Source organism: Pseudomonas fluorescens (assembly GCF_902497855.1).
GTDB lineage: Bacteria > Pseudomonadota > Gammaproteobacteria > Pseudomonadales > Pseudomonadaceae > Aquipseudomonas > Aquipseudomonas fluorescens_BI.
The window spans coordinates 57512-284476 of the sequence record NZ_CABVHU010000007.1 but is presented as its reverse complement, the minus strand read 5'-3'; the positions used below and the strand labels follow the sequence as shown (position 1 = coordinate 284476).

The following is a 226965-nucleotide window of genomic DNA, read 5'->3' as shown; positions in this document are numbered from 1 at the left end:
CGCCCGAGTATTCCTTCTGCATGATGTCGGTCATCAAGGCTTTGACGTCGGTCTCGTCAAAGATCGAAAAGCCCGGCTTGTATCCCAGGCGAACATGTTCCTTGCGGATGATGTTCAGGCCCAGGTTGTGAAAGGTGCACACCGTCAGGCCGCGGCCTTCGCCGCCCTTGAGCAGGGTGCCGACCCGTTCTTTCATCTCGCGCGCGGCCTTGTTGGTAAAGGTCATGGCGACGATGTACTGGGCGCGGATGCCGCAGTTCTGGATCAAGTGCGCGATCTTGCGCGTGATCACGCTGGTCTTGCCGGAGCCTGCGCCGGCGAGCACCAAAAGAGGGCCGCCGACGTAGCTCACGGCTTCTTGCTGCCGGGGATTGAGTCGGGACATACGAAATAAAGGAGTCGTTTGCGAAATGGGCCGGCATTTTAACAGGCTCAGCGAATTGTGCTGCTCTCTCCGACTTGTGACGTAGCACGCTTTCGCCAATTGCCGGTTTTGTTACTTTCACGCAGGATGCGCGTTGAATTTGCGACTAATGTTCAAAATTCGAATTCAACGCCGCGTTTGACAACCATGTCATTTGGTCATTGGTGACCGGCGCTGCATAATGCCCGCCGCCTACATCATTGCAGAGTCTGGGGAGCCAGCTTGTCTACGCCTGTCGAACCCTTGCGTTTGCTGCTGCTGGCCGAAGAGCCGGGGTGGGCGGCGTTGTTGCGCGAGTGTCTGGCTCCGATGGGGAGCTCGGCCGTGCTGATCAGCGCGCCGAGCTGGGAGTCGGTCAGCCGTCTGTTCGATGACAATCGCAGCGCGGTGTTATTGACGATCCCGGCACTCCAGCCCCAGCCGGGTCGTTGCAGTCTGCCGACGGTATTGCTGCTCGAACATGAGCCGCTGTCGCCGCCCGATGGTGTGAGCGACTGGCTGGTGCGCGATCTGCTGGATGCGGGCATGCTGCGCCGGTGCCTGCGCCATGTGCGTGAGCGCGGCGTGCTGGAAAACACGCTGCAGCGCCTGGCCGAGCAAGACCCGCTGACTGGTATCGCCAATCGCCAGGGGTTCCAGACCTTGCTGACAGCGCGGCTGGCGGAAAACGAAGGCCGCGGCCTGGCGCTCGGCCACCTCGACCTCGACAACTTCCGTCATGCCAACGATTCCCTCGGCCATCAGGCCGGTGACCGATTGATCCTGCAAGTGGTCGCTCGGCTCAAAAGCCAACTCGAAGCCGGCGATCAGCTGGCGCGGTTGGGCAGTGATGAATTTGCCTTGCTGATCGACACCCGTCGCGCGCCCGAACGCGCCGAGTGGATGGCCGAACGGATCACCGAAGCGCTGGCAGAGCCCTATTGGATCGACGGCGAAAGCCTGCTGATCGGCTCCAGTCTCGGTATTGCCCACGCCCGGGCCCAGGCTGGTGCCGACCCGCTGATGTGGCACGCGCACATTGCCATGCAGCAGGCCAAGAGCACACAGGGCTGCACCTTTCACATCTTCAACGAACGCATCAATCGCAATGCCCGCAGCATGGCTGACCTGGAAAGTGAGCTGCGCCGGGCCTTGCGTCGCGATGAGCTGGAGCTGCACTACCAACCACGGCTGAACCTCGAGGACGGGCACATCGTCGGTCTCGAAGCCCTGGTGCGCTGGCGGCATGCTGAACGCGGCTTGCTGCCACCGAGCGAATTCGTGCCGCTGGCCGAGCAAAGCGGTTTGATCGTGCCCCTGGGTTACTGGGTAATTTCCCGCGCCTTGCGGGACATGCAGGCACTGCGCGAACGGGGCTTGCCGGCGTTGCACATGGCGATCAACCTGTCGTTCCGGCAGTTTCAGGACAGCCAATTGCTGTCGACCCTGAGCCGGCTGATTGCCGAGCGCGGCGTCGAGGCGCAGTGGCTGGAGTTCGAACTGACCGAAACCGCGGTCATGCGTCGCAGCGATCTGGTGAAACAGACCATGGATGCCCTGGGGCGCCTGGGGGTACGTTTCTCCCTGGACGACTTCGGCACCGGATTCTCTTCGTTCGTGCACCTCAACAGCCTGCCGATTGCTTTGCTGAAAATCGACAAGAGCTTTGTCGGCGGCATGGAACAGCGCGAAGAGAATCGCAAACTGGTGCATGCGATGATCAACCTGGCACACAACCTCAATCTCGACGTGGTCGCCGAAGGTGTGGAAACGCCGGAGCAGCTGAGTCTGTTGCGCGGGTTTGGGTGTAATCAGGTGCAGGGGTATCTGATCAGCAAGCCGTTGCCGTTGGCGGAGTTGATTGAGTATCTGACGTTTGGTGGCGGTCAGCAGTCGATGATGGATGTGGTGGTCTGATTGCAACCGCAGCCCCTGTATCTGACGGTCACCGCAACCCAGAGGGTCATGGCGGTCTGACGGCCGCCACAACCCCTGTAGGAGCTGGCTTGCCAGCGAAGGAGTGTCAGTCGACATCGATGTGGCTGACCCACCTTCGCTGGCAAGCCAGCTCCTACAGGGGATCTCAGTCGGCCTGGGCGATTTGGAAGTTGGCCCCTGACGAAGGCTCACGCCGAATCATCCGCTTCATCTTCCATTCAAACGCCAGCGTCAGGCTCACCGCCGCACACGCCAGCCCCAGCGCCAACCCCCACCAGACGCCCGTCGGTCCCCCATCCAAATGGAAAGCCATCCACCAGGCGGCTGGCGCACCAATCAGCCAATAGCAGCCCAATCCCACCAGGAACGTGGTCTTGGCATCCTTGAGCCCGCGAATGCAGCCCATGGCGATGGTTTGCGTGCCGTCGAACAGCTCAAACCATGCCGCTACCGCCAACAGACTCACCGCCAGGTCGATGACCTCGCGAAATGCCGGGTCGTTGTGGTCCAGGAACAAGCCGATCAACTGATTCGGCAGCAGCCAGAAAACCATCGCAAAGCCCAGCATTGCCGCGGCCCCGAAAGCAATACCAACCCGTCCGGCCAGCCGCGCGCCCAACAGTTGCCCCGCACCGTAGTGCTGGCCGATGCGCATGGTGATCGCATAGGAAAGCCCCGCCGGGATCATGAACGCCACCGAGACGATCTGCAGGGCGATCTGATGCGCCGCCAATTGCGTACTGCCCATGGTGCCCATGCACAGCGCCGCGAAGGCAAACAGCCCGACTTCCACCGCGTAGGTGCCGCCAATGGGCAGGCCGAGGCGCCACAGTTCCTTCAGGTACTGGCGGTTGGGCCGCGACAGGCCCTGGCGCAGTGGATAAGCGTCGTAGGCCGGATGCCGACGGATGTGCAGAGCGAGCGCCAGCGCCATGAGGTTGGCAACGATCGCCGTCACCAGGCCGATGCCCACCAGACCCATTTTCGGCAGGCCGAACATGCCGGTGATCAACGCATAGTTGAGCAGGAAGTTGGCCACCGTGCCGCCGAGGCTGATGACCATCACCGGCGTCGCGCGGCCGATGGCGCTGGTGAAACCGCGCAGGGCCATGAAGCTCAAATAGCCGGGCAGGGCAAACGGCAGGACCAGCAGGAATTGCCCGGCCGCCTCGACGTTGGTTTCGGTCTGGCCGAACAGCAGCAGCACCGGTTTGAGGTTCCACAGCAGCACACCCGCCACCAGCGCCATCAACCACGCCAGCCACAGGCCGGCCTGGGTCAGGCGCGCCGCACCGACAATGTCGCCAGCGCCCTGACGGATCGCTACCAGGGTGCCGACCGCCGCAATGACGCCTATGCAAAAGATCGACACGAATGAATAACTGGCTGCACCAAGGCCGCCGCCAGCGAGTGCCTCGGGACTCAGGCGCGCCATCATCAAGGTGTCGGTGAGGACCATCAGCATGTGCGCCAACTGCGAGGCAATCAACGGCCCCGCCAGCCGCAGGATGGCCCAGAGTTCAATGCGTGCTGGATGCTGCATGGTCATCACGCTCGATCGATAAAGTTAGCAGGAAAGCGTCGATTCTCGGCGCTTTGCGGGGAATTCACAAAGGGATAAAAAGGATGGGTGGCATGATTAAAACTCATGCTAGGACGTTTCTGTTAACTTCATCTCATTACGCTGTAGGAGTCTTCCTGATGTCCCGTCGTCTTCCTCCCTTGTATGCCCTTCGCGCATTCGAAGCAGCGGCGCGGCATAGCTCGTTTACCCGGGCCGCCGAAGAATTGTCGATCACTCAAAGTGCGGTCAGCCGGCACATTCGTACGCTCGAAGAGCATTTCGCCTGTCGGCTGTTCCATCGCAGTGGGCGCAATCTGCAATTGACCGAGTCCGCGCGGCTGATCCTGCCCGGCATCCGGGAAGGATTCGCGGCACTGGAGCGCGCATGCCACACCCTGCGTGCCGAGGACGACATCCTGCGCATGAAAGCGCCGTCCACCCTGACCATGCGTTGGCTGCTGGCGCGGCTCAGCCGATTCCGGCATTTGCAACCGGGCAACGAGGTGCAACTGACCAGCGCCTGGATGGACGTCGACTCGGTGGACTTCAACCATGAACCCTTCGACTGCGCCGTCATCCTCAGCAACGGCAATTTTCCTCCGGACTGGGAGGCCAGTTTCCTGTTCCCGGAAGAGCTGATTCCCGTCGGCGCGCCGAATCTTCTGAACGATCAACCGTGGGACCTCGCACGCCTGGCCAATGCCGAACTGCTGCACCCGACCCCGGATCGCCGTGACTGGCGCAATTGGCTGGAGCGCATGGGCCTGACCGATCAGGTGTCGCTCAAGGGCGGGCAGGTGTTCGACACACTGGAGTTGGGCATGATCGCCGCCGCCCGAGGATACGGCGTGTCCATGGGTGATTTGCTGATGGTGGCGGAGGACGTTGCCCAGGGACGGCTGAGTCTGCCGTGGCCGACAGCCGTTGCCAGCGGTGAGAAATATTACCTGGTCTGGCCGAAAACCCGACCCGGTGGTGAGCGTATGCGCCGGCTCAGCGATTTCCTGCAGGGCGAAGTGCGGGCGATGGAGTTACCGGAGGTTGAGCGCCTGAGCTGAATCGATGCGGTTTTGGTGGTCACACATCTTGAGTTCGCCGCAATTCCCTGTGGGAGCGAGCTTGCTCGCGATGGAATCGCTTCAATGTTCTGAATTAACGCAAAGCTTCGAATCGCCACGTCTTTTTTAATCTTGTTTATAGGACTTGATGAATCGTTTCAGCAAGGCTATAAAAATGGCACAACTCCAAGAAAGGCTCCTGCCATGACCCCGCTCAAACTCCTCATTAGCCTCGGCGCATTGTCCGCCGCCTCCCACGCCATGGCCTGGGACTACGTCTTGCTCGACACCGACAAGGCCGCCCAGAACTGGCAGATCACCAGCCAGCAACTCGGCGTGAAAACCGACAAACCTTTCTCCGTGACCCTGCGCACCTTGCACGGCGGTCGGCAGGAAGGCGTCAGCATCGTCGACATCGATAACGGCACAATGAAACTCTCGGTGGTGCCGACACGAGGAATGAACGTGCTGCAAGCCTCGGTCGGCACTGTGCGCATGGGCTGGGATTCGCCGGTCAAGGAAGTGGTCAATCCATCTTTCATCGAGCTCAACGGTCGCGGCGGCCTGGGCTGGCTGGAAGGCTTCAACGAACTGGTCACCCGCTGCGGCTACGAATGGGTCGGCCACCCCGGCATGGACAATGGCGAACTCCTGACCCTCCACGGCCGCGCGGCCAACATCCCGGCCAATAAAGTCACCCTGCACATCGACGAAAAACCGCCGTACGCCATCAGCCTGCGCGGCGAGCTGAAAGAGCAGGCGTTCAAGAAAGTCGACTTCTCCGTCGCGACCGAACTGGTCACCGAACCCGGCAGCGTGAGCTTCAGCCTCAACGACACCCTGACCAATAACGGCGACTATTCAAAGGAACACCAGGCGCTGTACCACAGCAACTTCAGCACCCCATTCCTCGAGCAGGGCGCCCGCTTCGTCGCGCCGGTGAAACAAGTATCGCCATTCAACGACAAGGCCAAAGGCGATCTGCCGGACTGGCAAACCTACCGTGCGCCGACCAAGGACTACGACGAAACGGTTTACAACGTCGTGCCCTATGCCGACGCCAAGGGCGATACGCTGACCGTGCTGCATAACAAGGCAGGCAGCCTGGGTGTCTCGGTCGGCTTCAACACTCAAACGCTGCCCGTGTTCTCCCTGTGGAAAAACACCGATACCCAAGGGCAGGGCTATGTCACGGGTCTTGAGCCGGGAACGAGCTTTTCCTACAACCGCCGGTATCAGCGGCCACTGGGTCTGGTGCCCACGATTGGGCCGAAGGAGCAGAAGCAGTTCCGGATCAGCTATAGCTTGTTGGGGGATAAAGGTGCCGTGGATCAGGCGTTGAAGCGGGTGAGCGAGATTCAGGATGGGCGGGAAACCGAAGTGCGGCAGACGCCGTTGGTGGATCTCACCAAGGGATGACACCTGGACCATTCTTCATTTCGGTTCGCTGAAGGCTTCCTCGACTGAACTATTCAGGGCTCGACGGCCTGTATTGAAGCGCCTCAGCCAAATGTTCGCGTCGAATGCCATCGACTTGCTCAAGGTCCGCCAAAGTGCGCGCTACCTTGAGCAGGCGGTGGGCGGCTCGCAGGGACAAGGTCAAACGCTCGCAGGCGGTTTCCAGCCAGTTTTCATCGGCTGTGGATAGTTTGCAGTGTTTGCGCAGGCCCGGCAGATCAAGGAACGCGTTCGCACAGCCCTGGCGTTTTTGTTGTCGTTCTCGTGAATGGGCAACCAGTTGCGCGGCGGTGGCCGTGTCGTCACCGGATTTCGAGGCAGGATTCAACGCCGTGGCCTCCCGTGCGACGGTCAGGTGCAGGTCGATGCGATCCAGCAGCGGTCCCGACAGTTTATTGCGATAACGCTGGACCATGTCCGGTGTGCAGGAACAGCGACCACTCGGTTCACCAAGATATCCACAGGGGCAGGGATTCATCGCGGCGACCAGCTGAAACCGCGCCGGAAAGCGTACGCGGTCCCTGGCGCGGGAAATCACGATGTGGCCGGATTCCAATGGCTCCCTCAGTACCTCCAATACCTTGCGGTCAAATTCCGGGAGTTCATCGAGGAACAGCACGCCATGGTGGGCAAGGGTGATCTCACCGGGTTGAGGTTTCGAGCCGCCGCCCACCAGGGCCGGCCCGGAAGCGGAGTGATGGGGTTGGCGAAACGGTCGCTGCGGCCAATGGCTCAACGGCACACAACTGGCGACCGATTGAATCGCAGCGACTTCCAGCGCCTCGCTTTCTGCCAATGGCGGCAACAACCCCGGCAGGCGACTCGCCAGCAGTGTTTTGCCCGTCCCCGGAGGCCCGCTGAACAACAGGTTATGCGCGCCCGCCGCCGCAATCAGCAACGCACGCTTGGCCGCGAGTTGGCCCTGCACATCGTTCAAGTCGGGATAGGGTTTGCTGGCATGCATCAAGCCATCCGAAACGTATGGCTCGATGGGCGTATGGCCATTGAAATGCGCAACGGCTTCCAGCAGATGGTCCACCGCAATCACCTTCAACCCCGACGCCAGGCACGCCTCCTCGGCATTGGCCCGCGGCACCAATAATGTCCGTCCGGCCTTGCGCGCGGCCAATGCCGCCGGTAACACACCGCGAACCGCCCGCACTGCACCGGACAGCGCCAATTCCCCAAGGCATTCCACATCGTCCAGCGTCAGCGTCGGCACCTGGACACTGGCCGACAGGATCCCCAGGGCAATCGCCAGATCAAATCGGCCGCCATCCTTCGGTAGATCCGCGGGAGCGAGATTCAACGTAATGCGCCGCGCCGGAAATTGCAGACCCGAATTGATGATCGCGCTGCGCACGCGGTCCTTGCTTTCCCTCACGGCTGTTTCGGGTAAACCGACCATCGTCAGGGATGGCAAGCCGTTGGCCAGATGGACTTCCACGGTGACGGCGGGGGCATCCACGCCAATCTGGGCGCGGCTGTGGACAATGGAGAGGGACATGGGTCGTTCCTTGAGCTGACACGAGGACCGCTTCCTGCGGTTTTTTAAGGGTAGTCGAGAGGCGGCGATTTAGCGTGGCGGGGCAGGTGCCAAACCTTCGCAGAATGTTGCGAGTGTCGGTGAGCTAATTCGGAAGCAAAAAACTGCCAGGCAGGCGGCGATTCTGCACGGGCCCTCAGGCCCTTGGTCCGGCAAGCGGGCCACTGGGCTCAAGTTCTTTGCCGTGAGCAGCCGCGACATTAAAAAAGCGGCGTTGATTGGCTGATAGGTTGCCCGCTAGTCGACGTGCCTCAGCATGGTATTCAGCGACGAGTAACAGCCTGGCTTTTCGCTTTTTGGGTTTCATAACGATCTCTTTTGAATGTGTGCATTGGTTTTTTAGGTCAGTCAGCTTAAGGGGTGGACACGGTTCTAATGCAATGGGAGCTGGAGCTTTTTGTTGTAGGAATAGTCTGGATTTCGACGGTGTTCCGAAGGGCGCAGGTAGTCCTTTTCCTAAAGTTTCGTACGGGAGGTCGAGAGTCAAAGCAGCACGTTTGCTTTTATGAATTCAGGTTATACACTCAAGATTAATGCATAACGTTAAGCTTTAAATTATGATCGTTAGCTTTAAGTGTTCTGAGACCGAGTACCTGTTTCGCAACGGTAAGACCCGTATGTGGTCAGCCATTCTGAGTGTCGTGGAACGAAAGCTGACGATGCTTGATGATGCTGCCGTGCTGAGGGACCTTCGATCACCGCCAGGCAATCGTTTGGAGGCGCTGGAAGGTAATCGAGACGGTCAGTACAGCATCCGAATCAACGCTCAATGGCGAATTTGCTTTGTTTGGGGTCCTAATGGACCTGAGAATGTCGAAATCGTCGATTATCACTGAGGTGAGTAATGACTAAGAATGGTATGCGCCCGGTGCATCCTGGCGAGATCCTCAAAGAGGAATATCTGGAGCCTTTGAGCCTTACGGCTGCCGCTCTGGCCAGAGCGTTGAACGTGTCGACACCTACGGTGAACGACATCGTGCTTCAGCGTCGGGGTGTCAGCGCTGATATGGCGCTAAGGCTATCTATCTGTCTGGATACTACCCCGGAGTTTTGGCTGAACCTGCAATCGACTTACGATTTGCGCAAAGCCGAGATTGAGCGAGGGGCTGCGATACGGGATCAGGTTGAGCGGCTTGCGCACTGCGCCTGATGCTTCTTGTTGAACGAAGAACCCCACGTTGAAAGCGTGGGGTTTTTTATTTAGAGCGTTTGCAGCATCCGCGAAGCTCTTCTCCACCATGGAGTAACGACTGCGCGTCGTGGTTGCTCTCCTTCAGGTAGTACGTGCGGAACATCCTGCAGCCGAATCCATGGCTGGTTGTTCCAATGCAGCAGGCTCAACGACATCTGCGGCCAATTCAGCCGGCTCAAAATCGGGCGTTCGGTTGAGGTGGGGTGCTGGGCGTCTCTGAGGGCTGGCACCACATCGTGGGTCAGCCATTCGCGCAGGGCTCGGTATTCGGGGCAGTAGTGATAGACCAGTAGCGCGTAGACGCCGGATTCGCTGATCAGCAGCGTGTTTTCGATGCGGCCGTGGGTGAGTGTTTTTGCGGTTTGGCGTTGGTCGGGGTCGAGTTTTCGGAGGGTGCGTTCGTCGAGGAAGAGGCGTAGCAGTCGGCCGAGGTCGCGGGCGCTGAACCAGGGTTGGTTTTGCAGGAGGAGGGCGTGGAGGTGGAGGTTGTGGCGGGTGAAGATGTGGGGGGTTAGATAAGTGTCATCGTTATTCATTGATACAGCTCCTTTTGCTTGAAAAGGCTGCCAGCAATCGTCGCCAAACAATTGGGTGGCAGCTGTACGCGGGTTGGCGAACCGGAGCAAAAGGAACCCGGCAGACCCGAAGGTCTCCCACGCACAACCGCCATGACTCGAGTCGATGGTCTTCGTGCGCCTTAAGCTTTCCGGGTCGCCAAACCCAGTGCTGAACATTCAGCATTGGGTGAGCTTAGGAACCTGGGCTTTGCGGCGCAATCGGACGGCGGTGGTGATGTTTGTAGGACGTTGCTGAGATGGTTGCGGGGCGTAGGATCAGGAGATCGTCCGAGGACGCGGCCTGAGCCTTCGACTGCTTCTACCTCTCTGTTGGCAGATAGGCCGCCTTCGCTGGCAAGCCAGCTCCTACAGGGGGCTGCATTTCAAATCAGGGGTTATTCGGTGGGGGGGTTGAGCTTGGCTTCCAGCTCGGCCACTTTCGCTTCGAGGCTCTCCAGCCGTGCCCGGGTCCGTGCCAGTACGATCATCTGGCTGTCGAACTCTTCCCGGCTCACCAGGTCCAGCTTGTTGAAGCCGCTCTGCAACAAAGCCTTGAACTGGCTTTCGATTTCGCTTTTCGGCAGTGGGTTGTCGCCGCTGAAGAGGCGGGAGGCGGTGCCGCTCAGGGCGTCGAGGAAGTCTTTGGGCGCGAGCATGGGAAATGTCCTGGAAACAATGGCGAGCAGTGTATCACGCAGTGTCTATAGTCAATCCCGACTGCAGGGATGCACGCTTTTCGCGCATGGGGACGGACGGTATCGCACTGTTGTTGTGCGTATTCGGCGGACCCTTCTGGCGCAGGGTCGGGTGGTTGCGATCAAGCCATTGAATTCATGGGTTTTTGTGGAGATGGCAAGCTTTCTGCTTAGACGGTAGTGACCCATGCACTGATGCAGTCGCCGTGACGAATGCAGTGCGCCAAGCGGAGCGGGGAGTTTCGTGAGGAGCGGTTAGCTGGCGTCGGACGGGCAGGTAAGGCCGACGATGCGTTACAAAGCCAGGCACTGCGCTTAGACTTGAGTCGGGTTTGTTTTCCTGGGGCAAGTCCACCAATTCGGGAGAGAGTTTTCATGAAGCTAGTCACTGCCATCATCAAGCCGTTCAAGCTGGACGACGTACGCGAGTCGCTGTCCGAGATCGGCGTGCAGGGCATTACCGTTACTGAAGTCAAAGGCTTCGGCCGGCAGAAGGGTCACACCGAGCTGTATCGCGGCGCGGAATACGTGGTCGATTTTTTGCCCAAGGTGAAAATCGATGTCGCCATTGACGACAAGGATCTGGATCGGGTTATCGAGGCGATAACCAAGGCGGCCAACACCGGCAAGATCGGTGACGGCAAGATCTTCGTGGTCAATCTGGAACAGGCGATTCGCATCCGTACCGGCGAAACCGATACCGACGCAATCTAAGCCGCCACCACCCCAACGCCCCAGGAGAAAACAATATGACTCTGCGTAAATTCGCAGGGCTAGGAGCCCTGTTGTCCCTCGTAATGCCCAGCCTGGTCATGGCGGCAGACGAAGTGGCGGCCCCAGTCCTCAATTCGGGTGACACTGCCTGGATGCTGACCTCGACAGCCCTCGTGCTGTTCATGACTATTCCCGGCCTTGCGCTGTTCTACGGCGGCATGGTTCGGTCGAAAAACATTCTTTCCGTGATGATGCAGTGCTTCGCCATTACCGGCCTGATCAGCATTCTGTGGGTCATTTATGGCTACAGCATCGCGTTCGACACCACCGGCATGGAGCAGGGCGTCGTCAACTTCAACTCGTTCTTCGGCGGCATGGGCAAGGCATTCCTCGCCGGTGTCACGCCATCGAGCCTGACCGGTCCTGCGGCGCTGTTCCCTGAGGCGGTGTTCATCACCTTCCAGATGACGTTCGCCATCATCACCCCGGCGTTGATCGTCGGTGCCTTTGCCGAGCGGATGAAGTTCTCCGCCATGCTGATCTTCATGGGCATCTGGTTCACCCTGGTGTATGCACCGATCGCGCACATGGTCTGGTCCGGTAACGGCGGCCTGATGTGGGACTGGGGCGTGCTCGACTTCGCTGGCGGCACCGTGGTGCACATCAATGCCGGTGTGGCCGGTCTGATCTGCTGCCTGGTACTGGGCAAGCGCAAAGGCTTCCCGATCACCCCGATGGCACCGCATAACCTCGGCTACACACTGATGGGCGCGGCAATGCTGTGGGTCGGCTGGTTCGGTTTCAACGCAGGTTCCGCTGCGGCGGCCAACGGCACTGCCGGTATGGCGATGCTGGTCACCCAGATCGCCACCGCCGCTGCCGCATTGGGCTGGATGTTCGCCGAGTGGGTCACCCACGGTAAACCAAGCGCACTGGGTATCGCCTCGGGTGTGGTAGCGGGTCTGGTCGCCATCACGCCGGCCGCAGGCACCGTGGGCCCGATGGGCGCACTGGTGATCGGTCTGGCGGCGGGCGTGGTGTGCTTCTTCTGCGCTACCACCCTGAAACGCAAGCTCGGCTATGACGATTCCCTGGACGCCTTCGGCGTGCACGGTATTGGCGGTATCCTCGGCGCGATCCTGACCGGTGTCTTCGCCGCTCCGGCCCTGGGTGGTTTCGGCACCGTGACCGATATCGGTGCACAGGTCTGGATCCAGCTCAAGGGGGTGGGTTTCACCGTGATCTACACCGCGATCGTCACCTTCATCATCCTCAAGGTCCTGGACGCCGTCATGGGGCTGCGTATCACCGAAGAAGAAGAGGCCGTCGGCATCGACCTGGCACTCCACAACGAGCGCGGCTACAACTTGTAAGAACGCGCCTAAAAATTTGCCCGGCTTGCCGGGCATTTTTTTGTCTGGAGTTTGTCAGTGAAGGAGCAGCTGAAAGGTTTTTTCGTACAGGTTTCGTGACGTTTACGCAGCGTGTTTTTGTGCGGCCAATGGCTTACATGATTGAAGGAATATTAGGGCCTTTGTTTTTTCCCAGAGCGCGCTAGAATGCGCCCCGAACGTGCGGAGAACTGTATGTGGCAACAGACTCTGATTACCCTGCGGGCGAGGCCCCGGGGCTTTCATCTGGTAACGGACGAGTTACTCGCCGGCCTGCCTGAAATCAAGGCATGTCGGGTCGGTCTGTTGCATTTGTGGCTACAGCATACCTCGGCGTCGTTGACCATCAACGAGAACGCCGATCCGGCGGTACGTCGCGACTTCGAACGATTTTTCAATCGTCTGATCCCACAAGGAACGGACGGCTATGAGCATAACGACGAAGGCCTGGACGACCTCCCGGCGCACTTCAAGGCCAGCGTGCTTGGCTGTCAGATCAGTTTGCCGATTCAGGCAGGCCGATTGGCGCTGGGGACCTGGCAAGGCGTTTATCTGGGCGAGCACCGTGATCATGGCGGTGCCCGTAAAGTCCTCGCCACCTTGCACGGTGAAGGGGAATAAGCCGTTGGACATCAACGGCGGTTGAATTTTTTCCGGCAGCCGTCGACAGACGGCAAAGCTGGGCTATAACTAATCTGCTTTTCGCAAGTCATGAGGTAGAACATGAGCGACGATGATCTGGAAAACGACGACCTCGAAGTAGGCGACGACGACGAAACCGAAGAAAGCCTTGAAGTGGCGGCGGAAGACGTCGCCGAAGACGACGGCGATGATACGCCCGTCCCGACGGCCAAAGGCAAGGCCAAGGCTGCGGTGTCGGTCGATGAGCTGCCGAGCGTCGAAGCCAAGAACAAGGAACGCGACGCCCTGGCCAAGGCGATGGAAGAGTTTCTTGCGCGCGGCGGCAAGGTGCAGGAAGTGGAGGCCAATGTGGTCGCCGATCCTCCCAAGAAGCCTGACAACAAGTACGGTAGCCGGCCTATCTGAGCGCCTGCCTTGCTTGCTGAAAAAGCCCGCCGTCGCTGCGGGCTTTTTCATGGGCGCAACAACATGCCAGAGCCTGGCGCAATCCCTTGTAGGAGCCGGCTTGCTGGCGAAGGCGGTGTGTCAGTCGATACATGGATTACTGAAAGGACGCCTTCGCTGGCAAGCCAGCTCCTACAGGGGTTTTGCGGTGTTTGTCGGGTTGGGGTTCAGGCCGAGCCGGCGTTCCACCGCGCCAGCAACGCCGGCAAATCGCTCAAGCTGCGAATCTGCGCATCCGGCAAACGATCCGCTTCCCACACCTTACCCGCCGGGTTGAACCAGATCGCCCGCAACCCTGCCTGCTGGGCACCCGCAATGTCATCACCCGGATGATCGCCGATATGCACGGCCGTCTGCGCCGTTGCCCCACCCCGTTGCAACGCCTCATGAAACAGTCGCGCGTCGGGTTTGGCGATGCCGATGTCTTCAGCGCACAGCGCAAACTTGAAGTAATCCGCCAGCCCTAACCGGCGCACATCGGCGTTGCCATTGGTGACCACGCCCAAGGCGTAGTGCCTGGCCAGGGTCTCCAGTGTCGGTTCGACCTCGGGGAATACTTCGATCTGATGCCGCGCATGCAAAAACACTTCAAAGCTCTTGTCGGCCAGATCCGAAGCCTGGCCATGGTCGTAGCCGGCCTCTTCCAGCGCGTGGAACAGCACACGCCGACGCAGGGCGCTGATGCGGTGCTTGAGGCTCGGTTCGCTGCTCAGAATCCGTTCACGAATCGTCCACAGATGCTCCACCGGCAGCGCGCCCAGTTTGGGTGCGTGTTCGGTCAGCCATTCACGCAAGATGGCTTCGGCGCTGACGATCACCGGCGCGGTGTCCCACAGGGTGTCGTCGAGGTCGAAGGTGATCAATTTGATGGTCATGAATCATCGCCTTTAATGCGTTTGGCCCGTGGATGGGCGCTGTCGTAGACCGTCGCCAGGTGCTGGAAGTCCAGGTGGGTGTAGATCTGGGTGGTTTTGATGTCCGAGTGGCCGAGCAGCTCTTGTACCGCTCGCAGATCCTGTGAGGATTCCAGCAAATGGCTGGCAAAGGAATGCCGCAACATGTGCGGGTGCAGGTTCTGTCCCAGCTCGCGTTCGCCAGCGGCCTTGACCCGTACCTGAATCGCCCGGGGGCCGAGGCGGCGACCTTGCTGGCTGACAAACACGGCATCGTCCGCCGGATTGGCCATGGCCCGCAATGGCAGCCACTGCTCCAGTGCTTCGCGCGCTTTCTTGCCGACGGGCAACAGCCGCGTCTTGCTGCCCTTGCCGAGCACCTGGACCATCCCGTCGGCCAGGTCCAGCTGGTCGAGATTGAGCCCGGTGAGCTCTGAAAGGCGCAAGCCCGAGGAATAGAACAATTCCAGGATCGCCTGGTCCCGATGCGCCAGGAAGTCATCTTCCACCGCGCCTTCTAGCAATTGCAGCGCGCGGTCGGTATCGAGGGTTTTCGGCAGGCGGCGTTCGCCCTTGGGCGGTGCCAGACCGTTGGCCGGATCGTGGTCGCAAAGACCTTCGCGGTTCAGATAGTGATACAGCCCGCGCACTGCCGAGAGTAGCCGCGCCAGGCTGCGCGACGACTGGCCCTGGGAATGCAAGCGTGCGATCAGGCTGCGCAGGCGCTGGATGTCCAGGGCGGCCCAACTGTCTATGTTCTGTTTGGCGCACCAGCCCAGCACCTTGTCGAGGTCGCGACGGTAGGCGTACAGCGTGTGGGGCGACACCTGTCGCTCACTGCGCAGGTGTTCGCAGTAAGCCTCCAGTTGCCGTTCCACGATCAGCGTACCGGGCGCAGGGAGCTGTTGACCCGTGGCAGCACGCGGCCCATGACTTCGGCGATGTAGCTGAGGAACAGCGTGCCCACCGAACTCTTGTAGTGCTGCGGATCGCGACTGGCGATGGCCAGGACGCCATGGATGCCTTGATGGCTGATGGCGACGACTGCGGTGGAGCCGATCTGCTTGCGTTGTTCTTCGCCGAACAGGAAGTCCAGTTCGTGCTCACGCAGGCTGCCGCTGACGCTCTTGTCTTCCGAGAGCAGGCCGCCAATGGCCGTCTGCGCCTCTTCATGGGTCGCCCAGCGGCCGACCGGCATCGGGTTGTCACCCAGCAGGATCAAGCTGACAAAGGGCACCTGGAAGTCCTGGCGCAGGCTGTCTTCGACGCTGATCACCACGTCTTCCAGGCTGGTGGCGTCCATCAGCGCGAGAATCAGGCGGCGGGTCTTGTCGAAGAGACGGTCATTGTCGCGGGCCACGTCCATCAAGTGCGACAGGCGATGACGCAATTCGATGTTGCGGTCGCGCAGGATGGTCATCTGGCGTTCCACCAGCGATACGGTGTCGCCGCGCTGGTGGGGAATGCGCAAGGCCGGGAGCAGTTCTTCGTGGTCGACGAAAAAATCCGGATGAGCCTCCAGGTACGCGGCAATAGCCGCCGCCTCAAGGCTTTCGGAAGGGGATTCGTCGGGCTGTAGGGCGGGAACCTGAGGCTTATCTTTCATGGATTTGACTCTCTCAAAGACGCACTTGTCCTTCATAAACGCGTACTGCCGGGCCGGTCATCATCACCGGTTCGCCAGGGCCTGCCCATTCAATGGACAGGCGCCCGCCGGGCAGGTCGATCAATAGTGGCGAATCCATCCACCCCTGGCTGATCGCGGCCACTGCGGCAGCACAGGCGCCGGTTCCGCAAGCCTGGGTTTCCCCGGCCCCACGTTCCCAGACGCGCAGCTGCGCACGATTGCGGTCGATGACCTGGAGAAAACCGACATTGACCCGCGACGGAAAGCGCGGATGGTGTTCGATTTTCGGTCCCAGTTCATGCACCGGTGCGTTGTTGATGTCGCTGACCCGCAGCACGGCATGGGGGTTGCCCATGGACACGGCGGCCAATTCGATCGCAGTACCCTCGACGTCAACCCGATAACTCAGGGCCTGTTCCGTTGCATCGAACGGAATCTCGGCCGGCACCAGGCGCGGCGCGCCCATGTTGACCCCGATCTGTCCGTCGCTGCGGATATCCAGCTCGATGATGCCACTTTTGGTTTCGACGCGGATCTGCCGTTTCGCGGTCAGACGCTTGTCGAGCACGAAACGGGCGAAACAGCGCGCCCCATTGCCGCACTGTTCCACTTCGGAGCCGTCGGCGTTGAAGATCCGATAACGGAAATCCACGTCCGGATTGCTCGGCGCTTCGACGATCAGCAACTGGTCGAAGCCGATTCCCGTGTGCCGATCACCCCATTGCTTTGCGTGCTTGGGCAAAATGTGCGCGTGCTGGCTGACCAGGTCGAGGACCATGAAGTCATTGCCCAGGCCGTGCATCTTGGTAAAACGCAGCAGCATGGTTTTACTCCGGCAGCAGGCTTTCGCCAGCGAACAACTCGGCTACCGTCTCACGGCGACGCACTTCAAATGCCTGATCACCGTCCACCAACACTTCGGCGGCGCGGCCGCGGGTGTTGTAGTTGGAACTCATGACAAACCCATAGGCACCGGCCGAATGCACGGCCAGCAGGTCGCCTTCTTCCAGGGCCAGCTGACGATCCTTGGCCAGGAAGTCGCCGGTCTCGCAGATCGGTCCGACGATGTCGTAAGCGCGGGCTGCGGTGGTGCGCGGGCGCACGGCGGTGACGTCCATCCAGGCCTGGTACAACGCCGGGCGGATCAGGTCGTTCATGGCCGCGTCGACGATGGCGAAGTCTTTGTGTTCGGTGTGTTTGAGGTACTCGACCTGGGTCAGCAGTACGCCGGCGTTGGCGACGACAAAACGGCCCGGCTCGAACACCAGCGCCAGGTCACGACCGTCGAGACGCTCGCGCACGGCTTTGATGTAGTCGGCAGCCAGTGGCGGCTCTTCATCGCGATAACGCACGCCCAGACCGCCACCGAGATCGATGTGGCGCAGGTAGATCCCGCACTCGCCGAGGCGGTCGACCAGGCCCAGCAGGCGGTCGAGGGCATCGATGAACGGCGGCAGGGTGGTCAGTTGCGAGCCGATGTGGCAATCGACGCCGACCACTTCGAGGTTGGGCAGTTGCGCGGCGCGGATGTACACATCTTCGGCGTCGGCGATGGCGATACCGAATTTGTTTTCTTTAAGGCCGGTGGAGATGTACGGATGCGTACCGGCATCGACGTCCGGGTTCACGCGCAGCGAGATCGGCGCGCGAACGCCCAGCTCGGCGGCGACAACCTGCAGGCGCTCCAGCTCGTCGGTGGACTCGACGTTGAAGCAATGCACGCCGACTTCCAGGGCGCGACGCATGTCGTCACGGGTCTTGCCGACGCCGGAGAACACGATCTTGTCGGCGCTGCCGCCAGCGGCCAATACGCGCTCCAGCTCGCCACGGGAGACGATGTCGAAACCGGCGCCCAGGCGCGCCAGGACATTCAGTACACCCAGGTTGGAGTTGGCCTTGACCGCAAAGCAGACCAGGTGCGGCGTGCCGGCCAGTGCATCGGCGTAAGCCAGGTACTGGGCCTCGATGTGGGCACGGGAGTAGACATAAGTTGGCGTGCCAAAGCGTTCGGCGATGGCGGACAGGGCAACACCTTCCGCGAACAGCTCACCGTCACGGTAGTTAAAAGCGTTCATGATGTTCCCTTATTGGTAGACGTCGTGCTTGTGTGCTTTGGACGCAGGCTGCTGTTGGGACGACTTGGCCTGCTCGACAGGATCCTGGTTCTCATCAGGCAGGTACAGCGGGCCTTTCTGACCACAGGCCGATAGCACGCTGGCAAAAGCGACAAGCGAAGCGAGCGCAGCAAGGGAAGAGATCAGGCGCTTCATGGCGAAATCCTTGAAAATGCATTAATTGCGCCGGAGTATACCGACCACCCGCCAGCTTGCCTATGTAACGGAGCTCCCGTCCGGCGGGGCTTGGGCCGATGCCGGCCAGCCTGGTGCAATCCCCTGTAGGAGCGGGCTTGCCCGCGAAAGCGGTGGTTCAGTCAGCAAGGATGTTGGATGTGCCGGCCCCTTCGCTGGCAAACCAGCTCCTACAGGGACCGTGTTTGTTGTACCTATATCGGCGCTTGATCGTTATCCTTTGCATTCACCGTAGCTCGCCCGTATCTTGCGGCGCTTGAGCGTGAGCAGACATTTTTTGAGGTTGCCGCAATGAGTTTGACCGAAGCCCGTTTCCACGATCTGGTCGATGCCACCCAGCAATCGTTGGAGGATATTTTTGACGAGAGTGACCTGGATATCGATCTGGAAAGTTCGGCCGGTGTGCTGACCGTCAAGTTCGAAAACGGCACGGCGCTGATCTTCAGCCGCCAGGAGCCGTTGCGTCAGCTGTGGCTGGCGGCAGTGTCCGGTGGTTTCCACTTCGACTATGACGAAGAGAGCGAGCGCTGGATGTGCGACAAGAGCGAAGAGCAATTGGGCGAAATGCTCGAGCGCATCGTCCAGCAGCAGGCTGGCGTCGAACTCGATTTCGAAGGTCTGTGAGACCGTGACCCAGCCTGCGCCCGTTCGTGCACCCAAACCGCTCTATAGCAATGTCAGCCCGGCGGTGCCTTCGCCGTGCAGCGGTGTGTGTCGGCTGGATGAGCAGAAGGTCTGCCTTGGGTGTTTTCGCCATGTCGAAGACATCCGCGAATGGCGCTCGGCCGATGACGATCGCCGGCGGGTCATCTGCGCCCAAGCTGCCAGCCGCAAGCATAACGGTTGACCCGACCCTCCTACAGGGGCGGCGGCGATTGCAGGCTGTCCGGTCCTCACTTGTATATTTATTGAGCTGTGATAGTGTCCGGGTACGCCTCAACCCATCGAGGCTCGTGAAAACCCCGCCTTTTTCTGGCGGGGTTTTGCTTTTTTCGTGCAGAAGAAAGGAGTCTGCCCTGATCATGACCGCACCTTCCATCACCCTTACCCGTCTGGACGTACAACGTCTGGAGCGCCTGATCGACAGCCTGGATGACACGCTGCCGGGCGTTATCGCGCTGCAAACCGAACTGGATCGCGCCGATACCCTGGTCGGTCACGATGAAGTGCCCGCCGATGTCGTGACCATGAATTCCCGTGTGCATTGCCGCGAAGAGAGCAGCGGCAAGGATTACCACCTGACGCTGGTTTACCCCAAGGATGCCAATGCCGACGAAGGCAAGATTTCCATTCTGGCGCCGGTAGGCAGCGCATTGCTCGGCCTCAAGGTCGGCCAGCATATCGATTGGCCGGCACCGGGCGGCAAGACCCTCAAGCTGACCCTGCTGGAAGTCGAGTCACAGCCTGCCAATGGCGGCTCCTTCCCGGAATGACATGCCCCTCAGATCTGCTCGAGCGCTTCGTTCAATGCGCGCTCCAGATCGGCCTTGTAGCGCAAATACAGATTGCTTGAACGCTGACCATCACCGAGCAGACCGGACAAGTCCAGGTCGGTGATGTAGCAACGATAGCGCTCGGTCTCGCGGCGCTGCCCGACGATTTCCCTGGCGACCACGCTGAACAGCCGGTCGCCATGTTCCAGCTCTGAAAACTCCCGCTGATTGCAATACAACGTGACCTGCGCCTGCCCCGGCGCGGCTTTGCCGACGATCGCCTGCACGTCGTAAAAGGGTTCGTTGGCCGGGGTTTGCGGCGCCGGCCGGGCTTCTACCCGACGGGCCCGAACGGGACCCGATGGCAACAGCTGGAAATACAAGGTGTCCAGGCTCAGGGGCTGGGCAGCCTCAATCGGCAGCAAGGCGTCGCGCCGGTATTGGATCGATTGCAGGAATCGCTGCAGCGGCACCAGCAGGCTTTGCTCATCGTGGTAGGGCAAGCGTTGGTGCCACAGGGCGTTGAATTCATCCAGTACATACAGATCGGCGTGGAACTCGCGGATCCGATAGAACACCTGAACGCATTCGGGCTGCCCCATCGGCAATACCAGCGCCAGATCCTGGTCTTCAAGCGCCATCGGGTCCAGGTGCAACGGGCTGTAGCGGGCGAGGTCTGCGCCCAGGTATTCGACCAGCGCCGGCAGTGAGGCAAGGGCGACATGGTTGACATGGCCGGGCACCAGTTCCAGCACGTGGAAATGCTGCTGGACCTGAATCAGGTAGCGATGGTTGAGTTCGCTCAGCAGCAGGTTCTGTGCGGTGTCGAGAATTTCTTCGACCCGCCGGGCGATGAATTGTGCGCGGTTGTGGCAGAAGCAATGAACCCGCAACCTGGGCTGCTGCCGCCCCTTCGGCAGGTTGTTGAGGTAATCGCGTACGCAGGCGAGCAAGGCATGGGGGCCATCAAAACGGCTGACCAACACTTCGTTCCAGCTGTTGAGCGTGACCTGGTCCAGGGTCAGCACCAGATTTTCCCTAACCCCGGCATAACTCAGGGAATCGGTGCGCTGGGTAGTCATCAGGATATTCAGGTCGCGGTGGTGCTTGAGCGGATCGAAGCCGACGTTTACCAGGATCAGCACTTCGCTGGGCACACTCGCGCGCAATAGCGCTTCTTCGGCGACGGTCGCCAGGGGCAGGGCGATGCTCTGTTGCAGGCTGCCGAGCAGGTTGAACAGTTCGAATTCGCTCAGGTCGCTGCTGCCGGGATGCAAGGCCAGGCGGGTGCTGCCGTCGATGACGCCATTGCGGTGGCACCAGGTCAGCAGCTCCAGCAATTGGCGGCTGCGCTTGATCGGCGCGAAATGCTCCCACTCATGGGCGCTCAGGCTGCCGTTATACAAACCCCATTGAGTTTGCCCGGGCTCTTTCCTGTTCGGCGCCTGCACCAGGGACAGGGTGTCTTCGGCCAGGTCCGGGGCGATGCCCGGGTTGATGAACTCGACCTTGTTCGCCTTGCGCTCGAAGGCCGCATACAGCCGTCGACCCAGCACGTTGAGCTCGCGTTTGTTGATCAGGCTGACGGTGTGTTCATGGCGGGCGAACCGGGTCAGGAAGCGGTAGCTGTACTTGAGCTCATTGACCAAGGCCCGGCGCTCGGCGCCGACCTGGCGGACTTTCCACTGGCTGCGGCTATCGAGCAGGGCCAACTGACGCTGATCCCAATGCCATTCGTGGGCCAGGCGCTCAAGCAGCGAACGTTGCCAGTTTTCGCTGCGACTGCTGCTGCCGGTGAGCTTGCGATTGACCTTCAAATACAGCGCGCGACGCACCAGCTCCAGCCGTTCCGGCTCGTCACGGGCGCTGAGGTATTCCTCGAGGCGTCGGTAAACCATGACGTAGGGATCCAGCTCATCGAGGTCGAGCTGGTTGGCGAATACGGCGTGTTTGAAGCGCAGGCTGAGGCAGTGGACCTGGGGGTGTTCGCTGGCATAGACCTCGGTCAGCAGCAGCTTGAGTACCGACTTGTACGGCGATTCGATGCCCTTGAATAACTGCCACAGCCCGGCGCCGACGAATTCGCCGGGCGGAATGTGCGCCAGAGACCCGAGATCCAGGGTTTCGTCGGCCCGGATGAAGCGTTTGGAAAGCAACGCGTGGGTGTAGCGTTCGTAGGCGACCTCTTCGTAAACCGGTACCAGCCACCAGATGGGCGTGCGTCCGGCCAACCAGATTGCGGTGCGGTAGAACTCGTCCAGCAGCAGATAGTGCTGGGTGCTGCCGCAGTCTTCCGAGCTCAGTTGATGGTCGCGCTCGCCGAGCACGAAGCGGGCCGGATCGATCAGGAAAAAATGCGCCTCGGCACCTTGGCTGGTGGCCCAGGTTTCGAGCAGCTGGCACTTTTTACGCAGTTCGATCAGTTCGCTTTCGCTCAAATCCGGTGCATGACAGACCCATACGTCCATGTCGCTCTGATCGGCCTGGGCCAGGGTGCCGAGGCTGCCCATCAGGAACAGGCCGTGAATCGGTCGGGGCGGATTGCTGCCGTGGCGCGGTTTATAGGAAAACGAGCGGGTCAGGCGCTGGGCTTCGGCGAGGACGTTGGCGTCCGGTTCGTAGTTCGACAATCCGGCCGGCGTGCTGCCCGAAACATAACCCGGCAGCAGCGGATGATTGACGTGAAAAAACAGCGGCAGCAGGGTGAGTACGTTTTGCTGGCGGGTTGAAAGTCCTGCCATGGCGCGCGCCATGCGGCCCTCATTGTGCTTCAGGAACCGTGCGCGCAGTTGGCTCAGCACCTTGCGGTCGATGCCTTCTTCCAGGTCGGGGCGGATTTCATGGGGGTGGGTCATGTCAGCTCAAACCGGCTTGATGGGGCCGGACGTGGAAGGCCTCGGGATGAGGGGCAGTTTAGCGCCTCGGCCGCGGGACTTTTAAGCTGGTTTATGGTTTTTCTGACGTCAGATTTTTATCGTTGGGCACGGCAGGTAGCTGCACAAGGAGCGGTGCAGGTAACGAAAGTGTGCCCGCGGAACCCGTAGCACGGGTTTCCGTGGGCGACGCGGTCACTCAGGCTGTTTCCCGGACGCTCAGAATAGTCAGAACGGTTTGTATGTTTTGCGCGGCGTCACGTCCCAGGCTGGTCAGATAACCGCCATCGGGCTGGGTGATCAATTCTTTGTCGAACAGTCTTTGGGTAGCGGCAATGGCTTTCGGGGCAGCGGTCTGATGAATTTTCAGGCCTTCCTGGGAACTGTCCAGGTTGAAGAGGGCGAGGATTTCCAGTTCGGCAACCAACTCAGGGGTAAGCGACATAAGGACTCCAGACTTTCTAGGAATTGGACGACAGCGCCCCTAAGGTGAGCCCACTTGTGCGGCATGTCCAGTGCTCGCGACAGGGTTTTTTTGCCTCGGCTTGCATTCCTCGATTGCAGGGTGGTTTCCGTAGGAGCGAGGCTTGCCCGCGAAGGCTTCGCCGCGGTATGCCTGAGGAACGGCGTTATCGTTATTCGCGGGCAAGCCTCGCTCCTACGGTCGGGGGGGCGGGGTTATTTCTTTTCCGGTGGCAGCTCTGGAAGAGCGCGCAGCGCCGTTTCGTACCATTCGGTGTTGAACGCGCGGTCTTCTTCGAGGATCGCGTCGATTTCAACAGCCAGGACATGGGCCATCAGGTTGAGGATTTCCTCACGCTCGTAACCCACCAGGGTCAGCTTGTTGAAGGTGGCCTTGGCCGCTGGCGGATTGTCGCTTTCGATCTGGTTTTCGATGGCTTCGATCAGGGTGTTCTCGGCGAACTCTTCGTCGTCGATGTCTATATCGTTTGGCTCGCTCATGGCAGGCTCCTCAAGGAAAGGCGGCCAGTTTACCTGCATTCAGCGCCGTGATGCTGCTGGCGAGAAGCACCCAGGCGTTCTATAACTGGCGCTGCCAACCCCCTGCACGGCCTGGAGGCTATGTGATGCTCAAGCTTTATGGATTTTGTGTCAGCAACTACTACAACATGGTCAAGCTGGCGCTGCTGGAGAAGGGACTGCCGTTTGAAGAAGTGCCGTTCTATGCCGGCCAGAGCCCTGAAGCGCTGGCGATCAGCCCGCGCGGCAAGGTTCCGGTGCTGCGCGACGAGCAAGGTTTTATCAATGAAACCAGCGTGATTCTGGAATACATCGAGCAGAGCCAGGACGGCACGCCGCTGCTGCCGAACGATCCTTTCGAGCGGGCGCAGATTCTGGCGCTGGCCAAGGAAATCGAGCTGTACATCGAGCTGCCGGGACGTGCCTGTTATCCCGACGCGTTTTTCGGCATGACCGTGCCGGACGCGATCAAGGACAAGACCAAAGCCGAATTGCTGCTGGGCTTTGCCTCGCTGGGCAGGCACGGCAAATTCGCCCCTTACGTGGCAGGTGACAGCCTGAGTATTGCGGATTTGTATTTCCTGTACAGCGTGCCGCTGGCCTGTGCGGTGGGGAAGAAGCTGTTCGATATCGATCTGCTGGCTGAGATGCCGGCGGCCAGGGCGCTGCTGGAGCGGCTGGAACAGAACCCGAACGTGCAGCGGATCGCGGCGGACAAGGAGGCGGCGATGCCGGCATTTATGGCGATGGTTGCGGCCAGGAAGTAGGGTTTTGTAGCGGTTTCAAAAATGCTTTCGCGAGCAAGCCCGCTCCCACAGGAGATCTTCGGTGAACAAAGAATTTGTGCACGATAGAGATCCAATGTGGGAGCGGGCTTGCTCGCGAAGCTTTTAGCGGTTTAGCGGTTTAGCGGCTGGCGAGCAATTGCTGACCGCGCACCACAGCCTGCTTGACCTGCGCCGGCGCAGTCCCGCCGATATGGTCACGGGCATTCACCGAGCCTTCCAGGGTCAGCACCGCGAACACATCCTGATCGATCTGGTCACTGAACTTGCGCAGCTCTTCCAGGCTCATTTCCGCCAGGTCCTTGCCGCTTTCAACGCCGTACTTCACCGCATGGCCAACAATCTCGTGGCAGTCACGGAACGGCAGGCCACGACGCACCAGGTAGTCGGCCAGGTCGGTGGCGGTGGAGAAGCCGCGCAGGGCCGCTTCGCGCATCATCGCGTGCTTGGGTTTGATCGCCGGGATCATGTCGGCAAAGGCCCGCAGCGAATCGCGCAGGGTGTCGGCGGCGTCGAACAGCGGTTCCTTGTCTTCCTGGTTGTCCTTGTTGTAGGCCAGGGGCTGGCCTTTCATCAGGGTCAGCAGGCCCATCAGCGCGCCGAACACGCGGCCGGTCTTGCCACGCACCAGCTCGGGCACGTCCGGGTTTTTCTTTTGCGGCATGATCGAGCTGCCGGTGCAGAAGCGGTCCGGCAGATCGATGAACTGGAACTGGGCGCTGGTCCACAGCACCAGTTCTTCGGAGAAGCGCGACAAGTGCATCATCGCGATGCTCGCCGCCGAGCAGAACTCGATAGCGAAGTCACGATCGGACACGTTGTCCAGCGAGTTGCCACCCACCGCGTCGAAGCCCAGCAGTTGCGCGGTATATTCGCGATCGATCGGGTAGGTCGTGCCGGCCAGCGCGGCGCTGCCCAATGGCATGCGGTTGGTGCGCTTGCGGCAGTCGACCAGGCGCTCGTAGTCACGGCTGAGCATTTCGAACCAGGCCAGCATATGATGCCCGAAGGTCACCGGCTGTGCGGTTTGCAGGTGAGTGAAACCGGGCATGATGCTGCCGGCTTCGCGCTCGGCCTGTTCCAGCAAGCCTTGTTGCAGGCGGGTGATTTCGCTCAGGATCAGGTCAATCTCGTCGCGCAGCCACAGGCGGATATCGGTAGCGACCTGGTCGTTGCGGCTGCGACCGGTGTGCAGCTTTTTACCGGTCACGCCGATGCGGTCGGTCAGGCGCGCCTCGATGTTCATGTGCACGTCTTCGAGGTCGATGCGCCAGTCGAACTCGCCGGCCTCGATTTCACCCTGGATGGTCTTCAGGCCATCGGTGATGCTGTCGCGCTCGGCATCGGTCAGCACGCCGACCTTCGCCAGCATGGTGGCGTGGGCGATCGAACCCATGATGTCGTGGCGATACAGGCGCTGGTCGAAGGTGACGGAGGCGGTGAAGCGGGCGACGAAGGCGTCGACGGGTTCACTGAAGCGGCCGCCCCAGGACTGATTGGTCTTGTCAGTGCTCATGAATTCGCTCGTATCGGCTGAAGAAAGATGGCGTTGAAAGCTGCCGCGGATAATAACAGGGTTGCCAATCCTGTCGCTGACACTGGTCGACAGGTTTCTTTCCTGACGCGTCAGCCCATACTCAAAGCTGGCCACGCGGAAATTGCGCAACGATATTTTTCAATTGAGCAATATCGTCCCGGCAACCGTCTACAGTTGGACAGTAGGATCAGCGCACTTCCGGGCGCTGCAGCTGCCTATAAAAAGAGGGGTGTTCATATTGTGTATCAGAAAACCCCGTGGCGATGCCTCGCCAGTGCGGGCCCGGACCGCCAAACGCACGCCAGATGAAAATTTAGTCGTCCGACCGGCGGCACTTTTTGGCCCTCGCGCTAGTCTTAGCGTGGATCGCGGTGACGGACGTCACTTCACCTGTCTACGCTATCCTTGTGCGAGACTCACGCAGGAATCCAGCGCAATATGAATGTCCTGATCGTTGATGACGAACCCCTGGCCCGCGAGCGCCTGAGCCGAATGGTCGGCGAACTCGAGGGATACAGTGTCCTGGAGCCCAGCGCCACGAACGGCGAAGAGGCGTTGGCACTGATCGACAGCCACAAACCGGATATCGTGTTGCTCGATATCCGCATGCCGGGCCTCGATGGCCTGCAAGTGGCTGCACGATTGTGCGAACGCGAAACCCCGCCAGCCGTGGTGTTCTGCACAGGGCCCGATGAATTTGCCGTGGAAGCCTTACAGGCAAGCGCCGTAGGCTATCTGGTGAAACCTGTGCGTACAGAACAGTTACATGAAGCGTTAAAGAAAGCCGAGCGACCCAATCGTGTCCAGCTCGCCGCCCTGACCCGCCCGGCTGCCGAGAGTGGCAGCGGCCCCCGCAGTCATATCAGCGCCCGTACCCGCAAAGGGATCGAACTGATCCCGCTGGGTCAGGTGGTCTACTTTATTGCCGATCATAAATACGTGACCTTGCGCCATGAAGGCGGCGAGGTGCTGCTGGATGAGCCACTCAAGGCCCTCGAAGATGAATTCGGCGACCGTTTCGTGCGCATCCACCGCAATGCGCTGGTCGCCCGCGAGCGTATCGAACGCCTGCAACGCACGCCCCTGGGACATTTTCAGCTGTTCCTCAAAGGCTTGAACGGTGACGCGCTGATCGTCAGCCGCCGCCATGTGGCGGGCGTTCGCAAAATGATGCAACAGCTTTAATTCGCCATCCCAGGCGAACTTCACACCCGATTGCCGGACATCCGGGGCCAGGGAGGGCAGGCATTACCTGATACAAGTCAAAGTGGATTTGGCTGAGCTGTTATTATCCGCCGTATCTATTCAGTACGGATTGATTGACCCATGTCCTCTCGCGAAATCCGCATCGCCACCCGCAAAAGCGCGCTTGCCCTGTGGCAGGCCGAATACGTCAAGGCCCGTCTGGAAGAGGCGCATCCCGGCCTGCTCGTGACCTTGGTTCCCATGGTCAGTCGTGGCGATAAACTGCTTGACTCGCCCTTATCGAAAATCGGCGGCAAGGGCCTGTTCGTCAAGGAACTGGAAACCGCGCTGCTGGAAAACGAAGCCGACATCGCCGTGCACTCCATGAAGGACGTGCCGATGGACTTCCCCAAAGGCCTCGGTCTGTTCTGCATCTGCGAACGCGAAGACCCGCGCGATGCATTCGTCTCCAATACTTACGCGAGCCTGGATGAGTTGCCCCAAGGCAGCATTGTCGGCACCTCCAGCCTGCGCCGCCAGGCCCAGTTGCTGACCCGTCGCCCGGACCTGGAAATCCGCTTCCTGCGCGGCAACGTCAACACCCGGCTGGCCAAGCTCGATGCCGGCGAATACGACGCCATCATCCTGGCCGCCGCCGGCCTGATTCGGCTCGGCTTTGAAGATCGCATCACCTCGGCCATCAGCGTCGACGACAGTCTGCCGGCCGGTGGCCAGGGCGCAGTGGGGATCGAATGCCGCAGCGCCGACAGCGACATCCACGCCTTGCTGGCGCCGCTGCACCACCAGGACACTGCCACCCGCGTCACCGCCGAACGTGCCCTCAACAAGCACCTCAATGGCGGCTGCCAGGTGCCGATCGCCTGTTACGCCATACTTGAAGGCGAGCAGCTCTGGTTGCGTGGCCTGGTGGGCGATCCGAGCGGCGGCCTGCTGCTCAGTGCGCAAGCCCGTGCGCCACGCGGTGATGCCGAAGCCTTGGGCGTGCAAGTAGCCGAAGACCTGCTGAACCAGGGCGCCAACGACATCCTGAAAGCGGTCTACGGCGAGGCAGGTCACGAGTGACCGGCTGGCGCCTGTTGCTGACGCGTCCCTCGGATGAGTCTGCGGCGCTAAGCAATGCTTTGGCGCAAGTGGGGATTTTCAGCAGCAGCTTGCCGCTTTTGGAGATCGAATCGATTCCTGTCTCTGACACAATGCGTGCAGTGATTCAGGACCTGGAGCGCTATTGCGCGGTGATCGTGGTCAGCAAGCCGGCCGCCAGAATGGCGGTGGACATGCTCGGCCAGTATTGGCCGCAACCCCCGTGCCTGCAGTGGTTCAGTGTGGGCGCGGCGACCGCGCAGATCTTCGAGGCTCACGGGGTGGACGTCAGCTTTCCGGTCGAAGGCGATGACAGCGAAGCCTTGCTTGAACTCCCCCGGCTGCGCGAGGCTGTCGCACGGGCCGATCCCCGGGTGTTGATCATGCGCGGGGAGGGCGGGCGCGAGCTGCTGGCTGAGCGTTTGCGCGAGCTAGGTGCTAGTGTCGACTACCTGGAGTTGTACCGGCGAAAACTGCCGAACTATCCGCCTGCGACGCTGCCTCGGCGGATCCGGGCGGAACGCTTGAACGGGCTGGTGGTCAGCAGTGGACAAGGTTTTGAGCACCTGCGGCAATTGGCCGGCGATGCCTGGCCGCCATTGGCGCGGTTGCCGTTGTTTGTTCCAAGCCCCAGGGTTGCCGAGTTGGCACGTGCCGCCGGGGCCGAAAAAGTTGTGGATTGTCGTGGCGCCAGTGCCGCGGCTTTGCTGACGGCGTTACGGGAGTATCCCGAACCCGTTCTCTAATGCAAAGGATGGATACGTGAGCGAAACAGCCTTGCCTAAAGATGATGTCCAGCCAGTGCTCGATGCACCGGTTGAAACGCCTCCACCTGCTCAAGAACAGCGCCGAGGCAATGGGCTGGCCATAGTCGCCCTGCTGCTGGGCGCCGCCGGCGTTGCCGTAGGGGGCTGGGGCGTCTGGCAGGTGCGTCACCTGCAAGCCAATAACCAGCAGCAACTGAATCAGGTGCAGGCATTGAACGATCAGGCGCAGAGCCTGAAGCTCAATGAGCAGCGCCTGACGGCGCGCCTCGAACAACTGCCCGCCGCCGACGAGCTTGAAGCACGCAGTCGTCTGGTGGTCCAGCTCCAGGGCGATCAGCAACGCCTGAACCAGCGACTGGAAACTGTCCTCGGCGCCAGCCGCAAGGATTGGCGCCTGGCCGAAGCCGAGCATTTGTTGCGTCTGGCCAGCCTGCGTCTTTCCGCGTTGCAGGACATCAGCAGCGCCCAGGCCCTGGTGCAGGGTGCCGACGAAATTCTGCGCGAACAGAACGACCCGGGTTCCTTTGCCGCTCGCGAGCAGGTCGCCAAAACCCTGGTGGCGTTGCGCAGCACTGAGCAACCGGACCGCACCGGGCTGTTCCTGCGCCTGGGAGCGCTGCGCGATCAGGTGATCAACCTCACCGAACTGGCGCCCGAGTACAAGGACCGTGGCGAATCCTTGCTGGGGTTGACCGCCGATGGCGACGGCGCCAGTCGCTGGGCGCAATGGTGGGATCAGATCTCGCGCTACATCCGCATCGATTTCAATGCCGACAAGAATGTTCGTCCGCTACTGGCCGGGCAAAGCCTGAGTCAGGTGCGCCTGGCGCTGAGCCTGGCCCTGGAGCAGGCGCAGTGGGCCGCACTCAATGGCCAGGCCGCCGTTTACACCCAGGCGATGGCCGAGGCGCGGGATGTGCTCAAGGGCAACTTCAACCCGGACAACCCTCAGAGCAAAGTGATGCTTGAGCAGGTGGGGGAGCTGAGCCAGCAGCCGGTCAGCGTGGTCACGCCGGATCTGACCGCAACGCTGAGCGCGGTCCAGGGTTATCTGGAGCGGCGTAATGTCAACGCCGAGGATTCGGTCAAGCCGATGGCCAAACCTGCCGCGCGCACCGAGCCGGAGGCCACGCCATGAAACGCCTCTATGTGATCGTGTTCCTGGTCATCGCCGCAGCCGCTGCACTGGGGCTGGCGATTGCCGAGCATTCCGGCTACGTGCTGATCGCCTACAAGAGCTTTCGCTTTGAATCGAGCCTGTGGGCGACCCTGGCCCTGGTCGCCGTGCTCTGGCTGGTAGGCTGGGGGATCAAGGCGTTGGTCGAATTGGTGATGACCTCCAGCGGCGTGGTCAATCCCTGGTCGCGGCGCAATCGCAGTCGCCGGGTGCAAGTGGCGATCGAACACGGTCAGCTGGATCTGGCCGAGGGGCGCTGGGCCAGTGCGCAGCGTCATCTGCATCGGGCCGCCGAAGCCGAGCGCCAACCGCTGCTGTACTACCTTGGCGCTGCCCGTGCCGCGAACGAACAAGGTCATTACGAGGAAAGCGACAGGCTGCTGGAGCGCGCCCTCGAACGACAGCCTCAGGCCGAGCTGGCCATCGCCTTGAGTCACGCTCAACTGCAGACTGATCGCGGGGACACCGACGGCGCCCTGGTGACCCTGGAAGCCATGCACGAGCGTCATCCGCGTAACGCCCAGACCTTGCGTCAGTTGCAGCGCCTGCATCAACAGCGCGGCGACTGGTCGGCGGTGATTCGCCTGCTGCCGGAACTGCGCAAGGACAAAGTCCTGCCACCGGCCGAGCTGGCCGAACTGGAACGCCGGGCCTGGGGGGAAAACCTGTCCCTGGCTGCGCAGCGGGAAGCGGACGGAACGGTCGGGTTGCAATCGCTCAACCGCGCCTGGCAGCAGCTCACCTCTGCCCAGCGTCAGGAGCCGCAACTGGTGCTCGCCTATGCCGAGCAACTGCGGCAACTGGGGGCCCAGGTCGAAGCCGAAGAGATCCTGCGCATAGCCCTCAAGCGCAACTACGACAGTCATCTGGCGCGCCTGTACGGGTTGGTGCGCGGCAGTGATCCGGCACGTCAGCTGCACACTGCGGAAGGCTGGCTGAAGGATCATGCGGCCGACCCGAGCCTGTTGCTGACCCTGGGGCGCCTGTGTCTGCAAAGCAGCTTGTGGGGCAAGGCCCGGGACTATCTGGAAAGCAGCCTGCGCGTGCAGCGCAATCCGGAAGCCTGCGCGGAACTGGCACGATTGCTGGCGCAACTGGGCGACACTCAGCGCAGCAATCAGCTGTTCCAGGAGGGCCTTGGCCTGTTGGATGAGCGCCTGCTGGCGGCACCGTTGCCGGTACCGGTCCACGCTTGAAACGTTCCGGGACCTGTAGGAGCTGGCTTGTCGGACCGCCGCATCGCAGCGAAGAGGCCATCACCTCCAACATTGATGTCGCCTGACACGCCGTCTTCGCCAGCAAGCCGGCTCTACCATCGTGCGGCGATGGCCGAAGAAAACCTGTGGTGAGTGAGTTCGCCACAGGCAAATTCGTATCGCAGAGTTCCCCTTTCATTGACGGATTTTTACCTTGGTCGTCCGTCGACGGAATAATCCTACAAAGGGCTACATCTGATCCTCTCAGTTCTGTCGGGAATTCCCTACACATCTGCTGAACTGTCCCTGCCGGCGTGCCTTGAAAGGCTAGCGCGCTTTACTCTACCGTAACCGCCTGTCTCCACTAGTTACGGAAAAGCCATGTCTTTGGCCTGCTCACGCTCCTTGTTTTTCATGGCTTTCATTGCAGGTGCTCTGGCCCTGGGTGTGTCCTATTACCTGGAATATGCAGTCGGCCTCCAGCCTTGCGGGTTGTGTCTGTTGCAACGGATTAGCCTGGCGCTGCTCACGGGGGTCTGTCTGATGGCTTCGGTGCATGGCCCCGGACGCTTCGGTACTTTCATGTATTGGCTGCTTGGTCTTTGCTGCAGTCTGGCAGGTACGGTCACCGCGTTGCGGCAGGTACTGCTGCAAAGCGATCCGGTGCAACGGCTTTCGAGCTGCGTTCCCAATCTGGCGGACCTGTTCGCCAACACGCCCTGGTTATTCGTGGTGCGGCAGATGTTCGAAGGAACGACCGAATGCGTGCATATTTCCTGGACATTGTTCGACCTGAGCATTCCGGAGTGGAGCCTGCTGTTCTTCGTCGCGATGATGATCCTGGGTGTTTGCCAGCTGTTGCGGCTGGTCTGGGTCGCGTGTCAGCGACCGCTCAGCGGCGAGTCGTCGCACCAGGCATTGGTGGGTGATTAAACACTTGTATGAACTTTATCTCCTGCGTACCTTGAAGCCATTGTCGCGCGGGCATAATCTGGCCCGCACGTGTCATTGGAATTATGTTGCTCGAATGACGCTCTGCCTGGCCGATATTTGATTTTCAAGTGTGCGACAGGTGTAGGGCAGCATGACCCACAAGGGAAGAGAGACCGCCATGCTCGAAAGTTGTCAGAATGCTCAGGAACGTTGGGGTGGAGTTCATCTGCTGATCGACCGCTGGTTGCAGGAGCGTCACGAACTGGTTCGAGCCTATGATGACCTCGGCGCCAAGCCTGAGGCTCTGGGTGAAAACCGCAAACCGCTACAGGAATTCTGCGGAGTGCTGGTCGACTATGTGTCCGCCGGGCATTTCGAGATCTACGAACAGCTGACGGGGGAGGCCAAGGCTTTCAACGACAAGCGCGGCCTGGAGCTGGCCGAGACGATCTATCCGCGCATCGACGTCATCACAGAGAAACTGCTCGCGTTCAACGACCTGTGTGATGCGGGCAAATGCGTCGCAGAGAAGTTCAAGGAGCTGGGTGGCCTGTTGCACGAACGCTTCGAACTGGAAGATTGCCTGATCGAAGTGCTGCACACGGCTCACAAGGAAGAGGATCCGGTTCAGGCCTGAACCCTTTTCCTGCAAGACTGCCTTGCTGCAAGGTGTTGAAAACGGTGCGCTATGCGCGCCGTTTTTCGTTTGTGCCCTTCAGCCCGTAGCGCCGCGCAATTCGACTTCGAACACCAGTGGCGTGAACGGCGCGATCAGGTCGCCAGCACCGTCGGCACCATAGGCTTGGGCCGATGGAATCACCAATCGCCACTTGGCGCCGACCGGCATGTGTTGCAATGCAGTGCGCCATCCGCTGATCACGCTGTCGAGACTGAACCATTGCGGCTGACTGTTCTGATCGAACACTGAGCCGTCGGGAAGGCGACCGACATACACCACCTGGACCTTGCCGTTCGGGCCGGCTTTTGCGCCGGTGCCCGGCGCCAGTTCCGTCAGCAATATGCCGTCTGCCAATTCGCGAACCCCGGGTCTGGCTTTTTGCTCGGCGAGAAAGCGCTGCTCTTTTTCAAGGGCGACTTCGCTTTGCGGTATCGCCGGTCGCTCGGCAACCTGGGCTTCGTGCTCGGCAAGAATCTGTTCGATCTGCTCGTCTGTCAGTGCCAGGGGTTTGCCTTGATAGGCTTGCTGCAAGCCTTCGACCAGTGCTTGAAGTTGCAAGTCGGGGACCTCTTGGCGCAAGCGTTCGCCAAGGCTTGCCCCCAGGCTGTAGGCGAGATCGCGGGCGTCGTTTTCCGTGGATTTTTCCGCGGCCTGGGCCACGGAAAAAAACACGCAAAGCGATAAAAAAAGGTAACGCGACATGGGCACTCTCCGACCTGAGATGCGGTGGATTATGCCAGTGTGAATGCGCTTCACGGTGAACTGGTTTTGCGCAAGCGCAGAACATTTTCCATCCGTTGCAACACAGCGCTTTGGATACTGTCAACATGCCCTAGCGGCGGTAGCAGCAGAGGTCTAGTATGAGCCGCACCCACGTCAGCCAGGAGGTAAATCATGTCGGCCACCAAGAAGCCTGTAAATACCCCGTTGCACCTACTCCAACAACTCTCGGGCAGCCTGCTCGAGCATCTGGAAACCGCTTGTTCCCAAGCCTTGGCTGATGCTGAAAAACTGCTCGCCAAACTGGAAAAACAACGGGGCAAAGCACAGGAAAAACTGCACAAGTCCCGTACCAAATTGCAGGACGCCGCGTCGGCCGGCAAGGCCAAGGCGCAGACCAAAGCCAAGGACGCAGTGAAGGAGCTTGAAAACCTGCTCGACGCCCTCAAAGATCGTCAATCCGAAACCCGCAGCTACATCCTGCAACTCAAGCGCGATGCTCAAGAAAGCCTGAAACTGGCCCAGGGTGTCGGTCGTGTACAAGAGGCTGTCGGCAAGGCGTTGTCCCTGCGTTCAGCCAAGCCTGCTGCAGCACCTGCCAAGAAAGCCGCTGCCAAACCGGCTGCTGCAAAAGCACCCGCCAAGCCTGCTGCGGCGCCTGTTAAAAAAACCGCCGCCAAGGCCCCGGTGAAAGTCGCAGCAAAACCTGCCGCTAAACCTGCGGCGAAAAAAGCCGTTGCTGCCAGCGCTGCGAAACCAGCGGTTAAAACCACGGCTGCAAAACCTGCTGCTACAAAACCAGCTGCTGCCAAAACAACTGCCGCTAAACCTGCTGCAAGAACCGCTGCCGCGAAACCGGGCGTGGCGAAAACCACAGCGGCCAAGCCGGCTTCAAAACCTGCTGCTAAAACTGCCGCTGCTAAAACCGCGGTCAAGCCGGCTGCAAAACCAGCTGCAAAACCAGCTGCAAAAACTGCAGCTAAACCAGCTGCCAAAACAGCTGCCGCCAAGCCAGCGACTGCCGCGAAAACTGCCGCAGCAAAACCAGCCGCTGCCAAGCCAGCTGCTGCAAAACCAGCCGCAAAACCAGCCGCCAAGCCTGCAGCCAAACCGGCCGTGAAAAAGCCGGTCGCCGCTACCAAGCCGACCCCTGCGCCCGCTGCCAAGCCAGTGACGCCGGCACCGTCTCCTTCGGCTTCGCCTGCAGCAACCACCTCGACCACCGCGCCTGCGCCAACGCCAGCCGCTTCGTCGAGCGCCAGCACCACCCCAACCAGCGCTTCCTAAGTGCCGGTTGCCGCGACGCGCAGCTGATGCAGCGCGTCGCGGTCCAGGTGGGCGGCACCTGCCGTCACACCTTCCAGCCAGGCCGCTAGATCGGTCGCCTCACACTGCGGCCAACTGTGCGCCGATCGCTCCAGCCGCAATAACAGATGTCGCTCGGCTTTGAGCTCCAGTGCCTTCACCTGTTCGCGCAAACTATCAAGTTCGCTGTCCTGCGCCGCAGCGGATTTCCATTGCGTGCGCAATGCCCGCAGCGGCTGTACCACATCGGTTTCCCAGGGTTCGGCCAGGTTGCGAAGAGCCTGCAATCGTTGCTCGTTACAGGCGACTCCCCGCCGTCCCAGCCACAGTCCACAGAGCAGCAGGCACACATTGGCGCCCGTCGACTGCAATTTCAGGCACGCGGCTTCGACGCCGGGACGGGCGTAAGTGCCAAGGGAAAAGCTCCACAGGTCAGGGGACATCGTGCTACTCGCGCCAGTTGCGAGCGAAGCTGGTAGACTCCGCCGCCATTATGATCCGACTTCAGAACCTGACTTTACAGCGTGGCCCGCAACGTCTGCTAGAAGACGCCGAGCTGACCCTGCACGCCGGCCACAAAGCCGGCCTCATCGGTGCCAACGGCGCCGGCAAATCGAGCCTGTTCGCCTTGCTCCTGGGTGACCTGCACCCGGACTCGGGTGATTGCTTGCTGCCGGCGGACTGGCGCATCGCCCACATGCGCCAGGAGATCGACACCCTCGATCGGATCGCGGTCGACTACGTGCTCGATGGCGACCTGCGCCTGCGCGAGGTGCAACGCGACCTCGCCGCCGCCGAAGCGGCCCATGACGGTGCCGCTCAGGCCCGCCTGCACGCCGAGCTCGACAGTGCCGACGGTTACACCGCCGATGCCCGGGCGCGCAAGCTGCTGGCCGGTTTGGGGTTCACCAACGATCAGATGGATCGGCAGGTAGGAAGTTTCTCCGGTGGCTGGCGGATGCGTCTGAATCTGGCGCAGGCTTTGATGTGTCCCTCGGATCTGTTGCTGCTCGACGAACCAACCAACCACTTGGACCTCGACGCCATCATCTGGCTCGAAGAATGGCTGAAAAGCTACCCCGGCACCTTGATGCTGATTTCCCACGACCGCGACTTCCTCGATGCCGTGGTCGATCACGTGGCGCACGTCGATCAACGCAAGATCACCCTGTACCGCGGTGGTTATACCGCGTTCGAACGCGCCCGTGCCGAGCGCCTGGCCCAGCAACAGCAGGCCTACGAGAAGCAGCAGGCTCAACGTGCGCACATGGAAAGCTACATCGCCCGCTTCAAGGCCCAGGCCACCAAGGCCCGTCAGGCCCAGAGCCGGATCAAGGCACTGGAGCGGATGGAAGAGTTGTCCGCCGCCCACGTTGATTCGCCGTTCGACTTTGTCTTTCGCGAGTCGACGAAGATCTCCAGTCCGTTGATCGACCTGTCCGACGCCCGTTTGGGTTACGGCGACAAAACCGTGCTGGAGAAGGTCAAGCTGCAACTGACCCCTGGCGCGCGAATCGGGTTGCTCGGCCCCAACGGTGCAGGTAAATCGACCCTGATCAAAAACCTCTCCGGTGAACTCGAGCCCCTGGCCGGTCGCCTGACCCGCGGCGAGAACACCGTGGTCGGTTACTTCGCCCAACACCAGTTGGACTCCCTGGATTCCAAGGCCAGCCCGTTGCTGCACCTGCAGCGCCTGGCGCCCACCGAGCGCGAGCAGACCCTGCGTGATTTCCTCGGCGGTTTCGACTTCCGTGGCGCGCGGATCGACGAGCCGGTGCTGAATTTCTCCGGTGGCGAGAAGGCCCGCCTGGCCTTGGCGTTGATCGCCTGGGGCCGGCCGAACCTGTTGCTGCTCGACGAACCGACCAACCACCTGGACCTGGAAATGCGCCTGGCGCTGACCATGGCGCTGCAGGAGTTCACCGGTGCGGTACTGGTGGTCTCCCACGATCGTCATCTGCTTAAAAGCACCACCGACAATTTCTACCTGGTGGCCGACGGCAAGGTCGAGGAATTCGACGGCGATCTCGAGGACTACACCCGGTGGCTGGTGGAGTACCGTCAGCGCAATGCCCCGGTCAGTAATACCCCGGTCAACCCGGACAAGACCGACAAGAAAGCCCAGCGCCAGGCCGCAGCGGCGCTGCGTCAGCAACTGGCTCCGCACAAGCGCGAGGCGGACAAGCTCGAAGCCGAGCTGGGCAAGCTGCACGAAAAACTGGCGAAGATCGATGCCAGCCTCGGCGACAGCGACATCTACGAACCGGCGCGCAAGAACGATTTGCGTGATCTGCTGGCTGAACAGGCCAAGCTGAAGGTACGTGAAGCCGAACTGGAAGAAGCCTGGATGGAAGCCCTGGAATTGCTCGAAAACATGCAGGCGGAGCTGGAGGCGCTGTCTTGATGGAGGCTTTCAAGCTGCCGCTGTCAGCCATGTGGATCGAGCCGCTCTGGCTGTTCGGGCAAATCCTGCTGATTCTGTTGGCGGGGTACGTCGCCCAGCGCTTCGTGGCCAAGTGCCTGACCCGCCTGGGCGAGCGCTATCCATTGCCGCCGCAGCTGCTGATGCCGCTGCGCGGCGGTCTGCGCTGGCTGATCATGGGCAGTGCGCTGATCTTCGTCCTAGAGCGCCTCGGGGTGTCGGCCACGGTGCTCTGGACGGCGTTGTCCGGCTTTGTCGCGGTGGCGGCGGTGGCGTTCTTCGCCATGTGGAGCGTGCTCTCCAACCTGCTCTGCGCCATTCTGATCTTTACCGTCGGCCCATTTCGTATTGGTGATGTGGTCGAGTTGGTCGACACCACCGACAAGCTCGGGGTCAAGGGGCGGGTGGTGGCGATCAATCTGCTCTACACCACGCTGATCGAAGCCGAGGAGCTCGGCACTGGCAGTGCCATGGTGCAAGTGCCCAACAGCTTGTTCTTCCAGCGTTCGGTTCGGCGCTGGCGGGGTAGTGATGTATTCCCTTCGAATGGGTTCGAGAAATAGGTTTTCCGTCGCCTGACTCTCCGCCTTCGCCGGCAAGCCGGTCTCGCTCCCACAGTCAGTAGGAGCGAGCCTGCTCGCGAAGGGCCCTACCGGCGCAAACGCTGGTCGGCACCCGCAACATCCTGCAAAAAATCGATAGTCACCAGCCCAAAGCCGCATTAGCTTAGACATCTGTCACAAGTCCGAGTCGAGGTGTGCAATGGAGCTTCAAACATGGCTGGCGTTTTTTGCCGCCTGCTGGGTGATCAGCCTGTCTCCCGGTGCCGGCGCCATTGCGTCGATGTCCAGCGGCCTGCAATACGGTTTCTGGCGCGGATACTGGAACGCCCTGGGCCTGCAATTGGGCCTGGCGGTGCAGATCGCGATTGTCGGCGCCGGTGTGGGCGCCATTCTCACCGCTTCGGCCACGGCCTTCTACGCGATCAAATGGTTCGGCGTGGCCTATCTGGTTTTCCTCGCGATCAAGCAATGGCGAGCGCTGCCCAGCGACATGAGCGATGACGCGGCCGTGCGGCAGATTGGCAAGCCGATGGCCCTGGTGTTCCGTGGTTTTCTGGTGAACATCAGCAACCCCAAGGCGCTGGTGTTCATGCTGGCGGTGTTGCCGCAGTTCATCGACCCTCACGCACCGCTGCTGGCTCAATACCTGATCATCGGTGTGACCATGGTCTTTGTGGACCTGATTGTCATGGCCGGTTACACCGGGCTGGCGTCCAAGGTGCTGCGGATGCTGCGTACGCCCAAACAGCAAAGACGTATGAACCGCACCTTTGCCGGCCTGTTCATTGGCGCGGCGGCGTTCATGGCGACGCTGCGCAAAGTGGCCGTCTGAATTCTGTCGGCCACACAAACCCGACCTTCAATTTAATACCCTGTAGGAGCGAGCTTGCTCGCGATGGTCTCAAGGGCAACGCGTCTATTCAGAATAAACGCGTCACCGTTGACGTCCATCGCGAGCAAGCTCGCTCCTACATAGGATCTCGATATCAGCGAACAAAGCTTGAGTGAATGTCATTCGAAGTGAACAATGTGTAACTTCGTATTTCCATTTGAGATTCATTCATGACTGCCCCGTCCCGACTCCTGGCCTGGCTGGTATTTGCCCTGGCTGCCTTGTGCAGTTCTCAGCTGCTGGCCGACACCGTGGAAGGCGCGCCACAAGCGCTGCATTTGCTCGATTACATTGGCGCGGACTACCCGCAAACCGTGCAAGCGGGCAAGGTCATCGACGAGTCCGAATACCGCGAGCAACTGGAATTCATCCAGGTGTTGCAAGGCTTGATCGTTGCGCTGCCGGCCAAGCCGGAGAAGGCCGGGCTTGAGCAGGGCGTCAGCACGCTGCGTAGCGCCATCGTGGCGCGTCAGGGCGGGGCGGACGTCGCCCGCGAGGCACGGCAACTCGGCGCGAAGCTGGCAGTAGCCTATGAAGTCAGCCAGGCTCCGATCATCACCCCGGACCCGACTCGCGGAGCGCCGCTTTACGCCCAGCACTGTTCGGTCTGCCATGGCGATACGGGGGCCGGTGATGGCCCAGCGGGCGTCGGCCTGACACCGCCACCGGCCAATCTGCGTGACGCGGCGCGCCTGGACCACCTGAGCCTCTACGCGATCTACAACACCTTGGGCCTGGGTGTCGAAGGCACCGATATGCCAGCCTTCGCCGATCAGCTGGATGATCGCCAGCGTTGGGACCTGGCGACCTATATCGCCAGTTTCAGTGCCGATCCGGCTGCCGCCCAAGGTGCGAAGGCCTACAACATCGCGGATCTGGCGCGTCAGACGCCGGCAGAAGTGCAGGCCGTCGACGGCCCGCAAGCCGCGGCGACGTTCCGTGCGCAGCGCGCTCAACCGCCGCAGGTCAAGCGCGGCCCGGCGCAATTGCTCGACTACACCGCCGAGACCCTGGACAAGAGCCTCGCGGCTTATCGGGCCGGCGATCGCGATCAGGCCTATGACCTGTCGGTGGCGGCCTACCTGGAAGGTTTCGAGCTGGTCGAAAGCTCCCTGGACAACGTCGACGCCAACGTGCGCAAAGACACCGAAAAATCCCTGATGGCGTACCGTCAATCATTGCAGGACGGGCTGCCCGTGGCCCAGGCCCAGCTGCGCCTGGACGCGGCCAAGGCCAAGTTGCAGGAAGCCGCCGGCCTGTTGGGCGGCGATGGTTTGAGCTGGTCCCTGAGTTATATCTCCGGCTTGCTGATTTTGCTGCGTGAAGGACTGGAAGCGATTCTGGTGCTGGCGGCGATCCTGGCGTTCCTGCGCAATACCGGCCAGCAATCGGCGGTGCGCAGCGTCAACGTCGGCTGGGGCCTGGCCTTGTTGGCCGGCCTCGGGACCTGGGCGCTGGCGGCGTACGTGATCGACGTCAGCGGCTCGCAACGGGAGTTGCTCGAAGGTGCGACGGCGCTGTTTGCCAGCGTCATGGTGCTCTGGCTCGGCGTGTGGATGCACGACCGTCGCCATGCAGCGGCCTGGCAGGACTACATCAAGAGCAGCCTGGTGGGCGGTGGCGGGCGTTTCGGGTTTGCGACCCTGGCGTTCTTCTCGGTGTATCGCGAACTGTTCGAAGTGATCCTGTTCTATGAAACCCTGTGGCTGCAAGCCGGGCCGGCAGGTCATGACGCGGTGCTGGCCGGTGGTGCGACGGCGCTGGTGTTGCTGGTCGGCCTGGCCTGGGTGATCCTGCGCGGCTCGGCGAAACTGCCGCTGTCATTGTTCTTCAGCATCAACGCCGGGCTGCTGTGCGCGCTGTCGGTGGTGTTTGCCGGGCATGGCGTGAAGGCGTTGCAGGAAGCCGGGATCTTCGGCACGCGGCCGGTGCCGTTCTTTGATTTCGACTGGCTGGGGATCCATGCGGACGCGTATTCGCTGAGTGCGCAGGTGGTGGCGATCCTGGCGATCATCGTGCTGTACAGTCGTAGCCGGATGGCAGAGAAGCGGCGGGTGTCGGTTTCTTAAACAGCATTCGCTGCGCTCACCTTCGCGGGCAAGCCTCGCTCCTACAGGATTCGCGCACCAGTTGCGGTCGCGTATAACCTGTAGGAGCGAGGCTTGCCCGCGAAGCTTTTTAGAAGAGGAACAATGATGCGTGTGTGGATCGATGCCGACGCCTGCCCCCGGGCCGCCAAGGATCTGGTGGTGAAGTTCGCCCTCAAGCGCCAGTTCGAAGTGGTGCTGGTGGCCGGGCAGCCGCAGATCAAGCCGGGCCTGGCCCTGGTGAAGCTGATCGTGGTGCCCAGTGGTCCGGATGCGGCCGACGACTACCTGGTGGAGCACGCGGTTCCAGGTGAGCTGGTGATTTGCAGCGATGTACCGCTGGCAGACCGGCTGGTGAAGAAGGGGGTTGCAGCGCTGGATCCGCGTGGCAAGGAGTTCGACGCGCAGAACATGGGCGATCGACTCGCGGTGCGCAATCTGTTCACCGATTTGCGCGAGCAGGGGCAGATGAGCGGCGGCCCGGCGCCGTTTGGCGACCGCGAGAAGCAGGCGTTTGCCAATGCGCTGGACCGGATCCTCACCCGGCTGTCCCGTTCACCATGATCGTTCCCACGCTCCGGGGCTGATCGTTCCCACGCTCCGCGTGGGAATGCCTCACCGGACGCTCTGCGTCCGCTTTTTGGACGCGGAGCGTCCCTGGCTTCATTCCCACGCGGAGCGTGGGAACGATCAGAGAGGGGGTTTCAGGCGTCGTTTTCGTGGGTCAGTTCGAGCACGCGGTCGACCAGTTTGTTGATGCCGGAGGCTGCTTCGCTGATGCTTTGCGCCAGCATGTACGCCGGCGTGCTGACCAGCTTGCGCGCCTTGTCTTCAACGATTTCAGTCACCGCGCATTCCGCGTGTGTCGCCCCCATCTTGTTCATCGCCGCGGCCGTGTCGGTATCGTTACCGATGGTGCAGGTCACGCCCGGCCCATAAATTTTCGCCGCCAGCGCCGGCGAAATGCAGATCAGCCCGACTGGCTTGCCCGCTTCGGCAAAGGCTTCGGCCAGCGCCAGGACTTCCGGCTGCACGGTGCAGCCCGCACCTTCGATGGCGAAGTTCGACAGGTTCTTGGCCGAGCCGAAGCCGCCAGGAACGATCAGCGCATCGAATTCTTCAACGTCCGCTTCGCCAATATCCTTGATGTTGCCCCGGGCGATGCGCGCCGACTCCACCAGCACATTGCGCGACTCGGGCATTTCTTCGCCGGTCAGGTGGTTGATCACATGCAACTGCGCAATATTTGGGGCGAAACACTGCACCTGGGCGCCACGCTGGTCCAGGCGCAGCAGGGTAATCACGCTCTCGTGGATCTCGGCGCCGTCGTAGACGCCACAGCCGGAAAGGATCACTGCAACTTTTTTGCTCATGGGCTTTTCTCCAGATTCATGGCGTTAAATGTCCACTAATTTGTCACTCGTTGCCATAGGGATAATTCGCGAATACACATAGGATCTGTCCTCAAGACTCCGATCAGGGCGCGTCATGGACTTCATTCTGTATGCGGTGCCATTTTTCTTTGTGCTGATCGCCCTCGAGCTGCTGGCCGACCGTTGGCGCGGGGTGAGCAATTACCGGGTAGCGGACGCGATCAACAGCGTCAGCACCGGCGTGCTGTCGACCACCACGGGCTTGCTGACCAAGGGTGTCGGCCTGGTCACCTACGCATTTGCCCTTGAGCATCTGGCGCTGTTCGAACTCTCGGCCGACCGCGTCTGGGTCTGGGTGTTTGCTTTCGTCCTCTACGACTTCTGCTACTACTGGCTGCATCGCCTGGGCCACGAGCGCAACATCCTCTGGGCGGCGCATTCGGTGCATCACCAGAGCGAGGACTACAACCTCTCCACCGCCCTGCGCCAGACCAGCACCGGCTTTCTCCTGAGCTGGATTTTCTACCTGCCCATGGCGGTGCTGGGTGTGCCGCTGCTGGTGTTCGTCAGCGTCGCCGCGTTGAACCTGCTGTATCAGTTCTGGGTGCATACCCGGCATATTCCCAAGCTCGGCTGGTTCGAGTGGTTCTTCGTCACGCCGTCCAATCATCGGGCTCACCATGCACAAAACGCTCTCTACATGGATCGCAACTACGGCGGGGTGTTCATTATTTGGGACCGTCTATTTGGCTCGTTCCAGGAAGAGGACGACAACGAACCAGTGATTTTCGGCGTGACCACGCCGCTGGCGAGCTGGAATCCGCTATGGGCGAACGTGCAGTTCTACGTACAATTATGGGATGACGCACGGCGAGCCGGGAGTGGGTGGGACAAGTTGCGGATCTGGTTCATGCGCACCGGTTGGCGGCCGGCGGATGTGGCGGCGAAGTACCCGATGAACAAGCCGGACCTGAGTCAGTTCCGCAAATTCGAGGTGCCGCTGGACGGGCGTCAGCAGCTTTACGTTGCGGTGCAGTTTTGCGTCTACATCGCGCTGGGCAGCTACTTGATGAATCTTGCGCAGCATCTGCCGACAGCCGCGCTGGTGCTCGGCTGGAGCGCCGTGGCGCTGGGTTTGTTCGTACTGGGCGTGGCCTTGGAGAATCGCCCGTGGGCGTTGAAGCTGGAGCTGCTGCGACTGGCATCCAACCTGCCGCTGGTATGGCTGGCGCCAGTGGTCGGGCTGTGGCCGGCCAGTGCGGTGGGCTGGGTCGGGCTGCTCAGTTACAGCCTGCTCAGCGTGATCGGTCTCTACTGTTGCCGAAACCGCTTCACTCGACTGGCGTCTTAGGACCGTCGATTTTGGCCTGTTCGGCTTTCAAGGCTTGCTCGTCGGCGTAGATCTTCTTCGCCAGGCGGGCATTCTTGAAGCGTCGCCGCAGCCACAGGCAAAAGCCGACGACCAGCAGCGCGCCCAGCACCCACAATTCGTACTTCTTGACGCTGCCGAGCATGCCTTCGAGCACCGCGCCGAAGTGATAGGCCGCGGCCGCCAGCGCGGCAGCCCAGATCGCGGCACCGATCCCGTTGAGCAGCAGATAACGTCCCGGCGGATAGCCCGACAGGCCGATCGCCACCGGCATCACCGTGCGCAGTCCATAGACAAAGCGGAAGCTCAGGACCCAGATGTCCGGGTGCCTGCGGATATGTTCCAGCGCGCGGTCGCCCATCAATTGCCAGCGCGGTTTGCGTGCCAGCAACTTGCGGCCGTGTTTGCGCCCCAGGAAATACCACAGCTGATCACCGGCATAACTGCCGAGGAACGCCACGATCATCACCACTTTGAGGTCCATGTATCCGCGGAACGCGAGGAAGCCTGCGAGCACCAGAATGGTTTCGCCTTCGAAAAACGTGCCGAGAAAGAGGGCGAAGTAGCCGAATTCCTGAAGAAATTGTTGGAGCATTGTCTGGATGCTGGCGAAATGAACGCGCAGCCTAACCCTTCGTGCACATTCATGAAAGTGTCCAAATGTGTCTCGACGTGAACATTTCCTACAAGGAGAATGGAATGCGACTAGCTGTCACAGGTGCACATAACTGTAATACCACGGTCATAATGGTCGCTTATAACTGTCATGCTCGCCCCCCGCGCGGGCTCAGGAGTTTGCCGTGAGCTTTACCCCCGCCAACCGTTTGTTTCCTGCAACCCGCCTGCGACGCAACCGTCGTGATGATTTCTCGCGTCGACTGGTCCGTGAAAACGTTCTGACCGTCGACGACCTGATCTTGCCGGTGTTCGTGCTGGACGGTGAAAACCGTCGCGAAGCGGTGACCTCGATGCCGGGCGTCGAGCGCCTGACCATCGATCTGTTGCTGGAAGAAGCGGCCAAGTGGGTCGAGTTGGGAATTCCTGCAGTGGCCCTGTTCCCGGTGACACCACCCGGACTCAAATCCCTGGACGCCGCAGAAGCCTGGAACCCCGAAGGCATTGCCCAGCGCGCCACCCGCGCATTGCGTGCGCAGTTCCCTGAACTGGGGGTAATCACCGATGTAGCCCTGGACCCGTTCACCACCCACGGTCAGGACGGCATTCTCGACGAAGAAGGTTACGTGCAGAACGACATTACCGTCGATGCACTGGTCAGGCAGGCCCTGTCCCACGCCGAAGCCGGCGCCCAGGTCGTGGCCCCGTCGGACATGATGGACGGTCGCATCCAGGCGATCCGCGAAGCCCTCGAGCTGGCCGATCACGTCAACGTACGGATCATGGCCTACTCGGCGAAGTACGCCAGCGCCTATTACGGCCCGTTCCGCGATGCCGTGGGTTCGGCGCTGAACCTGGGAAAGGCCAACAAGGCCTCCTATCAGATGGACCCGGCCAACAGCAATGAAGCCCTGCACGAAGTGGCGGCGGACTTGTCAGAAGGCGCGGACATGGTCATGGTCAAGCCAGGCATGCCGTATCTGGACATCCTTTATCGGGTCAAAGAAGAATTCAAAGTGCCGACCTTTGTTTATCAAGTCAGCGGCGAATACGCCATGCACATGGCCGCGATCCAGAATGGCTGGTTGAGTGAAGGGGTCATCCTCGAATCCCTGACCGCTTTTAAACGTGCAGGCGCTGATGGCATCCTGACTTACTTTGCCGTCCGTGCCGCTCAATTGTTACGAGAGCAACAATAGCCCTCCCAGGAACATTCCATGACTACCGAAGGACTCACTGAAGTCGCCGTAAAAGAGGCTCAACCTGTGGTGGAGCAAATCGCCGAAACCCCGCCGGAGCTGGAGCCTGCTCCCTCCGCGGTGGTAGCCGAGCCTGCTGCGGCGACGCCGGCGATTGCCATCCCCGGTCTGGATGACAGCAGCCTGTACATCCATCGCGAGCTATCGCAACTGCAGTTCAATATCCGCGTGCTGGAACAGGCACTGGATGTGTCCTACCCCTTGCTGGAGCGGCTGAAATTTCTGCTGATCTTCTCCAGCAACCTGGACGAGTTCTTCGAAATCCGTGTGGCCGGCCTGAAGAAGCAGATCACCTTCGCCCGTGAGCAGGCCGGCGCGGATGGTCTGCAACCGCATCAGGCCCTGGCCCGCATCAGCGAGTTGGTACACGGTCACGTCGACCGCCAGTACGCGATCCTCAACGACATCCTGTTGCCGGAACTGGAAAAGCATCAGGTCCGCTTCATCCGCCGGCGTCACTGGACCACCAAGATCAAAACCTGGGTTCGCCGTTTTTTCCGCGACGAGATCGCCCCGATCATCACCCCGATCGGCCTCGACCCGACCCACCCGTTCCCGTTGCTGGTGAACAAGAGCCTGAACTTCATCGTCGAACTCGAAGGCATCGACGCCTTCGGCCGCGATTCCGGTCTGGCGATCATCCCGGCACCCCGCCTGCTGCCGCGGGTCATCAAGGTTCCGGAAGAAGTCGGCGGTCCTGGCGACAACTATGTGTTCCTGTCGTCGATGATCCATGCTCACGCCGATGACCTGTTCCAGGGTATGAAGGTCAAGGGCTGCTACCAGTTCCGGCTGACCCGCAACGCCGACCTTTCCGTCGATACCGAAGATGTGGAAGACCTGGCTCGCGCCCTGCGCGGCGAGTTGTTCTCCCGTCGCTACGGGGACGCGGTGCGTCTGGAAGTGGCCGACACCTGCCCGAAACACCTGTCCGACTACTTGCTCAAGCAGTTCAACCTGCACGAGACCGAGCTGTATCAGGTCAACGGTCCGGTCAACCTGACCCGTCTGTTCAGCATCACCGGCCTGGACAGCCAGCGCGAACTGCAATACCTGCCGTTCACGCCGCAGATCCCGAAACTGTTGCAGAACAGCGAGAACATTTTCAGCGTGATCAGCAAGCAGGACATCCTGCTGCTGCACCCGTTCGAGTCGTTCACCCCGGTGGTCGATCTGCTGCGCCAGGCCGCCAAGGACCCGCACGTATTAGCGGTGCGCCAGACCCTGTACCGCTCCGGCGCCAACTCGGAAATCGTCGATGCGCTGGTGGATGCGGCGCGTAACGGCAAGGAAGTCACCGCGGTCATCGAGTTGCGCGCACGGTTTGACGAAGAGTCCAACCTGCAACTGGCCAGCCGCCTGCAAGCGGCCGGTGCGGTGGTGATCTACGGTGTGGTCGGCTTCAAGACCCACGCCAAGATGATGCTGATCCTGCGTCGCGAAGCCGGGGAAATTGTCCGCTACGCCCACTTGGGGACCGGTAACTACCACGCGGCCAACGCCCGCCTGTACACCGACTACAGTTTGCTGACGTCCGACGACGCCTTGTGCGAAGACGTGGGCAAACTGTTCAGCCAACTGATCGGCATGGGCAAGACCCTGCGCATGAAGAAACTGCTGCATGCGCCGTTCACGCTGAAGAAGGGCATGCTCGACATGATTGCCCGGGAGACTCAGTTCGCCCTCGACGGCAAACCGGCGCACATCATCGCCAAGTTCAACTCGCTGACTGATCCGAAGATCATCCGCGCGCTGTACAAGGCCAGTCAGTCCGGGGTGCGTATCGATCTGGTGGTACGCGGCATGTGCTGCCTGCGTCCGGGCATCGCCGGGGTCTCGCACAACATCCACGTGCGCTCGATCATCGGGCGCTTCCTGGAGCACACCCGGGTCTTCTATTTCCTGAACGGCGGGGAGGAGCAGATGTTCCTGTCCAGTGCCGACTGGATGGAGCGCAACCTCGACAAGCGTGTCGAGACTTGCTTCCCGGTGGAAGGCAAGAAGCTGATCATGCGGGTCAAGAAGGAGCTGGAGCTGTATCTGACCGACAACACCCATAGCTGGAGCCTGCAGGCGGACGGTCGCTACATCCGCAACACACCGACCGGCAACCAGAACCCGCGCAGTGCGCAGGCCACCTTGCTGGAGCGTTTGGGCAGCCCGATCCTGGCGGTGCGTTAATCCTGGCGTGATGTAAAAAATGGCGATCCCTGCGGATCGCCATTTTTATTTCCACCGCCCCCCTGTAGGAGCTGGCTTGCCAGCGAAGGCGTCCTTCCATTCTCCACAATCCTGAAGGCCTATCGCCTGTTGGAGCCTGGGTTGTCGAATCGCCGCACGTAGTGTATGGCCTTCAAGTCTTGCGTCGATTTCAAGGACGCCTTCGCCGGCAAGCCGGCTCCTGCAGGGGACGTGTTTGGCGGACGTCTTGCGGTGGTTCAGCGCACGTTAAGCACAATGCCGACCCGGGTCAGCCATTCCGCTTCGAGACCGAAGTCGGCCTGGGTCAGCTGGTTTTCATCCAGCCAGTTTTCCGGGAACAACACATCCAGGCTGTCGCCATTGGCGTGCAGCACGACCTGAGGCATTTGCTGGGTGCCGCGGATGTGATGGAACAGGATCGCAAAGCGCAGCAGCACGCACAGGCGAATCAGCTTGATGCCTTCATCGCCGAACTCGGCAAACTTGTCCCGGGGGATATTGCGTCGATGGCCGCGCACCAGCAGTGCGAGCATCAGCTGGTCTTCGCGGGAGAAACCCGCCAGGTCCGAATGCTCGATCAGGTAGGCGCCATGCTTGTGGTAGTGATAGTGAGCGATGTCCAGGCCCACTTCATGAACCTTGGCGGCCCAGCCCAGCAGTTCGCGCCAGATGCCGTCCTCCAGGTCCCAGTCCTCGGCCACTTGGTCAAACGCGTGCAACGCTTTGCGTTCGACCCGCGCCGCCTGTTCCAGATCGACGTGATAACGCTCCATCAGCGAACTGAGGGTGCGCTCGCGGACGTCTTCGTGGTGATGCCGGCCGAGCAGGTCATAGAGCACACCTTCGCGCAGGGCGCCTTCACAGTGGTCCATGCGTTGCAGTTCAAGGGCATCGAAGATGGCTTCGAGAATCGCCAGGCCGGCCGGGAAGATCGCCCGACGGTCCGGCTTGATGCCTTCGAAGTCGATCTTCTCGATGTCACCGAGCTTGAACAATTTGCGCTTGAGCCAGGCCAGGCCTTCAGCGTTCACTTCACCCGTGCCATGCCCGCCGGCCTTCAGTGCCAGGCCGATGGCCCGGATGGTGCCTGAGGAGCCGATGGCTTCATCCCAGGTCAGGCGGTGCAAGGCGTGTTCGATGCTCATGATCTCCAGCCGCGCTGCCGTGTACGCCTGGGCATAGCGGGCCGGGGTGATCTTGCCGTCCTTGAAATAGCGCTGGGTAAAACTGACGCAGCCCATCTGCAGGCTTTCGCGCAGCAGCGGTTCGAAGCGCTGGCCAATGATGAATTCGGTACTGCCGCCGCCGATGTCGGCCACCAGGCGCTTGCCCGGCGTGTCGGCGAGGGTGTGGGAAACGCCGAGGTAGATCAGGCGCGCTTCTTCACGGCCGGAGATGACTTCCACCGGGTGGCCGAGGATGTCTTCGGCGCGGCGGATGAATTCAGCGCGGTTGCGGGCTTCACGCAAGGCGTTGGTGCCCACGATTCGCACGGCGCCAGGCGGCATACCGTTGATCAGTTGGGCAAAGCGCTTCAGGCAATCGAGCCCGCGTTGCATGGATTCTTCGCTGAGCTGGCGCTCTTCATCAATGCCGGCGGCCAGCTGAACCTTCTCCCCGAGACGTTCGAGAATACGGATTTCGCTGTTCTGGGCCTTGGCCACGACCATGTGAAAGCTGTTGGAGCCCAGGTCGATTGCGGCGATCAGGGACAGATTCTTGGCTTGGGATTGCGGCATGGTCAGGGGGTCTCGGTCGATAACCCTGACATCGTGCCACGATCAAACGCTGGCGCCAACGCGCAGAGTTCAAAGCATTGATCCAACACAGTCATGTCGGCGACCGCTGCGCGGTCAATCGCGAGCAGGCTCGCTCCCACAGGGATTGCATGTGTACCCAAAATCCATTGTGGGAGCGAGCCTGCTCGGGAAGACGGCCTCAGGGCGCTGAATATCTATCAGCCCGCCGCTTCCACCGTCCCGATGAAATTCGCCAGTTCCGCCGTCTGCGGATTGGCAAACAACACCTTCGGATCCCCCACCTCATGCACCTTGCCCTGATGCATGAACACCAACTTATCCCCAACCTCCCGGGCAAAACGCATTTCATGGGTGACCATGATCAAGGTCATGCCTTGCGCCGCCAGCTGCCGAACCACGCCCAACACTTCATTGACCAGTTCCGGGTCCAGCGCCGAAGTAATCTCATCACAAAGCAAAACCTTGGGCGACATCGCCAACGCCCGGGCAATTGCCACCCGCTGTTGCTGCCCGCCGGACAGCCGGTCCGGAAACGCATCGAATTTTTCCCCCAGACCCACCCGTTCCAGCATCTCCCGCGCCAGTCCGACAGCCCTGGCTTTTGGCACTTTCTGCACCACTTGCGGTGCAAGCATGACGTTTTCGCCCACGGTGAGGTGCGGGAACAGGTTGAACTGCTGGAACACCATCCCGACTTTCTGCCGCAGGCTGCGCAGGTCGGCGCGGGCGGCGTCGAGGTATTCGCCGTCGACTTCGATCACGCCGTCGTTGATCGACTCCAGGCCATTCAAAGTGCGCAACAAGGTGGATTTGCCCGAGCCGCTGCGGCCGATGATCGCCACCACCTGGCCTTCCTCGACGCTCAGGTCGATGCCTTTGAGCACATGGTGATCGCCGTAATATTTATGCAGGGCCGAAATTCTAAGCAGAGGCATGCAGTCTCCTTTCCAGATAGCGCGCACTGAGGGACAAGGGGTAGCAGAGCAGGAAGTAACCGAGGGCCACCAGGCCATAGACCATGAACGGCTCGAAGGTCGCGTTGGCGAGCATGCCGCCCGTCTTGGTCAGTTCGGTGAAACCGATGATCGAGGTGACGGCGGTACCTTTGACCACCTGCACCGAAAAGCCCACGGTCGGCGCCACGGCGATCCGTAGCGCTTGCGGCAGGATGACGTAGCGCAGTTGCTCCAGTGGGTTGAGCGCCAGGCTTGCAGAGGCTTCCCACTGGCCGTTTGGGATCGACTCGACGCAACCGCGCCAGATCTCCGCCAGGTAGGCGCTGGTGAACAGCGTCAGGGCGATCGCCGCGGCCATCCACGGCGAAATCTCCACCCCGGCCAACGCGACGCCGAAGAACACCAGGAATAGCTGCATCAACAGCGGCGTGCCCTGGAACAGTTCGATGTACGTGCGGGCGACACTGCTGGGCAGGGATTTTTTTGAAATGCGCATGACCATGATCAGCAAGCCGATCAGCCCGCCGCCGACAAACGCCACCAGCGACAGTGCCAACGTCCATTGCAGGCCCGTGAGCAGGTTGCGCAGGATGTCCCAGAAAGTGAAGTCGCTCATTGGTTGCTCCTTGCTATGTACCGGCGACCTATCCAGTTCAGTAACTGGCGGATCAGCAGCGCCATGCACAGGTAGAGCAGCGTAGTCAGGGCATAGGTTTCAAAGGCGCGGAAGTTGCGCGACTGAATGAAGTTGGCGGCAAAGCTCAGCTCTTCGGTGGCAATCTGCGAACAGACCGCCGAGCCCAGCATGACGATGATGATCTGGCTGCTCAGGGCCGGCCAGACTTTGCCGAGCGCCGGCAGCAGCACCACGTGGCGAAAGGCTTCGAAGCGGCTCATCGCCAATGCGGCAGCGGCTTCCAGCTGGCCGCGGGGGATCGCTTGAATGCCGGCGCGGATGATCTCGGTCGAATAGGCCCCGAGGTTGACCACCATCGCCAGCACCGCCGCCTGCCATTCGGAAATCTGCACACCCAGGGACGGCAAGCCGAAGAAGATGAAAAACAACTGCACCAGGAACGGCGTGTTGCGGATCAACTCGACGTAGACACCGAAGATTGCTGAGAACGGGTGGATGTTCCACGCTCGCACCAGCGCCCCGACAATGCCCAGGCCTACCCCGAACACGGCGCCGATGGCGGTCAGCTCAAGGGTGAACAGGGCGCCGCGCAGCAATAGGTCAGTGTTTTGCACCACTGGAATGAAGTCGAACTGATAGGACATGTTCAGTCTCCCCTGCAGCGATCAGAGATCGGCCGGCAGCGGCTCTTTGAGCCAGGTCCGGGCGTTTTTCTCCAGCGCGCCGTCAGTCTTGGCGGTGGCCAGGATCTGGTTGACCTTGCCCAGCAGCGCCGGCTCGTTCTTGTTCACGCCGACGTAGACCGGCGAATCCTTGAGTTTCACTTTCAGCGCCGGCACGCGCTTCGGGTTGCGCTCGCTGATCGCCACCATCACCACGTTGCCGCTGGCGATCAGGTCGACTTGCCCGGCGAGGTAGGCGGCGATGGTCGAGTTATTGTCTTCGAAGCGCTTGATGGTCGCGCCTTCGGGAGCGACTTTGCTCAACTCGATGTCCTCGATGGCGCCCCGGGTGACGCTGATGGTCTTGCCCTTCAGGTCGTCCAGGCCTTTGATATCGGCATCGGGCGGGCCGAATACGGCGAGGTAGAAGGGGGCGTAGGCGCTGGAGAAGTCGATGACCTTCTCGCGCTCGGGGTTCTTGCCCAGGCTGGAAATCACCAGGTCGACCTTGCCGGTGGTCAGGAACGGGATGCGGTTGGTGCTGTTGACCGGCGTCAATTCGAGTTTGACCTTGAGTTGGTCGGCCAGCAGTCTGGCGGTGTCGACATCGAGTCCGCGTGGCTTCATATCCGGGCCGACCGAGCCGAACGGTGGGAAGTCCTGGGGCACGGCCACCTTGAGGACGCCGCGCTTGACCACATCCTCCAAACCGTCGGCGTGGGCGGGCGCCTGGCTCAGCATCAGGCTGGCAAACAGGAGGGCGAGGAGGGCGCTGTAACGCTGGGCCATGGCAAATCTCCGAATCGACGGGAAGTAATTTCTACGATTCGATAGAGCACGGGCCATGCCAAGATCGGTTTTTGGGGTGTGCAGGCCACGGTTTTACTGGTTCTATTCGGTCTTACTGGTCTGAACAGTCAGGCGACGTTTCGCACCCCGATAGCGCACCCCTGAAGAACACCGAACCCCCATGGGGCACGACTTGCCGGGCGTCGCGAATAGCTTTACAACTAACCGCTCATTCGCCTGGTTCGTCGAAAAACCATGAACTCGATCTCCCAAGCCGTACCTGAAGTGGCGCTGCAAGCCATCCGCAAACTGATCACCGAACAAGGATTCGGACCGGGGGACGCATTGCCCTCGCAACGGGACCTGGCGTTGCAATTGGGGGTCAGTCGGGCGTCGCTGCGCGAGGCGTTGTCGTCCTTGAGTGCCCTGGGAGTGATCAGCATCCAGCCGGGCAAAGGTGTATTCGTGCAATCGCCGGTGGATTTGCCGCGAGGTGATGCGGCGCTGGGTTGGCCATTTGCGGCGCAAGCCTCGCCGCTGGATATCTTCCAGTTGCGCTATGCCCTGGAAGGCTTTGCGGCCGGCCTGGCGGCGGTGACCCTGAGCACCCACGAGCTCGATGCCCTGGACGATAATGTCGCCGCCATGCGCAACGAATTGAAGGCCGGCGACTTTGAAGCAGCGGCGCGACTGGATTTCGAATTTCACCGGCGCATCCTGCTGGCCAGCGGCAATCAGGCGATGCTGAGCATCCTGACCGCCAGCGCCGACATCTTCCTGGAGAGCCAAAAGCTACCGTTCATCCGGGCCGAGCGGGCCATGGAAACCTGGCAGGAGCACCGTAAAATCCTCCGCGCACTGGCCCGGCGGGCGTCCGGCGCCGCGCAGAAGGCCATGCAGGAACATGTGCGAAACGCAGCCCTGCGCACTGGAATTGCCTTCGTCGCTCCCGCCACCTCATGACTTGAGCTATACCCAAACTCATGGACCGCCATAGCGAGACTCAATCATCTGCGGCTTCCTGAACACGGGAAGGGCGGCTATGATGGGCCACGTTTTTTATTGCTTACAACCCGGAGACATCCATGAGCAGCGATCTTATCAAGCACGTCACCGACGCTAACTTCGAAGAAGAAGTACTGAAGGCTGCTGGCCCTGTGCTTGTTGACTACTGGGCTGAGTGGTGCGGCCCTTGCAAAATGATCGCCCCGGTACTGGACGAGATCGCTGGCACCTACGCTGGCAAGCTGACCGTTGCCAAACTGAACATCGACGAAAACCAGGAAACCCCGGCCAAGCACGGCGTGCGCGGGATCCCGACGCTGATGCTGTTCAAGAACGGCAACGTCGAAGCGACCAAGGTCGGCGCACTGTCGAAGTCGCAACTGGCGGCTTTCCTCGACGCCAACATTTAAGCGTCGTCGTAAAGTGTCCGAAAAAAGGCCCCGCACTTCGCGGGGCTTTTTCGTTATTCAGGGCTAGACGCTCCGAAACTCAGGTGGTACATTCGGCCCCGCACTGGTTTCTCCAATGCCCCCTGCTAGCCGTCGCCGACGCACTCCTTTTCGAATTAGTACGCGATCCTGTCGCCTTCTCTGCGGCGCGGCCTCATTAAGCCAAAAGCTTAATTTCCCCCCTCCATAAATGATTACGTCATTCCTATATGAATCTGACTGAACTCAAGCAAAAGCCGATTACCGAACTGCTCGAATTGGCCGAACAGATGGGCATAGAAAATATGGCCCGTTCGCGCAAGCAGGACGTGATTTTCTCCCTGCTCAAAAAGCACGCGAAAAGCGGCGAGGAAATCTCCGGTGATGGCGTGCTGGAGATTCTCCAGGACGGCTTCGGCTTCCTGCGCTCCGCTGACGCTTCCTATCTCGCCGGCCCGGATGACATCTACGTCTCGCCGAGCCAGATCCGTCGCTTCAACTTGCGCACCGGTGACACCATCGTTGGCAAGATCCGCCCTCCGAAGGAAGGCGAGCGTTATTTCGCGCTGCTCAAGGTCGATACGATCAACTACGATCGTCCCGAGAACGCGAAAAACAAGATTCTCTTCGAGAACCTGACCCCGCTGTTCCCGACCGTGCGCATGAAGATGGAAGCCGGCAACGGTTCCACTGAAGACCTGACCGGTCGAGTGATCGACCTGTGCGCCCCGATCGGCAAAGGCCAGCGCGGTCTGATCGTTGCACCGCCGAAAGCCGGTAAAACGATCATGCTGCAGAACATCGCGGCCAACATCGCGCGTAACAATCCTGAAGTTCATCTGATCGTATTGCTGATCGACGAACGTCCGGAAGAAGTGACCGAAATGCAGCGCACCGTGCGCGGCGAAGTGGTTGCCTCGACGTTCGACGAGCCGCCAACCCGCCACGTGCAGGTTGCCGAAATGGTGATCGAGAAGGCCAAGCGCCTGGTCGAACACAAGAAAGACGTGGTGATCCTGCTCGACTCCATCACCCGTCTGGCGCGCGCCTACAACACCGTGATCCCGAGCTCCGGCAAAGTGCTCACCGGTGGTGTCGATGCCCACGCCCTGGAGAAACCGAAACGTTTCTTCGGTGCCGCGCGGAACATCGAAGAAGGCGGTTCGCTGACCATCATCGCCACCGCGCTGGTTGAAACCGGCTCGAAAATGGACGAAGTGATCTACGAAGAATTCAAAGGCACGGGCAACATGGAACTGCCGCTGGATCGCCGCATCGCTGAAAAACGCGTGTTCCCGGCCATCAACATCAACCGTTCCGGCACACGCCGCGAAGAGTTGCTGACGGCCGACGACGAGTTGCAACGCATGTGGATCCTGCGCAAGCTGTTGCACCCGATGGACGAAATCGCCGCCATCGAGTTCCTGGTCGACAAGCTGAAAACGACCAAGACCAACGATGAGTTCTTCCTGTCGATGAAACGCAAGTAAATCGAACGGGCCAAGAAGCCGGGGAAACCCGGCTTTTTGCTATCTGATTTTTGATGAACCGGCAGTTCGTGGTTCTGAATGGAGGGGTTCGGCGCTAAACTGCCTGCCCCCGAACGCCACGGCCAAAACGAGGCTCACGCATGCAGTATCGCGACTTGCGCGACTTTATCAGCGGCCTGGAACAGCGCGGCGAACTCAAGCGCATCCAGGTTCCGGTGTCCCCTGTGCTGGAAATGACCGAGGTCTGCGACCGCACCTTGCGTGCCAAAGGTCCGGCCCTGCTGTTCGAAAAGCCCACGGGTTATGACATACCGGTGCTCGGCAACCTGTTCGGCACCCCCGAGCGCGTGGCGCTGGGCATGGGCGCGGAGGCCGTCAGCGAGTTGCGCGAGATCGGCAAGTTGCTGGCGTTCCTCAAGGAGCCTGAGCCGCCAAAAGGCCTGAAGGATGCCTGGTCCAAGCTGCCGATCTTCCGCAAGGTCATCGCCATGGCGCCCAAAGTCGTCAAGGACGCGGTCTGCCAGGAGGTGGTCATCGAAGGCGATGACGTCGATCTGGCAATGCTGCCGGTGCAGACCTGCTGGCCTGGCGATGTCGGCCCGCTGATCACCTGGGGCCTGACCGTCACCAAAGGTCCGAACAAGGATCGGCAGAACCTGGGCATTTACCGTCAGCAAGTGATTGGCCGCAATAAGGTCATCATGCGCTGGCTGAGCCACCGTGGCGGCGCGCTGGATTACCGCGAGTGGTGCGAGAAGCATCCGGGCCAGCCGTTTCCGGTATCCGTGGCCCTGGGTGCTGACCCGGCGACCATTCTCGGTGCCGTGACGCCGGTGCCGGACAGCCTCTCCGAATACGCCTTCGCCGGGCTGCTGCGCGGCAATCGCACCGAGCTGGTGAAGTGCCGCGGCAACGACCTGCAAGTGCCGGCCACTGCCGAGATCATCCTCGAAGGTGTGATCCATCCGGGTGAAATGGCCGACGAAGGTCCCTACGGCGACCACACCGGTTATTACAACGAAGTCGACAGCTTCCCGGTGTTCACCGTCGAGCGCATCACGCACCGGATCAAACCGATTTACCACAGCACCTACACCGGCCGTCCGCCGGATGAGCCGGCGATCCTCGGCGTGGCGCTGAATGAAGTGTTCGTGCCGATCCTGCAGAAGCAGTTCCCGGAGATCACCGACTTCTACCTGCCGCCCGAAGGCTGCTCGTACCGCATGGCCATCGTGACCATGAAGAAGTCGTATCCCGGCCATGCCAAGCGGGTAATGCTCGGTGTCTGGTCGTTTTTGCGACAGTTCATGTACACCAAGTTCGTTATCGTCACTGATGACGACATCAACGCACGGGACTGGAACGACGTGATCTGGGCCATCACCACGCGCATGGACCCCAAGCGCGACACGGTGATGATCGACAACACGCCGATCGACTACCTCGACTTCGCTTCGCCGGTTTCCGGCCTGGGTTCGAAGATGGGGCTCGATGCCACGCATAAATGGCCCGGCGAAACCACTCGCGAGTGGGGCCGGGTGATCGTCAAGGACGAAGCCGTGACCCAGCGGATCGATGCCATCTGGAATCAGTTAGGAATAGATTGATGCGTGTAACCTTGCAGCCCTCCGGAGCAGTGCTTGAGATTCTGCCCGGCGAGCGGATTCTCGATGGCGCGCGGCGCCTGGGTTATGAATGCCCACAAAGCTGTCGTAACGGCAATTGCCATGTGTGCGCCGCGTTGCTGGTGGAAGGGCGGGTCGAACAGGCCGGTAATGTGCGCGACCATGGCGAGTTCTACACTTGCATAGCCGAGCCGCTGGAAGACTGCATCCTGCTGTGGGATGGCGTGCTCGCGCTGGGAGAACTGCCGGTGCGCAGCTTGTCGTGTCAGGTCATTGAATGCAGGGACGTCGGCGGCGATACCTTTCGCGTGCGTCTGCGGGCTCCGGCCGGCAAACCGCCGCGTTATCACGCCGGCCAGTACCTGATGATCGAGCGCGAGAGCGGCGAGAAATCGGCGTTCTCCCTGGCCTCGGCCCCCCATGGCGGGCGCGATCTGGAAATTCACGTACTGGCGCGCGAAAGCAGTGCGCTGAGCCTGATCGAACAGCTTCAACGCAACCCGATGGTGCGGATCGAGATGCCGTTTGGCGATACCCATCTGGCGGAGTTGCCGGAAGGCCCGCTGGTACTGATCGCCGCGGGTACCGGCATGGGCCAGATTCATAGCCTGATCGAGCATTGCCGCGCCGCGGGCTTCAAGCACCCGGTGCACCTGTATTGGGGTGTGCGTCGTCCTGAAGATTTTTATGCCATCGAACATTGGGACGAATGGCTGAAACTGCCCAATCTGTTCCTGCATAAAGTCGTCAGCGATCAATGCGGCTGGCAGGGGCGCTGCGGCATGTTGCATGAGGCGGTGTGCGAGGACTTCCCTGATCTGAAAACCCTGCATGTGTACGCCAGCGGCTCTCCGGCAATGGTCTACGGCACGCTGGATGCCTTGGTCGAAGCGGGGATGGATGCACATCAGATGCGTGCGGACGTGTTTGCGTACGCGCCCAGACCCTGAGGCTGCCCTCCACACTGTAGGAGCGAGCTTGCTCGCGATGGACTCAAGAGCGCTGCGGGAAACCTGACTTCCCGCGTAATCGTTAACGACCTTCGCGAGCAAGCTCGCTCCTACAGGTTATAACCCCCTATATAGCTGATCGGTATTTATAAATTTTTATAAATACCGGTAGGTTATATCTTGTTCAGGCAAATAGTTAAAAACTGTGCCATGGCACTTAATTTGCCTCGAAACATATGTGCCTTATTGTTACAGCGGTGCGTTCTATTAAGTAATCTTGATTCGGGGGAGCTGAACGCTATTTCGCCATGAGCGCCATTGAATCTGCTTTTTTGAATCTGGCTTACCCTCCGCGGCTCGATCTGGGGCCGCAGCTTACGCACGAACAATTGCTCAGCTCGATGCAAACGACCATGGCGCGTCATAAGGGCGGGCCGGTGTGGCTGTTCGCCTACGGCTCGCTGATCTGGAGGCCTGAATGCCCGGCAGTGGAGCGCGTACGCGGTCGGGTGCATGGCTACCATCGTGGTTTGTACCTGTGGTCCCACGAACATCGCGGCACGCCGGAAGTGCCTGGCCTGGTGTTCGGCCTGGATCGTGGCGGCTCTTGCAGCGGGTTTGCCTATCGCTTGCCCGAAGAGCACCTCGACGCGTCTCTTTACGCACTGTGGCAACGCGAGATGCCATTCCCGTCCTATCGCCCACACTGGCTCAACTGCCGTCTCGAAGACGGCAACCAGGTTCAGGCATTGGGATTCGTTTTGGAGCGGCACCTGCCCAGCTATGCCGGCAACTTGCCGGATCATGTGCTGAGCCATGTGTTCGAAAACGCTCGCGGGCGTTACGGCACTACCCGCGATTACGTCGAGCAGACCGCCAGCGCCCTGCGTAGCCACGCCATGCCAGACCGGAATCTGGAGGCGCGGCTCAAGCGCTGCAAATCAACAACCGATCAGGCGAGTGCTTCGCGGCTCTGACTGGCGACCTGTTTGTGCCACAGGGTCGGGGCGAGGAAGGCCATCGCCAGCAGGCATGCGCCGATCAGCAAGACGAAACCGCCGTCCCAACCGAAGTGGTCCACGGTGTAGCCCATGGCTGCACTGGCCGCGACCGACCCCCCCAGATAACCGAACAGCCCGGTGAAGCCCGCCGCCGTACCGGCCGCTTTCTTCGGCGCCAGTTCCAGCGCTTGCAAGCCGATCAGCATGACCGGGCCGTAGATCAGGAAGCCGATCGAGATCAAGGCGATCATGTCGACGGTCGGGTTACCTGCCGGGTTCAGCCAGTACACCAGGGTCGCCACGGTGACCAATGCCATGAACACCATGCCGGTCAGGCCACGGTTGCCACGAAAGATCTTGTCCGACATCCAGCCGCACAACAGGGTGCCCGGAATACCCGCCCACTCGTAGAAAAAGTACGCCCACGAGGTTTTATCCACGGTAAAGCCCTTGGCTTCCTTGAGGTAGGTCGGCGCCCAGTCCAGCACGCCGTAGCGCAACAGGTAGACGAAGACGTTCGCCAGGGCGATGTACCAGAGCATTTTGTTGCGCAGCACGTATTTGACGAAGATTTCCTTGGCGCTGAATTCTTCTTCGTGGCTGGCGTCGTAGCCTTCCGGGTAGTCGTTCTTGTACTTCTCGATCGGCGGCAGGCCCACCGATTGCGGGGTGTCGCGCATGGTGACGAAGGCAAACACCGCCACCGCCAGGGCGACCGCGGCCGGTACGTAAAACGCCGCGTGCCAGTCATTGAACAGGCCCATGCCGAGCAGGAACAACGGGCCGATCAGGCCGCCGCCGACGTTATGCGCCACGTTCCATAAAGACACTACGCCACCGCGCTCCTTCTGCGACCACCAGTGCACCATCGTCCGCCCGCTCGGCGGCCAGCCCATGCCCTGGGCCCAGCCGTTGATGAACAGCAGGATGAACATGATGGTCACGCTGGACGTCGCCCAGGGCGCAAAGCCGAAAATGAACATCACCCCGGCCGATACCAACAGGCCGAAGGGCAGGAAGAATCGCGGATTGGAACGGTCGGACACGATGCCCATCAAGAACTTGGACAGGCCGTAGGCAATGGCAATCGCCGACAGCGCCAGGCCCAGCTCACCGCGGGTATAGCCCTCTTCGATCAGATAAGGCATGGCCAGGGAGAAGTTTTTGCGCAGCAGGTAATAACCGGCGTAGCCGATAAAAATCCCGGCGAAGATCTGCCAGCGAAGGCGGCGGTAGGTGTTGTCTATTTTTTCTTCAGGCAATGGAGCCTGATGTGCGGCAGGACGAAAGAAAGCAAACATTCAAAGGCTCCAGATTTCTTGTTTTGACTGCGGATGCGAATGTTACAGTTTCGTTACCGAAAATAGCACCGCTTCGCAGTGGTCAAACAGCGGAAATTTTGGCGGTCGCATGTTCTCTTACGAACATGTCGCTCAGACGTAAGTGAAGGACGTTGTAGGAAGGGTTACCACCTCCATCCTTTGCGCCTCATCTGTCCGGATGAGTACTGGTTTTTGGGAAGCGTCCTTCGTTCAAAGGAGAGGTTGCGACGTTCTGTTCCAGGTCGCTGCTGCGTAAGCTTTGCAAGGGAGTTTTAGTGTTTCGATCATGGAAGGGAGGGGTTATGCGGTGGTTTGCGTTTGTGCTGTTGCTAGGTTTATCGGCAGATATCAGGGCAGGGGAGTTCTTTCTGATACCGGAAAGCAACCCTAAGCCGATTTATCCTCCAGCGCTTCTGAGGGCTGGCATAACCCCCGAGTCGAGTTCACCGCCAATGCCGATGGTTCGGTGAGCAAGGTCAAGATCCTGGAGAGCGATCATCCTGATTTGGCCGAAGCAGGCCGAGTCGCGATTGAACAGTGGCGGTTCAGGCCCTGGACGGTCGATGAGGACAAACCTGCCAGGCAGGAAATTATTGCGCCTCTGGTATTCCGGCTGGATCTCGACTCGCCGATCCATACCAACCAGTGGCTGAAGAAATTGCAATGTCGCGACGTCAATGAGCAACTGCTGAATGTTCCGGAGCATGCGTGGGTGGATGCCGCGCCGTTTCATTACACCCGGGCGTATCTGTCGAACGTGTTTCACGTCACCCAATTGCCGAAGGAACAGCGCCTGGAATGGATCGCCAAGCTGAATAAGCGTGTGCCAAACATTGTCAGAAGTTGCCGGAGCGGCCCGGAGCTTAAATACATGAGCTTGCTGCCGGAGGAGATTCGCAAGTTGCTTTAACAACGGAGGAGCGCGGCTACGTGGCCGCGCTTCTTTGTATCATGCGATTTTAGTCTGGTTTGAAGCCGGGTTTGCCGTTTGCTTCACGCCACTCTTTAATGCTGGCAAGTATCCCGGCAGGTGAGTTGTCAACACCTTGTTCAGGATAAAAAAGGATATCCGTACCGTTTGGGTGCTCAGAGGTGTCGACTATTTGGTGAACAAGTGCATCAAGTTCCTCTTCGGATGAATAATCTGCGAGAAACAGCCGATTGATGAGCTCTAGAAATTCGGATTCCGTGTATTGATTATATGGTTTGTTCGAATTCATTGTGGTTCACCTTTATCCTTCGAATGCAAAGAAATATGGGTTTTCGGAGTCATTATGACCATGTTGTCAATATTGTACACCTCGCCTCCTGTACCAATTGGATGAACATGATGGATTTCAAATTTTTCCCGTCCTCCAACTTGCTCCTTTCGAGGGGCGTATGGCGAGTAGCCATCTTTCAGTATTGTTTTGTTTAGGGGGCTAAATTGCCTACTCAGTTCCGGATCGTTCGTCACAGTACTCCATAATTTTTCCCTGAATTTATCAAAATCTCTGAAGTCTTGATCACGTAATTGATCCGCTATCTGAGACGGAATCGGTGCCCCATCTGTTGTCGATGCACTCCCTAGCCAGTTTTCTCCGACTGCTTTTCCCATTCCTGTGACCGTTCCCGGTTCAAAGCGCGGACCGGTACGGCTCGCCATAACATACACAGGTTTGATGCCGGCTTCTTTCGGAAACCACAGTATGTAATCGTCCGAGTCAGCCTCATCACATGTCGGATGTTCATCACTCCGCCCCTCAACTGGTGTGATTCTGGCTCCGGGATAAATTTTAATATCAGATTGTTCTGAGGGTAATGCCGTTGAGCCTAAGGTTTCGCTTCCTGGCGCGTTATTGGGCGTCCATGTCAGCGTTCTTGGGAGCAGGCCTTCAGTTGTAAAGGTGTAGAGATTGGATAGCGGATCGAGTTTGACCTTTCTGACCCTGACTCTATCGGACAGTCTTTCACCTGTTTCGGAAAGATAAAGTTGTGTGTGTTCTCCTCGGACGGAAGAGATGGCTCGAAATGGCACGGTGATGGAGTCATTGTCGAGCAAGTTTATGTTGTCAGCGAGTCCTCTTGAAAGTTGCGAAAACGGGATACTCAACACCACAGGACTACGCTGTAATTCACCGTTTCCAAGCGATGGCGAGTAGAACACGGAACCAACCAAAACCGCCAATTGTCCAGACCCCAGTGCGGCGCCCGCTTTCCTCACTGCATCAATTGCCCCTCCCAAGGAAATCGGCAGGGTTTCATAGCCAGCTATCAAACCATCCGGAGTCGTCACTAAAGGCTTTAATGACGCCTCCGCCCCACTCACAGCGGGCAGGATTACTTTTTCTATCTGATATTTCTTCTGAGTTAACGCATCGATGTCGACTTTTATTTTCATTAGCGAGGACAAGCGGCTGAAGTTTCTTTGTTCGCCAAATCCTGTCCAAACAGCGTTTTCCGCGTTAGTCGCATCTTGGCTTAGAGCAGTCAGTTCAACGAGTTTGTCCTTAAGCAATCGCAATTTTTTGTCAATATCATCATCGGGAAGGCTCGCGGCGAGTTGCACATATATTTCATCAAATTTATCTGCTAGTGTAGTCGCAGTGGTCTGCGTTTTATTAAGTTCGGCCTGTCTTGCCAATTCGAATTGCCGTTTCTATTCTGCAGCAGCTCTTTCGCGTGCTGCTCTCTCGGCCTCTGCTTTTTGAATTGCAACTAACTGCTCTTCCGCTCTTGCTTGATTTGTCTGAGAAGTCAGGGCTTGGGATCGGTGAGTTAACTGTCTTACCTCTTCTGCCGCTAACTGCGCTGCATATGCCGAGGTGAAAGACTCTGTCCATTTCGAAAGGACCTCCGAAGACGGAATGCGAAGATATGCTTCGATAAAGTCTTGTTGGGTTCGTACTATCGGATCACTGCCGTAGAACGCATTTGCCTTGGTTTGATAAACATTTTGGTCGGTGGTTTTTTGGTGGATTAGATGGTTTACAGCTGTTTGTTGTCGGGTAAGAGCATCTGCTGGTGAAAGGCCGTGAGTTCCACCATAGTTATTGGTGGCTGTGCTTATTTCACCTTGAAGGGTGGTGGGTAGTTGATTAAGTCTGATTTGAAACTGATTCAATATATTCGGCTTGTGTGCTTCGATAGCCAAAATGGTGTTGGAAATATAGATGGCTTCATTGATGTCGTCTATATCTTGTTTGGTTAAGAATTTAAATAAGTCGGTGCCGGTACGAGATCTATTTCTTGTGCGGCCAGTTCGGTCATACCCACCACCTCCGAGGTTTTGTGAGTAAGTTTGTTGCATGTATGGGTTTATTTTTGTGACAGTTATATGGTAAGGCTGGCCAGGTGTCCAGTTTTGATTGCTCATACAGTTACTCCTTGTGTCTGTATGGCGTCAGGTTGAAGAAATATTCATCAGCGGGTGCGTTACATATGTACCGCCAAACAAGGTTAAATTTATTGTTAGGCGATTGTCTGCAGAAGATCTGCAGACATCAATCAAAAGGCCAGAACAACCTCGTCCGTTGTTCTGGCCTTTTTTGTCGTGAGCAGATTCAGCGAACCTGCACCACCACCTTGCCCACCGCCCTGCGCTGGCCCAGGTCATTGATCGCCTGCGCCGCATTGCTCAGCGGATACAGCTGCGACACCAGCGGCTTCAACTTGCCCTCGGCAAACCAGCCAAACAGTTGCTGGAAGTTTGCCGCATTGTCCTGTGGCTGGCGCTGGGCGAATGAACCCCAGAACACGCCGACCACGGCAGCACCTTTGAGCAGCGCCAGGTTCACCGGCAGTTCCGGAATGCGCCCGCTGGCGAAACCGACCACCAGCAGGCGGCCGTTCCAGGCGATGGCGCGGATGGCCTGGTCGAACAGGTCGCCGCCCACCGGGTCATAGATCACGTCGGCGCCCTGGCCGTCGGTCAGGCGCTTGATTTCGTCCTTGAGGCTGGTGTCGCTGTAGTTGATCAGCTCATCGGCGCCGGCCGCCTTGGCCACGGCGAGCTTTTCCGCGCTGCTGGCGGCAGCGATCACCCGGGCGCCCATGGCTTTGCCGATTTCCACCGCCGCCAGGCCGACACCGCCGGAAGCGCCGAGCACCAGCAGGGTTTCACCCGGTTGCAGATGGCCCCGTTGCTTGAGCGCGTGCATCGAGGTGCCGTAGGTCATGCTGAAGGCGGCGGCGGTGTTGAAGTCCATGGACGGCGGGATCGGCATCACGTTATAGCCCGGCACCGCGACTTCTTCGGCAAAGCTGCCCCAGCCGGTCAGGGCCATGACCCGGTCGCCGACTTTCAGGTGGCTGACCTTTTCCCCCACCGCACTGACCACGCCTGCCGCTTCGCCACCAGGGGAAAAAGGGAAGGGCGGTTTGAACTGGTATTTGCCCTCGATGATCAGCGTGTCAGGGAAATTCACCCCGGCGGCGTGCACCTCCAGCAGGATTTCATTCTTCTTCGCGACAGGACTGGCGACGTCTTCCAGCACCAGCGATTCGGCAGGGCCGAAGGCTTTGCACAGCACGGCTTTCATCAGGGCTATTCCTTTTGGAGTGATGGCCGATAAGTGTAGGTGTGTGAATTGAAGGGTCAACGAGCATGCCCCGCCCTGATAGGCCGCCATAAGCTTGTGCTGGCGCGGCGGGTCGATATGCTAGGCCGCAAACCGGATAAGGAGCGAAGTGTGAAAGCGTGGATCATGTTGTTGCTGGCCCTGTCTCTGCCCGTGGCAGCGGTGGCCGAAGAAGCCAAGGAAGGTGCAGCGCCGAAGGTCAATTACATCACCTTGAGCCCGCCGTTCGTGGGTAACTATGGGCTGGACGGTACACCGAAGCTCAAGGTCTACAAGGCTGATGTGGCGTTGCGGGTGACCGGGGACGAGGCGGCCAAGCTGGTGAAGGCCAACGAACCGCTGATTCGAAATCAGTTGGTGGCGTTGTTTGCGCAGCAGACCACCGAGGCGATGAACAATGTCGAGGCCAAGGAGAAGCTGCGTCAGGAGGCCTTGAAGCAGGCCCAACAAGTGATGAACGATGAAACCGGCAAGCCGGTGGTTGAGGATTTGTTGTTCAACAACCTCATCATTCAATAAGATTTTCACTGTCCTGGCGGGCCTCTTCGCGAGCAGGCTCGCTCCCACAGGGGATCTCCAGTGAATTCAAATCCAGTGTGGGAGCGAGCCTGCTCGCGAAAGCATTCTTGCAGTCGCTACAAGGCTCAAGCATGCAACGCTATCACCGCTGCCCATTGCTCTGGTGTAACCGGCATCACCGACAGCCGCGAGCCTTTCTGCACCAGCGGCATCTCGGCCAATGCCGTCTGCTGCTTCAGATAATCCAGCTTCAGCACCCTGGTAAACGTCTCGACATGCGCGACATCAATTGCACTCCAGGCGTTTTTTTCCGCGGTAGCCTTCGGATCGAAGTAATGACTCTCCGGTTCAAGCGCCGTCGGGTCCGGATACGCGGCTTCGACAATCTTGCCAATCCCGGCAATGCCTGGTTCGGGGCAGCTGGAGTGGTAAAAGAAGAACTCGTCGCCCACCGCCATGGCCCGCAGGAAATTACGGGCCTGGTAGTTGCGAACCCCGTCCCAGCGCGCTTTGCCGAGCTTCTCCAGATCCTTGATCGAGAGTTCGTCGGGCTCGGATTTCATCAGCCAATAGGCCATGGTTTTGCTCCTTGCGAGGTAAGTGGGCAAGTTGTCCGGCAATTTTATGACAAACCGACGGTCGGTTGACGCCAGCGTTTGCGTGTCGGTTCACGTTGTCGCAGAATGCGCGCCTTCTTAGCTAGACGCTGCTGCACGGCCACAACGGAAACCGCTGCTGTCATCGTGTTGATATGCCTTTGGGAGGCAATCGATGAAACGCAAACCGGATTTACTATGGATTTTGGTGATTTTGTTCGGCCTCGGCGTCGTGACCACCGGCTACGCCCAAAGCCTGTGGAACAACAACCCTGATGCACCGATCGAGATTGCGCCGCAACAGCAACCGCAACAACTGCAGCCATCGGCCTTCAAGCGCTGAAGCTGTCTTGCCGACGCCGCTGATCGCAGTGGCGTCTAGCCTGCGTAATACCAGGCCTTGTCCGTCACCGTTCCCTGCAACGGCACATCCCAGCTCGCTTGAGCCAATCGTTCTACCTTCTGACATTCATGGGCCAGCCCCAACAACGTCGGCTTGCGCCAGTTTTTGCGCCGCGCCAGGTACGCCAGGCTACGATCGTAGAAGCCGCCGCCCATGCCCAGGCGTCCGCCGACATCGTCAAACCCGACCAATGGCAGCAGCACCAGGTCCAGCGCCCAGACCTTGCGTTGCCGGGCGAGGTTATGGCGGGGTTCGAGAATGCGAAAACGATTGGGTTTGAGCTTTTCGCCAGGGCGAATTCGCTGGAACACCATTTTGGTTCGCGGCCAGGCACTGAGCACCGGCAAATAGGTGACCTTGCCTCGGCGTTGCGCGGCACGCAGCAGCACACTGGGATCGATTTCACCGTCGGTGGGCAGGTACAGGGAGATGTGTTTGGCGCGTCGGAACAAAGGCTGTTGGGCCATTTGCTTGTACAGCCCGCGAGCAGCCTGGCGCTGTTGACTGGGGGTCAATGCGCGGCGGGCCTTGCGCAGCATGCGTCGAAGTTGCGGGCGGGGCAGCAGCGCAGGTTCGGTCATGAATTCCGGCTTCGGCAGGGCGAGTACGTAAAGCGTACCCGTAAAAAAGCCGATGCCGGTATCTAAACCGGCATCGACAGGAATCAGGCTCCCCGGATGAACCGCTGCTGACTTAGCCCTTGAACCCGAAAGTTCAAGGTGGAAGATGCAGTAGGCTTTAAGGCTTTCCGTCTAGCGGACATGCACACCAGCCCAACGTGCAACCTCCAGGGTAGTGCGAATCGGCTCAGGGACGTGGTCAACTGGCAAGCACCCCAGGGAGTGATGCGAGTATACCTCAACCGGTGAGACGAATCAGCCCTTGGTAGCATCGGGATCGGTGGCGAGCACCAGATCGACGCGATCCAGCAGATCGCGAACCTGCTCTCGGGTCGAACCGCCGGCCTGCACATCCGGTCGTTCTTCCTTGTGCAGGAGATCGTGGGTGATGTTCAGCGCGGCCATCACGGCGATGCGATCGGCGCCGATGACTTTGCCGCTGCTGCGGATTTCGCGCATTTTGCCGTCCAGGTAGCGGGCGGCGCTCACCAGGTTGCTGCGCTCTTCCTGGGGGCAGATGATCGAATATTCTTTATCGAGGATCTGCACGGTAACGCTATTGCTTGAACTCATGAGTCTTGCTCCAGGGCCTTGAGGCGCGAAATCATCGATTCGACCTTACGCCGGGCGATTTCATTTTTTTCAATGAGGTGCGCGCGTTCCTCGCGCCAGGTCTTTTCCTGAGCTAATAGGAGTCCGTTTTGACTCTTAAGTTGCTCGACTCGGTCAATTAGCAACTCAAGTCTAGCCATCAGCGCTTGCAGGTCGGTGTCTTCCATTGTCTTCACTGTCTGATGGGTATTGGACTGTAGCAGCGAGCTTGCTCGCGATGAACCCGAGAACGCCGTGGGGTGTCAGGCACCCAGCGTTTTCGTTGGCGACCATCGCGAGCAAGCTCGCTCCTACAGGGGTAGTCGATGTAGGATACAAGGCCTTCATTCTAGACATAGCGCCGTCTGGCGCCTAGCTGCCCATATGCCCATTCAGAATTCCCCGTACCAAGCCTTCGCCACCCTGCTGACTTCCAGTGGTCATAACGTCTCGCCTGCCGAACTGCATGGCCTGCTGCTCGGCCGCAGTTGCGCCGGTGCCGGTTTCGATGTCGAAGGCTGGCTGATCGATGCTGCCGAACTGCTGGAAAACGAGCCGCAGGATAATGTCCGCAACGCCCTGATCGGCTTGCAGGAGATGGTCAAAGGCGAGCTCACTGGCGACGACGTGACCGTCGTTTTGCTGCTGCCGACCGACGACGAGCCGCTGGCTGACCGTGCCGCTGCACTGGGCCAATGGTGCCAGGGCTTCCTCAGTGGTTTCGGCTTGAACTGCCGTGACAGCAGCATGTTGAGCACCGAGGCTACCGAAGTGTTGCAGGATCTGGCGGCCATTTCTCAGGTGCAAGACGCCCTGGAAGAGTCCGACGACGGCGAGAGCGACTACATGGAAGTCATGGAATACCTGCGCGTCGCGCCGCTGCTGCTGTTCACCGAGACCAAAAAGCCGGACGCACCGGCTGCCGCCAAACCGTCTTTGCACTAATCGCGAGCCAGGAATAGCCATCTGCCCATGATTCATATCCCGAAATCGGAATACAGCCGTCGCCGCAAGGCCCTGATGGCGCAGATGGTACCCAACAGCATCGCCATCCTGCCCGCCGCCGCAGTAGCCATCCGCAACCGCGACGTCGAGCACGTCTACCGTCAGGACAGCGATTTCCAGTACCTCAGCGGTTTCCCCGAGCCGCAGGCCGTCATTGTGCTGATGCCCGGTCGCGAACATGGCGAATACGTGCTGTTCTGCCGTGAACGCAATGCCGAACGAGAGCTGTGGGATGGCCTGCGTGCCGGCCAGGAAGGCGCGATCCGTGACTTCGGCGCCGACGACGCCTTTCCCATCACCGACATCGACGACATTCTGCCGGGCCTGATCGAAGGTCGCGACCGGGTGTATTCGGCCATGGGCAGCAATCCGGAATTCGATCGGCACCTGATGGACTGGATCAACGTGATCCGCTCAAAAGCGCACCTCGGCGCCCAGCCGCCGAACGAATTCGTTGCCCTGGATCATCTGCTGCACGACATGCGCCTGTATAAGTCGGCGGCAGAAGTGAAGGTGATGCGCGAGGCCGCTCGAATTTCCGCCCAGGCCCACATCCGCGCGATGCAGGCCAGCCGGGCCGGGCTGCATGAGTTCAGCCTCGAAGCCGAGCTCGACTACGCGTTCCGCAAAGGCGGGGCAAAAATGCCGGCCTACGGTTCGATCGTCGCCTCGGGGCGCAACAGCTGCATCTTGCACTACCAGCAGAATGACGCGGTGCTCAAGGACGGCGATCTGGTGCTGATCGATGCCGGCTGCGAGATCGATTGCTATGCCAGCGACATCACCCGCACCTGGCCGGTCAACGGCAAGTATTCACCAGAGCAGAGGGCGATCTACGAATTGGTGCTGGCGGCTCAGGAAGCCGCCTTTGCCGAGATCGCCCCGGACAAACACTGGAACCAGGCCCACGAAGCCACGGTCCGGGTGATTACCGCGGGGCTGGTGACGCTGGGCCTGTTGCACGGTGAGGTCGATGAATTGATCGCCCGCGAAGCCCATAAAGCTTTTTACATGCACCGCGCCGGCCACTGGTTGGGCATGGATGTGCACGACGTCGGCGAGTACAAAGTCGGCGGTGAATGGCGCGTGCTGGAAGTCGGCATGGCGCTGACCGTGGAACCGGGCATCTACATTGCCCCGGACAACCAGAACGTAGCGAAAAAATGGCGCGGCATTGGCGTGCGCATCGAGGACGATGTAGTGGTCACCAAAACCGGCTGTGAAATCCTGAGCCATGGCGTGCCGAAAACGGTCGCCGAGATCGAGGCCTTGATGGCGGCCGCACGGACACAAGCGGCATGAGTCGAGTCAATGTGGCAATCATCGGTGGCGGCCTGGTCGGCGCCAGCCTGGCGTTGGCCTTGCAGGCCGGGGCCAAGGCCCGTGGCTGGAAGATCGTGCTGATCGAGCCCTTTGCTCCTGGCGACACCTACCAGCCGAGCTACGATGCCCGTTCTTCGGCGCTGTCGTACGGCGCTCGGCAGATTTATCAACGGCTGGGCGTGTGGCAGGAAATTTCCCGCCGCGCCGAGCCGATCAAGCAGATTCATGTCTCCGACCGCGGACGGTTCTCCACCGCGCGCCTGTCGGCGATGGAAGAGGGCGTACCGGCGCTGGGCTATGTGGTGGAAAACGCCTGGCTCGGCCAATGCCTCTGGCAAGGCCTGGACAAGGACGTGATCAGTTGGCGTTGCCCGGCGGAGGTCACGCGCATGGAGCCGTTGACCGATGGCTATCGCCTGGTCCTCAACGATGAAACCATCCTGGAATGCGACCTTGCGGTGCTCGCCGATGGCGGCCGCTCCGGTCTGCGCGAGCAATTGGGGATCGGCATCAAGACCCGTCCCTATCACCAGAGCGCGCTGATCGCCAACGTCACGCCAAGTGAAGCGCACAACGGCATGGCCTTCGAGCGCTTCACCGATGAGGGGCCGATGGCGTTGTTGCCATTGCCGGACAACCGCTGCGCGTTGATCTGGACCCGTCTGGGCATGGGCGCGCAACGGCTGGCGGCGCTTGATGAGCGAAGTTTCCTCAGCGAGTTGCAGGGCGTGTTCGGTTACCGTCTCGGGACCTTGAAGCAGGTTGGCGTACGGCATCTGTATCCGTTGTCATTGATCGAGGCCGAAGAGCAGGTGCGTGCGCATCTGGCGATTCTGGGCAATGCCGCTCACAGCCTGCACCCGATTGCAGGGCAAGGTTTCAATTTGTCCCTGCGCGATGCCCAGGCCTTGGCCGAAGCGCTGCTGAGCAGTGAAAGCCCGCCCGGCAACTTCGCCACCCTGCAGGGCTACCGGGAACGCCAGCGTCTGGATCAGAGTCTGACCGTGGGCTTCTCCGATCAGGTCACCCGCTTGTTCGGCAGCACTCAGCCGCTGATTTCCCTGGGCCGCAATATCGGCCTGCTCGGTCTTGATCTGCTGCCACCGGCCAAGCGCTGGTTCGCGCGGCAGGCCATGGGGCTGGGTACGCGTCCTGATGCTTAAGCAGTTGCAACTCGATATTCACGACGGCTGCGGCACTCTGGTGGCGCGGGCCGAGAAAACCCTTTACGTGCGGCTCAAGCCGCAAGCGAGACAGGCTTAAAGCATGGAAATGCGCGCAGATCTGCTGATTGTCGGGGCCGGAATGGTTGGCAGCGCCCTGGCGCTGGCGTTGCAGGACAGCGGGCTGGAAGTCTTGCTGCTGGACGGCAGCCCGATGAGCGTCAAACCTTTTGACGCACAGGCTCCGTTCGAGCCGCGGGTGAGCGCGTTGTCGATCGCCAGCCAGCGGATTCTCGATCGCCTGGGCGTCTGGGATGGCATTGCCGATCGGCGCAGCAGTCCTTACACCGACATGCATGTCTGGGACGGCAGCGGCACCGGGCAGATCCATTTCTCGGCGACCAGCGTGCATGCGCAAGTGCTCGGGCATATCGTCGAGAACCGCGTGGTGCAGGATGCCTTGCTCGACCGTCTGCACGACTGTGATCTGGGGATGCTGGCCAATGCGCGCCTGGAGCAGATGCGCCGCTCCGGCGACGACTGGCTGCTGACGCTGGCCGATGGCCGCACCTTGCGCGCGCCGTTGGTGATTGCCGCCGATGGTGCCAACTCGGCAGTGCGGCGCCTGGCCGGCGTGGCGACCCGTGAGTGGGATTACCTGCACCACGCGATCGTGACCAGCGTGCGCAGCGCCGAACCTCATCAAATGACCGCCTGGCAGCGTTTCACCGATGACGGTCCATTGGCCTTTCTGCCGCTGGAGCGTGACGGTCGGCAGGACTGGTGCTCGATCGTGTGGTCGACCACGCCGAGCGAGGCCGAACGCCTGATGGCGCTGGACGACGCCGGTTTCTGCAAGGAACTGGAGCGCGCCTTCGAAGGTCGGCTTGGCACGGTGCTCAGCGCCGATCCGCGACTATGCGTGCCGCTGCGTCAGCGCCACGCCAAGCGCTATGTGGCTGAAGGCCTGGCGTTGATCGGCGATGCGGCCCACACCATCCACCCATTGGCCGGGCAGGGGGTGAACCTCGGTTTCCTCGATGCCGCCGTGCTGGCCGAAGTGCTGCTGCAGGCGGCTGCCCGTGGCGAGCGATTGGCGGATGTGAAAGTGCTGAGTCGTTATGAGCGTCGGCGCATGCCGCACAACCTGGCGTTGATGGCGGCGATGGAAGGTTTTGAGCGCTTGTTCCAGGCCGATCCGCTGCCGGTGCGCTGGTTGCGTAATACAGGGTTGAAGATGGTTGACCAGATGCCGGAGGCCAAGGCGTTGTTTGTGCGTGAGGCGTTGGGGTTGATCGGGGATCTGCCGGCGTTGGCCAAGGCCTGACATCTTAATTGATGCTGATGGCCCCTTCGCGGGCAAGCCCGCTCCCACAGGGGATCGATGTTGTTCACACATAATGCATCCACACTGTAGATCCCTGTGGGAGCGGGCTTGCTCGCGAAGGCGTCGGCACATCCACTACAAATCTCAAACTGTGCAACATCTGGTAACTCCTCTAGCAACTGTTCGATTGAGAAGGTAAATGTGAGTCCTTATCATTTGCCTCACTTCTTCAATCGAGAGACCGCCCCCATGTTGGCACCCAAGCGTCTATTGACCGCACTGGCCCTGACCCTGATCGGCAGCACCCTTGCCCAGGCCGCCGACGAAGTGGTGGTCTACTCCTCGCGTATCGACGAGCTGATCAAGCCAGTGTTCGATGCCTACACCGCGAAAACCGGCGTGCAGGTGAAGTTCATCACCGACAAGGAAGCGCCGCTGATGCAGCGGATCAAGGCCGAGGGCGAGAATGCCACCGCCGACCTGCTGCTGACCGTCGATGCCGGCAACCTCTGGCAGGCCGAGCAGATGGGTATCCTGCAGCCCTTCACGTCGAAAACCATCGACGCCAACATCCCGTTGCAATATCGCTCCTCCGCCCATGCCTGGACGGGCCTGAGCCTGCGGGCGCGGACCATCGCTTATTCCACCGATCGGGTGAAACCCGGCGAGCTGACCACCTACGAAGGTCTGGCCGACAAGAATTGGGAAGGTCGCCTGTGCCTGCGCACGGCGAAGAAGGTCTACAACCAGTCTCTGACCGCCACCATGATCGAAGTCCACGGTGCCGACAAAACCGAGAAGATCCTCAAGGGCTGGGTCAACAACCTGTCCACCGACGTGTTCTCCGATGACGTCGCGGTGCTGGAAGCGATCAACGCGGGCCAGTGCGACGTCGGCATCGTCAACACCTACTACTATGGCCGCCTGCACAAGCAGAAGCCTGACCTGGCGGTGAAGCTGTTCTGGCCGAACCAGGGCGACCGTGGCGTGCACGTCAACCTGTCGGGCATCGGCCTGACCAAACATGCTCCGCACCCGGAAGCGGCCAAGGCGCTGGTCGAGTGGATGACCACGCCTGAGGCGCAGAAGATCTTCGCCGACGTGAACCAGGAATTCCCGGCCAACCCTGCCGTGCAGCCCTCCGCTGAAGTGGCGAGCTGGGGCAAGTTCGTCGCCGATACCTTGCCTGTGGAAATTGCCGGCAAGCGTCAGGCTGAAGCGATTCGCATGATGGATCGGGCTGGCTGGAACTGACTCCACCGTTATACTGCGCGCTTTTGCGACTGATCGTGCCCACGCAGAGCGTGGGCACGATCATTTAAACGAGAGCTTTCCTTGGCCCACCCCGCCCAACGCCGCTGGTATCCCCTGGTCTTCGCCATCGCTGCGCTGGTCCTGCTGCCCCTCAGCGTCTTGCTGTTGTCATGGCAAACCATCGACCAACAGATCTGGTCCCACCTCTGGGATACCCAGATGTCGCGCCTGTTGGGCAATACCCTGACATTGGTCCTCGGCGTCGGTGTCGGCGTAACGGTGCTGGGTGTGAGCCTGGCCTGGCTTACCAGCCTCTGCGAATTTCCCGGCCGGCGCTGGCTGGACTGGGCCTTGATGTTGCCGTTCGCGATCCCCGCTTATGTGTTGGCATTCGTTTTTGTGGGGCTGCTGGATTTTGCAGGCCCGGTGCAAACCCTGCTGCGCGAATGGTTCGGCAGCGCAATGAGATTGCCGCGGGTTCGCTCCACCGGCGGGGTGATCCTGGTACTGGTGCTGGTTTTCTATCCCTATGTGTACCTGTTGGCGCGGACCGCGTTCCTGGCCCAGGGCAAAGGCTTGATGGAAGCGGCACGGGTTCTGGGGCAATCGCCATGGCAGGCGTTCTGGCGGGTGGCCCTGCCGATGGCTCGCCCGGCCATCGGTGCGGGCGTGGCGTTGGCGCTGATGGAAACCCTGGCGGATTTCGGCGCCGTGTCGGTGTTCAACTTCGACACGTTCACCACCGCCATCTACAAAACCTGGTACGGCTTTTTCAGCCTTTCGACCGCCGCGCAACTGGCCAGCCTGCTGTTGCTGGTGGTGATGGTCGTGTTGTACGGCGAGCGTCGCGCCCGCGGGGCGAATCGGGCGAGCAACGAGCGGCCTCGGGTCAAGGCGTTGTATCACCTGCATGGCTTCAAAGCGCTGGCTGCCATGAGTTGGTGCGGCCTGGTCTTCGCCTGTGCCTTCGTGATTCCGATGCTGCAACTGGTGGTGTGGTTCTGGCAGCGCGGGCGCTTCGATCTGGATGAGCGTTACGCCGGGCTGATCGTCCATACCTTGTACCTGGGTGGCATGGCGGCGCTGATCACCGTCGCTGTCGCCCTGGTGCTGGCGTTTGCCCGCAGGCTGGCACCGACCCGGGCGATACGTTCCGGTGTCAGCCTTGCCAACCTCGGCTACGCCTTGCCCGGTTCGGTGCTGGCCGTGTCGATCATGCTGGCGTTCAGTTACCTGGATCGCGAGTTGGTGATCCCGTTCTCTAACTGGCTCGGTGGCGCCGGTAAACCCTTGCTGCTCGGCAGCCTGTCGGCCTTATTGCTGGCCTATCTGGTGCGGTTCATCGCCGTCGCCTACGGGCCGCTGGAAAGCAGCCTGGCGCGAATACGGCCATCTTTGCCCGAAGCGGCACGTAGCCTGGGCGTAAGTGGGCCTCGACTGTTTTTCAAAGTGTATCTGCCGTTATTGTTGCCTGGCACCTTGAGCGCCGCGTTGCTGGTGTTCGTCGACGTGCTCAAGGAAATGCCTGCAACCCTGCTGATGCGACCGTTTGGCTGGGACACGCTGGCGGTGCGCATCTTCGAAATGACCAGCGAAGGGGAGTGGGCGAGGGCGTCGTTGCCAGCGCTGACACTGGTCCTGGTCGGCTTGTTACCGGTCATCGGATTGATAAGACGTTCAGCGCATCAAAACAGCTAGGTGTCAGTCCTACACCTTGAGGCTACAATGCGCGGCATTCGGTGCGGTCCGTCCTACGGACCCGGTAGCTGAAATCGGCTGAAAGCCTTTTATTTCAAGGCCGTGCAGCACCGGCCCGCACCTTCGCCACGCCCGGAAGGAGAAACCCATGGGACAGCGTACGCCTCTGTATGACCTTCATCTCGCCCTCGGCGCGAAGATGGTCGATTTTGGCGGTTGGGATATGCCTCTGCATTACGGCTCGCAGGTCGAGGAGCACCATCAGGTGCGCCGCGATTGCGGGGTTTTCGATGTATCCCACATGACCGTGATCGATGTCGGCGGCCCCCAGGCGAAGGCCTGGCTCCAGCATTTGCTGGCCAATGACGTCGAGCGTCTGCACAGCCCTGGCCGTGCCTTGTACAGCACCATGCTCAATGAGCGCGGGGGCATCGTCGACGACATGATCGTCTATCGCCTCGAGGACGGTTATCGGCTGGTGGTCAATGCCTCCACCCGTAATCAGGACCTGGTCTGGATGCAGGCCCACCTCGGCAGCTACGACGTGCAACTCAATGAGCGCTCGGAGTTGGCGATGCTGGCCATTCAAGGTCCTCAGGCCCGACAAAAAATCGCCGAACTGGTGACTCAGTCTCGCGGCAACCTGATCCAGCTGCTCCAGCCTTTCGAAGGCCAGCCCGACGGTGACTGGTTCATCGCCCGCACCGGTTACACCGGTGAAGACGGTCTGGAAATCATTTTGCCGGCCGACCAGGCCCCAGGATTCTTCAACGATCTGGTGGGTGCGGGCATTTCCCCCGTCGGCCTCGGCGCGCGGGATACCTTGCGTGTCGAAGCGGGTATGAACCTTTACGGTCAGGACATCCATCAAGACGTTTCGCCGCTGGCCTCCAACATGGCCTGGAGCATTGCCTGGGAGCCGGCCACACGTCAGTTCATCGGGCGCACGGCCCTGGAAGCCGAGCGGGCTAGTGGTGTACAGCATAAACTGGTCGGTCTGGTCCTTGAGGAGCGTGGGGTTTTGCGCGCTCATCAGGTGGTTCGCATCGCCAATGTTGGCGAAGGGGAGATCACCAGTGGTAGTTTCTCTCCTACGCTAAGCAAGTCGATAGCACTGGCGCGCGTGCCGATGGCCACTGCCGACCGCGCTGAAGTGGAAATCCGTGGCAAGTGGTACCCGGTCCGAGTGGTCAAACCGACCTTCGTACGCCATGGCAAAACCCTGATCTAACCTTTTATGGCGGGCAACGACCGCTGACATTTTTCTTGAGGACACAGAATATGAGCGATATCCCTGCCGACCTGCGTTTTGCCGAAAGTCACGAATGGGCCCGAGTAGAAGCCGATGGCACCGTTACCGTGGGCATCAGCGATCACGCTCAGGAAGCCTTGGGCGATGTGGTATTCGTTGAGCTGACCGAAGTCGGCACAGTCTTCGCTGCCGGTGATCAGTCCGGTGTGGTGGAGTCGGTTAAAGCTGCATCCGATATCTACTCTCCGGTTGCCGGTGAAGTGATCGCGGTCAACGAAGAGCTGAGCGCTACCCCGGAACTGCTCAACTCCGATCCGTATGGTGCGTGGATCTTCAAGCTCAAGCCAGGCAACGCCGGCGATCTGGACAAGCTGCTCGATGCGGCTGGCTATAAGGCCGCCATCGGCGAGTAAGCGCTCAGCGTCATCCCCAAAGCCCCGACTCGTCGGGGCTTTTTATTATCTGCCGGATAGCCCCCTGTAGGAGCTGGCTTGCCAGCGAAAGCGGTGGGTCAGTTAATACATGTGTCGACTGACACACCGCTTTCGCTGGCAAGCCAGCTCCTACAGGACAGGGTTCGCTGTCGGCAGTGGCTGCTATGCTGGTTTGACCGTGTTGCATCGACGTTGAGCGCCAGTCAAGAGAGAGCCCGTCATGTCCCAGTTGCCGTCCTTGAGCCAGTTACGCGACCCCAATGCCTTTCTTCGCCGCCACCTCGGCCCCGATGCCGCCGAGCAGCAGGCCATGCTCGACAGCCTCGGCCTCGGCAGCCGGGTCGAGCTGATCGAGCAGACGGTGCCGCCGGGAATCCGCCTGAACCGGGCGCTGGACCTGCCCCCCGCCCTCGACGAAGAAGCCGCGCTGGCCAAGCTTCGGGGTTACGCCGAGCAGAACCAGGTCTGGACCAGCCTGATCGGCATGGGCTACCACGGCACCCTCACGCCGCCTGTCATTGTGCGCAACGTGCTGGAAAATCCCGGCTGGTACACCGCCTACACGCCCTATCAACCGGAGATCGCCCAAGGGCGGCTCGAAGCGCTGCTGAATTTCCAGCAATTGACCATCGACCTCACGGGCCTGGAACTGGCCAACGCCTCGCTGCTGGATGAAGCCACCGCAGCGGCGGAAGCCATGGCACTGGCCAAGCGTGTCGCCAAGTCCAGGAGCAATCTGTTCTTCGTTGACGAAAACTGTCATCCGCAGACGATTTCCGTGGTGCAGACCCGTGCCGAAGGTTTCGGTTTCGAATTGGTCATCGACGCTGTGGATAACTTGAAACAACACCAGGTGTTCGGCGCGCTGCTGCAATACCCCGATACCCATGGCGAAATCCGCGATCTGCGACCCTTGATCGATCACCTGCATGCCCAGCAGGCCCTGGCCTGTGTCGCCACCGACCTGCTGAGCCTGCTGTTGCTGACCCCGCCAGGGGAATTGGGCGCCGACGTGGTGTTCGGCTCATCCCAGCGTTTCGGCGTGCCCATGGGCTACGGCGGGCCTCACGCGGCGTTTTTTGCCAGTCGCGAGGAATACAAGCGGGCGATTCCCGGGCGGATCATCGGCGTGTCGAAAGATGCTCGCGGCAACGTCGCGTTGCGCATGGCCCTGCAAACCCGCGAGCAACACATCCGCCGGGAGAAGGCCAATTCGAACATCTGCACTGCCCAGGTGCTGCTGGCCAACATCGCCAGTTGCTACGCGGTCTACCACGGTCCGGAAGGGCTGAAACGGATTGCTCAGCGGGTTCATCGGCTGACCTGCATCCTCGCCGAGGGCCTTGCGCGACATGGCATCACCCGCCTCAACCAACATTTTTTCGACACACTGACCCTGGAGGTCGGCGGCACTCAGACTGCAATCATCGAAAGCGCCCAGGCAGCGCAGATCAACTTGCGCATTCTCGGGCGCGGGCAGTTGGGTCTGAGCCTCGATGAAACCTCTGACGAGAGCACCGTGGCGAAGTTGTTCGATGTATTCCTAGGTGCCGATCATGGGCTCAGCGTCGACGAACTGGACGCCGAAACCCTGGCTTGCGGCATTCCTGACGGGCTGTTGCGCACCTCACCTTATTTGCGTCACCCGGTGTTCAGCGCACACCACAGCGAAACAGAGATGCTGCGTTACCTCAAACAATTGGAAAACAAAGACCTGGCGCTCAATCAATCGATGATCCCGCTCGGCTCCTGCACCATGAAACTCAATGCCACCAGCGAGATGATCCCCATCACCTGGCCACAATTCGCCAACCTGCACCCCTTTGTGCCGAAAGAGCAGGCGGTCGGTTATTCGCTGATGATCGAGGAGCTGGAACGCTGGCTCTGTGCGATCACCGGTTTCGATGCGATCTGCATGCAACCCAACTCCGGTGCCCAGGGCGAGTACGCCGGGTTGCTGGCGATCCGCAAATATCATGAAAGCCGCCATCAGGGGGCGCGGGATATCTGCCTGATCCCGTCCTCGGCCCATGGCACCAACCCGGCCTCGGCGCAGATGGCCGGGATGCGGGTGGTGATCGTCGAGTGCGACGAGGCGGGTAACGTCGATCTGAATGACCTGAAACAAAAAGCCGCTGCCGCCTCGGACAAACTCGCCTGCCTGATGGCGACTTATCCTTCGACCCACGGCGTGTACGAGGAAGGCATCAGCGAAATCTGTGAAGTGATCCACAGCCACGGCGGCCAGGTGTACATGGATGGCGCCAACCTCAATGCGCAGGTCGGGCTCGCCCGACCTGCGGACATTGGCGCCGATGTGTCCCACATGAACCTGCACAAGACCTTCTGCATTCCTCACGGTGGCGGCGGACCGGGCATGGGCCCGATTGGTGTGCGCGCGCATCTGGCGCCGTTCGTGGCCAATCACCCGGTGGTACCGATCGAAGGGCCGTTGCCGGAGAACGGCGCCGTCAGCGCGGCGCCCTGGGGCAGCGCGAGCATTCTGCCGATCAGCTGGATGTACATCGCCATGATGGGCCCGCAACTGGCGGATGCCAGCGAGGTGGCGATCCTCGCCGCGAATTACCTGGCGCAGCATTTGTCCGGCGCATTTGCGGTGCTCTATACCGGACGCAACGAACGGGTGGCCCACGAATGCATCCTCGACCTGCGACCGCTCAAAGCGTTGACCGGGATCAGTGAAGAGGACGTGGCCAAGCGCCTGATGGATTACGGCTTCCACGCGCCGACCATGTCGTTCCCGGTGCCGGGGACATTGATGGTCGAACCGACCGAGAGTGAATCGAAGGCCGAGCTGGACCGCTTTATCGCAGCGATGCTGAGCATCCGCGCGGAAATCAATGAGGTGCAGAACGGCAACTGGTCGGCCGAAGATAACCCGCTGAAACGCTCGCCGCACACCTTGGCTGACATCACCGGGGTGTGGGAGCGGCCTTACAGCATTGAGCAGGCGGTGACGCCGGATGCGCACACCAAGGCGCACAAGTATTGGCCGGCGGTGAATCGGGTGGACAACGTTTATGGCGATCGCAATCTGTATTGTGCGTGTGTGCCGGTGGACGAATACCGCTGAAACACATACGCCCCCCTGTAGGAGCTGGCTTGCCAGCGAAAGCGGTGTATCAGTCAATGAAGATGTTGAATGATAAATCGCCTTCGCTGGCAAGCCAGCTCCTACAGGGGTTTTGTGTTGGGCAAAAAAATGCCGCTCATGGGAGCGGCATTTTTGTTCAGCCGTAAGGCTTATTCCGACGCGACCGCATTCTTCGTCAGAATCGCATTGGCCAATTCCATGTCCGAGGCCTGCAGGCCAGGGTTGTCGGCGCGGACCTTCTGCATCGCCGCTTCCAGATACGGGCCGCGGATGCCGCCGTCGCTGGCAACGAAGCTGCCGGCATCGTCCTGGGCGGCAACGATCAGCTTGTGATCCTTGAAGGTCAGGTACGTCGAGCCGGTGGTCGCACCGGAAGAGATGACGTTACGCCAAAAGCTATCGGCCATCGCCGAACCTACAGGAAGGGACAGCAATGCGATGGTAGCGACAGCAAGTTTGAGACGCATATTGGGTGACTCCACTGGGTTAACTAGCGGATTTGATTGCCAATCACCCTGTCGAGTTCCATCACGCCCTTTTTCCTCCCGGTTATTTCTGTTCACTCTGGGGCGTCACCCGCAGCACTTCTTCGATCGTGGTCAAACCTGCCGCGACTTTCTGCGCCCCGGACAGCCGCAAACTGCGCATGCCTTCCTTGAAGGCCTGACGCCGTACCGCCATCAGATCAGTGTCGGGATTGATCAGCGCCTTGACCCCGTCAGTCAGCTGCATGATTTCGTAAACCCCGGCCCGCCCGCGATAGCCGGTGTCGCGGCAATCCAGACAGCCGATGGCGCGTTGGGCGTTGCCGGGTAATGGTGCTTGCCAGGGTCTGGTCAGGGTTTGCCAGTCTTCTTCACTCAATGTCAGTGGCGCCTTGCAGTGCGGGCACAAGGTGCGGACCAGCCGCTGGGCCATGACGCCGAGCACGGTGGCCTTGATCAGGTAATGGGGCACGCCGAGTTCCAGCAGACGGCTGATGGCGCTGGGCGCATCGTTGGTGTGCAACGTCGAGAGCACCAAATGACCGGTAAGGGCCGCCTGGATCGCCATTTCTGCGGTTTCCAGATCGCGGATCTCGCCGATCATGATGATGTCCGGGTCCTGCCGCATCAGTGCGCGCACCCCGGCGGCGAACGTCAGGTCAATGTTGTGCTGGACCTGCATCTGGTTGAAGGCCGGTTCGACCATTTCGATCGGGTCTTCGATGGTGCAGAGGTTGACCTCCGGCGTCGCCAGTTTCTTGAGGGTGGTGTAGAGCGTGGTGGTTTTGCCCGAACCGGTCGGCCCGGTCACCAGAATGATGCCGTTGGGCTGGCTCGTCATGTCCTTCCAGCGGCGCAGGTCCTCGACTGAAAACCCAAGCTGGTCGAAATCCTTGAGCAACACTTCCGGGTCGAAGATCCGCATGACCATTTTTTCGCCAAACGCGGTCGGCAAGGTCGACAGACGCAGCTCGACTTCACCGCCATCCGGGGTCTTGGTTTTCACCCGACCGTCCTGGGGTTTGCGTTTTTCCGCGACGTTCATTCGCCCCAGGCTCTTCAGGCGGCTGACGATGGCCATGGTCACCTGCGGCGGGAACTGATAGACGTTGTGCAGCACGCCGTCGATGCGAAAGCGCACCGTGCCTTGCTCGCGCCGGGGTTCGATGTGGATATCGCTGGCCCGCTGCTGGAACGCGTACTGGAACAGCCAGTCGACGATATTGACGATATGCGCATCGTTGGCGTCCGGTTCCTGGTCACTGGCGCCGAGGTTGAGCAACTGTTCGAAGTTGCCCAGGGTGCTCGTTTGCTGGTCGGCATTGGTCGCGCCGCTGACCGATTTGGCCAGGCGGAAGAACTCCACGCTGAAGCGCTGGATGTCCACCGGGTTGGCCACCACGCGCTTGATGGGCAGTTTCAGCACGTGGGTCAGGTCCGCTTCCCAGCCGTTGACGTAAGGCTGGGCGCTGGCCACGGTCACCGCGTCTCGGTCGATGGAGACGGCGAGAATCTTGTGGCGCTGGGCGAAGGCATAGGACATCAGCGGAGTGATGGCCGCGACGTTGATTTTCAGCGGATCGATCCGCAAGTAAGGCTGGCCGGCCTGCTGCGACAGCCACAGGGTCAGGCTTTCCAGATCCAGGTGTTTGCCGGGACGGCTCAGGTCTTCCAGGTGCTGGCTGGCGATGAATTCCAACGGGTGGATCTGGCCATTGGCGGCGTGACGGCGTCGGGCATTGAGCGCGTGCTCGGCCGAATCCTGGCTGATAAAGCCTTGGGCAACCAACTCGCGCAGTACCTCATTGAGATCCAGCCAGCGGTCCTGAATGGCAAGTTGAACGGACATGCGGGCTCCTCGTGAACAACAGTTCGCCAAGAATAGTCGCGGACCCGCAGACCGTTGGGCCACTACCCGACGAAGCCGTGTCAGGTTTTTTCAGCCTGCCGCCTGTGCCGCGCAAGCCCACGCAGAATCAGCCACGTGCAGATCCACCGAGCAGACGCTGATCAGGTTACGCAGTTTTTCCGCGATCACCTGGGCACGGTGCCCACTCAGACCGTCAATGACGATGTCGATCGACAGCAGATCGTCCCTGCGCAGCACGTTGACCTGTTGCGGCGTCAGGCACTGCAAGGCGAACAGGTTGAGCGCCCTGCACAGCAGATCCGGCTCGGCTTCGGCCAGTAATCGATAGTGCACGCGGCAGTGAGTGTTGCTGACGTTCCAGACATCGGCACGGGTGGGCGGGGTAGATACAGCTTCCAGATGCGGCATGGTCGGACTCCAAAATCACTGGAGGAATTTTTACATTCGTTAACCGGCATTTCTTATCTATGATTGGGCTTATAGCCGATTTTGCGAATAATCCAATTCGTAAACAGATCAATTACGGGTTTATCCATGCACAGCCAGCTGGACAGTTACGACCGCAAGATTCTCGCGTTGCTGCAAGAGGACGCTTCACTGTCCAGCGCGCAGATCGCCGAACAGGTGGGACTGTCGCAGTCGCCATGCTGGCGGCGGATTCAGCGGATGAAGGAGGAGGGGATCATTCGCGGCCAGGTCACCTTGCTCGATCGCAAGAAGATCGGTCTCAATACGCAGATCTTTGCCGAAGTCAAACTCAACGCCCACGGACGTTCGAACTTCACCGGCTTCACCGAGGCGATTCGGGGTTTTCCCGAAGTGCTGGAGTGTTATGTGCTGATGGGGTCGGTGGATTTCATGCTGCGGATCGTCACGGCGGATATCGAGGCGTATGAGCGCTTCTTCTTCGAAAAGCTGTCGATGGTGCCGGGGATTCAGGAGGTCAATTCGATTGTGGCGTTGTCGGAGATCAAGTCCACCACGAGTTTGCCGGTCTAGGGTTTTGTGGTGAATGTGCGGGTCTCTTCGCTGGCAAGCCAGCTCCTACAGGATTCGGTGATCCCCTGTAGGAGCTGGCTTGTCGGATCGCCGCACCGCAGCGAAGGCGGACTTACAGGCGCAGAAGCATCTTCCAGGCACGATTTTGATATACCGCAATCGCCTGCTGCTTACGCGCATCCAGCGATTCATCGGTAATCGGCTCGTTGGCCAGTTGCGCCAGTAGCTTCAGCTCGCCATACAGGCGATCCATTTCCGGAATGTCCAACACACCACGGGCATGGTGCAACCAGGCCTGGATGCGCTCGATACGCGGCAGTTGTTCGGCCAGATCTTCTGGCTGCTGCTGATAACGCTGCAATTGCAGGGAAGTCGCTTCTTCGCCCAGCAGGCGCGGCAACCAGCTGCCCAGCTGCGCAGCGCCCTGGCGATTGCCGCGCACGTTGCGATCGGCCGCCCAGGTGCGGGCCAGCAACCAGCGCGAGGTGTTCAGGGAGAACAGGCCCCAGCGCGGATCTTCCAGTTCTTCGAGAAACTGCTCGGGTGCTGCCTTGCGCACGTCTTCGTCGTCCAGACCGGCTTGCACCAATGGGCGCCAGTCTTCCAGCAACGCATCCAGCGCGATCCGCAGGTCGTGCGTCGACTGACGCGGAGCGGCTTGACCCAGGCTGCTGAGCAGCGCGCGCAGTTCTGCGAGGTTCTCGACCCAGTCTTGCAACAGACGCCAGTGACCATTGAAGCGATACTGCTCGGCCAGGCGCTGGCTGCTGCCGAGCAAGTGCCAGCTCAGTGCGGCAAACGCGTCGTCCAGCGGGGTTTCGGCGTTGATCTGCGGTGCCGGCAGGCTCAACGAGTAGCTGTGGGCGTCGTACAGGCGATAACCGCGCTCGGCCTTGCTGATGTCACATGGCATCAGGGGCAGGGTCGCGGCCAGTTCGGCGGCCAGTTCCAGCAGTGCGGACGGCTCGCCTTCGCGCAGTTCCAGCTCCAGCTCGCAGATTTCTTCTTTCTGCTTGCCGACGATGACGTGGCCCAGGTCCAGCGCGGCTTCGATGACCACTTTGGTCTTGCCGCGGCCCCAGGCGATTTCAGCGCGTTCGCGAACGAAATCGGTGGTGAAGATCGGCTTCAGGGTTTTCTTGTCAAGCGTGGCCAACTCTTCAGGCCAGCATTCGCCGTCGAGTTTTTTCACGTCGAGCTTGGCTTTGGGCAGGTTCCAGTCGTATTCATTACGCTCGGACAGACCGGCAATGCTTTGGCCGCGGGTCTTGAGGGTCTGAATCACTTCTTCGCCATCGCGGCGCAGGCGCAGGGCAACCTTGGCGCGGGCCAGGTCGCGCTCAGGCGTGTCGAAGTACTGGTTCATCAGTTCACGGCGTTCCCAGCCACTTTTGTTGCGTTTTTTCAGGAGCGGGTGCTCGCGCAGGGCGGCGAGGGTTTCGCGGCTGACGCGGAGTTTGATTTCGGTTTCTTTCTGCATGGCCGGAAAATCCAGGATCGGGAGCGCAGCCGGAAGAATGTGTGGCTGCCAAGGTCGTGCAGTGTACAGGACTGGTCGAAGATAGGGTCTGTTGACCCTACCCGTGCCGCGACGGTTTATTCCTGTCGCCAGATGGTTCTATGATGGACTTCAATCCGGGAGTTGGAGTCAGCGATGCCTTTGCCATCCATGAAAGATCAGTTCGCTGCGCTGATTGCTGCACCGTCCGTCAGCTGTACCCAGGCCAGCCTCGATCAAAGCAACCGTGCGGTGATCGACTTGCTGGCGACGTGGTTGGGCGATCTGGGGTTTGCCTGTGATATCCAGCAGGTCAGCCCCGGCAAATTCAATCTGCTGGCCAGTTTCGGTTCCGGTCCCGGAGGCCTGGTCCTTGCCGGTCACAGTGACACCGTGCCCTACGACGCCGCGCTGTGGCAAACCGATCCGCTGAAGCTGACCGAAGTCGACGGTCGCTGGGTCGGGCTGGGCAGTTGCGACATGAAGGGCTTTTTCGCCCTGGTCATCGAAGCGGTCATTCCGCTGCTCGAGCAACCGTTCAAACAGCCGCTGCTGATTCTCGCCACCTGTGATGAAGAAAGCTCGATGTCCGGGGCGCGAGCCCTGGCCGAAGCCGGGCGCCCCCTGGGCCGTGCCGCAGTGATCGGCGAGCCGACCGGGCTGAAGCCGATCCGCATGCACAAAGGCATCATGATGGAGCGCATCGATATCCTCGGCCAGAGCGGTCACTCCTCGGACCCACGCCTGGGCCACAGCGCCCTCGAAGCCATGCACGATGCCATCGGCGAACTGCGCGGGCTGCGTCTGTTGTGGCAGCGTGAATTCCGTAACCCGCAGTTCAGTGTGCCGCAGCCGACCATGAACTTCGGTTGCATTCATGGCGGCGACAACCCCAACCGCATTTGCGGCCAGTGCTCGCTGGAGTTCGATCTGCGGCCATTGCCGGGCATGGACCCCAAGGTCTTGCGTGCGGAGATTCTGCAGAAGCTCAGGCCCATTGCCGAGCGGCATCAGGTGAAGATCGACTACGCGCCGCTGTTTCCCGAAGTGCCACCCTTCGAGCAGGCCGAGGATGCGGAATTGGTCCGGGTTGCGCAAAAGCTCACAGGTCATCTCGCCGAAGCAGTGGCATTCGGCACCGAAGCGCCTTATCTTCAACGCCTTGGCTGCGAAACACTGGTGCTCGGCCCTGGCGATATCGCCTGCGCCCACCAACCGGGGGAATACCTCGAAATGTCACGTTTGCAGCCTACGGTGCATCTATTACGTCAACTGATTGAACATTACTGCCTGATGCCGGCCAAAACCCCTTTGTAGGAGCGAGCTTGCTCGCGATGGACGTTAACGATGACGGGGGCTGCCTGAATGTATGCGGCGCTCTCCCGTCCTTCGCGAGCAAGCTCGCTCCTACAGGGGCGGTTAAATTGCCAGGGTTCCAACCCGTATTCATGAGGAGAGCGCGCGTGTCGCCCAGCCTGTTCCGACGATAACCATCAGCCCGCTGTGCATTTTCTGTTTCGCCCATTTTTTGGCTGCTATTTATAACAGGCCCAGGTTCATGCCCGAATACGTCAATTGGCTTCGTCACGCTTCGCCCTACATCAACGCCCACCGCGATTGCACCTTTGTCGTCATGCTCCCTGGCGACGGCGTGGAGCACCCGAACTTCGGCAATATCGTCCACGACCTGGTGCTGTTGCACAGCCTGGGCGTGCGACTGGTGCTGGTGCATGGTTCCCGTCCGCAAATCGAAACCCGCCTGGCCACCCGCGGCCTGACCCCGCATTACCACCACGGCATGCGCATCACCGATGCCGCGACCCTGGAATGCGTGATCGATGCGGTCGGCCAGTTGCGCATCGCCATCGAAGCGCGGTTGTCGATGGACATGGCTTCTTCGCCGATGCAGGGCTCGCGCCTGCGGGTGGCCAGCGGCAACCTGGTGACGGCGCGGCCGATCGGCGTGCTGGAAGGCGTCGACTATCACCACACCGGTGAGGTGCGTCGGGTCGATCGCAAGGGCATCAATCGCCTGTTGGACGAGCGCTCCATCGTGCTGCTGTCGCCGTTGGGCTACTCGCCGACCGGTGAGATTTTCAACCTCGCCTGCGAAGACGTCGCCACCCGCGCGGCCATCGACTTGGGTGCAGACAAGCTGCTGCTGTTCGGTGCCGACCTGGGCTTGATCGATGAAAACGGTCGCCTGGTTCGCGAGTTGCGTCCTCAACAGGTACCGGCGCATTTGCAGCGGTTGGGCAACAACTATCAGGGCGAACTGCTGGATGCGGCCGCCGAGGCCTGTCGCGGTGGCGTCGCCCGCAGCCATATCGTCAGCTATGTCGAAGACGGCGCGTTGCTCACCGAACTCTTCACTCGCGACGGTGGCGGTACGCTGGTGGCGCAGGAGCAATTCGAAGTTGTGCGCGAAGCGGCCATCGAAGATGTCGGTGGGCTGCTGGATCTGATCAGTCCGCTGGAAGAGCAGGGGATTCTGGTACGCCGCTCCCGCGAGGTGCTGGAGCGTGAAATCGAGCAGTTCAGCGTGGTCGAACGCGAAGGCATGATCATCGCCTGTGCGGCGCTGTATCAGATTGCCGATTCGGATGCCGGGGAGCTGGCCTGTCTGGCGGTGAACCCGGAGTATCGCCATGGCGGGCGCGGCGATGAGTTGCTGGAACGGATCGAAGTCCGCGCTCGGGCGCAGGGGCTGAAAACCTTGTTCGTACTGACTACCCGCACTGCTCACTGGTTTCGCGAGCGGGGTTTTGTGCCGAGCAGTGTCGAGCGTCTGCCGTCGGCCCGCGCATCGTTGTACAACTATCAGCGTAACTCGAAGATCTTCGAAAAAGCCCTCTGAAGGGCCCGCCCCATCCTCGACACGCCCCCTGTAGGAGCTGGCTTGCCAGCGAAGGCGGCGTGTCAGGCGACATCCATATTGAATGTGATGGCCTCTTCGCTGGCAAGCCAGCTCCTACAGGGGCGCGTCGTTCCTGCACAAACCTGCGCTGACATTCGGCGAATAATCCGGTAGCACTCTCTCGACCTCGCCTGGTGACTAGCCGACGGCGAGGTTCGTGCATGGGCTGTCAAAAAAAACCAAGCGATACACAAACTGTAACAAATGGGCCGGATAGTGCGCTTTTGGTCGGCATGGCGTCGCCTTTCGCGATAGAAATGTTTCCGAATTGCGTCAAAGCCATTCGATCTAAAAATGATCGAAAAAATACCTTTCAGGAATTAGATCGTGGGGCGACCGCTCTATTTCGAGGATGAGCTGTATTCCTCAAAGGTATAAAAAAAGAATTTAACAATTCTTTTTGGGCTTATGACGAGCTCATGACCCCGCCATGACCAAAAAATCGGGGATTAGACAATGGTCGTAGACACACATAGTTACGATTGACTTGTGGGTCACGGTCTGGCGCTAATCGCGCATCTTAGGATCCCGGGCAGACGACTCGGGACCAGGACTACAAGAATTAGAAACGAGAGGAGCGACACAATGAACAAGTCCACCTTGGCCCTGGCCGTGGCCGTAGGGGTTTTGGCGCAGCAAGCAGGCGCCGCAGGTTTCATCGAAGACAGCAAGGCTTCCGTCAGTTCCCGCACCATGTACTACAACAACGATAATCGCGATGGCGGCGCGGATCAGCGCGAAACCGCTGAAGGCCTGAAGTTCGATTATCTGTCCGGCTTCACCCAAGGTCCTGTCGGTTTTGGTTTTGACGCCCAGGCGCTCCTCGGTATCCACCTCGACGGTGGCCGTGGTCATCACCCGGATAACAACTCATTCTTCCCGAGCGACACTGACGGTTCGGCATCGGACACGTACAGTCGCGTGGCCGGTAACGTCAAGGCGCGTTTCTCGAAGACCGAGGCCCACTATGGTGGTGCCCTGCAACCCAACATGCCGATCCTGGTAGCGAACGACAGCCGTCTGCTGCCCCAGACCTTTGAAGGTGGCACCATCACCTCGAAGGAAATCGACAACGTGACCTTCAACCTCGGCCAGCTCGAACACGCGGCGGGTCGTGCCTCGTCCAACACCACCGGTCTGGCGGTGGCTGGCGGTACCGAGGAAAGCAACCAATTCCGTTATGCCGGTGCGGACTGGAAGGTCACCAAAGACCTCACCCTGCAGTACTACTATGCGAACCTGGAAGACTACTACAAGCAGAACTTCCTCGGCCTGGTGCACGTCCTCCCGATCAACGCCAACCAGTCCTTCAAGTCAGACCTGCGCTATTTCGACAGCAGCTCCGACGGCAAGAACGGCGATGTGGGCTACCGGTTCAATAACAACGGCGGTTTCGCCAAGACCCCGGGCGAGGTCGATAACAAGACCTGGAGCGCCATGTTCACCTACACCCTGGGTCCTAACGCTTTCCTGGTTGGCCATCAACGTGTCAGCGATGACGGCGGCTTCGTTTATCTGAACCAGGGCAACGTGGTCGATGGCAACGGTCGCAACGAAGGGGCCGGCGGCTCGAGCTTCTATTCGTTTACCGATGCGATGATCAACGGCTTCGTCCGGGCCGGTGAAAACACCACCTTCGGCCAGTACACCCTCGACTTCGCCTCTCTGGGTGTTCCAGGCCTGAAAACCTCGGTCGCCTACCTGCATGGCGATAACATCAAAGCCGCCAACGGCACTGGTGGCGATCAGTCCGAGTGGGAACGCGACTTGCGAGTGGACTATGTCATCCAGCAGGGGCCACTTAAAGGTTTCGGCACGACGCTGCGTCATGGCACCTACCGTGGCAGCGATACCGGTATCGCCGACCAGGACCAGACCCGTCTGATCTTCAACTACACCTACAGCTTCATGTAACTGATTTTCCGAAAAGCCTTGCCCTGCTGTGGCGAGGCTTTTTTTTGGATTTTTTTTGTTATTCCAAAATCGTTCAGGATGCTAATTTTTTATTCTTTTTAGTTTTTGTTTCAGCCCCTTAAAGTGCATCCATCAGGCACTCATCAGGCGCAGCAAACACCCGCCTCAGCCAGCAGCAACAACCGATTTCATTTGCCCGGCAAATAGCCTTACTGGCCGATACCTCGTATGCCGGCCCGGGCGAAGGCTGCGAAGCTATATTCCTAAATGGAATTAAAAAAAATGAAATAAATTATTTTGGGTTTATCATGCCGGCCGAAAATCGCGGTGGGCAACCCGCAGTGTGCAGTGTGGCGCTTATTGCGCCTCCAGGATCCGGGCATTCGAACCAGGACCAGGAGCATAGAAAATTAGAAACGATAGGAGCGAAACATGAACAAGTCCACGTTGGCCCTGGCTGTGTCCGTAGGGGTTCTGGCGCAGCAGGCAGGCGCCGCCGGTTTCATCGAAGACAGCAAGGCAACATTGGGGCTGCGCAACTTCTACATCAACACGGATAACCGTAGCGGTGCTGCCAATCCAAGCAGAAACGAAGAATGGGGCCAAGGTTTCGATCTGCGGTTCATCTCCGGTTATACCCAAGGCACCGTAGGCTTCGGCGTCGACGCCATCGGCCTGTTGGGCGTGCGTCTGGACTCGGGCGGCGGCACTAACGGTGCAGCCAACGGCGCGGCCTACGGAGGCACTGTTTTCCCGAGCGAATCCAACGGCGAAGCGGTGGATAACTTTTCCAGCCTGGGCCTGACGGCCAAAGCCAAGATTTCCCAGACCGAGCTGAAGCTGGGGACCCTGCAGCCAAAACTGCCGGTGATCGTGACCAACGACGGTCGTCTGTTGCCGCAAACCTTCCAGGGTGGTCAGATCACCTCGAGTGAAATCAAAGACCTGACACTGGTCGGCGGTCAAATCGAGCACGTCAAAGGCCGTAACTCCAGCAGCAATGAACAACTGTCTATCGGGGGCGCTTCCGCGCGTACCGCCAACAGCAACAAGTTCATCTACGCCGGTGGCGACTACAAGATCACCAAAGACCTGACTGCCCAGTACTACTACGGCAACCTGGAAGACTTTTACAAGCAACACTTCCTGGGTCTGGTGCACAACTGGTCGATCGGTCCGGGCGTATTGAAGTCTGACCTGCGTTATTTCAACAGCTCCGATGACGGTCTGAATGGCAACACTGCGGCCTATTACAGCAACGGTAACTACAACAGCACCGCCAACGGTAAAGGCAAGGTCGACAACAACCTGTATAGCGGCCTGTTCCTGTATACCGTTGCCGGCCACACCTTTGGCGGCGGCTATCAGGTCAGCAACGGCAGCAGCGACCTCCCTTGGCTGAACCAGGGTGACGGCTCGTCGGCTTACCTGACTACCGACAGCCAGATCGCCAAGTTCGCCCGTGCCGGTGAACGTACCTGGCAGGCACGCTACTCGTATGACTTCGCCAAGGTTGGCGTGCCTGGCTTGACCGCCGGTGTGGTTTACTTGCATGGCGACGACATCGATACCCGTTCCCCGGCGAGCACTGACAGCTCCGAATGGGAACGCGATCTGACTGTTGGTTATGTCGTACCGGAAGGCCCGTTGAAAAACGTTGGCCTGATGTGGAAAAACGCTACATGGCGCACCAACATCCCCGGTCAACGCGACCAGGATGAAAACCGTCTGATCGTCAGCTACTCGATCCCACTGTTGTAATAGCGCTCGCGTAACTGAAGTAAAAAAAGCCCCGCCCGGCATCACGCCAGGCGGGGCTTTTATGTTTTCGAGTCAGGTTCACCCCTGTGAACCCTCCTCGAAATCCCTCTTTTTTGCAGCGACTCAAGGCCTTCTCGAACCTTGGCGCGGATAGTCGTCCCGAGGCTGGATCAAGTCCAGTGAATAGAATTTTAATATTCATTTGTGATCTAAATAAATCGATATATATTCTTTTTAATAGATAAGAAATACAGGCACAGTTGGGCTCAACCAGCACTCATCAGGAGCAGCACCATGAGCCTCAGACTGGGCGACATCGCCCCCGATTTCGAACAGGATTCCAGCGTCGGCACCCTCCGTTTCCACGAGTGGCTGGGCGATAGCTGGGGTGTGCTGTTTTCCCACCCGGCGGACTTCACGCCAGTGTGCACTACGGAGCTCGGCTTCACGGCCAGGTTGAAAGACGAATTCGCCCAGCGTGGGGTCAAGGCCATAGCGTTGTCCGTGGACCCGGTGGATTCACACCACCGGTGGATCGAAGACATCAACGAAACCCAGAACACGATCGTCAATTTCCCGATCCTGGCCGATGCCGATCGCAAGGTGTCGGACCTCTATGACCTGATCCACCCCAACGCCAATGACACCTTGACCGTACGTTCGCTGTTCGTGATCGACCCGAACAAAAAGATCCGGCTGACTATCACTTATCCAGCGAGCACCGGTCGCAACTTCAATGAAATCCTGCGGGTGATCGATTCGCTGCAACTCACGGATAACTACAAGGTGGCGACTCCGGCCAACTGGCAGGACGGGGATGAGGTGGTGATCGTGCCGTCGCTCAAGGATGAAGATGAAATCAGGACGCGCTTTCCCAAGGGCTATCGCGCGATGAAGCCATACCTGCGTCTGACGCCACAGCCAAACAGGTAACTCAGCTAACTCTCGTTCCCACGCTCTGCGTGGGAATGCAGCCCGTGACGCTCCGCGTCACTGGACGCGGAGCGTCCCTTGAGGCATTACCACGCGGAGCGTGGGAACGATCACCACAAAGCAGGGGATTTCAGGCCGTTTCGACGGCCTGTTTTTTTGTCTCGGAAAAAATATTTCCTATAGAACTGTAACGAATAACCAAATGAATAAATATGATTTATAGATATATAAATCACCTGTTAAGGTCTCTTCATCAAAGCGAGACCGCAAACCGCGAATCGCCAACACCGTCCAAGGAATCGTCTGAATGCTGGTTGTCTCACTCGGTGGCAGTCCCAGCCAACGCTCCCGTTCCGGGGTGCTGCTGGAACGCGCTCAACGTTGGTTGCAGGAGCAAGGTGTGGAGGTGGTGAGTTACCAGGTACGGGACTTCCCGGCCGAAGACTTGCTGCACGCACGGTTCGACAGCCCGAAGGTGATCGACCTGCTGCAACAGATCGAAAATGCTGATGGGCTGTTGATCGCTACCCCGGTGTACAAGGCGTCGTTCTCCGGCGCATTGAAAACCGTGCTGGACCTGCTGCCCGAGCGGGCCCTGGCCCATAAGGTGGTTCTGCCAATGGCCACCGGTGGCAGCATCGCCCACATGCTGGCGGTGGATTACGCGCTCAAGCCGGTGTTGTCGGCATTGAAGGCCCAGGAAATGCTCCATGGAATCTTCGCCGTCGACAGTCAGATCGCTTATGGCGAAGGCAGCGCCCAGGCGCAATTGGCGCCGGAGCTGGAACAACGATTGAGTGAGTCGCTGGAGCTGTTTTTCAGCGCCATGGCCCGACGGCCAAAGCCGATCGACCCGAACCTGTTGAATGAACGTTTGCTGAGTGCTCGCTGGAGCATTTAAGTCTCGCCCGAATTTGAAGTACTCACCTTACTGGCCCGCTAACGGGCAAGCAGGTGCAGCCAAAACCCAACTGCAAAAAGGAGAGCGCTATGCGCACTGTCATTTTGCGTCGTGGTCTGGTCGCTCTGTTTGCTGCGGCTGTGTCCTTCGGCGTCATTACTCAAGCTCATGCCGAGACGTTACGGATCGGCTATCAGAAGTACGGCACCCTGGTGCTGCTCAAAGCCAAAGGCACCCTGGAAAAACGCCTCGCCGCCCAAGGCGTGGACGTGCAATGGACTGAATTCCCCGGCGGCCCGCAACTGCTCGAAGGCCTGAACGTCGGCTCCATCGACTTCGGCGTCACCGGCGAAACGCCGCCGGTATTTGCCCAGGCGGCCGGTGCCGATCTGCTCTACGTCGCCTATGAGCCACCGGCGCCTCACAGCGAAGCGATCCTGGTGCCGAAGGACTCGCCGATCAAATCGGTGCAGGAGCTCAAGGGCAAGAAAGTCGTCCTCAACAAAGGCTCCAACGTGCACTACCTGCTGGTCCGTGCGCTGGAAGACGCCGGCCTCAAATACACCGACATCCAGACCGTGTTCCTGCCGCCGGCCGATGCCCGCGCCGCGTTCGAGCGTGGCAGCGTCGATGCCTGGGTGATCTGGGACCCGTACCAGGCGGCCGCCGAACAACAGCTGCAAGCCCGCACCTTGCGTGATGGCCAGGGCATTGTCGATAACCATCAGTTCTACCTGGCGACCAAGCCCTACGCGCAGAAAAACCCCGAGGTGATCAAGACCCTGGTGGAAGAAGTGCGCGCGGTCGGTGAATGGTCCAAGGCCAATCCAGAAGACGTGACCAAACAAGTCGCGCCACTGCTCGGTCTGCCGGCGGATATCACCCTGACCTCGGTGAAACGCCAGGGTTACGGCGCACTGTTCCTGACCCCGGAAGTGGTCGCCGCCCAACAGAAAATCGCCGACAGCTTCCATCAGCTCAAGCTGATTCCCAAGCCGCTGAGCATCAAAGACGTGATCTGGACGCCACCGGCGGCCGTTGCCAAAACGCAGTAATTCGATTTCCTAAGGAGACCACTCCATGAGCCTCAATATTTTCTGGTTCCTGCCTACCCATGGCGACGGCCATTACCTTGGCACCGCCGAAGGCGCTCGCGCCGTCGACCACGGTTACCTGCAGCAAGTCGCGCAAGCGGCGGATCGTCTGGGCTTCGGCGGGGTGCTGATCCCTACCGGGCGCTCCTGCGAAGACTCGTGGCTGGTGGCGGCTTCGCTGATTCCGGTGACCCAGCGCTTGAAATTCCTCGTCGCCCTGCGCCCCGGGATCATTTCCCCGACGGTGGCGGCGCGTCAGGCCGCGACCCTGGATCGCCTGTCCGGCGGCCGTGCACTGTTCAACCTGGTCACCGGCGGTGATCCGGAAGAACTGGCTGGCGACGGTCTGTTCCTGACCCACGAAGAGCGCTACCAGGCTTCGGTGGAGTTCACCCGCATCTGGCGTCGCGTGCTGGAAGGCGAAACCGTCGATTACGACGGTCAGCACATCAGCGTCAAGGGCGCCAAGCTGCTCTATCCGCCGATCCAGCAACCGCGTCCGCCGCTGTACTTCGGCGGTTCTTCGGAAGCGGCGCAGGATCTCGCTGCAGAACAAGTCGAAATGGTCCTGACCTGGGGCGAACCGCCTGCGGCCGTGGCCGAGAAGATCGAACAAGTGCGCGCCAAGGCCGCGAAGCTCGGGCGTACCGTGCGCTTCGGCATTCGCTTGCATGTGATCGTGCGGGAAACCAATGCCGAGGCCTGGCAAGCGGCCGATCGCTTGATCTCGCACCTGGACGACGAAACCATCACCCGTGCCCAGGCGTCGCTGGCACGCTTCGATTCGGTCGGCCAGCAACGCATGGCGGCGCTGCATGGTGGCAGTCGCGACAACCTGGAAGTCAGCCCCAACCTGTGGGCCGGTGTTGGCCTGGTGCGCGGCGGTGCCGGTACGGCGCTGGTGGGCGACGGTCCGACAGTGGCTGCTCGCGTGAAGGAATACGCGGAACTGGGCATCGACACCTTCATCTTCTCCGGTTATCCACACCTGGAAGAATCCTACCGCGTCGCCGAACTGCTGTTCCCGCACCTGGACATCGAACGGCCGGAGTTGCCGAAAAGCGCGGGTTACGTCAGCCCTTTCGGTGAGATGGTGGCCAACGACATTCTCCCCAAAGCCGCGTCCCAGAGCTGAGGCGCGCCATGAAGAAACTTATCCATAGCCTCGCGCCCTGGGCGCTGCCGGTATTGCTGCTGGCGGTATGGCAGTTATCGGTGTCGGCGGGCTGGTTGTCGACGCGAATCCTGCCCGCACCCATTGCCGTCATCGAAGCCGGCGTGAGCCTGGTGAGCAGCGGTGAAATCTGGACTCACCTGGCCATCAGTGGCTGGCGTGCGGCGCTGGGTTTCGCCATTGGCGGCGGCATCGGGCTGACGTTGGGCTTCATCACCGGCCTGTCGAAATGGGGTGAACGCCTGCTCGACAGCTCGGTGCAGATGATCCGCAACGTTCCGCACCTGGCGTTGATTCCGCTGGTGATCCTGTGGTTCGGCATCGACGAGTCGGCGAAGATTTTCCTGGTCGCCCTGGGCACGTTGTTCCCGATCTATCTCAACACCTATCACGGCATCCGCAACGTCGACCCGGCGCTGGTGGAAATGTCCCGCAGTTATGGCTTGTCCGGTTTCAGCCTGTTCCGTCAGGTGATCCTGCCAGGTGCATTGCCTTCGATTCTGGTGGGTGTGCGCTTCGCCCTGGGTTTCATGTGGCTGACCCTGATCGTCGCGGAAACCATTTCCGCCAGTTCCGGCATAGGCTATCTGGCGATGAATGCCCGGGAGTTCCTGCAGACCGACGTGGTGGTGCTGGCGATTCTGCTGTACGCAGTGCTTGGCAAGCTTGCCGACCTCGCAGCCCGCGGGCTTGAACGTGTGTGGTTGCGCTGGCATCCGGCCTATCAGGTTTCCAAGGGAGGTGCCGCATGACCGCTCAACAACCTCCACGCCTGCTGCGCGGTATTCCGCTGGCGGTGCGCAAGCTGCAAAAAACCTTTGGTTCGCGGCAAGTGTTGCGCGAGATCGACTTGCACATTCCGGCGGGTCAATTCGTCGCGGTCGTCGGTCGCAGCGGCTGCGGCAAAAGTACCTTGCTGCGCTTGCTGGCCGGTCTCGACAAACCCACGGGCGGTGAATTGCTGGCCGGTTCCGCACCGCTGAGTGAGGCGCGGGAAGACACCCGGCTGATGTTTCAGGAAGCACGTCTATTGCCCTGGAAGAAGGTGATCGACAACGTCGGTCTGGGGCTCAAGGGCAACTGGCGGCCGCAAGCACTGGAAGCACTGGAAGCGGTGGGCCTGGCGGATCGCGCCAACGAGTGGCCGGCGGCCTTGTCCGGGGGGCAGAAGCAACGTGTGGCCCTGGCCCGCGCGCTGATCCACCAACCGCGCTTGCTGTTGCTGGACGAGCCCCTGGGGGCCCTGGATGCCCTGACCCGCATTGAAATGCAGCAGCTGATCGAACGCCTCTGGCAGAAGCACGGCTTTACCGTGTTGCTGGTCACCCACGACGTCAGTGAAGCGGTGGCGATTGCCGATCGGGTGATCCTGATCGAAGACGGTGAAGTCGGTCTCGATCTGCACGTGGAACTGCCACGTCCCCGGGTGCGCGGCTCCCATCGGCTGGCGGCACTGGAAACCGAAGTGCTCAGCCGCGTACTGGCGCTGCCCGGCCAACCGCCGCAGCCGGAACCTGTTTCACCCTTGCCCACGCAATTGCGTTGGGCGCAATAACTCAAAGCCTCACCTCTACGACAGGAATCAACATCATGACTATCAAAGCCATCAACGTTCGTAACCAGTTCAAGGGCTCGATCAAGGAAATCGTCCTGGGTGATGTCCTTTCGGAAATCGACGTGCAAACCGCTTCCGGCATCGTGACTTCGGTGATCACCACGCGCTCGGTGAAAGAGCTGGAGCTGGTGGTTGGCAGCGAAGTGATCGCGTTTGTGAAATCCACCGAGGTGTCGATCGCCAAGTTGTAAGCGCGTGCATTGCACCCAACCCCGGAGGGCTCGAGCCCTTCGGGGTTTTTTGTGCGCGTGAACCAGTGGGTTCGGTGGTGCGCCCTTCGCGAGCAGGCTCGCTCCCACAGGGAGTTGTGTTATTCGCGAATGCCATGTTCGCTTGAGATCAAATGTGGGAGCGAGCCTGCTCGCGAAGAGGCCGGTGAAGCCGACGAAGATCTCAGGCAGGAATAACGCGCTTGGGCAAATGCGGCGGCAAGTACAGCCCCAGATACGCATCAAACACCCGCATTCCTTCCTCCGCCATGCGCGGCGTGATCTGCCCATGCTGCTGCACCGAGCGCGCATAAACCCGATCCCCGAGCTCCATGGCCAACGCAAACACATCGACATCACTCGGCAGCCTCGGCAGTTCAAAATGATGATCGAACAACTTGTGCATCAGGTCTCCGAGCTCGATGTCATGCTGGCGGTCGGCCTGGGTCACTTCGGTCAGGCCATGCTGGGCGAGGATCAGTTGCCGGGCTGCGGCGTCTTCGCTGTAGATCTCTAGCATGCGTTGTTCCACCAGCCGCGACAGGTCGCGCCAGCCGCTGAGGGCGTCATGGTCGATGGGCGCTTGCAGGCACGCGCGGAAGGCGGCGTGGACATCGGCGGTCAGGGCTTCGAGCAGGGCCGGGACGCTGGCGAAGAAGTGGTAGACGGAGGAGGGCGGGATCTGCGCGCGCTCCGCGACGCTGTAGATCGACAGACTGGCCACGCCCTCGGCAGCCAGCAGCGTGCGGGCGGCATCGAGTATCGAATCGATCCGGGCCTGGCTGCGGGCGCGGGGTTTGCGAATGGTGGCGGGGCGCGTCATTGAAGTCTCCTGCAGGGGCAGCGGGCATTGTACGAGCAGGGTTGTGTGTTGTCTGCCCGGACGCCTTCGCTGGCAAGCCAGCTCCTACAAGGATCGCGTCGAAACCATGAATTTGTGTTCAACACGTTCCCTGGAGGAGCTGGCTTGCCAGCGAACCGCCGCAGGCGGCCATAAAAAAACGCCGCAAGCTGTGAGGCCGGCGGCGTTGTTTTCTACTGCAACCGCTTAAACGGTATGCAGGTACCAGTTGTACTCAAGGTCGGAGATGGAGTGTTCAAACTCCTCCAGCTCGCTCTCCTTACAGGCCACAAAGATATCGATATATTTCGGATCGATGTACTTGGCCATGACTTCGCTGTCGTCCAGCTCGCGCAGTGCATCGCGCAGGTTGTTCGGCAGGCTTTGCTCGTTCTGCTCGTAGCTGTTGCCTTCGACCGGTGCGCCCGGCTCGATCTTGTTGGTCAGGCCATGATGCACGCCCGCCAACACCGAAGCCATCAACAGGTAAGGGTTGGCATCGGCGCCGGCCACACGGTGTTCGATGCGCACGGCATCGGAAGAGCCGGTCGGTACGCGGATCGCCACGGTGCGGTTGTCCAGGCCCCAGCACGGCGAGTTCGGCACGTAGAACTGTGCGCCGAAACGACGGTAGGAGTTGACGTTCGGGCAGAGGAAAGCCATCTGCGCCGGTAGGGTCTCGAGCACACCGCCGATCGCGTGACGCAGTGCGGCGTTCTGCTCGGGATCCTCGCTGGCAAAAATATTCTTGCCGTCTCTATCAAGAATCGAGATGTGGACGTGCAGACCGTTGCCCGCCTGGCCCGGATAAGGCTTGGCCATGAAGGTGGTGTCCATTTCATGGTCGTAGGCGATGTTCTTGATCAGACGCTTGAGCAAAACCGCGTAGTCGCAGGCCTTGATCGGGTCGGCCACGTGATGCAGGTTCACTTCGAACTGCGCCGGGGCACTTTCCTTGACGATGGCGTCGGCAGGGATGCCTTGCTCCTTCGCACCTTCCAGGATGTCCTGGAGGCAGTCGACGTATTCGTCGAGGTCGTCGATCAGGTACACCTGAGTCGAGTGCGGGCGTTTGCCGGAGATCGGCGAGCGCGGCGGCTGTGGACGGCCGTTCACGTTTTCCTGGTCGATCAGGTAGAACTCCAGTTCGAACGCGGCGCAGATGGTCAGGCCCATCTCGTCAAACTTGGTAACAACTTGACGCAGGACTTCACGGGGATCCGCGAAGAAAGGTTCACCTTCGAGTTCGTGCATGGTCATCAGGAGTTGCGCGGTAGGGCGCTTCTGCCAGGGCTCGTTGCACAGGGTGTCAGGGATTGGATAGCAGATTCGGTCAGCATCGCCGATGTCCAGGCCCAGGCCGGTGCTTTCCACCGTCGAACCATTGATATCCAGAGCAAATAGAGAGGCCGGCAGGTTGATGCCTTTCTCGTAAACCTTGTGGAGACTGGTGCGTTCAATGCGCTTGCCGCGCACCACACCATTCATATCCGCAATCAGAAGGTCAACGTACAGAACCTCAGGATGTTCCTTAAGGAACGCGTTCGCTTCGTTAAGCTGAACGGCACGCGGGGGTACCGACATGATGCAACACCTTTGTTGTTAAAAATATCAATCATTGATCTCTTCGGTTTCCAGTCAACCCGAACGGCATGCCGAAGTCAAGTCGGGCCTTTTTTGCCCTTAAAAAGCGCTCGTAGGGCTTTTTTGAGGCAATTTGGGGCGCTTTTATGCCTTTGAGCACTTTGCCGTCCGCGCGCTTGAGCGGGCCGTGTTGTATTTTTTACGGGGGTGTTGTGTAAAAAAATGAACAAGGCTAAGCTCGATTCAAACCCATAACAGCAATAATACCGGGGTGCTTCATGTCTCGCCTGCCGTTAATCGGCGTCACCTTCTGCTCCGGGCAGAACGGTCTGCATGCTTATCACATCAGTGGCGACACGTACGTCCACGCCGCGGCCTTGGCGGCCAAGGGCATGCTGGCGAGCTTTCCATCCCTGGCGGTTTTGCCGGTCCCGTCCGATATTCTGGACGGCCTGGACGACATTCTGTTTACCGGCTCTCTTTCTAATATAGAACCCTTTCGCGCTGGCGGCCCGGCCAATGTGTCGGGTCCTGCTCATGATTCTGCACGCCCCCCTACGCGCTCGTTGCCCACGACATTGTCGAGGCGGGCCTTTGTGCGCGGCCCTTGCAGTGGCAATCTGTACCAAGCGACGCCGATGCGTCAAACAACGCCTGACTTATAAGAGTCAGGAAACTCAGCCTAAGAGGCATTTATGAGTCACAACCTCGACCAGCTCACCGATTGGTTGAAAGACCACAAGATCACAGAAGTCGAATGCATGATCGCCGACTTGACCGGGATCACCCGGGGCAAGATTTCGCCGACCAACAAGTTCATTGCCGAAAAAGGCATGCGCCTGCCCGAGAGCGTTCTGTTGCAGACCGTGACCGGCGACTATGTCGAAGACGACATCTATTACGAACTGCTCGACCCGGCCGACATCGACATGATCTGCCGGCCGGACGCCAATGCGGTGTTTCTGGTGCCTTGGGCCATCGAGCCGACCGCCCAGGTGATCCACGACACCTACGACAAGCAAGGCAACCCGATCGAGCTGTCGCCGCGCAACGTGCTCAAGAAGGTCCTGAAACTCTACGCCGACCACGGTTGGCAGCCGATCGTGGCGCCGGAAATGGAGTTCTACCTGACCAAGCGCAGCGAGGACCCGGACTATCCGCTGCAACCGCCGATTGGCCGTTCCGGTCGCCCGGAAACCGGTCGCCAGTCGTTCTCCATCGAGGCGGCGAACGAGTTCGATCCGCTGTTCGAAGACGTTTACGACTGGTGCGAACTGCAGGAGCTGGACCTCGACACGCTGATCCACGAGGACGGCACGGCGCAGATGGAAATCAACTTCCGTCACGGCGATGCCCTGTCCCTGGCCGACCAGATCCTGGTGTTCAAGCGCACCATGCGCGAGGCCGCACTCAAGCATGACGTGGCGGCCACTTTCATGGCCAAACCGATGACCGGCGAGCCGGGCAGCGCGATGCACTTGCACCAGAGCATCATCGACATCGAGACAGGCAAAAACGTCTTCTCCAATGCAGACGGGACCATGAGCCAGCTGTTCCTGAACCACATCGGTGGCTTGCAGAAACTGATTCCCGAGTTGTTGCCGCTGTTCGCCCCGAACGTCAACTCGTTCCGCCGCTTCCTGCCGGACACCTCGGCGCCGGTGAACGTGGAGTGGGGCGAAGAGAACCGCACCGTGGGCTTGCGGGTTCCGGATGCCGGGCCGCAGAACCGCCGCGTGGAAAACCGCCTGCCGGGCGCCGACGCCAACCCGTACCTGGCCATCGCCGCGAGCCTGCTCTGCGGTTACATCGGCATGGTTGAAGGCCTGAACCCGAGTGCGCCGGTGGTGGGGCGCGGCTATGAACGCCGCAACCTGCGCCTGCCACTGACCATCGAAGACGCGCTGGAACGCATGGAAAACAGCGAGACCATCGAGAAATACCTGGGCAAGAAATTCATCACTGGCTACGTCGCGGTCAAGCGGGCCGAGCATGAAAACTTCAAGCGCGTGATCAGTTCCTGGGAGCGGGAATTCCTGCTCTTTGCCGTCTGATGCGCCGGGCGCGGCGGGAAATTGCCGCGCCCTTCACTATAAAATCTTAGGAGAGTTCGCATGACCAGCAACAACCCGCAAACCCGTGAATGGCAAACCCTGAGCAACGATCATCACCTGGCCCCGTTCAGCGATTTCAAGCAGCTGAAAGAAAAAGGCCCGCGGATCATCACCAGCGCCAAGGGCGTTTACCTCTGGGACAGCGAAGGCAACAAGATTCTCGACGGCATGGCCGGCCTGTGGTGCGTAGCGATCGGCTACGGTCGCGACGAACTGGCCGATGCCGCCAGCAAGCAGATGCGCGAACTGCCTTATTACAACCTGTTCTTCCAGACCGCTCACCCGCCGGTGTTGGAACTGGCCAAGGCCATCGCCGATATCGCCCCTGAAGGCATGAATCATGTGTTCTTCACCGGTTCCGGTTCCGAAGGCAACGACACCATGTTGCGTATGGTCCGTCACTATTGGGCGATCAAGGGCCAACCGAAGAAGAAAGTCATCATCAGCCGCAAGAACGGCTATCACGGTTCCACCGTGGCCGGCGCGAGCCTGGGTGGCATGACGTACATGCACGAACAGGGCGACTTGCCGATCCCGGGCATCGTCCACATCGCCCAGCCTTACTGGTTCGGTGAAGGTGGTGACATGACGCCGGACGAGTTCGGTATCTGGGCAGCCAATCAGCTGGAAGAGAAGATTCTGGAAGTGGGCGTCGACAACGTCGGGGCCTTCATTGCCGAGCCGATCCAGGGTGCCGGCGGCGTGATCATTCCGCCAGACACCTACTGGCCGCGCATCAAGGAAATTCTCGCCAAGTACGACATCCTGTTCGTGGCGGACGAAGTGATCTGTGGTTTTGGCCGCACCGGTGAGTGGTTCGGCACCGATTTCTACGGCCTCAGGCCCGACATGATGACCATCGCCAAAGGCCTGACGTCCGGCTACATCCCGATGGGTGGCCTGATCGTGCGTGACGAAGTGGTCGAGGTGCTCAACGAAGGCGGCGATTTCAACCACGGCTTCACCTATTCCGGGCATCCGGTGGCCGCTGCGGTGGCCCTGGAAAACATCCGCATCCTGCGCGAAGAAAAAATTGTCGAGCGCGTTCATGCCGAAACGGCACCCTATTTGCAGAAACGTCTGCGGGAACTGAGCGATCACCCGTTGGTGGGGGAAGTGCGCGGTGTCGGTCTGTTGGGGGCCATCGAACTGGTTCAGGACAAAGCCACTCGCAAACGTTACGAGGGCAAGGGCGTTGGCATGATCTGCCGCACGTTCTGTTTCGAAAACGGCCTGATCATGCGCGCAGTGGGCGACACCATGATCATCGCTCCGCCCCTGGTGATTACACCGGCTGAAATCGATGAGCTGGTAACAAAGGCACGCAAGTGTCTGGACCTGACCCTGAGTGCGTTGCAGGGCTAAGTGCTAGGCTCTGAGCGGGGTGTGACGTGTGCACTTCGCTCAGTGCAAACAAAGGATGGGCCTTTCCTTGAAAGCCTGCCTTGGATCTTGCCAGACTACCGCTCGTGCGGATGCACGGGAAAGGCCGCCCGCTCTTGGTTAACAAGAACGTGGCTAAAAAGAAAAATTGGAGCATTACCCATGAAGGCATTAGGTATGAAGATCGCTGGCAAGACCCTCCTCGCCATGTCCCTGATGGGCGTGATGGCAGGCGCAGTTCAGGCGGATGACAAGGTTCTTCACGTATACAACTGGTCCGATTACATCGCACCGGATACCGTCAAGAAGTTCGAAGCCGAGTCGGGGATCAAGGTTGTCTACGACGTATTCGACAGTAACGAAACCCTGGAAGCCAAGTTGCTGGCAGGCAAGTCCGGCTACGACATCGTCGTACCGTCGAACAACTTCCTGGCCAAGCAGATCAAGGCTGGCGTTTACCAGAAGCTGGACAAGTCCAAGCTGCCCAACTGGAAGAACCTGAACACTGACCTGCTTAAAGCGGTCTCGGTGAGTGACCCGGGCAACGAACACGCCTTCCCTTACATGTGGGGTTCGATCGGTATCGGCTTCAACGCCGAGAAGGTCAAGGCGGCACTGGGCGCCGATGCGCCGACCAATTCCTGGGACTTGCTGTTCAAACCTGAAAACGCCGCGAAGTTGAAGTCGTGCGGTATCAGTTTCCTCGATTCGCCCACCGAGATGATTCCGGTGGCGTTGCACTACCTGGGCTATCCAACCGACAGCCAGGACAAAAAACAATTGGCTGAAGCAGAAGCGTTGTTCCTGAAGATTCGTCCTTCGGTAGGCTACTTCCACTCGTCCAAGTACATCTCCGACCTGGCCAACGGCAACATCTGCGTCGCCGTCGGTTACTCGGGTGACATCTACCAGGCCAAGGCTCGCGCGGCTGAAGCCGGTGACAAGGTAAAGGTCAGCTACAACATTCCGAAAGAAGGTGCGGGCAGCTTCTATGACATGGTCGCCATCCCTAAAGATGCCGAAAACGTCGAAGGCGCCTACAAGTTCATGACCTTCCTGCAGAAGCCGGAAATCATGGCTGAAATCACCAACGCCGTGCGCTTCCCGAACGGTAACGCAGCGGCCACCGCATTGGTCGATAAAGACATTACTGCAGACCCGGGCATCTACCCGCCGGCCGACGTGCTGGCCAAGCTGTACGCGATTGCCGACTTGCCGGCCGCGACCCAGCGGATCCTGACTCGCAGCTGGACCAAGATCAAATCCGGTAAGTAAGTAACCCTCTGTAGGAGCAGCCGGCCGACGCTCGGTTGCTCGCGAAAAAAATCGCAACGCCGCTGGGTGTCAGGCACCACGCGTTATCGTTGACGACCATCGCGAGCAAGCTCGCTCCTACAAGGTCGTATTTGTATAAAAGTTTTGCTGGAACGGTTTTTCGAGGGTAAGTTGCGCGCCGGTTTTGTTGCCGGGCAGCCACGGCTGTCATGTAACGCGGGGCAACTTGGGCCCAACTCATTTTAGAGGACCTGCACTTGCCTATTTTTTCTTTGCTGCGCAATGCCCTGCTGGTCGGCGCCGGACTGACGATTGCCGTCGGTGCCCAGGCTGCCGGCACCGTGCATATTTATAACTGGTCTGACTACATCGGCGAGACCACCCTGGTCGACTTCCAGAAAGAGACCGGGATCAAGCCGGTCTACGACGTGTTCGACTCCAACGAAACCCTGGAAGGCAAGTTGCTGGCCGGGCGTACCGGGTATGACGTGGTCGTGCCGTCCAACCACTTCCTCGGCAAGCAGATCAAGGCCGGCGCGTTCCAGAAACTCGACAAGAAGCAGCTGACCAACTATTCCAACCTCGACCCGGTGCTGCTCAAGCGCCTGGAGGAGAACGATCCGGGCAACCAGTACGCCGTGCCGTATCTGTGGGGCACCAACGGCATCGGCTACAACGTTGACAAGGTCAAGGCGGTGCTGGGCCTGGACAAGATCGACTCCTGGGATGTGGTGTTCGAGCCGGAAAACATCAAGAAACTGCACAGCTGCGGCGTAGCGTTTCTCGATTCCGCCGATGAAATGATGCCCACCGTCCTCAACTACATGGGCCTCAACGCCAACAGCACCAACCCCGAAGATTACAAAAAGGCCGAAGCCAAGTTGCTCGCGGTGCGACCTTACGTGACCTATTTCCACTCTTCCAAATACATCGCGGACCTGGCTAACGGCGATATTTGCGTGGCCATCGGTTTTTCCGGCGACATGATCCAGGCCAAGGCCCGGGCGGCTGAAGCCGGCAAAGGCATGAACATCGCCTACTCGATTCCCAAGGAAGGCGGCGCGCTGTGGTTCGACATGTTGGCAATCCCCAAGGATGCGGCCAACGTGAAGGAAGCCCACGCGTTCATCAACTATTTGCTGAAACCGGAGGTGATCGCCCAGGTCAGCGATTATGTCGGCTACGCCAACCCGAACCCCGGGTCGGACACCTTGATGGAGCAGTCGATTCGCACCGACGAGTCGGTTTATCCACCGCAGGCAGTCCTCGACAAGACTTATGTGTCCATCGAGTTGCCAGCAAAAATTCAACGTTTGATGACCCGCAGCTGGACCAAGGTCAAGTCGGGTAAATAGCTTCAAGGCTCAAACTATCCAAGGTTGGCTCACCTTGAGCGAACTGCACTCTTTTTTTCTGGGAGTTTCGTAAATGGCAGTTGCCTCCGGCGCCTATAAGAAAGCCCTCGAGGGCGACCAGTCACCTAAACAGGTGCTGGTCAAAATCGACCGGGTCACGAAGAAGTTCGACGAGACGATTGCCGTGGACGATGTGTCCCTGGAAATCAAGAAAGGCGAAATATTCGCCCTGCTCGGCGGTTCGGGATCGGGCAAATCGACCTTGCTGCGCATGCTCGCAGGTTTCGAACGGCCCACGGAGGGGCGCATTTTCCTCGATGGCGTCGACATCACCGACATGCCGCCCTACGAGCGGCCGATCAACATGATGTTCCAGTCCTACGCCTTGTTCCCGCACATGACCGTGGCGCAGAACATCGCCTTTGGCCTCAAGCAGGACAAACTCCCCGCCGCGGAAGTCGACGCGCGCGTGGCCGACATGCTCAAGCTGGTGCAGATGAGCCAGTACGCCAAGCGCAAGCCGCATCAGTTGTCCGGTGGCCAGCGTCAACGGGTAGCCCTGGCGCGCTCCCTGGCCAAGCGACCGAAGCTGTTGCTGCTCGACGAACCCATGGGCGCGCTGGACAAGAAGCTGCGTTCGCAAATGCAGCTGGAGCTGGTCGAGATCATCGAGCGGGTCGGCGTGACCTGCGTCATGGTGACCCACGACCAGGAAGAGGCCATGACCATGGCCGAGCGCATCGCGATCATGCACCTGGGCTGGATCGCCCAGATTGGCAGCCCGATCGACATCTACGAAACCCCGACCAGCCGCCTGGTCTGCGAGTTCATCGGCAACGTCAACATCTTCGACGGTGAAGTGGTGGACGACGCCGAAGGCCATGCGCTGATCACCTGCAAGGATCTGGACCGCAACATCTACGTCGGTCACGGCATCAGCACCTCGGTGCAGGACAAGTCGGTCACCTACGCGATCCGTCCGGAAAAGTTGCTGGTGACACCGACCATGCCGACCTGCGAATACAACTGGTCCAGCGGCAAGGTGCACGACATCGCCTACCTGGGCGGTCACTCGGTGTTCCACGTCGAGTTGCCGAGCGGCAAGATCGTCCAGTCTTTCGTCGCCAACGCCGAGCGCCGTGGCCAACGCCCAACCTGGGGTGACCAGGTTTACGTGTATTGGGAAGACGACAGCGGCGTGGTACTTCGCTCATGAACATGCGCAAATTCAAACGCCGCCTCAATCGAATAATTCCCGGTGGCCGCCAGTTGGTCATCGGGGTTCCCTTCATCTGGCTGTTCCTGTTCTTCATGCTGCCGTTCTTCATCGTGTTGAAGATCAGCTTTGCCGAAGCCGACGTGGCCATTCCGCCGTACACCGAGATCTACAGCTACCTCGACCAAAAGCTGCAGTTGCTGCTTAACCTGGGCAACTACGCGATGCTGGCCGACGACGAGTTGTACATCGCCGCTTACCTCGGCTCGTTGAAGATGGCGCTGATCAGTACCGTCCTCTGTCTGCTGATCGGTTACCCGATGGCCTACGCCATTGCCAGTGCCCGCAAAGAGATGCAAACGGTGCTGGTGCTGCTGATCATGATGCCGACCTGGACCGCGATCCTGATCCGCGTTTATGCGTGGATGGGCATCCTCAGCAACAACGGTCTGCTCAATGGCTTCCTGATGACCATGGGCTGGATCGACGAACCGCTGCAGATCCTCAATACCAACCTCGCCGTGTACATCGGTGTGGTGTATTCGTACCTGCCCTTCATGATCCTGCCGCTCTATGCCAACCTGGTGAAACATGACAACAGCCTGCTGGAGGCCGCGTCCGACCTGGGTTCGAGTACCTTCAACAGCTTCTGGAAAATCACCATTCCGCTGTCCAAGAACGGTATCGTCGCCGGCTGCATGCTGGTGTTCATCCCGGTCGTGGGCGAGTTCGTGATCCCGGAACTGCTCGGCGGTCCGGAAACCCTGATGATCGGTAAAGTGCTGTGGCAAGAGTTCTTCAACAACCGTGACTGGCCGGTAGCGTCTGCCCTGGCGGTGGTCATGCTGGCGATCCTGATTGTGCCCATCATCCTGTTCAACCGTAGCCAGGCCAAAGAAATGGAGGGCAAGGAATGAAGCGCTTCCGTTTCTCAAGTTTCATGCTGATAGCGGGCTTGCTGTTCATCTACGCGCCGATGCTGATCCTGGTGATCTACTCGTTCAACGCCTCGAAACTGGTGACAGTCTGGGGCGGTTGGTCGATCAAGTGGTATGTCGGGTTGATGGACAACACCCAACTGATGGGCTCGGTGGTGCGCTCGCTGGAAATCGCCTGCTACACGGCGGTGGCGGCGGTGGCACTGGGTACGCTGGCGGCGTTCGTGCTGACCCGTATCACCCATTTCAAGGGGCGTACGCTGTTCGGCGGCCTGGTCACCGCGCCGTTGGTGATGCCGGAAGTGATCACCGGTCTGTCGCTGTTGCTGCTGTTCGTGGCGATGGCGCAGATGATCGGTTGGCCGCAGGAGCGCGGCATCGTCACCATCTGGATCGCCCACACCACGTTCTGTGCGGCGTACGTGGCGGTGGTGGTGTCGGCGCGCTTGCGTGAGCTGGACCTGTCCATCGAAGAGGCGGCGATGGATCTCGGGGCGCGGCCGTGGAAGGTGTTCTTCCTGATCACCATCCCGATGATCGCGCCATCGTTGGGGGCGGGCGGCATGATGTCCTTCGCCCTGTCGCTGGATGACCTGGTGTTGGCCAGCTTCGTCTCGGGTCCGGGGTCGACCACCTTGCCGATGGAAGTGTTCTCGGCGGTGCGCCTGGGGGTCAAACCGGAGATCAACGCCGTGGCCAGCCTGATTCTGCTGGCGGTCTCGCTGATGACGTTCCTGGTCTGGTTCTTCAGCCGCCGTGCCGAAGAAAGTCGCAAGCGGGCGATCCAGCAGGCGATCGAGGAAGGCGCTGCCGACTCCTGGAGACAACCGGACGCACGTCGCGCACAGCAGGCGCCGGAAGCGGTTTGAGCCTGATGTCGGGTTGACCACCCTGGTGTGGCCAACCCGATCCCCTGTAGGAGCTGGCTTGCCAGCGAAGAGGCCCTTCCAGCCGACATCAATGTTGGCTGACAGGACGCCTTCGCTGGCAAGCCAGCTCCTACACAGGGTTCTAGGCGACCCAAGGCGACTTGCGGATAACCTCGACAAAATTCATCGGCCTGAACCCCGGCTCACTGTCCACCAGCACATCCGCATTCACGGTCCCGAACGTGGTGTCCGGCTTGTGTTTGAAGCCATTGGCAAAGGCACACAAGATGCACTCCTTGAATCCTTCACCCCGTGGATGCGCATGCACCACCGCCTCACGCTGCGCAGTCGGGAACGCGGCATAGTCGATACCCAGCACATCCATTTCAACCCCCGCCGTGACCAGCGCCACGTTGGGACGCAGATGTTGCGGCACGCCCGGCGTGGTGTGCAGGGCAATCGACAACCACACCTGCTCGATATCGTCGTCCGACAAACCGTAAGGCTGCAGAAATGCTGTGGCGGCGTTGGCGCTGTCGACTTCAAAGCGCTCGTCGTCCGTGCGATGACCTTCCACCAGCCCCAGGTCATGGAACATCGCGCCGACGTACAGCAACTCGGGGTTGTAGGCCAGTTGCTTGCGTTCGCCGCTCAGTGCGCCGAATAGAAACACCCGGCGCGAGTGGTGATACAGCAGATCCGACTCGACGTCGCGAATGTATTCGGTGGTGGCCTTGGCCAGGGCGCTGTCGGGGATTTTGATACCGGCGATGGTGCTGCTCATGGGGGATTTCCTCGTGCGGAACGCCGTGGCGGCGCTGATGGATCAAGTCTGTTCCGGGACCCCGAGCCGGACAATCGATCCATGGCTGCGATCCTTGCCAATCAACAGCCATATCGCGCCAACCTCGCTTGTTGCACGCGGGTTGGCTGTAGGAGCAAGCTTGCTCGCGATGGACGTTAACGATGACCGGGGCTGCCTGGATGAACGCGGTGCCCTGATGTCCTTCGCGAGCAAGCTTGCTCCTACAGGTGTGCGGTGCAATCCATAGAAGGCGATTCACGTCATGACTAAAACCATTGCCATCGTGGTCTTCGCCGGCGTCCAGTCCCTGGACGTCACCGGCCCCATGGATGTGTTCTGCGAAGCCAATCGTTTCCTGGCGCCGCAAGATCACTATCGCCTGGAAGTGATCGGCGTCGAGCGCGGGGTAATCGCCTGTTCCAACGGATTGTCGCTCAATGCCCATCGGCATTTCAGCGAGGCGCAGCAGGCCTATGACTTGCTGCTGGTGGCCGGTGGGCCGCAGTTGCCGTTCATGAATTTCGGCGTGGCATTCGATGCCTGGCTGCGTGATGCCAGCGCGTCGGCGCAGCGTTTTGGCTCGATCTGCAACGGCGCCTTCATCCTCGCCCGGGCCGGTTTGCTTGATGGAAGAACGGTGACCACCCACTGGGGCGATGCGGCGGCACTCGCTGCGTTATGCCCTGCGACCCGGGTCGAACCCGATCGCCTGTACGTGCAGGATGGCAAGCTGTACACCTCGGCCGGGGTCACGGCGGGGATCGATTTGTCGTTGTTCCTGTTGGGTCGGGACCATGGGCCGGAAGTGGCCCTGAGCGTGGCCAAGCGGCTGGTGGTATTCACCCAGCGCTCGGGTGGGCAATCGCAGTTCAGCCCGTTCCTCACACCTCATGCCGAACCGACCTCGGCGGTGGCGCTGGTCCAGCATTACGTGCTGGCCAATCTCACCGGCGACCTGACGATTGCCGACCTGGCCAACGCCGCCAACATGAGCGCCCGCAACTTTTCGCGGGTGTTTGCCAGGGAGGCGAAAGTCACCCCGGCGGAATTCGTCGAACGGGCGCGGGTGGATGCGGCGCGGGTATTGCTCGAGAGCACACATTCGCCGCTCAAGACCGTGGCCTATCAATGCGGCTTTCGCGATGCCCAGCATATGCGCAGTGTGTTCAACCGCCGGCTTGGGGTGACACCGCAACAGTTCAGGCTGAATTTTGCGACGATGGTGTGAGCTGACAATTGATTGCCTGTCAGGGCCGCTTCGCGAGCAGGCTCGCTCCCACATTTTGATCTGCAGTGAACACTGAAATCGTACGCACCGCCGATCCCCTGTAGGAGCTGGCTTGCCAGCGAAGGCGTCAGCCCGGACAACAAAAATCTCTTGCGAAGCCCGCTCCCACAAGGTTTAGGTGGGTAATCAGGAATGATTCACACCACAAATCCCTGTGGGAGCGAGCTTGCTCGCGAAGACGTCAGCCCGCACAACAAAAAACTATTGCGCAGCCCGCGCCGGCAGCAGCTTCAATGTGCTACGCGTATTGGCACTGACTTCTTCGTCGTTGATGTACGCCTGGTAGTAAACCCCTTCGATATGCGCCTCCGCCTGGTCATCAAAATGCCTGTCAAACGGCACGCCACTCTGACCGACCGGGTTGACGGTCAGGCTATGGGCCGGGTCGGCGAAGTCGATCAGGCGCCGGGTCGACGGCCCATAGGTCACCGGCCACGGTGCCGGGCCGATCTTGGAGGAGAGGTTGTTCGGCACTTCATGCGCGCCGGGAGCGGCGAACGGGCCGACGTTGAAGACCCGGTCCAGCGGTTTCTGCTGCCCCAGTGGATGGCCATGGGTCAGGGTGTGCGCCTTGCCCCACTGCCATTGCGCGACATCCGCACCCAAGGTGGTCTTGAGGTGCGCGAGGCTCGCTTGCCAGGCTACCTTGACCGTATCGGCGCGGGTTTCCTTGCCCAAGGTGTTGCGGTTGTCCCACCACGGCGAATCAGCGTTTGCCGCCAGGCGCGGCAATGCAGCGTCGATCACTCGGGTCGAGAGCAGCGTTTCGAAGAAATCATTGCCCAGTTCATCGTGCATCGACGCGTCAGCCAGGTTGAACAGGAACTGGTTGAACAGCGTGGCGCTGGTGGAGTCGAGCGGATAATCACCTGTCCACCGGGCCAGTTGCTCCACCAGTTTGAGTTCGGCCGGATCGCTCACCACTTCGCGCAGTACCGGCAACAACGGTGCCAGCAAGCGTGGTCCATAGGCAGTGGTCGTACCCAGCTGCAGCTTCTGGCTGGCGGCCAGGTCCCACTTGATGCTTTTGTCGCTGAGCTGGCGATTGAGCTGCTGACCGCGATCGGCAGGGTTGTAATAACCGGGAATCTCCATCCCGGTGGGCGATGTCGGCTGGAAGTTGGCCGAGACGATATAGCCGCGTGCCGGGTTCTCTTCCTGCGGGTTGGCACTGAACGGGTGGAAGCCTTCCTTGTCCGCTTCCGCGGTACTGCCGTCGAGGATGAACCACGGCCGCACACCCGCCGGACGTTTCGGCAACTGCGCCGCCGCCCACCAGCCGATATCGCCCCTGGCATTGGCCCAGACGATGTTCAGGCCCGGCGCCTGGACCTTGGCGGCGGCACTGCGTGCCTTGGCCAGGGTGTCGGCGCGGTTGAGCTGGTAGAAGCCCTCGAGGATCGGATTCTGGCTTTCGAGAAAGCCCCACCACATGGCGATCGGCGTCTTGCCGACGCTGTTGCCCAGTGCATCGTTGACGATCGGACCGTGGGGCGACTGACGCAGCACCAACGTCACCGGCGCCTGGCCCTTGACCGCGATCTGCTGTTCGCTGCTCACCATGTCGACCCACTTGCCGCGATACCACACCTGATTCGGGTTCTGCGGATTGACCTTCTCGGCGATCAGATCAAGGTCGTCGTTCTGAAACATGGTGATGCTCCAGCCGAAGTCGCGGTTCATCCCGAGGGAGGCGAACGGCATCAGTGCCTGGTAGTGACCGTAGAGCTCGAAGCCCGGCGCCGATAGCTGCGCTTCGTACCACACCGACGGCGCGGAAAAGCGGATATGCGGATCACCGGCCAACAGCGGCTTGCCACTCTGGGTACGACTGCCGGAGACCACCCAGGCGTTGCTGCCCTCGAACTGCGGCAGACCGTTGTCGGCCAGTGCCTGTTCGCTGAGACGGGCGAGGGCGTTGAGATCTTTCCAGTCGGCGCTGGCCAGGGACGGTACGGCGCCGCCGGGCGTCTTCGCCAGCACGCCTTTGGGCTGCCACTCGAGATCGAAGACGTTGAGGTAGTTGGCCCCCAACTGATCGCGCACGTAAGTCAGCAAGGGCTCGGTGCGAAACGCCGCGGCAAAACTGTAGGCCATGTAACCGGCGATGCTGATGGTGTCCTGGGCGGTGAACGGACGCTTGGCGATACCCAGTACATCGAACTCCACGGGTTTTGCATGGCTGTCCTGATACTGGTTGATGCCGTCCAGATAGGCTTGCATGGCGATGAAGGCCGGGGACTGTTGGTCCATGTTCGCCAGATAGGTTTCGGCCCGTTCGCGGATGCGCAGACTGCGCATCAGCTTGTCGGTATCGAGCAATTTGGGACCCAGCACCTCGGCCAGTTCCCCGCGAGCGAGGCGGCGCAGGACTTCCATTTGAAACAGCCGATCCTGGGCGTGCACGTACCCGAGGGCGCGGTACAGGTCGGGTTCGTTTTCCGCGCGGATGTGCGGGATACCGCGCTCGTCGTAGCGCACGGTGACCGAACCTTTCAGGTGTTGCAGTTCGACCATGCCCTGGCGTGTCGGCTGCTTGCTGTACACGTACCAGCCAGCGCCCGCGGCGAGCGCGACAATCAGCAGGGCGAGGGCGGTCAGGCTACGTTTCATGGTGATTCCTTGTTGTTATGAGTGGCAGCAGTTCCCTGGCGCCACTGTTTAACACGGCTCGGCGAATCGGCCCATCGCCCTTAGGAGGGATTCGTATTGCGGGGTTTTTCCCTACTTCGTTTGATCGACAGGCCACGGGCAGTAACAACCCACGGCCAACGTGTGGGTGGCATTTACTGTCCGGCCCTGGTTCAACGCCTGCAGGATCGGCTCGATAAAACTGTTACTGGAATTGCAGGTCAGGCCTTCGCTGTACGGGCCGAAATACGCCAGCTTGCCGCTGCGATCCCAGATCGCCACGGCCGGGCTGGCGGGGATCTGTTCCGAGCCGGGGAGGATGTCGATGGCTTTCAGGCTGCTCAAGGTGCTCGGCAACTGGCCGTGGCTGCCGGGCTTTTGTACCGCGTAGAACTCCACGCCCTGGGGGCCATACTGCTCGACCAGTTCGCCAAGGTGTTGTTGATTGCCGACATTGCATGGGCAGGCCGGGTCCCAGAAGTGCACCAGGCGGATGGCGCCGGGGCCGGCGAGGTTGGCGGGCAGGCGCAAGGGGTCGCCGGAAAACACGGCGGTGTGCGAACTGAACGCGCGCAGGTAGCGTCCCTGAAACCAGTCATAAGCGGCCCAAAGCACTCCGGCACACACGAGGGCGAGCAGGCAGGCAAGCAGTGGGGCGCGGTAGGGCGAACGCATGGGTTTCAATCCTCGAAGGTCGCCCAGCTTGCCATGCTTGCCGCGACAGATGAATATCGCAGGCCCATAAACGCCGTTTCATGCGCTGGAATCGTCCATGTCTGCCACTTTCGACCCCGATCATCTGCGTGCCAGTCTGCAGCCACTGGCTGAGGCGCGGCCGCTCTCGGTGGAAGCGTTGGCCTACCAGCGTTTCTACGGGCTCGATTTTCCGGGGCGAGACCTGCGCAGCGGCCTGGGTCGTTTCGAGGTGGATGGTTATGAGGTGGTCTGCCAGTTCTGGTGGCCGCAGCAGGCCAGGGCGACGCTGTTTTTGTTCCACGGTTTTTATGATCACACCGGGCTCTACCGACATGTGATCGAGTGGGCGCTGGACCAGGGGTTTGCCGTGATTGCCTGCGACTTGCCAGGGCATGGCCTGTCCAGCGGTGAACGCGCGAGCATCAAGGATTTCGCCGAATATCAGGACACGCTGCAAGGCTTGTTCGTCGAGGCGCGCGCTCTCGATCTGCCCCAGCCTTGGCACCTGTGCGGGCAAAGCACTGGTGGTGCGATCGTTATCGACCATGTGCTCAACGCGGGGGCGAGCAGTCCGGCGCAAGGGCAGGTGATCCTGCTGTCGCCATTAGTGCGGCCACGGGCCTGGGGCTGGTCGCAAGTGAGTTATTACTTGCTCAAGCCTTTTGTCAAAGCCATCGCCCGACGCTTCAGCGAGAACTCCAACGACCCGGATTTCTTGCCGTTTTTACAGGCTGATCCGTTGCAGCCGCTGCGTTTGCCCACCGCCTGGGTCGGTGCGTTGGCGCGGTGGATCAAGCGTATCGAAGCCGCGCCTGGCAGCACGCGGCGGCCGCTGATTGTGCAGGGGCAGGCGGATATGACGGTGGATTGGCAGCATAACCTTGCCGTGTTGAAGGCCAAGTTCGATCGGCCGCAGGTGCTGATGCTGCCGCAGGCGCGGCATCATCTGGCGAATGAGACGCTGGCGTTGCGGGGGGAGTATTTCGGGTTTTTGAGCAAGCGGATCAAGGGTCGGAATCTTTAGCGTCAGTTGTGGCCCCTTCGCGAGCAAGCCCGCTCCCACATTGGATCTGCAGCGAACACTGATTTTGTGTACGACAGCGCTCAAATGTGGGAGCGGGCTTGCTCGCGAAGAGGCCCTTGCAGGCACCAGAGATTACTGGCGAAGCGTGGAAGTATCCTGCCCCACCGCCAAGCCCGCCCGAATCGCCGCCAACGCCGCCCGGTAATAAGCCTGGCCTTCTGCCGACTCGGCAAAGGTGGCGAATTCCTCCAGTTCGTTATCCGACAGATCACGGTAGACATACAGCAGCGTGTTATTCAAATCGCTGCCGATCTGGTCCATCAGGCGCTGGCGCTGCCCGTTCAACATGCCTTGCGCCTGACCGCCACCGAGCAGGCCGGGGATCATCGAGCTCAGGCTGTCGGCCGCGACACCGGCAATCGCCAGGCTGACTTCGGCGCCTGCCTCGCGCGCGGGCAGGGCCTGGGCCAGGTGGCCGATGATCAGCAGGCGGCTGTCACTGGCCTGCATCTTCGGTAAACCCTTGGCGTTTTTTGCCAGTTGGTCGCGACGGGTCGCCAGCAGTTCGGCGGCAACGATTTTTTTGCCCAGGGGGGACTGGAAAAACGTCAGCGCCGGTTTCGGATCGGCGAGGGTCTTGCGCAGTTGTGCTTCGGCGCGCTGGTCCACGGCCTTGGGGGCAAAGCGTTGATTGCTGTTGTTGACCAGCGCCTGGAATACCGCCGGCGGCAGGCTGTTCTGGTAGCGCTGTTGAGCGGCGGAAAGAGCGTCGTTGAAATGCGCGCGTTGTTCTGGCCAGCCGGCGACCTTGTACAACTGGTCGTGGCCGTCTGCCCAGGCGGGCATAACGCAGAACATCAGCAGTGAGAAAAGCAAACGACGCATAGGGGCTCCTGTCGGCAGGCGACTATTCTCCGTGGGGCATGGGTACTTGTCGAGAATTCGTATCAACCCGCTGCGCGGCTCTGTCGGATTTTCAGGCACAGGAATACTATGCGCGCCATGCAAATATCCTCTGATCACCCGCTGCTGTTACGTATCGTCGACGACCTGGCCGAGCACGGCTGGTCGCAGCAGAATGTTTTCCTGCCTCTGGGTCTGACCCGGGAACTGGCGGCCGAGTGCCGTAAACGTGCAGCCGAGGGTGAACTGGCCCCGGCCGCCGTGGGCCGCGGGCCGACATCGGAGGTTCGCGAGGGGATTCGCGGCGACCATATCCAGTGGATCGAGCCGGGGCAGGCGCTGGCTTGCGACAGTTATCTGATGCTGATGGACAGCCTGCGCGAGGCGATGAATCGCGGTTTGTACCTGGGCCTGGAAGATTTCGAAAGCCATTTTGCCCTGTATCCGCCCGGTGCTTTCTACCTCAAGCACCTCGACCGCTTCCGCGACGACGACCGGCGCATGGTCTCGGCGGTGGTTTACCTCAATGACGACTGGCTGCCCGAGCACGGCGGTCAGCTGCGCATGTACCTGGATGAGGGGGGCGAATACGATGTGGTGCCTGTCGGCGGATGCCTGGTGGTATTCCTGTCGGGTGAGGTGCCGCACGAAGTCCTGCCCGCGATGCGCGAGCGCCTGTCGTTGACCGGCTGGTTCCGGCGTCGCGGTAACGAGCCGTTCTGATCATGCAGAAAATTCTGGTAAGCCGTTGCCTGCTGGGTCACCGCGTACGTTACGACGGCGGGGCCAGCGGGCCGTTCGATCAGCTCCAGCAGTGGCTCGACGAAGGACGGGTCGTGCCGTTGTGCCCGGAGGTGGCCGGCGGGTTGCCGACGCCCAGGGCGGCAGCAGAAATTCCGGGCGGGCAGGGGGGTGAGGTGCTCGATGGTCATGCGTCGGTGATCACCACCGAGGGCGCGGATGTCAGTGCCGAGTTTCTCTCGGGGGCTTATCAGGCGTTGGAACTGGTGCAAAAGCACGGCATCCGCGTCGCCGTGCTCAAGGCCAATAGCCCGTCTTGCGGGAATTTGCTGACCTATGACGGGACCTTCAGTGGGGTGAAGGTCAGCGGTGAAGGTGTGACGGCGGCGTTGCTCAAGCGCCATGGTGTTCAGGTCTTCAGTGAGCTGGAAATGGCTGAAGCGGCCGCCGCGCTGAAAATCTAACGCCTCACACAAAACCCCTGTAGGAGCTGGCTTGCCAGCGAAGGCGGCCTGTCTGCCGACATTTGTGTTGAATTTGATGGCCCCTTCGCTGGCAAGCCAGCTCCTACAGGGGGACCGTCAGTGGCTTCAGGGTTTGGGCGCCATGCTCGTATTCGCCCCAAACCACTTCTGCTCCAGCGCCCCCAATCGCCCATCCGCCTTGATCCGCTGCAATGCATTCTCCAGGCTGGCGTGAAACGCCGGGTTGCCCTTCTGGAACGGAATCGCCAGGCTCACCGCAGGCGCGGCTTTGGGTTTTTCTTCCGTCAGCGACTGCACCAACAGAATCGAGCGCGGTTGCTCGTCTTTCTGCGCGACCAACTGCGCATCCGTGTGAATGTAAGGTGCGCTGAAGTCGAAACGATCCTTGAGATCCGGGGTCACTGCTATGTGGTTGATGGCGACGTCGTACTTGCCGCTTTCGACACCGGCCAGCATGTCGCCGGAATCGGTAATGACGAAGTCGGACCGCACATCCAGTTCCTGGGCCAACAACTGGCCTAATTCGACTTCGAAGCCCGTCAGTTTGCCATCGTTCTTGAAATTAAAGGGTGGTGTATTAGCCTCAAGGGCAATGCGCAATTCGCCACGGTCGTTTACATCGTCAATCAGTTCGGCATGAGCCAAGGGGCTCAAAAGGGGTAGCAGGCAGATCAGGCCAGGCAAAAAACGCATGGTCACTCCTTTGAATTCATTATCGCGATGCTCTGGGTCAGGCTCGCTTTGCTATGGTTGTCGAGAGCCTTCGACAACGAATGGCCGTGAAGTTGTCATGGCCGCACCCATTTTATGGAAAAACTGGAGAAGAGAATGAAAACCTTTATGTCACGAGCAGCATTGGCTGGCCTGTTGATGGGGGCTTCGATGCTGGCAACGGCTGCTACACCGGCGCCCAAAGGTGCAGAAGTGTCCATCGTTTCTCCCGCGGACGGAGCCACGGTTCCGCAAACCGTCGTCGTCAAGTTCGCTGTCGAGAACATTGCGCTGGCCCCTGCGGGTGATGTCACCAAGAACACCGGTCATCACCACTTGCTGATCGATGTCGATGAACTGCCAGCCGCCGGTGCGCCGATCCCCAACGATGCCAACCACCTGCATTTCGGCAAGGCCCAGACCCAGGCTGAAGTAAAGCTGACGCCGGGCAAACACACCTTGCAGCTGGAGCTGGGCGATAGCGGCCACATGCCGTTCGATCCGCCGATCGTGTCGGAGAAAATCACCGTCAACGTCAAGTAACCTTAGTTGCGCCCATGAAAAAGGAGCCCCGAGGGGCTCCTTTTTTTGTCACTCAAGTCACTATCAGAACAGTACACGGCAACGAATGGTGCCGTTGATGTGCTGCAGCTTCTCTTGCGCCATTTCCGAGTAGTCGGCATCGACGTCGATCACGACGTAGCCGACTTTCTCGTTGGTCTGCAGGAACTGACCGGAAATGTTGATGCCGTTTTCGGCGAAGACCTTGTTGATCTCGCTCATCACACCCGGAATGTTTTCGTGGATGTGCAGCAGGCGGTGTTTGCCAGGGTGAGCCGGCAGGGCCACTTCCGGGAAGTTCACCGACGATACCGAGGTACCGTTGTCGCTGTACTTGACCAGTTTTTCTGCCACTTCCAGACCGATGTTGGCTTGCGCTTCAGCGGTGGAACCACCGATGTGCGGGGTCAGGATCACGTTGTCCAGGCCACGCAGCGGGCTTTCGAACTCTTCTTCGTTGGAGCGTGGCTCCACCGGGAACACGTCGATGGCTGCGCCGATCAGGTGCTTGTCCTTGATCGCGTCCGCCAGGGCTTGCAGTTCGACCACGGTGCCGCGAGCGGCGTTGATCAGGATCCCGCCTTTCTTGATGGCGCGGATTTCCTTCTCGCCGATCATCCACTGGGTCGCCGCGGTTTCCGGAACGTGCAGGGTGACGATGTCGGACATGCCCAGCAGTTCCGTCAGGCTCGCCACCTGAGTGGCGTTGCCCAGTGGCAGCTTGGTCACGGTGTCGTAGAAATACACCTGCATCCCCAGGCCTTCGGCCAGGACCGACAGTTGGGTACCGATCGAGCCGTAACCGACGATGCCCAGCTTCTTGCCGCGGATTTCGAAGGAGTTGGCTGCGCTCTTGATCCAGCCGCCACGGTGGCAGGAAGCGTTCTTCTCGGGGATACCGCGCAGCAACAGGATCGCTTCGGCCAGTACCAGCTCGGCAACGGAACGCGTGTTGGAGTACGGCGCGTTGAACACTGCGATCCCGCGTTCGCGCGCTGCGTTCAGGTCAACCTGGTTGGTGCCGATGCAGAAACAGCCGACCGCCACCAGCTTCTTCGCCTGATCAAAGATTTCTTCGGTCAGTTGCGTGCGGGAGCGAATGCCGATGAAGTGAGCATCAGCGATCTTTTCCTTCAGCTGTGCTTCCGGCAGAGAACCGGTGAGGTACTCGATGCTGGTGTAGCCAGCCGACTTGAGAACGTCGACAGCCGATTGGTGGACGCCTTCGAGAAGAAGGAACTTGATCTTGCTCTTATCGAGAGAAGTCTTGCTCATCTGCGTAAACCTGTATCCCGGAGAAAAATGGCAGGAAATAGCCAGCAGACGCTGACCCGGACGGCAAGAAAGCCGTCGCCGCAGAGTTGCCGTTGGGCACTCTCCTGCGGGGTCGGTATGCTAGCATAAGCGCCCCGCTAAACACCCATTCCTGCGACGTGAAGCGTTCTCAGGATGACCATGAATTGTTCGAGAGTTCTGTCGATGACCAATCCTGCCCTGATTGATGAGCTGAAGACCCTGGTTGAGCCTGGCAAGGTGCTGACCGACGCCGACTCCCTGAATGCTTACGGCAAGGACTGGACCAAGCATTTCGCCCCGGCCCCGACAGCCATCGTGTTTCCCAAGACCACCGAGCAGGTTCAGGCCATTGTGCGCTGGGCCAACGGGCACAAGGTGGCACTGGTGCCATCCGGCGGCCGCACCGGGCTGTCCGCCGCTGCCGTGGCGGCCAATGGCGAAGTGGTGGTGTCCTTCGACTACATGAACCAGATCCTCGACGTGAACCTGACCGACCGCACCGCCGTCTGCCAGCCGGGCGTGGTCACCGAACAGTTGCAGAACGTGGCTGAAGAAAAAGGCCTGTACTACCCGGTGGACTTCGCCTCGGCAGGGTCCAGTCAGATTGGCGGCAATATCGGCACCAATGCCGGCGGGATCAAGGTCATTCGCTACGGCATGACCCGCAACTGGGTCGCCGGCATGAAAGTCGTGACCGGCAAGGGCGATCTGCTGGAGCTGAACAAGGACCTGATCAAGAACGCCACCGGCTACGACCTGCGTCAGTTGTTCATTGGTGCTGAAGGCACTCTCGGTTTTGTGGTCGAAGCGACCATGCGCCTGGACCGTGCGCCGAAAAACCTCACGGCCATGGTCCTGGGCACCGCCGATTTCGATTCGATCATGCCGGTGCTGCACGCCTTCCAGAGCAAGCTCGACCTGACCGCGTTCGAATTCTTCTCCGACAAAGCCCTGGCAAAAGTCATGGGCCGTGGTGACGTGCCGGCGCCGTTCGAGTCCGATTGCCCGTTCTACGCACTGCTGGAATTCGAAGCAACCACCGAAGAGGTGGCCAACCTGGCCCTGGAAACCTTCGAGCACTGCGTCGAGCAGGGTTGGGTGCTGGACGGGGTCATGAGCCAGAGCGAAACCCAGCTGCAGAACCTTTGGAAGTTGCGCGAATACATCTCCGAAACCATCTCCCACTGGACGCCGTACAAGAACGACATTTCGGTCACTGTGTCGAAAGTGCCGGCGTTCCTGAAGGAAATCGACGCGATCGTCGGCGAACACTACCCGGACTTCGAGATCGTCTGGTTCGGCCATATCGGCGACGGCAACCTGCATCTGAACATCCTCAAGCCGGAAAATCTGAGCAAGGACGAGTTCTTCGCCAAGTGTGCGACCGTCAACAAGTGGGTGTTCGAGACCGTAGAGAAGTACAACGGCTCGATTTCCGCCGAACATGGCGTGGGCATGACCAAGCGTGATTACCTGACCTACAGTCGCTCACCGGTGGAGATCGAGTACATGAAAGCCGTCAAGGCGGTATTCGACCCGAACGGAATCATGAACCCGGGCAAGATTTTCGCTGTTTGATTCTTCGAACTTTAAGAGCACGAACCAGGAGTCGGTCAATGAGCTATCAGCACCAGTATGTCGACGGTACGCGCATTCACTTCCCATTGGGGAAGGTGGTCTGCATCGGCCGCAACTACGCCGAACACGCCAAGGAACTGGATAACCCGGTGCCTACCGAGCCCTTGCTGTTCATCAAGCCGGGCAGTTGCGTCGTGTCGCTGGAAGGCGGTTTCAGCATTCCGACCGAGCGTGGCTCGGTGCATTACGAAGCGGAAATCGCGGTGTTGATCGGCAAGCCTTTGTCGACCACACCCAACCGTGAAGAAGTGCTCGACGCCATCTCCGGTTTCGCCCCGGCCCTGGATTTGACTCTGCGCGACAAGCAGGCCGAACTTAAGGCCAAGGGTCTGCCTTGGGAGATTGCCAAGTCGTTCGACGGGGCGGCGGTGATTGCACCGTTCGTGTCCGGCAGCACCTTTGCCGACCTGAGCGATATCGGTATTCGCCTGACCATCAACGGCGAAGTGCGCCAGGATGGCAATAGCAAGGACATGCTCAATCCGATCGTGCCGATGATCCAGTACATGGCTGGCTGCTTCTCGCTGCAGGCCGGTGACGTGATCCTCACCGGCACACCGGTGGGCGTTGGTCCGCTGAACGTCGGTGACGAACTGGTGCTGGAATTGCCGGGCGCCAGCAGCTTCACCAGCAGCGTCCGCTAGTCCACGCCAAATGATCATTCCCACGCTCTGCGTGGGAATGCATCCCGTGACGCTCCGCGTCACATCTCGAAGCGGACGCGGAGCGTCCATGGCGGCATTCCCACGCAGAGCGTGGGAACGATTACTGTGTAGGGCTTTCCCGCCATTTTCCGTTTTTTTCACATCTTGTCTGGATAATTCCGGGGCATGCTGCGTCTGAGCCGAGCCCATTTGTGCTATTACCCTTTGCCTGAATTTCTGGAACGTTTTCCTTGATGCCGACCCAATCGCTGCCCACGCTCAAACCTGCCCGCCGCCCGCGCTTTTTCTTGCGCTGGTATTCCTGGCTGTTACTCGTGGCCGCCGCCGCGTACGGCCTCGCATTCGCGATGCATTGGGATGACCGCGGCGTGCTCTGGGTGCAGGAGCGTTTCGAAAGCCCGGCTGAGCGCCAGGAGAGCATCTGGTTGCCGGATTACCGCGCGGTGATCGACGCCAAGTTGCTGCCGGGCATGGAGAAGGACGAGGCTTCGGACCTAACCTACGACCCGCAGACCAAAACCCTGTTTTCGGTCATGGGCAATAAACCGTTCCTGGTCGAGCTGACCTTGCAGGGCGATGTCCTGCGCAAAATCCCCTTGGTGGGCTGGAGCAATCCGGAAGGGGTGACCGCGATGGGCAATGGTCTGCTGGCCATAGTCGATGAACGCAATCACCTGCTCTCTATCGTCAAGGTCGATGCCGATACGCGCGAACTGAATATCGCCGACTTCCCGAAATACGACCTCGGCCCTTCGAAAAACCAGAACAAGGCCTTCGAGGCAATCGCCTGGGATTCGCGCAACCAGCAGTTGTTGCTGGGTGAAGAGCGTCCACCGGCGTTGTTCAGCTGGAAAAGCGATGGCAGCCAGACCCTCACGGGCGACAAGCAGAAAATCGTCAGTGATGAACTGGACATCCGCAACCTGTCGGCCCTGGCCATCGACCCGCGCACCGGCCACACCCTGGTATTGTCCGCCGATTCTCACCTGTTGCTGGAGCTGGACGAAAAGGGCGAGCAGGTCAGCTTCATGACCCTGCTCGGTGGTTTCAATGGTTTGAAGAACACCATTCCGCGCGCTGAAGGCGTCACCATGGATGAGGCAGGCACGCTGTACATGGTGAGCGAACCGAATTTGTTTTACCGCTTCGAAAAGAACAAATAGCGCCCCCCTGGTAGGAGCTGCCGAACGCGGCCCGAGCCTGCGGCAGCTCCTGCGTCGATTGAATGCATAGGTTGTGGTACAAGGCCACTGGCCATTAAGCTTCAATTCAGACTGCCATGGTATTTCATCAGCCTGTCTTGAACCCGAGCCCACTTGAATGCGCCGACTTGCCCGCCCCAAGCCCCTGATTCTCATGTTCCTGGCGATTGCGCTGATCGTGCTGGTTGCGTTCGGCCAGTACCTGCGCCTGTTCGAGCGCGCCTGGTTCAACATGCACACGCTTTGGCAACCGGAGAGCGCGCAGTCCATCGGCCTGGATCGCTATCAGGTCACGCTCGAGGCGCGCGTCATCGAAGGCCTGGACGACGATGTTTCCGCGCTGACGTTCGATCCGGTGCGCAAGAGTCTGTTCACGGTCACCAACCAAAACTCCGAGCTGATCGAACTGTCTCTGGACGGCCGGATTATCCGGCGCGTGGCGCTGGTCGGCTTCGGCGATCCGGAAGCGGTGGAGTTCATCAGTGCCGACACTTACGTGATCACTGACGAGCGTACGCAACGACTGATCAAGATTCACCTGGAAAAGGACACGACGTTCCTCGATGCGCAAGATGCCGAACAGATCACCCTCGGCGTGCACATGAGCGGCAACAAGGGCTTTGAGGGGTTGGCTTATGACTCCGTGGGCAAGCGCCTGTTCGTCGCCAAGGAGCGCGATCCGATGTTGATCTACGAAGTACAGGGTTTCCCGCATTACAACCCGGAAAAGTCCTATGCGGTGCACGTGGTCAACAATCCCAAGCGCGATGCCGGGATGTTCGTGCGGGACCTGTCGAGCCTGCAATACGACGAGCGCAGCGGACACTTGCTGGCGTTGTCCGACGAGTCGCGGCTGATTCTGGAGCTGGATGTGGATGGGCGACCGCTGAGCACCATGTCATTGAGCAAGGGGCGTCAGGGGTTGCGCAAAACCGTGCCGCAAGCGGAAGGGATTGCGATGGATGACGACGGCACTATGTACCTGGTGAGCGAGCCGAACCTGTTCTACGTCTTCAAGCAACCACCACAACCCTGAAGCCCAAACACGCCCCCCCTGTAGGAGCTGGCTTGCCAGCGAAGAGGCCGTCACATTCAACATCTATGTCGACTGTTACGCCGCTTTCGCCCTGTAGGAGCTGGCTTGCCAGCGAAGAGGCCCTAACATTCAACATCCATGTCAACTGTTACGCCGCTTTCGCCCTGTAGGAGCTGGCTTGCCAGCGAAGAGGCCGTCACATTCAACATCTATGTCGACTGTTACGCCGCTTTCGCCCTGTAGGAGCTGGCTTGCCAGCGAAGAGGCCGTCACATTCAACATTTATGTCGACTGTTACGCCGCCTTCGCTGGCAAGCCAGCTCCTACACGGGGGGCTGCGTACGGCTTATTGGGCGCGCAGGGTTTTTACGCCTTCGCTGGTGCCCAGCAACAGCAAGTCGGCCGGGCGTGCCGCGAACAACCCATTGGTGACCACGCCAACGATGGCATTGATCTGCGTCTCCAGCTCGACCGGGTTGGTGATCTGCATGTTGAACACATCGAGGATGATGTTGCCGTTATCGGTCAATACGCCTTCACGGTAAACCGGGTCGCCGCCGAGCTTCACCAGCTCGCGGGCCACATGGCTGCGGGCCATCGGGATCACTTCCACCGGCAGCGGGAATTCGCCGAGGACCGGTACCAGTTTGCTGGCGTCGGCAATGCAGATGAAGGTCTTGGCCACGGCCGCGACGATCTTCTCGCGGGTCAGGGCTGCACCGCCGCCCTTGATCAGGTTCAGGTGCTCATCGCTTTCATCGGCGCCGTCGACGTAGAACTCGAGGTCGCTGACGGTGTTGAGCTCATACACCGGAATGCCGTGGCCCTTGAGGCGCGCAGCGGTGGCTTCGGAGCTGGCGACCGCGCCGTCGAACGCGCCCTTGTGCCGGGCCAGGGCATCGATGAAACAGTTGGCGGTGGAGCCGGTGCCGACCCCGACAATGCTCTTGTCATCGAGTTTCGGAAGGATGAAGTCGACGGCGGCCTGAGCCACTGCCTGTTTGAGTTGATCCTGGGTCATGCGGGCTCCGAGGTGCCGAAGGAGGGACGAAAGGCCGGCATTATAGGCTTCGGGGCGGGGAAGGTCATTGCCCGATTGGCGGGCCGCGACGGTTACCTGCACCCGTGACCCTAACTGGACCATTACTGGACCATTAACTGTAGGAGCGAGGCTTGCCCGCGAAGATGCCGTCACATGCAGCATAAATATTGACAGCTAGATCGCTTTCGCGGGCAAGCCTCGCTCCTACAAGTGTGGTCGCCCGCCCGAAAGCCGGGTTAGACTCCTTGACCCTGCCCAACTCGCTCAGTGATGCTTTCCGATGCTCGAACAGTACGTCAAAAAGATCCTCACCTCGCGCGTTTATGACGTTGCCGTAGAAACCCCTCTGCAGACTGCCCGCCAGCTTTCCGAGCGGCTGGGCAACGATATCTGGCTCAAGCGCGAAGACTTGCAGCCGGTGTTCTCGTTCAAGATTCGCGGCGCTTATAACAAGCTCACCCAGCTGTCCGATGAAGAACGCGCGCGCGGCGTCGTTACCGCTTCGGCGGGCAACCACGCCCAAGGCCTGGCCCTGGCGGCCAAGGTGCTGGGTGTGAAAGCCACCATCGTCATGCCCAAGACCACGCCGGAAATCAAAGTCGAAGGCGTGCGCTCCCGTGGCGGCAAGGTCGTGCTGCACGGCGATTCGTTTCCGGAAGCCCTGGCTTACTCGCTGAAACTGGTGGACGAAAAAGGTTACGTCTACATCCACCCCTACGACGATCCCCATACCATTGCCGGGCAGGGCACGGTGGCCATGGAAATCCTGCGCCAGCACCCGGGGCGCCTGGACGCGATTTTCGTCCCGGTGGGCGGTGGCGGGCTGATTGCCGGAATCGCCGCGTATGTGAAATACCTGCGTCCGGAAATCAAGGTCATCGGCGTCGAACCCGACGACTCCAACTGCCTGCAAGCCGCCATGGCGGCTGGCGAGCGTGTGGTGCTGCCGACCGTGGGCCTCTTCGCCGACGGCGTCGCGGTGGCGCAGATCGGCCAGCACACCTTCGATATCTGCAAGGACCATGTGGATGAAGTGATCACCGTCAGCACCGACGAGATCTGTGCGGCGATCAAGGATATCTACGACGATACCCGCTCGATCACCGAACCTGCCGGGGCCTTGGGGGTCGCCGGGATCAAGAAGTACGTCGAGCAACATGGCATCACCGGGCATACCTTCGTCGCCATCGATTCCGGGGCCAACGTCAACTTCGATCGCCTGCGTCACGTGGCAGAACGTGCCGAACTGGGCGAGGGCCGCGAGGCGATCATCGCCGTGACCATCCCCGAGAAGCCAGGCAGCTTCAAGGCGTTCTGCGAAGCCATCGGCAAGCGCCAGATCACCGAATTCAATTACCGCTACAACACCGGCAGCGAAGCTCATATCTTCGTCGGCGTGCAGACGCACCCGGAAAACGATCCGCGCAGTGCGCTGCTGGCCAGTCTGACCGAACAGGGCTTCCCGGTACTCGACCTGACCGACAACGAACTGGCCAAGTTGCATATCCGTCACATGGTCGGCGGGCGTGCGGCCCATGTCGTCGATGAGGTGGTATTGCGCTTTGAATTCCCGGAGCGGCCCGGTGCGCTGTTCAACTTCCTCAACAAGCTCGGCGGGCGCTGGAACATTTCGATGTTTCACTACCGCAACCACGGCGCGGCTGATGGCCGTGTGGTTGCCGGCCTGCAAGTACCCCATGGTGAACGTCATCTGGTGCCGGCGGCACTGGAAGAAATCGGCTACCCGTACTGGGATGAAAGCGACAACCCGGCCTATCAGCTGTTCCTCGGCTGAGGGGCTACGCTGATGGGCAGCCTATAAGGAATCGATTCATGGAAACGTTAACCGCGCTGAAAGTGGCGCACATCGTGGCGACGGTGTTGCTATTGATCAGCGCGCTGGGGCTGGCGGTCTGGGTCTGGCGTGCGCGGCGCAACGGTGATGCGACGGCCCACGCTCGCACGTTGCAGCGACCGGGGGTATTCATCTGGGTGTTGATGGGGTTGGCATTGCTGAGCATGCCGTTCACCGGGTGGTGGATGGTGCATCTGGTGGGCTGGCCGTTGGGGCAGACCTGGTTGCTGGCTTCGAGTGTGCTTTACACCGTGGCGGCGTTGGTCTGGTTTTGGCTGGTGGTGCGACTCAACAAGTTGAGCAAGGGACCAGGAGGCAATGGCAAGTTCACCTTCGCCCTCGCACTGTTCAGCTTCATTTGTTTCATCGCGATTGCGGGGTTGATGGGCGCCAAGCCAGTGTAGGAGCGAGCTTGCTCGCGAAAAACTCAAGGTTGCTACGGGGAGTCAGGCACCCGCGTCATCGTTAACGACCATCGCGGGCAAGCCTCGCTCCTACAGGTGTGCGTCGTGTCCATTTTCGGCGACCAACACAAATCCCTGTAGGAGCGAGGCTTGCCCGCGAAGGCGATATCAGTCGCGCAGACTCATTACCGGCCACCCACGCTTCTCGGCCTCAGCCCGCAAGTTAGGATCCGGATCAACCGCCACCGGATTCGCCACCTGCTCCAGCAATGGCAAATCATTCATCGAGTCGCTGTAGAAATAGCTGTCTTCCAGATTGTGGCCAGTCTCTTCCAGCCAACGAATCAACCGGGTCACCTTGCCTTCGCGAAAGCACGGAATGTCGGTGCTGCGCCCGGTGTAACGGCCATCGACCATTTCACATTCCGTGGCAATCAAGGTTTCGACCCCGAGACGCTGGGCAATTGGCCCGGTCACGAAGCGGTTGGTCGCGGTGATGATCACCAGTTTGTCGCCGGCCTCGCGGTGCTTTGCCAACAGTTCGATGGCCTTGGGCAGCACGATCGGTTCGATGCAATCGCGCATGTAATCCAGGTGCCATTCATCAAGCGTGGCCATTTCCGTGCGACCGAGGACTTCGAGGCAGAAGTTCAGGTACGCATCGTTATCCAGCTTGCCGGCCAGGTAGTCCTGATAAAACTCGTCGTTGCGTGCCTTGTAGGCGACGGCGTCGAGAAAGCCGCGCTCGCACAGGTAATCGCCCCAGGCGTGGTCACTGTCACCGCCCAGAAGCGTGTTGTCCAAGTCGAATAAAGCCAGCCGCATTGCAGTTACTCGCTGAAAAGTCTGTAGAAAGGCGTCCAGAATACGTACTTTTCACAAGAGTGCACATAAGGTAGACCGGCTCGTTGCTGCCTTCACAACCTTTGTGGAACAATGCGGGGACATGCGTTTGCGAGGTTGTTGCCGTGATCGACCCCGATGGTTTCCGCCCCAATGTCGGGATCATTCTGACGAATGATGCCGGCCAGGTGCTATGGGCTCGCCGTATCAATCAAGATGCCTGGCAGTTTCCACAGGGAGGAATCAACCCCCAGGAGACGCCGGAAGACGCCTTGTACCGCGAGTTGAACGAAGAAGTGGGCCTGGAACGTGAAGATGTTGAAATTCTCGCCTGCACCCGGGGCTGGTTGCGCTATCGTTTGCCGCAACGTCTGGTCCGTACCCACAGCCAACCGCTGTGCATCGGACAGAAGCAGAAATGGTTTCTCCTGCGCCTGATCTCGAACGAGCAGCGGGTGCGGATGGATTTGACCGGTAAACCGGAATTCGATGGCTGGCGCTGGGTCAGTTATTGGTATCCGTTGGGCCAGGTGGTGACATTCAAGCGCGAGGTGTATCGACGCGCTCTCAAAGAGCTTGCCCCGCGCCTTTTAACGCGCGACTGACGACGGAGTTCGACCCCGAGCCATGCTCAATACGCTGCGCAAGATCGTCCAGGAAGTTAACTCCGCCAAGGATCTCAAGGCGGCGTTGGGGATTATTGTGTTGCGCGTCAAAGAGGCCATGGGCAGCCAGGTCTGCTCGGTCTACTTGCTCGACCCCGAGTCCAATCGCTTCGTGCTGATGGCCACCGAGGGCTTGAACAAGCGCTCGATCGGCAAGGTCAGCATGGCGCCCAACGAAGGTCTGGTCGGTCTGGTCGGCACGCGTGAAGAACCCCTGAACCTGGAAAACGCCGCGGATCACCCGCGCTATCGCTACTTTGCCGAGACCGGTGAAGAGCGCTTTGCCTCGTTCCTCGGCGCACCGATCATTCACCACCGCCGCGTCGTCGGCGTGTTGGTCATCCAGCAAAAGGAACGCCGCCAGTTCGATGAGGGCGAAGAAGCCTTCCTCGTCACCATGAGCGCGCAGCTCGCCGGCGTTATCGCCCACGCCGAGGCCACCGGTTCGATCCGTGGCCTGGGGCGTCAGGGCAAGGGCATCCAGGAAGCAAAGTTCGTCGGCGTGCCGGGTTCGCCGGGTGCGGCGGTCGGTACCGCGGTGGTCATGTTGCCGCCGGCCGATCTGGACGTGGTGCCCGACAAGACCATCACTGACATCGCCGCCGAACTCGGGCTGTTCAAGACCGCCATCGAAGGCGTGCGCGCCGACATGCGCGCTTTGTCAGCCAAACTCGCGAACCAGTTGCGCCCGGAAGAGCGCGCACTGTTCGACGTTTACCTGATGATGCTCGACGATGCCTCGCTCGGCAGCGAAATCACTACCGTGATCAAGACCGGCCAGTGGGCCCAGGGCGCGTTGCGCCAGGTGGTCACTGAACACGTCAACCGCTTTGAATTGATGGATGACGCCTACCTGCGTGAACGCGCCTCGGACGTCAAGGACCTCGGTCGACGCTTGCTGGCCTATCTGCAGGAAGAGCGTCAGCAGACCCTGGTCTATCCCGACAACAGTATTCTGATCAGCGAAGAACTGACGCCGGCAATGCTCGGCGAGGTGCCGGAAGGCAAGCTGGTCGGTCTGGTCTCGGTACTCGGTTCCGGCAACTCCCACGTGGCGATCCTGGCGCGCGCCATGGGCATCCCGACGGTGATGGGCCTGGTTGACCTGCCGTATTCCAAGGTCGACGGCATCCAGATGATCGTCGACGGCTATCACGGCGAGGTCTACACCAACCCCAGCGAAGTGCTGCGCAAGCACTTCGCCGAGATCGTCGAGGAAGAGAAACAGCTGGCCCTCGGGCTGGATGCGCTGCGGGATCTGCCGTGCATCACCCTTGACGGCCACCGCATGCCGCTGTGGGTCAACACCGGCCTGCTGGCGGACGTGGCACGGGCGCAGAAGCGTGGCGCCGAGGGCGTCGGTCTGTACCGCACCGAAGTGCCGTTCATGATCAACCAGCGCTTCCCGAGCGAAAAAGAGCAACTGGCGATCTATCGCGAGCAGCTCGCCGCGTTTCATCCGCAGCCGGTGACCATGCGCAGCCTGGACATCGGTGGCGACAAATCGCTGTCGTACTTCCCGATCAAGGAAGACAACCCGTTCCTCGGCTGGCGCGGCATTCGCGTCACCCTCGATCACCCGGAAATCTTCCTGGTCCAGACCCGTGCGATGCTCAAGGCCAGCGAAGGCCTGAACAACCTGCGGATTCTGCTGCCGATGATTTCCGGCATCCACGAACTGGAAGAAGCCCTGCATCTGATCCACCGGGCCTGGGGCGAAGTGCGCGACGAGGGCTGCGACGTGCCGATGCCACCGATCGGTGTGATGATCGAAATCCCGGCGGCGGTTTATCAGACCAAGGAACTGGCGCGGCAAGTGGACTTCCTGTCGGTCGGCTCCAACGACCTGACTCAGTACCTGCTGGCCGTGGACCGCAACAACCCGCGAGTCGCCGACCTCTACGACTACCTGCACCCGGCGGTCCTGCAAGCGCTGCAGAACGTGGTGCGCGATGCCCATGCCGAAGGCAAACCGGTGAGCATCTGCGGCGAAATGGCCGGTGACCCGGCAGCGGCGGTGCTGTTGATGGCGATGGGTTTCGACAGCCTGTCGATGAACGCGACCAACTTGCCGAAAGTGAAGTGGATGCTGCGGCAGATCAACCTGAGCAGGGCCAAGGAAATGCTGGCCGAGCTGATGACCATCGACAATCCGCAAGTGATCCACAGTTCGCTGCAACTGGCGCTGAAGAATCTTGGATTGGCGCGGATGATCAATCCGGCTTCGGCCAAGACTCTCTGAAAGGCTGATGGCCCTTTCGCGGGCAGGCTCGCTCCCACAGGGGATTTGCGCTAATCCCAGATCCAATGTGGGAGCGAGCCTGCTCGCGAAGAGGCCCGTCCGGGCATCACAGATCTAAACCTTCATCTCCACTTCCCCAAGATGGCCCCCATACGGCCCGAAACTCCGCTCGACCATATGTCGTGTCCCATCCGCCTGCACGATCAACGCCGTACTCGCCCGAGTCCCGTAAGTCGGGCTGGCAATGAACACACTCGACAGCAACGCCTCGGTCGCCAACCCCACCCCGGTATCCGGTAGCTCGGCAAAGGGCGCCGTCTGCGGATCGTTCAGCAGCGCCAATAGCGACTGAGGCTGCGGATCGTCCAGCACTTCCTCCAGCGCCGCCCGAGCCTTCAGCAGCTTGGGCCAGGGCGTATCCAGCCCGGCGTTCGATAATCCATAAACACCCGGTGGCAGCATCACCGCCTCAGCTTCCCGGGCATTGAAATGCCACAGCTCGTTGGCGTTGCCGACCAGCAAGTTAAATCCGGCATATTCCAGCGAACGTGCAACAACGTCGCTCAAATAGAGATCAATTGGCAGCGTGCCGGCGAGAAACCGCGCCACCAGTTCCCCTCGCGATTTTCGCGCAGGTGGTTGATGAGGGTTGCGAATATTGGTGAGCGCAGCGAAACGCCCATTGGCGCCGACACCCAGCCAGGTGCCGCCCGCCTCCAGATCGCGACCGGCATAAACCTGCGGTGATTCCGGCCATTGCGCCAGCGGCAGGCTGGGGCGGGCGTAGAATTCGTCACGGTTGGCGGCGACGATCAGCGGCTGGGTGTGACCGGGGCGCCAGGCAAAGACAATCAGGCACATAAGGTGATCCATGTGTGTTTTTTGCCCACTCTACGCAGTCATCGAGCGGGTATCCATCGCCATCCAGTGGAGCTTGAGGCCATGCATCCGTTACCATGCCGCTCCTATTTTCGGGACGCGGGCGGGGACGGCCATGGAATTTCTACTGTACCTGGCGCTGGGCGCCTGTGCAGGCGTGCTGGCCGGGCTGTTCGGGGTGGGGGGCGGAATCATCATCGTCCCGGTACTGGTGTTCAGTTTCACCTTGCAGGGCTTCGATGCGTCGATTTTGACCCACCTGGCGGTCGGCACCTCACTGGCGACGATCATCTTTACCTCGATCAATGCCATCCGCGAGCACCATCGCCGCGGTGCCGTGCGTTGGCCGATTTTTGCCTGGATGACCGTCGGTATCCTCATCGGCGCCGGTTTCGGCGCGCTGACCGCCGAAGCGATCTCCGGACCGAACCTGCAGAAAATCATCGGCGTATTTGCGCTGATCATCGCGGTTCAGCTGGCCTTGGATGTCAAGCCGAAAGCCAGCCGTACGGTCCCGGGCAAAATCGGTCTGACCGTGGCCGGCAGTGTGATTGGCTGGGCTTCAGCGATTTTCGGGATTGGCGGCGGTTCGTTGACCGTGCCGTTCCTGACCTGGCGCAGCGTGCCGATGCAGCAAGCGGTGGCGACATCTTCGGCCTGCGGGCTGCCGATCGCGTTGGCCAGTGCATTAAGTTTCATGATTCTGGGGTGGCACGATCCCTTGCTGCCGGCCCATAGTCTCGGTTTTATTTATTTGCCGGCGCTGCTGGGGATCGCCCTGACCAGCATGGTGTTCGCCCGCCTCGGTGCTCGACTGGCCCACAGCCTGTCGCCGCGCTTGCTGAAAAGATTGTTCGCCGCTTTGCTGTTCTGCGTTGGCCTGAGCTTCCTGCTCTGACGCGCGTCGCAATGCTGGCTTAATCCTGGTGTGACAGCGTCCCCGGGAATTTTGAAGGTTTCAACTCTAACGAGGAGTCGCAATGCTGCCTTACCCGCAGATCGACCCGGTGGCCCTGGCCATCGGTCCGCTGAAAATCCACTGGTACGGCCTGATGTACCTGATCGGCATCGGCGGCGCATGGTGGTTGGCGTCCCGCCGGCTGAACCGCTTCGACCCGACCTGGAGCAAGGAGAAACTCTCCGACATGGTGTTCTGGATGTCGATGGGCGTCATTGTCGGCGGCCGCCTGGGTTATGTGCTGTTCTACGATCTGAACGCGTACCTGGCCAACCCGACGCTGATCTTCGAGGTGTGGAAGGGTGGCATGTCGTTCCATGGCGGCTTCATCGGCGTGATGCTGGCGGCGTTGTGGTTCGGTAAAAAGAATGGCAAGTCGTTCTTCCAGTTGATGGACTTCGTGGCACCGATGGTACCGATCGGCCTGGGTGCCGGGCGTATCGGCAACTTCATCAACGCCGAGTTGTGGGGCAAGGCGACCGACGTGCCGTGGGCGATGGTCTTCCCGACCGACCCGGCGCGACTGGCGCGTCACCCGTCGCAGCTGTATCAGTTCGCCCTCGAAGGCGTGGCGCTGTTTGCCATCCTCTGGCTGTTCTCGCGCAAGCCGCGGCCGACCATGGCGGTGTCCGGGATGTTCGCGCTGTTCTATGGCATCTTCCGTTTCATCGTCGAATTCGTTCGGGTTCCGGACGCGCAACTGGGCTATCTGGCCTGGAACTGGCTGACCATGGGCCAGGTACTGTGCATGCCGATGATCGTCGGCGGTCTGCTGCTGATCTGGCTGGCCTATCATCGCGCGCCGGCGGCACCCGCGGCAGCCGTATAAATTCGAACCCCGGGGTGACGACCCCGGGTTCAAGGACACAGGTAATTCATGAAGCAATATCTCGATCTGGTCGCCCACGTCATCAAGAACGGCACCAAACAGGCCAACCGTACCGGCGTGAACACCATCAGCTTTCCTGGCGCGATGCTGCGTTATGACCTGAAGGAAGGTTTCCCGGCGATCACTACCCGCAAGATGGCCTTCAAATCCGCCATTGGCGAGATGTGTGGTTTCTTGCGCGGGGTGAACAACGCCGCCGAATTTCGCGCCCTGGGTTGCAAGGTCTGGGACCAGAACGCCAACGAAAACGCCCAGTGGCTGGCCAACCCGTTCCGTCAGGGCGAAGACGACCTCGGCGAGATCTACGGCGTGCAATGGCGCAAATGGCCGGCGTACAAGCAGATCCCGGTCAGCAACCAGGCCGCCATCGAGCAGACCTTGAGCCAGGGCTATCGCCAGATCGCCGAAGGCGAAGAAGATGGCCAGGCGTACGTGGTGCTGTACAAGGCGATCGACCAGATCCGCCAATGCGTGGACACCATCATCAAGGACCCGGGCAGCCGCCGCATCCTGTTCCACGGCTGGAACGTCGCCCAGCTCGATGAGATGGCCCTGCCGCCCTGCCATTTGCTGTATCAGTTCCATCCGAATGTCGAGACCAAAGAGATCTCCCTGACCCTCTACATTCGCTCGAACGACCTGGGCCTGGGCACACCCTTCAACCTCACCGAAGGTGCCGCGCTGCTGAGCCTGATCGGTCGCCTGACCGGTTACACGCCGCGCTGGTTCACCTATTTCATCGGCGACGCCCATGTCTATGAGAACCACCTGGACATGCTGAATGAACAGCTCAAGCGCGAGCCGTTCCCGATGCCGAAACTGGTGATTTCCGACCGTGTGCCGGAGTTCGCCAAGACCGGTGAGTATCAGCCGGAATGGCTGGAGCTGATCGAACCGGGCGATTTCTCGCTGGAAGGCTACGAACACCACGCGCCGATGACCGCGCCGATGGCGGTCTAACGCAACCTGACCGTATCTGATCGTTCCCCCGCTCCGCGTGGGAATGAATCCCGTGACGCTCTGCGTCACAGTGGACGCGGAGCGTCCATGGTTGCATTCCCACGCAGAGCGTGGGAACGATCATCTGTGGTGTGTTTAGTGGCCGTGACTACGGCCCACATGGGAATGCTCCGTCTCCGTCGCCACAACCCCGCCACTCACCTCCAACCGCTGCAAAATCCCGCACTGATCGATATCCGGCCCTTCGCCGCAGCGTTGGCGCAGGTCGATCAATTGCGTCTGCAACGCCAGCAACCCATCGATCCGCGCCTTGACGTGATGGATGTGTTCATCGATCAACGCATTCACGCTTTCGCACTGATCCTGCGGGCTGTCGCGCAGCGCGAGCAGGCTACGGATTTCCTCGAGGGTCATGTCGAGGGTGCGGCAATTGCGGATGAAGGTCAGGCGCTCGGCATGAGCCTGGGTGTAGACCCGGTAGTTGCCGTCGCTGCGGGCCGGTTCCGGCAGCAGGTTTTCGCGCTCGTAATAGCGGATGGTTTCCACGGCGCAGTCGGTGAGTTTCGCCAGTTCTCCTATTTTCATCGGGACAATCTCCAGAAGAGTGCTTGACCCTATAGTGGCTACAGGGTCTTTACTTGGCAACAGGCACCTTCATGGACGTAACCAATGAGCGATTCCCTGCATACCCACAAGCCCGATGCCGCAGATGATTGCTGCAGCAGCAAACTCAAGCCCGTTCCTCAACATGTGCATGGCGGTCATGGTGATGCCTGCTGTTCGTCTACAACAGCGGCGCCTGCACTGGTCCAGTTGAGCGAAGCGCCGAGTGCCGATGCGCGGCTCAGCAGTTTCCGCATCGAGGCAATGGACTGCCCGACCGAACAGACGCTGATCCAGAACAAACTGGGCAAACTGGCGGGTGTGCAACAGCTTGAATTCAATTTGATCAACCGCGTGTTGGGGGTGACCCACAACCTGCCGGACACCGCGCCGATCATCGACGCGATCAAGTCCCTTGGCATGCAGGCCGAGCCGCTGGAGCAGGGCGTGGAAGCACCGGCGCCCGTTGCCGGGAAAAAGCCCTGGTGGCCGCTGGCGTTGTCCGGTGTCAGCGCGGTGGCTGCCGAGGTGATCCACTTCACCAGTGCCGCACCCGACTGGGTGGTGGCCGTCATTGCGTTGGTCTCGATCCTCAGTGGTGGCCTCGGCACCTATAAGAAGGGTTGGATTGCGTTAAAAAACCTCAATCTGAACATCAATGCGCTGATGAGCATTGCGGTGACTGGCGCGATCCTGATCGGCCAGTGGCCGGAAGCGGCGATGGTGATGTTCCTGTTTACCGTGGCCGAGTTGATCGAAGCCAGGTCGCTGGACCGGGCGCGCAATGCCATTGGCGGCCTGATGCAGATGACTCCGGAGCAGGCCACGGTGCAGCAGGCCGATGGCAGCTGGGTGGCGCAGGACGTCAAGACCATCGAGCTGGGGGCGCGAGTGCGAGTGCGTCCCGGCGAGCGAATCGGTCTGGACGGCGAAGTGGTTTCGGGCAATTCGACCATCGACCAGGCGCCGATCACCGGCGAAAGCTTGCCGGTCGAGAAGACCATTGGCGACAAGGTGTTCGCCGGCACCATCAATCAGTCGGGTTCTCTGGAATACGCAGTGACCGCCGCGGCCGACCATTCGACCCTGGCACGCATCATCCACGCCGTCGAACAGGCCCAGGGCGCGCGGGCGCCAACCCAGCGTTTTGTGGACCGGTTCTCGAAAATCTACACGCCGGCAGTGTTCGTCCTGGCCATCGCGGTGGCCGTGATTCCGCCGCTGTTCATGGAGGCGTTGTGGTTCGACTGGATCTACCGCGCGCTGGTGTTGCTGGTGGTCGCTTGCCCCTGTGCCCTGGTGATTTCCACCCCGGTGACCATTGTCAGCGGCCTGGCGGCGGCGGCGCGCAAAGGGATACTGGTCAAGGGCGGCGTGTATCTGGAGGGCGGTTACAAGCTTGATTACCTGGCGTTGGACAAGACCGGCACCCTGACTCACGGCAAACCGGTGCAGACCGATTTTCTGTCCCTTGATCCGACCGCAGATGAATCGGCGCCGGCCATTGCCGTGGCGCTGGCCGGTCGTTCGGATCACCCGGTATCGATGGCCATCGCCAATGCGGCTGTGGATAAACACGCTGCGCCGTTGATTGTGGATAACTTCGAGGCGCTCGGCGGTCGCGGTGTGCGCGGCGAGATCAACGGTCAGACTTACCACTTGGGCAACCACCGCCTGGTGGAAGATCTGGGCCTGTGCTCGCCTGCGCTGGAAGAACAACTGTTCGCCCTGGAAAAACAGGGCAAGTCCGTGGTGCTGTTGCTCGACAAATCCGGCCCGCTGGCACTGTTCGCCGTGGCGGACACGGTGAAGGCATCCAGCCGCGAAGCCATCCAGCAACTGCATGACCTGGGTGTCAAAACCCTGATGCTCACCGGCGACAACGTTCACACCGCCCAGGCCATTGCCGCGCAAGTCGGTATCGATCAGGCCCAAGGCGATCTATTGCCAACGGACAAGCTGCAAGCCATCGAAGCGCTGTATGCACAAGGCCATAGAGTCGGCATGGTCGGCGACGGCATCAATGACGCGCCGGCACTGGCCCGGGCCGAGATCGGTTTCGCCATGGCCGCCGCGGGCACCGATACCGCCATCGAGACCGCCGATGTTGCCTTGATGGACGATGATCTGCGCAAGATCCCGGCCTTCATCCGTTTGTCCCGTCAGACTTCGCGCATCCTGAAGCAGAACATTGCCCTGGCATTGGTGATCAAGGCGATCTTTCTTGGGGTAACCTTCGCCGGGATCGCCACCATGTGGATGGCGGTGTTCGCCGACATGGGCGTGAGCCTGTTGGTGGTGTTCAACGGTTTGCGCCTGTTGCGCAAATAAACAATGAGGGAAGGCAGTGCTGAGTGCCGAGCTGAAGGCGTTTTACATGGTTGCCCGCCTGGGCAGCATAACCCTGGCGGCGAAAAAGCTTGGCCTTAGCCAACCGACGGTGACGACCCAGATCCGCAATCTGGAGAGTCAGTACTCGGTAGAACTGTTTTACCGCGGCGGCCGCCGCCTCAGCCTCAGCGATGAAGGCGCGCGGTTGATGCCGATGGTCAAGGCGCTGTTGCAGCAGGAGGCCGATATCGAGTTCTTCCTGCGCAACAGCGGTCAGGTTCAGGGCACGTTGCGCATCGCCGCCACTGCACCCTATTACATCCTCGATCTGGTGAAGACCTTCCGCGAGCGTCTGCCGCAGGTGGAAGTGTCGGTGGAAATCGGCAACTCCCAACAGGTGCTCGAGGCGCTGGAGGATTATCGGGTGGATGTCGCGGCGTCGTCGCAGTTGCTCAATGATGCGCGGCTGATTCGCCGGGTGCTCGGTAGCGACCCGTTGGTACTGGCGGTGCATCGCCATCATCCGCTGGCCGTTCACGATCATGTGCCGCTGACGGCGTTGGCCGGGCATACCCTGTTGATGCGTGAATCGGGCTCGACCACCCGGCGATTGACCGAGGAGTTGCTGACCAGCGCCGGAGTGAGTTTCGGGCCGTTGCTGGAGATCGGCAGCCGTGAATCGATCCGCGAGGCGGTGTTGCGCAACATCGGGATCAGCATCATTGCCCGGCAGGAAGTGCCTCATGATCCGCAGTTGCGGGTGTTGACCATCGAGAATGCGCCGCAGATGCCCGAGTATTTGTATTGCCTCAAGGAGCGGAAAGGGGCGCGGTTACCGGCGGCGTTTCTGGGGTTGGCGCAGGAAATGGCTCCGGTCTGAGTTTTGTGCTGACTGTGCTGGCCTCTTCGCTGGCAAGCCAGCTCCTACAGGTATCGCGTCCCCCTGTAGGAGCTGGCTTGCCAGCGAAGAGGCCAGGCCAGACAACACATAACCCAACCCAACCCAACCCAAATCCCCGAATACCACTATCAGCCATTTTTGCCTCACTGCCACATGACGTACGCATTACATCCCTAGGATGGCCTTCATCTGCTTGATGAGGCCTGTCCATGAACCACTCGATCGCAACTGCCCTGACCAATCCCGGCGCCCCGATGAAAGTGCGCGGCGTGCAGAAGCGTTTCGGCGCCTTCACCGCGCTGGATAACGTTTCCCTCGACGTCGCGGCCGGTGAGCTGGTGTGCCTGCTCGGCCCGTCGGGCTGCGGCAAGACCACTTTGCTGCGCTGCATTGCCGGCCTTGAGCAGCAGGACAGCGGCGAGTTGTATCTCGGTGACCGCGACGTTTCCCGCCTGGCACCTCAGGCCCGGGACTACGGCATTCTGTTTCAGTCCTACGCGTTGTTCCCCAATCTCACCGTCGAGGCGAACATTGCCTACGGCCTCGCCGGCAGTGGTCGCGATGAAGTGCGCAAGCGTGTCGCGCAGATGCTGGAACTGGTGGGCCTGATCGGCAGTGAGAAAAAGTACCCCGGCCAATTGTCCGGCGGCCAACAGCAACGTGTCGCCTTGGCCCGTGCCTTGGCTCCGGCGCCGTCCTTGTTGCTGCTGGACGAGCCGATGTCCGCACTGGATGCCCGGGTCCGTGAGCATCTGTGCACCGAACTGCGCCAACTGCAACGCAACCTCGGCATCACCACCTTGATGGTCACGCACAATCAGGACGAAGCCATGCTGATGGCCGACCGCATCGCCGTGATGAACAACGGCAAGGTCGAGCAGTACGCCACGCCGCAGGAAATCTACGACCGCCCGGCCACACCCTTTGTGGCGGAGTTTGTCGGCCAGGGCAACTGGCTGCCGTTCAGCCGTAGCAGCGACAGCCATGCGCAGGTCGGCGGGATGAACATGCGCCTGGCCGAAGGCAGCGCAAAAGCCGCCTCGGGTCGTCTGTTCTGCCGCCCGGAAGCGATCAACGTCAACCCGCCGGTGCATGAAGAAAACCTGTTCCCGGCCAAGGTCCGCGAGATCACCTTCCTCGGCAACCGTTGCCGCATGAGTTTTGAGCTCGATCAACTGCCAGGCCATGCGTTGCTGGCGGAGCTGGCGCCGGAAGCCATGCCGCGTCTGGGGGCGCAGCAGATCATGGTGGCCTTGCCTCCACGCAGCCTGCAGGTGTTTGCCTGATGAGCGCGAACATCGCGCTGCCGATGCCGCACAAGCAGGTTCGGCAGGCCTCCCGTGCCGAGATCGGCGACCGGTTGTTCGTCGTGGGCGGCAAAGTCCTTTTGCTGGTATTGCTCGGCATTGCGGTACTGATGCCATTGCTGGCGATCTTCTGGCGCGGCTTCAGTTCGGAAGCCGGGCAGGGCGGTGGACTGGTCGCCGCCCGTGAGTTGGTGACCAGTGCCAACTTCCACTGGCTGCTGGGCAATAGCCTAAAGGTTTCCCTCAGCGTCGCGGCGATTGTCGTACCGCTGGCTTACCTGTTTGCCTACGCCTTGCAACGCACATTGATTCCCGGCAAGGGCATCTGGCGTGGCATGTCGTTATTGCCATTGATGGCGCCATCGATGCTGCCGGGCATTGCACTGGTTTATCTGTTCGGTAACCAGGGCATGCTGCGTGGTTTGCTCTCGGACAATATCTACGGTTTCTGGGGCATTGTTCTGGGCGAGGTCATCTACACCTTCCCCCACGCCTTGATGATTTTGCTGTCGGCCCTGTCCCTGGCGGATGCGCGACTGTTCGATGCCGCATCCAGCATGGGCGCCAGTCCTGCAAAAGCTTTCCGCAGTATCACTTGGCCGGCGACGCGTCAGGCGGTGTTCGCGGCGTTCTGTCTGGTGTTCACCCTGACCATCACCGACTTCGGCGTGCCCGTGGTAGTCGGTGGCGACTATCAGGTGCTGGCGCTGGAAGCCTACAAAGCCGTGGTCGGCCAGCAACAATTCGGTCGCGGCGCCTTGATTGGCATGGTCCTGCTGTTGCCGGCGCTGTTCAGCTTCGGTGTCGACGCCTGGTTGCGTCGACGTCACGGCGACTCCATGAGTGGTCGGGCGCAAGTCTTTCAGCCAGCACCGTCGAAACTGCGTGACGGTTGCTACTTGGCCATCGTGGTCCTGATCTGTGCAGTATTGCTGCTGGTATTCGGCATGGCGGTGTTCTCGTCGCTGGTCAAATTCTGGCCGTACAACCTGTCGCTGTCGCTCAACCATTACCAGTTCAACGACACGGCGGGCGGCGGCTGGCTGGCCTATGGCAACAGCGTGAAAATGGCGTTGTGCACGGCGTTGATCGGCAGCGTGCTGATCTTCACCGGGGCTTACCTGATGGAAAAAACCAAGGGCCAGCGTGGATTGAATCTGACACTGCGCATGCTCAGTTTCGTACCGATGGCAGTACCTGGCCTGGTGCTGGGCCTGGGTTACGTCTTCTTTTTCAACCTCACCGGCAACCCGTTGCATGTGCTCTACGGGACCATGACCCTGCTGGTGGTCTGTACCATTGCTCACTATCTGACCACCGCGCAAATGACCGCCACCACCGCGCTGCGTCAGCTCGATGCCGAGTTCGAGGCCGCCGCGCTGTCGCTCAAGGCACCCCTGTATCGGCACTACTTGCGAGTCACCGTGCCGATCTGCCTGCCGGCGCTGCTGGACATCGTGCGCTACCTGTTCGTTTCGGCCATGACCACCGTCTCGGCGGCGATCTTCCTCTACAGCCCGGACACCATCCTCGCGGCGGTGGCGGTGCTGAACATGGACGACGCCGGCAACGTCGGCGGCGCGGCGGCCATGTCGACCCTGATTCTGTTCACCTCGGCGGGCGTGTCCCTGCTGCTGGCCTGGGCTTCGCGCGGTTTGCTGCGTCGCTCCCAGGCCTGGCGGCAGACCGCGCCCGGTCATTGATTCATACCTTCAACTCACACAGGAATTGCACCATGTTCAAGCCTTTGGCCCTGGCCGCTGCTGTCCTCACCGCTTTCAGCCTGAACGCCTTTGCGGCGAAAACCGAGTTGACGGTGTACACCGCCCTCGAAGCCGAACAACTGAAGACCTACAAGCAAGCCTTCGAAAAGGCCAACCCGGACGTCGAGATCAAGTGGGTGCGCGATTCCACCGGCATCATCACCGCCAAGCTGCTGGCGGAAAAAGCCCGTCCGCAGGCCGACGCCGTGTGGGGCTTGGCGGCATCGAGCCTGGCGATTCTGGATCAGCAAGGCATGCTGCAAAGCTATGCGCCGCAGGACCTGGGCAAGATCGGCGTCAACTACCGCGACGCCGCCAACCCTCCGGCCTGGGTCGGTATGGACGTGTGGGCGGCGACCATTTGCTTTAACACGGTCGAAGCCGAGAAGCAGGGACTGACTAAACCGGTCAGCTGGCAGGACCTGACCAAGCCTGAGTACAAAGGCAAGATCGTCATGCCCAACCCGGCCTCGTCCGGCACCGGTTTTCTCGACGTCAGTGCCTGGTTGCAAACCTTCGGCGAGAAGCAGGGCTGGCAGTACATGGACGACCTGCACCAGAACATCGGCCAGTACGTTCACTCCGGCTCCAAACCTTGCAAGCTGGCGGCTTCGGGTGAGTTCCCGATCGGCATTTCGTTCGAATATCCGGCTGTTCAGCTCAAGCGCCAGGGCGCGCCGCTGGACATCATCCTACCGAAAGAGGGGCTGGGCTGGGAGATCGAAGCCACTGCAGTGATCAAGGGTACACCGCAGGAAGAGGCGGCGAAAAAACTGGCGGACTTCTCTGCGAGCCCGGCGGCGATGGAGCTTTATAAAGAAAACTTCGCGGTTCTCGCGCAGCCGGGCATTGCGAAGCCACAGACTGAGTTGCCGGCGGATTATGAGCAGCGTCTGATCAAGAACGACTTTGCCTGGGCGTCGAAGAATCGCGATGCAATCCTGACTGAGTGGCGCAAGCGGTATGACGGCAAGTCAGAGAAAGTGGCTGCAAAATAAGATCTTTATTGGCTGACAGGGCCTCTTCGCTGGCAAGCCAGCTCCTACGGGGATCTAGGGTGGATGCAGATTTTGTGAACACCTCGAAACCTGTGGGAGCGAGCTTGCTCGCGATAGCGGTCTCTTGTATGTCGAGCAGGTAGGCGACTGGATGATCGAACGGGCCGAGCAAACGCTGGGCTGCAAAGTGCAAGTGGTGGAATGCAGGCAGGGTGTCTATGGTTCACGGGGTCGGGACCGTTTTACTGGGGGAAATCTGATGCAACGCAACGAGCAAGTGATCGCCGAAGTGTTCGCTTTGTACGAGCGCTTTGGCGACAGCGACTACATCGGCGAACCGGTGTCGCAGATCGAGCACATGTCCCAGGCGGCCGAACGGGCCATGGCCGAAGGCTATGATGATGAAGTCGTACTGGCGGCGTTCTTTCATGACATTGGCCATATCTGCCCCGCCGAGAATGCCGAAAATATGGGTGGTTTCGGGGTAGTCAGCCATGAACGCCTCGGTGCGGACTACCTGCGGCGCGCAGGCTTCAGCGAGCGGATGGCGCGGCTGGTGGAGTACCACGTCCAGGCCAAGCGTTATCTGACGCTCAAAGAGCCCGGGTATTACGAGCGCTTGAGCGAAGCCAGTCGCCGGACCCTGGAATATCAGGGTGGGGTGATGACCGCTGAAGAAGCTGAGGCGTTTGAGCAGGATCCGTTGTGCGAGATCAGCCTGCGGATGCGTCAGTGGGATGAGCAGGCGAAGGAAATGTCGGTGCCGGTGATGGATCTTGCGGTATTGAAGGAAAAAGCAGTGCGCCTGCTGAGTGCGTAATTGTATGAAACCGAGGCGCGGCCTCTTCGCTGTGTAGGAGCGAGCTTGCTCGCGAACAACTCAAGGGCGCCGCGTTCACCCAGGCAGCCCTCGTCATCGTTAACGTCCATCGCGAGCAAGCTCGCTCCTACCAGGTTTTGTGACCGACACGGACCCTGCGGGATCGGCTGTGCGGCGATCCGACTTGCCCGCGATAGGGCCCCCCAAACACCACAACTGCTGCGGCGTTTACAACTGCCGCGCCAACACCTCAACCTGCTCCTGCCTTTCCGCCTGACTCAACTTCGCCTGTGGATTGAGCGACGACCACTGCGGATGCGCCCGGGCCTTGTTCAGCGCTTCGGGCAGTTTACCTTCGCGCCAGGTCTTGTCCTGTGGGGTAGCCACCTGAATGCTGTCCATCGCCGCATGCCCACGCGCATTCAACGCCTGCAGCAGCTGTCGCTGGCGCAACGCCAACAGCCGCAGCACGCTGTCATCGACGGTCAGTTCGCGCTGGCCTTTGATCTTGCCCATCAACCGGCTGCCATAACTACGGGCAGTTTGCAGCGCTCCGCCGGCAATCGCCCCGGCCAGCGCTGCTGCGCCGAGGGTCAGCCCGCCTACCAGTAAGTCGACCCCGGCCCCGGCCGCCGCGCCGGCCGCGATACCGCCACCGACCCGCACGCCCAGTTGCTTGAGGGTTTCCGGGTTGAACAGATCGTCACCCCAACGGCCGTCGAGCAGCGGCAGATCAGTGGCCGACGCGTCTTGGGGGCGAAAGGCGTAGAGCTTGAGCAGGGCTTCGACGCAACGTTGTTCCCGTTGGCGAACGGCTTTGTGCAGTTCGTCGATGGCGCGCTGTTCCTGCTCGGCGTTGCTCAGCACGCTGCGTCGGCAGGCGGCGCAATCGATCAATAGATCGGCGATCAACTGCGCCGCGCTCTGCTCACGCGCCAGCCGTTGGGCTTGTTGATCGGCGATCAGGCGCTCCAGTTGCTCGCGGGAATTTTCCAGCAGCAGCGCGAGGCTTTCATAAAGTCGACGTTCGCCATCCTCCGGCGGCGCGACGCTGTCGAAACGCACCAGTGCGTGCAAGCCCAGGCGCGCCAACGCCTCCCGCCAGTCCGGTTCGCGATGGTTGGCGCTGCTGACGAAGTTGAGCACCGGCAGCAACGGTTTGCCACAACTGGCCAGCACGGCCAGTTCATCGCGGTACTTGGACAGCACCGGCTCGCGGGCGTCGATCACGTAGAGGCCGGCGTCGCAGGTCAGCAGTTGCCGCAGCACCTTGGCTTCCTGTTCGAAGCGTTGCCGGGCTTCGCTGCCTTCAAGGAATCGTGCCAGGCGCGCCGGGCCGTCGAGGCGTTCCCCGGGCCGCTCCAGACGTTCGAGGTAATCGAGCAGGGCAATGGCGTCTTCCAGGCCAGGCGTGTCGAACAGGTCGAGCAAGGGTTCGCCATCCACCGACAACCGCGCGCCTTCAACGTGGCGGGTGGTACTGGGTCGATGGGAGACCTCGCCGAAACCGACATCCCGGGTCAGGGTGCGTAGCAGCGACGTTTTGCCGACGTTGGTGTGGCCGACCACGGCGAGCTTCAATGGCGGTTTCCAGGGCTTAGTCATGACCGGTCTCCAGCCAGTTCAGCGGCGCACTGTCGGCGAACGGCAGGTCCAGCTGTTGCAATGCCACGTGCCAGTCGCCGAGGCGCGCGGCATCCAGCGCTTCGCCGGGCGGCGCTGGCAGCAGCCAGACGCGGGTGGCGCTGGCGCCGCGAGCCAGTTCGGCGATCAGTGCCAGACTGCCGCGATCCGGCGAACGGCGCGGATCGCAAGCGATAGCCAGGCGCGCAGGGGGGAATCGACTCAGCTGTTCCAGCAGTTTGTGGCGGGATTCGCGGCTGTCGAGGATGCCGGCGTTGCTCACGGTTTTCGGCAGTTGTGGCGGCCACTGGCGTTGATCGTCCAGCTCGATTGCCACCAGCAACGCGCCATCGCTCGGCAGGTCACTGCTGCCGTTTTCAATCTGGTGCAGGTGTTCCGGGGCGGCATCGCTGATGCCCAGCCGTTCGCTGGTGGGCATCAGTCGTTCGCGCAATTGGGCGTAGCCAGGCAGGTTCAAATCCAGCTGCAAGGTTGCCTGGCCGGTTTTCCAGCGCCAGCGGCAGAACAGCGCCAGCAGCAAGCGCGGCAATACACCGTAGACCAGCAGCACCCCCACCAGCCACGCCGCCCAGGCCTGGCGGGCGCTTTCGATATTCAGCGCGGCATCGCCACTGGCGCGGATCATCTCCACGGTGGGCACGCTGAACCCGAGCAGGGCCGGCAGTGCTCCCAGGGCCTGGGTCATGGCGACGAAGGTTTCGCCACCGAGAATAGTGGTTTCCCAGACGAAGCCGTAACGCCGGGTCGCCATCAGCATCAGCAAAATCACCAAGGCACTGAGCATCGCCAGTAACCACAAGCCGTTGACCAGTACGCCAAGCGCCCAGCGATTGAGTTTGTGTCGTTGCAGTAACAGCAGCAGGGCCGGCGCCAGTTGCGCCGCCTTGGCATCGCGGGCGAGTTTTTCACTGAGCCACAGCCACACGCGTCCCAGCGTTGCGCCGTGTTCACCGGCAAACACCAGGCCCAGCGCCCAGCTCAGCAATAAAATCAGGTTCAGCCCGAGCAGACTGCCCAGGGCCCAGAACACATTCACCGGCGTCTGCCCGTCCCCCAGCGCGGCAAATGCCAGGCCGGCGCCGCTGACCACGGCCAGCACCGCCATGACGATCAGCGCCAGTCGTGCACCTTGCAGCCAGTGCTGGAGGGCATTGGTCAGTCCGTCACGCTCGGCCAGCCATAGGGCCCGGTGTTGAATCCGGGTCGGCAGGTCGCCGCCCGCGGCACGGGCCAGTCGATTGGCTTCCAGATCATCCAGGGGGCCGGCGTGTTCTTCGCGCAGGCGAATGGTTTCCGTCAGCCAGAGGTTATTCAGTTCAGTCACGCGGCATCCCGTCGCTCAATTGAGTCGTGAGCATAACCGCTGTGACGCTTATCGGGGTACGGGAGGCTCTGGTATCCTCGCCGGCATGACTAAATCACTTCCCCTCAGCCTGATCGCAGCCCTCGGTGAAAACCGTGTGATCGGCGTCGACAACAGCATGCCCTGGCACTTGCCGGGGGATTTCAAATATTTCAAGGCCACCACCCTCGGCAAGCCGATCATCATGGGGCGCAAGACCTGGGATTCCCTCGGTCGCCCGCTGCCGGGCCGGTTGAACATCGTGGTCAGCCGTCAGGCGGATCTGGTGCTGGAAGGCGCCGAGGTGTATCCGTCGCTGGAGGCCGCCATTGTTCGCGCACAAGCATGGGCGAACGAGCAGGGCGTCGATGAGGTGATGTTGATTGGTGGGGCGCAGTTGTATGCCCAGGGATTGGCGCAGGCGGATCGGCTGTATTTGACGCGTGTGGCGTTGAGCCCGGAAGGGGATGCGTGGTTTCCGGAGGTTGATGCGGGGCAGTGGAAGTTGGTGTCGAATGTGCCGAATCCGGCGGAAGGGGATAAGCCAGCCTACAACTTTGAAGTGTGGGAAAAAGCTTAAAAGCTTCGCCGGCAAGCCAGCTCCAGAATGTGTATTGATCGCGTCTTTTGCGAACGACACAACCCCTGTAGGAGCTGGCTTGCCAGCGAAAGCGATCTATCAGGCGCCGATCAAGCGTGCGCCAGCTCCGAATGCTCATCCGCACCCAGCAACTCTCTATCCGTCTGCTGCATCACCTGGCTGGTAATCGCCCCCGCCGCAATCGACCCGCTGACATTCAGCGCCGTACGCCCCATATCGATCAGCGGCTCGACCGAAATCAGCAACGCCACCAATGACACCGGCAACCCCATCGCCGGCAACACGATCAGCGCGGCAAACGTCGCGCCGCCACCCACCCCGGCCACCCCGGCCGAGCTCAGCGTCACAATCGCCACCAGGGTCGCGATCCACAGCGGATCCAGCGGGTTGATGCCCACGGTGGGCGCCACCATCACCGCCAACATCGCCGGGTACAGACCGGCGCAGCCATTCTGGCCAATGGTCGCGCCGAACGAGGCGGCGAAACTGGCGATGGACTGTGGAATGCCCAAACGGCTGGTCTGCGCTTCGATGCTCAGCGGAATGGTCGCGGCACTCGAACGGCTGGTGAAGGCAAACGTCAGTACAGGCCAGATCTTGCGGAAGAAGCGCAGCGGATTGATCCCGGCGGCCGAGACCAGCACGCCATGCACCACAAACATCAGGCCCAGACCGATATAAGACACCACGACAAAACTGCCGAGCTTGATGATGTCCTGCAGGTTGGAGCCGGCGACCACCTTGGTCATCAGCGCCAATACGCCATACGGGGTCAGCTTCATCACCAGGCGCACCAGACGCATCACCCAGGCTTGCAGGGTGTCGATGGCGTTGATCACTTTCTGACCTTTCTCAACGTCATCCTTGAGCAGTTGCAGCGCCGCGACCCCGAGGAACGCAGCGAAGATCACCACGCTGATGATCGAAGTCGGTTTGGCCCGCGCCAGGTCGGCGAACGGATTTTGCGGGATGAACGACAGCAACAGCTGCGGCACATTCAGGTCCGCGACCTTGCCGGCATAGTCGGTCTGGATCGTTTGCAGCCGGGCGATTTCCTGAGTGCCGGCCACCAGGCCTTCGGCGGTCAGGCCAAACAGGTTGGTCAAGCCGATACCGACCAGCGCGGCGATGGCGGTGGTGAACAACAGCGTGCCGATGGTCAGGAAACTGATTTTGCCCAGCGACGAAGCGTTGTGAAGACGGGCCACGGCACTGAGGATCGAGGCGAACACCAGCGGTATCACGATCATTTGCAGCAACTGCACATAACCGTTGCCCACCAGGTCGAACCAGCCGATCGAGGCCTTCAGCACCGGGTTGCCGGCACCGTAAATCGTGTGCAACGCGACACCAAAACCCACGCCCAGCGTCAGCGCCAGCAGGACTTTTTTCGCCAGGCTCCAAGTGGAGTGGCGGGTTTGTGCCAGACCGAACAGTAAGGCGAGGAACACCAGCAGATTGAGGATCAGCGGCAGATTCATGAAAACTCCGATAAAGACTTGTGCCAGCCACCTTCCGGGGCAGCTGCGAACCGGCAAGCCTAACAGCTTGATATCTAATGAATTAATATCAAAAAAGTCTGAATACTGTCGTTTTTGGAATAAGAAGATGTCGCTTTCAGGAATGCGGCTGACGCGATAGGCACGTTGGCGGTCGTTGGCAGGCGAGGAGTGTCACACTTATTTGTTAGCGTCGATCTCTTTGAATCAGGGAGATTTGACGATGAGATTTGCACCGAAATTTCTGGTTGCAGCACTTTGCCTGGGCCTTGCCGGCCAGGCACTCGCCACGGATCTTAAACACTGGCCAGCTGATCAGGCCAAGGCGCTGGACGCGATGATCGCCGCCAACGCCAACAAGGGCAACTACGCGGTGTTCGACATGGACAACACCAGTTATCGCTACGACCTTGAAGAGTCGTTGCTGCCGTTCATGGAAAACAAAGGCCTGATCACTCGCGACAAACTCGACCCCTCCCTGAAACTGATTCCGTTCAAAGACACCGCCGAACACAAGGAAAGTCTGTTCAGCTACTACTATCGCCTCTGCGAACTTGACGACATGGTCTGCTATCCATGGGTCGCCCAAGTGTTCTCCGGCTTTACGCTCAAGGAGCTCAAGGGTTATGTCGACGAGCTGATGGCGTCCGGCAAACCGGTGCCGAGCACCCATTACGAAGGCGACGTGGTCAAGACCATCGACGTCAATCCGCCGAAGATCTTCACTGGCCAGAAAGAGCTCTACGCCAAGCTGATGGAGAACGGCATCGAGGTCTACGTGATGACCGCCGCCTCCGAAGAACTGGTGCGCATGGTCGCGTCTGATCCGCAGTATGGCTACAACGTCAAGCCGCAGAACGTGATCGGCGTGACCATGCTGCTCAAGGACCCCAAGACCGGCGAGCTGACCACGGCGCGCAAGCAGATCACCGCCGGCAAGTATGACGAGAAAGCCAATCTCGACCTCGAACTGACCCCCTACCTGTGGACACCGGCGACCTGGATGGCCGGCAAGCAAGCGGCGATCCTGACCTACATCGACGAGTGGAAAAAACCGGTGCTGGTCGGCGGTGATACTCCAACCAGCGACGGTTACATGCTGTTTCACGGCGTCGACGTGGCCAAGGGTGGCATCCACCTGTGGGTCAACCGCAAGGACAAGTACATGACCCAGATCCAAGGCATGATGGCCAAGAACGCCGCGGCCCAGGCCAAGGAAGGGTTGCCGGTGACGGCGGACAAGAACTGGGTGATCGTGACGCCGCAAGAAATCCAGTAAGGATTTGGATCTGTTGATCGTTCCCACGCTTTGCGTGGGAATGCAGCCCGTGACGCTCCGCGTCACTGGACGCGGAGCGTCCCTTGAGGCATTCCCACGCTGGAGCGTGGGAACGATCAGAAGATCTCGGGTGAAACACAGACTGTGTGAACACCGAAGATCCCCTGTGGGAGCGGCGGTGCGACGATTCGACTTGCCCGCGAAGGGGCCAGTCGGTGCAATGAAAACCTCTGTTTGATCAACTTCTTCCTACAGTCGCAACCTGCACGTTCTTGCGTAAGGGACTACGACTACTTCAGAATTCGCCGACTTGTGCGCCTTGCCCTCGGACTCTACCGTCTACCAGTCGTTGAACATCAGCGATCGGGTTTGGTAGCCCGGCTGTGTAGGGTGCAAAGCATCATGATTTGCAGACGTTCTTGCGTCTCTGCTTTTATGGTGGTCATGCACAGGGCGCTTTCGGGCGCGCCGGTTTCCTTACACCCCGGTCTACCAACCTGCGCATGGCCGCCACCTTAATGAGATGGGCTGACCATACATTCGTTTGGTAGCGAGGGTGATGGCTCCTTGTCTTATGGTGTAAGGAGTTTTATTTATGCTCAAAATTACCCCCGATCCCCCAAATACCGACAACCTGTCAGCCCACATCAACGCCACCCCACGAAAACCCAGCCGAACATTCGTCATCGCCCCTGGCCTCGACACCGAAACCCTGTTGGCCCACGCCTGCGAATCCCTCGCCTCGGCCAATGTCATGGCCAGCGATTTCGCCGGCCTGCTGGAAGGCTCTCAGCGCAGCACGATGCTGGGAATTGCCCAAGTCATCATGCTGGGCGAGCTGGCAGTGAACCAAGCGCTGGATAACCTCGACCCGCAGGATTAACGCAAAAGATCGTCAGAGACGATGCTCACTGTAGGAGCGAGCTTGCTCGCGAAGGCCGCAAGGACGACGCGTTAAATCAGATAGTACGCGTCATCGTTCACGACCATCGTCGGAACGCCGCCCGGAGCAAGCTCGCTCCTACAAGAGATAGATGCAAACAAAAATGCCCCGCACTTGGCGGGGCATTTTTATGTTCGATGGTTAACGCTTACAGCCCATCAAGCATCGCCTTGTTACGCACCGCACCCTTGTCGGCACTGGTGGCCAACAGAGCATAGGCCTTCAACGCGGTAGTCACCTTACGTGGACGCTTCTCCACCGGCTTCCAGCCTTTCTGATCCTGCTCAGCCCGACGCCCAGCCATCTCTTCATCGCTGATCAACAGGTTGATCGAACGATTCGGAATGTCGATCAACACCTTGTCGCCGTCCTGCACCAGACCGATCGCACCGCCAGCAGCCGCTTCCGGCGAAGCATGGCCGATGGACAGGCCCGAGGTGCCGCCGGAGAAGCGGCCGTCAGTGAGTAATGCGCAGGCTTTGCCCAGACCTTTGGATTTCAGATACGACGTCGGGTACAGCATTTCCTGCATGCCCGGGCCGCCTTTCGGGCCTTCGTAACGGATGATCACGATGTCGCCGGCCTTCACTTCATCCGCGAGGATGCCGCGTACGGCGCTGTCCTGGCTTTCGAAGATCTTGGCGTTGCCTTCGAACACATGGATCGACTCGTCGACGCCGGCGGTTTTCACCACGCAGCCGTCCAGCGCGATGTTGCCGTACAGAACGGCCAGGCCGCCTTCTTTCGAGTAAGCGTGTTCGACACTGCGGATGCAGCCGTTTTCACGGTCGTCGTCCAGGGTCTCCCAACGGGTCGACTGGCTGAACGCGGTTTGCGTCGGGATGCCCGCCGGGCCGGCCTTGAAGAAGTGATGCACCGCTTCGTCGTCGGTCTGGGTGATGTCCCACTTGGCGATGCCTTCGGCCAGGGTCTTGCTGTGCACGGTCGGCAGGTCGGTGTGCAGCAGGCCGCCACGGGCCAGCGAGCCGAGGATGCTGAAGATCCCGCCGGCGCGGTGCACGTCTTCCATGTGGTACTTCTGGATGTTCGGCGCGACTTTGCACAGTTGCGGCACGTGACGGGAGAGACGGTCGATGTCGCGCAGGTCGAAATCGATCTCGGCTTCCTGGGCCGCGGCCAGCAAGTGCAGGATGGTGTTGGTGGAACCGCCCATGGCGATGTCCAGGGTCATGGCGTTTTCGAACGCCTTGAAATTGGCGATGTTGCGCGGCAACACCGACTCATCGTTGTCGGTGTAGTAACGCTTGCACAGCTCGACGATGGTGCGGCCGGCCTGCAGGAACAGTTGCTCGCGGTCGCTGTGGGTGGCCAGGGTCGAACCGTTGCCCGGCAATGCCAGGCCGAGGGCTTCAACCAGGCAGTTCATCGAGTTGGCGGTGAACATGCCGGAGCACGAACCGCAAGTCGGGCAGGCGCTACGCTCGTACTCTGCAACCTTCTCGTCAGAAGCGCTGGAGTCGGCGGCGATCACCATGGCGTCGACCAGGTCGAGACCGTGGCTGGCCAGTTTGGTCTTGCCGGCTTCCATCGGGCCGCCGGAAACGAAAATCACCGGGATGTTCAGGCGCAACGCAGCCATCAGCATGCCAGGGGTGATCTTGTCGCAGTTGGAGATGCAGACAATGGCATCGGCGCAGTGGGCGTTGACCATGTACTCGACGGAGTCGGCGATGATCTCGCGGCTCGGCAGCGAATACAGCATGCCGTCGTGGCCCATGGCGATGCCGTCATCCACGGCGATGGTGTTGAATTCTTTCGCTACACCGCCGGCGCGTTCGATTTCGCGTGCGACCAGTTGGCCCAGGTCCTTGAGGTGCACATGGCCCGGTACGAACTGGGTGAAGGAGTTGGAAATGGCGATGATCGGCTTTTTGAAGTCGTCATCTTTCATCCCCGTGGCGCGCCACAATGCGCGGGCACCGGCCATGTTGCGGCCGTGGGTGGATGTTTTCGAGCGGTAATCAGGCATGAAGCACTCCGGGCGGCTAATCAGGTATCAAAAGGGAAGTGAGCTTCTATTGACGTCTGGAACACCGGAAATGGCCGTGTGTCCTGATGTTTGCCGATAACTTTGCGGGATCGCCGCGCGCTTCAGCTTGAGCTCATAAACCCGCCGGGGGATGACTGGCGATGAATGTGGCGATTCTACACGGCTGGCGTCAGGAGGGAATGCCTGTAGGAGCGAGCTTGCTCGCGAAAATCCTGAGAGCGCCGCGGGGTGTCAGGCTTCCAGCGTTATCGTTGAAGACCATCGCGAGCGAGCTCGCTCCTACAATGGGGGTGTTTCAGATCCAGATGGCATCCCACAGCGGATAATGGCCGATATGCTCGACTAACCCGGCTCGCAATGGATTGGCAACGATATACCGAGCCACCGTTTTCAGATCGTCCTCTCGACGCAGGGCGCGATCGAAGTAGCCCTTTTGCCAAACGGGCGCTGAGAAGCCTCGTTCGTTATTGATGAAGCGCGCACTGCGGGATTTGGTGACTTGCATCAGTTTCGGCAAATCCCCGTTATGCAGCTCAACCAGCCAGTGAAAGTGATCCGGCATGACCACCCAGGACAGGGAAGTAACATTGCCAGCTTCCTGAGCCCTTCTGAACTCGTTCACCACTAACCGACCAATGCGCCAATCCTTGAAGGCCGGTTGTCTTTTATGAGTAACAGCAGTTAGTAGATAGATACGACCGTGTTCAGCGTAACGACCGGTTCGTAAACAATGGGCTTTTGGCGTGCTGGACATTCCGTTGTCCTCTTCCGAGATGTGAGGAGAAACGGTAGATGCGGGATTGGCGGTTGTCGCTGTGACAGTAGTTCTGGATATGTCATGGACTTGTAGGAGCGAGCTTGCTCGCGAAAAGCGAACAGACGACGCGGGGTGTCAGGCATCCAGCGTTATCGTTGGAGTCCATCGCGAGCAAGCTCGCTCCTACAGTGTTTTTTTGGTTTTAGCTGTTTGGCAGCAACCGGCAGGTGATGCTCTTGATGTAACGAGTCTCGGCAATCGCCGGATGCACCGGATGATCCGGCCCCTGGCCGCCACGCTCGAGCATCTGGATGTTGCGGTCCAGGTGACGGGCGCTGGTCAGCAGGATGTTTTGCAGATCGTCTTCCGGCAGGTGCATCGAGCACGAAGCGCTGATCAGGATGCCGTCCTTGCTGAGCAGGCGCATGGCTTGCTCGTTCAGGCGGCGGTAGGCGCCTTCGCCGTTCTTCATGTCTTTCTTGCGTTTGATGAAGGCAGGAGGATCGGCGACGATGACGTCGAAGCGTTCTTCGCTGGCTTTCAGTTCTTTCAGGGCTTCGAACACGTCGCCTTCGATGCAGGTCATCTTCTCGGCGAAGCCGTTCAGCGCGGCATTGCGCTCGACACCGTCGAGGGCGAAGGCGGAAGCGTCGACGCAGAACACTTCACTGGCGCCGAATGCGGCGGCTTGCACGCCCCAGCCGCCGATGTAGCTGTACAGGTCCAGTACGCGTTTGCCTTTGGCATAGGGAGCCAGGCGTGCGCGGTTCATGCGGTGATCATAAAACCAGCCGGTCTTCTGGCCCTGGATGACGGGCGCTTCGAATTTCACGCCGTTCTCTTCCAGCGCGACCCACTCCGGCACCAGGCCGAACACGGTTTCGACGTAGCGGTTGAGGCCTTCGGCATCGCGTGCGGCGGAATCGTTCTTGAACAGAATGCCGCTTGGCTTGATGACTTGAGTCAGCGCCGCGATCACGTCTTCTTTATGGGCTTCCATGGTCGCCGAAGCAATCTGGACCACCAGGATGTCGCCGAAACGGTCGACCACCAGGCCTGGCAGCAGGTCGGAATCGCCGTAGACCAGGCGGTAGAACGGCTTGTCGAACAGGCGCTCGCGCAGGGACAGGGCCACGTTCAGGCGGTGCACCAGCAGCGATTTGTCCAGCGGCAACTTGATGTCGCGCGACAGCAGGCGGGCGCAGATCAGGTTGTTCGGGCTCATGGCTACGATGCCCAGCGGCTTGCCGCTGGCGGCTTCGAGGATCGCCTGGTCACCGGCCTTGAAACCGTGCAACGGCGTGGCGGCGACATCGATTTCGTTGCTGTAGACCCACAGGTGACCGTTTCGCAGGCGTCGGTCGGCGTTGGCTTTGAGGCGCAGGCTAGGCAGGGACATGACGTCGCTCCGGAAAAAAGAGCGGGAGTATAGCGTGTTGAGGGTGATGGCGGGCTGGGTGGCGATGAAACGCGGAAGACGCCTTCGCTGGCAAGCCAGCTCCTACAGGGTTTTGTGTTGACCACAATTCATCGGTACGCCGGCGATCATGTAGGAGCTGGCTTGCCAGCGAAGCGATTTCAAACGCTACGCCGACTGTAAGTTCCTGCGATTGGCCCTCCGGTATGTCGGATCCAACTTCATAACGGTTAGAATTACCACCTGACCCTGAGTGCGTATTTATGTTCCAAGAGCTGACCACTGAACAGATCCGACAGTCCCTGCAAGGCATCAGCGTGCCGGCCCAACCGCAAATCATGGTGGATTTGCAGATGGAGCAGTATATGCCCGACCCGGATCTGGACGTGATCGCCAAGTTGATCTCCCAAGACCCCGGCCTCTCTGGCTCTTTACTGAAAATCGTCAACTCGCCGTATTACGGCTTGAGCAACAAGATCGCCTCGATCCAGCGGGCGGTGAATCTGTTGGGCAGCCGTTCGATCATCAATCTGATCAACGCGCAGTCGATCAAAGGCGAAATGAATGACGACACCATCGTCACCCTGAACCGTTTCTGGGACACCGCCCAGGACGTGGCGATGACCTGCCTGACCCTGGCCAAGCGCATCGGCGCCCAGGCCGGCGATGAAGCGTACGCCCTGGGCCTGTTCCACGATTGTGGCGTACCCTTGATGCTCCAGCGTTTCCCGAACTACATGAGCGTTCTGGAAGAGGCCTACGCCAATGCCAGTGCCGAATGCCGGGTGGTGGACACCGAGAACCGGATGTTCAACACTAACCACGCAGTGGTCGGTTATTACACAGCCAAGTCCTGGCGCCTGCCGGAGCACGTGACCGCTGCCATCGCCAACCATCACAATGCCTTGGCGATCTTCACCGATGAATCGTCGCGCAACAGCCAGCTGAAAAGCCTGCTGGGGATCCTGAAAATGGCCGAGCACATCTGTGCGTCCTATCGGGTGCTGGGCAACCAGACCGAGGACCACGAGTGGAACAGCATCGGGCCCTTGGTTCTCGATTACGTCGGCCTCTCGGACTACGACTTCGAAACCCTCAAACAAACGATTCGCGACCTCGGCGCACACCGCTGAGCGACCGCCTGATTCGAGAGCCCCATGCCTGAACTGCCGGAAGTCGAAACCACCCGCCGCGGGATTGCGCCGCACCTTGAAGGCCAGCGCGTCAGCCGGGTCATCGTGCGGGAGCGCCGTCTGCGCTGGCCGATTCCCGAAGACCTCGATGTGCGGCTGTCCGGCCAGCGCATCGTGTTGGTGGAGCGACGGGCCAAGTACCTGCTGATCAATGCCGAAGTCGGCACGCTCATCAGTCATTTGGGGATGTCGGGCAATTTACGTCTGGTGGAAGCCGGCATGCCGGCGGCCAAGCATGAGCACGTGGACATAGAACTGGAATCGGGGCTGGCCCTGCGTTATACCGACCCGCGCCGGTTTGGCGCGATGCTCTGGAGTCTCGATCCGCTCAACCACCAATTGCTGATTCGCCTGGGGCCGGAACCCTTGACCGACCTGTTCGACGGCGAGCGTTTGTTTCAGCTGTCGCGTGCACGTTCCATGGCGGTCAAGCCGTTCATCATGGACAACGCGGTCGTGGTCGGTGTCGGCAATATCTACGCCACCGAGGCGCTGTTCGCCGCCGGCATCGATCCGCGCCGGGAGGCGAAGAGCATTTCCCGGGCGCGCTATCTGAAGTTGGCGATAGAGATCAAGCGCATCCTTGCTCACGCCATCGAGCGCGGCGGCACCACATTGCGCGACTTTATCGGCGGTGACGGGCAGCCCGGTTACTTCCAGCAGGAATTGTTCGTTTACGGCCGCGGTAACGAGCATTGTAAGATCTGTGCAACGCAATTGCGGGAAGTCAAACTCGGGCAGCGTGCCAGCGTGTTTTGCCCGCGTTGTCAAAGCTGACAGGCCCTTGGGGCTATAGTCAGTACTCACTGTCTAGCCGAAGGACCGTGCCATGAACCTGTTTCGAACCCTTGTCGTCGTTCTGTTGCTGAGTGTCGGTGCGCCTGTGCTGGCGGCGAACACGGGTAGCGGCGACCCGCGTTACACAATCCAGAATCCCCCCGCGTACGCCATGATCGGTGATTTACTGATCGCCCGACCCTTGCTGGTCGCGGCGACGGTGATCGGTGCCGGCGTGTTTGTGGTGTCGTTGCCGTTCACCGCGCTGGGTGGCGGCGTTGGCGATGCCGGCCAGGCGCTGGTGGTGGACCCGGCGAGAGCGGCGTTTGTGCGGTGCCTGGGGTGTATCGGGGAGGGGTTTGAGCAGCGGGAGTGAGGTCAGTTACATCTTTGGTGTGGCTGATGACCCCTTCGCGAGCAAGCCCGCTCCCACAGTGGATCTGTGTTGTTAATCCGATAGTGTGAACACAACACATCCACTGTGGGAGCGGCGGTGCGACGATTCGACTTGCTCGCGAAGGGGCCGGCACAAGCGCTACAAAAACCTCAGGCTCACGCCTTGCCGGTAATCTTCCGGTACTTCTCCATCAACTGCTCTTCAGTCTCCGGATGCGCTTCGTCCAGCGGAATGCAATCCACCGGGCACACCTGCTGGCACTGCGGTTCGTCATAGTGGCCGACACACTGTGTGCACAGGTTCGGGTCGATCACATAGATCTCTTCGCCCTGGGAGATGGCGGCGTTCGGGCACTCGGGTTCGCAGACGTCGCAGTTGATGCAATCGTCGGTGATGATCAGGGACATGCTAACTCCAGCCAGGGCGGAATACCCGGGCGCAATAAATCAATGCGCACAATTGTGCCGCATTAGAGCCCGCAGTGCACGCAAGTGCGACGTACTGTAGGAGCCGGCTTGCTGCGGACGGCGTTTCGACGAAAGCGGTGTTTCAGGTACACCGCGTTGCATTGATCGCCAGCAAGCCGGCTCCTACAGTTCAGTATTACTTCTTGAAACGCTCGTAGAGCGCATCCGCCACCGCCGGGTGGACGAACTTGGTGATATCACCGCCCAAGGCGGCGATTTCACGCACCAGCGTCGAGGAAATGTACGAATAACGCTCGGACGGGGTCAGAAACATACTTTCCACATCCGGTGCCAGTTGGCGGTTCATGTTGGCCAGCTGGAATTCGTATTCGAAGTCCGACACCGCTCGCAAGCCACGCAGGAACACGTTGGCGTTCTTCTCTTTGGCGAAGTGCGCCAGCAGCGACGAGAAGCCGACGACTTCTACGTTGGGTAAATGTTTAGTGACCTCGCGTGCCATTGCCACACGCTGTTCCAGGGGAAACAACGGGTTTTTCTTCGGGCTGGCGGCGACGGCGATGATCACATGATCGAACAGGCGCGCGGCGCGTTCGACCAGATCGCCATGGCCCTTGGTAATAGGGTCGAAGGTACCTGGGTACAACACTCGGTTCATCGCGTCGTCCTGGCGGGAATCCGTTGGGGAGTCGGATGGTATCGCAGCCTTCCCGGTCGGCCAAGTCGCCTGTTGGGTAAGAAAGCACTATAGACGATCGCAATATTCTCCTTTTTCATGGGTTTTTCAAACGTTCGGCCAGGGAAGTGGCCAGTTGCGCCGTCAGCCCGTACACCGACAATTGCGGGTTTGCCCCAATGCTGGTGGGGAATAGCGAGCCGTCATGGATCGACAGATTGCCTAGCTGATGATGTCGGCCAAGGCTATCGGTTACGGCGTTTTTCGGATCTTCACCCATGGCACAACCGCCCATCACATGGGCACTGCCCAGCCGTGTGCGATACAGCTCAAGGCTCAAACCGTCGATCAGCGTGCGGACTTCGGCGAGGGTCTTCACGTAGCGAGCGTCGGCGTGCATGGGCATCACCGCCTTGGCGCCGCCAGCGAACTGGATCTCGGCCATGCTGTGAAAAGCGCGGCGCAAACCGTCCCAGGCATAAGGTGACACCTGATAATCGAGCACTGGCGTACCGTCACCGCGCAACTCGACGCTGCCGCCGGGGCTGTCGGGGTGAAAGCCGTCGCGCAGTAACGCCAACATCGCATGGGTGTGGGGCAGGTGCTCCATGTGCCGGGCGTTTTCCTTGCCGAAGCCACCAAGCAGGGTCGTGGCCAGCGCAGGGTGAAGCGGTGGCACCTCCAGTTTGTAGGACATCTTGCCGGTGGTGCCGTCCTGCCACTGGAAATGGTCGGAATAGATCGATTGCGGCGCGCCGTAGAACGGATTGATCACCTCCTCGAACAGGCTGGCGGACATGTTGACCAGGTGCAGGAACGTCCGTTTGCCCAGGCGCTTGTGCGGATCGGGCGCGTCGGAGCGCAACAGCAGCCCCGGGCTGTTGATGCCGCCGCCGGCCAGCACGTAATGTCGGGCCTTGATCGTGATAGTCCTGCCTGTGGGGGCGACGCAACGCTCATCCATCGCCACGCATTGCAGGCCAGTGACCTTGCCGTCCACGATCGAGAGTTTTTCGGCGCGGGCGAGGTAGAGCAGCTCGCCACCCTTTTCCAGGGTGGCGGGAATGGTGGTGACCAGCATCGATTGCTTGGCATTGGTCGGGCAGCCCATGCCGCAGTAGCCCAGGTTCCAGCAGCCGCGCACGTTGCGCGGGATGACATGCCAGGCGTAGCCGAGTTTTTCGCAGCCTTTGCGGATCACGTCGTTGTTGGCATTCGGCGGAACCATCCAGGGAGCTACGCCCAGACGTTGTTCCATTTTCTCGAACCAGGGCGCCATTTCCGCCGGCGTGTGGCCTTTGATGTCATGCTCCCTGGCCCAGTGTTCCAGGGTCGGATCGGGGGTGCGAAAGCTCGACGTCCAGTTGATCAGCGTCGTACCGCCCACCGCCCGTCCCTGAAGAATAGTGATCGCGCCGTCCTTGCTCATGCGGCCGATGCCTTCCTGGTAGAGACTGGTATACGCCTGGTCTTCGAGCATCTTGAAGTCGCTGCTGGTCTTGAGCGGACCTTCTTCGATCAGCAGCACCTTGTAGCCGGCGGTGCTGAGGATGTCCGCTGTGGTCCCGCCACCGGCGCCGCTGCCGATGATGGCCACGTCCGCTTCGAGGGTCAGGTCCTGGGTCAGTTGCGAGCCGTTGTAGGTTTTCCAGCCACGGGCCAGGCCTTCGCGGAATGGGTCGGGTACGGGCATCTTCAGGCTCTCTTATTGTTTTGGATTTGGTGGTGATGCGGCGGACCCCTTCGTGAGACCGGCTTGCCGGCGAAGGGGTCGACACGATTTCAAACCTTGGGCGGCCCGGGATACCCGCAATGCGCCCACGATTCCGAGCGGCTGTACCACGCCATCATCACCAGCTGCAGCAACGAGCTATGCCCCATCCGCAGCAAACTCAGAGCGCTGTTTTCCCAACGATCGAGAAACTCGCGAATGTCTTCGCTACTGGCATTTTCCCAACTCCCCCAAATCCCGGTGAGCGGCCCGCGCGTCACGGTTATCCCCAGCACATCGAACAATTGGCGGGTCAGCTTGAGCATTGGCGGCGACAGGTGGTTGAGGCCGTTATCCAGGCAGAGCAGGGTCTGGTCGACGGCCGCCGGCAGTTTCTCGACCGCTATGGCACCGTCGAGCATCACCGGGATCAACGCTCGCAAAAACAGCAAATCGCCGTTGCGCAGCGTCGCGAAACCGCTGGCGGAAGTACTCGACGAGCAACCGCTGAGACTCGCTCCCACGCCGACCGTGGCCAGAAAGGCACTGGCACCCAGGCTGAATTGAAGCAGGCCGCGCCGGGACAGCGCGGGTGTATCGGACAGGCTTGGGCTCATTGTGGGCGGTACCCGGTGATGGTGATCGTTAGCGGATAAACAGCTTCTGAATCAGTTTTTGAAGGGGATTGCCGTAGGGCGGGTAGATCAGTTTCGCCGCGTTGAAGCGTTGTTTGATCAGCACACCCTTCGCCTTGCTGAAGGTCAGGAAGCCTTCGTGGCCGTGGTAATGACCCATGCCGGAGGCGCCAATACCGCCGAACGGCATATCGTCCTGAGCGACATGCAGCAGGGTGTCGTTCAGGCAGACCCCGCCGGAATGGGTCTCGCTGAGCACGCGGTTTTGCTCGCGCTTGTCGTAGCCGAAGTAATACAGGGCCAGCGGACGAGGTCGTTGATTGATGTAGGCAAACGCTTCATCCAGATCCTTGTAGGGCACGATCGGCAGCAGCGGGCCGAAGATCTCGTCTTGCATCACTATCATCTCGTCAGTGACGTTGACCAGCAGGCTGTGGCCCATGCGCCGGCCCTGGCCCTGATCGAACAAAGGAATCAGCAGCGCGCCTTTGCTCGTGGCGTCGCTCAGGTAGCCATTGAGCCGCTGCAGTTGTCGGTCATTGATGATCGCGGTGTAGTCCGGGTTGTCCGCCAGGGTCGGATAAAACCCGCGAACGGCCTGGCGATAGGCCTCGACGAAGGAGCCCACGCGATCTTCCGGCACCAGCACGTAGTCCGGGGCCACGCAGGTTTGTCCGGCGTTGAGCGTCTTGCCGAAAGCGATGCGTTCGGCGGCATCCTTGAGGGGCACGTCGCGAGAGACGATGGCCGGAGACTTGCCGCCCAGCTCAAGGGTCACCGGTGTCAGGTTCTCGGCAGCCGCGCGCATCACCTGTTTGCCGATACTGGTAGCGCCGGTGAACAGCAAATGATCGAAGCGCAACCGGGAGAAGGCCACGCCGATCTCGGCTTCACCCAGCACCACGCAGACCAGGTCCTGGGGAAAGATTCGTCCCAGCAGTTCCTTGAGCAGCAGGCCGGTGGCAGGCGTCGATTCGCTGAGCTTGAGCATCACCCGATTGCCCGCCGACAACGCGCCCACCAACGGGCCGATAGCCAGGTACAACGGGTAATTCCACGGCACGATCACGCCTACCACGCCCAAGGGTTGATAAACGACTTTGGCCGAGGCAGGTTGAAAGGCAACGCCGACCTTGCGCCGTGACGCTTTCATCCAGCGCTTGAGGTGCTGGCTGGCGTAATGGATGCCGTGCAGGCTGGGCATCAGTTCGGCAAGCAGGGTTTCATCGGCGCTGCGATGGCTGAAATCCTGGTCGATCGCGTCGATCAAGGCCTGGCGTTCATTGCTCAGCAGATCTCGCAACGCCTTGAGCCATTGCTGGCGTTGCGCCGCTGGCGGCATGGGGTTGCCGGCATACGCCGCACGTTGGGCGTTGAACAAGGCTTGGAGTTCTTCCAGTGGCTGCTGTAGGTTCTGCATGTAGGCGATGTCAGCAGTCATTGTCGGCTCCGGATTATTTTTTATGAAGAACTTTTTAGAGTCTATGCTCTAGAAAGTCAAATGGCATCTGACGCAGCTTTGTTTTATCCGCGTCCGGATAGGTCGTAAGATGCCCGTCACCGCACTCTGAATTTAAGCTCAAGCCATGGCCCCCAGGATCAAAACCAGCGAGCGCATCGTGCAGAACAGCCTGGAGCTGTTCAATCAGCAGGGCGAGCGCAGTATCAGCACCAACCACATTGCCGCCCACATGGAAATTTCCCCCGGCAACCTGTACTACCACTTCCCTAACAAGCAGGCGATCATCGCCGTGCTATTCAACGAGTACGAAAGTCTGGTGGACAGTTTCCTGCGCCCACCCCAGGGCCGCGCCGCAACGGTCGAGGACAAGCGTTACTACCTCAAGGAATTGCTGGCCGCCATGTGGCGCTATCGGTTTCTGCATCGAGACCTCGAGCACTTGCTCGACAGCGATCCGGAGTTGGCAGCCCGTTACCGACGCTTTTCCCAGCGCTGCGTGATTCAGGGAATGGCCATCTACAAGGGGTTTGTCGAGGCCGGTATCTTGAAGATGGACCGGGTGCAGATTGAATCCCTGACCCTCAACGCCTGGATCATTCTCACGTCCTGGGTGCGTTTTCTGTGTACCACGCGGGAAAACTCCAACCACTTGAGCGAACAAGCGATTAAACGTGGTGTTTATCAGGTGCTGGTGCTGGAAGCCGGTTTCGTCACGGATCAGTCCCGCGACGCGGTCAACGCGTTGTTCGAGGAGTTTTATGTGCCACTGGCCCAGGCACTGGAAGAAGTGGGATAGAAAGAGCAACAGGATCGACTACCGCCATCACAGGAGCCCGTTATGCCCATTGCGCAACTGATCAGCCCGCAAGCGTTGGACCTGAAAAAGGACCAGCCAGGGCTGGTGATTCTGGATTGTCGTTTTTCCCTTGAAGACCCGGACTACGGCCAGCGCAGCTATGCCGAAGGGCATATTGCCGGGTCGAGCTTTGCCGATCTTGAGCGTGATTTGAGCGGGGCGGTGGTCAAGGGGGTGACGGGGCGTCATCCGTTGCCCGAACCTGAAGACTTGATCGAACGCCTGCAAGTCTGGGGCATCAATGCCGACAGCGAAGTGGTTTTGTACGACGACGGTCCCGGTGCCTACGCGGCGCGGGCCTGGTGGTTGCTGGCCTGGCTGGGTAAGCGCGATGGCGTGTTTATTCTGGATGGCGGGCTCAAGGCCTGGCACGCGGCAGGATTACCGCTGAGTCTGGATGCGCCCGGCACCGAACGCGGGACCTTCACGGGGGTGCCTGACGACGCGCTCATCCTGAATGCCGAAGCACTTGCGCAACGTCTCGGCCAGCCTGCGCTGACCTTGCTCGACGCAAGGGCCCTGCCGCGCTTCAAGGGCGACGTGGAGCCGATCGACCCGATCGCCGGGCATATCCCGGGCGCGCAATGTGCGGCGTTCACCGATAACCTGGGCAGCGACGGGCGTTTCCTGCCGGCCGATCAGCTCAAGCAGCGGTTTGCCGCGAAACTCGGCAATCGTTCGCCGGCTGATCTGGTGGCGTATTGCGGCTCCGGGGTGACGGCTTGTCACAACCTGTTCGCCTTGTGCCTGGCGGGTTATCCGTTGGGGGCGTTGTATGCGGGATCGTGGAGCGAGTGGATCAACGATCCGGCGCGGGGGATCGCCACCGGCGAGTAAACGCACTGCGATACGCCCCCGGCCCGACCCCGTACACCTGCTTGAACTGCCGACTCAGGTGACTCTGGTCGGCAAAGCCCAACTGTGTGGCCACTTCCAGAGGCAAACAGCCACCCTGTAGCAGCGCCCGCGCCCGGGCGATGCGCTGTTGCATCAGCCAGGTGTGCGGCGGCATGCCGGTGGCGTGACGGAACACCCTGGCGAAGTGGAAAGGAGAGAGGTTTACCGCTGCAGCGAGTTCTTCCAGGGAGGGTGGAGCCGCCAATTGCGCTTGCAGCAGGTCCTTGGCCAGGGTCACCGCCCGGTGTTCCTTGCCCGGTTTGCCCGCGATCGGTATGGCTGCATGACGTTGCAGCAACGACAGCATCAGTTCCCGCCAGACCGTCTGTTGTTGCAGGGCCGTGGACTGACTTTCCAGCAAACGGTGCAGCTGGCAAAAGCCCTTCACCAGATCCGGGTCGCGATACAGCGTGGCGCCGAACGTCGGCAAGGTGTCGGTCGGCAGTTCGAGCTCGGCCAGCAGAGAGAGAATCTGACCGCTATCAGGATAAAACGCCCGGTACAACCAACCGTCTTCCGTGCCTTTATGGCCGGTGTGCAATTCATCCGGATTGATCAAGACCAGCGTGCCGCTACCCGCCAGATGCTCGGCGCCGCGATAGCGATAGCGCTGGGCGCCAGCCATGATCATGCCGATCACATAGCCGTCATGCACGTGGGGCGCGAAACGGTGTTCGATGTAGCGCGCGGACAATAACTCGACCCCGGTCAGCGGTGGCGTTTGCCAGAAATGAATCGATTCGCCTTGATCGGTATCCATCGGCTTACTCACGACCGGTCAGCCACTGAGGAATGCTCCGTTCCAGGTAGTAGCCCGGTTGCCTTAACGAGCCCTCGACGAAGCCGACATGCCCGCCCTTGGCCTGTAGCTCGAATTGAATGCAGTCGGATAACTCTTCTGCCAGCGGCAGGCTATGGGGGAAGACAAAAGGGTCGTCAGCCGCCTGAATGATCAGGGTCGGCGTGCGAATCTCCCCAAGGAAATAACGACTTGAAGCGCGACGATAATAATCCTGGGCATCGACAAATCCATGCAGCGGTGCGGTCACCCGGCCATCGAAATCCCAGAACGTACGCATGTTTTCCAGTGAACCAAGGGCCGCCAGGGCCGCCAGCCCCTCCTTGCGCTCGTCCTGCTGGAATTGCCGTTGCTTATTCTTGATGTAGGCCACCATCTCCCGCATGAAATGCGCCTGATAGAGCTTCGAGAAGCCCTGGCCGATACGGTCGGCGCACTGATCGAGGCGAAACGGCACCGATACCGCCACGGCCGCGAGCACGCCACTGTCACGGCCACTTTCGCCCAGATGCTTGAGCAAGACGTTGCCGCCCAGGGAATAGCCGACCGCATATAAGGGGGCTAACGGCCGCTTGGCCTGCAAGTGTTTGATCACTTCAGCGAGGTCTTCACTGGCACCGGAGTGATAACTGCGTGGCAGTAGATTCGGTTCACCCGAACAGCCGCGCCAGTTCAGCGCGACGCTGGCCCAGCCTTGGTCATTCAGAGCCTTTTGCAATCCGGCCACATAAGGCGAGTTCGACGAACCGGTCAGCCCGTGCAGCACCAGCACCAACGGCGCCTTGGCACTGTGCGGGCCGTGCCAGTCCAGGTCGAGGAAGTCACCGTCCTCGAGCCATAATCGTTCCCGCTCGCGCTCGATGTGGGTGGTTTTGCGCCACAAGGGTCCCCACAAGGTCTGGAAGTGAGGATTGCCAAGGCCGAGGGCGGGGGTGAAGCGTTCTGACGTAAAGGACACGATTGCTCTCAATACAGCGGTACCCAGCTTGGGCGCACCTTTCAGGGCGGTCCGATTAATCTGCCATTTCTACCATATACAGGCCTTTGCATCTTGAAACTCTCATATTATTTCACCGCAAATACGGAAGGGCCGGGTGGTCGTTCGACGTTCACCCAAGATCGTTTTTCATGGGAGAAATATGCGCGACACTGGCTCGTTCCCGGGTGAGGTAGTTGATAGCGGCTTTTTGAACGTCATCAGGCGTGGTTTTCTGATGGTGGGTAAATTCAAGCTTCAGCCTTCCCAGAGAAATATCCGCCACCATCAGCGCAGAGATGTACGTCGCCAGTTTCCTCGCATCATCGAAGACGCGCTGCATGGAGGCGCTGTGGCTTTTGATTGCAAGTTCAATTTCGTCGGTGGAAAAGGGCGAGCGTTTTATCTCCTCTATTATTCTCCAGAATTGAAACTCAATTTCAAGTGGTTCCCAAGAGTGGTGGAAAGCAATGGCGAGCATGCTGTCGGAACGCGGGATCCGATCGAGACGAGTGAACACCGAGGGAAGATTTTCTTCAATCGCGATCAAACGTGCCGGTGCTGATTTCGAAAGCAGGTCGCGCATTATGTCCAATGCTCTTACAGACTGATGATCTGTAGTCGTTGCAAGACTGGGTATGTTGAATATCACCTGCATCATAGGTTCCGGGATATTCTTACCGGCATGTATTGTCTGGCGATAACCAAGTTCCGGGGTCGTCAGCACTGAACTTCGGTTTGGAGTGCCGTGCCTGGCAATTACGCCCAGGTAAAGTTCGGCCAGGCGTTCGATTTCTCCAATTGAAACATTGCCGGTTGCGACCAGCAGTAAATTATTCGGGCCACACCAGTTCTGGTGCCAGGATTGCAGTTGCTCGAGCGTTGGCTCAATGGCGGTGGCGGCGCTGGCGGGTGCGGTGTAATGACGTCTGCCTTTTGCAGCCAGCTTCTCAAGTTCCGGGTTGAAACCGATATCAATTGTGCGGGGAAACAGATCCTGCTTATTAACCGATTTCCAGCACTCCAGATGGCGGCGGAACACCTCCTCCTGGGGGACGAATCTGATGAAGGAGTTCAATGCCTTGAACATTGTTTCCAAATGCTCAGGGGGAAATGACATTATATTGTCAGAATGTTGGAAGCCGTCTATTTTGACCGACTGGTCCAAGTGCTTGTATTCATTTTTAGCACCTAGAACCGCTTTGCCAATCCCTTTCTGTTCCAGGCTCTCATCATCAGGGCCCACTCTATAGGTCAGCTGTAAACAAGCGTCGGCTGTTCGATGATCCTCGCATACGATGACCTTCAAGCCATTTTGAAGTGTGAGCTCGTGAGTGGGGCGAGAAAACAGTTCAGTAGTAGTCACGTTCATCCGTTGATAATCCTTTGCGTCCTTGCGAGTTATTTCGCAAGTTCACCTTGGCTAAAAAAAGATGAGTTAACTACTGCTGATTTGTTTCCGTTTGAAAATACAACATCTGAATGGATTGTCAGTCCATCCAGATGTTATTCAAGCTGGCAGGCGCAAGGCTGCGCTGCCACAACGCGTAGTACACCCGCCCGGATTTTTGCTCCCGGTGCAGGCGCCAATTGCCAGGCAAGCCAAGGGACGATGGCGCGTTTTCACTTTCGGTGTAGATCCAGGCGTCGTCAGCCAGCCACTGGCGCTCTTCCAGCAGCGTGCAGACGGTCGGCAGCAGGTTCTGATTGAACGGCGGATCAAGAAACACCAGGTCGTACTCGACTGCTGTCTGGGTTTCCAGGTAGCGCAAGGCATCGGCTGTCTGAATCTGGCCGGTGGTGCAGCGCAGGGTACCCAGATGTTCCTTGATGCTTGCTACCGCAATATTGCTGGCGTCCAGCGCCTGGCCCATTGCCGCGCCGCGGGACAAAGCCTCGAGAAACAACGCGCCGCTACCGGCAAATGGATCCAGTACCTTGGCGCCGGCGACATAAGGCGCGAGCCAGTTGAACAGGGTTTCACGAACCCGGTCCGGGGTAGGGCGCAAGCCTGGTGCATCGGGGAAGCTCAGCTTTCGGCTGCCCCATTCACCACCGATGATGCGCAGTTGGTTCACACCGTTATGCACGTTGTGGACGGGTTTTTTAGGGCGAGTGGCCATTAATGCTCCGGAACCCCGAGCGGTTGCTCGGCAGGTTTATCAGAAGGGGCCGGTAACGGCTTTTGCGGCACGGTCGGGCCGGCGCTGACGATGACCAGTTTATCCGTGCTCAGGTGTTTGTTCAGTGCGTTTTTGACCTGTTCGACGGTCAGGCTCTGGGACTGCTGCATGAAGTCTTCCAGATAGCTTAATGGCAGGTTGTAGAAGCCCATGGCACCGAGCTGGCCAACGATATCGGCGTTGCTGGCGGTGGACAGCGGGAAGCTGCCGGCCAGTTCGCGCTTGGCGTCGTCGAGTTCTTTTTCCGTCGGGCCGGTCTTGAGGTAGTCGGCCAGTACATCCTGCACCAGTTTCAGTGTGCCTTCGCTCATCTCGGCGCGGGTTTGCAGGTTGATCATGAACGGACCACGCGCCTGCATCGGGGTGAAGCCCGAATATACGCCATAGGCCAGGCCACGCTTCTCGCGAACTTCGCTCATCAACCGCGTACCAAAGCCACCACCGCCAAGGATCTGGTTGCCCATGGACAGCGCCGCGTAGTCCGGGTCGTCACGGTCGATGCCCAGCTGCGCGAGCATCAGGTTGGTCTGCTTGGACGGAAACTCGATGTGGCCGATGCTGGCTTTGGGTTCTGCCGGCTGCGGGATTTTCGCCAGGGCCGGTCCTTTGGGCAGCGCACCGGACACCTGGGCGGCAATCGCCTCGGCTTCGGCGCGAGACAGGTCGCCCACCAGCGCAATCACCACGTTGCCGGAGGCATAGGCTTTTTCATGGAACGCCTTCAATTGCGCCAAGGTGATCGCCGGTACGGTTTTCGCCGTGCCATCGCTGGAATGCGCGTACGGATGATCGCCGTAGAGCCGGTTCATCAGCTCCAGGCTGGCCAGTTTGCCGGGGTTCTGCTTCTGGTATTCGAAACCGGCGAGCATCTGGTTCTTGATGCGCGCGAACGAATCGGCAGGGAAGGTCGGTTTGCCGACCACTTCCGAGAACAGCTGCAGCGCGGGTTCGCGTTTGTCCGGGGCGCTGAGGCTGCGCAGGGACGCCAGGGCCATGTCCTTGAATGCGCCGTTGCCAAAGTCCGCGCCCAGGCCTTCGAAGCCCTGGGCGATGGCGCCGACATCCTTGCCGGCCACGCCTTCGTTGAGCATGGCGTTGGTCAGTACGGCCAGGCCCGGCGCGTCGGCGTCCTGGCTGCTGCCGGCGGAAAAGATCAGGCGCAGGTCGAACATCGGCAATTCGCGAGCCTCGACAAACAGCACCTTGGCGCCTTCGGCGGTGTTCCAGGTCTGCACATCCAGACTGCGGCGGCTGGGTGCCTTGCCATCGAGCTCGGCCAGCGATTGCAGTTTCTGGCTGGCCTTGGCCTTGTCCAGGGCTTCGCCGGCCTTTGATTCGTCGGTCCTGGCAAAGTAAAAGGCGGCAGACCCGATCAGTGCGACGACGATCAGGCCGGCCAGCGCCAGGCGGGTTTTTTTACGCTCACTCATGAGTCGTCTCCTGTGGCAGTACATGGGCGACGCTGAGACGTTCGCGGGTGAAATACTTCTTGGCGGCGTTCTGGATGTCTTGCGGAGTCACGCTTTCCAGGTCTGCCAGTTCGGTGTCCATCAACTTCCAGGACAGGCCCACGGTTTCCAGTTGACCGATAGCGGTGGCCTGGCTGGTGATCGAGTCACGCTCGTAAACCAGGCCGGCAATGACCTGCGCGCGGACGCGTTCCAGTTCTTCGGTGGACGGCGCCGTGGTTTTCAGCTGTTCGAGCAGCTTCCACAGACCGGCTTCAACCTCGGCCATGGTTTTGTTTTTCTGGGTGTTCGGTGTCGCCGACAGGGTGAACAGGCTATCGCCACGGGTATAGGCGTCGTAGCTCGACGAACCGCCGGACACCAGTTCTTCGCCGCGTTCCAGTTGAGTCGGGATCCGACCGCTGTAGCCGCCATCGAGCAGGGCCGAAATCAGGCGCAAGGCATTCACCGGGCGTTTGTCTTCGGCGGTGGCGATGCTGGGCACGTTGAAGCCCAGCATCAGGCTCGGCAGTTGGGTCTGCACGTGCAAGGTGATCTGGCGTTCGCCGGGTTCGGCCAATTCCAGCGGGATTTTCGCCGCGGGCACGTCACGCTTGGCGATCGGGCCGAAGTAGCGTTGGGCCAGGGTTTTGACTTCGTCCGGCGTCACGTCGCCCACCACCACCAGGGTGGCGTTGTTCGGCACGTACCAGGACTGGTACCAGTGGCGCAGTTCTTCGACCTTCATGCGGTCCAGGTCCGCCATCCAGCCGATGGTCGGCGTGTGGTAACCGCTGGCCGGGTAGGCCATGGCCTTGAAGCGTTCGTAGGCCTTGGACATCGGCTTGTCATCGGTGCGCAGGCGGCGTTCTTCTTTGATGACCTCGATCTCGCGGGCGAACTCGTCCGGTGGCAGGCGCAGGCTGGCCATGCGGTCGGCTTCCAGCTCGAAGGCCACGCCCAGGCGGTCGCGGGCCAGCACCTGGTAATAAGCGGTGAAGTCGTCGCTGGTAAAGGCGTTCTCTTCGGCACCGAGGTCGCGCAGGATCAGTGACGCCTCGCCGGGGCCGACTTTCTCGCTGCCCTTGAACATCATGTGTTCCAGGGCGTGGGACAAACCGGTCTGACCCGGGGTCTCGTAGCTGGAGCCGACCTTGTACCAGACTTGGGAAACCACCACCGGCGCACGATGGTCTTCGCGCACGACGACCTTCAGGCCGTTTTCGAGGGTGAATTCGTGGGTGGGTTGAGGGTCGGCAGCCAGGGCCGAGAGGGGCAGGCAAACTGTGCTGAGCAGCAGGCCTGCAGCGCGGCGGGCTAGAGCATTCATTCGTTTTTAAACCTTTGGGGCTGCCCGCTTGTTCTTAGCGTCAGCGGGCGAGAGGGTGCTAGGATACTGATCCGTTTTACTGGCGGCCACGCCTATCAGGCCTCTGTGTTTGATCAGGTTGTATGGGTTTGCGGCAAAAGGCTGTGGTTTATCGACTAGACTTAGCTTTTTCGCCGATTTTGCCGCTTCAGTCCTTCGTGAAATCGATTTTGTAAGGTGCCGTTTGCACCTCGACAAAATGTTGCGCGTGAACAAGCTGGATCAATCGCAGTCTGTTCAGCATCGAATATTTATTTGCCGGGGCGCCCTTGGCGCGTCGCTACTGTGAGATAGCCGTCCTCCATGTTTGGTTCCAACGACGACAAGAAAGCCCCAGCTGCGGCTGGCGAGAAGAAAAGCCTGTTCGGATGGCTGCGCAAAAAGCCGCAGGAACCCGTCGTCGAACAGCCACATCCACAGCCTCTTCCTGAGCAGCCTGAGCCAACACCTGCGCCGGTCATCGATGAAAAGCCCGCGCCGACGGTCTTGCCGATCGCCGAGCCGGTGCTGCAACCGGTCATCGAGCCTGCCCCCCGTGTGGTGGCCGACACCGTGCCCCCGTTGCCGTTGACCCCCGCTGCCGAGCCCTGGCTGACATTGCCTGTGGCGGAAGAGCCGGTGGCATTGGTCGAAGATGAGTTGGCGCCGCACATTGCACCGCCGATTCCGACCCCGACCGCTTTTGCGCCCGAGCCGGTTCAGTCACCGGTGGTGGTACCGGTGATCGCGCCAGTCGTGGTGGCCGAACCTGTTCCGGCGATCCCGGCGCCTGTGGCTCCAGCATTTGTTGCTCCGGTTGCTCCAGTACCCGTTCCTGTTGTTGCTCCAGTTGCTCCAGCACCCGTTCCTGCTGCTGCCCCGGTTGTTCCTGCCCCCGTTCCCGTTGTTGCGCCCGTTGCCCCGGCACCTGTCGTGCCCGTAGAGGCCCCCGCAGAGCCTGCGCGTACCGAGGAAACCAAGGCCGGCTTCTTCGCCCGCCTCAAGCAAGGCCTGTCCAAGACCAGCGCCAGCATCGGCGAAGGCATGGCCAGCCTGTTCCTGGGCAAGAAGATCATCGATGACGAGCTGCTCGAAGACATCGAGACCCGCCTGTTGACCGCTGACGTGGGCGTCGAAGCCACTTCGGTGATCATCCAGCGCCTGACGCAGAAGGTGGCACGCAAAGAACTGGCCGATGCGAACGCGCTCTACAAGTCCCTGCAGGCCGAGCTCGCGGCCATGCTCAAACCTGTCGAGCAGCCGCTGAAGATCACTTCGCAGAACAAGCCGTTCGTGATTCTGGTGGTCGGCGTCAACGGCGCCGGCAAGACCACCACCATCGGCAAGCTGGCGAAGAAGCTGCAACTCGAAGGCAAGAAAGTCATGCTGGCGGCGGGTGACACGTTCCGCGCCGCAGCGGTCGAGCAATTGCAGGTCTGGGGCGAACGCAACAAGATCCCGGTCATTGCCCAGCACACCGGCGCCGACTCGGCCTCGGTGATCTTCGACGCCGTGCAGGCCGCGAAGGCCCGTGGCATCGACGTTTTGATCGCCGACACCGCCGGTCGCCTGCACACCAAAGACAACCTGATGGAAGAGCTTAAGAAGGTGCGCCGGGTGATCGGCAAGCTCGATGCCGACGCGCCCCACGAAGTGTTGCTGGTACTGGATGCCGGCACCGGCCAGAACGCCATCAACCAGGCCAAGCAGTTCAACCAGACCGTCGAACTGACCGGTCTGGCATTGACTAAACTGGACGGCACCGCCAAGGGCGGGGTGATTTTCGCCCTGGCCAAGCAGTTTGGCCTGCCGATCCGCTATATCGGTGTCGGTGAAGGCATCGATGATTTACGTACTTTTGAAGCAGAACCCTTTGTCCAGGCACTGTTTGCCGAGCGGGAGCGTTCATGATTCGTTTCGAACAGGTCGGTAAACGCTATCCGAACGGTCACGTCGGCTTGCATGAGCTGAGCTTTCGAGTCCGTCGGGGCGAATTCTTGTTTGTCACCGGCCATTCCGGCGCCGGTAAAAGCACCCTGCTGCGGCTGCTATTGGCCATGGAACGCCCGACCACTGGCAAATTGCTGCTGGCCGGGCAAGACCTGGCCACCATCAGCAACGCGCAGATACCTTTCCTGCGTCGGCAGATCGGCGTGGTGTTCCAGAACCACCAGCTGTTGTTCGATCGCACAGTGTTCAACAACGTCGCGTTGCCGTTACAGATTCTTGGCCTGTCCAAGGCCGAGATCGTCAAGCGCGTGGACTCGGCCCTGGAGCGCGTGGCGCTGTCGGACAAGACCGATCTGTACCCGGGCGATCTGTCTACCGGTCAGCAACAGCGCGTCGGCATCGCCCGCGCCATCGTCCACCGCCCGGCCTTGCTGCTGGCGGATGAACCGACCGGTAACCTCGACCCGCGCCTGGCAGCCGAAATCATGGGCGTCTTTGAAGACATCAACCGTCTGGGCACCAGCGTACTGATCGCCAGTCACGACCTGGCGCTGATCGCTCGCATGCGTCACCGCATGCTGACCCTGCAACGCGGCCGATTGATCGGCGACGGGGAGGCCGCCGTATGAGTGCGACACGCAGCCCCAAGGTATCTGAACGCGTAGCGCCCAAGGGTGCCGATCCGCAACCGCAGAAGAAAAAACGCGACGATGACGATGGTCCGGACTTCGCCACGCTGCTGCGCGCCTGGATCGAAAGTCATCGTGCCAGCCTGCTGGATAGTTTGCGGCGCCTGGGCAAGCAGCCACTCGGCAGTTTTTTCACCTGCATGGCGATGGCGGTTGCCCTCAGTCTGCCCATGGGCCTGTCACTTCTGCTAGGTAACGTGGAGCGTCTCGGCGGTTCCTGGCAGCGTGCGGCGCAGATTTCCCTCTACTTGCAAATCGACGCCAGCCCGACCGAGGGCGAGGCGTTGCGCGAGCAGATCAAGGGCATGCCCGGTGTGGCGGAGGCCGAATATGTCGGCCGCGACCAGGCGCTGGAAGAGTTCCAGCAACAGTCCGGTCTGGGGGAGGCGCTCAAGGAGTTGCCTGACAACCCGCTGCCCGGCGTGGTGCTGGTGACTCCGGACGAAGTTGACAAGCCTGCCCTTGAAGCATTAAGACAAAAACTTTCCGAGTTGCCGAAGGTACAACAGGCGCAACTTGATCTAGTCTGGGTCGAGCGTTTGGCGGCGATCCTCAAGCTGGGTGACCGTTTTGTCTTCGGTCTGACCGTGCTTCTGGTTTCTGCATTACTTTTGGTGATAGGCAATACCATTCGTCTTCATATTGAAAACCGCCGCACAGAGATAGAAGTGATTAAACTCGTGGGCGGCACTGACAGCTATGTGCGCAGGCCCTTTCTGTATATGGGGGCGCTTTATGGCTTTGGTGCGGGGATTCTTTCATGGGGCCTACTGGCGTTCGGCCTGGACTGGCTGAACGACGCGGTCGTCGGGCTGGCCGGATTGTACGGCAGTGATTTCGCGCTGGCCGGAGTGCCGGTTGCCGACGGTCTGTCGCTCTTGCTTGGCGCGGTGCTGTTGGGGTATATCGGTGCATGGATTGCAGTCGCACGCCACCTGAGGGAGCTTGCGCCAAAGTAATATCATTTTGCTCGTATTGACCTTTCAGCGTTTATGGGAACTTGTCTTTCGGTTTCCGGTCAATTTTCGCAGTGCTGAACTGCACGAGTTATGTAAGTCGGAGGTTTTTTCGTATGACCAATTCTTTGCAACCTGCATATGCTCTGGTCCCGGGTGCGAACCTGGAGGCCTATGTGCACACGGTAAACAGCATTCCATTGCTGACGCCGGAGCAGGAGCGTGAACTGGCCGAGAGTCTCTATTATGAGCAGGATTTGGGGGCGGCTCGGCAGATGGTGCTCGCCCACCTGCGTTTTGTTGTACATATTGCCCGTAGCTATTCCGGCTACGGTCTGGCTCAGGCTGACCTGATCCAGGAGGGCAACGTCGGCCTGATGAAGGCCGTGAAGCGCTTCAACCCGGAAATGGGTGTGCGCCTGGTGTCCTTTGCGGTGCACTGGATCAAAGCGGAAATCCACGAGTTCATCCTGCGCAACTGGCGCATCGTGAAAGTCGCGACCACCAAGGCCCAGCGCAAGCTGTTCTTCAACCTGCGCAGCCAGAAGAAACGCCTGGCATGGCTGAACAACGAGGAAGTCCACCGTGTGGCGGAAAGCCTTGGCGTAGAGCCGCGGGAAGTGCGCGAGATGGAAAGTCGCCTGACCGGCCATGACATGGCCTTCGACCCGGCCGCGGAAGCGGACGACGACAGTGCATTCCAGTCGCCGGCCAACTACCTGGAAGACCACCGGTACGACCCGGCCCGTCAACTGGAAGATGCCGACTGGAGCGACAACTCCAATAACAACCTGCACGAAGCGCTGGAAGTGCTGGACGACCGCAGCCGTGACATCCTCTACCAGCGCTGGCTGGCAGAAGAAAAAGCCACGCTGCACGACCTGGCGCAGAAGTACAACGTGTCGGCCGAGCGCATTCGTCAACTCGAGAAGAGCGCGATGAACAAGCTCAAGTTGTCGATTGCGGCGTAACCTGCACACCGGCAATAAAAAACGCCCCGATCAGAGATGATCGGGGCGTTTTTTTTCGCGTCGTCCCCTGTAGGAGCGAGGCTTGCCCGCGAAGGCGTTGTATCAGCCGCCATCGTCATGACTGACACGACGCCTTCGCGGGCAAGCCTCGCTCCTACAGGGATCGCGTCAATTCATTGAGACCAAGGCGCCCGGCGCGAATCGTTGATGCCAACCAGATAACTGTCGCCACCCAACTGGCTCATCTGCTGCCGAATCCACCCCGCCCGCCGAGCTACATAGCTGGTCGGATGGCCGGCGCTCCACACGCGCGGGTTGGGCAATACGGCGGCCAGCAAACTTGATTGCTGTCGGCTGAGACCCTTGGCGCTTACGCCAAAGTGATGCCTGGCCGCCGCTTCGGCGCCAAATACTCCTTCATCCCACTCAACGCTGTTGAGGTACACCTCAAGAATCCGCTGCTTGGGCCACAGTACTTCGATCAACCCGGTAAACCAGGCTTCCAGGCCTTTGCGCAGCCAGCTGCGGCCGGACCACAGGAACAGGTTTTTCGAGACCTGCTGGCTCAGGGTGCTGGCACCCCGGATCGTGCCGCCGAGCTCGTTGTGGGCCAAGGCTTTCTGGATCGCACCGAAGTCAAAACCCCAATGCTCCGGGAATTTCTGGTCCTCGCCCGCAATCACCGCGACTTTCAGGTCGTCGGAGATTTCATCCCAGGGTTTCCAGGTGCGTTGCAGGTCAATCGGTTCGCCGTCGATCCAGGATTCGATCTTGCGCTCGACCATCAGCGTGGTCCCTGGCGGTGGCATCACGCGAAAAATCAGGACCAGCACTACGCTGCCGCCCGCGAACCAGAGCAGGGCCTTCATGAATCGTCGCAAAAATATACGCAGCATAGAGATGGCTTGGCCGAACCCGTCGAGCGGGCCATTATACAGACCCTGTGGATCGAGTCTGACTGGAGTTCTTCATGCTGCGTGGCTTTCTGATGCTGGCCGCTTTCTTCGGCTTCACCGGTGTTGCTCTTGGAGCCTTTGCGGCCCACGGACTGAAAAGCCGCCTGACGGCCGAGTACCTGGCGATATTTCATACCGGCGTCACCTACCAGCTGGTGCATACCTTGGCATTGCTGGGTGTGGCGCTGCTGGCCACGCAGATGCCCGGTCGCTTGATCGCTTGGGCCGGCGGGTCCTTTGCCATCGGCATTTTGCTATTTTCCGGCAGTTTGTACCTGTTGACCATGACCGGTATCAGCAAGCTCGGGATCATCACGCCCTTCGGCGGCCTGGCATTCCTGGTCGGCTGGTTCTGCCTGGGCCTTGCCGCCTGGCGCCTGGCCTGACCCCCCCTGTAGGAGCTGGCTTGCCAGCGAAGGCGTACTTTCAGACAACAATGATGTCGACTGTAACGGCCTCTTCGCTGGCAAGCCAGCTCCTACAGAGGGCAAAGCGCGTCTGTCCAAATCATGACGAATGGCTTGGGTCGCCAAGACTGATCGGGCTAGAATGCCAGCCCCTAAAAATGATGGCGGCCATTCGGTATGCGCATTCAATTGAACGGCGAATCCCTTGAACTGCCCGACGGTGAAACCGTTGCGGCCCTGCTGACCCGTCTGGAACTGACCGGACGCCGGGTGGCGGTCGAACTCAATCTGGATATCGTCCCGCGCAGCCAGCATGGTGAAACCACGCTGAACGACGGTGATTCGGTCGAAGTGGTCCACGCCATCGGCGGCGGCTAGTCGTCCGGCCCTAAAGGGCACAGAATTCTGCAAGAACCTCACCCCTACAGAGGATTTCCCATGAGCATCGTTCGTAGCGACAAGCCCTTCGTCCTGGCCGGTCGTACCTACCAGTCACGTTTGCTGGTAGGCACTGGCAAGTACCGCGACATGGAAGAAACCCGCCTGGCCATTGAGGCCTCGGGTGCCGAGATCGTCACCTTCGCCGTGCGCCGCACCAATCTCGGCCAGAATCCGGGCGAACCGAACCTGCTCGAAGTCCTGTCGCCGGATCGCTACACCTTCCTGCCGAACACCGCCGGTTGCTTCGACGCTACCGAGGCTGTGCGCACCTGTCGCCTGGCCCGTGAGCTGCTCGGCGGTCACAACCTGGTGAAGCTGGAAGTGCTGGCGGACCAGAAAACCCTGTTCCCCAACGTGATCGAAACCCTCAAGGCCGCCGAAGTGCTGGTCAAGGAAGGTTTCGACGTGATGGTCTACACCAGCGATGACCCGATCATCGCCCGGCAACTGGCGGAAATCGGCTGCATCGCGGTGATGCCGCTGGCCGGTCTGATCGGCACGGGCCTGGGGATCTGCAACCCGTACAACCTGCAGATCATCCTCGAAGAAGCCAAGATCCCTGTCCTGGTGGACGCCGGTGTCGGTACCGCCTCCGACGCTACCATCGCCATGGAACTGGGCTGCGAAGCGGTGCTGATGAACTCGGCCATCGCCCATGCCCAGCAGCCGGTCATGATGGCTGAAGCCATGAAACATGCGATCGTCGCGGGCCGCCTGGCCTACCTCGCCGGCCGCATGCCGAAAAAACTCTATGCCAGCGCCTCCTCGCCGCTGGATGGTCTGATCAAGTAAGAGCCATTGATGACTGAATCGAACGAAACGCCTATCCAGACGGAAGAAGGCGAAGAGCGCCAACATCGCCGCATCAAGAGTTTCGTGATGCGCGCCGGGCGCATGACCGAGGGCCAGCAACGCGGTCTGGACCAGGGCACGCCGCTGTTCGTGCTGCCTTTGGCCGATGCGCCGGTGGACTTCGATCAGGTGTTCGGTCGCTCGGCACCGCGCTCGCTGGAAATCGGTTTCGGCATGGGCCATTCGCTGCTGGAAATGGCCGCCGCCTCGCCGGAACAGGATTTCATTGGCGTGGAAGTGCACCGTCCAGGAGTTGGCGCGCTGCTCAATGGCGTACTGACCCAGGGGCTGACCAACCTGCGGGTCTACGATTGCGATGCGATCGAAGTGCTCAACCGTTGCGTGGCCGACAACAGCCTCGATCGCCTGATGCTGTTTTTCCCGGACCCGTGGCACAAGAGCCGCCACCACAAGCGCCGTATCGTTCAGGCGTCGTTCGCGGAACTGGTGCGCAGCAAGTTGAAGGTCGGCGGTGTACTGCACATGGCCACCGACTGGGAGCCCTATGCCGAGTACATGCTGGAAGTGATGAATGTCGCGCCGGGTTATCGCAACCTGGCCGAAGACGGCAAGTGCGTCCCGCGCCCGGCCGAGCGCCCGATCACCAAGTTCGAACGCCGCGGTGAACGGCTGGGGCATGGGGTCTGGGATTTGAAGTTCGAAAAGCAGTCCTGAGCGACATAAAACTGTAGGAGCGAGGCTTGCCCGCGAAGAACGATGACACGGTGTATCAGGTACACCGCAGCGTTCCCTTCGCGGGCAAGCCACGCTCCTACGGGATGTGTGTTGTCCTGAGTGTCAGCGGCGGTCTGCGACTACGCCGATCAGCACCAGCACCACCAGCAACACCGGCGCCAGGCTGTAATTGTTGAATTGGCTCAGGCCCTTGATGATCCACGGTGTGGCGTAGATCAGCGCCACACCGCTGCCGACCATGCACACCAAGGCCATCAGCGGCACGCGCAGGGCGCCGGCGATGCTGCCCAGGCGCTGGTCGACCCAGCCTTTGATATCCGCGCCAAACAGCACCAGCAGGCAGCCTACCAGGGCCAGGGCGATTTCCGAGAGATTGCTGCGACTCCAGCGGGACGCCGTAGCGAGCAGGTCGAGTACCAAATCCATTCGATTTCCTTAGGTCAGAAATTTCTGCAGCAAGTCGTTGAGGAAGAGTTGTCCGCGCTCGGTAGCCGCCAGACGTGACGGTTCGACCTGCAACAGGCCGCTTTGTTCGGCTTCGCGACGGCTTTCGGCGAGGCTTTCCAGGGGCATTCCGGTGCGTTCCGGGTACAGCCGCGCCTCAACCCCGGCCGTCAGGCGCAGGGCGTTCATCAGGAACTCGAACGGCATCTCGTCATTGGTCAGCGCTTTCTCGCCGGCCTGGAAGCTTTTCGCCGGATTCAGGTAATCCTTGGGCAGGCGGGTCTTCCAGGTGCGCACAATGCGCCCGTCCGGATGGCTGAGCTTGCCGTGGGCACCGGCGCCGATGCCGATGAAGTCGCCGAAACTCCAGTAATTGAGGTTATGCCGCGCCGCGCGGCCGGGCTGGGCATAGGCCGAGACTTCGTATTGCGCGTAACCGTGCTCGGCCAGCAGGGCCTGGCCGGCTTCCTGGATGTCCCACAAGGTGTCGTCTTCCGGCAGCGTCGGTGGCTGGTTCCAGAACACCGTGTTCGGCTCCAGCGTCAGCTGATACCAGGACAGGTGGGTCGGCTTCAGGGCGATGGCCTGGCGCAGGTCGCCCAGGGCGTCGTCCAGGGACTGATCGGGTAATCCGTGCATCAGGTCCAGGTTGAAGTTGTCGAAGCCAGCCTGACGGGCCATGCCGGCGGCACGCACGGCTTCATCGCCGTTGTGAATCCGCCCCAGAGCCTTGAGCTTTTCTTCCTGGAAACTCTGGATGCCGATCGACAGGCGATTGATCCCCAGCTTGCGGTAGGCGACGAACTTTTCCTGCTCGAACGTCCCCGGATTGGCTTCCAGGGTGATTTCGATGTCACTGGCAAACGGAATGCGTTGCTCGACGCCTTTGAGCAAGCGGCCCAACGCCCCGGCGCTGAACAGGCTGGGCGTACCGCCGCCAAAGAAGATCGAGCTCAGTTCACGGCCATAAACGGCGTGCAAGTCCTGATCGAGGTCGGCCAGCAAGGCGTCCACATACTCTTCCTCCGGCAGCACCGGGCTGGCGGTGTGGGAGTTGAAGTCGCAATAGGGGCATTTGCGCACACACCACGGGATGTGGATGTACAACGCCAGGGGTGGCAGTACAGGCAGGGCCGCCCGGGGCGATTGTGCGGCGCCACCGAAAATCAGTGGCGACGCGGACGATTCAAGGGTCATTTCAAGCCCAGGCGCTGGCGCAGCAGATCCATTGCACGGGCGCGGTGGCTGATGAGGTTCTTTTCGCTCGGGCTCAGCTCGGCGCTGGAGCAATCGCGCTCCGGTACCCAGAACAGCGGGTCGTAGCCAAAACCGTGCTCACCGCTGGCTGCCGGCAGGATGCGGCCGTGCCACAGGCCTTCGCAGAGGATCGGCAACGGATCCTCGGCATGCCGCACCAACGCCAGCACGCAGACGAACTGTGCGCCTCGCTCGGCTTCAGGCACGTCTTTCAAGGCGTCGAGCAGTTTGGCGTTGTTCGCCGCATCGCCCTGGCCGTCAGCGTAACGGGCCGAATAGATACCAGGCGCACCGCCGAGGAAGTCCACCGCCAGCCCCGAGTCGTCGGCCAGCGCCGGCAGGCCGGAGATGCGCGCGGCATTGCGGGCCTTGAGAATGGCGTTTTCAACGAACGACAGGCCGGTTTCTTCAGGCTCGACGCTGCTGAACTCGCCGATCGAGCGCAGTTGCACCGATTCGCCGAGCATGGCCTGGAGTTCCTTGAGTTTGCCGGCGTTATGGCTGGCCAGTACGAGTTGCGTGAAATTGATCATTCGCCGGGGAAAAGCTCTTGGTTGAAATTGATGGTGTTGATTTTATCGCCGTTCTGCACCTTGATGTCGAAGGTTCGGACTTCCTGCTGATCGACCGGGAACTGGGCGATGTAGTAGATCGCGCCTTGTTCAGTGATCTGTTTGAACTTCAACGGCACGGTCTGGCTGGTGAGGTCTTTTACCGATCCGCTGACTTCGGCGGTCAGAGGCTTGCCTTCCTTGAGCACGGAAACGTTGATCACACCCTGGTTCTTGCTTCGAGTCAGCCCGGCCGCTTTGGCGATGTCAGGTGTCAGGAAGGTGGAGTTGAAGGTGTTGTAATGCACCGTCACATCGCCAAATGTTTCCTTGCGCTCGCCTTTGATGACGTCGGCAGCCATCGCAGTGACGCTCAGGCAGGCAGTAAGTAAAAACAGCGCTAGACGACCCATGATCATTCTCCTCGAAATGTGGTGATTCAGACCGCGACCTTGTGGTCCGCAAGCCCCGGGCTGCTGACGCGGTAAATACCGATCTCACCTAACAGATTAGGCCATAGCTTACTGGCCCACCCGTGCCGATGCTGTTGATCCACGGCCAGCCGATCAATGACCTTGGCTTCACGTTCGCGGCACAAGGCTTCAAAGTCAGCGAAGGTGCAGAAGTGGATGTTCGGCGTGTTGTACCAGGTGTAGGGCAGAAACTCGGAAACGGGCATCCGTCCCTTGCTCGCCAGGTACCAGCGGCAGCGCCAGTGGCCGAAGTTGGGGAAGGTGATGATGCACTGGCGACCGACGCGCAGCATTTCCTCGAGGATCCTGTCCGGGTAATGAACGGCCTGCAGCGCCTGGGTCATGACCACGATGTCGAAACTGTTGCTGGCGAAGTTGCCGAGGCCCTTGTCCAGGTCCTGCTCGATGACGTTGATGCCCTTGGCCACGCACTCGGCGATGTTGTCCGGGTCGTTTTCCAGTCCATAACCGGTCACTTGCTTGTTGTCCCGCAGCCAGGTCAGCAGCTCACCATTACCGCAGCCGAGGTCGAGCACGCGGCTGCCGGCGGGGATCCATTCCTGGATGATGTCCAGATCGGCTCTCATGTCTTCCTCAAAGCGATATACGTTTCATGTAGTTGCTGAACGCCTGCAGGTAGCGCGGAATCGGAATCAGGAAGGCGTCATGGCCTTGCGGCGCGTCGATTTCCAGGTAGCAGACGTCTTTCTTGGCGGCCATCAACGCGTCCACCAATTCCCGCGAGCGGGCCGGGGAGAAGCGCCAGTCGGTGGTGAACGACATCACGCAGAATCTGGCGGTGGCGCCGGCGAAGGTTTTCGCCAGGTCATCGTCGAAATTCGCTGCCGGATCGAAGTAGTCCAGCGCCTTGGTCATCAGCAGGTAAGTGTTGGCGTCGAAACGCCCGGAGAACTCTTCGCCCTGATAACGCAGGTAGCTTTCGACCTGGAACTCGACGCTGTGGAAGTCGTAGTTGAGCTTTTCGCTCTTCAGGCCGCGGCCGAATTTCTCGCCCATGGAGTCGTCGGACAGGTAGGTGATGTGCCCGACCATCCGCGCCAGCATCAACCCGCGCTTGGGGATCACGCCCGCTTCCTGGAACGAGCCGCCGTGAAATTCGGGGTCGGTGAGGATCGCCTGGCGCGCCACTTCGTTGAACGCGATGTTCTGCGCCGACAGCTTGGGCGCCGAGGCGATGGCCAGGCAGTGCCGCACGCGGTCCGGATAAGTGATGGTCCACTGCAGGGCCTGCATGCCGCCCAGGCTGCCGCCAATCACGGCGGCCCACTGGCTGATGCCGAGCAGGTCGGACAAGCGCGCCTGGCTGTGCACCCAGTCTTCCACGGTCAGTACCGGGAAGTCGGCGCCGAACGGCTTGCCGGTTTCCGGATTGATGCTGCTCGGGCCGGTGGAGCCGTTGCAGCCGCCGAGGTTATTCAGGCTGACTACGAAGAACCTGTTGGTGTCGATCGGTTTGCCGGGGCCGATGCAGCTGTCCCACCAACCGGGTTTGCGGTCATCGGGGCTGTGGAAACCGGCGGCGTGATGGTGGCCGGACAAGGCGTGGCAGATCAGCACGGCGTTGCTCGCCGTGGCGTTCAGCGTGCCGTAGGTCTCGTAAATCAGGTCGTAAGCCGGGAGCGAACGGCCGCAGGCCAGGGCCAGGGGTTCGCTGAAGTGCGCCACTCGCGGCGTCACCAGACCAACAGAATCGGGGGGAAAGGCAGCTGGCATCGACCCTGCTCTCGTTGAAATGAGGCGTAAGTCTAAAGACCGGTGGGGTTAGCGGCAAGCAAAGGCCGGGCCTGATTTCATTCAGTCAGACCCGGGTGCGGCATTCGCGGGCAAGCCTCGCTCCTACAGGGATCACATCAGTCCTGTAGGAGCGAGCGGTTCGGCGACCCGACTTGCCCGCGAAGAACGATAACGCGGTGAGCCTGCAGACCGCGGTTACATCAGCAGGCGCAAAATTTCCGGCATCATCGTCATGGCGGCCAGGTTGTTGATCACCAGCATGTCAATCAGCTTGAGCACCACGAATGCCAGGATCGGCGAGATATCCAGGCCGCCCAGGTTCGGCACGATCTTGCGGAACGGCGCCAGGGCCGGCTCGCAGATCTGGTTCACCAGCTCGGCGCCAGGGTTATGGCTACCCGGTGCGACCCACGACAGGATCACGCTGATGATCAGCGCGAAGAAGAATATCTTCAGGAACAGCGCGGTCACGCCAATCAGCGACCAGAGCAGCAATTGCAGGGGGTTGCCGGTGGTGCCGTAGGTCAGCAGCAGGGTCAGGGCCATCAGCGCCAGTTGCACGAGGATCGCCAGCACCAGCGAGGACATGTCCAGGCCGAACATGCTCGGGATGATCCGGCGCAGCGGCTTGAGCAGCGGTTGGGTGGCTTTTACGGCGAACTGGCAGAGCGGGTTGTAGAAGTTCGCGCGAACCAGTTGCAGCACGAAGCGCAGCAGCACGATCAGCAGGTACAGGCTGCCGAGGGTTTGCAGCACGTAGACCGCTGCAGTGTTCAATCCAATCATGTAAGGCTCCTTATTGACCCAATTGTTCGGCCATCTCGGCCGAGCGGTGCGCAGCGGCGCCGAGTGCTTGTTCTACCAGGGCTTCGAAGCCCCCGGCCTGGAACGACTTGATGGCCGCTTCCGTGGTGCCCGCAGGGGATGTCACGCGGCGACGCAGTTCGGCGGCATCGACATCGCTGGCGACCGCCATGTGCGCAGCGCCCAGGGCGGTTTGCAGGGTCAGTTGGGCGGCGATGTCCGCCGGCAGGCCGAGTTTCACGCCGGCGGCGGTCATGGCTTCGATCAGCAGGAAAAAGTACGCCGGGCCCGAGCCGGAAACGGCCGTCACCGCGTCCAGTTGTTGTTCTTCGTCCAGCCACAGGGCGATGCCGACGGCCGACAACAGTTCCTGGGCCTGCTGGCGTTGTTCGGCGGTGACTTGCGCGGTGGCAAACAAGCCGCTCACGCCCTGACGCAGCAGCGCCGGGGTGTTGGGCATGCAGCGCACGATCGGCTGGGCGCCGAGCCAGTTGTTCAGGCTGGCGCAGGTGATGCCCGCCGCGATCGAGACCACCAGCTGATTCGGTTGCAGGCTTGGGCGGATGGCTTCGCAGACGGCTTTCATCGCCTGGGGTTTGACCGCCAGCACGACCACATCGGCGTCTTGAATGGCTTGGGCGTTGTCGGCGAATACTTCAACGCCGTGCTCGGCGTTCACACGAGCGCGGGTTTCGGCGCCCGGATCGCTGGCGCGGATCTGCGCAGCGTCCAGACCCTTGGCGCGCAGGCCGCCGATCAGGCTGGCGGCCATGTTGCCGGCACCGATAAACGCAATACGAGTCTTGCTCATGTCAGGTCCTTATAAAGAGTGGAGTCAGCCATTGTTTCAAGGCTGGCCGTAGTCGCGGGCACCAAAAAGGGCCGTTCCGATGCGGACCCAAGTGGCGCCCATGGCGATGGCCGACTCAAGGTCGTGGCTCATGCCCATGGAAAGTGTGTCGAGCGGCAGATTGAGACCGGCTTGCAGGCTTTGTACCGCAGCAAAAGCAGCGTCCTGGGCGGCGCGATCTTCAGTCGGCTCGGGAATAGCCATCAACCCGCGCAACCTGAGGCGTGGCAATTGACTGATGGCGTTGGCCAAGGCTGGCAGATCGGCCGGGGTGCAGCCGGATTTGCTCGCTTCGCCGCTGACGTTGACCTGGATGCAGATGTTCAGTGGCGGTAAGTCGGCGGGCCGTTGTTCGGACAGGCGTTGTGCGATTTTCAAACGATCCACGGAGTGCACCCAGGCGAAATGCTCGGCGATAGCGCGAGTCTTGTTCGATTGAATGGGGCCGATGAAGTGCCAGATCAAGGGCAGGTCGGCCAATTCGAGCTGTTTGCCCAGGGCTTCCTGCAGGTAGTTTTCGCCAAAGTCGCGGATCCCGGCGGCATAGGCTTCGCGCACTGCTGCAGCGGGCTTGGTTTTGCTCACGGCCAGCAGCTGGACGCTGTGTTCATCACGATGAGCGGCGACAGCCGCGGCGTGGATGCGTGAACTAACCTGAGTGACGTTGTCTGCTATCGTGGACATTCAAAAGGCGCCAGCGGGTCTGAGGGTCGCGGCATTCTACTGGAATTGAGGAACGCTATGGATATCACTGAGCTGCTGGCCTTCAGCGCCAAACAAGGTGCGTCCGACCTGCACCTGTCTGCGGGCCTGCCTCCGATGATCCGCGTCGATGGCGATGTGCGGCGCATCAATCTGCCGGCGCTGGACGCCAAGCAGGTCCACGAGTTGATCTACGACGTCATGAACGATGTGCAGCGGGTGGAGTTTGAAAAACACCTGGAAGCCGACTTTTCCTTTGAAGTGCCCGGTGTCGCGCGATTTCGCGTCAATGTGTTCAATCAGAACCGCGGTGCTGGCGCGGTGTTTCGGACCATCCCGTCCAAGGTGCTGAGCATGGAGGACCTGGGGATGGGGGAAGTGTTTCGCAAGATTACAGAGTCTTCCCGTGGCCTGGTGCTGGTGACCGGTCCGACCGGTTCCGGCAAGTCCACCACCCTGGCGGCAATGATCGATTACCTGAACAACCATCGCCACCATCACATTCTTACCGTCGAAGACCCGATCGAGTTCGTCCACGAATCGCGCAAATGCCTGATCAACCAGCGCGAAGTCCATCGCGACACCCACAGCTTCGCCACAGCCCTGCGCTCGGCGCTACGGGAAGACCCGGACGTGATTCTGGTGGGGGAGATGCGCGACCTGGAAACCATCCGCCTCGCGCTGACGGCCGCCGAGACCGGTCACCTGGTGTTTGGCACACTGCACACCACGTCGGCGGCAAAAACCATCGACAGGATCGTGGATGTGTTTCCGGGGGATGAGAAGTCAATGGTGCGTTCGATGCTGTCCGAGTCACTGCTGGCGGTGATTTCCCAGGCCTTGGTGAAAAAGATCGGTGGCGGGCGGATAGCGGCCCACGAAATCATGCTGGGCACCTCGGCGATTCGTAACCTGATCCGCGAAGACAAGGTGGCGCAGATGTACTCGTCGATTCAGACGGGGGGATCGATCGGGATGCAGACGCTGGATATGTGTTTGAAGGATCTGGTGAACAAGGGCTTGATCAGCCGGGAGCATGCGCGGGAGAAAGCGCGGTCGCCGGATAGTTTTTGAGGGGGATTTGCAGCGCTTTCAAATACGCCTTCGCGAGCAGGCTCGCTCCCACAGGGGAACGCATTCCAATGTGGGAGCGAGCCTGCTCGCGAAGAGGGCGTTATGTTCGAAACGACTTTTGGGTCATGCCCGGGAGTTCAAATCAGCGCTGAACCACCTGTATGGCGTTCTGCTCTTTCGGCAGAACCCGCTTGGCAACCACGTAGTGTTTTTCCCAGTACGGTTTGTTCAGGGTGTCGATGCTGACCGATTTGCCACGGCGCGGGGCGTGGATAAAACGGTCGTTGCCCAGGTAGATGGCAACATGATTGACCCTGCGGCTCTTGATGTTGAAGAAAATCAGGTCGCCAGGCTTCAGATCCTTGCGATCGACTTTCTCTCCATGACCGCTGGCCATGGCATTCGACGTACGCGGCAGGTCAAAAGTGGCGTCGTTGAACGCGTATTTCACCAGGCCACTGCAATCGAAACCCTTGCTTGGGCTGCTGCCGCCCCAACGGTACGGAGTGCCGAGCACGTTGACCGCGCGGCTCAACACATTGCTGCTTGCCTTGCTCGCCATTGGCGGAACCAGGCTGCTTTTGTTCTTGCTGGTCTTGCTGACGTTCAGGTAAGGGGACCGTGGTCCGGCTTTCTTGTACTTGCTCGAAGGAACAGATACATGGGATTTCGGGGTGTAACCATTAACGTTTGGAAGACGTTGCTCACGGTTGGTGGCGTGGGCGGCCAGGGGCAATAATAGGCAAATGGTTAGCCATGTCTTGAAAAATGGACGCATTAGGCAGGGCTCATATTGGTGAACGCGCAACTTTATAACAGCTTTTTGGTCTTTTTTAAGTCCGTTGGTCGATTCCGGATGGTCGCAATGGAACCAAATAAGCAAAAAGTTGACGCGTGTTTTGGCAATAAGTCTTTTGCGAACAAGGCTTTGGCGCAGAATGACGTGGCCGGATGCCATGCGTCGGCCATCTGTAAAAAAGTCACAAAGATTTAAAGAATATTTATCTATCGTGTGAATCGAGGTCCTCCATGAACACCTATCAACACCCCGTTCCGCATCAGGACACTCACAGCAAAGTGATCGGATACCTGCTGTGGATTCTTGGTTTTACCGGGGCTCACCGCTTTTATTACGGCAAGCCGGTGACCGGGACGATCTGGTTCTTCACCTTCGGTTTGCTGGGTATCGGCTGGCTGATCGATCTGTTTCTGATCCCGGCCATGGACCGTGAAGCGGACTTGCGATTTACCGCCGGGCCTATCGAGTACAACGTTGCCTGGATCCTGCTGACGTTTCTTGGGGTGTTCGGCGTACACCGGATGTATCAGGGGAAATGGATCAGCGGCTTGCTGTACCTGGTGACGGGCGGGTTGTTCTTCCTGGGGGTGCTGTATGACTTCTGGACGCTGAATGATCAGGTGTCGATTCGCAATGCCCAGAACAGAGGCGCCTTCCAGTAAGTCTTCGCGAGCAGGCTCGCTCCCACAGTGGATCTTTATTGAACACAAAAATTGTGTACACCACCGATCAAATGTGGGAGCGAGCCTGCTCGCGAATGCAGGCGACTCGGTTTTAAGCCTGGTGACTGATACGCCCATCCACCAGGGTGTACCGCACCACACCCGGCAAACTGTGCCCGATGAACGGGCAATTTTCACCCTTGGACAGCCAGGTTTCGCCGGCCACGGTCGAGGTCGCAGGGTCGAACAGTACGATATCCGCCGCACCCCCCACTGCCAACTTGCCCGCCGGTAGGCGCAAGGCCTCGGCAGGTCCGGCGCTGAGCCGCGCCAATAACGTTGGCAGATCCAGCAAACCGTCTTCCACCAATGTCATCGCCAGTGGCAGCAACAACTCAACGCTGCTGATACCCGGTTCGGTGGCACCAAACGGCGCCAGCTTCGCATCCCGCTCATGTGGCTGGTGATGGCTGGAAATGGCGGAGATCACGCCTGACTTCACCGCTTCACGCAGGCCATCGCGGTCGGCGCGGGTGCGCAGCGGCGGCTGGACGTGATAGAGGCTGCTGAAGTCGATCAACGCTTCGTCGGTCAGGATCAGCTGGTACAGCGCGACATCGGCCGTTACCGGCAAGCCGCGGGCCTGGGCCTGGGCGATCAGGGCGACGCCGCGAGCGCTGGTGAGCTGGCTGAAGTGCGCGCGCACGCCGCTTTGCTCGACCAGCAACAGGTCCCGGGCCAAGGCCACGGTCTCGGCGGTTTCCGGAATGCCCGGCAAACCGAGAAAACTGGCGGTCGGGCCTTCATGGGCCAGGCCGCCTTCGGCCAAGTCATGGTCCTGGGAGTTGAAGATCACCGTCAGGTCGAAAGTCGCGGCGTATTCCAGCGCCCGGCACAAGGTGCGGGTGTTGCGGAAACTTTCCAGGCCATTGCCGAAAGCCACGCAGCCGGCATCGCGCAAGGCCACCAGCTCTGCCAGCTGTTCGCCGTCCAGGCCTTTGCTCAGGGCGCCAATCGGAAACACCTTGGCATTGCCGGCCTCGCGGGCGCGATCAAGGATCAGTTCGGCCACGGCCGAAGTGTCCAGCACCGGTTTGGTCTTCGGTGGGCAGCACAGGCTGGTCACGCCACCGGCAGCGGCAGCGCGGGTTTCACTGATGATCGAACCTTTACGGCTATAGCCCGGTTCGCGCAGCGCGACGTTCAGGTCGACCAGGCCAGGCGCGGCCACCAGGCCTTGGGCGTCGATGGTGTCGACGGCGACAAAACCGGCCGGTGCGGCGCCAATGGCGACGATCTTGCAGGCTTCAACGTGGATATCAGTCACTTGATCCATGCCGCTGCTTGGATCGATAACGCGGGCGCCGAGTATGCTGAGCTTCACTGGGCGTTCTCCTGCTCGAATTGGCGCTGGGCAGTCTGCCCGCTCATGGCCATGGACAGCACGGCCATACGAATGGCGATGCCATAGGTCACTTGGTTGAGGATCACCGAGTGCGGGCCGTCCGCCACGGCGGACTCGATCTCCACCCCACGGTTGATCGGTCCCGGGTGCATGACGATGGCATCTGGTTTGGCGCCGGCCAGGCGCGCGGTGGTCAGGCCGAACAGGCGGTAGAACTCGCCTTCGCTCGGCAGCAGGCCGCCGGTCATGCGTTCGCGCTGCAGGCGCAGCATGATCACCACGTCGACGTCTTTCAGGCCTTCGGTCATGTCGGTGTAGACCTTCACCCCGTATTGCTCGACGCCGATCGGCAGCAGGGTTTTCGGCGCGATCACGCGGATGTCCGGGCAGCCGAGGGTTTTCAGGGCCAGCATGTTCGAGCGCGCGACCCGCGAATGCAGGATGTCGCCGACGATGGCCACCGAGAGGTTTTCGAAGCTGCCTTTGTGCCGACGGATAGTGAGCATGTCGAGCATGCCCTGGGTCGGGTGGGCATGCCGGCCGTCGCCACCATTGATGATCGCCACTTGCGGGCAGACGTGCTCGGCAATGAAGTGGGCCGCGCCGGAGTCACCGTGACGCACGACGAACATGTCGGCGGCCATGGCTTCCAGGTTGCGCAGGGTATCGAGCAGGGTTTCCCCCTTGCTCGCCGACGATGTGGACACGTTGAGGGTGATTACGTCGGCCGACAGCCGCTGGGCCGCCAGTTCGAAGGTGGTGCGGGTGCGGGTGGAGTTCTCGAAGAACACGTTGCACACGGTCTTGCCACGCAGCAACGGGACTTTCTTTACCGCCCGGGCGCCGACTTCGAGGAACGAGTCCGCGGTGTCGAGGATTTCCGTCAGCAACTCGCGGCGCAGACCGTCGAGCGAGAGGAAGTGGCGCAGCTGGCCCTGATCATTGAGCTGCAGCGGGCGCTTGGTTTCTAGAGGCGTCATCGCGAGGGGGACTCTCAATAGGGCGAATTAAAAGGCGAGGTCTTGCAGTTCGAGCTTGAGCTCCGGACCGGACAGCTTCACGCGCTCGTGGGCGGCCAGCGACAGGGTCGCGCCCACCACGTCCGGGCGAATCGGCAACTCGCCGGCGTCCAGATCCAGCAGGCAGACCAGCGTCACGCTGGCCGGGCGGCCGTAATCGAAGAGTTCATTCAAGGCGGCGCGGATGGTCCGGCCACTCATCAGCACGTCGTCGATCAGCACCAGATGCTGGCCTTCGATCTCGAAGGGCAGGGCAGATGGGCGCACTTGCGGGTGCAGGCCGTTCTGGCTGAAGTCGTCACGGTAGAAGGAAACATCCAGCGTGCCCAAGGGCGAGTCGCTGCCCAGTTCGTCGAGCAACGCCTGGGCGACCCAGATGCCGCCGGTACGAATGCCGATGTAGCGCGGTTCGCTGATACCACGGTGTTCCAGGTGGTCCTTGAGGCGGATCGCCATCTGGCTGATCAGTTCGCCGGGATTAGGCAGGCTCATGGTTTGCTCCTTCTTCGGCCCGAGCCGGGCTTTTGGGGTATAGCGCTTGGGCGGGGCTCGGGTTGTAGCTAAAAGAGACGCGCAGCGACCCATCAGGATCGGGTGCGGTCAGGATTCGAACAGCGCGGTGTTTTCGTCGAGCCAGCCTTGCAGCAGCAGGGCGGCGGCGATGGCGTCGACCGGGTTATCGCGGTAACTGCCCTTTTGCCCGCCGCGATCACGCCGCTCGCCCTTGGCTTCGAAGGTGGTCAGGCGTTCGTCGTGGGTATAGAAGGGCAGGTTGTAGCGGCCATTCAGGCGCCGGGCGAATTTTTCCGCCCGCAGGCACATGTCGCTCGGTGTGCCGTCCATGTTCAATGGCAGGCCGACCACCACGGCATCGGGTTTCCACTCCTTGATCAGCGCCTCGACCTGATTCCAGTCGGGAATGCCGTTCTGGGCCTTCAAGGTGCACAGCTCGCGAGCCTGGCCGGTAATCACCTGGCCGACCGCGACGCCGATCTGTTTGGTGCCATAGTCGAAACCCAGAATCAACCGCAGGGCCATCAGGCGTGCCCTGCCTGGCTGGTCAGCAGACTGAGATTGACGCCCAGATGTCTGGCTGCCGCTTCCAGGCGCAATTCGCTGCTGGTATTGAACAGGATGTCGGCGTCGAACGGGCAGGTCAGCCAGGCATTGTCGGCCAGTTCGGCCTCCAGTTGCCCGGCTTCCCAGCCAGCGTAGCCCAGGGTGATCACGCTTTTCGCAGGGCCGACGCCGTCGGCGATGGCGAACAGCACGTCCTGGGAAGTCGACAGGGACAGCTCGCCTTCCAGATCAACGGTCGCCTGAAAGGTTTTTCCCGATGGGTGCAGGACAAAGCCGCGATCGGTCTGCACCGGCCCGCCGATAAAGATCGGCACATGCTGGCAGAGGGCCGGTGGCTCGATGTCGGGGCGCAATTGCTCGAGGATATCGGCCAGGTTCAGGTCTTGCGGACGGTTGACCACCAGCCCCATGGCACCATTGGCCGTGTGCTCGACGATGTAGGTCAAGGTGTGCGCAAAGTTCGGGTCGGCCATGTGAGGCATGGCGATCAGGAAGTGATGCTTGAGGTAGCTGGGGCTGACGTTCTTCATGAGCGCTAGTGTGGCGTTGGAGGGGCGAACTGACAAGTCGGGGAATCAATGTTTGCTCGAGATTGATCACCTGTAGGAGCCGGCTTGCTGGCGAAGGCGTCCTTAAGTTTTGCATCGCCTATGAAGACGCCTACGCCGGCAAGCCGGCTCCTACAGGTCATCGGCCAGTCAGTTACTGGAGAGTCTGTCCCCTCGGGCGAATTTCCAGGTGCGGATGATTTCCAGCCGGTCGATGTCCGACAAGTCCCCGGCAAACGGCGAAAACGGCGCTGCAAGCCGCACAATCCGCTGCGCTGCCTGGTCCAGCAGCGGTTGCCCGGAGGACTCCAGCACTAACACTTCATACAGCGAGCCGTCGCGGTTGATCGAAACCATCAGGCGCAAATTGCCGTAAATCTGTTTGCGTCGGGCCTCGTCCGGGTAGTTGAGGTTGCCGATGCGCTCGACCTTCTTGCGCCATTCGTCCTTGTACCAGGCACCCTTGTCGCGCATGGTCGAAGCGGCGCTCAGGCGGTGGATGCGCGGGCGCTTGGCGTATAGCTGTTGTTCGTTGGCCAGTTCCGCTTCGAGGCTGGCGATGTCGCTGGACAGCTGTTCACTGTCGAACGTCGGCGCCGCCACCTTGGGTTTGGTGTCGGTCTTGGGTTCTGCGGTTTTCGCCGGGGCTTTTTTCGGCTTTGGCGCGACGGTCGTCACGGCTGCCTTGGGCGGGGCTTCCCGTACTTCAGGCTTGGCCGCCGGCGGTGGGGTGACTTTCTGCACCTTGTTGTCCTGGAACGGCGCGACCTCGGTGGTCTTGGGAATCGCCTTTTTATCCAGGGTGCCGCTGCCTTGCTGGTTTTCCTGGGCAAGGAAATCGGCTTTTTCCGGCTTTTTTTCGCTTTTGAAAGTGGCGAGGGTGATTTCCAGGGTTTTGCTGATCTGCTTGGGTTCGACCATCGTAAAGCCGACACCCAGCAACAAGGCCAGGTGAATCAGCGCCGCGAGGAACAGGGTAAAACCGAGGCGATCGACCGGGCGCACACCACGATGGGCGAGTTCAGCGGGCAGATCGGACGGAAGCGTCATGACAAAAAAACCAACATCGCGTTTTTACGGGCCCGGCATGATAACGCAATGTTGGTTTTTAGCTTCAAGCGACGAGCTTCGAGCGACAAGCTGTCGACCGCTTGCTTCAAACTTGCGGCTTGAGGCTTGCAGCTTGCAGCTTCTTCTCGATGGCATCCATCAGCAGGCCGCCGATGTCGGTGCCGAACGCATTATCAATCTCACGAATGCAGGTCGGGCTGGTGACGTTGATTTCCGTCAGGTGCTCGCCGATCACATCGAGGCCGACGAACAGCAGGCCTTTCTCGCGCAGGGTCGGGCCGACTTGGGCGGCGATCCAGCGATCTTTCTCGGTCAGCGGGCGCGCTTCGCCACGCCCACCGGCGGCCAGGTTGCCCCGGGTTTCGCCCGCTGCCGGGATTCGCGCCAGGCAGTAATCCACCGGTTCACCATCGATCATCAGGATGCGTTTGTCGCCATCGACGATGGCCGGCAGGTAACCCTGGATCATGATCTGCTGATTGCCATGCAGGGTCAGGGTTTCGAGGATCACCGACAGGTTCGGGTGGCCGGCGGTGTGACGGAAGATCGATGAGCCGCCCATGCCGTCCAGCGGCTTGAGGATCACGTCGCCGTGGTGATCGGCGAACTCACGCAATACGTCCGGGCGACGGCTGACGATGGTCGGCGGCGTGCACTGCGGGAACAGCGTGGCGAACAGTTTCTCGTTGCAGTCGCGCAGGCTTTGCGGCTTGTTGACCACCAGTACGCCAGCGCGCTCGGCCTGTTCCAGCAGGTACGTGGAGTAGACGAACTCCATGTCGAACGGCGGGTCCTTGCGCATCAGGATCACGTCCAGGTCGCTCAGCAGCGAATCCTGCTCGGCGTCCAGTTCGAACCATTTTTCCGGGTTGGCGAAGACTTTCAACGGACGCATCCGCGCCCGCGCTTCGCCTTCGGCCTGGTACAAATCCCGCTGTTCCATATAGAACAGTTCCCAGCCGCGCTTCTGCGCGGCCAGCAGCATGGCCAGCGAGCTATCCTTCTTGTAGGAGATGCTGGCAATGGGATCCATGACAATCCCGACGCGAACGCTCATGGGTGTTTCCTCGAAAATTTGGGGGGCTGTGGCGATCTTCTTGTAGGAGCGAGGCTTGCCCGCGAAGCAGGCGGCACGGTTTTGCAGGCACACCGCGTCATCGTTCTTCGCGGGCAAGCCTCGCTCCTACACAAAAAATCAATCCACAGGACCGTATAAAAGTGGCGTCAGAGTGGCGCTGAGTGTGTTCCGGGTCAAGGAAAAACCACCGCGCCAGTCGCCCGATAGATTGGAGTTGGAGACTGTGCTAAAAAGGCTGCCATATCGTGCTGGGCCTTGAACATCAAGGGCTTGAAGCCTCCGGTTAACGCAAATGGACAATTTGATTCGCAAAGGCGACGGTAGAGCACTTATGGAACGGCATTCCAGCGCCTTGAAGGTCATGGTGATCGACGATTCGAAGACGATTCGCCGCACCGCCGAAACGCTGTTGCAAAACGTGGGTTGTGAGGTCATCACGGCCATCGATGGTTTCGATGCCCTGGCCAAGATTGCCGATAATCACCCTGGCATTATCTTTGTCGACATCATGATGCCGCGTCTGGATGGTTATCAGACCTGCGCCCTGATCAAGAACAACAGCGCGTTCAAGTCCACACCCGTGATCATGCTGTCGTCCAAGGACGGGTTGTTCGACAAGGCCAAGGGGCGCATCGTCGGCTCCGACCAGTTTTTGACCAAGCCTTTCAGCAAGGAAGAACTGCTGAACGCGATCCAGGCCCATGTACCGGGCTTCGCCGCCGTTTTGCCGCAGTAAGACACCACAGTGACGCTTGGCCAGCGGGCCCGGTGTCGACAAGAATGGGGAAGACCATGGCACGTATCCTGATCGTCGATGATTCGCCGACCGAAATGTACAAACTGACCGGCATGCTGGAAAAGCACGGCCATGAAGTGTTGAAAGCCGAAAACGGCGCCGACGGTGTGGCCCTGGCCCGCCAGGAAAAACCCGACGCGGTGCTGATGGATATCGTCATGCCTGGCCTCAACGGTTTTCAGGCAACCCGTCAGCTGACCAAAGACCCGGAAACCGGACACATTCCGGTGATCATCATTACCACCAAGGATCAGGAAACCGACAAGGTCTGGGGCACGCGCCAGGGGGCCAGGGACTACCTGACCAAACCGGTCGACGAAGACACCCTGATCAAGACCCTGAACAACGTGCTGGCCGGTTGAACGTCGGGCCATGACCGAGTCGCTGACCGCCTTCGAATTGCTGCTGCAGATCGATCGGCGTTGTCGTCTGCTGGCGGCGGATCTACCGTCCCAGCCGTTCCGACAGGACAGCTGGAGCGGTATCGGTTTTCGCCTGGGCGAGCACTGGTACGTCGCGCCCATGGGCGAAGTCAGCGAAGTGTTGCACGAGCCGCGGTGCACTCAGCTGCCGGGCGTCAAGCCCTGGGTCAAGGGCGTCGCCAACTTGCGCGGGCGATTGCTGCCGATCATGGATTTATGTGGCTTCTTCGGCCATGAACTGTCACCTCTGCGCAGGCAGCGGCGGGTGTTGGTGGTCGAGCATGGCGATATGTTCGCCGGGTTGATGGTCGATGAGGTCTTCGGCTTGCAGCACTTCGCCCAGGACAGCCTGGAGCCGGCAGACAATGGGCGCGGGCCGATGTCGGCGTTTGTCACCGGCCGATTTCAACGCGAGCAGAGCTGGCAGGTGTTCAGCCCGTTTGCGTTGGTGCAGTCGCAAAGTTTCCTGCACGTCGCGCTGGACCCCTGTAGGAGCGAGCTTGCTCGCGATGGTCGTCAACGATAACGCTGCAAGCCTGACACCCCGCGGTGTTCTCAGGTTCATCGCGAGCAAGCTCGCTCCTACAGGGGGGCTCGGCAAAGGTTCACAGGTGTTGGTTAAAGGCGAGAACCGATGATAAAAGCAAAAACAGCCAAGCCGGAAGCGTCGCGCAGCCGCTCGCAGATCATTGCGCTGTTCATCGCGCTGATCGTCTTCATCATGCTGCTGTTCGCCCACTTCGCTTACCTCAATACCCAAGCCACGTACGACAAGCAGTACATCGGCCATGCCGGCGAGCTGCGCGTGCTGTCCCAGCGCATCGCCAAGAATGCCACCGAAGCCGCGGCGGGCAAGGCACCGGCGTTCAAACTGCTCAGCGACGCGCGCAATGATTTTGCCCGGCGTTGGGGCTATTTGAAGAAAGGCGACCCTTCCACCGGCCTGCCGCCGGCGCCGTCTACCGTGCGCCCGGAAATGCGCGCCGTGCAGCTGGATTGGGAGCGTCTGTTGAAAAACACCGACACGATCCTCGCCAGCGAACAGACGGTACTGTCCCTGCATCAGGTCGCCGCCACCCTGGCCGAAACCGTGCCGCAGCTGCAGGTCGAGTACGAAAAGGTCGTCGAAATCCTCCTGCAGCGCGGTGCGCCGGCCGCACAGGTTGCGATGGCCCAGCGTCAGACGCTGCTGGCTGAACGTATCCTCGGCGCGGTGAACACCGTGCTGTCCGGAGACGAAAACTCGCAACAGGCCGCCGACGCGTTTGGTCGCGACGCCGCGCGATTCGGCCAGGTGCTCACCGGCATGCTCCAGGGTAATCCGGCGCTGAAGGTGAGCCAGGTCGAAGACCGCGATGCTCGCGCCCGGTTGATCGAGATTTCCGAGCTATTCCAATTCGTCTCCGGTTCGGTGGACGAAATCCTCGAAACGTCGCCGGAGCTGTTCAAGGTCCGGGAATCGGCCAGCAATATTTTCACTTTGTCGCAAACCCTGCTCGACGAAGCCTCGCACCTGGCCACCGGGTTCGAAAACCTCGCCGGCGGGCGCAATACCGACACTATTGGCGGCTATGTACTGGGCCTGGCGGCACTGATGTCGATCATCCTCATCGGGCTGGTGATGGTGCGCGAAACCAATCGTCAGTTACGCGAGACTGCCGAGAAGAACGAGCGCAATCAGACCGCAATCATGCGGCTACTGGATGAAATCGAGGACCTGGCCGACGGCGACCTGACCGTGACCGCCACGGTGACCGAAGACTTCACCGGGACCATCGCCGATTCGATCAACTACTCGGTCGATCAGCTGCGGGATCTGGTGGCGACGATCAACCTCACGGCCGGCCAGGTTGCCGCCGCTGTGCAGGAAACCCAGGCCACCGCGATGCACCTGGCTCAGGCCTCGGAGCATCAGGCCCAGCAGATTGCCGAGGCGTCCACGGCGATCAACGACATGGCCGAGTCCATCGACCAGGTCTCGGCCAATGCGGCCGAATCCTCGGCGGTGGCCGAGCGTTCGGTGGAAATCGCCAACAAAGGCAACGAGGTGGTGCACAACACCATCCACGGCATGGACAACATTCGCGAGCAGATTCAGGACACCGCCAAGCGCATCAAGCGCTTGGGCGAGTCTTCCCAGGAAATCGGCGATATAGTCAGCCTGATCGATGACATTGCCGACCAGACCAACATCCTCGCCCTGAACGCGGCGATCCAGGCGTCCCTGGCCGGTGATGCCGGACGCGGTTTTGCCGTGGTGGCCGACGAAGTGCAACGACTGGCCGAGCGTTCGTCCGCCGCGACCCGACAGATCGAAACCCTGGTGCGGGCGATCCAGACCGACACCAACGAAGCCGTGATTTCCATGGAGCAAACCACCACCGAAGTGGTGCGTGGCGCGCGTCTGGCGCAGGATGCCGGAGTGGCCCTGGAAGAAATCGAAGGGGTGTCGAAGACCCTGGCGGCGCTGATCCAGAGTATTTCCAATGCAGCGCAGCAACAGACCTCTTCGGCCGGGCAGATTTCCCTGACGATGAACGTGATTCAGCAGATCACCACGCAGACCTCGTCCGGTTCCACGGCCACCGCCGAGAGTATCGGCAACCTGGCGAAAATGGCCAGTCAGCTGCGGCGTTCGGTGTCCGGCTTCACCTTGCCGACCACTAGGGCGCAGGCTGCTGATAAAGTGTGAAGCGCCCGAGGGCGTATGATTCCTCATTGGGGTGCGGACTGGAGTGGTTATGGGTGATCGGCACGACTATGTGGCCCTCGAGTGGGTCAAGGGCGAGATTGCCGAAACGCTGAAAGTGGCTCATCAGGCGATCGTGACCTTGCTGGACGACCCGCAGGCGACGCACGCCCTGAGCGAATGCCTGGCGTGCATCCATCAGGTTCATGGCAGCTTGCAGATGGTCGAGTTCCATGGCGCGGCGCTGTTCGCCGAAGAAATGGAGCAATTGACCAGCGCCCTGCTGCGTGACCGAGTCGGCCATCGCGATGAGGCTATCCATCTGTTGCTGCAGGCCCTGGGGCAACTGCCGATCTACCTCGACCGGGTGCAAGGCGCCCGTCGGGACCTGCCGCTGGTGATGTTGCCGCTGATCAACGATCTGCGCAGCGTCCGAGGCGAAAGCCTGTTGTCGGAAACCAGCCTGTTCATCCCGCAATTGCCGGACCTGCCGCCACTGGATGAAGAGTCTCTGACATTGCTGGAACCGGCGGATTTACCGGCTGTGCTACGCAAGCTGCGGCAGATGTTGCAGATGGCCCTGGCCGGATTGCTGCGCGAGCAGGATGACGAAACTAATCTCGGGTACCTGACCACGGTGTTTTCGCGCCTGGAAGGGCTGTGTGGCACGGCGCCCCTGGGGCCGTTGTGGCAAGTCGCCTCGGCGCTGGTCGAAGGCATGCGCAGCGGCGCGATCGCCAATAGCCCGGCCTTGCGTAGCCTGTTCAAGGAGGCCGATCAGCAACTCAAGCGGCTGCTCGAGCAGGGCATGCCCGGCATCAATCAGCCGGCACCGCCGGCGTTGCTCAAGCGTTTGCTGTTTTACATTGCCAAGGCCGAACACCCCACCGGGCAGATGCTGACCATGAAAGATCGCTACGGACTGGACGATGCGCTGCCTGACAGTGCGATGGTCGATGAAGAACGGGCACGGTTGGCCGGCCCCGACCGCGACGCCATGCGCTCGGTGCTGGCGGCGTTGTGCGAAGAACTGGTGCGGGTCAAGGAGCGCCTGGACCTGTTCGTGCGCAGCGACCGTCAGCACACCTCGGACCTCGACAGCTTGCTGGCGCCGCTGCGGCAAATCGCCGACACCCTGGCGGTGCTCGGCTTCGGCCAGCCACGCAAGGTCATCATCGATCAGCTGGCGGTGGTATTGAGTCTTGCCCAAGGCCAGCGTGAGCCCAACGACGCGATCCTGATGGACGTCGCCGGCGCCTTGCTCTATGTCGAAGCGACCCTGGCCGGCATGGTCGGCACCGTCGAGCCGCAAAGCCAGGAAGAAAGCCGTCTGCCGACCACCGACCTGACGCAGATCCACCAGATCGTGATCAAGGAAGCGCGCATTTGCCTGCAACAGGCCAAGGACATGATCGTCGACTACATCGACGCCGACTGGGACCGCCAACACCTGCAGCCATTGCCGGCCTTGCTGACCCAGGTGCGCGGCGCGCTGGCGATGATTGCGTTGCGTCGCGCGGCGAGCCTGATCGAAACCTGCAACCGGTTTATCCACGAGCACCTGTTGCTGGATCCGGGTCACCCCGGCTGGCAGGAACTCGACAGCCTGGCCGACGTCGTGACCAGCATCGAATACTACCTGGAGCGCCTTGGCGACGACCCCGAAGCGCCGGGCGAACATCTGCTCGACGTCGCGCAAAAGAGCCTGGCCTCCCTCGGCTTTTTCCCCAGCGAGCAACCGGTGCCGGTGCTTGAAGAGGTGCTCAGCCCGACGCAAGTACAGGACATGCGCGATCATCAGGACCTGGACGATCCGGCCATCGTGCAGACCCTGGCCGATGCGCTGGCCAGTCCCGTATCGGCCGTCAACCCGCCCGCCCTGAACACCCCCGGCAGCCTGTTGCCGCCGCCGGTCGGCGAAGCGGGGGTGGGCGAATTTGCCGCCAATGCCCAACGCCAGCGCAATGATGTCGATCAATTGGCCGCGTGTGCCCATGCGCTGGCCAAGGGCGATGAACCTCCGGCGGATGAGGTCGCGCAGGAGGTTGAGGCCCTTGATCCGTTGTTGCTGGAGATTTTTCGCAACGAAGCCGAAACCCATTTGGGCAGTCTCAACCGCTTCCTCGACCGGGCCGCCGAGCAGATGCCGTTGCAGGCCAGCGACGAATTGCAGCGGGCCTTGCACACCCTCAAGGGCAGCGCCTCCATGGCGGGCGTCTTGCCGATTGCCGAGCTGGCAGCGCCGCTGGATCAACTGACCAGGGAATACAAGGCACACCTGCTTGCGCTGGATCTGGATGAAATCGAGCTGTTGCTGGAGGCTGAAGGACTGTTCCGCCTCGGGCTGCGTCAACTCAAGCGCGATCCACTGGCGGGGATTCCCGGTGCCCGCTCGTTGATCGAGCGCACCCAGGCGTTATTGGCCGAGCGGCTGCAAAGTCTACAGAGTGCACCCAATACCAGGCTGCGCATCAAACGCGATCCGCAGTTGATCAATAACTTTCTCGCCCAGGGCATGGACATTCTGCTGGATGCCGAAAGCCTGTTGCGGCGTTGGCAGCAACATCCCGGCGAGCGGCAGGAACTCAGCGCACTGCTGGACGAATTGACCACTCTGGGCGAAGGCGCGCACCTGGCCGATCTGCATCCGGTGGATGAGCTCTGCGAAGCCTTGCTCGACCTCTATGGCGCGGTGGAGGAAAGCAGCCTGGCGGTCAGTGAGCGGTTTTTCAACGAGGCACAAAGTGCCCACGAAGCGCTGATCAACATGCTCGACGAACTGGCCGCCGGCCAGGAAGTCAGCCCGCAACCGGAGCGGATCCAGGCCTTGCGCGGCTTGCTCGATGAAAGCCTCGACCCCTCGGCCATGGGCCTGATCCGTAGCGACGGCAGCCGAACCCTGAGCATTCGCGAGCTCGGCAGCGTTACGGCAGAACTGGCGCAGACCCCTGTAGGAGCTGGCTTGCCAGCGAAGGTCGTTAACGATGACGCGTTTCCAATGGATAAGCGCGGCGCCTATGAGTCCTTCGCTGGCAAGCCAGCTCCTACAGAGGATCGCGACGTCAACGATGACGCGTTTCCAATGGATAAACGCGGTGCCTGTGAGTCCTTCGCTGGCAAGCCCGCTCCTACAAGGGACCGCGGCGTCGAGCTGGACGATGAGATCGTCGAGATCTTCCTCGAAGAGGCAGTGGATATCCTCGAAAGCGCCGGCCAGGCCCTGCAGCGCTGGCTGGGCGACCCGGACAATGCCGCACCGCTGGTGTCCCTGCAGCGTGACATGCACACCCTCAAGGGCGGTGCGCGGATGGCCAGAGTCGAGCCCGTCGGTGACCTGGCCCATGAGTTGGAAAGCCTTTACGAAGGCCTGGTCGATCGCCGTTTCAGTCACGCAGACGCGTTGGCGCAACTGCTGCAACACAGCCATGACCGACTCGCAGCGTTGCTTGAACAACTGCAAGACCGGCAGCCATTGGCCGATCCGGGCGAACTGATCGACCTCATTCGCCAGTTCCGTCAGGACCCTATCAATACCCTTGAGCGGGTCGAGTCCGCGCCGGCCAATGACTCGGTCGCCCATGATCCCGAGTTGCAGGACATCTTCCTCGAAGAAGGTTTCGACATCATTGAAAACTCTGGCGCGGCATTGGCGCGCTGGCAGGCCGAACCGACCCATCGTCAGGAAGTGGAAACCCTGTTGCGGGATCTGCACACCCTCAAGGGCGGCGCGCGGATGGTCGAAATCGTCCCGATCGGCGACCTCGCCCATGAGCTGGAATTTCTCTACGAAGGCCTGTCCGCTGGCGTGCTGCAACCCACCCCCGCGTTGTTCGCTCTGCTGCAAAGCAGCCATGACCACCTGGCGCAAATGCTCGACGCGACCCGCGCCGGGGTCCCGTTGCCTGCGGCCGATCAACTGATCGACGCGATCAGGAATTTCAGCCACCCAGCGGTGCCTGAAGCACCGGTTGTAACACTCGCGACGCACAAGTCCGAGCCACCCGCGCCGCTCCCTGATGCCGGCGCCGACATGGTCAAGGTCTCGGCGGAACTGCTCGACGACCTGGTCAACCTGGCTGCCGAAACCTCGATCTTCCGGGGTCGGATCGAGCAACAGGTCAACGATGCGCGCGTGGCCCTGAGCGAGATGGAAACCACCATCGAGCGCATGCGCGACCAGTTGCGCCGCCTCGATACCGAAACCCAGGGGCGGATTCTCAGCCGTCAGCAGGTCGACGCCGAACGCCTGGGGTACGAAGAGTTCGATCCGCTGGAAATGGACCGTCATTCGCAGTTGCAGCAACTGTCGCGGGCGCTGTTCGAATCCGCCTCCGACCTGCTCGACCTCAAGGAAACGCTCGACCGGCGCAACCAGGACGCGGACAACCTGCTGCAACAGCAGGGCCGCATCAACACCGAACTGCAAGAGGGCCTGATGCGTACGCGCATGGTGCCGTTCGAGCGCATGCTGCCGCGCTTGAAACGCATCGTCCGGCAGGTCTCCAGCGAGCTGGGCAAAGACGTGGAGTTCATCGTCGGCAACGCTGAAGGCGAGATGGACCGTAATGTGCTCGAACGCATGGCGGCGCCGCTGGAGCACATGCTGCGCAATGCCGTGGACCACGGGCTGGAGTCCGCCGAGGTGCGTATCGCGGCGGGTAAACCGGCCCAGGGCCGGATTACCCTCGACCTGTCGCGAGAGGGCGGCGACATCATTTTCGACATCCGCGACGACGGTGCCGGCGTGCCGCTGGATGCGGTCCGGCGCAAGGCGATCAAGCGCGGCCTGCTGGCGCCGGACAGCCATATCAGCGACCGCGACGTGCTGCAATTCATCCTGCAGCCGGGGTTCTCCACCGCTGAGAAAATCACCCAGATTTCCGGGCGGGGCGTCGGCATGGACGTGGTTCACGAAGAAGTCCGGCAACTCGGCGGCACGATGAGCATCGACTCCGTGCCTGGGCAGGGCGTGCACTTCCGGATTCGCCTGCCGTTCACCGTATCGGTCAACCGCGCGCTGATGGTGCAGTGCGGGGAGGATCAATACGCGATCCCGCTGAACACCATCGACGGCATCGTACGGGTGTTGCCCAACGAGCTCGAAGGGCATTACCGGCTCGATCCGCCGACCTACAAATACGCCGGGCAACACTATGAACTGTGCTATCTCGGTGAATTGCTCAAGACCAGCCCCCGCCCCAAACTGCTGGGCCAGAGCCTGCCGCTGCCGGTCTTGCTGGTGCAGTGCAACGAGCGACATATCGCCGTGCAGGTCGATGCCATGGCCGGCACTCGCGAGATCGTGGTGAAAAGCCTCGGACCGCAGTTCGCTGCGGTCCAGGGTTTGTCCGGGGCCACGATCCTGGGTGATGGCCGGGTGGTGCTGATTGTCGATCTGCTGGCACCGATCCGCGCCATGCAGGCGCAGGTGCCGCAACGACCGTTGGTTCAAGACGCGGAACCCGAGCCGCACAAACCCTTGCTGGTGCTGGTGGTCGACGATTCGGTCACTGTGCGCAAGGTCACCAGCCGTTTGCTCGAACGTCACGGCATGAACGTGCTGACCGCCAAGGACGGCGTCGACGCCATGTTGCTGCTCGAAGAACACCTGCCGGACCTGATGCTGCTGGACATCGAAATGCCGCGCATGGACGGCTTCGAAGTCGCGACCCGGGTGCGCGCGGACGAACGCTTGCAGCACCTGCCGATCATCATGATCACCTCGCGCACCGGCCAGAAGCACCGCGACCGCGCCATGGCCATCGGCGTCAACGACTACCTCGGCAAGCCGTACCAGGAATCGGTGCTGCTCGAAAGCATCGCCCTGTGGAGCAAGACCCATGCTTGAGCACCGCACCAGCAACCTCACCGGACTGCTGTTGCCCCTGGCCGACCGTCACCTGATTTTGCCCAACGTCGCCGTCGCGGAGCTGATCGACTACCAGCCGGGAACCCTGGAGCTCGAGACGCCACCCTGGTATCTGGGGCGGGTTGCGTGGCGTAACCGGCAGATTCCATTGCTCAGTTTCGAGTCGGCGTGTGGCAATCAGATCGTCATCGGTGAGCGGGCGCGGATTGTCATTCTCAATGCCCTTGGCGGGCGGCCTGAGCTGAAGTTCATTGCGCTGCTGGTGCAGGGGATTCCACGCTCGTACAAGCTCGACAGTCAGTTGAGCTATGTGGATGTGCCGTTGTGTTCGCTGGAACAGGCGGCGGTGCAGGTGGGGGAGCAAGTGGCGAAGGTGCCGGATTTGTTGGCGCTGGAGGCGTTGTTGGTGAGTGCCGGGCTCATATGACCGGACGCCTTCGCCGGCAAGCCGGCTCCTACAGGGTTTGTGTTGACCACAATTGATCGGTACGCAGGTGGTCATGTAGGAGCTGGCTTGCCAGCGAAGAGGCCCTACCAGTCGACATCATTGTTGGCTGAAAGGACGCCTTCGCCGGCAAGCCGGCTCCTACAGGGTTTGTGTTGACCACAATTCATCGGTACGCAGGTGGTCATGTAGGAGCTGGCTTGTCGGATCGCCGCACCGCAGCGAAGGCGGCCTTCAACTCACCGCAGACCTGACTGCTAAGCGCTGGCCTGAGCCTTCAGTTGCGACTCTTCATGATGATCCATCACCCGCTCCACCAACAACTGCACGCCATCCGCCATTCTGCTGAGCGCCAAGGCCACCGAGCGGCGCGAGCCTTCCACATCGTCCGCCAGATCGGCGGCAATGGCGCTGATGGACAGCAGGTCTTCGGATGCGTTGGCCAGAAGGGCTTCGGTGTTGATATCGGGATCGACGGTGAAGAGCTGGAATTTTCGGTGCTTGCCCGGTTTTTCGTCAGCCGGGGGGAAGAAGTGCGCGAGGAGGCGGTCGGCGGCTTCCTTAAGTTTTTCGGCTTCGAGGGAAGCTTCGGAACCGGTGTCGGTTTCCGGGGGATTGGGAGTAGCTTTGAACATAGTGAAGCTCCATTTAATGAGTTTCAGCTGCTCCATTCGGTTCCAGCCGAAGGGGTGGCAGCTGTACGCAGGCTGGAACCCGGGCAAACGGACAAAACCCGGCAGACACAAAGGTCTCCCGCGCACAGCCGCCATAACGGAGTGCACACATTAAAGGTGCGCAAGCATACGTTATGAAAGGCACTTTTGCCTCGTTAACACCTCGGGATTCCAGGCCCGGTCGCTGAGGTTGGCAACGACACACAAACGATAAAGATCAACGCAAAACCGTACCAGTCAGCGGGTTCCGGCATTGCTGTAGGCAGTAACGCCAGGCTGCGTAGCCTCTCTCCGTACCTGCGGATATATGTTTAAACACAAAACCCATCAGTGGCGAAAGTTGAAGATTCCCAAAAAGGGACCTATCGTTCCCTTTTTGGGACTCTTTGGTTGTCATTGTGAAAAACCTTTCCCTCAGCGAAGCCTTGTTCACGACCACTCAGCAAAAAGTACTGGGCTTGCTGTTCGGCAAACCCGACCAAAGTTTTTACGCCAACGAAATCGCTCGCTGGGCTCAAGTGGGCAAAGGCAGCCTCATGCGTGAGTTGGACCGATTGCAGCGGGCAGGCGTGCTGACCCTGATACGTCAGGGCAACCAGACCCACTATCAAGCCAATCCCGACTGCCCGATCTATGCCGAATTGTTGGGTATCGCCCGCAAGACTTTTGGTATTGCCGAGCCCCTGCGCCAAGCGCTGCAACCCTTTGCCGAACAGATCACCTGGGCATTCGTGTATGGCTCTATCGCCAAGGATCAGGCAAACGCATCCAGTGACATTGATCTCATGCTGATTGGCGAAGGCCTGCACTACAGTGAAATGATGGAGCGGCTCATGCCCCTGGAGGAGCAACTGGGCCGCGTCCTCAGCCCGACGCTCTACACCCCCGGCGACTGGGCCGCAAAACTGGCGGCTGATAACAGTTTTGTCGTGCGGGTAGCGCAGCAGAATAAGATCAATCTGATGGGGGAAAACCCTTTGGAGTCCAAGGATGGGCAGCAACGAGAATCTGGAAAACCTGTTACGTAGCGGTGGACTGAAAGCCGAGCCGCCGGATCGCAAGGAATGCGAAGGTTTGATGCGTTCGGCTGTGGATCGATTGAAAGACGCGCAGACATCATCGCTGTCTTTCGCAAGTCGTTTCGACCTGGCTTACAACGCTGCCCACGCCCTTGCACTGACGGCTCTTCGTTTGTGTGGCTACCGGTCAGACAAGCGATATCTGGTGTTCCAGTGTCTGGTTCATACGGCTGATATTGGCAAAGTACAGGTTCGGCTGTTCGCGCTGTGCCACGAGCGACGAAACCTGGCGGAGTACGAAGGGTATATGGATGAAGATCCGGCGTTGCTGGCGCAGCTATTGGAAAGCACCGCGCAGCTTCTGATTCGCGTACAGCAGCAGGTGACTGGAGAGTAATGATCTGCCATTAAAACTGCGGGGATTGTTCTGGCCCCTTCGCGGGCAAGCCCGCTCCTACATTGGATCTGTGCCGGTCACATGATTTGTGCACACCCCGATTACCTGTAGGAGCCGGCTTGCCGGCGAAGGCGGCGGGTCAGCCGACATCGATGTCGGATGTAAGACCGCTTTCGCGGGCAAACCCGCTCCCACAGGTTTTGTGTCTGGCCAAAAAATCGAATCGCTGCACGGACACTGTGGGAGCGGGCTTGCCCCGGGCGGCGATCCGACGATAAGGCCAGTGCAGGCAACAGAAATCTTCTGTCGATCATTACTCTGGCCGTAACGATCCACCACTCTGCTTGATTGATGCCCCCCACCCAACACTCCTAAGGTGACTCCACGACAGCGAACCCGTGGAGTGGTCATGACAACAACAATATCCCCCGACTCGCGATGGACGCGGCGGCGCAGCGAAAAGCAGCGGCGTCTCGAGCTGGTGCGGGGTCTCGCCGACGGTGTGGTGTTGCCCACCGACAAAATCGTAGCGGCGCTGGAGGCCTTGATCCTGCCAGGCGACCGCGTGGTGCTGGAAGGCAATAACCAGAAGCAGGCGGATTTCCTGTCGCGCTCCCTGGCCAAGGCTGACCCGGGCAAGCTGCATGACTTGCACATGATCATGCCCAGTGTCGGTCGCGCCGAGCACCTGGACCTGTTTGAACGCGGCATCGCCCGCAAGCTCGACTTCTCCTTTGCCGGCACCCAGAGCCTGCGCATCAGCCAGTTGCTCGAAGACGGCCTGTTGGAAATCGGTGCGATCCACACTTACATCGAACTCTATGCGCGGCTGGTGGTGGACCTGATCCCCAACGTCGTGCTCTCGGCCGGTTTCATGGCCGATCGCGCCGGCAACATCTACACCGGCCCGAGCACCGAAGACACCCCGGCATTGATCGAACCCGCCGCCTTCAGCGACGGCATCGTCATCGTCCAGGTCAATCAACTGGTGGACGACGTCAGCGAACTGCCTCGTGTCGACATCCCGGCATCCTGGGTGGACTTCGTGGTGGTGGCCGACAAGCCGTTCTACATCGAACCCTTGTTCACCCGCGACCCGCGGCACATCAAGCCCGTTCACGTGCTGATGGCGATGATGGCGATCCGCGGGATCTACGAAAAGCACAACGTCCAGTCCCTCAACCACGGCATCGGTTTCAATACCGCCGCCATCGAACTGATCCTGCCGACCTACGGTGAGTCCCTCGGCCTGAGGGGCAAAATCTGCCGCAACTGGACCCTCAATCCTCACCCGACCCTGATCCCAGCGATTGAAAGTGGCTGGGTCGAAAGCGTGCATTGCTTTGGCACCGAACTGGGCATGGAAAACTACATCGCCGCCAGGCCCGACGTGTTCTTTACCGGACGCGATGGCTCCCTGCGTTCCAACCGGATGTTCTGCCAACTGGCCGGGCAATACGCGGTGGACCTGTTCATCGGCGCGACCCTGCAAGTCGACGGCGACGGCCATTCCTCTACCGTGACCCGCGGCCGCCTGGCCGGTTTCGGCGGTGCGCCAAACATGGGCCACGACCCGCGCGGTCGCCGCCATGGCACGCCGGCCTGGCTCGACATGCGCCACAACGACGCGCCCGAGGCGTTGCTCGAACGCGGCAAAAAACTGGTGGTGCAGATGGTCGAGACCTTCCAGGAGGGTGGCAAACCGACCTTCGTCGAAACCCTCGACGCCGTCGAGGTGGCGAAGAAGAGCGGCATGCCGCTGGCGCCGATCATGATCTACGGCGATGACGTCACGCACCTGCTGACCGAAGAAGGCATCGCCTATCTGTACAAGGCTCGGTCCCTTGAAGAACGCCAGGCGATGATCGCCGCCGTCGCCGGGGTGACGGTGATCGGCCTGCGACACAACCCGAAAGACACCGCGCGCATGCGCCGCGAAGGCCTGATTGCCTTGCCCGAAGACCTCGGCATCCGCCGCACCGACGCCACCCGCGAATTGCTCGCCGCCAAAAGCGTGGCCGATCTGGTCGAGTGGTCCGGTGGCCTGTACAACCCGCCCGCCAAATTCAGGAGCTGGTAATGCACGCATTCAATCTGCAACCCAAACCGCTGTCACTGGCCGAGCACCTGGCGGACCTGGCGGTGGACGCGCTGATCGACGAAGCCGACCTGTCGCCGAAACCGGCGCTGGTCGACCGTCGCGGCAATGGCGCTCATACCGATTTGCACCTGGGGCTGATGCACGCCTCGGCACTGTCGCTGTGGCCGGCGTTCAAGGAAATGGCGCAAGCGGCCAGCGAATTTGGCGAGGTCGGTTTACCGCTGCGCGAAGCCATCGGGCGGATCGGTCGGGAAGGGGAGCAAGCGATGCTCGCCACCACCAGCGGCGTCAATACTCATCGCGGGGCGATCTGGGCCTTGGGCTTGTTGGTCACTGCTGCCGCGCTGGAACCCGAATCCACGGCCCCAGGTGCGATTGCTTTGCGCGCCGCACGCCTGGCGTTACTCGACGACCGATACGCGCCGCATCCGCTCAGCCACGGCGCGCAAGTCGCCCAACGTTACGGTGCTCGTGGCGCTCGTGAAGAAGCGCAGCTGGGATTCCCGGCGGTGATCCAACGGGCGTTGCCGCAACTCAAACACAGCCGTGCGGCCGGCCATGGCGAGCAGAACGCCAGGCTTGATGCCTTGCTGGCGATCATGACTCGACTGGCCGATACCTGCGTGCTGTACCGCGCGGGCGAAACAGGCTTGCACACCATGCAAAACGGCGCTCAAGCCGTGCTCGACGCGGGTGGCAGCGCCAGCCTCGCGGGCCGCCGCCGCTTGCATCAACTGGACGAACAATTAATCGCGTTGAACGCCTCGCCCGGTGGCGCTGCCGACTTGCTCGCAGCCTGTCTGTTCCTCGACCGTATCGAGTCTGGTGACAGCCTCATCCAGGGAGCCTTCTGATGGAAACCTTATCCTTTGAATTCCCCGCCGGGCAGCCGCCACGCGGTCGCACGCTGGTGGGCTGTGTCGGCTCGGGCGATCTGGAAGTGCTGATCGAACCGGGTCAGGCCGGCACGCTGACGATCAAGGTGCAGACCTCGGTCAATGGCGCCGAACAGCGCTGGCAGCATCTGTTCGCGCGGATGTTCGACGGCCAGAACCCACCGGCGATGGCGATCGATATCCACGATTTCGGCGCGACCCCTGGCGTGGTGCGCCTGCGTCTGGAGCAAGGCTTCGAGGAGATCGGCCATGACTGACAATGCAGCCCTCCTTGAGCCATACCTGCAAAGACGCAGCTTCGTCGAACTCGGTGCCCGGCAACGGGCGAAAGCCTTGCTCGATGCCGGCACCTTCCGTGAACTGCTCGACCCGTTCCAGCGCGTCATGTCGCCATGGCTGTCGCGCCAGGGTGTGGTGCCGCAAGCCGATGACGGCGTGGTGATCGCCAAGGGCAGCATCGCTGGTCTGCCGGTGGTGATCGCTGCTATCGAAGGCGCCTTCCAGGGCGGCAGTCTCGGTGAAGTCGGCGGGGCGAAGATTGCCGGTGCACTGGAACTGGCTGCCGAAGACAACCGCAACGGCATTCCCACCCGCGCTGTGTTGCTCCTGGAAACCGGCGGCGTGCGCTTGCAGGAAGCCAACCTCGGGTTGGCGGCGATTGCCGATATTCATGCCGCGATTGTCGATCTGCGCCAGTACCAGCCGGTGATCGGCGTCGTGGCCGGCAGTGTCGGTTGCTTCGGCGGGATGTCGATTGCCGCCGGGTTGTGCAGCTATTTGCTGGTGACCCAGGAAGCACGGCTCGGCCTGAACGGTCCGCAAGTGATCGAACAGGAAGCCGGGCTTGAGGAATATGACTCCCGTGACCGGCCCTTCATCTGGAGCCTGACCGGTGGCGAGCAGCGTTTTGCCAGTGGCCTGGCCGATGGTTTTGTCGCCGACGATGTGGCGCAGATTCAGGAGCAAGTCAGCCGGTTGCTGCAAAAGGGCTTGCCTGAGCAACAACGTAGCCGTCAGGCCGAGCTGTTCTTGCAACGGCTGGCCCGCCTGGATGCCGAGCCGCAAATCGAGCCGGCGACGGTTCGCGATCTGTATCAAGGAGAGCGCTCATGAGTTCGTATTCCCTGAGAGGTTTGCACTGGTTCAATGCCTTGAGTGCAGACGCGAAACCGGTGGCGGGTTTGCCAGCTTCGTTGAGGGTGGCCGACGGTGCGTTGGGTGACCAGCCCGTTCGTTTTATCGCGGTGGTGGCCGACCCCGACAACCGCTTCGCCCGCGCCCGCAATGGCGAAGTCGGTTTGCTGGAAGGTTGGGGCCTGGCCAAGGCTGTGGATGAAGTCATTGCTGCCGATCAGGATCAGCCGCAAAAACGCGCCTTGATCGCCATCGTCGATGTACCCAGTCAGGCTTACGGTCGACGCGAAGAAGCGCTGGGCATTTATCAGGCCTTGGCCGCTGCGGCAGACAGTTATGCCCGGGCACGCCTGGCCGGTCACGCCGTGATCGGTTTGCTGGTGGGCAAGGCCATGTCCGGGGCGTTTCTGGCTCACGGTTATCAGGCCAATCGATTGATCGCCCTGCGTGATCCGGGGGTGATGGTGCATGCAATGGGCAAGGCGTCGGCGGCGCGGGTGACCTTGCGCAGTGTCGAAGAACTCGAAGCCCTGGCCGCCAGCGTGCCGCCGATGGCGTATGACATCGACAGCTATGCCAGCCTGGGGTTGCTCTGGGAAACCTTGTCGGTGGAACAGATCGAGCAACCGACGGCGGCGGATCTGACGCGGGTAAGCGAATGCCTGATCCAGGCGGTTGGTGATGTCGCCGCCAGTGGCCGAGACCTGAGCGGCCGCTTGGGCGCGAGCAACCGCGCGGCGTCGAGCCAGGTTCGCCAACTGTTGAGGGAGCAGTGGTGAACACGCTACTGGCCCACGACCTGCTCTGGGGGCTGACCCCGGAGCACTTGCCCGCGGATGCACCTTCGTGGGTGATCGAGTCGATCAGTGCGGGTCAACCGGTGGTGGTTCGGCGTGCGTTGAGCGCGGCGGATCAAGTCGCGGTCGGCGTGCGTGGACGTTTGCGTGAGCAGCGGTATGCAACGTCGATGGCGATCGATGCGATCCAGCGTCAAGTACGGCCGGAAGCGCTTTGCCATGTTTCGATTGATCGGGATTTGCCGGCAGTGCGCGCCCTCGACCAACTGCGGCCGATCCTCGACGCCAGTGGTTGGGTGTGGGGTGTCAGCGGCAGTGCCGGGTTTGAATTGGCCAGCGGGTTTAGCGCCTTGCACGAGCACAGCGACCTCGACCTTATCCTGCGTACACCGCAATCTTTGGAGCGCACCCAGGCGCAGGCACTGGTGACACTTCTCGATGCCGCGGTGTGCCGGGTGGACATGCAACTGCAAACGCCAAACGGCGCTGTCGCCCTGCGCGAATGGGCCGGTCCCTCACAACGGGTCCTGCTGAAAAACGCCAGTGAAGCCCGTCTGGTCACCAATCCCTGGAACCCGCAGGAGCAAGCAGCATGAGCAGTTTGCTGGTGTTTCCCGGCCAGGGCGCGCAGCAGCCGGGCATGCTCCATCGTTTGCCGCATGAGACAGTGATCGAGGCGAGTGAAGTGCTTGGCGAAGATACGTTGCTGCTCGATTCTGCCGAGTCGTTGAAATCGACCAGGGCCGTTCAGCTTTGCTTACTGATTGCCGGCGTCGCTGCTTCACGCCAGTTGCGGTTGGCGGCGGATTACGTGGCCGGGCTTTCCATCGGCGCTTACCCGGCAGCGGTGGTCGCCGGCGCATTGAGCTTCAGCGATGCGCTGCATCTGGTCAGCCTGCGCGGTGAGCTGATGCAACAGGCTTATCCACAAGGCTATGGCATGACCGCGATCATCGGTCTGGATCTGGCGACGGTGGAAGGTTTGCTGGCGCAGGTTCACAGCGTCGACACGCCGGTATACCTGGCCAACATCAACGCCGATAACCAGGTGGTGATTGCCGGCAGCGATGGGGCGATGAAAGCGGTCGCGCAATTGGCGAAAGGTTGTGGTGCAGGCTGCGCCAAGCGCCTGGCGGTCAGCGTTCCTTCCCATTGCCCGCTGCTGGAAACACCGGCGAAAACCCTGGCCGAAGCCTTCGCCAAGGTGCAGCTGAAAACACCGACCCTGGGCTACCTGAGCGGCAGTCGCGCCCGGCCCGTCATCAACACTGAAGCCTTGCGCGACGACCTGGCTTTCAACATGTGCCGCGTGGTGGATTGGCGCGGCACAGTGCAAAGCGCCTACGAGCGCGGCGTACGGCTACAGATCGAATTGCCGCCTGGTGCGGTGCTGACCGGGCTGGCGCGCCGGGTGTTTGAGCAGGGCACGGTGATTGCCTTCGACGGTGCACGGCTCGATACCTTGCAGGCGCTGTTGCGTGAGGAGGGTCACCGCCAACCCTAGATCACGACTCAGGCCTTCGAACAACAAAAACAACATTCGACGATGCATTTTGAGGACGACAACAATGATTATTTACGGTGTGGCGCTGTTGGCGATCTGTACGCTGGCAGGGGTGATCATGGGTGACATGCTCGGCGTGTTGCTTGGGGTGAAGTCCAACGTCGGCGGCGTCGGGATCGCAATGATCCTGCTGATCTGCGCGCGGTTGTGGATGCACAAGCACGGCGGCATGACCAAGGATTGCGAGCTGGGCGTCGGCTTCTGGGGCGCGATGTACATTCCGGTGGTGGTCGCGATGGCGGCGCAACAGAACGTCGTCACCGCCCTGCACGGCGGTCCGGTTGCCGTGTTGGCAGCGATCGGCTCCGTGGTGATCTGCGGCGGCACCATTGCCCTGATCAGCCGTACTCATAAAGGCGAACCCTTGCCCGATGAGCCGGCAGAAATAACGCCGGTTGGCGCACCCGTTGGAGGCCGCTGATATGTGGGATCTCATCGAGAAAGGCCTGGAACATAACGGTCTGGTGACAGCGTTCGCCTTTGTTGGCGTGATCATGTGGGTGTCGGTCGTGTTGTCCAAACGACTGACGTTCGGACGCATCCATGGTTCGGCGATTGCCATCGTCATCGGGCTGGTACTGGCCTGGGTCGGCGGCACCATGACGGGCGGGCAAAAAGGTCTGGCGGATCTGACCCTGTTTTCCGGCATCGGTTTGATGGGCGGTGCGATGCTGCGGGACTTTGCGATCGTGGCCACGGCTTTTGAAGTGCAGGCCACCGAAGCGAAAAAAGCCGGGTTGATCGGTGTCATTGCCTTGCTGCTCGGCACGATTCTGCCATTCATTGTCGGGGCGAGCATTGCCTGGGTGTTCGGCTATCGCGATGCGATCAGCATGACCACCATCGGCGCTGGCGCGGTGACCTATATCGTCGGGCCGGTGACGGGGGCGGCGATTGGCGCGAGTTCGGATGTGGTGGCGCTATCGATTGCTACCGGGTTGATCAAGGCGATTTTTGTGATGGTGGGCACACCGATGGCGGCGCGCTGGATGGGCCTGGATAACCCGCGCTCGGCGATGGTGTTCGGCGGGTTGGCGGGCACTGTCAGTGGTGTGACGGCCGGGCTGGCGGCGACGGATCGGCGGTTGGTGCCTTATGGCGCGTTGACCGCGACCTTCCATACCGGGCTTGGGTGTCTGCTTGGGCCTTCGTTGTTGTACTTCATTGTTCGCGGGATCATGGGCTAGCCCGCGAGATAGTTGCTGCCTGTACCGACGCCTTCGCGAGCAGGCTCGCTCCCACAGGGGATGTGTGGTGATTCCCACATCCTCAGCAACATGGCGATCTAATGTGGGAGCGAGCCTGCTCGCGAAGGGGGCGGCGGGGTCTCAGGCCTGGCGATTGGCATACATCCGACACTCCGCCAACAACGCCAGCAGATTCGGATCCCTCTCCTTGGCCTTCAGAAACACCACCCCGATGTGCTGCTGCAACCGATACTTTTCCTGCAGCGGAATCAACTTCACCCGGTTCTCATACACCGCCGCGATCCGCCCCGGCAACAACGCATAACCCACCCCCGAACTGACCATGCTCAGCAAGGTGAAGATGTCGTTGACCTGCATCGCCACCTTGGGTTCGAACCCCGCCTGCTGGAACACCCGCTTGCCGTCCTGATGCGTGGCGAAGCCCTGGGTCAGGGTAATGAACGTCTCGTCGCGCACTTCGGCCAGGTCCACTTCGGTTCGTTGGGCGAACTTCGAGTCGGCCGGGGTGGCAAGGAAAATATCGTCGGAAAATAACGGGATCTGCTCGCAATCCGGATCGTTGATGCTCTCGTCCAGGGACACCAGGATCGCGTCGACCTCCATGTTCTTGAGTTTGTACAGCAGGTCGAAGTTCGAGCCGAGGATCAGGTCGATGTTGAGCTCGCTGCGCCGGATCTTCAGGCCCATGATCAGCTGCGGCACGGTTTTCACCGTCAGCGAATACAGCGAGCCGAGCTTGAAGCGTTCTGCGGAGAACCCGGCCGCTTCACGGGTCAGGCGCACGCTTTCGAGCACGTCCTGAATCAGCTTCTGCGCCCGTTCTTCCAGCACATAAGCACTTTCCAGCGGCGTCAGGTTGCGACCTTCGTGCTTGAACAGCGGGCAACGCAGGGCGCTTTCCAGGGAGTGGATTGCCCGGTGCACGCTGACGTTGCTGGTCTGCAATTCGGCGGCGGCCCGGGCCAGATTGCCGGTACGCATGAAGGCCAGGAACACCTCGAGCTTTTTCAGGGTCAACTCTTCGTCGATCAGCATGTGGCGTGACTCTTGTTCGAATGGCTCGATTGTGCCCAATTCCCAGGGGACACGCAGGCCTTTGTAGGAGCCGGCTTGCCGGCGAAGGCGTCCTGAAGAACACCACAAGACTCGAGGTCCTTTCGCCAGCAAGCCGGCTCCTACACGGGGCGATTGCGTGCTGAAACATTGCGCTTTTAGTCTCAAGGCCTGAGCCTTGCGCGATGTTGCAACTAATTTCGAGGTGAGCAACACATGTATCACGGGGAAAGATTGAACGCCTGGACGCATTTGGTCGGCGCGGTAGCGGCGTGCGTCGGGGTGGTGTGGATGCTGGTGATCGCCGGCATGGACGGCAGCCCGTGGAAAATCGTTAGCGTGGCGATCTACGGATTCACCTTGCTGGTGCTCTACAGCGCGTCGACCGTTTACCACAGCGTGCGCGGGCGCAAGAAAGAGATCATGCAGAAGGTCGATCACTTTTCGATCTACCTGCTGATCGCCGGCAGCTACACGCCGTTCTGCCTGGTGACATTGCGCGGGCCCTGGGGCTGGACGCTGTTCGGGATTGTCTGGGGATTGGCGCTGATCGGCATCCTGCAAGAGATCAAGCCGCGTTCCGAAGCGCGGATCCTGTCGATCGTGATTTACGCGGTGATGGGCTGGATCGTGCTGGTGGCGGTCAAGCCCCTGCTCGCGGCGCTGGGCAGCACCGGGTTTGCCTGGCTGGCGTCGGGCGGGGTGCTGTATACCGTGGGGATTGTCTTTTTTGCCCTGGATCACCGGTTGCGGCATGCGCACGGGATCTGGCATCTGTTTGTGATTGCCGGGAGTTTGCTGCACTTTGTGGCGATTATGTTTTATGTCCTGTAGGAGCGAGGCTTGCCCGCGAAGGCCGCGCCGCGGTGATTCTGTAAAACCGCGGTGCGGCCTTCGCGGGCAAGCCTCGCTCCTACAGGTTATGTGGCGTCTTAAAAGTCCCCCCAAAGCTGCTGGGCCACCGCCAATGCCACCACCGGCGCGGTCTCTGTGCGCAACACCCGAGGGCCGAGTCGGGCGGCATGAAACCCGGCAGACTGCGCCTGATCGACCTCGGCATCCGACAACCCACCCTCCGGCCCGATCAAAAACGCCAGTGTCCCAGGCTTCGCATGACTCACCAGCGGCTCGGCCACCGGATGCAGCACCAGCTTCAACTCTGCTTGAGTCTGCTTCAACCAATCGGCCAACAGCAGCGGCGGGTGAATCACCGGCACCCGTGACCGTCCGCACTGCTCGCAAGCGCTGATCGCTACCTGACGCCAGTGCAACAAACGCTTGTCGGCGCGTTCGTCCTTGAGGCGGACTTCGCAGCGGTCGCTGAAGATCGGGGTGATTTCTGTCACGCCCAGTTCGGTGGCTTTCTGGATCGCCCAGTCCATCCGCTCGCCACGGGACAGGCCCTGGCCGAGATGGATCTGCAGCGGCGACTCGACTTGCCCGGCGAAGCTTTCATCGATCTGCACCACGACGCGCTTCTTGCCGACGTCTACCAGTGTGGCGCGAAATTCGTGGCCCGAGCCGTCGAACAGTTGCAACGCATCGCCCTCGGCCATGCGTAGCACGCGGCTGATGTAATGGGCCTGGGCTTCGGGCAGTTCGTGCTCGCCGGTGCTCAGAGGGGCGTCGATAAAGAAGCGGGACAGTCTCATGCGGGTTCTCTTTAATTTGATCGTTCCCACGCTCTGCGTGGGAATGCCTCACCGGACGCTCCGCGTCCGCTTTTTGGGACGCAGAGCGTCCCCGGCTGCATTCCCACGCAGAGCGTGGGAACGAGCGCTATTCAATCAACCCGGATCACGGAAACCCGGATGAAAGTCCTTCGGCACCGAAACGCTGACGCTGTCACGGGTAGCGATGTCGATCCCTTCACTGGCCACTTCAGCCAGAAAATCGATCTGCTCCGGGGTGATCACATACGGCGGCAGGAAATACACCACGCTGCCTAATGGACGAAGTAAAGCACCACGCTCCAGCGCGTGCTGGAACACCTTCAAACCGCGACGTTCCTGCCACGGATAAGCTTCCTTGGTGGCCTTGTCCTTGACCATCTCGATCGCCAGCACCATGCCGGTCTGGCGCACTTCCGAGACGTTTGGGTGATCGGCCAGGTGCGCGGTGGCGGACGCCATGCGCCGGGCCAGGGCCTTGTTGTTCTCGATGACGTTGTCTTCTTCGAAGATATCCAGCGTCGCCAATGCCGCCGCGCAAGCCAGGGGATTGCCGGTGTAGCTGTGGGAATGCAGGAAGGCGCGCAGGGTCGGGTAGTCGTCGTAGAACGCGCTGTAGACATCTTCGGTGGTCACGCAGGCTGCCAGCGGCAGGTAACCGCCGGTCAGGGCCTTGGACAGGCACAGGAAGTCCGGGCGAATGCCGGCCTGTTCGCAGGCGAACATCGTCCCGGTGCGGCCGAAGCCGACGGCGATTTCGTCGTGGATCAGGTGCACGCCATAGCGATCGCAGGCTTCGCGCAGCAACTTGAGGTACACCGGATGGTACATGCGCATGCCGCCGGCGCCCTGGATCAGCGGCTCGACGATCACCGCAGCCACGGTATCGTGGTGCTCGGCCAGGGTTTGTTCCATGGCGGCGAACATAGTGCGAGAGTGTTCTTCCCAGCTCACGCCTTCGGGGCGCAGGTAGCAATCCGGGCTCGGCACTTTGATGGTGTCCAGCAGCAAGGCCTTGTAGGTTTCAGTGAACAGCGGCACATCGCCCACCGACATCGCCGCCATGGTTTCGCCGTGGTAGCTGTTGGTCAGGGTGACAAAGCGCTTCTTGGCAGGCGCGCCGCGGTTGAGCCAGTAGTGAAAGCTCATTTTCAGCGCGACTTCGATGCAGGACGAGCCGTTATCGGCGTAGAAACACCGGGTCAGGCCCTCTGGCGTCATCTTCACCAGGCGCTCGGACAGCTCGATCACGGGCTGATGGCTGAAACCGGCGAGGATCACGTGTTCCAGCTGATCGACCTGATCCTTGATGCGCTGGTTGATCCGCGGGTTGGCATGGCCGAACACGTTGACCCACCAGGAACTGACGGCGTCCAGGTAGCGTTTGCCTTCGAAATCTTCCAGCCACACGCCTTCACCGCGCTTGATCGGGATCAGCGGCAGCTGTTCGTGGTCTTTCATCTGGGTGCAGGGATGCCACAACACGGCGAGATCGCGTTGCATCCACTGATTATTCAAGCCCATGTTCAGTCTCCTCGAGGCGGCTCGCGACAGGCGCGGGCAAACAATCGGGCAAGCCTATGCAATGCGCGTCACGGGGACAACCCATTGTGTGGTTTGAGCTACTTTGTATAGGACGGTAGACGTCAGTGGCGGCGTTTTGATGGCTGACGTATTCTTCGCGGTTCTTTGGGTCGCCTGACTCGTAAAACCGCTATTTCCTCATATATTTCCGGAGTTCTCTGAATGTCTGCTGGTTGGCTGCGCGCCTGTGCGCTGGTGATGTTGGGGCTGTTCAGCGTGTCCGCGCTGGCCAAGGATAAAACGGCGATCGTGATCGGCGGCGGCCTGTCGGGCCTCACGGCCGCGTATGAGCTGCAGAACAAAGGCTGGCAGGTCACGTTGCTGGAAGCCAAGCCGAGCCTGGGCGGCCGCTCCGGCATGGCCACCAGCGAGTGGATCGGCAACGACAAGACTCAGCCGGTACTGAACAAATACGTCTCGACCTTCAAGCTGGGCACCACGCCGGCCCCTGAGTTCGTGCGCACGCCGGGTTACCTGATCGACGGTGTGTATTACACCGCGGCCGATCTGGCCACCAAGGACCCGACCACCGCCGAAGCGCTCAAACGCTACGAGAAGACCCTGGACGATCTGGCGCGTTCGATCGAAGATCCGCTGAATCCGGCGGCAAACAGCACACTGCATGCCCTGGATCAGATCAACGTCTCCAACTGGCTCGACCGACTGACGTTGCCAGCGACCGCCCGTCAGCTGGTGAACCAACAGATCCGCACCCGCTATGACGAACCTTCACGCCTGTCGCTGCTGTACTTCGCCCAGCAGAGCCGAGTGTACCGTGGCGTCTCCGACCGTGACCTGCGCGCCTCGCGCCTGCTCGGCGGCAGCCCGGTATTGGCCCAGGCCTTTGTCAAACAACTGAAAACCATCAAGACCAGCGCCCCGGTCTCGGCCATTATCCAGGACAAGGACGGCGTGACCGTCAAAGTCGGCAGCGTCGGTTATCAAGCCGACTACGTCGTCGTGGCCGTGCCGTTGCGCGCACTGAACAAGATCCAGATGACCCCGGCGCTGGATGCCCAGCACCTGGCCGCGATCAAAGGCACCAACTACGGCTGGCGCGACCAGATCCTGCTCAAGTTCAAGACGCCGGTGTGGGAAAGCAAGGCGCGCATGTCCGGCGAAATCTATAGCAACACCGGTCTGGGCATGTTGTGGGTCGAGCCGGCGCTGAAGGGTGGCGCCAACGTGGTGATCAACCTGTCCGGCGACAACGCTCGCGTCATGCAGGCCTTCGGCGACAAGCAGATGGCCGATCAGGTATTGATCCGCCTGCATGCTTTTTACCCACAGGCGCGCGGTTCGTTCACCGGTTATGAAATCCGCCGCTACAGCACCGACCCGTCAATGGGCGGCGCTTACCTGGCTTTCGGTCCGGGGCAGATCAGCAAGTACTGGCGCCTGTGGGAGCGTCCAATTCAGCGTGTAGCTTTCGCTGGTGAACACACGGACACCTTGTACCCGGGCACCCTGGAAGGTGCCTTGCGCACGGGTCAGCGTGCGGCCAGCCAGGTTGAAGACCTGGCGGCGGGCAAATCCTTCGAGCCGGCGAAGGTTGTTCCGGCAGCGACTGCTGTGGCGGCTGGTGCAGTGGCGGCGAAGAAAGGCAACTTTTTCAGTAACCTGTTTGGTGGTTCGGATGACAAGCCAGCACCGGTCAAGGCGCCAGAGCCAGTAGCTCCGGTTGCTCCGGCCCCGGCTCCAACGCCAGCACCGACCCCTGCGCCTGCTGCGGTTGAAGCACCAAAACCAGCGGCACCGGTGAAGGCCGAACCGGCTAAAAAAGCGCCGGCCAAGGCGCCGGTGAAGAAACCGGCAGCCAAAACCGAGGCGAAAAAAGCCCCGGCCAAGGCACCGACGAAAAAGGCTGAATTGGCGAAGAAGCCAGCGGCCAAACCGGCGGCGACCACTGAGACCAAGGCTCAGTAACGTTCAGGCGTAAAAAAGCGCGGCTCTAGGGCCGCGCTTTTTTTTGCTCATTTATCAAGCATGTAACGTCCGGCTTTGCCTGCGCGGCGCCCAGGAGTCGCACAATCCACGATCCAGGTCCTACATGCCTCAGCGATATATCGGATGCTTCCCACATAGGAATCAGATCGAAATGATAGATAGCGCCTGACCTTAAATTCTATGTTCTTCAAAACACTGGAGAGCATTATGAAAGCACTGGCGGCAATAATAATATTGATAGCCGTATCTGGCTGTGTAGATGGTCGTCCAATGACAACAAATCATGGCACTGAACTAGCCCACAAATGCCAGATAGATCCGTACCACCATGATTGCTTGCAGCCCCCTTCAGTCTTCCATAATTAGCCGCTGAGGCCATGGCGCAGTAAGGCTTTGGAGTGAACAAAGGTGCGAGTCATCGGCCGCGCTTTTTTTGCCCGACTATCACTTTCGTCGGCAAGCCGGCGAAGGGGCTTTCCGAACACCAGGTTTTTCCTCGACTAGCGCTAACATCCGGCCACAAATTCGCCTTTAATCCCTCCTTAATTCACCTGTTTCATACTCTTCATCGTATTTCTCGATATTTCAAAGCGAAATTTTCCGCTTTAAATCGATAGATAACTCGATAGTCTTGATCGCAGTTCTCACAGGATTTGGGCAATGCAGCTACGTAATTCGTCTTCGCGCTACGGTTGGATCAGCATCTTCATGCACTGGGCAGTGGCGCTGGCCGTCTTCGGTCTGTTTGCGATGGGCTTGTGGATGGTCGGTCTCGACTACTATGACACCTGGCGCAAAGATGCGCCGGACCTGCACAAGAGCATTGGCCTGGTGCTGTTGGCCGTGATGCTGCTTCGGGTGCTGTGGCGCTTTATCAGCCCACCGCCGCCGGTATTGCAAAGCTACAGCCGCATGACGCGCATTGGCGCCAGCTTCGGCCATGGGTTCCTCTACCTCAGTCTGTTTACTGTGATGATTGCCGGTTACCTGATTTCCACCGCAGACGGTGTCGGGATTCCGGTGTTTGGTTTGTTTGAAGTTCCTGCGCTGGTGTCCGGGCTACCGGACCAGGCAGACACCGCCGGTGTGATTCATTTCTATCTGGCGTGGGTGCTGGTAATTTTTTCCGGCCTCCATGCGTTGGCAGCATTGAAGCACCACTTTATCGATCGTGATGCGACCCTGGCGCGAATGCTGGGCCGCAAAGCTTGAAGTTCAACCTTGACTCCAAAGGAATAGAAAGCATGTTGAAAAAGACGCTCGCCGCTCTGGCAATCGGTTCTGCTCTGCTGTCCGCAAACGTTATGGCTGCTGACTATGTTGTCGACAAGGAAGGCCAGCACGCCTTCGTCGACTTCAAGATCAGCCACCTGGGCTACAGCTACATCACCGGTACCTTCAAGGATATCGACGGCAAGTTCAGCTTCGACGCAGCCAAGCCGGAAGACAGCAAGATCGAGTTCAACGTGAATACCGCCAGCGTGTTCACCAACCATGCCGAGCGCGACAAGCACATCGCCAGCAAAGACTTCCTGAACGGGTCTAAAGCCAAGTTCGTCTCCACCAGCGTCAAATCCACCGGCAAAAACGCCGCTGGCAAAGACACTGCCGACGTAACCGGCGACCTGACCATCCTTGGCGTGACCAAGCCAGTCGTGGTCAAGGCCACTTTCCTGGGCGAAGGCAAGGATCCATGGGGCGGCTACCGTGCCGGCTTCGAAGGCACCACCAGCATCAAGCGTTCGGACTTCGGCAAGCAGAAAGACCTGGGCCCAGCGTCCGATGCGGTCGAGCTGTACGTTTCGTTTGAAGGTGTGAAAGCGAAATAACATTCGCGCCTGACACAAAAACGCCCCGAATCTCGCGATCCGGGGCGTTTTTTATTGCAGCGCTAAATCAGCGATTACGCGTCAGCAACGCTGGTTTTTCACCGCGCGGACGGCCTGGCAGTTGATCAAGTTGTTCAGGCGTCGGGAAACGATCGGTTTTCGACTCCTTGTGAATGATCTTCGGTGCCGGGCCGCGGGGGTTTTGCACGGCCGGTTCCGAACGCGGCTGGTCGTCGCTACGGGCCGGGCGGCGGTTGCGGGACTCTTCGCGACGGGCCTGGCCGTCACGTGGAGCACCGTTGCGTGGGCCGCTGCGCTTCGCCGGCGGCGTGCCGGTGGTGGCGCCATCGCTGCTGCGTGGGCCGCTTTGACGACCCTGAGGCTTGCCGCCGCCACCAGTGCGCGGAGCACCTGCACCAGCTGCCGCGCCTGGTGCCGGAGCACCCGGACGACGGCCGCGACCTTGAGCCGGTTTGGCTTGAGGCACGTAGTCGACACGGTTACCGAAGTTATCGATATCGTCGTCCAGGAACTCGTCCGGAGCACGGTCTGCAGCAGCAGCGCGTGGCGCTGGTCGCTGTTGCTCGCGAGCCGGAGTGCCTTCGCGTGGCTTCTGTTCACGGGCCGGGCGCTCGCCACGGCCAGCGGCAGCAGGTTTTTCCTTGCCGCCCTTGTCCTTGCCCTTGTCTTTACGGCCGCCGCCACCGCCAGTGCCGTTCGGACCGTCGCCGCGCGGGCCACGTGGGTTGCGCGGGTTACGCACATCCGGACGCTCGCGCACTTCAGGTTTCTCGGCTTCCACCGCGCTGGAATCGAAGCCCATCAGGTCGCCGTCGGCGATTTTCTGGCGGGTCATGCGCTCGATACTTTTCAGCAGTTTTTCTTCGTCCGGGGCGACCAGCGAGATCGCCTCGCCCGAACGACCGGCACGGCCAGTACGACCGATACGGTGCACATAGTCTTCGTCGACGTTCGGCAGTTCGAAGTTGACCACGTGGGGCAACTGGTCGATGTCCAGGCCGCGAGCGGCGATGTCGGTGGCGACCAGGATGCGAACTTCGCCAGCCTTGAAGTCGGCCAGGGCTTTGGTGCGGGCGTTCTGGCTCTTGTTACCGTGGATGGCGACGGCGGTGAGACCGTGTTTGTCCAGGTATTCGGCCAGACGGTTGGCGCCGTGCTTGGTGCGAGTGAACACCAGCACCTGTTCCCAGGCGCCCGCGGTGATCAAGTGCGCCAGCAGTGAACGCTTGTGATTGGCGGGCAGGCGGAACACGCGCTGCTCGATACGCTCGACCGTGGTGTTCGGCGGCGTGACTTCGATGCGTTCCGGATTGTGCAGCAGCTTGCCGGCAAGGTCGGTGATGTCTTTGGAGAAGGTCGCCGAGAACAGCAGGTTCTGACGTTTGCTCGGCAAACGGGCCAGGACCTTCTTCACGTCATGGACAAAGCCCATGTCGAGCATGCGGTCGGCTTCGTCCAGCACGAGGATTTCCACGTGGGACAGGTCGACGCTGCCTTGGCCGGCGAGGTCGAGCAGACGGCCAGGGCAGGCCACCAGCACGTCGACACCGCGGGACATGGCCTGAACCTGCGGGTTCATGCCAACGCCGCCAAAGATGCAGGCACTGACGAATTTCAGGTCGCGGGCATAGACCTTGAAGCTTTCGTGCACTTGAGCCGCGAGTTCGCGAGTAGGGGTCAGGACCAGCACGCGCGGTTGACGCGGGCCGTGGCGCTGGGACTTGTCCGGATGACCATTGGGGAACAACCGCTCCAGGATCGGAAGGGCGAAGCCGCCGGTTTTACCCGTACCTGTCTGTGCCGCGACCATCAGGTCGCGACCTTGCAACACGGCGGGAATGGCCCGCTGTTGCACCGGAGTAGGCTCGGTATAGCCCGCTGCCTCGATGGCGCGGACTAAAGCCTCGGAGAGACCGAGGGAAGCAAAGGACATGAGTAATCCTGTTTTAGTTAGGGCTTGGCCCAATGGGAGTCTTGCCTGGCGCGAATGGCGTTTAAGGGGACGCAATCCCGTCCGGTCCTGCTGGGCCTCGAAGGCTCATCTGGAGCGCTCGCGCGGGCTGAAAGCTGCGCTGTAGCGGGGTCGAGATGCCTTGAACGAGTCCGAGCGTCCGGGCGTGAGCCTGGCGGGAAGGCCGGAGTATAACAGAGCAATCACTGCGCGCCGCTTTCCTGCTGCTCAACGGTTTTACGGGTCATGGCCGCAGCCTTGGCGGCCTTCGCACCGTTCGCCGGGTCGGCACCATAGCGGGCGCTCAATTCAGCGTAGGCGGGCTCGCGCTTGAAGCGCTTGAGCTCGGCGCCGAAGCGCTGTATCAGCAGGTCCATGCCCGCGTTGCGGCGCACCGCCAGGAACTGGCTTTGCTGGCTGATGACCACCGGGTTTTCGGTGATCTTGTCGCGAATGTTCAATTCGTCGAGCAAATGCTGGCCGACCCGGCGGTCAGTAATCAGCAGATCGATCCGCCCGCGCACCAGTTTGCCGAAGTTGGCCTCGTGACTCGGTGCCGGTTCCCGGGTGAATAGCGACGATTCGCGAAAATCCTTGCTGTACAGATAACCCGGCGAGGTGCCGATGGTCAGGCCGCGCAATTCTTCCAGGGTCCGAAACGGGTGGGGCCGTTCGTTGGCATAGAACATCACGAACTCGACTTCCGAGAGCGGTTCGCCGGGGTAGAGGAGGGTCGCTTCGCGTTCATCGCTGTGGAAGATATCCAGCGCGCCGTCCGCCTGACCTTGTTCGAGCATCGACAGGCAGCGTTTCCACGGCAGGAATTGCCAGTCGACTTCTATCCCCAGGCGCTTGAAGACAATGGCCGTGGTTTCGTAGTCCAGGCCCAGGGCTTTGCCATTTTCTTCATACACGTAAGGCGCCCAGGGTTCGGTGACAATGCGCAGTTTCTCGCCCCGAGCGGTAAAGCTCAGGCAAGTAAAAAGCATGACTGTCAGCAACTGGGAGAAAAGGGGCATGACCTGAGGTTAGTACTCTCAAGGCTGAATGAGAAGCGCTGGCATGCCTGTTTAACGCTGACGGTCAGGGAATTGTGCGCAAGGCCACTATTTGCAGGACGAATTGAGCAAGTGATCGTGGATGGCTTTGCATCGGCTGCCCAGGATCAGCCGTACCAGTTCCCTGTCGAACCAGCGTTCGAGCAAGTGCTGTGTGACCGGCTTGCCAAGGCGTTCTTCCTGGTTCTGCAACGCTTTTTCCCACCACACCGGTCCGCAAGCCTGATCGAACTCATTGGGATGCTCATAGCAGCCGTAGAGGATTTCGCGGATGAACTGGCGCAGATGTACGGGCAATGCCAGGGTGATGAGCTTGTAGAGCAATCGCTGGCTCCGAGGCGGTCGCGGCAGATGCATCGTCACTCGGCGAGTGTCATCCAGTGCCGCCTGACTGGTCGGGTTCCTGGCGTGTTTGGCGACCCAGGCTTTGACTTTCGCCCTGAACAGTTGCTTGCGGCTCCAGTAGTGATGGATCAGGTCCGGACACTTTTTGATTTGAAGCCCGCGATAGGCCGCGACCGACAGGCAGAACTCCTCAAGGGTATAAGCCCCGGGTGCCATGGGAAACAATTCGTCGATCAGGGCGATGGAGTGGTCAAGCACTTGAGCGTCCTGCTGA

General features: G+C 60.5%; 218 protein-coding genes, 1 other RNA gene and 2 pseudogenes (2 of these 221 only partly in view). 129 read left to right on the top strand and 92 right to left on the bottom strand.

Annotation, left to right across the window (positions count from 1 at the left end):
* Positions 1–385, bottom strand: partial view of a DNA helicase Rep gene (gene rep / locus F8N96_RS16620; protein WP_150798711.1) — the 5' end (the start) only. The gene continues 1625 nt to the left of window position 1, outside the view; 385 of the gene's 2010 nt are visible here — the first part of the coding sequence; it begins with the start codon at positions 383–385; its stop codon lies beyond the left edge, outside the window.
* Positions 386–646: 261 nt separating this feature from the next.
* Here rep and F8N96_RS16615 point away from each other — a divergent pair, with 261 nt between their 5' ends.
* Positions 647–2320, top strand: a complete 1674-nt coding sequence (locus F8N96_RS16615) for a putative bifunctional diguanylate cyclase/phosphodiesterase (RefSeq protein WP_150798710.1) — start codon at positions 647–649, stop codon at positions 2318–2320.
* A gap of 166 nt (positions 2321–2486) precedes the next feature.
* Here the strand turns inward: F8N96_RS16615 and F8N96_RS16610 are convergent, their stop codons facing one another.
* Entirely contained in the window at positions 2487–3884 is a 1398-nt protein-coding gene (locus F8N96_RS16610; protein WP_150798709.1) for a NorM family multidrug efflux MATE transporter, read from the bottom strand.
* Between the two features lie 158 nt (positions 3885–4042).
* Between F8N96_RS16610 and F8N96_RS16605 the strand changes: the two genes are divergently transcribed.
* Both F8N96_RS16605 and F8N96_RS16600 read left to right on the top strand, forming a co-directional pair.
* Entirely contained in the window at positions 4043–4963 is a 921-nt protein-coding gene (locus F8N96_RS16605; RefSeq protein ID WP_150798708.1) for a LysR substrate-binding domain-containing protein, read from the top strand.
* Between the two features lie 204 nt (positions 4964–5167).
* Positions 5168–6382: an aldose 1-epimerase family protein gene (locus tag F8N96_RS16600; protein WP_150798707.1), complete on the top strand. Its 1215-nt coding sequence runs from the start codon at positions 5168–5170 to the stop codon at positions 6380–6382.
* Positions 6383–6431: 49 nt separating this feature from the next.
* Here the strand turns inward: F8N96_RS16600 and F8N96_RS16595 are convergent, their stop codons facing one another.
* Complete coding sequence (locus tag F8N96_RS16595; protein ID WP_150798706.1) at positions 6432–7928, bottom strand: YifB family Mg chelatase-like AAA ATPase; 1497 nt, start codon at positions 7926–7928, stop codon at positions 6432–6434.
* A gap of 596 nt (positions 7929–8524) precedes the next feature.
* Between F8N96_RS16595 and F8N96_RS16590 the strand changes: the two genes are divergently transcribed.
* A complete protein-coding gene (locus F8N96_RS16590; protein ID WP_150798705.1) occupies positions 8525–8803 on the top strand; it encodes a type II toxin-antitoxin system RelE/ParE family toxin in 279 nt (92 codons plus the stop codon).
* An 8-nt stretch (positions 8804–8811) separates the two neighbouring features.
* Positions 8812–9117, top strand: coding sequence for a HigA family addiction module antitoxin (locus tag F8N96_RS16585; RefSeq protein ID WP_007980826.1), 306 nt, complete (start codon positions 8812–8814; stop codon positions 9115–9117).
* A gap of 50 nt (positions 9118–9167) precedes the next feature.
* Here F8N96_RS16585 and F8N96_RS16580 read toward each other — a convergent pair whose 3' ends face one another.
* Positions 9168–9695, bottom strand: a complete 528-nt coding sequence (locus F8N96_RS16580; protein ID WP_150798704.1) for a Bro-N domain-containing protein — start codon at positions 9693–9695, stop codon at positions 9168–9170.
* Positions 9696–10111: 416 nt separating this feature from the next.
* A complete protein-coding gene (locus tag F8N96_RS16575) occupies positions 10112–10372 on the bottom strand; it encodes an accessory factor UbiK family protein (protein ID WP_150798703.1) in 261 nt (86 codons plus the stop codon).
* Between the two features lie 414 nt (positions 10373–10786).
* Here F8N96_RS16575 and glnK point away from each other — a divergent pair, with 414 nt between their 5' ends.
* From glnK to sutA, 4 genes are all read left to right on the top strand, one after another.
* Positions 10787–11125, top strand: a complete 339-nt coding sequence (glnK, locus tag F8N96_RS16570; RefSeq protein ID WP_002555808.1) for a P-II family nitrogen regulator — start codon at positions 10787–10789, stop codon at positions 11123–11125.
* A gap of 35 nt (positions 11126–11160) precedes the next feature.
* Complete coding sequence (locus F8N96_RS16565) at positions 11161–12498, top strand: ammonium transporter (protein WP_150765566.1); 1338 nt, start codon at positions 11161–11163, stop codon at positions 12496–12498.
* A gap of 213 nt (positions 12499–12711) precedes the next feature.
* On the top strand, positions 12712–13137 hold the full coding sequence (locus F8N96_RS16560) for a secondary thiamine-phosphate synthase enzyme YjbQ (protein ID WP_150798702.1): 426 nt from the start codon (positions 12712–12714) through the stop codon (positions 13135–13137).
* A 102-nt stretch (positions 13138–13239) separates the two neighbouring features.
* The gene (gene sutA / locus F8N96_RS16555) at positions 13240–13563 is read left to right on the top strand and encodes a transcriptional regulator SutA (RefSeq protein ID WP_150798701.1); all 324 of its coding nucleotides are present in this window, start codon (positions 13240–13242) and stop codon (positions 13561–13563) included.
* A gap of 206 nt (positions 13564–13769) precedes the next feature.
* Here sutA and F8N96_RS16550 read toward each other — a convergent pair whose 3' ends face one another.
* The 6 genes from F8N96_RS16550 to lptM are packed head-to-tail and all read right to left on the bottom strand — an operon-like array spanning position 13770 to position 18392.
* Entirely contained in the window at positions 13770–14477 is a 708-nt protein-coding gene (locus tag F8N96_RS16550; RefSeq protein ID WP_150798700.1) for an HAD family hydrolase, read from the bottom strand.
* Entirely contained in the window at positions 14474–15373 is a 900-nt protein-coding gene (gene xerC, locus F8N96_RS16545; RefSeq protein ID WP_150798699.1) for a tyrosine recombinase XerC, read from the bottom strand. Before xerC ends, F8N96_RS16550 begins: the two co-directional genes overlap by 4 nt.
* 2 nt (positions 15374–15375) lie before the next feature.
* On the bottom strand, positions 15376–16101 hold the full coding sequence (locus F8N96_RS16540; RefSeq protein ID WP_150765571.1) for a DUF484 family protein: 726 nt from the start codon (positions 16099–16101) through the stop codon (positions 15376–15378).
* A gap of 13 nt (positions 16102–16114) precedes the next feature.
* Positions 16115–16945, bottom strand: a complete 831-nt coding sequence (gene dapF / locus F8N96_RS16535; RefSeq protein WP_150798698.1) for a diaminopimelate epimerase — start codon at positions 16943–16945, stop codon at positions 16115–16117.
* A gap of 4 nt (positions 16946–16949) precedes the next feature.
* Entirely contained in the window at positions 16950–18197 is a 1248-nt protein-coding gene (gene lysA / locus F8N96_RS16530) for a diaminopimelate decarboxylase (protein ID WP_150798697.1), read from the bottom strand.
* Positions 18198–18206: 9 nt separating this feature from the next.
* A complete protein-coding gene (gene lptM / locus F8N96_RS16525; protein ID WP_064680399.1) occupies positions 18207–18392 on the bottom strand; it encodes an LPS translocon maturation chaperone LptM in 186 nt (61 codons plus the stop codon).
* A gap of 330 nt (positions 18393–18722) precedes the next feature.
* On the opposite strand from lptM, the gene cyaY reads away from it, so the two are divergent.
* From cyaY to rnk, 3 genes are all read left to right on the top strand, one after another.
* Positions 18723–19055, top strand: a complete 333-nt coding sequence (gene cyaY, locus F8N96_RS16520; RefSeq protein WP_150765574.1) for an iron donor protein CyaY — start codon at positions 18723–18725, stop codon at positions 19053–19055.
* A 4-nt stretch (positions 19056–19059) separates the two neighbouring features.
* Positions 19060–19278, top strand: coding sequence for a DUF1289 domain-containing protein (locus F8N96_RS16515; RefSeq protein ID WP_150798696.1), 219 nt, complete (start codon positions 19060–19062; stop codon positions 19276–19278).
* Between the two features lie 175 nt (positions 19279–19453).
* On the top strand, positions 19454–19864 hold the full coding sequence (gene rnk / locus F8N96_RS16510) for a nucleoside diphosphate kinase regulator (protein ID WP_150798695.1): 411 nt from the start codon (positions 19454–19456) through the stop codon (positions 19862–19864).
* 8 nt (positions 19865–19872) lie between these two features.
* Here rnk and F8N96_RS16505 read toward each other — a convergent pair whose 3' ends face one another.
* The 3 genes from F8N96_RS16505 to F8N96_RS16495 form a co-directional block, all read right to left on the bottom strand.
* Positions 19873–22719: a class I adenylate cyclase gene (locus tag F8N96_RS16505; protein ID WP_150798694.1), complete on the bottom strand. Its 2847-nt coding sequence runs from the start codon at positions 22717–22719 to the stop codon at positions 19873–19875.
* 217 nt (positions 22720–22936) lie between these two features.
* Complete coding sequence (locus F8N96_RS16500) at positions 22937–23182, bottom strand: TIGR02647 family protein (RefSeq protein WP_150798693.1); 246 nt, start codon at positions 23180–23182, stop codon at positions 22937–22939.
* A 233-nt stretch (positions 23183–23415) separates the two neighbouring features.
* Complete coding sequence (locus F8N96_RS16495) at positions 23416–23700, bottom strand: hypothetical protein (protein WP_150798692.1); 285 nt, start codon at positions 23698–23700, stop codon at positions 23416–23418.
* Between the two features lie 125 nt (positions 23701–23825).
* Here F8N96_RS16495 and F8N96_RS16490 point away from each other — a divergent pair, with 125 nt between their 5' ends.
* Positions 23826–24485, top strand: coding sequence for a glutathione S-transferase family protein (locus F8N96_RS16490; protein WP_150798691.1), 660 nt, complete (start codon positions 23826–23828; stop codon positions 24483–24485).
* A gap of 139 nt (positions 24486–24624) precedes the next feature.
* Here the strand turns inward: F8N96_RS16490 and argH are convergent, their stop codons facing one another.
* Complete coding sequence (gene argH / locus F8N96_RS16485) at positions 24625–26019, bottom strand: argininosuccinate lyase (RefSeq protein ID WP_150798690.1); 1395 nt, start codon at positions 26017–26019, stop codon at positions 24625–24627.
* A 459-nt stretch (positions 26020–26478) separates the two neighbouring features.
* On the opposite strand from argH, the gene F8N96_RS16480 reads away from it, so the two are divergent.
* The 7 genes from F8N96_RS16480 (at position 26479) to rsd (ending at position 33036) form a co-directional block, all read left to right on the top strand.
* Positions 26479–27225 carry a LytR/AlgR family response regulator transcription factor gene (locus F8N96_RS16480; protein ID WP_128872557.1) on the top strand — a complete coding sequence of 249 codons (747 nt, stop codon included), beginning with the start codon at positions 26479–26481 and terminating at the stop codon, positions 27223–27225.
* A 141-nt stretch (positions 27226–27366) separates the two neighbouring features.
* A complete protein-coding gene (gene hemC, locus F8N96_RS16475; RefSeq protein WP_150798689.1) occupies positions 27367–28308 on the top strand; it encodes a hydroxymethylbilane synthase in 942 nt (313 codons plus the stop codon).
* The gene (locus F8N96_RS16470; RefSeq protein ID WP_150798688.1) at positions 28305–29072 is read left to right on the top strand and encodes a uroporphyrinogen-III synthase; all 768 of its coding nucleotides are present in this window, start codon (positions 28305–28307) and stop codon (positions 29070–29072) included. The genes hemC and F8N96_RS16470 overlap by 4 nt, the downstream gene beginning before the upstream one ends.
* Positions 29073–29088: 16 nt before the next feature.
* Complete coding sequence (locus tag F8N96_RS16465; protein ID WP_150798687.1) at positions 29089–30231, top strand: uroporphyrinogen-III C-methyltransferase; 1143 nt, start codon at positions 29089–29091, stop codon at positions 30229–30231.
* Positions 30228–31466 (top strand): heme biosynthesis protein HemY, encoded by a 1239-nt coding sequence (locus tag F8N96_RS16460; protein ID WP_150798686.1) that lies wholly within the window; start codon positions 30228–30230, stop codon positions 31464–31466. Before F8N96_RS16465 ends, F8N96_RS16460 begins: the two co-directional genes overlap by 4 nt.
* A 381-nt stretch (positions 31467–31847) precedes the next feature.
* Positions 31848–32399, top strand: a complete 552-nt coding sequence (locus F8N96_RS16455; protein WP_150798685.1) for a disulfide bond formation protein B — start codon at positions 31848–31850, stop codon at positions 32397–32399.
* Between the two features lie 178 nt (positions 32400–32577).
* On the top strand, positions 32578–33036 hold the full coding sequence (gene rsd / locus F8N96_RS16450; RefSeq protein WP_150798684.1) for a sigma D regulator: 459 nt from the start codon (positions 32578–32580) through the stop codon (positions 33034–33036).
* Between the two features lie 78 nt (positions 33037–33114).
* Here rsd and F8N96_RS16445 read toward each other — a convergent pair whose 3' ends face one another.
* The gene (locus F8N96_RS16445; RefSeq protein WP_150798683.1) at positions 33115–33780 is read right to left on the bottom strand and encodes an FKBP-type peptidyl-prolyl cis-trans isomerase; all 666 of its coding nucleotides are present in this window, start codon (positions 33778–33780) and stop codon (positions 33115–33117) included.
* 192 nt (positions 33781–33972) lie between these two features.
* Here F8N96_RS16445 and F8N96_RS16440 point away from each other — a divergent pair, with 192 nt between their 5' ends.
* A complete protein-coding gene (locus F8N96_RS16440) occupies positions 33973–35085 on the top strand; it encodes an AlgP family protein (protein ID WP_150798682.1) in 1113 nt (370 codons plus the stop codon).
* Here the strand turns inward: F8N96_RS16440 and F8N96_RS16435 are convergent.
* Positions 35082–35546, bottom strand: a complete 465-nt coding sequence (locus tag F8N96_RS16435; RefSeq protein ID WP_150798681.1) for a TIGR02444 family protein — start codon at positions 35544–35546, stop codon at positions 35082–35084. The two genes, F8N96_RS16440 and F8N96_RS16435, sit on opposite strands and share 4 nt — an antisense overlap.
* Positions 35547–35596: 50 nt before the next feature.
* On the opposite strand from F8N96_RS16435, the gene F8N96_RS16430 reads away from it, so the two are divergent.
* From F8N96_RS16430 to F8N96_RS16410, 5 genes are all read left to right on the top strand, one after another.
* Complete coding sequence (locus F8N96_RS16430; protein WP_150798680.1) at positions 35597–37507, top strand: ATP-binding cassette domain-containing protein; 1911 nt, start codon at positions 35597–35599, stop codon at positions 37505–37507.
* Entirely contained in the window at positions 37507–38088 is a 582-nt protein-coding gene (locus tag F8N96_RS16425) for a mechanosensitive ion channel family protein (RefSeq protein WP_150798679.1), read from the top strand. Before F8N96_RS16430 ends, F8N96_RS16425 begins: the two co-directional genes overlap by 1 nt.
* A gap of 199 nt (positions 38089–38287) precedes the next feature.
* Complete coding sequence (gene rhtB / locus F8N96_RS16420) at positions 38288–38920, top strand: homoserine/homoserine lactone efflux protein (RefSeq protein ID WP_150747929.1); 633 nt, start codon at positions 38288–38290, stop codon at positions 38918–38920.
* 230 nt (positions 38921–39150) lie between these two features.
* Complete coding sequence (locus F8N96_RS16415; RefSeq protein WP_150798678.1) at positions 39151–41049, top strand: cytochrome c/FTR1 family iron permease; 1899 nt, start codon at positions 39151–39153, stop codon at positions 41047–41049.
* A 126-nt stretch (positions 41050–41175) separates the two neighbouring features.
* Positions 41176–41631 (top strand): YaiI/YqxD family protein, encoded by a 456-nt coding sequence (locus F8N96_RS16410; protein WP_150798677.1) that lies wholly within the window; start codon positions 41176–41178, stop codon positions 41629–41631.
* Positions 41632–41771: 140 nt separating this feature from the next.
* Here the strand turns inward: F8N96_RS16410 and elbB are convergent, their stop codons facing one another.
* The gene (elbB, locus tag F8N96_RS16400) at positions 41772–42440 is read right to left on the bottom strand and encodes an isoprenoid biosynthesis glyoxalase ElbB (protein ID WP_150798675.1); all 669 of its coding nucleotides are present in this window, start codon (positions 42438–42440) and stop codon (positions 41772–41774) included.
* A 115-nt stretch (positions 42441–42555) separates the two neighbouring features.
* On the opposite strand from elbB, the gene F8N96_RS16395 reads away from it, so the two are divergent.
* Positions 42556–43791: a sterol desaturase family protein gene (locus F8N96_RS16395; protein WP_150798674.1), complete on the top strand. Its 1236-nt coding sequence runs from the start codon at positions 42556–42558 to the stop codon at positions 43789–43791.
* On the opposite strand, the gene F8N96_RS16390 is transcribed toward F8N96_RS16395, so the two are convergent.
* Positions 43772–44404, bottom strand: coding sequence for a DedA family protein (locus F8N96_RS16390; protein WP_064680375.1), 633 nt, complete (start codon positions 44402–44404; stop codon positions 43772–43774). The genes F8N96_RS16395 and F8N96_RS16390 overlap by 20 nt on opposite strands.
* 205 nt (positions 44405–44609) lie before the next feature.
* Between F8N96_RS16390 and hemB the strand changes: the two genes are divergently transcribed.
* Positions 44610–45623, top strand: coding sequence for a porphobilinogen synthase (hemB, locus tag F8N96_RS16385; RefSeq protein WP_150798673.1), 1014 nt, complete (start codon positions 44610–44612; stop codon positions 45621–45623).
* Positions 45624–45641: 18 nt separating this feature from the next.
* Complete coding sequence (gene ppk1 / locus F8N96_RS16380; RefSeq protein WP_150798672.1) at positions 45642–47864, top strand: polyphosphate kinase 1; 2223 nt, start codon at positions 45642–45644, stop codon at positions 47862–47864.
* Between the two features lie 257 nt (positions 47865–48121).
* Here ppk1 and ppx read toward each other — a convergent pair whose 3' ends face one another.
* The 5 genes from ppx to F8N96_RS16350 all read right to left on the bottom strand — a co-directional run bounded on the left by ppx (position 48122) and on the right by F8N96_RS16350 (position 52689).
* On the bottom strand, positions 48122–49624 hold the full coding sequence (ppx, locus tag F8N96_RS16375; protein ID WP_150798671.1) for an exopolyphosphatase: 1503 nt from the start codon (positions 49622–49624) through the stop codon (positions 48122–48124).
* A 218-nt stretch (positions 49625–49842) separates the two neighbouring features.
* Positions 49843–50580 (bottom strand): amino acid ABC transporter ATP-binding protein, encoded by a 738-nt coding sequence (locus F8N96_RS16365; RefSeq protein WP_150798669.1) that lies wholly within the window; start codon positions 50578–50580, stop codon positions 49843–49845.
* Complete coding sequence (locus F8N96_RS16360) at positions 50567–51217, bottom strand: amino acid ABC transporter permease (RefSeq protein WP_150765601.1); 651 nt, start codon at positions 51215–51217, stop codon at positions 50567–50569. The genes F8N96_RS16365 and F8N96_RS16360 overlap by 14 nt, the downstream gene beginning before the upstream one ends.
* Complete coding sequence (locus F8N96_RS16355; RefSeq protein WP_150798668.1) at positions 51214–51882, bottom strand: amino acid ABC transporter permease; 669 nt, start codon at positions 51880–51882, stop codon at positions 51214–51216. The genes F8N96_RS16360 and F8N96_RS16355 overlap by 4 nt, the downstream gene beginning before the upstream one ends.
* A 21-nt stretch (positions 51883–51903) precedes the next feature.
* Positions 51904–52689, bottom strand: a complete 786-nt coding sequence (locus tag F8N96_RS16350) for a transporter substrate-binding domain-containing protein (RefSeq protein WP_150798667.1) — start codon at positions 52687–52689, stop codon at positions 51904–51906.
* A 255-nt stretch (positions 52690–52944) separates the two neighbouring features.
* Here F8N96_RS16350 and F8N96_RS16345 point away from each other — a divergent pair, with 255 nt between their 5' ends.
* The 6 genes from F8N96_RS16345 (at position 52945) to F8N96_RS16320 (ending at position 59164) form a co-directional block, all read left to right on the top strand.
* Complete coding sequence (locus F8N96_RS16345; RefSeq protein ID WP_150798666.1) at positions 52945–53652, top strand: FadR/GntR family transcriptional regulator; 708 nt, start codon at positions 52945–52947, stop codon at positions 53650–53652.
* A gap of 122 nt (positions 53653–53774) precedes the next feature.
* Positions 53775–54104, top strand: coding sequence for a thioredoxin TrxA (gene trxA, locus F8N96_RS16340; RefSeq protein WP_007899382.1), 330 nt, complete (start codon positions 53775–53777; stop codon positions 54102–54104).
* A 248-nt stretch (positions 54105–54352) separates the two neighbouring features.
* Entirely contained in the window at positions 54353–55612 is a 1260-nt protein-coding gene (gene rho, locus F8N96_RS16335) for a transcription termination factor Rho (RefSeq protein WP_007942421.1), read from the top strand.
* A 140-nt stretch (positions 55613–55752) separates the two neighbouring features.
* Positions 55753–57219, top strand: coding sequence for a 4-hydroxy-3-polyprenylbenzoate decarboxylase (gene ubiD / locus F8N96_RS16330; protein ID WP_150765605.1), 1467 nt, complete (start codon positions 55753–55755; stop codon positions 57217–57219).
* On the top strand, positions 57219–58187 hold the full coding sequence (locus F8N96_RS16325; protein ID WP_150798665.1) for a CDP-6-deoxy-delta-3,4-glucoseen reductase: 969 nt from the start codon (positions 57219–57221) through the stop codon (positions 58185–58187). Before ubiD ends, F8N96_RS16325 begins: the two co-directional genes overlap by 1 nt.
* Before the next feature lie 308 nt (positions 58188–58495).
* Entirely contained in the window at positions 58496–59164 is a 669-nt protein-coding gene (locus F8N96_RS16320) for a gamma-glutamylcyclotransferase (RefSeq protein WP_150798664.1), read from the top strand.
* Here F8N96_RS16320 and glpT read toward each other — a convergent pair.
* Positions 59140–60489, bottom strand: coding sequence for a glycerol-3-phosphate transporter (gene glpT / locus F8N96_RS16315; protein WP_150798663.1), 1350 nt, complete (start codon positions 60487–60489; stop codon positions 59140–59142). The two genes, F8N96_RS16320 and glpT, sit on opposite strands and share 25 nt — an antisense overlap.
* Positions 60490–60976: 487 nt before the next feature.
* Here glpT and F8N96_RS16310 point away from each other — a divergent pair, with 487 nt between their 5' ends.
* The gene (locus tag F8N96_RS16310; protein WP_318187373.1) at positions 60977–61420 is read left to right on the top strand and encodes an energy transducer TonB; all 444 of its coding nucleotides are present in this window, start codon (positions 60977–60979) and stop codon (positions 61418–61420) included.
* A 49-nt stretch (positions 61421–61469) separates the two neighbouring features.
* On the opposite strand, the gene F8N96_RS16305 is transcribed toward F8N96_RS16310, so the two are convergent.
* From F8N96_RS16305 to F8N96_RS16290, 4 genes are all read right to left on the bottom strand, one after another.
* Positions 61470–61730 (bottom strand): bacteriocin immunity protein, encoded by a 261-nt coding sequence (locus tag F8N96_RS16305; protein WP_150798662.1) that lies wholly within the window; start codon positions 61728–61730, stop codon positions 61470–61472.
* Complete coding sequence (locus F8N96_RS16300) at positions 61727–63133, bottom strand: S-type pyocin domain-containing protein (RefSeq protein WP_150798661.1); 1407 nt, start codon at positions 63131–63133, stop codon at positions 61727–61729. Before F8N96_RS16300 ends, F8N96_RS16305 begins: the two co-directional genes overlap by 4 nt.
* Before the next feature lie 15 nt (positions 63134–63148).
* Positions 63149–63865: a hypothetical protein gene (locus F8N96_RS16295; protein WP_150798660.1), complete on the bottom strand. Its 717-nt coding sequence runs from the start codon at positions 63863–63865 to the stop codon at positions 63149–63151.
* 187 nt (positions 63866–64052) lie between these two features.
* Positions 64053–65030, bottom strand: a complete 978-nt coding sequence (locus tag F8N96_RS16290; protein ID WP_150798659.1) for an NADPH:quinone oxidoreductase family protein — start codon at positions 65028–65030, stop codon at positions 64053–64055.
* A gap of 150 nt (positions 65031–65180) precedes the next feature.
* On the opposite strand from F8N96_RS16290, the gene F8N96_RS16285 reads away from it, so the two are divergent.
* Positions 65181–65588, top strand: a complete 408-nt coding sequence (locus F8N96_RS16285; protein ID WP_150798658.1) for a flagellar basal body-associated protein FliL — start codon at positions 65181–65183, stop codon at positions 65586–65588.
* A gap of 125 nt (positions 65589–65713) precedes the next feature.
* Here the strand turns inward: F8N96_RS16285 and F8N96_RS16280 are convergent, their stop codons facing one another.
* Positions 65714–66166, bottom strand: coding sequence for an EVE domain-containing protein (locus F8N96_RS16280; protein ID WP_150798657.1), 453 nt, complete (start codon positions 66164–66166; stop codon positions 65714–65716).
* A gap of 193 nt (positions 66167–66359) precedes the next feature.
* On the opposite strand from F8N96_RS16280, the gene F8N96_RS35065 reads away from it, so the two are divergent.
* The gene (locus tag F8N96_RS35065; RefSeq protein WP_191630673.1) at positions 66360–66527 is read left to right on the top strand and encodes a hypothetical protein; all 168 of its coding nucleotides are present in this window, start codon (positions 66360–66362) and stop codon (positions 66525–66527) included.
* Between the two features lie 35 nt (positions 66528–66562).
* Here the strand turns inward: F8N96_RS35065 and F8N96_RS16275 are convergent, their stop codons facing one another.
* The 4 genes from F8N96_RS16275 to F8N96_RS16260 form a co-directional block, all read right to left on the bottom strand.
* Entirely contained in the window at positions 66563–67168 is a 606-nt protein-coding gene (locus F8N96_RS16275; RefSeq protein WP_150798656.1) for a 5-formyltetrahydrofolate cyclo-ligase, read from the bottom strand.
* 85 nt (positions 67169–67253) lie between these two features.
* Positions 67254–67432: non-coding RNA, 6S RNA (gene ssrS / locus F8N96_RS16270), on the bottom strand.
* 30 nt (positions 67433–67462) lie between these two features.
* Positions 67463–67780 carry a cell division protein ZapA gene (locus F8N96_RS16265; protein WP_150798655.1) on the bottom strand — a complete coding sequence of 106 codons (318 nt, stop codon included), beginning with the start codon at positions 67778–67780 and terminating at the stop codon, positions 67463–67465.
* Positions 67777–67986 carry a TIGR02449 family protein gene (locus F8N96_RS16260; RefSeq protein ID WP_003177365.1) on the bottom strand — a complete coding sequence of 70 codons (210 nt, stop codon included), beginning with the start codon at positions 67984–67986 and terminating at the stop codon, positions 67777–67779. Before F8N96_RS16260 ends, F8N96_RS16265 begins: the two co-directional genes overlap by 4 nt.
* A gap of 196 nt (positions 67987–68182) precedes the next feature.
* Between F8N96_RS16260 and F8N96_RS16250 the strand changes: the two genes are divergently transcribed.
* The 10 genes and pseudogenes from F8N96_RS16250 to gcvP all read left to right on the top strand — a co-directional run bounded on the left by F8N96_RS16250 (position 68183) and on the right by gcvP (position 80348).
* Complete coding sequence (locus F8N96_RS16250) at positions 68183–68743, top strand: YecA family protein (RefSeq protein ID WP_150747905.1); 561 nt, start codon at positions 68183–68185, stop codon at positions 68741–68743.
* Positions 68744–68770: 27 nt separating this feature from the next.
* Positions 68771–70105, top strand: a complete 1335-nt coding sequence (gene pepP, locus F8N96_RS16245) for a Xaa-Pro aminopeptidase (protein WP_150798654.1) — start codon at positions 68771–68773, stop codon at positions 70103–70105.
* Positions 70102–71289 carry a 2-octaprenyl-6-methoxyphenyl hydroxylase gene (ubiH, locus tag F8N96_RS16240; protein ID WP_150798653.1) on the top strand — a complete coding sequence of 396 codons (1188 nt, stop codon included), beginning with the start codon at positions 70102–70104 and terminating at the stop codon, positions 71287–71289. The genes pepP and ubiH overlap by 4 nt, the downstream gene beginning before the upstream one ends.
* A pseudogene (locus F8N96_RS35415) lies at positions 71285–71389 on the top strand (tetrameric acyl-CoA thioesterase); the annotation flags it as partial. The gene ubiH and the pseudogene F8N96_RS35415, both read left to right, overlap by 5 nt.
* A gap of 9 nt (positions 71390–71398) precedes the next feature.
* Entirely contained in the window at positions 71399–72616 is a 1218-nt protein-coding gene (locus tag F8N96_RS16230) for a 2-octaprenyl-3-methyl-6-methoxy-1,4-benzoquinol hydroxylase (protein WP_191630678.1), read from the top strand.
* Between the two features lie 249 nt (positions 72617–72865).
* The gene (locus F8N96_RS16225) at positions 72866–73870 is read left to right on the top strand and encodes an extracellular solute-binding protein (RefSeq protein ID WP_150765623.1); all 1005 of its coding nucleotides are present in this window, start codon (positions 72866–72868) and stop codon (positions 73868–73870) included.
* Positions 73871–73951: 81 nt separating this feature from the next.
* Positions 73952–75568, top strand: a complete 1617-nt coding sequence (locus F8N96_RS16220) for an ABC transporter permease (protein ID WP_150798651.1) — start codon at positions 73952–73954, stop codon at positions 75566–75568.
* 148 nt (positions 75569–75716) lie between these two features.
* Positions 75717–76799, top strand: a complete 1083-nt coding sequence (gene gcvT, locus F8N96_RS16215) for a glycine cleavage system aminomethyltransferase GcvT (protein WP_150798650.1) — start codon at positions 75717–75719, stop codon at positions 76797–76799.
* Between the two features lie 50 nt (positions 76800–76849).
* A complete protein-coding gene (gene gcvH / locus F8N96_RS16210) occupies positions 76850–77233 on the top strand; it encodes a glycine cleavage system protein GcvH (protein WP_150798649.1) in 384 nt (127 codons plus the stop codon).
* Between the two features lie 241 nt (positions 77234–77474).
* Entirely contained in the window at positions 77475–80348 is a 2874-nt protein-coding gene (gene gcvP / locus F8N96_RS16200; RefSeq protein WP_150798647.1) for an aminomethyl-transferring glycine dehydrogenase, read from the top strand.
* A gap of 170 nt (positions 80349–80518) precedes the next feature.
* Here gcvP and F8N96_RS16195 read toward each other — a convergent pair whose 3' ends face one another.
* The 3 genes from F8N96_RS16195 to F8N96_RS16185 form a co-directional block, all read right to left on the bottom strand.
* A complete protein-coding gene (locus F8N96_RS16195; protein ID WP_150798646.1) occupies positions 80519–80836 on the bottom strand; it encodes a DUF2388 domain-containing protein in 318 nt (105 codons plus the stop codon).
* An 82-nt stretch (positions 80837–80918) separates the two neighbouring features.
* The gene (locus F8N96_RS16190; protein ID WP_150798645.1) at positions 80919–82703 is read right to left on the bottom strand and encodes a GspE/PulE family protein; all 1785 of its coding nucleotides are present in this window, start codon (positions 82701–82703) and stop codon (positions 80919–80921) included.
* A gap of 90 nt (positions 82704–82793) precedes the next feature.
* Complete coding sequence (locus F8N96_RS16185) at positions 82794–83132, bottom strand: hypothetical protein (RefSeq protein WP_150798644.1); 339 nt, start codon at positions 83130–83132, stop codon at positions 82794–82796.
* 126 nt (positions 83133–83258) lie between these two features.
* Between F8N96_RS16185 and F8N96_RS16180 the strand changes: the two genes are divergently transcribed.
* Positions 83259–83723, top strand: coding sequence for an Lrp/AsnC family transcriptional regulator (locus tag F8N96_RS16180; RefSeq protein WP_150798643.1), 465 nt, complete (start codon positions 83259–83261; stop codon positions 83721–83723).
* 112 nt (positions 83724–83835) lie between these two features.
* Here the strand turns inward: F8N96_RS16180 and F8N96_RS16175 are convergent, their stop codons facing one another.
* Entirely contained in the window at positions 83836–85203 is a 1368-nt protein-coding gene (locus F8N96_RS16175) for an inorganic triphosphatase (protein WP_150798642.1), read from the bottom strand.
* A gap of 174 nt (positions 85204–85377) precedes the next feature.
* Here F8N96_RS16175 and argE point away from each other — a divergent pair, with 174 nt between their 5' ends.
* The 11 genes from argE to F8N96_RS16115 all read left to right on the top strand — a co-directional run bounded on the left by argE (position 85378) and on the right by F8N96_RS16115 (position 97721).
* Positions 85378–86538 (top strand): acetylornithine deacetylase, encoded by a 1161-nt coding sequence (gene argE / locus F8N96_RS16170; RefSeq protein WP_150798641.1) that lies wholly within the window; start codon positions 85378–85380, stop codon positions 86536–86538.
* 241 nt (positions 86539–86779) lie between these two features.
* Positions 86780–88078, top strand: coding sequence for an amino-acid N-acetyltransferase (argA, locus tag F8N96_RS16165; RefSeq protein ID WP_150798640.1), 1299 nt, complete (start codon positions 86780–86782; stop codon positions 88076–88078).
* 645 nt (positions 88079–88723) lie between these two features.
* The gene (locus tag F8N96_RS16155) at positions 88724–90052 is read left to right on the top strand and encodes an OprD family porin (protein ID WP_150798639.1); all 1329 of its coding nucleotides are present in this window, start codon (positions 88724–88726) and stop codon (positions 90050–90052) included.
* A 432-nt stretch (positions 90053–90484) separates the two neighbouring features.
* Positions 90485–91813, top strand: coding sequence for an OprD family porin (locus F8N96_RS16150; protein ID WP_150798638.1), 1329 nt, complete (start codon positions 90485–90487; stop codon positions 91811–91813).
* A 294-nt stretch (positions 91814–92107) separates the two neighbouring features.
* A complete protein-coding gene (locus F8N96_RS16145; RefSeq protein WP_150798637.1) occupies positions 92108–92746 on the top strand; it encodes a peroxiredoxin in 639 nt (212 codons plus the stop codon).
* Between the two features lie 307 nt (positions 92747–93053).
* Positions 93054–93647, top strand: coding sequence for an NADPH-dependent FMN reductase (gene ssuE / locus F8N96_RS16140; protein WP_064680338.1), 594 nt, complete (start codon positions 93054–93056; stop codon positions 93645–93647).
* A gap of 89 nt (positions 93648–93736) precedes the next feature.
* Entirely contained in the window at positions 93737–94702 is a 966-nt protein-coding gene (locus tag F8N96_RS16135; protein ID WP_150798636.1) for a sulfonate ABC transporter substrate-binding protein, read from the top strand.
* Positions 94703–94727: 25 nt separating this feature from the next.
* Positions 94728–95876: an FMNH2-dependent alkanesulfonate monooxygenase gene (gene ssuD / locus F8N96_RS16130; RefSeq protein ID WP_150798635.1), complete on the top strand. Its 1149-nt coding sequence runs from the start codon at positions 94728–94730 to the stop codon at positions 95874–95876.
* Positions 95877–95884: 8 nt separating this feature from the next.
* On the top strand, positions 95885–96667 hold the full coding sequence (gene ssuC, locus F8N96_RS16125) for an aliphatic sulfonate ABC transporter permease SsuC (RefSeq protein ID WP_150798634.1): 783 nt from the start codon (positions 95885–95887) through the stop codon (positions 96665–96667).
* On the top strand, positions 96664–97470 hold the full coding sequence (gene ssuB / locus F8N96_RS16120; RefSeq protein ID WP_150798633.1) for an aliphatic sulfonates ABC transporter ATP-binding protein: 807 nt from the start codon (positions 96664–96666) through the stop codon (positions 97468–97470). Before ssuC ends, ssuB begins: the two co-directional genes overlap by 4 nt.
* Positions 97471–97505: 35 nt before the next feature.
* Positions 97506–97721 carry a TOBE domain-containing protein gene (locus F8N96_RS16115; protein ID WP_003229256.1) on the top strand — a complete coding sequence of 72 codons (216 nt, stop codon included), beginning with the start codon at positions 97506–97508 and terminating at the stop codon, positions 97719–97721.
* A 202-nt stretch (positions 97722–97923) separates the two neighbouring features.
* Here the strand turns inward: F8N96_RS16115 and F8N96_RS16110 are convergent, their stop codons facing one another.
* Entirely contained in the window at positions 97924–98562 is a 639-nt protein-coding gene (locus F8N96_RS16110; protein ID WP_150798632.1) for a TetR/AcrR family transcriptional regulator, read from the bottom strand.
* A 225-nt stretch (positions 98563–98787) separates the two neighbouring features.
* Positions 98788–100164, bottom strand: a complete 1377-nt coding sequence (locus F8N96_RS16105; RefSeq protein ID WP_054616983.1) for a glutamine synthetase family protein — start codon at positions 100162–100164, stop codon at positions 98788–98790.
* Positions 100165–100442: 278 nt separating this feature from the next.
* Between F8N96_RS16105 and F8N96_RS16100 the strand changes: the two are divergent.
* From F8N96_RS16100 to F8N96_RS16060, 8 genes and pseudogenes are all read left to right on the top strand, one after another.
* Positions 100443–100724: pseudogene (locus F8N96_RS16100) on the top strand (gamma-glutamyl-gamma-aminobutyrate hydrolase family protein); the annotation flags it as partial.
* Between the two features lie 135 nt (positions 100725–100859).
* Entirely contained in the window at positions 100860–102218 is a 1359-nt protein-coding gene (locus tag F8N96_RS16095; protein ID WP_150798630.1) for a glutamine synthetase family protein, read from the top strand.
* A 60-nt stretch (positions 102219–102278) separates the two neighbouring features.
* Complete coding sequence (locus tag F8N96_RS16090; protein ID WP_150798629.1) at positions 102279–103643, top strand: aspartate aminotransferase family protein; 1365 nt, start codon at positions 102279–102281, stop codon at positions 103641–103643.
* 195 nt (positions 103644–103838) lie between these two features.
* On the top strand, positions 103839–104936 hold the full coding sequence (locus F8N96_RS16085; RefSeq protein WP_150798741.1) for a polyamine ABC transporter substrate-binding protein: 1098 nt from the start codon (positions 103839–103841) through the stop codon (positions 104934–104936).
* Positions 104937–105193: 257 nt separating this feature from the next.
* Positions 105194–106291 (top strand): polyamine ABC transporter substrate-binding protein, encoded by a 1098-nt coding sequence (locus tag F8N96_RS16075; protein WP_150798627.1) that lies wholly within the window; start codon positions 105194–105196, stop codon positions 106289–106291.
* A gap of 73 nt (positions 106292–106364) precedes the next feature.
* The gene (locus tag F8N96_RS16070) at positions 106365–107507 is read left to right on the top strand and encodes an ABC transporter ATP-binding protein (RefSeq protein ID WP_150784370.1); all 1143 of its coding nucleotides are present in this window, start codon (positions 106365–106367) and stop codon (positions 107505–107507) included.
* Entirely contained in the window at positions 107504–108424 is a 921-nt protein-coding gene (locus F8N96_RS16065) for an ABC transporter permease subunit (protein ID WP_150798626.1), read from the top strand. The genes F8N96_RS16070 and F8N96_RS16065 overlap by 4 nt, the downstream gene beginning before the upstream one ends.
* Complete coding sequence (locus F8N96_RS16060; RefSeq protein WP_128870578.1) at positions 108421–109314, top strand: ABC transporter permease subunit; 894 nt, start codon at positions 108421–108423, stop codon at positions 109312–109314. Before F8N96_RS16065 ends, F8N96_RS16060 begins: the two co-directional genes overlap by 4 nt.
* A 142-nt stretch (positions 109315–109456) precedes the next feature.
* Here the strand turns inward: F8N96_RS16060 and F8N96_RS16055 are convergent, their stop codons facing one another.
* Positions 109457–110098, bottom strand: coding sequence for an HD domain-containing protein (locus F8N96_RS16055; protein WP_150798625.1), 642 nt, complete (start codon positions 110096–110098; stop codon positions 109457–109459).
* A gap of 283 nt (positions 110099–110381) precedes the next feature.
* Here F8N96_RS16055 and F8N96_RS16045 point away from each other — a divergent pair, with 283 nt between their 5' ends.
* The gene (locus tag F8N96_RS16045; RefSeq protein ID WP_150798623.1) at positions 110382–111347 is read left to right on the top strand and encodes a GlxA family transcriptional regulator; all 966 of its coding nucleotides are present in this window, start codon (positions 110382–110384) and stop codon (positions 111345–111347) included.
* 261 nt (positions 111348–111608) lie between these two features.
* Here the strand turns inward: F8N96_RS16045 and F8N96_RS16040 are convergent, their stop codons facing one another.
* Both F8N96_RS16040 and F8N96_RS16035 read right to left on the bottom strand, forming a co-directional pair.
* Complete coding sequence (locus F8N96_RS16040) at positions 111609–114020, bottom strand: penicillin acylase family protein (RefSeq protein WP_150798622.1); 2412 nt, start codon at positions 114018–114020, stop codon at positions 111609–111611.
* A gap of 111 nt (positions 114021–114131) precedes the next feature.
* Positions 114132–114713 carry a DUF6436 domain-containing protein gene (locus tag F8N96_RS16035; RefSeq protein ID WP_150798621.1) on the bottom strand — a complete coding sequence of 194 codons (582 nt, stop codon included), beginning with the start codon at positions 114711–114713 and terminating at the stop codon, positions 114132–114134.
* Between the two features lie 97 nt (positions 114714–114810).
* Between F8N96_RS16035 and F8N96_RS16030 the strand changes: the two genes are divergently transcribed.
* Positions 114811–115758 carry an alpha/beta hydrolase gene (locus tag F8N96_RS16030; protein WP_150798620.1) on the top strand — a complete coding sequence of 316 codons (948 nt, stop codon included), beginning with the start codon at positions 114811–114813 and terminating at the stop codon, positions 115756–115758.
* A gap of 132 nt (positions 115759–115890) precedes the next feature.
* On the opposite strand, the gene F8N96_RS16025 is transcribed toward F8N96_RS16030, so the two are convergent.
* A complete protein-coding gene (locus tag F8N96_RS16025; RefSeq protein WP_150798619.1) occupies positions 115891–116643 on the bottom strand; it encodes a DUF2059 domain-containing protein in 753 nt (250 codons plus the stop codon).
* 108 nt (positions 116644–116751) lie between these two features.
* Here F8N96_RS16025 and F8N96_RS16020 point away from each other — a divergent pair, with 108 nt between their 5' ends.
* Together F8N96_RS16020 and F8N96_RS16015 are read left to right on the top strand one after the other, a co-directional pair.
* Entirely contained in the window at positions 116752–117384 is a 633-nt protein-coding gene (locus F8N96_RS16020) for a 2OG-Fe(II) oxygenase (protein ID WP_150798618.1), read from the top strand.
* Between the two features lie 2 nt (positions 117385–117386).
* Positions 117387–117866: a DUF523 domain-containing protein gene (locus tag F8N96_RS16015; protein WP_150798617.1), complete on the top strand. Its 480-nt coding sequence runs from the start codon at positions 117387–117389 to the stop codon at positions 117864–117866.
* A gap of 126 nt (positions 117867–117992) precedes the next feature.
* On the opposite strand, the gene F8N96_RS16010 is transcribed toward F8N96_RS16015, so the two are convergent.
* Positions 117993–118580, bottom strand: a complete 588-nt coding sequence (locus tag F8N96_RS16010) for a transporter substrate-binding domain-containing protein (protein WP_150798616.1) — start codon at positions 118578–118580, stop codon at positions 117993–117995.
* 135 nt (positions 118581–118715) lie between these two features.
* Between F8N96_RS16010 and F8N96_RS16005 the strand changes: the two genes are divergently transcribed.
* Positions 118716–119141, top strand: coding sequence for a DUF4399 domain-containing protein (locus F8N96_RS16005; RefSeq protein WP_046045167.1), 426 nt, complete (start codon positions 118716–118718; stop codon positions 119139–119141).
* A 63-nt stretch (positions 119142–119204) separates the two neighbouring features.
* Here F8N96_RS16005 and serA read toward each other — a convergent pair whose 3' ends face one another.
* Entirely contained in the window at positions 119205–120434 is a 1230-nt protein-coding gene (gene serA, locus F8N96_RS16000) for a phosphoglycerate dehydrogenase (protein WP_150798615.1), read from the bottom strand.
* Positions 120435–120638: 204 nt separating this feature from the next.
* On the opposite strand from serA, the gene F8N96_RS15995 reads away from it, so the two are divergent.
* The 4 genes from F8N96_RS15995 to F8N96_RS15980 all read left to right on the top strand — a co-directional run bounded on the left by F8N96_RS15995 (position 120639) and on the right by F8N96_RS15980 (position 124996).
* The gene (locus tag F8N96_RS15995; protein ID WP_150798614.1) at positions 120639–122033 is read left to right on the top strand and encodes an FAD-binding oxidoreductase; all 1395 of its coding nucleotides are present in this window, start codon (positions 120639–120641) and stop codon (positions 122031–122033) included.
* 38 nt (positions 122034–122071) lie between these two features.
* The gene (locus F8N96_RS15990) at positions 122072–122737 is read left to right on the top strand and encodes a fumarylacetoacetate hydrolase family protein (RefSeq protein WP_150798613.1); all 666 of its coding nucleotides are present in this window, start codon (positions 122072–122074) and stop codon (positions 122735–122737) included.
* A 254-nt stretch (positions 122738–122991) separates the two neighbouring features.
* Positions 122992–123921, top strand: a complete 930-nt coding sequence (locus tag F8N96_RS15985) for an SdiA-regulated domain-containing protein (RefSeq protein ID WP_150798612.1) — start codon at positions 122992–122994, stop codon at positions 123919–123921.
* Between the two features lie 157 nt (positions 123922–124078).
* A complete protein-coding gene (locus F8N96_RS15980; protein WP_150798611.1) occupies positions 124079–124996 on the top strand; it encodes an SdiA-regulated domain-containing protein in 918 nt (305 codons plus the stop codon).
* A 346-nt stretch (positions 124997–125342) separates the two neighbouring features.
* Here the strand turns inward: F8N96_RS15980 and rpiA are convergent, their stop codons facing one another.
* Positions 125343–126017, bottom strand: a complete 675-nt coding sequence (gene rpiA / locus F8N96_RS15975) for a ribose-5-phosphate isomerase RpiA (protein ID WP_150798610.1) — start codon at positions 126015–126017, stop codon at positions 125343–125345.
* 301 nt (positions 126018–126318) lie between these two features.
* Between rpiA and ilvA the strand changes: the two genes are divergently transcribed.
* Positions 126319–127833 (top strand): threonine ammonia-lyase, biosynthetic, encoded by a 1515-nt coding sequence (ilvA, locus tag F8N96_RS15970; protein ID WP_150798609.1) that lies wholly within the window; start codon positions 126319–126321, stop codon positions 127831–127833.
* Between the two features lie 38 nt (positions 127834–127871).
* Complete coding sequence (locus F8N96_RS15965) at positions 127872–128297, top strand: DUF2269 domain-containing protein (RefSeq protein ID WP_150798608.1); 426 nt, start codon at positions 127872–127874, stop codon at positions 128295–128297.
* A gap of 168 nt (positions 128298–128465) precedes the next feature.
* Here the strand turns inward: F8N96_RS15965 and F8N96_RS15960 are convergent, their stop codons facing one another.
* Positions 128466–129122: an HAD family hydrolase gene (locus F8N96_RS15960; RefSeq protein ID WP_150798607.1), complete on the bottom strand. Its 657-nt coding sequence runs from the start codon at positions 129120–129122 to the stop codon at positions 128466–128468.
* 143 nt (positions 129123–129265) lie between these two features.
* Here F8N96_RS15960 and F8N96_RS15955 point away from each other — a divergent pair, with 143 nt between their 5' ends.
* Together F8N96_RS15955 and ptsP are read left to right on the top strand one after the other, a co-directional pair.
* Entirely contained in the window at positions 129266–129745 is a 480-nt protein-coding gene (locus tag F8N96_RS15955) for an RNA pyrophosphohydrolase (RefSeq protein WP_007945562.1), read from the top strand.
* A 22-nt stretch (positions 129746–129767) separates the two neighbouring features.
* Positions 129768–132047 carry a phosphoenolpyruvate--protein phosphotransferase gene (ptsP, locus tag F8N96_RS15950; protein ID WP_150798606.1) on the top strand — a complete coding sequence of 760 codons (2280 nt, stop codon included), beginning with the start codon at positions 129768–129770 and terminating at the stop codon, positions 132045–132047.
* A 114-nt stretch (positions 132048–132161) separates the two neighbouring features.
* Here ptsP and F8N96_RS15945 read toward each other — a convergent pair whose 3' ends face one another.
* Positions 132162–132908, bottom strand: a complete 747-nt coding sequence (locus F8N96_RS15945) for an NRDE family protein (protein WP_150798605.1) — start codon at positions 132906–132908, stop codon at positions 132162–132164.
* Between the two features lie 133 nt (positions 132909–133041).
* On the opposite strand from F8N96_RS15945, the gene F8N96_RS15940 reads away from it, so the two are divergent.
* The 3 genes from F8N96_RS15940 (at position 133042) to F8N96_RS15930 (ending at position 135733) form a co-directional block, all read left to right on the top strand.
* On the top strand, positions 133042–133824 hold the full coding sequence (locus tag F8N96_RS15940) for a sulfite exporter TauE/SafE family protein (RefSeq protein ID WP_150767617.1): 783 nt from the start codon (positions 133042–133044) through the stop codon (positions 133822–133824).
* Between the two features lie 82 nt (positions 133825–133906).
* On the top strand, positions 133907–134713 hold the full coding sequence (lgt, locus tag F8N96_RS15935; protein ID WP_150798604.1) for a prolipoprotein diacylglyceryl transferase: 807 nt from the start codon (positions 133907–133909) through the stop codon (positions 134711–134713).
* Between the two features lie 48 nt (positions 134714–134761).
* A complete protein-coding gene (locus F8N96_RS15930; protein ID WP_150798603.1) occupies positions 134762–135733 on the top strand; it encodes a thymidylate synthase in 972 nt (323 codons plus the stop codon).
* A 135-nt stretch (positions 135734–135868) separates the two neighbouring features.
* Here the strand turns inward: F8N96_RS15930 and cadR are convergent, their stop codons facing one another.
* Entirely contained in the window at positions 135869–136318 is a 450-nt protein-coding gene (cadR, locus tag F8N96_RS15925) for a Cd(II)/Pb(II)-responsive transcriptional regulator (protein WP_150767620.1), read from the bottom strand.
* A gap of 84 nt (positions 136319–136402) precedes the next feature.
* Between cadR and F8N96_RS15920 the strand changes: the two genes are divergently transcribed.
* The 6 genes from F8N96_RS15920 to F8N96_RS15895 all read left to right on the top strand — a co-directional run bounded on the left by F8N96_RS15920 (position 136403) and on the right by F8N96_RS15895 (position 144456).
* The gene (locus tag F8N96_RS15920; RefSeq protein WP_150798602.1) at positions 136403–138667 is read left to right on the top strand and encodes a heavy metal translocating P-type ATPase; all 2265 of its coding nucleotides are present in this window, start codon (positions 136403–136405) and stop codon (positions 138665–138667) included.
* Between the two features lie 16 nt (positions 138668–138683).
* Entirely contained in the window at positions 138684–139547 is an 864-nt protein-coding gene (locus tag F8N96_RS15915) for a LysR family transcriptional regulator (RefSeq protein ID WP_150798601.1), read from the top strand.
* 230 nt (positions 139548–139777) lie between these two features.
* On the top strand, positions 139778–140854 hold the full coding sequence (locus F8N96_RS15910; RefSeq protein ID WP_150798600.1) for a putative 2-aminoethylphosphonate ABC transporter ATP-binding protein: 1077 nt from the start codon (positions 139778–139780) through the stop codon (positions 140852–140854).
* Complete coding sequence (locus tag F8N96_RS15905) at positions 140854–142578, top strand: putative 2-aminoethylphosphonate ABC transporter permease subunit (protein ID WP_150798599.1); 1725 nt, start codon at positions 140854–140856, stop codon at positions 142576–142578. The genes F8N96_RS15910 and F8N96_RS15905 overlap by 1 nt, the downstream gene beginning before the upstream one ends.
* A 32-nt stretch (positions 142579–142610) precedes the next feature.
* On the top strand, positions 142611–143636 hold the full coding sequence (locus F8N96_RS15900; protein WP_150798598.1) for a putative 2-aminoethylphosphonate ABC transporter substrate-binding protein: 1026 nt from the start codon (positions 142611–142613) through the stop codon (positions 143634–143636).
* 259 nt (positions 143637–143895) lie between these two features.
* The gene (locus F8N96_RS15895; protein ID WP_150798597.1) at positions 143896–144456 is read left to right on the top strand and encodes a phosphonate degradation HD-domain oxygenase; all 561 of its coding nucleotides are present in this window, start codon (positions 143896–143898) and stop codon (positions 144454–144456) included.
* Positions 144457–144684: 228 nt separating this feature from the next.
* Here the strand turns inward: F8N96_RS15895 and F8N96_RS15885 are convergent, their stop codons facing one another.
* Both F8N96_RS15885 and F8N96_RS15880 read right to left on the bottom strand, forming a co-directional pair.
* On the bottom strand, positions 144685–146061 hold the full coding sequence (locus F8N96_RS15885) for a GTPase/DUF3482 domain-containing protein (RefSeq protein WP_150798595.1): 1377 nt from the start codon (positions 146059–146061) through the stop codon (positions 144685–144687).
* Positions 146054–147424 (bottom strand): DUF2868 domain-containing protein, encoded by a 1371-nt coding sequence (locus F8N96_RS15880; RefSeq protein WP_150798594.1) that lies wholly within the window; start codon positions 147422–147424, stop codon positions 146054–146056. Before F8N96_RS15880 ends, F8N96_RS15885 begins: the two co-directional genes overlap by 8 nt.
* Positions 147425–147509: 85 nt before the next feature.
* Here F8N96_RS15880 and F8N96_RS15875 point away from each other — a divergent pair, with 85 nt between their 5' ends.
* Positions 147510–148022 carry a dihydrofolate reductase gene (locus F8N96_RS15875; RefSeq protein WP_150798593.1) on the top strand — a complete coding sequence of 171 codons (513 nt, stop codon included), beginning with the start codon at positions 147510–147512 and terminating at the stop codon, positions 148020–148022.
* A 110-nt stretch (positions 148023–148132) separates the two neighbouring features.
* Here F8N96_RS15875 and F8N96_RS15870 read toward each other — a convergent pair whose 3' ends face one another.
* Complete coding sequence (locus tag F8N96_RS15870) at positions 148133–149524, bottom strand: L-cystine transporter (protein WP_150798592.1); 1392 nt, start codon at positions 149522–149524, stop codon at positions 148133–148135.
* Positions 149525–149765: 241 nt separating this feature from the next.
* Here F8N96_RS15870 and F8N96_RS15865 point away from each other — a divergent pair, with 241 nt between their 5' ends.
* Positions 149766–150821, top strand: coding sequence for a haloacid dehalogenase-like hydrolase (locus F8N96_RS15865; protein WP_150798591.1), 1056 nt, complete (start codon positions 149766–149768; stop codon positions 150819–150821).
* 595 nt (positions 150822–151416) lie between these two features.
* The gene (locus tag F8N96_RS15860; protein WP_007995493.1) at positions 151417–151704 is read left to right on the top strand and encodes a DUF6124 family protein; all 288 of its coding nucleotides are present in this window, start codon (positions 151417–151419) and stop codon (positions 151702–151704) included.
* 208 nt (positions 151705–151912) lie between these two features.
* On the opposite strand, the gene ilvD is transcribed toward F8N96_RS15860, so the two are convergent.
* The 3 genes from ilvD to F8N96_RS15845 all read right to left on the bottom strand — a co-directional run bounded on the left by ilvD (position 151913) and on the right by F8N96_RS15845 (position 155931).
* Positions 151913–153754 carry a dihydroxy-acid dehydratase gene (gene ilvD / locus F8N96_RS15855; RefSeq protein WP_150798590.1) on the bottom strand — a complete coding sequence of 614 codons (1842 nt, stop codon included), beginning with the start codon at positions 153752–153754 and terminating at the stop codon, positions 151913–151915.
* Positions 153755–154070: 316 nt separating this feature from the next.
* Positions 154071–154529 carry an REP-associated tyrosine transposase gene (locus F8N96_RS15850; RefSeq protein ID WP_150798589.1) on the bottom strand — a complete coding sequence of 153 codons (459 nt, stop codon included), beginning with the start codon at positions 154527–154529 and terminating at the stop codon, positions 154071–154073.
* 205 nt (positions 154530–154734) lie between these two features.
* Entirely contained in the window at positions 154735–155931 is a 1197-nt protein-coding gene (locus F8N96_RS15845; protein WP_150767638.1) for a class I SAM-dependent rRNA methyltransferase, read from the bottom strand.
* Positions 155932–156266: 335 nt separating this feature from the next.
* On the opposite strand from F8N96_RS15845, the gene F8N96_RS15840 reads away from it, so the two are divergent.
* From F8N96_RS15840 to F8N96_RS15830, 3 genes are read left to right on the top strand one after another with little or no spacing between them, the layout of a single operon-like run.
* Positions 156267–157082, top strand: a complete 816-nt coding sequence (locus F8N96_RS15840; protein WP_191635362.1) for an HDOD domain-containing protein — start codon at positions 156267–156269, stop codon at positions 157080–157082.
* 24 nt (positions 157083–157106) lie between these two features.
* Positions 157107–157919: a bifunctional DNA-formamidopyrimidine glycosylase/DNA-(apurinic or apyrimidinic site) lyase gene (mutM, locus tag F8N96_RS15835; protein WP_150798587.1), complete on the top strand. Its 813-nt coding sequence runs from the start codon at positions 157107–157109 to the stop codon at positions 157917–157919.
* A 52-nt stretch (positions 157920–157971) separates the two neighbouring features.
* On the top strand, positions 157972–158295 hold the full coding sequence (locus F8N96_RS15830) for a multidrug transporter (protein ID WP_150798586.1): 324 nt from the start codon (positions 157972–157974) through the stop codon (positions 158293–158295).
* A 176-nt stretch (positions 158296–158471) separates the two neighbouring features.
* Here the strand turns inward: F8N96_RS15830 and F8N96_RS15825 are convergent, their stop codons facing one another.
* The 5 genes from F8N96_RS15825 to F8N96_RS15805 form a co-directional block, all read right to left on the bottom strand.
* Positions 158472–158723: a YfhL family 4Fe-4S dicluster ferredoxin gene (locus tag F8N96_RS15825; protein WP_003195146.1), complete on the bottom strand. Its 252-nt coding sequence runs from the start codon at positions 158721–158723 to the stop codon at positions 158472–158474.
* A 196-nt stretch (positions 158724–158919) separates the two neighbouring features.
* Positions 158920–159399: a pantetheine-phosphate adenylyltransferase gene (coaD, locus tag F8N96_RS15820; protein ID WP_150767643.1), complete on the bottom strand. Its 480-nt coding sequence runs from the start codon at positions 159397–159399 to the stop codon at positions 158920–158922.
* 115 nt (positions 159400–159514) lie between these two features.
* Positions 159515–161110 (bottom strand): GMC family oxidoreductase, encoded by a 1596-nt coding sequence (locus F8N96_RS15815; RefSeq protein WP_150798585.1) that lies wholly within the window; start codon positions 161108–161110, stop codon positions 159515–159517.
* 89 nt (positions 161111–161199) lie between these two features.
* Complete coding sequence (locus F8N96_RS15810) at positions 161200–161745, bottom strand: twin-arginine translocation pathway signal protein (RefSeq protein WP_150798584.1); 546 nt, start codon at positions 161743–161745, stop codon at positions 161200–161202.
* Between the two features lie 28 nt (positions 161746–161773).
* Positions 161774–163204 carry a coniferyl aldehyde dehydrogenase gene (locus F8N96_RS15805; protein WP_150798583.1) on the bottom strand — a complete coding sequence of 477 codons (1431 nt, stop codon included), beginning with the start codon at positions 163202–163204 and terminating at the stop codon, positions 161774–161776.
* 145 nt (positions 163205–163349) lie between these two features.
* Between F8N96_RS15805 and F8N96_RS15800 the strand changes: the two genes are divergently transcribed.
* Both F8N96_RS15800 and F8N96_RS15795 read left to right on the top strand, forming a co-directional pair.
* Positions 163350–164021: a TetR/AcrR family transcriptional regulator gene (locus F8N96_RS15800; RefSeq protein ID WP_150798582.1), complete on the top strand. Its 672-nt coding sequence runs from the start codon at positions 163350–163352 to the stop codon at positions 164019–164021.
* A gap of 42 nt (positions 164022–164063) precedes the next feature.
* Positions 164064–164918, top strand: a complete 855-nt coding sequence (locus tag F8N96_RS15795; protein WP_150798581.1) for a sulfurtransferase — start codon at positions 164064–164066, stop codon at positions 164916–164918.
* Here F8N96_RS15795 and F8N96_RS15790 read toward each other — a convergent pair.
* The 6 genes from F8N96_RS15790 to F8N96_RS15765 all read right to left on the bottom strand — a co-directional run bounded on the left by F8N96_RS15790 (position 164881) and on the right by F8N96_RS15765 (position 171714).
* Positions 164881–165738 (bottom strand): AraC family transcriptional regulator, encoded by an 858-nt coding sequence (locus tag F8N96_RS15790; RefSeq protein WP_150798580.1) that lies wholly within the window; start codon positions 165736–165738, stop codon positions 164881–164883. The two genes, F8N96_RS15795 and F8N96_RS15790, sit on opposite strands and share 38 nt — an antisense overlap.
* A 4-nt stretch (positions 165739–165742) precedes the next feature.
* Positions 165743–166735: a hydrolase gene (locus tag F8N96_RS15785; protein ID WP_150798579.1), complete on the bottom strand. Its 993-nt coding sequence runs from the start codon at positions 166733–166735 to the stop codon at positions 165743–165745.
* Between the two features lie 151 nt (positions 166736–166886).
* Positions 166887–168125 carry a M16 family metallopeptidase gene (locus tag F8N96_RS15780; RefSeq protein WP_150798578.1) on the bottom strand — a complete coding sequence of 413 codons (1239 nt, stop codon included), beginning with the start codon at positions 168123–168125 and terminating at the stop codon, positions 166887–166889.
* 118 nt (positions 168126–168243) lie between these two features.
* Positions 168244–168876, bottom strand: a complete 633-nt coding sequence (rsmD, locus tag F8N96_RS15775; protein ID WP_150798577.1) for a 16S rRNA (guanine(966)-N(2))-methyltransferase RsmD — start codon at positions 168874–168876, stop codon at positions 168244–168246.
* Entirely contained in the window at positions 168876–170366 is a 1491-nt protein-coding gene (locus F8N96_RS15770; RefSeq protein ID WP_150798576.1) for a M16 family metallopeptidase, read from the bottom strand. Before F8N96_RS15770 ends, rsmD begins: the two co-directional genes overlap by 1 nt.
* Positions 170359–171714 carry a M16 family metallopeptidase gene (locus tag F8N96_RS15765; RefSeq protein ID WP_150798575.1) on the bottom strand — a complete coding sequence of 452 codons (1356 nt, stop codon included), beginning with the start codon at positions 171712–171714 and terminating at the stop codon, positions 170359–170361. Before F8N96_RS15765 ends, F8N96_RS15770 begins: the two co-directional genes overlap by 8 nt.
* 342 nt (positions 171715–172056) lie before the next feature.
* Between F8N96_RS15765 and ftsY the strand changes: the two genes are divergently transcribed.
* The 4 genes from ftsY (at position 172057) to rpoH (ending at position 176298) form a co-directional block, all read left to right on the top strand.
* On the top strand, positions 172057–173643 hold the full coding sequence (gene ftsY, locus F8N96_RS15760) for a signal recognition particle-docking protein FtsY (protein ID WP_150798574.1): 1587 nt from the start codon (positions 172057–172059) through the stop codon (positions 173641–173643).
* Positions 173640–174311 (top strand): cell division ATP-binding protein FtsE, encoded by a 672-nt coding sequence (gene ftsE / locus F8N96_RS15755; protein ID WP_064680267.1) that lies wholly within the window; start codon positions 173640–173642, stop codon positions 174309–174311. The genes ftsY and ftsE overlap by 4 nt, the downstream gene beginning before the upstream one ends.
* A complete protein-coding gene (gene ftsX / locus F8N96_RS15750; protein WP_150798573.1) occupies positions 174308–175330 on the top strand; it encodes a permease-like cell division protein FtsX in 1023 nt (340 codons plus the stop codon). Before ftsE ends, ftsX begins: the two co-directional genes overlap by 4 nt.
* 113 nt (positions 175331–175443) lie before the next feature.
* Positions 175444–176298, top strand: a complete 855-nt coding sequence (gene rpoH / locus F8N96_RS15745) for an RNA polymerase sigma factor RpoH (protein WP_150798572.1) — start codon at positions 175444–175446, stop codon at positions 176296–176298.
* 173 nt (positions 176299–176471) lie between these two features.
* On the opposite strand, the gene mtgA is transcribed toward rpoH, so the two are convergent.
* Positions 176472–177194, bottom strand: coding sequence for a monofunctional biosynthetic peptidoglycan transglycosylase (gene mtgA, locus F8N96_RS15740; RefSeq protein ID WP_150798571.1), 723 nt, complete (start codon positions 177192–177194; stop codon positions 176472–176474).
* A 74-nt stretch (positions 177195–177268) separates the two neighbouring features.
* Here mtgA and F8N96_RS15735 point away from each other — a divergent pair, with 74 nt between their 5' ends.
* The 4 genes from F8N96_RS15735 (at position 177269) to trmB (ending at position 179629) form a co-directional block, all read left to right on the top strand.
* Positions 177269–177640 (top strand): DUF423 domain-containing protein, encoded by a 372-nt coding sequence (locus F8N96_RS15735; protein WP_150798570.1) that lies wholly within the window; start codon positions 177269–177271, stop codon positions 177638–177640.
* A 198-nt stretch (positions 177641–177838) separates the two neighbouring features.
* Entirely contained in the window at positions 177839–178039 is a 201-nt protein-coding gene (gene thiS, locus F8N96_RS15730; RefSeq protein ID WP_150746653.1) for a sulfur carrier protein ThiS, read from the top strand.
* Between the two features lie 60 nt (positions 178040–178099).
* A complete protein-coding gene (locus F8N96_RS15725; protein WP_150767690.1) occupies positions 178100–178894 on the top strand; it encodes a thiazole synthase in 795 nt (264 codons plus the stop codon).
* A gap of 9 nt (positions 178895–178903) precedes the next feature.
* On the top strand, positions 178904–179629 hold the full coding sequence (gene trmB / locus F8N96_RS15720; RefSeq protein WP_150798569.1) for a tRNA (guanosine(46)-N7)-methyltransferase TrmB: 726 nt from the start codon (positions 178904–178906) through the stop codon (positions 179627–179629).
* 123 nt (positions 179630–179752) lie between these two features.
* Here trmB and F8N96_RS15710 read toward each other — a convergent pair whose 3' ends face one another.
* The 9 genes from F8N96_RS15710 to F8N96_RS15670 form a co-directional block, all read right to left on the bottom strand.
* Complete coding sequence (locus tag F8N96_RS15710; RefSeq protein WP_128873530.1) at positions 179753–180076, bottom strand: DUF3392 domain-containing protein; 324 nt, start codon at positions 180074–180076, stop codon at positions 179753–179755.
* Between the two features lie 9 nt (positions 180077–180085).
* Entirely contained in the window at positions 180086–181291 is a 1206-nt protein-coding gene (gene hemW, locus F8N96_RS15705) for a radical SAM family heme chaperone HemW (protein WP_150798568.1), read from the bottom strand.
* Positions 181288–181884, bottom strand: a complete 597-nt coding sequence (gene rdgB, locus F8N96_RS15700; protein WP_150798567.1) for an RdgB/HAM1 family non-canonical purine NTP pyrophosphatase — start codon at positions 181882–181884, stop codon at positions 181288–181290. Before rdgB ends, hemW begins: the two co-directional genes overlap by 4 nt.
* The gene (locus F8N96_RS15695) at positions 181881–182315 is read right to left on the bottom strand and encodes a DUF4426 domain-containing protein (RefSeq protein WP_150798566.1); all 435 of its coding nucleotides are present in this window, start codon (positions 182313–182315) and stop codon (positions 181881–181883) included. The genes rdgB and F8N96_RS15695 overlap by 4 nt, the downstream gene beginning before the upstream one ends.
* A gap of 26 nt (positions 182316–182341) precedes the next feature.
* A complete protein-coding gene (gene metW, locus F8N96_RS15690) occupies positions 182342–182962 on the bottom strand; it encodes a methionine biosynthesis protein MetW (RefSeq protein WP_150798565.1) in 621 nt (206 codons plus the stop codon).
* 7 nt (positions 182963–182969) lie between these two features.
* Positions 182970–184109 carry a homoserine O-succinyltransferase MetX gene (gene metX, locus F8N96_RS15685; protein WP_150798564.1) on the bottom strand — a complete coding sequence of 380 codons (1140 nt, stop codon included), beginning with the start codon at positions 184107–184109 and terminating at the stop codon, positions 182970–182972.
* 216 nt (positions 184110–184325) lie between these two features.
* Entirely contained in the window at positions 184326–184916 is a 591-nt protein-coding gene (locus F8N96_RS15680; protein ID WP_150798563.1) for a YggT family protein, read from the bottom strand.
* A 10-nt stretch (positions 184917–184926) separates the two neighbouring features.
* A complete protein-coding gene (gene proC / locus F8N96_RS15675) occupies positions 184927–185745 on the bottom strand; it encodes a pyrroline-5-carboxylate reductase (protein WP_150798562.1) in 819 nt (272 codons plus the stop codon).
* Positions 185746–185781: 36 nt separating this feature from the next.
* Positions 185782–186468 carry a YggS family pyridoxal phosphate-dependent enzyme gene (locus tag F8N96_RS15670; RefSeq protein ID WP_150798561.1) on the bottom strand — a complete coding sequence of 229 codons (687 nt, stop codon included), beginning with the start codon at positions 186466–186468 and terminating at the stop codon, positions 185782–185784.
* 57 nt (positions 186469–186525) lie between these two features.
* Here F8N96_RS15670 and F8N96_RS15665 point away from each other — a divergent pair, with 57 nt between their 5' ends.
* Positions 186526–187560 carry a type IV pilus twitching motility protein PilT gene (locus F8N96_RS15665; protein ID WP_150798560.1) on the top strand — a complete coding sequence of 345 codons (1035 nt, stop codon included), beginning with the start codon at positions 186526–186528 and terminating at the stop codon, positions 187558–187560.
* 142 nt (positions 187561–187702) lie between these two features.
* Here F8N96_RS15665 and F8N96_RS15660 read toward each other — a convergent pair whose 3' ends face one another.
* Complete coding sequence (locus F8N96_RS15660) at positions 187703–188338, bottom strand: C40 family peptidase (RefSeq protein WP_150798740.1); 636 nt, start codon at positions 188336–188338, stop codon at positions 187703–187705.
* A 251-nt stretch (positions 188339–188589) separates the two neighbouring features.
* Here F8N96_RS15660 and F8N96_RS15655 point away from each other — a divergent pair, with 251 nt between their 5' ends.
* The gene (locus tag F8N96_RS15655) at positions 188590–189021 is read left to right on the top strand and encodes an NINE protein (RefSeq protein ID WP_150798559.1); all 432 of its coding nucleotides are present in this window, start codon (positions 188590–188592) and stop codon (positions 189019–189021) included.
* 112 nt (positions 189022–189133) lie between these two features.
* Here the strand turns inward: F8N96_RS15655 and F8N96_RS15650 are convergent, their stop codons facing one another.
* From F8N96_RS15650 to gshB, 7 genes are all read right to left on the bottom strand, one after another.
* Complete coding sequence (locus tag F8N96_RS15650) at positions 189134–190405, bottom strand: dihydroorotase (RefSeq protein WP_150798558.1); 1272 nt, start codon at positions 190403–190405, stop codon at positions 189134–189136.
* The gene (locus tag F8N96_RS15645; protein WP_150798557.1) at positions 190402–191406 is read right to left on the bottom strand and encodes an aspartate carbamoyltransferase catalytic subunit; all 1005 of its coding nucleotides are present in this window, start codon (positions 191404–191406) and stop codon (positions 190402–190404) included. Before F8N96_RS15645 ends, F8N96_RS15650 begins: the two co-directional genes overlap by 4 nt.
* Before the next feature lie 27 nt (positions 191407–191433).
* Entirely contained in the window at positions 191434–191937 is a 504-nt protein-coding gene (gene pyrR / locus F8N96_RS15640; protein WP_128870702.1) for a bifunctional pyr operon transcriptional regulator/uracil phosphoribosyltransferase PyrR, read from the bottom strand.
* 108 nt (positions 191938–192045) lie between these two features.
* Positions 192046–192483, bottom strand: coding sequence for a Holliday junction resolvase RuvX (ruvX, locus tag F8N96_RS15635; protein ID WP_005792259.1), 438 nt, complete (start codon positions 192481–192483; stop codon positions 192046–192048).
* Complete coding sequence (locus F8N96_RS15630; protein WP_128870707.1) at positions 192483–193055, bottom strand: YqgE/AlgH family protein; 573 nt, start codon at positions 193053–193055, stop codon at positions 192483–192485. The genes ruvX and F8N96_RS15630 overlap by 1 nt, the downstream gene beginning before the upstream one ends.
* A gap of 168 nt (positions 193056–193223) precedes the next feature.
* Positions 193224–194123: an energy transducer TonB gene (locus F8N96_RS15625; protein ID WP_150798556.1), complete on the bottom strand. Its 900-nt coding sequence runs from the start codon at positions 194121–194123 to the stop codon at positions 193224–193226.
* A gap of 106 nt (positions 194124–194229) precedes the next feature.
* The gene (gene gshB / locus F8N96_RS15620) at positions 194230–195201 is read right to left on the bottom strand and encodes a glutathione synthase (RefSeq protein ID WP_150798555.1); all 972 of its coding nucleotides are present in this window, start codon (positions 195199–195201) and stop codon (positions 194230–194232) included.
* 352 nt (positions 195202–195553) lie between these two features.
* On the opposite strand from gshB, the gene pilG reads away from it, so the two are divergent.
* From pilG to F8N96_RS15585, 6 genes are all read left to right on the top strand, one after another.
* Positions 195554–195958 carry a twitching motility response regulator PilG gene (gene pilG / locus F8N96_RS15610; RefSeq protein WP_150798739.1) on the top strand — a complete coding sequence of 135 codons (405 nt, stop codon included), beginning with the start codon at positions 195554–195556 and terminating at the stop codon, positions 195956–195958.
* Between the two features lie 56 nt (positions 195959–196014).
* Positions 196015–196380, top strand: coding sequence for a twitching motility response regulator PilH (pilH, locus tag F8N96_RS15605; RefSeq protein ID WP_007987790.1), 366 nt, complete (start codon positions 196015–196017; stop codon positions 196378–196380).
* A 10-nt stretch (positions 196381–196390) separates the two neighbouring features.
* Positions 196391–196966 (top strand): chemotaxis protein CheW, encoded by a 576-nt coding sequence (locus F8N96_RS15600; RefSeq protein WP_150798554.1) that lies wholly within the window; start codon positions 196391–196393, stop codon positions 196964–196966.
* Positions 196967–197074: 108 nt separating this feature from the next.
* Positions 197075–199132 (top strand): methyl-accepting chemotaxis protein, encoded by a 2058-nt coding sequence (locus F8N96_RS15595; RefSeq protein ID WP_150798553.1) that lies wholly within the window; start codon positions 197075–197077, stop codon positions 199130–199132.
* Positions 199133–199181: 49 nt separating this feature from the next.
* Positions 199182–204977, top strand: coding sequence for an Hpt domain-containing protein (locus F8N96_RS15590; protein WP_150798552.1), 5796 nt, complete (start codon positions 199182–199184; stop codon positions 204975–204977).
* Positions 204970–205425, top strand: coding sequence for a chemotaxis protein CheW (locus F8N96_RS15585; RefSeq protein ID WP_150798551.1), 456 nt, complete (start codon positions 204970–204972; stop codon positions 205423–205425). The genes F8N96_RS15590 and F8N96_RS15585 overlap by 8 nt, the downstream gene beginning before the upstream one ends.
* A 275-nt stretch (positions 205426–205700) precedes the next feature.
* Here the strand turns inward: F8N96_RS15585 and F8N96_RS15580 are convergent, their stop codons facing one another.
* On the bottom strand, positions 205701–206078 hold the full coding sequence (locus F8N96_RS15580; protein WP_150798738.1) for a DUF6124 family protein: 378 nt from the start codon (positions 206076–206078) through the stop codon (positions 205701–205703).
* A gap of 437 nt (positions 206079–206515) precedes the next feature.
* Here F8N96_RS15580 and F8N96_RS15575 point away from each other — a divergent pair, with 437 nt between their 5' ends.
* The 11 genes from F8N96_RS15575 (at position 206516) to madM (ending at position 215212) form a co-directional block, all read left to right on the top strand.
* Positions 206516–207145, top strand: a complete 630-nt coding sequence (locus F8N96_RS15575; RefSeq protein ID WP_150798550.1) for a transcriptional regulator — start codon at positions 206516–206518, stop codon at positions 207143–207145.
* Entirely contained in the window at positions 207108–207533 is a 426-nt protein-coding gene (locus tag F8N96_RS15570) for a hypothetical protein (RefSeq protein WP_150798549.1), read from the top strand. Before F8N96_RS15575 ends, F8N96_RS15570 begins: the two co-directional genes overlap by 38 nt.
* A 409-nt stretch (positions 207534–207942) precedes the next feature.
* Positions 207943–209613 carry a malonate decarboxylase subunit alpha gene (mdcA, locus tag F8N96_RS15560; protein WP_150798548.1) on the top strand — a complete coding sequence of 557 codons (1671 nt, stop codon included), beginning with the start codon at positions 207943–207945 and terminating at the stop codon, positions 209611–209613.
* The gene (locus tag F8N96_RS15555) at positions 209613–210488 is read left to right on the top strand and encodes a triphosphoribosyl-dephospho-CoA synthase (protein ID WP_150798547.1); all 876 of its coding nucleotides are present in this window, start codon (positions 209613–209615) and stop codon (positions 210486–210488) included. Before mdcA ends, F8N96_RS15555 begins: the two co-directional genes overlap by 1 nt.
* A complete protein-coding gene (locus F8N96_RS15550; RefSeq protein WP_064680236.1) occupies positions 210488–210787 on the top strand; it encodes a malonate decarboxylase subunit delta in 300 nt (99 codons plus the stop codon). The genes F8N96_RS15555 and F8N96_RS15550 overlap by 1 nt, the downstream gene beginning before the upstream one ends.
* Entirely contained in the window at positions 210780–211643 is an 864-nt protein-coding gene (locus F8N96_RS15545; RefSeq protein ID WP_150798546.1) for a biotin-independent malonate decarboxylase subunit beta, read from the top strand. The genes F8N96_RS15550 and F8N96_RS15545 overlap by 8 nt, the downstream gene beginning before the upstream one ends.
* Entirely contained in the window at positions 211640–212443 is an 804-nt protein-coding gene (gene mdcE / locus F8N96_RS15540; protein ID WP_150798545.1) for a biotin-independent malonate decarboxylase subunit gamma, read from the top strand. Before F8N96_RS15545 ends, mdcE begins: the two co-directional genes overlap by 4 nt.
* Complete coding sequence (locus F8N96_RS15535; RefSeq protein WP_150798544.1) at positions 212437–213057, top strand: malonate decarboxylase holo-ACP synthase; 621 nt, start codon at positions 212437–212439, stop codon at positions 213055–213057. The genes mdcE and F8N96_RS15535 overlap by 7 nt, the downstream gene beginning before the upstream one ends.
* Positions 213054–213965, top strand: a complete 912-nt coding sequence (gene mdcH, locus F8N96_RS15530; protein ID WP_150798543.1) for a malonate decarboxylase subunit epsilon — start codon at positions 213054–213056, stop codon at positions 213963–213965. Before F8N96_RS15535 ends, mdcH begins: the two co-directional genes overlap by 4 nt.
* A 64-nt stretch (positions 213966–214029) precedes the next feature.
* The gene (gene madL, locus F8N96_RS15525; RefSeq protein WP_150798542.1) at positions 214030–214446 is read left to right on the top strand and encodes a malonate transporter subunit MadL; all 417 of its coding nucleotides are present in this window, start codon (positions 214030–214032) and stop codon (positions 214444–214446) included.
* A gap of 1 nt (position 214447) precedes the next feature.
* A complete protein-coding gene (madM, locus tag F8N96_RS15520; RefSeq protein WP_150798541.1) occupies positions 214448–215212 on the top strand; it encodes a malonate transporter subunit MadM in 765 nt (254 codons plus the stop codon).
* Positions 215213–215353: 141 nt separating this feature from the next.
* Here madM and F8N96_RS15515 read toward each other — a convergent pair whose 3' ends face one another.
* A complete protein-coding gene (locus F8N96_RS15515) occupies positions 215354–216268 on the bottom strand; it encodes a LysR substrate-binding domain-containing protein (RefSeq protein WP_150798540.1) in 915 nt (304 codons plus the stop codon).
* A gap of 234 nt (positions 216269–216502) precedes the next feature.
* Here F8N96_RS15515 and trhA point away from each other — a divergent pair, with 234 nt between their 5' ends.
* Positions 216503–217120 (top strand): PAQR family membrane homeostasis protein TrhA, encoded by a 618-nt coding sequence (gene trhA / locus F8N96_RS15510; RefSeq protein WP_150798539.1) that lies wholly within the window; start codon positions 216503–216505, stop codon positions 217118–217120.
* A 98-nt stretch (positions 217121–217218) separates the two neighbouring features.
* Here the strand turns inward: trhA and F8N96_RS15505 are convergent, their stop codons facing one another.
* Both F8N96_RS15505 and F8N96_RS15500 read right to left on the bottom strand, forming a co-directional pair.
* Positions 217219–217938, bottom strand: a complete 720-nt coding sequence (locus F8N96_RS15505) for a 16S rRNA (uracil(1498)-N(3))-methyltransferase (RefSeq protein WP_150798538.1) — start codon at positions 217936–217938, stop codon at positions 217219–217221.
* A gap of 135 nt (positions 217939–218073) precedes the next feature.
* Entirely contained in the window at positions 218074–219480 is a 1407-nt protein-coding gene (locus F8N96_RS15500) for an adenosylmethionine--8-amino-7-oxononanoate transaminase (RefSeq protein ID WP_150798537.1), read from the bottom strand.
* Between the two features lie 222 nt (positions 219481–219702).
* Here F8N96_RS15500 and F8N96_RS15495 point away from each other — a divergent pair, with 222 nt between their 5' ends.
* The 3 genes from F8N96_RS15495 to F8N96_RS15485 all read left to right on the top strand — a co-directional run bounded on the left by F8N96_RS15495 (position 219703) and on the right by F8N96_RS15485 (position 223316).
* On the top strand, positions 219703–221466 hold the full coding sequence (locus F8N96_RS15495) for a flavin monoamine oxidase family protein (RefSeq protein WP_150798536.1): 1764 nt from the start codon (positions 219703–219705) through the stop codon (positions 221464–221466).
* Between the two features lie 681 nt (positions 221467–222147).
* Positions 222148–222699, top strand: coding sequence for a cytochrome b (locus F8N96_RS15490; RefSeq protein WP_150798535.1), 552 nt, complete (start codon positions 222148–222150; stop codon positions 222697–222699).
* Positions 222700–222731: 32 nt separating this feature from the next.
* Positions 222732–223316 carry a YceI family protein gene (locus F8N96_RS15485; protein WP_150767538.1) on the top strand — a complete coding sequence of 195 codons (585 nt, stop codon included), beginning with the start codon at positions 222732–222734 and terminating at the stop codon, positions 223314–223316.
* 67 nt (positions 223317–223383) lie between these two features.
* On the opposite strand, the gene F8N96_RS15480 is transcribed toward F8N96_RS15485, so the two are convergent.
* From F8N96_RS15480 to F8N96_RS15470, 3 genes are all read right to left on the bottom strand, one after another.
* Positions 223384–225270 (bottom strand): DEAD/DEAH box helicase, encoded by a 1887-nt coding sequence (locus tag F8N96_RS15480; RefSeq protein ID WP_150798534.1) that lies wholly within the window; start codon positions 225268–225270, stop codon positions 223384–223386.
* A gap of 221 nt (positions 225271–225491) precedes the next feature.
* On the bottom strand, positions 225492–226307 hold the full coding sequence (locus F8N96_RS15475) for a substrate-binding periplasmic protein (RefSeq protein WP_150798533.1): 816 nt from the start codon (positions 226305–226307) through the stop codon (positions 225492–225494).
* Positions 226308–226394: 87 nt separating this feature from the next.
* Positions 226395–226965 carry the 3' portion of a hypothetical protein gene (locus F8N96_RS15470; protein WP_150798532.1) on the bottom strand. It continues 509 nt past the right edge of the window, so only the last 571 of its 1080 coding nucleotides appear in the window; the start codon falls outside the window, past its right edge — the gene reads right to left on this strand; it ends in the stop codon at positions 226395–226397.

Coding starts and splice junctions, on each gene's coding strand:
- F8N96_RS16350 (WP_150798667.1), bottom strand. CDS start 52,689: ATGGCCCAGCGTTACAGCGCCCTCCTCGCCCTCCTGTTTGCCAGCCTG.
- F8N96_RS16150 (WP_150798638.1), top strand. CDS start 90,485: ATGAACAAGTCCACGTTGGCCCTGGCTGTGTCCGTAGGGGTTCTGGCG.
- ilvA (WP_150798609.1), top strand. CDS start 126,319: ATGCTCGAACAGTACGTCAAAAAGATCCTCACCTCGCGCGTTTATGAC.
- F8N96_RS15595 (WP_150798553.1), top strand. CDS start 197,075: ATGATAAAAGCAAAAACAGCCAAGCCGGAAGCGTCGCGCAGCCGCTCG.
- gcvP (WP_150798647.1), top strand. CDS start 77,475: ATGTCCCAGTTGCCGTCCTTGAGCCAGTTACGCGACCCCAATGCCTTT.
- ftsX (WP_150798573.1), top strand. CDS start 174,308: ATGAGTGCGACACGCAGCCCCAAGGTATCTGAACGCGTAGCGCCCAAG.
- F8N96_RS16425 (WP_150798679.1), top strand. CDS start 37,507: ATGGAGGCTTTCAAGCTGCCGCTGTCAGCCATGTGGATCGAGCCGCTC.
- hemC (WP_150798689.1), top strand. CDS start 27,367: ATGTCCTCTCGCGAAATCCGCATCGCCACCCGCAAAAGCGCGCTTGCC.
- F8N96_RS15680 (WP_150798563.1), bottom strand. CDS start 184,916: ATGATTGGATTGAACACTGCAGCGGTCTACGTGCTGCAAACCCTCGGC.
- F8N96_RS16410 (WP_150798677.1), top strand. CDS start 41,176: ATGCGTGTGTGGATCGATGCCGACGCCTGCCCCCGGGCCGCCAAGGAT.
- F8N96_RS15905 (WP_150798599.1), top strand. CDS start 140,854: ATGAGCGCGAACATCGCGCTGCCGATGCCGCACAAGCAGGTTCGGCAG.
- F8N96_RS15960 (WP_150798607.1), bottom strand. CDS start 129,122: ATGCGGCTGGCTTTATTCGACTTGGACAACACGCTTCTGGGCGGTGAC.
- F8N96_RS15790 (WP_150798580.1), bottom strand. CDS start 165,738: ATGGATACCGATCAAGGCGAATCGATTCATTTCTGGCAAACGCCACCG.
- F8N96_RS16030 (WP_150798620.1), top strand. CDS start 114,811: ATGTCTGCCACTTTCGACCCCGATCATCTGCGTGCCAGTCTGCAGCCA.
- F8N96_RS15550 (WP_064680236.1), top strand. CDS start 210,488: ATGGAAACCTTATCCTTTGAATTCCCCGCCGGGCAGCCGCCACGCGGT.
- F8N96_RS15885 (WP_150798595.1), bottom strand. CDS start 146,061: ATGACTAAGCCCTGGAAACCGCCATTGAAGCTCGCCGTGGTCGGCCAC.
- cadR (WP_150767620.1), bottom strand. CDS start 136,318: ATGAAAATAGGAGAACTGGCGAAACTCACCGACTGCGCCGTGGAAACC.
- F8N96_RS15800 (WP_150798582.1), top strand. CDS start 163,350: ATGGCCCCCAGGATCAAAACCAGCGAGCGCATCGTGCAGAACAGCCTG.
- madM (WP_150798541.1), top strand. CDS start 214,448: ATGTGGGATCTCATCGAGAAAGGCCTGGAACATAACGGTCTGGTGACA.
- F8N96_RS15655 (WP_150798559.1), top strand. CDS start 188,590: ATGAACACCTATCAACACCCCGTTCCGCATCAGGACACTCACAGCAAA.
- lysA (WP_150798697.1), bottom strand. CDS start 18,197: ATGAACGCTTTTAACTACCGTGACGGTGAGCTGTTCGCGGAAGGTGTT.
- F8N96_RS15490 (WP_150798535.1), top strand. CDS start 222,148: ATGCAGCTACGTAATTCGTCTTCGCGCTACGGTTGGATCAGCATCTTC.
- F8N96_RS16445 (WP_150798683.1), bottom strand. CDS start 33,780: ATGTCGCGTTACCTTTTTTTATCGCTTTGCGTGTTTTTTTCCGTGGCC.
- F8N96_RS16500 (WP_150798693.1), bottom strand. CDS start 23,182: ATGTCGCTTACCCCTGAGTTGGTTGCCGAACTGGAAATCCTCGCCCTC.
- F8N96_RS15570 (WP_150798549.1), top strand. CDS start 207,108: ATGGGCAGCAACGAGAATCTGGAAAACCTGTTACGTAGCGGTGGACTG.
- rhtB (WP_150747929.1), top strand. CDS start 38,288: ATGGAGCTTCAAACATGGCTGGCGTTTTTTGCCGCCTGCTGGGTGATC.
- F8N96_RS15585 (WP_150798551.1), top strand. CDS start 204,970: ATGCTTGAGCACCGCACCAGCAACCTCACCGGACTGCTGTTGCCCCTG.
- argH (WP_150798690.1), bottom strand. CDS start 26,019: ATGAGCACTGACAAGACCAATCAGTCCTGGGGCGGCCGCTTCAGTGAA.
- F8N96_RS16575 (WP_150798703.1), bottom strand. CDS start 10,372: ATGCTCGCGCCCAAAGACTTCCTCGACGCCCTGAGCGGCACCGCCTCC.
- F8N96_RS15910 (WP_150798600.1), top strand. CDS start 139,778: ATGAACCACTCGATCGCAACTGCCCTGACCAATCCCGGCGCCCCGATG.
- F8N96_RS16560 (WP_150798702.1), top strand. CDS start 12,712: ATGTGGCAACAGACTCTGATTACCCTGCGGGCGAGGCCCCGGGGCTTT.
- F8N96_RS15495 (WP_150798536.1), top strand. CDS start 219,703: ATGTCTGCTGGTTGGCTGCGCGCCTGTGCGCTGGTGATGTTGGGGCTG.
- F8N96_RS15920 (WP_150798602.1), top strand. CDS start 136,403: ATGAGCGATTCCCTGCATACCCACAAGCCCGATGCCGCAGATGATTGC.
- F8N96_RS16325 (WP_150798665.1), top strand. CDS start 57,219: ATGCGTGTAACCTTGCAGCCCTCCGGAGCAGTGCTTGAGATTCTGCCC.
- F8N96_RS16265 (WP_150798655.1), bottom strand. CDS start 67,780: ATGAGTTCAAGCAATAGCGTTACCGTGCAGATCCTCGATAAAGAATAT.
- F8N96_RS15830 (WP_150798586.1), top strand. CDS start 157,972: ATGAACCTGTTTCGAACCCTTGTCGTCGTTCTGTTGCTGAGTGTCGGT.
- F8N96_RS16355 (WP_150798668.1), bottom strand. CDS start 51,882: ATGTCCTATCAGTTCGACTTCATTCCAGTGGTGCAAAACACTGACCTA.
- thiS (WP_150746653.1), top strand. CDS start 177,839: ATGCGCATTCAATTGAACGGCGAATCCCTTGAACTGCCCGACGGTGAA.
- dapF (WP_150798698.1), bottom strand. CDS start 16,945: ATGCTGCTGCGTTTTACCAAGATGCACGGCCTGGGCAATGACTTCATG.
- rsmD (WP_150798577.1), bottom strand. CDS start 168,876: ATGGCCACTCGCCCTAAAAAACCCGTCCACAACGTGCATAACGGTGTG.
- F8N96_RS15475 (WP_150798533.1), bottom strand. CDS start 226,307: ATGCCCCTTTTCTCCCAGTTGCTGACAGTCATGCTTTTTACTTGCCTG.
- F8N96_RS15900 (WP_150798598.1), top strand. CDS start 142,611: ATGTTCAAGCCTTTGGCCCTGGCCGCTGCTGTCCTCACCGCTTTCAGC.
- F8N96_RS16585 (WP_007980826.1), top strand. CDS start 8,812: ATGACTAAGAATGGTATGCGCCCGGTGCATCCTGGCGAGATCCTCAAA.
- F8N96_RS16360 (WP_150765601.1), bottom strand. CDS start 51,217: ATGAGCGACTTCACTTTCTGGGACATCCTGCGCAACCTGCTCACGGGC.
- elbB (WP_150798675.1), bottom strand. CDS start 42,440: ATGAGCAAAAAAGTTGCAGTGATCCTTTCCGGCTGTGGCGTCTACGAC.
- ssuC (WP_150798634.1), top strand. CDS start 95,885: ATGAAGAAACTTATCCATAGCCTCGCGCCCTGGGCGCTGCCGGTATTG.
- F8N96_RS15505 (WP_150798538.1), bottom strand. CDS start 217,938: ATGAGACTGTCCCGCTTCTTTATCGACGCCCCTCTGAGCACCGGCGAG.
- F8N96_RS15815 (WP_150798585.1), bottom strand. CDS start 161,110: ATGCCCGTACCCGACCCATTCCGCGAAGGCCTGGCCCGTGGCTGGAAA.
- F8N96_RS16275 (WP_150798656.1), bottom strand. CDS start 67,168: ATGACCGAACCTGCGCTGCTGCCCCGCCCGCAACTTCGACGCATGCTG.
- ptsP (WP_150798606.1), top strand. CDS start 129,768: ATGCTCAATACGCTGCGCAAGATCGTCCAGGAAGTTAACTCCGCCAAG.
- F8N96_RS16190 (WP_150798645.1), bottom strand. CDS start 82,703: ATGTCCGTTCAACTTGCCATTCAGGACCGCTGGCTGGATCTCAATGAG.
- trhA (WP_150798539.1), top strand. CDS start 216,503: ATGTATCACGGGGAAAGATTGAACGCCTGGACGCATTTGGTCGGCGCG.
- F8N96_RS16600 (WP_150798707.1), top strand. CDS start 5,168: ATGACCCCGCTCAAACTCCTCATTAGCCTCGGCGCATTGTCCGCCGCC.
- F8N96_RS16495 (WP_150798692.1), bottom strand. CDS start 23,700: ATGAGCGAGCCAAACGATATAGACATCGACGACGAAGAGTTCGCCGAG.
- F8N96_RS15625 (WP_150798556.1), bottom strand. CDS start 194,123: ATGACGCTTCCGTCCGATCTGCCCGCTGAACTCGCCCATCGTGGTGTG.
- F8N96_RS16175 (WP_150798642.1), bottom strand. CDS start 85,203: ATGCAGAAAGAAACCGAAATCAAACTCCGCGTCAGCCGCGAAACCCTC.
- F8N96_RS15600 (WP_150798554.1), top strand. CDS start 196,391: ATGACCGAGTCGCTGACCGCCTTCGAATTGCTGCTGCAGATCGATCGG.
- trxA (WP_007899382.1), top strand. CDS start 53,775: ATGAGCAGCGATCTTATCAAGCACGTCACCGACGCTAACTTCGAAGAA.
- F8N96_RS15735 (WP_150798570.1), top strand. CDS start 177,269: ATGCTGCGTGGCTTTCTGATGCTGGCCGCTTTCTTCGGCTTCACCGGT.
- F8N96_RS16415 (WP_150798678.1), top strand. CDS start 39,151: ATGACTGCCCCGTCCCGACTCCTGGCCTGGCTGGTATTTGCCCTGGCT.
- F8N96_RS15770 (WP_150798576.1), bottom strand. CDS start 170,366: ATGAGTGAGCGTAAAAAAACCCGCCTGGCGCTGGCCGGCCTGATCGTC.
- F8N96_RS15545 (WP_150798546.1), top strand. CDS start 210,780: ATGACTGACAATGCAGCCCTCCTTGAGCCATACCTGCAAAGACGCAGC.
- F8N96_RS16025 (WP_150798619.1), bottom strand. CDS start 116,643: ATGCGTCGTTTGCTTTTCTCACTGCTGATGTTCTGCGTTATGCCCGCC.
- F8N96_RS15845 (WP_150767638.1), bottom strand. CDS start 155,931: ATGTCCCTGCCTAGCCTGCGCCTCAAAGCCAACGCCGACCGACGCCTG.
- F8N96_RS16070 (WP_150784370.1), top strand. CDS start 106,365: ATGGCAGTTGCCTCCGGCGCCTATAAGAAAGCCCTCGAGGGCGACCAG.
- lgt (WP_150798604.1), top strand. CDS start 133,907: ATGCTGCCTTACCCGCAGATCGACCCGGTGGCCCTGGCCATCGGTCCG.
- argA (WP_150798640.1), top strand. CDS start 86,780: ATGCCCGAATACGTCAATTGGCTTCGTCACGCTTCGCCCTACATCAAC.
- mdcH (WP_150798543.1), top strand. CDS start 213,054: ATGAGCAGTTTGCTGGTGTTTCCCGGCCAGGGCGCGCAGCAGCCGGGC.
- rpiA (WP_150798610.1), bottom strand. CDS start 126,017: ATGACCCAGGATCAACTCAAACAGGCAGTGGCTCAGGCCGCCGTCGAC.
- F8N96_RS16040 (WP_150798622.1), bottom strand. CDS start 114,020: ATGAAACGTAGCCTGACCGCCCTCGCCCTGCTGATTGTCGCGCTCGCC.
- F8N96_RS15895 (WP_150798597.1), top strand. CDS start 143,896: ATGCAACGCAACGAGCAAGTGATCGCCGAAGTGTTCGCTTTGTACGAG.
- F8N96_RS15865 (WP_150798591.1), top strand. CDS start 149,766: ATGAGATTTGCACCGAAATTTCTGGTTGCAGCACTTTGCCTGGGCCTT.
- F8N96_RS16055 (WP_150798625.1), bottom strand. CDS start 110,098: ATGAGCAGCACCATCGCCGGTATCAAAATCCCCGACAGCGCCCTGGCC.
- F8N96_RS16230 (WP_191630678.1), top strand. CDS start 71,399: ATGCGCGCAGATCTGCTGATTGTCGGGGCCGGAATGGTTGGCAGCGCC.
- glnK (WP_002555808.1), top strand. CDS start 10,787: ATGAAGCTAGTCACTGCCATCATCAAGCCGTTCAAGCTGGACGACGTA.
- metX (WP_150798564.1), bottom strand. CDS start 184,109: ATGCCAGCTGCCTTTCCCCCCGATTCTGTTGGTCTGGTGACGCCGCGA.
- F8N96_RS16015 (WP_150798617.1), top strand. CDS start 117,387: ATGCAGAAAATTCTGGTAAGCCGTTGCCTGCTGGGTCACCGCGTACGT.
- F8N96_RS16505 (WP_150798694.1), bottom strand. CDS start 22,719: ATGACCCACCCCCATGAAATCCGCCCCGACCTGGAAGAAGGCATCGAC.
- trmB (WP_150798569.1), top strand. CDS start 178,904: ATGACTGAATCGAACGAAACGCCTATCCAGACGGAAGAAGGCGAAGAG.
- F8N96_RS16090 (WP_150798629.1), top strand. CDS start 102,279: ATGACCAGCAACAACCCGCAAACCCGTGAATGGCAAACCCTGAGCAAC.
- F8N96_RS16480 (WP_128872557.1), top strand. CDS start 26,479: ATGAATGTCCTGATCGTTGATGACGAACCCCTGGCCCGCGAGCGCCTG.
- rpoH (WP_150798572.1), top strand. CDS start 175,444: ATGACCAATTCTTTGCAACCTGCATATGCTCTGGTCCCGGGTGCGAAC.
- F8N96_RS16550 (WP_150798700.1), bottom strand. CDS start 14,477: ATGACCATCAAATTGATCACCTTCGACCTCGACGACACCCTGTGGGAC.
- F8N96_RS16565 (WP_150765566.1), top strand. CDS start 11,161: ATGACTCTGCGTAAATTCGCAGGGCTAGGAGCCCTGTTGTCCCTCGTA.
- F8N96_RS16280 (WP_150798657.1), bottom strand. CDS start 66,166: ATGGCCTATTGGCTGATGAAATCCGAGCCCGACGAACTCTCGATCAAG.
- F8N96_RS16295 (WP_150798660.1), bottom strand. CDS start 63,865: ATGAGCAATCAAAACTGGACACCTGGCCAGCCTTACCATATAACTGTC.
- F8N96_RS15795 (WP_150798581.1), top strand. CDS start 164,064: ATGCCCATTGCGCAACTGATCAGCCCGCAAGCGTTGGACCTGAAAAAG.
- mtgA (WP_150798571.1), bottom strand. CDS start 177,194: ATGCTGCGTATATTTTTGCGACGATTCATGAAGGCCCTGCTCTGGTTC.
- F8N96_RS16045 (WP_150798623.1), top strand. CDS start 110,382: ATGACTAAAACCATTGCCATCGTGGTCTTCGCCGGCGTCCAGTCCCTG.
- F8N96_RS15555 (WP_150798547.1), top strand. CDS start 209,613: ATGCACGCATTCAATCTGCAACCCAAACCGCTGTCACTGGCCGAGCAC.
- ssuD (WP_150798635.1), top strand. CDS start 94,728: ATGAGCCTCAATATTTTCTGGTTCCTGCCTACCCATGGCGACGGCCAT.
- F8N96_RS16060 (WP_128870578.1), top strand. CDS start 108,421: ATGAAGCGCTTCCGTTTCTCAAGTTTCATGCTGATAGCGGGCTTGCTG.
- F8N96_RS16610 (WP_150798709.1), bottom strand. CDS start 3,884: ATGCAGCATCCAGCACGCATTGAACTCTGGGCCATCCTGCGGCTGGCG.
- F8N96_RS16085 (WP_150798741.1), top strand. CDS start 103,839: ATGAAGATCGCTGGCAAGACCCTCCTCGCCATGTCCCTGATGGGCGTG.
- F8N96_RS16095 (WP_150798630.1), top strand. CDS start 100,860: ATGAGTCACAACCTCGACCAGCTCACCGATTGGTTGAAAGACCACAAG.
- F8N96_RS15590 (WP_150798552.1), top strand. CDS start 199,182: ATGGGTGATCGGCACGACTATGTGGCCCTCGAGTGGGTCAAGGGCGAG.
- F8N96_RS15875 (WP_150798593.1), top strand. CDS start 147,510: ATGACTAAATCACTTCCCCTCAGCCTGATCGCAGCCCTCGGTGAAAAC.
- F8N96_RS16185 (WP_150798644.1), bottom strand. CDS start 83,132: ATGCCGCATCTGGAAGCTGTATCTACCCCGCCCACCCGTGCCGATGTC.
- F8N96_RS16020 (WP_150798618.1), top strand. CDS start 116,752: ATGCGCGCCATGCAAATATCCTCTGATCACCCGCTGCTGTTACGTATC.
- F8N96_RS35065 (WP_191630673.1), top strand. CDS start 66,360: ATGAAACGCAAACCGGATTTACTATGGATTTTGGTGATTTTGTTCGGC.
- F8N96_RS16460 (WP_150798686.1), top strand. CDS start 30,228: ATGAAACGCCTCTATGTGATCGTGTTCCTGGTCATCGCCGCAGCCGCT.
- mdcE (WP_150798545.1), top strand. CDS start 211,640: ATGAGTTCGTATTCCCTGAGAGGTTTGCACTGGTTCAATGCCTTGAGT.
- F8N96_RS16435 (WP_150798681.1), bottom strand. CDS start 35,546: ATGTCCCCTGACCTGTGGAGCTTTTCCCTTGGCACTTACGCCCGTCCC.
- F8N96_RS16490 (WP_150798691.1), top strand. CDS start 23,826: ATGCTCAAGCTTTATGGATTTTGTGTCAGCAACTACTACAACATGGTC.
- F8N96_RS15670 (WP_150798561.1), bottom strand. CDS start 186,468: ATGTCCACGATAGCAGACAACGTCACTCAGGTTAGTTCACGCATCCAC.
- F8N96_RS15665 (WP_150798560.1), top strand. CDS start 186,526: ATGGATATCACTGAGCTGCTGGCCTTCAGCGCCAAACAAGGTGCGTCC.
- F8N96_RS16135 (WP_150798636.1), top strand. CDS start 93,737: ATGCGCACTGTCATTTTGCGTCGTGGTCTGGTCGCTCTGTTTGCTGCG.
- F8N96_RS16540 (WP_150765571.1), bottom strand. CDS start 16,101: ATGAAAGATAAGCCTCAGGTTCCCGCCCTACAGCCCGACGAATCCCCT.
- F8N96_RS15930 (WP_150798603.1), top strand. CDS start 134,762: ATGAAGCAATATCTCGATCTGGTCGCCCACGTCATCAAGAACGGCACC.
- madL (WP_150798542.1), top strand. CDS start 214,030: ATGATTATTTACGGTGTGGCGCTGTTGGCGATCTGTACGCTGGCAGGG.
- metW (WP_150798565.1), bottom strand. CDS start 182,962: ATGAGAGCCGATCTGGACATCATCCAGGAATGGATCCCCGCCGGCAGC.
- ftsY (WP_150798574.1), top strand. CDS start 172,057: ATGTTTGGTTCCAACGACGACAAGAAAGCCCCAGCTGCGGCTGGCGAG.
- F8N96_RS16225 (WP_150765623.1), top strand. CDS start 72,866: ATGTTGGCACCCAAGCGTCTATTGACCGCACTGGCCCTGACCCTGATC.
- F8N96_RS16395 (WP_150798674.1), top strand. CDS start 42,556: ATGGACTTCATTCTGTATGCGGTGCCATTTTTCTTTGTGCTGATCGCC.
- ppx (WP_150798671.1), bottom strand. CDS start 49,624: ATGCCGCAATCCCAAGCCAAGAATCTGTCCCTGATCGCCGCAATCGAC.
- pyrR (WP_128870702.1), bottom strand. CDS start 191,937: ATGAGCCTGCCTAATCCCGGCGAACTGATCAGCCAGATGGCGATCCGC.
- F8N96_RS16110 (WP_150798632.1), bottom strand. CDS start 98,562: ATGACGCGCCCCGCCACCATTCGCAAACCCCGCGCCCGCAGCCAGGCC.
- F8N96_RS15645 (WP_150798557.1), bottom strand. CDS start 191,406: ATGACGCCTCTAGAAACCAAGCGCCCGCTGCAGCTCAATGATCAGGGC.
- F8N96_RS16250 (WP_150747905.1), top strand. CDS start 68,183: ATGCCCATTCAGAATTCCCCGTACCAAGCCTTCGCCACCCTGCTGACT.
- F8N96_RS15965 (WP_150798608.1), top strand. CDS start 127,872: ATGGAAACGTTAACCGCGCTGAAAGTGGCGCACATCGTGGCGACGGTG.
- F8N96_RS15990 (WP_150798613.1), top strand. CDS start 122,072: ATGAGCTATCAGCACCAGTATGTCGACGGTACGCGCATTCACTTCCCA.
- rsd (WP_150798684.1), top strand. CDS start 32,578: ATGCTCGAAAGTTGTCAGAATGCTCAGGAACGTTGGGGTGGAGTTCAT.
- F8N96_RS15710 (WP_128873530.1), bottom strand. CDS start 180,076: ATGGATTTGGTACTCGACCTGCTCGCTACGGCGTCCCGCTGGAGTCGC.
- F8N96_RS16305 (WP_150798662.1), bottom strand. CDS start 61,730: ATGAATTCGAACAAACCATATAATCAATACACGGAATCCGAATTTCTA.
- F8N96_RS15995 (WP_150798614.1), top strand. CDS start 120,639: ATGACCAATCCTGCCCTGATTGATGAGCTGAAGACCCTGGTTGAGCCT.
- F8N96_RS16155 (WP_150798639.1), top strand. CDS start 88,724: ATGAACAAGTCCACCTTGGCCCTGGCCGTGGCCGTAGGGGTTTTGGCG.
- F8N96_RS15940 (WP_150767617.1), top strand. CDS start 133,042: ATGGAATTTCTACTGTACCTGGCGCTGGGCGCCTGTGCAGGCGTGCTG.
- mutM (WP_150798587.1), top strand. CDS start 157,107: ATGCCTGAACTGCCGGAAGTCGAAACCACCCGCCGCGGGATTGCGCCG.
- gshB (WP_150798555.1), bottom strand. CDS start 195,201: ATGAGCGTTCGCGTCGGGATTGTCATGGATCCCATTGCCAGCATCTCC.
- pepP (WP_150798654.1), top strand. CDS start 68,771: ATGATTCATATCCCGAAATCGGAATACAGCCGTCGCCGCAAGGCCCTG.
- F8N96_RS16005 (WP_046045167.1), top strand. CDS start 118,716: ATGAAAACCTTTATGTCACGAGCAGCATTGGCTGGCCTGTTGATGGGG.
- ssuB (WP_150798633.1), top strand. CDS start 96,664: ATGACCGCTCAACAACCTCCACGCCTGCTGCGCGGTATTCCGCTGGCG.
- F8N96_RS15480 (WP_150798534.1), bottom strand. CDS start 225,270: ATGTCCTTTGCTTCCCTCGGTCTCTCCGAGGCTTTAGTCCGCGCCATC.
- ilvD (WP_150798590.1), bottom strand. CDS start 153,754: ATGCCTGATTACCGCTCGAAAACATCCACCCACGGCCGCAACATGGCC.
- F8N96_RS15500 (WP_150798537.1), bottom strand. CDS start 219,480: ATGGGCTTGAATAATCAGTGGATGCAACGCGATCTCGCCGTGTTGTGG.
- F8N96_RS16260 (WP_003177365.1), bottom strand. CDS start 67,986: ATGGAAGACACCGACCTGCAAGCGCTGATGGCTAGACTTGAGTTGCTA.
- F8N96_RS16365 (WP_150798669.1), bottom strand. CDS start 50,580: ATGCCTCTGCTTAGAATTTCGGCCCTGCATAAATATTACGGCGATCAC.
- F8N96_RS16065 (WP_150798626.1), top strand. CDS start 107,504: ATGAACATGCGCAAATTCAAACGCCGCCTCAATCGAATAATTCCCGGT.
- F8N96_RS16035 (WP_150798621.1), bottom strand. CDS start 114,713: ATGCGTTCGCCCTACCGCGCCCCACTGCTTGCCTGCCTGCTCGCCCTC.
- F8N96_RS16345 (WP_150798666.1), top strand. CDS start 52,945: ATGAACTCGATCTCCCAAGCCGTACCTGAAGTGGCGCTGCAAGCCATC.
- F8N96_RS15630 (WP_128870707.1), bottom strand. CDS start 193,055: ATGAAGAACGTCAGCCCCAGCTACCTCAAGCATCACTTCCTGATCGCC.
- F8N96_RS16595 (WP_150798706.1), bottom strand. CDS start 7,928: ATGTCCCTCTCCATTGTCCACAGCCGCGCCCAGATTGGCGTGGATGCC.
- ubiD (WP_150765605.1), top strand. CDS start 55,753: ATGCAGTATCGCGACTTGCGCGACTTTATCAGCGGCCTGGAACAGCGC.
- F8N96_RS16605 (WP_150798708.1), top strand. CDS start 4,043: ATGTCCCGTCGTCTTCCTCCCTTGTATGCCCTTCGCGCATTCGAAGCA.
- ubiH (WP_150798653.1), top strand. CDS start 70,102: ATGAGTCGAGTCAATGTGGCAATCATCGGTGGCGGCCTGGTCGGCGCC.
- F8N96_RS16195 (WP_150798646.1), bottom strand. CDS start 80,836: ATGCGTCTCAAACTTGCTGTCGCTACCATCGCATTGCTGTCCCTTCCT.
- F8N96_RS15515 (WP_150798540.1), bottom strand. CDS start 216,268: ATGCTGATCGACGAAGAGTTGACCCTGAAAAAGCTCGAGGTGTTCCTG.
- proC (WP_150798562.1), bottom strand. CDS start 185,745: ATGAGCAAGACTCGTATTGCGTTTATCGGTGCCGGCAACATGGCCGCC.
- F8N96_RS15780 (WP_150798578.1), bottom strand. CDS start 168,125: ATGAACGTGACTACTACTGAACTGTTTTCTCGCCCCACTCACGAGCTC.
- F8N96_RS15860 (WP_007995493.1), top strand. CDS start 151,417: ATGCTCAAAATTACCCCCGATCCCCCAAATACCGACAACCTGTCAGCC.
- cyaY (WP_150765574.1), top strand. CDS start 18,723: ATGAGTTTGACCGAAGCCCGTTTCCACGATCTGGTCGATGCCACCCAG.
- F8N96_RS15660 (WP_150798740.1), bottom strand. CDS start 188,338: ATGCGTCCATTTTTCAAGACATGGCTAACCATTTGCCTATTATTGCCC.
- lptM (WP_064680399.1), bottom strand. CDS start 18,392: ATGAAGCGCCTGATCTCTTCCCTTGCTGCGCTCGCTTCGCTTGTCGCT.
- rho (WP_007942421.1), top strand. CDS start 54,353: ATGAATCTGACTGAACTCAAGCAAAAGCCGATTACCGAACTGCTCGAA.
- serA (WP_150798615.1), bottom strand. CDS start 120,434: ATGAGCAAGACTTCTCTCGATAAGAGCAAGATCAAGTTCCTTCTTCTC.
- F8N96_RS15945 (WP_150798605.1), bottom strand. CDS start 132,908: ATGTGCCTGATTGTCTTTGCCTGGCGCCCCGGTCACACCCAGCCGCTG.
- F8N96_RS15725 (WP_150767690.1), top strand. CDS start 178,100: ATGAGCATCGTTCGTAGCGACAAGCCCTTCGTCCTGGCCGGTCGTACC.
- ssuE (WP_064680338.1), top strand. CDS start 93,054: ATGCTGGTTGTCTCACTCGGTGGCAGTCCCAGCCAACGCTCCCGTTCC.
- ruvX (WP_005792259.1), bottom strand. CDS start 192,483: ATGGCCCTGCGGTTGATTCTGGGTTTCGACTATGGCACCAAACAGATC.
- F8N96_RS15580 (WP_150798738.1), bottom strand. CDS start 206,078: ATGTTCAAAGCTACTCCCAATCCCCCGGAAACCGACACCGGTTCCGAA.
- pilG (WP_150798739.1), top strand. CDS start 195,554: ATGGAACGGCATTCCAGCGCCTTGAAGGTCATGGTGATCGACGATTCG.
- F8N96_RS15870 (WP_150798592.1), bottom strand. CDS start 149,524: ATGAATCTGCCGCTGATCCTCAATCTGCTGGTGTTCCTCGCCTTACTG.
- F8N96_RS16115 (WP_003229256.1), top strand. CDS start 97,506: ATGACTATCAAAGCCATCAACGTTCGTAACCAGTTCAAGGGCTCGATC.
- glpT (WP_150798663.1), bottom strand. CDS start 60,489: ATGTTTGCTTTCTTTCGTCCTGCCGCACATCAGGCTCCATTGCCTGAA.
- F8N96_RS16290 (WP_150798659.1), bottom strand. CDS start 65,030: ATGAAAGCCGTGCTGTGCAAAGCCTTCGGCCCTGCCGAATCGCTGGTG.
- F8N96_RS15485 (WP_150767538.1), top strand. CDS start 222,732: ATGTTGAAAAAGACGCTCGCCGCTCTGGCAATCGGTTCTGCTCTGCTG.
- F8N96_RS15850 (WP_150798589.1), bottom strand. CDS start 154,529: ATGTCCAGCACGCCAAAAGCCCATTGTTTACGAACCGGTCGTTACGCT.
- F8N96_RS16440 (WP_150798682.1), top strand. CDS start 33,973: ATGTCGGCCACCAAGAAGCCTGTAAATACCCCGTTGCACCTACTCCAA.
- argE (WP_150798641.1), top strand. CDS start 85,378: ATGCCTTTGCCATCCATGAAAGATCAGTTCGCTGCGCTGATTGCTGCA.
- rdgB (WP_150798567.1), bottom strand. CDS start 181,884: ATGATCAATTTCACGCAACTCGTACTGGCCAGCCATAACGCCGGCAAA.
- F8N96_RS16320 (WP_150798664.1), top strand. CDS start 58,496: ATGAGCGCCATTGAATCTGCTTTTTTGAATCTGGCTTACCCTCCGCGG.
- rnk (WP_150798695.1), top strand. CDS start 19,454: ATGACCGCACCTTCCATCACCCTTACCCGTCTGGACGTACAACGTCTG.
- pilH (WP_007987790.1), top strand. CDS start 196,015: ATGGCACGTATCCTGATCGTCGATGATTCGCCGACCGAAATGTACAAA.
- F8N96_RS15825 (WP_003195146.1), bottom strand. CDS start 158,723: ATGTCCCTGATCATCACCGACGATTGCATCAACTGCGACGTCTGCGAA.
- F8N96_RS15695 (WP_150798566.1), bottom strand. CDS start 182,315: ATGGGTCGTCTAGCGCTGTTTTTACTTACTGCCTGCCTGAGCGTCACT.
- F8N96_RS16590 (WP_150798705.1), top strand. CDS start 8,525: ATGATCGTTAGCTTTAAGTGTTCTGAGACCGAGTACCTGTTTCGCAAC.
- F8N96_RS16580 (WP_150798704.1), bottom strand. CDS start 9,695: ATGAATAACGATGACACTTATCTAACCCCCCACATCTTCACCCGCCAC.
- mdcA (WP_150798548.1), top strand. CDS start 207,943: ATGACAACAACAATATCCCCCGACTCGCGATGGACGCGGCGGCGCAGC.
- F8N96_RS15810 (WP_150798584.1), bottom strand. CDS start 161,745: ATGAGCCCAAGCCTGTCCGATACACCCGCGCTGTCCCGGCGCGGCCTG.
- gcvT (WP_150798650.1), top strand. CDS start 75,717: ATGGGACAGCGTACGCCTCTGTATGACCTTCATCTCGCCCTCGGCGCG.
- F8N96_RS15765 (WP_150798575.1), bottom strand. CDS start 171,714: ATGAATGCTCTAGCCCGCCGCGCTGCAGGCCTGCTGCTCAGCACAGTT.
- F8N96_RS16390 (WP_064680375.1), bottom strand. CDS start 44,404: ATGCTCCAACAATTTCTTCAGGAATTCGGCTACTTCGCCCTCTTTCTC.
- F8N96_RS16145 (WP_150798637.1), top strand. CDS start 92,108: ATGAGCCTCAGACTGGGCGACATCGCCCCCGATTTCGAACAGGATTCC.
- F8N96_RS16105 (WP_054616983.1), bottom strand. CDS start 100,164: ATGTCGGTACCCCCGCGTGCCGTTCAGCTTAACGAAGCGAACGCGTTC.
- sutA (WP_150798701.1), top strand. CDS start 13,240: ATGAGCGACGATGATCTGGAAAACGACGACCTCGAAGTAGGCGACGAC.
- F8N96_RS16455 (WP_150798685.1), top strand. CDS start 31,848: ATGTCTTTGGCCTGCTCACGCTCCTTGTTTTTCATGGCTTTCATTGCA.
- F8N96_RS16180 (WP_150798643.1), top strand. CDS start 83,259: ATGCACAGCCAGCTGGACAGTTACGACCGCAAGATTCTCGCGTTGCTG.
- gcvH (WP_150798649.1), top strand. CDS start 76,850: ATGAGCGATATCCCTGCCGACCTGCGTTTTGCCGAAAGTCACGAATGG.
- F8N96_RS15985 (WP_150798612.1), top strand. CDS start 122,992: ATGCCGACCCAATCGCTGCCCACGCTCAAACCTGCCCGCCGCCCGCGC.
- ftsE (WP_064680267.1), top strand. CDS start 173,640: ATGATTCGTTTCGAACAGGTCGGTAAACGCTATCCGAACGGTCACGTC.
- F8N96_RS16010 (WP_150798616.1), bottom strand. CDS start 118,580: ATGCGTTTTTTGCCTGGCCTGATCTGCCTGCTACCCCTTTTGAGCCCC.
- F8N96_RS15980 (WP_150798611.1), top strand. CDS start 124,079: ATGCGCCGACTTGCCCGCCCCAAGCCCCTGATTCTCATGTTCCTGGCG.
- F8N96_RS16430 (WP_150798680.1), top strand. CDS start 35,597: ATGATCCGACTTCAGAACCTGACTTTACAGCGTGGCCCGCAACGTCTG.
- F8N96_RS15805 (WP_150798583.1), bottom strand. CDS start 163,204: ATGACTGCTGACATCGCCTACATGCAGAACCTACAGCAGCCACTGGAA.
- ppk1 (WP_150798672.1), top strand. CDS start 45,642: ATGACTACCGAAGGACTCACTGAAGTCGCCGTAAAAGAGGCTCAACCT.
- coaD (WP_150767643.1), bottom strand. CDS start 159,399: ATGAACCGAGTGTTGTACCCAGGTACCTTCGACCCTATTACCAAGGGC.
- hemW (WP_150798568.1), bottom strand. CDS start 181,291: ATGACCCTTGAATCGTCCGCGTCGCCACTGATTTTCGGTGGCGCCGCA.